We start from the raw sequence: 224,517 nt of genomic DNA on the forward strand, positions 1-224,517 counted from the left end.
AGCAGGCCCTCCTGCGCGAGGGCGGTCAGCTCGTCGTGACAGTGTCGTACCAGCGCGGGAGCCATCGTGTTGTAGAGCCCCCAGTGCAGCCCGACGATCGCGTAGTTCTTGATCAGGGCATGGTTGAGCGCGGCCTGCTGGATGGTGCCGCCGGCGAAGCCGATCACCAGGATCCGGCCCTCGAAGGCGATGCACTTGGTGGAGCGGTCGAAGGTCTCGCCGCCGACCGGGTCGTAGATGACGTCGGCGCCGCGCCCTCCGGTCTGCTCCTTCACCACCTGGACGAAGTCCTCCCGATGGCGGTCGACGACCACGTCCGCGCCCAGCGCACGGGCGACCTCGGCCTTGGCCGGTCCGCCGACGACCCCGATCACGCGTGCGCCGGCCGCCTTGCCGAGCTGGACCGCGGCGCTGCCGACGCCACCCGCGGCGGCGTGCACCAGCAGCGTCTCCCCCGGCTGGAGCCGGGTGCGGCGGTGCAGCGCGAACCAGCCGGTCTGGTAGCCGATGAACAGCGAGGCGGCCTCCGCGTCGTCCAGTGCCTCCGGGGCCGGGAAGGTCCCGGCGGCCTCGAGCACGGCGAGCTCGGCGAAGCCGCCGTACGGCAGCGTCGGCGCTCCGATCACGCGGTCGCCGATGGAGAGCCCGCTCACCCCCTCGCCGAGCGCGACGACCTCACCGCAGAGCTCGATGCCCGGGGTGAAGGGGAGCTCGGGGCGCACCTGGTAGAGCCCGCGGCACATCAGGGCGTCGGGGAAGTTGGCCGGCACCGCACGGACGCGGACCAGCACCTGTCCGGGGCCCGGCACGGGGTCGGGCACCTCGACCTGCCGCAGCACGTCCTTCGGCTCGCCGAGCTCGGTCACCTGCCACGCCCTCATCATCGACGCGCCTCCTTCGTCATCGCCTCGACCTTCTGCTGGAGCCGGTTCATCCCGCTCAGCCAGGCGTCGGTGTCGCTCGCACGCGCCGCGTAGTAGCCGGCGACCTCCGGGTGGGGCAGGACGAGGAAGCGGTCGTCGCCGAGCGCCGCCCAGGCCTGCTCGGCGACCTCCTCGGGCTCGATCGCGCTGTCCCGGCTCAGCAGCGCCTCGAGCTCGCCCGAGCGGGCGAGCATGTCCGTCCGTACGCCCTGGGGACAGATCGCCTGCACCACGACACCGCGGTGGCGGTAGGTGACCGAGAGCCACTCCGCGAACGCGACCGCCGCGTGCTTGCTCGTCGAGTAGGCCGGGGCGCCGATCATCGTCAGCAGACCTGCCGCCGAGGCGGTCACCACGAACCGACCGGAGCCCCGCTCCAGCCACTCGGGCACCAGCAGCCGGGCGGCTCGTACGTGCGCCATCACGTTGAGCTCGTGGGTGAGGGCCCAGTCCGCCTCGCTCATGTCGAGGCCCCGGCCGAGGTCGACGCCGGCGTTGCCGAACCACGCGTCGATCCCCCCGAGCTCGTCGCGAGCGACGTCGATGAGCGCCTCGATCCCGGCCTCGGTCGCCACGTTCGCCGGCACGGCATGGGCGCCGATCTCCGCCGCCACGGCGGCCAGCTCGGCGCCGTCACGGTCGTTGATCACGACCTGGCACTCACCCGCCGCGAGCCGGGCCGCGAGCGCCCGCCCGATCCCACGGGCGGCGCCCGTGACGACGACCCGGGACCCCGGCGCGAGCGTCATCAGATCGCGCCGGTCGCGACCGTGACGCCGCCGTCGACGGTGAGCAGCTGGCCGGTGATCCAGCCCGCGTCCTGCGAGAGCAGGAACGCGACCGCACCGGCGATGTCCTCGGGCACCCCGAGCCGCTTGAGCGGGTACGGCGCCGACACCTCCTCCTCGCGGCCCTCGTAGAGCAGCTTCGCGAAGTCGGTCTTCACCACCGCCGGCAGCACCGCGTTGATCCGGATCTTCGGGCCGAGCTCGACCGCCAGCTCCTGGGTGATGTAGTTGAGCATCGCCTTGCTGGCGCCGTAGAGCGCGATCAGCGGCGTCGGGCCGAGACCGGCGACCGAGGAGACGTTGACGATCGCGCCGCCGTGCTCCTTCATCCACGCGCGGCGGACCTGCTGGACGAGGCTGATCCCGGCGAAGCAGTTGACGTCGATCGTCTTACGGGCCGACTCCAGGTCCATCTGCAGCAGGCCGCCGGCGACCGGGTTGATGCCGGCGTTGTTGACCAGCAGATCGGCGCTGCCGTACGTCTCGATCGCCCGGGCCACCACCTCGGCCTGGTGCTCGGCGTCGTCGACGCGGCCGGCGATGCCCAGCGCGTGCTCGGGGCCACCGAGCGCGGCGACCGCCTCGTCGAGGGTCTCCTGCTTGCGGGCCGTGATCACGACCCGTGCGCCCTCGGCGACCAGCCGCTGCGCGATCCCGAGGCCGATGCCCCGGCTCGCACCGGTGACGATCGCCGTCCTGCCCTCGAACCGTCCGGTCACGCGGCCCTCCTTCATGGGATGGTCATCTACTAAGCGCTTGCTTAGGATGGCCACGATGCCGCACCGGAAGGCGCGGGTCAACACCCCCGTTCGGTGACGACAGGAGGCCCGATGAGCGTGGTGCCGGAGGGCGCGGCGCGTGGCGACCTCGCCCGTACCCGCCTGCTCGAGGCAGCGGTGGAGGCGTTCGCCGCGAGGGGCTTCCACGGCACGACGACGCGCGACATCGCCGCCGCCGCCGGGATGAGCCCGGCCGCCGTCTACGTGCACTACCGCTCCAAGGAGGAGCTGCTGCACGTGATCTCGCGCGACGGTCACCAGGCCACGCTCGACCTCGTCCGCGCCGCCGTGGGCGGGGCCGGCTCGCCGAGGGAGGGACTGGCCGCCGTCGCACGCGACTTCGGTCGCCATCACGCCCACGGCCACACCTGGGCGCGGATCGTGAACTACGAGCTCGAGGCACTCTCCCCCGAGCACCGCGAGGAGATCCGCGGGCTGCGGATCGCCATCGAGCAGGAGGTGCGCCAGGTCATCGAGGCGGGCTTGGCCTCGGGCGCGTTCGACGTGCCCGACGTGGGCATGGCGACCACCGCCGTGCTCTCGCTCGGCATCGACATCGCCCGCTGGTACCGCGACGACGGCCCCTGGACGCCCGACGACGTCGGCGACCAGATGGCCCTGCTGGCGCTGCGGGTGGTCGGCGCCTGAGTCACCCCTGACTCAGGCGAGCACGACCTCGACGCGCTGGAACTCCTTCACGTCGGTGTAGCCCGTCGTCGCCATCGAGCGCTTGAGGGCGCCGATGAGGTTCATGGTGCCGTCGGCGACGTGGCTGGGGCCGAGCAGGATCTCCTCGAACGTCCCGACCGACCCGAACTCGACGCGGGCGCCGCGCGGCAGGTCGTGGTGGTGCGCCTCGGCGCCCCAGTGGAAGCCGCGACCCGGCGCGTCGGTGGCGCGGGCGAACGGGCTGCCCACCATGACGGCGTCGGCGCCGCAGGCGATCGCCTTGGCGATGTCGCCGGAGCGGCCGATCGAGCCGTCGGCGATGACGTGCACGTAGCGGCCGCCGGACTCATCGAGGTAGTCGCGGCGGGCGGCGGCGACGTCGGCGACCGCCGAGGCCATCGGGACGGAGATACCGAGGACCGTACGGGTGGTGTGCGCGGCGCCGCCGCCGAAGCCGACGAGCACGCCGGCCGCGCCGGTGCGCATCAGGTGGAGCGCGGCCTGGTGGGTGGCGCAGCCGCCGACGATCACCGGGACGTCGAGCTCGTAGATGAACTCCTTGAGGTTGAGCGGCTCGGCGTGGCCGCTCACGTGCTCGGCGGAGACGGTGGTGCCCCGGATGACGAAGAGGTCGACACCGGCGTCGGTGACGGTCTTGGCGAACTCCTTGGTCCGCTGCGGGCTCAGCGAGCCGGCGACGGTGACGCCGCTGGCGCGGACCTCGCGCAGACGCTCGGTGATCAGCTCGGCCTTGATCGGCTCGCTGTAGATCTCCTGCAGGCGACGGGTCGCGTCGACGCCGCGGAGCTGGGAGACCTCCTCCAGGAGGGCCTCGGGCTCGGCGTAGCGGGTCCAGATGCCCTCGAGGTTGAGCACGCCGAGGCCACCGAGCTGGCCCAGCTTGATGGCCGTCGCCGGCGACATCACGGAGTCCATCGGCGCGGCGAGGACCGGGATGTCGAAGCGGTAGGCGTCGATCTGCCAGTCGGTGCTGACCTCTTCGGGGTCACGCGTGCGGCGGCTCGGCACGATCGCCACGTCGTCGAAGGAGTAGGCCCGGCGGGCGCGCTTCGCGCGGCCGATCTCAATCTCGGTCACCGGGGCAGTCTAATGAGCCCGCACGGCTCACGCCCCATCGACCGTCAGTCCTGTGCGAGAAGGGCGAGACCGTCGGCCGCGGCCGAGCCCGGCTCCGCGGTGTAGAGCACCATCCGCTGGCTGCTGTCGGCGATCAGCAGGGCCTCGTAGGACAGGTCCATCCGTCCGACGACCGGATGGGCGAAGCTCTTGAGTCCGTAGCCGCAGTCGAACACCGGGTGCTCGGTCCAGAGCGTCGCGAACCAGCTGCTGCGCTGGGCGAGCTCGCCGACCAACAGGCTCAGCTTACGGTCGTCGGGGAAGAGACCGGACGAGTAGCGCAGGAACCCGACCATGGCACGGGCCATCTCCTCGGGATCGACGTAGAGATCCGCGCCCCCGGGCTCGAGGAAGAAGAGACGGGTCTGGTTCGGGCGATCGACGGACCGCTCGGGAGCGTCGTACGGCAGGTGCGGGGCGATGAGCCGGTGGCCGAGGGTGTTCCACGCCAGGATGTCGTTGGAGTGGTCGACGATCAGCGCAGGGCCGGCCGCGGCCCGGACCAGTGCGAGGGCGGAGGGCCGGGCCCGTTCCGCAGGTCGGCGGGACGGATCCGAGACCGGACGGGCCAGCCGGCGCAGGTGGGCGTGCTCGTCCACGCTGAGCCGCAGCGCTCGCGCCAGTGAGTCGATGACGCTGTCGGAGGCGTTGTGCTGGTCCGACTGCTCCAGACGGGTGTAGTACGTCGGGCTCACGCCGGCGAGCTGGGCCAGCTCCTCCCGGCGCAGGCCCGGCACCCGGCGCGCGCCGTACGAGGTGAGCCCCGCGTCGTCGGGGCTGATGGCCGCGCGTCGGGTGCGGAGGAACTCTCCGAGCTCTGTGGTCACGCCTCCATGGTGCCGCACCCGTCGATCGATCTGCCTGCCCCTGGCAGTGGTAGGCAGGGCGAGAGGTGGCCGCGCAGGGGTCTCGCTGGCGCGCCGGACAGGCCTCAGCGTTGATGTCATGACCTCCACACTCACCGCCGCGCAAGCAGCCACCACCGGAGCGTCGTCGACGATGAGCCGGCGTCAGCTCCTGGTCCTCGGGCTGCTCCTCGCCTCCCAGTTCACCCTCACCGTCGACTTCTCGATCCTCAACGTCGCCCTGCCCAGCGTCGGAGCGGGCCTCGGCTTCGGCGCCGCGGACGTGCAGTGGATCGCGACGTCGTTCGCTCTGTGCGCCGCCGGTTTCACTCTCCTGTTCGGCCGGTTCGGTGACTACGTCGGACGCCGGCGCATCTTCGTCGCGGGGATGGTGATCCTCGGCCTCGCCTCGCTGCTCGGCGGCCTGGCCACCTCGCCCGCGGTCCTGCTCACCGCGCGCGTCCTGCAGGGCCTGGCCACCGCGGCCGTCACGCCGGCGGCGCTGTCCCTGCTGACCATCGCGTTCCCCGAGGGCCCGCTGCGCCAGCGGGCCCTCGGACTCAACAGCGTCGTGATGTCGGTGGGCTTCACCGGCGGGGCAGTCCTCGGGGGCGTGTTGACCGACGTGCTCAGCTGGCGCTGGGCCTTCCTGGTGAACGTCCCCGTGGCGTTGGCGGTCGTCGCGATCGCGCCGTTCGTCCTGCAGGACACCGCGGACCACGAGCGCTCGCGTCTCGATGTGCCGGGGGCCGCACTGGTCACCGGGGGTCTGCTCTCGCTCGTGTACGCCGCCACCCGGCTCGGCGAGCGGGGCATGGGTGACCCCTGGGGACTCCTCGCACTCGCGTCGGCCGTCGTACTGCTCATCGCCTTCGTGCGGGCCGAGGGGCGCCACACTCACCCTCTGGTGCCGTTGCCCGTGCTTCGTCGACCCACGGTCTTCTGGGGCAACGTCGCGGGCTTCATCACCTTCTCGATGGAGCCGGGCCTGGTCTTCCTCTCGACGATGTACTTCCAGAACGTGCTGCGCCTCGATCCGCTTCAGACCGGCCTGATGCTCGGCACCATGGGCGCCGGCGCGATCCTCGGCGGCACCGTCGGACCGCGGCTCATCGCCCGGTTCGGACTCCGGCCCACCGCCACCGGCGGGCTGCTGGTGCAGGCGACCACGACCGGGATGCTCGTCCTGCTCGGTCACACGGCCGCGACCTCGTTGTGGCTCTACGGCGTCGTCGTCCTGCTCGGCGCGATCGGCCACGTCAGCGCCATCGTCGCGTTCATGGTGGCGGCGACCTCGGGCCTGCCCGCGCGGGAGCAGGGGCTGGCGACCGGCATCGCCACCATGACGCAGCAGGTGGCGATCGCGATCGGCGTCCCGGTGATGAGCGCGATCGCCGTAGCCGCCGGCGGGCTCGGCTCGCTCACCGCGCTGCGGACCGCGGTCGGCGCCGACGCGGCGCTCGTCCTACTGGGGGCGATCGTCGTCAGCGTCGGCCTGCGGCCGCGGGCCCGTACGCGCTGACACCACCCGGAATCGACGACACGCACCGGACCAACGGGGTCCGGTGCGTGCGATCGCAAGGCGGAGGAGCGAAGGCGGCCGTCGAACGAAGCGGGCCGTCGAGCGACGACAACGCAGCGAGCGTGCGTGCCGGGCCGCGCTGGTCAGCTGTGGTAGTTCGGCGCCTCGACAGTGACCTGCACGTCGTGCGGGTGGCTCTCCTTGAGCGAGGCGGAGGTGATCCGCATGAAGCGGCCCTTCTCCTGCAGCTCCGGGACGGTGCGGGCACCGACGTAGAACATCGTCTGGTGCAGCCCGCCGACCAGCTGGTGGGCGACCGTCGACAGGGAGCCCTTGTAGGGGACCTGGCCCTCGACGCCCTCGGGGACGATCATGTCGTCGCTGGTGACCTCGGCCTGGAAGTAGCGGTCCTTGGAGTAGGACTTCTTGCCGCGCGAGGACATGGCGCCCATCGAGCCCATGCCGCGGTAGGCCTTGAACTGCTTGCCGTTGATCAGGAGCAGGTCGCCCGGCGCCTCGGCGGTGCCGGCCAGCATCGAGCCGAGCATCACGGTCTCGGCGCCGGCGACGATCGCCTTGCCGATCTCGCCGGAGTAGCGCAGGCCACCGTCGGCGATGACCGGGATGCCGGCGGGCTTCGCGGCGAGGGAGGCCTCGTAGACGGCCGAGATCTGCGGGACGCCGACGCCGGTGACGACGCGGGTGGTGCAGATGGAGCCCGGACCGACGCCGACCTTGATCGCGTCCGCGCCGGCGTCGACGAAGGACTGGGCGCCCTCCTTGGTCGCGACGTTGCCGCCGATGACCTGGACGTGCTTGGTGGCCGGGTCGGTCTTGAGCCGCTTGACCATGTCGATGAGCATCCGGACGTTGCCGTGGGCCGTGTCGGCGACGAGCACGTCGACGCCTGCCTCGATCAGGGTGGTGGCGCGCTCCCAGGCGTCGCCGAAGTAGCCGATCGCGGCCCCGACGAGCAGGCGGCCGTCGGCGTCGTACGAGGCGTTGGGGAACTGCTCGCCCTTGACGAAGTCCTTGACCGTGATCAGGCCCGTCAGGGTGCCGTTGGCGTCGACCAGCGGGAGGCGCTCGCGCTTGTGCTGGCGCAGCAGCGTGGTCGCGTCCTCGCGGCTGATGCCGGCGTCGCCGGTGATCAGCGGCATCGGGGTCATCACCTCGTCGACCTTGGTGGTCGCCCACTCCGCGACCGGGGTGAAGCGCAGGTCGCGGTTGGTGATGATGCCGATCAGCTTGTTGCCGGCGTCGACGACGGGGAGGCCGGAGACGCGGTACTCGCCGCAGATGCGGTCGAGGTCCTCGAGCGTCGCGTCGGGGCCGATCGTGACCGGGTTGGAGATGATGCCGGTCTGGGTCCGCTTCACCAGGTCGACCTGGTAGGCCTGGTCCTCGATCGACAGGTTGCGGTGCAGCACGCCGATGCCGCCCTGGCGCGCCATCGCGATCGCCATCCGGGACTCGGTCACCGTGTCCATCGCCGCCGAGATGAGCGGGACCTTCAGGGAGATCTCCCGGGTCAGCCGGCTCGAGGTGTCGATCTCGTCGGGCGCGAGATCGGAATAGCCGGGCAGCAGGAGGACGTCGTCGTAGGTCAGACCGAGAGTGGCGAACTTCGCGGGCACGTCAGGGATCTCCATGACGAAATCCTACGGGCGCGGCCCACCGCGCAGCGAAACGGCGAGAATGCAACCTCGGCGGGATGAACGACGTGTGAGGGGCATGACGCTGAGCTCGACGAGACTGAGCAGGGCCCGGGAGAAGGAGGTGGAGATGCGCAGACCGCCGAAGGAGGCGGCCACGGCCGACTTCACCGCCTGGGTCGCGGCCCGCCACCCCGCGCTGCATCGCACCGCGTACCTGCTGTGCGGAGGCGACGCCCACAACGCCGACGACCTCACCCAGCAGACGCTGGCCAAGCTCTACCTGGCGTGGAACCGGATCCAGGACCGCAGCCAGATCGATGCGTACGCCCGCCGGATCATGGTCAACGAGCACCGCTCGACCTGGCGCCGGGCGTGGAAGCGCCGCGAGGTCGTCTCCGAGCAGCTCCCCGAGCGGCCCGCCCCGGGGCGGGAGTACGACGGGCAGGGCGACGCGGTCTGGCAGCTGGTCCAGACCCTGCCGCCCAAGCAGCGCGCCGTCGTGGTGCTGCGCTACTACGACGACCTGAGCGAGGCCGAGATCGCGGCCGCGCTCGGCATCTCCCCCGGCACCGTGAAGTCGCAGGCCTCCCGTGCGCTGGCCTCGCTGCGGCAGCGGGTCCCCGACCATCCCCGGATCGACACTCCTGATGACAGGAGGGAGGCACGATGAACGACCGTCTCGAGGAGCAGCTGCGCTCCTCCCTCAACCGGCAGGCCGACGCCCGACCGGCGACCGGCCCCGACCTGGGCGACGTCTTCGGCCGAGCCCGCACGATCCGGCGCCGCCGTACGGCCCTCGTGGCCGGCATCGCCGCCGCGGCGGTGCTCGCGGTGGTCGTCCCGACAGCCGTGATCCTCGGTGGCGGAGAGGACAGCGGCGACCACGGCGTCCCGCCGGCGCACTCGCCGAGCGCGGTGGCCACCCAGACCACCGCTTCCGACACCACGGCGGCGTCCGTCACCCCCGACCCGACACACCAGGGCATCGGCGGGCTCTCCATCGGCGAGCACACGAGCTGGACCTATCTCGATCCCCAGCAGCAGCTGCACGGTGACGGCAACCTCCCGAACACGCTGCTCAAGCACGGCGGCGCGCCGCTCAGCGGCTTCGCTCCGTACCACGGCGGCTGGATCGTCACCTACGACAACGACAACACGATCGCCCAGGTCGACAGCTCCGGGAAGACCGTGCGCGAGGGCCGTGGCAGCACGATCGTGACGACCTCCGACAGCATGCAGACCGCCTGGCAGATCGGCTCGGACGTCTACGCCGGCATCTCCAGCGGGATGGGCGAGGGCGAGTCGCACTGGAAGCTGAGCCAGGACGACGGACTGGTCGGCTACCTGGGCAACGGCCCGGTGGTGAGCTCCGGCCAGGGCGGGTACGACATCCTCACCGTCGGCGGCGGGCGTACCCACGTCGCGTCCGGGATCACGCCGACGACCGCCTCCTCGCAGGCCGACCTGGTCGGCGGCGTCGCGGGCTCGCCGGCGTCGGGTGCCTACTCGGGTGTCGTCGTCGACGCCCCCACCGGGCAGGTGCTGTGGCACAACAAGTGGCGCCCGATGGCGTTCAGCCCGGACGGGAAGTACGTCGCCGCGGTGCCGGTGATCGACAACGGCGACCCGGGCGCCTACGCGATCCTCGATGCCCGCACGGGCCAGGTGGTGGCGCAGACGCCGGACACGATCTCGGGAACCATCTCGCTCGGCTGGCAGGTCGTGTGGAGCGACGACGACCGGATCCTCTTCCAGGGCTTCGAGTCCGGCGGCGATCGCCGGGCGGCGCTGCTCACCCTCACCCTGGACGGCACCTTCGACCAGGCCAGCGAGCCGATGGCACCGGTGACGACGGACCAGGGCGAGATCGCCTTCGTGATGATGACCCCGTAGGTCGAGAGGTCACCTTCCGCGGGTCGAGGGGTCACCTTCCGCGGGTCGAGAGGTCACGTCCCCGAGCGCGACGTGACCTCTCGATCCGCAACAACCGACCCCTCGGCCTAGCGGAGCAGCGGTCGCAGCCGGGCGACCGGGACCCGGACGGTCAGCTCGTCGGCGCTCAGCTTGATCAGGCCCCGCAACCCGGCGGCCAGCACCAGCGGTAGCACGGCCGGGTCGTCGGCGGCGGTGGTGAGCACCAGCGCCGCGGCGTCCCGGCTGCGCGCCAGCCGGGCGGCGTGCACGAGCAGCTGGGTGCCGATCCCCCGCCGTCGCCAGGACGGCTCCACGACCAGCGAGACGCCGTACGTCATCCCGTCCTCGTCGTCGGCCTGATCGACCAGGGTCGCGCGGCCGACCGCCTCGTGGCCCACGAAGGCGGTCACGGCCGTCTCCTCGGCGACGTACTCCGGCGCGCCGCCTGCCCCCGGGGCCGGGGCACTCGCGGCCCCGCCCTCGGATCGCCGCAGGACGTCGCTGACCAGGTCGGCGAGGGCCGCGCCACGGGCATGCTCGGTCGCCGTGAACGGCGTGTGGCGGCGGACGTGGACGACCATCTCGCCGACCTTCATCTCCATCACGTCGGTGGTGGCGTCGTCGCCGCCGTCGCGTGGCTCCGCGGCGGTGTCGAAGAGGCGCGAGACCACCTCGGGGAACGACATCGGCCGGTCGATGATCATGTGAGCGGCCCGGATGTAGCGCGTCGGCTGGTCCATCAGGGCCGCCTCCCGCGAGGGCAGCACGACCGTACGGCTGCCGCCGCTCTCCTCGACGAGCTCCACCAGCTGCGCGGCCTCCCAGCCGTACGGGGTGCGGACGACCAGCTCGTCGGTGACCTCGCCGATGCCGGGGAAGACCTGGAGACCCAGGATGTTGACGCCCGCGTCGCCGCAGCGCTGGGCGAGTCCGGCCAGGGTCCCGGGCCGGTCGGGGAGGGTGGTTCGTACGCGCCAGAGCATGCCTCGATCCTTCCGTGCCGGTGTTGCGTCGATGTTTCTCCCAGGCAACGCATCGGAAAGGACCCTGCGGTTAACCTGCCGTCGCATGGGCCTCGACCTCTCCTGGCTGCGCCGCTCCCTGTGGGACGCGGTGCCGCGCGATCACCGCGAGTCGCCCTCGCGGCTGCGTCGCCGGCAGTGGCTGACGGCGGCGTTCGCGCTGCTCGGAGCGGTGGTGCTGGGCGTGACGCTGCGCATCGAGCCGGGCAGCGCGTGGTTCTATCCCGCGACGCTGGGGCTGGCGGCGGTGTGGATCGTGGGCGCGTTCGCCTCGGGGCCCCTGCACCTGGGCCACATCGAGACCCGGCAGGGGCTGGCCCGGCCGCTGCTCGCCCCCGTGCTGATCGGCCTGGGGCTGGCGGCGATCTTCACCCTCGGCGCGCTGATCGTGCGCGAGATCCCCTACCTCGGTGGCCGGGTCGCCGGCGTGCTGGACTACGCCGGCTCGGGATCGCTTCCGGTCCTCATGGGGGTCACCGCACTCAACGGCGTGGCTGAGGAGCTCTTCTTCCGCGGTGCGCTGTACGCCGCCGTCACCCGCCGCCCGGTGCTGTGGACCACGATCGGCTACACCCTCGTCACGCTCGCCACCGGCAACGTGATGCTGGCGCTCGCGGCGGCGATCCTCGGGGTGGTCGTGGGGCTGGAGCGGCGGGCGTCGGGCGGTGTGATGGCACCGATCGCGACGCACGTGAGCTGGTCGCTGGTGGTGCTGCTCGTCCTGCCGCCGCTGTTCGGCTAGGGCTTCTCCCCGGCGCGCACCCGCTCGCCGAGCGCGAGCCGCACCGCCTGCCGGTAGCCCATCGGCTCGCCGGGGACCAGCTCGCGGATCGAGGTGTCGTTCTGGAGCACCTCGTTGCGCATCGAGTCGATCAGGTTGCGCGCGGTCGTCGGGTCCACGTCGGTCACCAGCGCGATCCAGTACGACGAGAGTCGCGGCGTCAGCACCGGGACAGCCACGATCGGCAGCGAGCGGCCGTGCAGCTCCTCGGCGGCCTGCTGCAGCATCGCGATGTAGGTGAGCTGGTCGGCGCCGCCGAGCTCGAAGGTGCGGCCGTACGCGTCAGGATTGCCGACCACTCCGGCGAGGTAGCGGACCACGTCGTCGATCGCGACCGGCTGGGTGCGGGTGCTCGCCCAGCGCGGCACCACCATCGCCGGCAGGTTCTTGACCAGCTGGCGGGTCAGCTCCCAGGAGATGCCGCCGGCGCCGACGACGATGGCGGCGCGCAGCACGGTCAGCGGCACCTCGGTGCCGGCCAGCAGGCGCTCCACCTCGCGTCGCGAGCGCAGGTGGGCGGAGAGCCCCTCGTGCTCGTCGCCGAGGCCGCCGAGAAAGATCAGCTGGCGTACGCCCGCCTCCTCCGCGGCCGCTGCGAAGGCCCGGGCGGCCTCGGCGTCGCGCCGCTCGAAGTCGGCCTCGCCGAGCGAGTGCACGAGATAGAGCGCGACGTCGACACCCTCGAGGGCCGCGCGCAGGGAGTCGGGGTCGCCGACGTCGCCGTGGACCGGCTCGCCGACGCCGGTGTAGTCGTCGGGGTGCCGGGTCATCGCCCGCACCCGGTGGCCGTCCTTCTCCAGCGCAGGGGCGAGCCGGCTGCCGACGAAGCCGGTCGCGCCGGTGAGCAGGACGCTCAGGCCGGCGCCGGGACCCACCTCGGAGGCGCTCACGACGCCCGCCCCAGGGAGGCCAGGACGGCGCGAGCCGCCCGGGCGCCGCTGACCAGGGCGCCCTGCGTCGAGGCGGTGTCGCGGTGGTCGCCGCACACGAGGGTCACCTCGTCGACCTGCTGCGGCGCCCGGGCGACCAGCGGAGCCGGCTGCACGGGCAGCGCGCGGGGGACGATGTCGCGCCGCAGCGGGCTCAACGCGGCCGCGGAGGCGCCCACCAGGGCCGCGGCGTGACGGCGCACGTCCTCTCCCGGTGCCGGCTCCGATCCCGACCGCAGCAGGCTGGTGGCCTGCACCAGATGGCGGCCCGCGGGTGCGTACGTGGGGGCGGCCGCGGAGACGACGCAGGCGTTGACCGCTGGCCCGCCGCCCTCGCGGACGTCGAGGTGCAGGATGCCGGTGGACTCCGGCGCCTCGTCGGTGGCGTACCAGTCGGTGACGAGTCCCTTCGGCTCCGGCGCCGCGCATCGGGCACTGCCCAGGAGGGCCTCGGCCGACCAGGCGTCCGTCGCCACCACGACGCGCTCGGCGGTGAGCGTGCCGCCCGCGGTCCGCACCCGGGCCCGACCCTCGTGCTGCTCGAGCTGCTCGACCCATGCGCCCAGCCGGATCCGCCCGGCCAGCGGCGCGGCGAGCGCGTCCGGCAGGGCCTGCATGCCGTCGCGGGGCAGCCCCGGCGTGCCCCGTACGAAGCTGCGCATCAGCAACAGCGCGAACGCCGTGGACGTCTCGCCCTCGTCCTCCAGCACGACGCCGGCCAGGTAGCGCTGCAGGATCGCGCGCAGCAGACCGTGGGCGCCGGCGCGATCCAGGGAGACGCGCAGCGGGACGTCCGGCCTGCCGGACAGGAGGTGCGAGGCGAGGCCGTGGTCCTTGCCGATGCCGGTGATCAGGGGTGCCGCCCATCGGCCCAGGCTCCAGAGCTCGGTCGGCCGTGCCAGGGCCGTCAGGGCGCTCGGTCCGGCCAGGCGCAGATCCCGGAGCGGGTCGGCGAGCGTGTGGGAGCCGTCGTCGCCGAGCACCCGCGCACCGGGCGGGAACGGCTGCAGGCCGAGGTCGTCGACGTCGAGGGCGGCCCGGAGAGCGGGATAGGCGGGGTTGGCGACCTGGAAGCCCCGATCGAGCAGGAAGCCGTCGAGGCGGTCGGTGCGGATCCGGCCGCCGACACCGTCGCCGGCCTCCAGGACCACGACGTCGATCCCCGCCTCACGCAGCAGCGCGGCGCAGCGCAGGCCCGCCACGCCCGCACCGACCACGATCACCTCGACGTCGTCCATGTCGTGGCAGTGCCCCGGCCGGGCCCGCACCACACCCGAGCACGCCACACCCGACCCCGAAATGCCGCGTCGGCGCGGTCACAGGCAGGTGCCTGCGACCGCGCCGACGCGTGGGTCGTGCGATCCGAGGATCAGTGACCGTGGCCGTGACCGTGGCCCTGGCCGGCAGCCGGCTCCTCGGCCTCGGGCTTGTCCACGATCAGCGTCTCGGTCGTCAGCAGCATGCCGGCGATCGAGGTCGCGTTGATCAGCGCGGAGCGGGTCACCTTGACCGGGTCGATGACGCCCTGGGCAACCAGGTCGCCGTACTCGCCGGTGGCGCCGTTCCAGCCGTTGCCGATCCCGGCCTCGCGGACCTTGGAGACGACGACGTAGCCGTTCTCGCCACCGTTCTCGGCGATCCAGCGCAGCGGCTCGTCGACGGACTTGCGCACGATGCGCACGCCGGCGGCCTCGTCACCGGTCAGGCCGAGGTCGTCCTCGAGCACCGAGATGGCGTGCACCAGAGCCGAGCCACCGCCGGGGACGATGCCCTCCTCGATCGCGGCGCGCGTCGCGGAGACGGCGTCCTCGATGCGGTGCTTCTTCTCCTTGAGCTCCACCTCGGTGTGAGCACCGACCTTGATCACGCAGACACCGCCGGCGAGCTTGGCGAGGCGCTCCTGGAGCTTCTCGCGGTCCCAGTCGGAGTCGGTGTTCTCGGCCTCGGCCTTGATCTGGTTGACCCGACCCGTGACGGCGGCGGCGTCGCCGGCGCCGTCCACGATCGTGGTGTTCTCCTTGGTGACCACGATGCGGCGGGCCTGGCCCAGCTCCTCGAGGCCGACCTGGTCGAGCTTGAGCCCGACCTCCGGAGCGACGACCTGGCCGCCGGTCAGGACGGCGATGTCCTCCATGATCGCCTTGCGGCGGTCGCCGAAGGCGGGGCTCTTCACCGCGACGGCGTTGAACGTGCCGCGGATCTTGTTCACCACCAGGGTGGACAGGGCCTCGCCCTCGACGTCCTCGGCGAGGATGAAGAGCGGCTTGCCGGACTGCATGACCTTCTCGAGGACCGGGAGGAGCTCCTGGATCGAGCCGATCTTGCCCTGGACAAGCAGGATGTACGGGTCGTCGAGGACGGCCTCCTGGCGCTCGGCGTCGGTGACGAAGTACGCCGAGATGTAGCCCTTGTCGAACTGCATGCCCTCGGTGAACTCCAGCTCGGTGGCCGGGGTGTTCGACTCCTCGACGGTGATGACACCGTCCTTGCCGACCTTGCTGAAGGCCTCGGCCAGCAGCTCGCCGATGTGGCTGTCGCGGCTGGAGATGGTCGCGACGGAGGCCATGTCGGTCTCGTCGTTGACCGGACGGGCGGCCGCGAGGAGAGCCTCGCTCACCTTGGCCGCGGCAGCGTCCATGCCGCGCTTGAGGCCCATCGGGTTGACGCCGGCGGCGACAGCGCGCAGACCCTCGTGGACCATCGCCTGGGCGAGGACCGTCGCGGTGGTGGTGCCATCACCGGCGACGTCGTTGGTCTTGGTGGCGACCTCCTTGGTGAGCTGCGCACCAAGGTTCTCGAACGGGTCGTCGAGCTCGATCTCACGAGCGACGGTGACACCGTCGTTGGTGATGGTCGGGGCGCCCCACTTCTTGTCGAGGACGACGTAACGGCCCTTCGGGCCGAGCGTCACCTTGACGGCATTGGCGAGCGCGTCGACGCCGCGCTCGAGCGCGCGACGAGCGTTCTCGTCGAACTCGAGGATCTTCGGCATCAGCCGATCACCGCGAGGATGTCGCGGGCGCTCAGGATGAGGAACTCCTCGCCCGAGTACTTGACCTCGGTGCCGCCGTACTTGCTGTAGATGACCTTGTCGCCGACGTTGACGTCGAGCGGGATGCGGTTGCCGTTATCGTCGACACGACCGGGGCCGACAGCGAGGACCTCGCCCTCCTGCGGCTTCTCCTTGGCGGTGTCCGGGATGACCAGGCCGGAGGCGGTGGTCTGCTCGGCCTCGACCTGCTTGATGACGATGCGGTCCTCGAGCGGCTTGATGTTGATCGACACGGTGTCGACTCCCCTTCACACAGATGTTTGGGTGATGAACGTCTTGGCCTGCGGAGTCTCGAGCACGCCGTCGCGGGGGTCGTGCCCGGTGTCGCAGGCGCTGGCACACTCGGTGTGAGAGTGCCAGGCACGACGTTAGCACTCACCCACCACGAGTGCCAGGGTCGGTCGTACGCCGAGCCCGTCGCGGCGCCTCGACCGGCCCGGCGTACGTTGTCGTCGTGGATCTCGACGCGTTCGGCTGGCTGCTCACCGACCCGGGGCAGCAGGTGCTCGCCCGTGCGGTCGCGCTGGGCCAGGAGAGCGGCGTCGCGGCATGGGACCCGCTCAAGGCTCAGTCCACGCTGCGGCGCGAGTTCGCCGCGGTCGAGGCGGCGTACGTCGCGGTGGCGATGAGCCAGGCCGAGCTGCGCCGCAGGGCGGTCGCCAAGTTCGGCGACCTCGCGGCCTCGATGTACTTCACGCCCGACGGGCTCGAGCAGGCCACCCGGCTCGCGGTGGCCGAGCACCGGGCCGCGCGGCTGGTGGCCTTCGAGGCCGCCTCCGCGATCGATCTGGGCTGCGGGATCGGCGGTGACCTGGTCGCGATGGCGCGGGCGGGGATCACCACCGCCGGCATCGACCTGGATCCGGAGCGGGTCGCCGTCGCGCGGGCGAACCTCGCCGCGCTGGGCCTGCCGGGTGCGGTGAGCGTGGCGGACGCGATCGAGGTCGACCACTCCCCCTTCGGCGTCGCCTTCGCCGACCCGGCTCGGCGGACCAACAACCGCTCCCGCGGCCGGCTCCTCGACACCGAGGGCTGGACGCCTCCGTGGCCGTTCGTCCTCGACCTCCTGGAGCGCGACGCGTGCGTCAAGGTCGCACCGGGCATCCCGCACGACCTCATCCCGCCAGGAGTCGAGGCGGAGTTCGTCAGCGACCACGGCGAGGTGAAGGAGGCCGCGCTCTGGTCCGGCGGCCTGGCCACCGTGCGCCGGCGCGCCACCGTGCTGGGCGACGGTGGTCTGGCCACCCTGACCTCCGACGAGGCACCCGCGCTCGGGGAGGGCGGCGTGGACGTACGCACCGTCGGGGAGTTCCTCTACGAGCCCGACGGCGCCGTCATCCGGGCCGGCCTGGTGACCGCTGTCGCCTCCGGCGTCGGCGGTGGCCTGCTGGACGAACAGATCGCCTACGTCACCGGCGACGAGGCGTTCCGTACGCCCTTCGCCCGGGGGTACCGCGTCCTCGAGGAGCTGCCCTACCGCGAGCGGGCCCTACGCGCCGCGCTGCGCGAGCGCGGCATCGGCCGCCTGACGATCAAGAAGCGCGGCGTCGCCGTGGTCCCCGAGGAGCTGCGCCGCCGGCTCTCGCTCCAGGGCCCCAACGAGGCCACCATCGTGCTGACCCGTGTCGCCGACGAGGGCACCTGCCTGCTGGTCCAGCCGATCCCCGCCACGGGTGTCGCGGCATGAGCGAGACGACGTACGAGCCCTCGCCGCAGCGCTGGATCGCGTTGATCGTGTGCTGCAGCGCCATGTTCATGACCCTGCTCGACGTATCGGTGACCAACGTCGCGCTGCCCTCGATCGGACGGGCCACCGGCGCCGGCCCGTCCGGGCTGCAGTGGGTGATCAGCGGCTACACCCTCGCCTTCGGGATGGTGCCGGTGCTCGGCGGCCGGCTCGGCGACGACCAGGGCCGACGCAAGATGTTCCAGATCGGGGTCATCGGCTTCGTCGTGACCTCCGCGCTCTCCGGCGTCGCGCCGTCGGTCGGGCTCCTGATCGTGGCTCGTGTCCTGCAGGGCGTCTTCGGCGGGCTGATCAACCCGCAGGTCTCCGGCCTGGTGCAGAGCCTCTTCCGCGGACCCGAGCGCGGACGCGCCTTCGGCGTGCTGGGCACCACCGTCGGCGTCGGCACCGCGCTCGGACCGATCGTCGGCGGCGCGCTGATCGCCCTCGGCGGGCCGGACTGGGGCTGGCGGCTGGTCTTCTTCATCAACGTCCCGATCGGCGTGTTGGTCATCGCGCTCGCCCGCCGGCTCCTGCCACCGGACACCCCGAGCGGCAAGCACCGGCTCGACATCATCGGCGCGCTGATGCTCGGCGCGGCGACCTTCTGCATCCTCTTCGCGGCCGTCCAGTACGACGCCGTGCGCGATCTGCGGCTGCTCTGGCTGGCGCTGCCCGCGACCGTCCTGCTGGTCGCCTTCTGGCGACGCGAGAGGCGGCTCACCGACCGGCGCGCCGATCCGCTGGTCGATCTGCGGCTGTTCCGGCAGCGCTCCTACACCCCCGGCATCCTGCTGGCGATCACGTTCTTCCCCGCCCAGGCCGGCCTGCCGCTGGTGATGGCGCTCTACTACCAGCAGGGCCTCGGCTACTCGGCCCTGCAGTCCGCCCTCGGGGTGACCGCCTTCGCGGTCGGCAGCGCGGTGGGCGCCCCGACGGCCGGGCGCTTCGTCGTGCGGCTCGGGCGTCCGCTGGTCGTGGGCGCCGCGACCGCGTTCGGCATCGGCGCCGGTGCGCTGGCCCTGGTCGCCTGGCACGCGCCGGCTCACCACGCCACCCTCGCGCTGGCACCGCCGCTGTTCGTGATGGGCGTCGCGTCCGGGTGCCTGATCACGCCCAACCAGACCCTCACCCTCGCCGACGTCGACCCGGTCGTCGGCAGCACCGCCGGGGGCGTGCTGCAGACCGCGCAGCGGATCGGTCTCGCGATCGGCCAGGGCGTCATCGGTGCCGTCTTCTTCGCCGCCGTCAGCGGGCGCAGCGGCGCGACGGCGTACGGCCACGCGGTGGCCGCCGCGGTGGTCGCGGCGCTCTGCTTCGTCGCCCTCGCGATCACGATCGGCGTCAGCGACCTGATCCGCAACGGACGCCGCCTGCCCACCGCGTGAGACGCGCGTCTCACCCCGTGGGTGACAGTTGTCAGGGGCCCCGCATGAGGTTGGTCGTGAATACCCCTGAGCGACCCCTGAGATGCCCCTGAGCCAGCAGCAATCGTCACCTGGCTCGGATACTTTGAGTTCTATGTTCGGAGCTCTAGGACGCCTTGCCGCGCGTCGACCCTGGTACATCATCGGCTCATGGGTGGTCCTCACCGTCCTCGTGGTGGCGTTCGCGCCCGGCCTGAAGTCCACGACCGACCAGTCGGACTTCCTGCCCAGCCACTACGAGTCGATCCAGGCGACGAACCTGATGACCGACGCGTTCCCACAGCACAACGACTCCGGCGCCACGATCGTCTTCTCGCGCACGGACGGCAGCGCGCTGACCGCCGACGACCTGGCGAAGGCGGGCACGATCTCGAAGGGTCTCGACCTCGGTGACGACTTCACCGACGTGAGCGACGTGACGCCGTCGGCGAGCAAGCAGGTCGCGATCGTCAACGTCGGCATCGGCCGCGACGTCACCGGTCAGGACCAGAAGGACTTCGACCAGGTCGTCGACATGCGCGACCAGCTGACGGCCGCGACCAAGGGCACCGACCTCAAGGCACAGACGACGGGCACGCTCCCCCAGTCGTACGACCAGGCGCAGTCCGGTCAGAGCGCCGAGGCGATCGTCATGCTCGCCACCATCCTGCTGATCCTCGTCCTGCTGGGCGTGATCTTCCGCAGCGTGCTCGCCGCGATCACCCCGATCATCATCGTCGGCGTCGTGTTCGCCGTCGCGAACGGCTTCATCGGGATCGCGGCCGATGTCTTCAACCTCAAGGCGGACAGCTCGCTGACCGTCATCCTCGGCGTGGTCCTGTTCGGCATCGGCACCGACTACTTCCTGTTCTACCTCTTCCGGTTCCGTGAGCTGCGCCGCAAGGGCGCCGAGCACCGGGAGGCCATCCTCGGGGGCGTCGAGCGTGCCGGCGAGGCGATCGCCTCGGCGGGCGGCGCGGTCATCGTCGCGTTCCTGACGCTGTCCCTCTCCTCGCTCGGCATGTTCCGCTCGATGGGTCCGGCCCTCGCGATCGCCGTCGCCGTCATGCTCCTCGCCGCCCTGACCCTGGTCCCTGCCGTCGTCAACGTCCTGGGCAAGGCCTTCTTCTGGCCCTCGAAGAAGTGGGCCCAGGAGCCGAAGGGCAGCCGCGGCTTCGACGCCATCGGTCGCTCCCTCGGCAAGCGCCCGGCGCGGTACGCGATGGCCTCCGGCGGCCTGCTCGTGATCCTCACGCTCTTCATCAGCGGCTTCAACCCGAGCTTCGACCTCGGCTCCTCGCAGTCGGCCTCGAACGTCGAGTCGGCGCAGGCGACCAAGACGATGGAGGACGGCGGCCTGTCGGCCGGCGCCACCCAGCCGACGCCGGTCCTGCTCACCTCGGACAGCAAGCTGGACCCGGCCACGTTCCCCGCCTTCTCCGCGGCGCTCGCCAAGACCCCCGGCGTCGCCTCCGTCGCTCCTCAGCCGATCGCCTCGCCTGACGGCAAGACCGAGATGTTCATCGTGACGCTGAAGGACGACCCGTCCTCCGACGAGGCGATCTCCACGGTGAAGAACGACCTGCGCCCCACGGCGCACGAGGCCGCGCCGGCCGGCAGCACCGCGAAGGTCGGTGGCATCACCTCGGTCTTCGTCGACTTCCAGGCCGCGATGAACCGCGACTACCGGGTCGTCTTCCCGGTCGCGGCGATCATCATCATGCTGATCCTCGGCCTGGTTCTGCGCTCGCTGGTCGCGCCCTGGTACCTCATGCTCTCGGTCGCGCTCGGCTTCGGCGCCACCCTCGGCTCTGCGGTCATCGTCTTCCAGCACATCAAGGGCGACGAGGGCCTGCTCTTCATGCTGCCGATCATGATCTACCTGTTCGTGGTGGCACTCGGCACGGACTACAACATCCTGATGCTGACCCGGCTGCGTGAGGAGGCCCGTGCGGGCAGGGAGCCGCGTGAGGCGGCGGCCGAGGCGATCAAGCACGGCGGGCCGACCATCGCGGTCGCCGGCCTGATCCTGGCAGGCACGTTCGCCTCGCTGATGCTCGGTGGCAACAGCTTCCTGCTGACGCTCGGCTTCTCGATCGCCTTCGGCATCGTGATCGCCGCCTTCGTGATGGCGATGTTCTTCACGCCCGCGATCACCGCGCTGCTCGGCCACCGCGCCTGGTGGCCCGGCCACGCGGACGAGGCGAAGATGTCCGAGAGCGAGCTGGTCGAGGCCGAGGCCTGAGCACCGCCTCAGCCTGCTGATCGGGGCGTCACCCTTCGGGGTGGCGCCCCGATCGCCGTCGAGGGGTCAGCTGTTGCGGGTCGGGGCGTCACCTGTTGCGGCGCGAGTAACCGGCGAACTGGACACTCGAGCCGCGAGAAGTGACCTCTCGACCCTTCAGGCCAGGACGTGGGTGACCGGCTGGGAGGAGTCCGCCGGAAGGTCGAGCGCGGAGGGCGTACGGCCGCGGGCGACCATCTCCGAGCCGAGCGCGGCGACCATCGCGCCGTTGTCGGTGCAGAGCCCGGGCCGCGGGACGCGGACCCGGATGCCCAGCGTGGTGGCGCGCTCCTCGGCGAGCACCCGCAGGCGCGAGTTGGCCGCCACCCCGCCGCCGATGACGATCTCGTCGATCCCCTCCGAGGAGGCCGCGTCGAGGGCCTTGCGGACCAGCACGTCGCAGACCGCCTCCTGGAAGGAGGCGGCGACGTCGGCGACCGGGACCGGCTCGCCGCTGCGCTCGCGGGCCTCGACCCAGCGGGCGACGGCGGTCTTGAGGCCGGAGAACGAGAAGTCGAAGCGGTGTCGCTCCAGGTCCTTCCTGGTGGTCAGGCCGCGCGGGAAGTCGATCGCGATCGAGGAGCCGGAGACGGCCGTACGGTCGATGATCGGCCCGCCCGGGAAGCCGAGCCCGAGCAGGCGCGCGACCTTGTCGAAGGCCTCCCCTGCTGCGTCGTCGATGGTGGCGCCCATCGGCTGGATGTCACCGGTGACGTCGCCGACCCGCAGCAGCGAGGAGTGCCCGCCGGAGACCAGCATCGCAAGACACGGCTCGGGCAGCGCGCCGTGCTGGAGCTGGTCGACGGCGACGTGGGCGGCGAGGTGGTTCACGCCGTAGATCGGCTTGTCGAGACCGATCGCGAGCGCCTTGGCGGCCGCCACGCCGACCAGCAGGGCGCCGGCCAGGCCGGGACCCGCGGTGACAGCGATGGCGTCGACGTCGCGCAGCTTGATGCCGGCGGTGTCACAGGCCCGCTCGATGGTCGGGACCATCGCCTCGAGATGCGCCCGCGAGGCGACCTCGGGGACGACGCCACCGAACCGCGCGTGCTCCTCGACGCTGCTGGCGACCGCGTCGGCGAGCAGGGTGTGCCCGCGGACGATGCCGATGCCCGTCTCGTCGCAGGAGGTCTCGATGCCGAGGACCAGAGGTTCGGACGTCATGGGGTCATTGTGCCGTGGGCACCGGCTCCATCGAGAACGGCATCCGCCCGTGACCCTTGCGACGCATGCCTGTCACATGGTCCTTTTACTGTCTGGTTCGTTCACCTCCCATTCACCTCTCCTTCGCTCGGAGGCCCTTTCCATGAGATTCAACCGTCCGACCGTTGCGATCGCCGCCAGTGCGGTGGTCGCGACGATGCTGGTCCCCGGCGCCCCGGCCCGGGCAGTCACCCCGTCCGCGCCCTCGGAGACCTTCACGATGGACGTCCACCAGGACGGCACCGTGACCGCTCCGACCGACGGCGAGGCGATCCCGAACATCGACTCGGTGAAGTCCACGCTGCGCGCCTACTACGGCACCGGCTCGACCAAGCAGACCGACCCGGCGTACGCCTACGCCACCGACGGACAGGACGGGGACGACAGCGCGGCGGTGCCCGCGACCACCTACCTGCCGAACCTCACCGACTCGGCCTACGCGACCAACACGAAGGCCGTGGCCGCGAAGATCCTGGACGCGCTCCCGGACAATCCGGCGACGAGCAACGCCGCCGTCGTCTTCGACGTCGACTCCACGCTGCTCAGCGACTACGGCAACGAGGAGGACATGGCCTTCAACTACTCCCCTGCCGTGAACGCGATCTGGGTCAACCATGAGCTCTTCCCGGCCGTGGCCGGCATGGTCGACGCCCTCAAGACCCTGCACGCCGAGGGCTACGCCATCTACGGCATCACCGGGCGCCCGTACAACCAGGAGGACGCCACCATCGGCAACCTCACCAAGGTCGGCTTCACCAGCGACGGCACCCCCACCGGCACGCCGCTGTTCGACAACGACAACCTGTTCACGAAGTGGAACACGGCCGACCCGGCTGCCAAGCCGGCCTACATCGGCGACTGCACGCTGTCGACGACCTGCAACACGGTCGAGTACAAGGCCAACACCCGCAAGCACATCGAGGCCGCGTCCACGGACAACGGCGGCCTCGGCAAGGACATCGTCCTCAACGTCGGTGACCAGTGGAGCGACCTCGAGGGCGGGTACGCGGACAAGACCCAGAAGCTGCCCAACCCGAGCTACTTCCTGCCCGCCGCCGACATCGCGGGCGCGCCGGCCGGCGACAGCGCGATGGTGCTGCCGACGACGTACACGATGAAGCCGGACGGCTCCAGCGGCACGACCGTGACCGACGGCGACGCGATCCCCAACGAGGGTGCCGTCGTCAAGCTCATCCGGGCCTACTACGCCGCCCCGGCGGGCATCGCCGACAAGACGACGTCCCCGTACATCACCCAGCTGAGCACCCTCGAGCACAGCTGGACGGCGACGATCACCACGTCGTGCCAGCGGGGCGTCGCCAAGGCTGCGGCCGTCCGTCTGGCCGGCGACAAGGCATCGGCCGAGCTCACCGGCGATGCGAAGGCGCTGAGCAAGGCCCAGCGGGCCCTCGCCCGGGCGAAGAAGCAGCTCGCTCAGGCCAAGCGACACCACAACGCGAGGTCACGCGTGGTGCAGCGGAAGAAGCTGGCCGTGCAGAAGGCCCACCGCACGCTCGCGAAGGCGCGTGCCGCCCTGGCGACGGACCGCGCCGCGGTGACCGCCGCCCGCCTGGCCAAGGACCCCGCCGTGGTCTTCGACGCCGATGACACCACCCTGTGGACCTACGACATGGAGGACGGCAACCCGACGGCGGCGCACGCGGGCATGCAGTTCAACTTCAACCCCACGCTGCAGAACGACTGGGTGCAGAACAAGTGGTTCGCCGCGACGCCGGGGATGCCGGCGCTGGTCAAGGCGGTCGCTGCCGCCGGCTGCACGGTGATCGGACTGACCGGTCGCAACACCGCCCAGCAGGACGCGACCATCGCCAACCTCACCCAGGAGGGGTACGTCGATGCCGCCGGCAAGCCGCTGTTCACGGCCGCGCACTACTACACGAAGTGGCTGAGCACCGCGACCCCGCCGGCGTACATCACCTGCGTGGACCGGGCGAAGTGCACCACGATCGAGTACAAGTCCGGCACCCGCCGCTACCTGGAGAACCAGAAGGGCCTCGACATCGTGGCCAACCTGGGCGACCAGTTCTCCGACCTGAAGGGCGGATACGCGGACGCCACCTTCAAGCTGCCGAACCCGACGTACTACCTGCCCTGACCCGTGCGTGAGAGGGCGCCCAGCGCCCTCTCACGCACTGATCAACGGCAGCTGCAGGATGATCGCGGTGGTCCCGTCGCGGTAGTAGCGCAGCCGCCGGTCGATCTCGACGAAGCCGGCGCGCTCGTAGAACGCGAGCGCGCCGGTGTTCGTCTCACGTACCTCCAGCAGGAGACGCTCCGCCTCCCGGCCGATCGCCTCGGCCCGTACGGCCGCCAGCAGCTCGCCCGCCACGCCCCGGCGCCGCAGCGCGGGCGTGACGGCGATCCGCTGGAGCTCGGCGATCTCGAAGACGATCGAGGTGATCGCATGAGCGACGATCACGTCCGCGTCGTCGATCGCGACGTGCAGGACGGTGCCGTGCAGGAGCCCGGCGACGCCCTCGGCGAGGTAGCCGGCCGGCCACGCGTCGGCCGGGAACGCCTCGGCCTCGAGGTCGGCGATCGCCTCGACGTCGGCCGCCTCGGCGCGCCGGATCCTCATCGCTCGGCGGACGCCACCGCGTCGGGCCGGCGCAGGTAGAGCGGCTCGGGGTCGATCAGGTCGACCAGCTCCTCGGTGACCGCGCGCGCCATCCAGCCCGCGGAGGGCCGGGTGGGGCCGAACGCGTTCGGGAACGCATCGGGGTAGAGCAGCGCGCCCTCGCCCGCGACCGGCTGGTCGGTCGCGGCGTCGGCGGGGCGGATCACCTGCGGGCCGTCGAGGCGGCGGCCGAGCTCGTCGTAGGAGGCGAGGTAGACCTCCTTGCGGCGCGCGTCGGTGGCGACGGTGAAGGGCCCGGGGGTCCTCTCGCGATCGCCGCCGGCTACGCACTCGGCGGCGATCACGTCGAGCGAGCAGACGGCGTACACCGGGATCTCGAGGGCGAAGCCGAGCGTACGGGCGGTGACCAGGCCGACGCGCAGGCCGGTGAACGGGCCCGGTCCCGCGCCGACGGCGATCGCGGTCAGGTCCTGACGGACGGCGCCCGCCCGGGTGAGCGCCTCGGCGATGAGGGGCGCGAGCTGCTCGCCGTGCTTCATCGCACGATCGGAGATGAGCTCGGCGATCACCTCCTCACCGTCGTGGAGGGCGACGCTGACCTGTGGGGTCGCGGTGTCGAAGGCCAGCAGCAGGGTCACGATGATGCTCCCGTCAGGTCGTCGAACGACAGGTCGTGCCAGCGCGGGCCGACCGGGGTGATCTCGACGCGGCGCGGGTCCTCGTCGCCGTCGAGCTCCTCGACGGTGAGCGCCCGCACGATCCGGACCTCGAGGCGGGACTCGGCGAGCCCCTCGGCCAGCCCGGTCCCCCACTCGACCACCGTCACGGCGTCCTCCAGATCGGTGTCGAGGTCGAGGTCGTCGAGCTCGGCCATGCCACCGAGGCGGTAGGCGTCGACGTGCACGAGGTCGGGGCCGTCGACCTCGCTCGGGTGCACCCGGGCGATCACGAAGGTCGGCGAGGTGACACCGCCGCGCACACCCAGCCCCTCGCCGAGCCCCTGGGTGAAGGTGGTCTTGCCGGCGCCGAGCTCGCCACTGAGCACCAGCAGGTCGCCGGGCCGCAGCTGCCTGGCCAGGGCACGGCCGAGGGCACGCATCTCGTCGGCGTCGTCGACCTCCTCGACGTGGGTGCGCAGGGGGCGGCGCATCTCGACGTACGGCGAGCGGCGGGCGATCTCGCGGAAGCCGGCACGCTGCCAGAAGCGGACCGTGCGGGGCAGCTCCTCCCGGGCCACGACCGTGAGGTCCTCGAACCCCTCGGAGGCGGCGACCGCGGCGTCGATCATCGCGTGCGCGATGCCATGCCCCTGGCGGTCGGGAAGGACGGCGAAGCGGCGCAGGAAGACCGTACGGCCGACGGGGTCGAGGATCAGCGTGCCGACCGGCTCACCGTCGACCGAGGCGATCAGCCCGCCGCCCTCGACGAGCTGGATGCCGATCGACGCGACGGTCTCGTGCAGCGCGTCCGCGGGCGGGTCGAGCGGCGGACGGACCGAGAACGCGGCCAGCACGATGCGCAGGACGTCGGCGGCGGCCTCGGAGCCGACCCGGCGTACGTCGACCTTGACGTCGAGGTGGTGGTTCACGCCTGCTCCGCCTCGGCGAGAAGCTGGTCGAGCGCGGCGTTGACCTGACCGTGACGCTCCATGATGACCATGTGGCCGGCCCGAGGACACTCCACCAGCGTGGATCCGGGGATGCGGCTGTGCAGCTTGCGGCTGTGACCGATCGCGGTGAGCCGGTCCTCCGTGCCGCACACGATGGTGGTCGGGATGGCGCCGAGGATGCCGACGTACTCGAACTTGTCCATGTCCCGGAAGCCGGAGAAGAACTGCGCGACGACCTGGAACGGCGTCATCGCGATCATGTCGTTGACGTAGGAGACGTAGCCCTCGGGCACCTCGTCGCCGAAGGCGAAGGCGTCGGTGACGACGCTGGCGAAGGTGGCGCCGACGCGGCGCACGCCGTCGACGGCCTTGTGGCCGCGCGCGAGCGTCCTGACGGCGCCGTCGGCGAGCCCGGCGCCGACCTTGGCCGGGATCATCGGCATCAGGACGCGGGCCGGGTCGAGGCCGCCGGCGGTCGTCGAGATCAGCGCCGCGCCGACGATCCGGCCGCCCTGGCTGCGCGGCTTGAAGAGCTCGGGGTGCTGCTCGGCGAGCGCGACGATCGTCATGCCGCCCATCGAGTGGCCGACCAGGACGATCGGGCCCTCGGGGACGAACGCGTCGAGCACCTGGAGCAGGTCGTGGCCGAGCTGGTCGATGGTCGCGTTCTCGCGGGTCGAGCGGCCGCTGCGGCCGTGCGAGCGCTGGTCGTAGTAGACGCTGCGGACCAGGCCCCGGTAGGCGGCGCGCTGGAAGTGCCAACAGTCCAGGTTGAGCGTGTAGCCGTGCACGAAGACCAGCGTCAGCGGGGAGCCCTCGGGACCCGCCTCGTCGATCTCGACGTGGAGGTCGACGCCGTCCTCGGTGATGACGTGGTGCGGTGAGGTGTTGAGCGAGCCGAAGACCGTCTTCTTGGCGCTGGTGCGACGCGAGACGAGCTGGCGGCGGCGACGGCTCACGTCGAGGACACCACCGACCGCAGCCGCCCCGGCCGCTCCGGCGGCGATCGCCGCGATCTTCTTGGTCATGCTCACGCGGTTACCTCGCTGTCGATGTGCCGGCGGCTCAGCCGGCCTCCGAGTCGGGTCACGATCTCGTAGCTGATCGTGCCGATCACCTGCGCCCACTCCTCGGCGGTCGGCTCCCCCTGGGTCCCCGGGCCCCACAGCAGCACCTCGCTGCCCGGCTCCGGGGTGTCGCCGCCGAGGTCGACCACGAACTGGTCCATGCAGATCGCGCCGCGGATCGGCCGGCGTGAGCCGGCGACCAGGACCTCCGCGCCGGGCGACGAGCGACGAGCGATGCCCTCGGCGTAGCCGACCGGGACCAGCCCCAGGGTGGTCGCCTCCGCGGCCGTCCAGCGCCGTCCGTACGACACCGCGGCGCCGGCGTCGACGTGCTTCACCAGCGCCAGCTCGGCGCGCAGGGTCATCGCCGGGACCAGGCCGACGTCGTGTCGGCCCGGGGCCGGGTCGAGGCCGTACGACGCGATGCCGCAACGGACCAGGTCATAGCGGCTGCTCGGGCGCAGGATGGCTGCGGCGGAGTTGGCCAGGTGGCGTACCTCCGGCCTCAGGCCGGCCTCGGTGGCGACGGCGAGGGCCTCCTCGAAGACCTTCTCCTGCTCGGCGTTGGCCGGGTCCTCGGGCACCTCGCTGCTGGCGAAGTGGGACCAGACTCCGGTGACCCTCCAGGTGCCGGCCTGCTCGCCGACGCGCGCGCGGGCCACCACGTCGGGCCACTCGGCGAGGGTGGCGCCCCCACGGGAGAGGCCGGTGTCGACCTTGAGCTGCACGCGGGGCGTCGCGCCGTCGCCGGCGCGGGTGGCCGCCTCGGCGATCCGGTCGAGCTCGGCCACGGTGTAGGCGGTGACGTCGATGCCCTGGGCCAGGGCGGGGGCCAGGTCGTCGGCGGGCACGGTCAGCCAGCAGAGCACCCGGCCGGTGTCCCCGGCCGCGCGCAGCGCGAGCGCCTCGTCGACGGTGGCCACGCCGAGCCAGTCGGCGCCGGCCTCGCGGGCCGCACGCGCGGACTCGACCATGCCGTGGCCGTACCCGTCCGCCTTGACGACCGTCATCATCGCGACCCCGGCCATCGCCTTGAGCGTGGCGACGTTGTGGCGGATCGCGGCGAGGTCGACGACGATCTCGGCCCGGGTCATGGCGTCAGTCTTTCATTCCCCCGCCGACGGACCCAGTCAGGGCGCGGATCGCCGCAGGCAGGTGGCGGGCGACGTCGCCCGCCACGATCGGGCCTCCGTCGGAGGCGAGGGTGGCGGCGGAGCCGTGCAGCCAGGCTCCGGCGCTGGCCGCGTCGAGTGGGCTGAGGCCCGCCGCCAGCAACGAGCCGATGAGGCCGGCGAGCACGTCGCCCGCTCCCGCGGTGGCGAGGTACGGGGTGCCGGTGGTGTTGATCCGGATGCGGCCGTCGGGGGTGGCGATGACGGTGCGGCGCCCCTTGAGCAGCACGACGGCGCCGTAGGTCGCGGCCGCCTCGCGGGCGAAGTGCAGCGGACGGGCCTCGACCTCCGTGCGCTCGCCCTGGAGCATCGCGGACAGCTCACCGGCGTGCGGCGTCAGGACGCACCCTCGGACATCGAGCCTGCCCCGATCCGCGCCGAGCTGCCCCAGCGCGTCGGCGTCGATCACGACCGGCACGTCGTCGCCGAGCGCTTCGCGCAGGTGCTGCTCGGCGTCGGTGTCGGTGCCCGATCCGACCACCCAGGCCTGCACCCTCCCGGCGCCGACGACCTCGGGATGGGCGGCCTTCACCCGGTCGGCGGCGGAGCCGACGTAGCGGACCATCCCGGCGACGCCGGCGCTCGCCCCGCCGACGGCGAGCAGCGCGGCGCCCGGGTAGCGCCCGCTGCCGGCGCGCACGCCGACGACGCCACGGGTGTACTTGTGCGACGCCGGGGTCGGGCGCGGCAGCATGCGGGCGACGTCGGCGGCCTGCAGGCTCTCGACCGCCGCGTCGGGGAGCGACAGACCGAGGTCGACCAGCTCGACCACGCCGCAGTCCAGCGCGGCCGGATCGGCGAGGTGGGCGATCTTGTGGGTGCCGAAGGTGACGGTCAGGTCGGCCTGCAGCGCCATCCCGCGGCGCTCGCCGGTGTCGCAGTCCAGGCCGCTGGGCAGGTCGACCGCCACGAACGGGATCGACCGGTGGATCGGGATGACCGCCTCGGCGACCTCCGCCGGCAGCCCGGGACGCCCGCCGATGCCGAGGATGCCGTCGACGACCACGTCGGCCGACCCCGCGGAGAGCGGCCGCGGCGGACGGATCCGTCCGCCGGCCGTACGGAGCGCCGCGAGCCCTGCCTCGTGGGCGCGCCCGAGCAGGATCCAGGCCTCGACGGAGGCGCCGCGCCGGGCCAGGTGCGCGCCGGCGTACAGCGCGTCACCGCCGTTGTCGCCCGGTCCGACGAGCAGGACGACGCGGCGGCCATAGGCGCCTCCGAGGAGCTCCTCGATCGCGTACGCCAGGCCGGTCGCGGCCCGCAGCATCAGGGCGCCCTCCGGGAGCCGGGCCAGGAGCTCCGCCTCGGCGGCGCGGACCTGCTCGACGGTGTGCGCCGACCTCACGACGCCACCCGGGCGGCGCGCCCGCCCCCGGTGAAGGCCTCGTCGAGGGTGACCTCGCGGACGACGTCGAGCCAGGGAGGCGGGTCGGCGGGGCGTTCGGTGCCGCCGTCGAGCTCCGCGACGAGCGTGCCGTCCTCGAACTCGTCCACCGCCAGCGCGAGCCCGCCGCGCTCGACGTGGTGGCGGCGCTTGCGCAGCGTGTGTGCCGGCAGGGTCTCGAGCAGCGCCCACTCCGCGTCGTCGAGGTAGAGCGAGGTGTGCGCGATCACCTCGGGCCCCGCGCCGGCCCGGACCTTGTGGCCGAGTTTGCGCACGGTGTCGCCGCCGGAGCTCATCTCACGCAGCCGCAGCCGGGTGCCGTCGAGGTAGCGGTCGACGATCTCGGAGACCCGGACGACGCCCGCAGGAACCGCCCGGACGAGGAAGCGCCGCTCGGTCTCCAGCTGGGCGTAGGTGTGGCTCACGGACCCAGACTGGCAGATGGTCCTCGCGGCTCGGCCGTGCTGGTCGGTCGGACCGACCGGCCCTCAGCCCTCCAGGACCACCATCGCCGTCGCCACTCCCCCGTCGTGCGACAGCGAGAGGTGCACCGAGGCCACACCCCGCGTCGATGCGGCCTCGGCGACCGTGCCGCGGAGCACGAGGCGCGGGCGGCCCGAGGGCTCGGAGACGACCTCGGCGTCGTGCCAGGCCAGACCCGCCGGCGCGCCCAGCGCCTTGGCGAGCGCCTCCTTCGCGGCGAAGCGGGCCGCCAGCGAGGAGGGCGTACGACCGATCTCGTCGCCCACGAAGAGCCTCTCGGCGAGGCCGGGCGTACGCTCCAGCGACGCGGCGAACCGCTCGATGTCGCAGACGTCGACGCCGATCCCGATGACGCTCACGGCCGCCTCGACCGTGCCGGACGGCCATCTCGACCGTGCGGGAGGGCCGAGTCGCGCATCACTCGACGGTGACGGACTTGGCCAGGTTGCGCGGCATGTCGACGTCGTGACCCATCTGGGTGGCCAGCTCGCAGGCGAAGAGCTGCAGCGGGACCGTCGCGACGAGCGGCTGCAGCAGCACCGGCACCTTCGGCAGGCGGATGAGGATGTCGGCGTACGGCGCGATCGCGCCGTCGCCGTCCTCGGCCAGGCAGATCGTCCGGGCACCGCGGGCGCGGACCTCCTGGATGCCGGAGATCATCTTCTCGTGCAGGTGGTCGCGACCGCGGGGCGGCACGACGCACCAGATCGGGAGACCGTCGGCGACCAGCGCGATCGGGCCGTGCTTGAGCTCGCCCGCGGCGAAGCCCTCGGCGTGGATGTAGGCCAGCTCCTTGAGCTTGAGCGCGCCCTCGAGTGCCACCGGGTAGCCGGCGTGGCGGCCCAGGAAGAGGACCGACGGCGTGCCGAGGAACTGCTTGGCCATCGCGTAGACCTCGTCGGCGCGGGCCAGCACCGTCTCGATATGGGCCGGCATCTGCTCGAGCTGGTCCATCACCTCGCTGATCTCGTCGCCGTAGCGGGTGCCCTTGATCTGGGCGAAGTACAGGCCGAGCAGGTAGCAGGCCACCAGCTGGGTCAGGAAGCCCTTGGTCGAGGCGACGCCGATCTCCGGCCCGGCGTGGGTGTAGATCACCGCGTCGGACTCGCGCGGGATCGTGGAGCCGTTGGTGTTGCAGATCGCGAGCACCTTGGAGCCCTGCGAGCGGGCGTGCCGGATCGCCTGGAGGGTGTCGGCGGTCTCGCCGGACTGGGAGATCGCGACGACGAGGGTGCGCTGGGTCAGGATCGGGTCTCGGTAGCGGAACTCGGAGGCGAGCTCGACCTCGACCGGGATGCGGCACCAGTGCTCGAGGGCGTACTTGGCGACCATGCCCGCGTAGAACGACGTGCCACAGGCGATCACGATGACCTTGTCGATGTCGCGCAGGTCCTCATCCGAGAGGCGGACCTCGTCGAGCTGGAGGCGGCCGGACGCGTCCCGGCGCCCGAGCAGCGAGTCCGCGACCGCGCGCGGCTGCTCGAAGATCTCCTTGCGCATGAACCAGTCGTGACCGTCCTTCTCCGCCGCGGAGAGGTCCCAGTCGACGTGGTAGCGCGTGCCCTCGGCCGGGCTGCCGTCGAAGTTGGTGACCTCGACGCCGTCGCGGGTGATCGTGACGACCTGCGCCTGGCCCAGCTCCATCGCCTCGCGGGTGTGCTCGATGAAGGCGGCGACGTCGGAGCCGAGGAAGTTCTCGCCCTCGCCGAGGCCGACGACGAGCGGGCTGTTGAGGCGGGCGGCGACGACCCGGTCGGGGTCCTGGGCGTCGATCGCGACCAGCGTGAAGGCGCCCTCCATCCGGCGGCACGCGGCCTGCATCGCGCTGGTGAGGTCGACGCCCTTGACCAGCTCGCGCTCGATCAGGTGGGCAGCGACCTCGGTGTCGGTCTCCGAAAGCAGCTCGTGGCCCTCGGCCTCGAGCTCGGCGCGGATCTCGGCGTAGTTCTCGATGATGCCGTTGTGCACCAGCGCGAGCCGCTTGCGCTGTCCGAGGTGGGGGTGGGCGTTGCGGTCGGTCGGCGCGCCGTGCGTGGCCCATCGGGTGTGGCCGATGCCGGTCGTGGACGCCGGCAGCGGCTGCTCCTGGATCGCCTTCTCGAGGTTCGCGAGCTTGCCGGACTTCTTGTCGCTGGCGATCGCACCGTCGTGCACGAGGGCGACGCCGGCGGAGTCGTACCCGCGGTACTCCAGGCGCCGCAGGCCCTCGATGACCACACCCTGCGCCTGCTTGTCGCCGACGTATCCCACGATCCCGCACATGAGGCCGGAGTCTATGCGACCGGGCGAGCGACAGCACGGCGGAGGAACGAGGCCGGTGGCTGCCGCGAGCGCGGGGCCGGGCGGGCTCGGTGCGCCTGCGGGGTGGACCCCCCTCACCGGGATCGGCGCGTCCTGCCACAATCGTCGCCATGTCGAGCCATGGGCACTCGGGCGTCGCGCCGCACGGCGGGGCGCAGGAGGCCTCCCCCTATCTCGAGCTGGACCGCGAGACCTGGGCGGCACTCGCCCAGGAGACCCGCAACCCGCTGACCGCCGAGGAGATCGCCCGGCTGCAGGGTCTCGGCGACTCCATCAACCTGCGCGAGGTCCAGGAGGTCTACCTCCCGCTGTCGCGGCTGCTGAGCCTGCGCGTCGAGGCGGCCGGACGACTGCACCGGGCCCAGGAGAGCTTCCTGGGGCGCGACATCCCCGCCCGTACGCCCTTCGTGATCGGGCTCGCCGGCTCCGTCGCGGTCGGCAAGTCGACCACCGCGCGCGTGCTCCAGCAGATGCTCGCGCACTGGCCCGAGCACCCCAACGTCGCACTGGTGACCACCGACGGCTTCCTCTACCCCAACGCCGAGCTCGAGCGGCGCGGGCTGATGCAGCGCAAGGGCTTCCCGGAGTCGTACGACCGGCGCGCGCTGCTCAAGTTCGTCGTCGACATCAAGTCCGGCAAGGAGGAGGTCGAGGCACCGACCTACTCCCACCTCGTCTATGACGTGGTCCCCGACGAGCGGGTCACCGTCAAGCGGCCCGACATCGTGATCATCGAGGGCCTCAACGTCCTGCAGCCCGCCCGGGCGCGCGAGGACGGCCGCACCGGCCTCGGCCTGTCGGACTTCTTCGACTTCTCCGTCTACGTCGACGCCGGCACCTCCTGCATCCAGGAGTGGTACGTCCAGCGGTTCCTGCGACTGCGCGAGACGGCGTTCCGCGACCCGTCGTCCTACTTCGCGAAGTACGCCTCCCTCACCCACGAGGAGGCCATCGCCGAGGCCACCAGGATCTGGGAGACGATCAACGGCCCCAACCTGATCGAGAACGTCCTGCCGACCCGCTCACGGGCCACGCTGGTGATGCGCAAGGACCGCGACCACTCGGTGCGCTACGTGCGGCTGCGCAAGCTCTGAACGATCTCCTCCGCGTCCGCCGCTGAGAGATCGTCGGGCTCGCCGACGTCACGGACCAGGAGGAGGGTGACCACGCCGTCGGGCGTCTGCTCCCCGACCGCGGTGATGCTGACCGTGGTCGGACTGCACGGCCCCGCCTTCACCGGGACCTCGATGCGGTACGGCGAGGAAGCGATCTCGACATGGTCGGGCATCCGGCCCGCGATCCGCTGTGCCCAGGCGACGCCGGCCCGCGTGACGACGTCCTCGACGTCGCCCTCCACCGGCGGCAGCAGGCCGACGAACGCCCGGCTGCTGCTGTCCGATGACGGGCAGAAGCCCTCATCGAGCACCGCCGGGGCGCGCACCGTCGCACCCGGGCCGTACGTGATCGCCTCGGAGGCGCCCGCGAGCCGCCAGCGCGCGGCCGGCACCGCGACCTCCACGCCGTACGCCCGCAGCCACCGGGGCGCGGAGGAGGTCCGGTCCGCTCGGCCGTGAAGGGTGGCGGTCGCCGCGGCACCGAGCACGCTCAGCACCGCGAGGATCCCGAGCACTCCGACGAGACGCCGCACGGCGCCACCCTGCCCGGCCCGGGCCGCGACTGGCTAGAGGGCCAGCCGCTCCCGTACGACGGTGGCGAGCCGGTCGGCGACCGCCTGGGCGCCGTCCTGGGTCTCGGCCTCGACCATCACCCGCACCAGCGCTTCGGTGCCGGACGCGCGCAGCAGGATCCGGCCGGCGTCGCCCAGCGCGGCCTGCTCGGTCTCGACCGCCGCGAGCAGCTCCGGGTCGTTGGTCCGGCTCTTGTCGACGCCCGGGACGTTGACCAGCACCTGCGGGAAGCGCTTCATCACCGCGGCAAGCTCGGCGAGCGACTTGCCGGTCTCGATCATCCGCTGCAGGACCTGCAGGGCTGTCAGCGTGCCGTCGCCGGTGGTGGCGTGGGCGCTGAGGATGATGTGACCGGACTGCTCGCCACCGACGGCGTAGCCGCCGGCGCGCATGGTCTCGGTGACGTAGCGGTCACCGACGGCGGTCTGGAGCACCTTGATGCCCGCGTCGGCCATCGCCCGCACGAAGCCGAGGTTGCTCATCACGGTGACCACGACGGTGTCGTCGGTCAGCTCGCCCCGCTCCTGCAGCGAGAGGGCCATGATCGCGATCAGCTGGTCGCCGTCGACGAGGTTCCCCTCGCTGTCGACGCCGAGGCAGCGGTCGGCGTCGCCGTCGAACGCGAAGCCGCAGTCGGCACCGTGCTCGACGACGGCACGCTGCAGCGACTCGACATGGGTCGCGCCGCACGCCTCGTTGATGTCGAGGCCGGTCGGGGTGTTGTGGATCGCGATCACGGTCGCGCCCGCCGCCTCGAGGGCGCGCGGTCCGGTGACCGACGAGGCTCCCTGGGCGCAGTCGACGACCACGGTGAGGCCGGCGAGCGGCTTGCGCAGGGTGCGGTTGAGGTGCTCGATGTAGCGCTGGGGCGCATCCGAGCTGCGGCTGATCCGGCCGATCGCGTCGCCGGTGGGGCGATGCCCCGCCTGGCCGAGGCGGGCCTCGATCTCGTCCTCCAGGGCGTCGTCGAGCTTGACGCCGCCGCGCTGGAGGAACTTGATGCCGTTGTCCGGCATCGGGTTGTGGGACGCGGTGATGACGACGCCGAGGTCGGCGTCGAGCGCGTCGGTGAGGTAGGCGATGCCCGGGGTCGGGATGACGCCGAGGTCGATCACGTCGACGCCGGCCGACGCCAGACCGGCCATCACGGCCGACTGGAGGAACTGGCCGCTGACCCGGGGATCCCGGCCGACCACGGCGAGCGGGCGACCGCTCTCGTGCTCGACGAGGTGGTCGTCGTGTCGGATCAGGACCTGTGCTGCAGAAACAGCGAGGTCCAGGGCCAGCGAAGCGGTGAGAATCTCACCGTTCGCCAGGCCCCGGACCCCGTCCGTGCCAAAGAGGCGAGCCATAGAAGGCAGAATGCCAGATCAGCGCTTGCTGAACTGCGAGGCCTTGCGGGCCTTCTTGAGACCGGCCTTCTTGCGCTCCACGACGCGGGCGTCGCGGGTCAGCAGACCGGCCTTCTTCAGGGTCGCGCGGTAGCCCTCGGCGTCAACGTCGTTGAGCGAGCGGGCCACACCGAGACGCAGCGCGCCGGCCTGGCCGGTGATGCCGCCGCCGTGGATGCGGGCGATGACGTCGAAGCGGCCCTCGAGCTGCAGAGCGGCGAACGGCTCGCTGGCGACCTGGCGGTGCAGCGCGTTCGGGAAGTAGTCCTCGAAGGCGCGGCCGTTGATCGTCCACTGGCCGGTGCCCGGGACGATGCGGACGCGGGCGACGGCCTCCTTGCGGCGGCCGGTGGCGCGCGCCGGGGCGATGGTCGCCGGGCGAGCCGGGGTGTCGACCGACGCCTCGGACTCGGAGGTGTACGCAACGCCCTCGGCGTTGGTCTCGAAGGTCTCCTCGACCTCGGCCGAGACAGCAGCGTTCTCAGTCATATCGGTGTTCTCCTGGCTCACTGGGCGATCTGCTTGATCTCGAACGGAACGGCCTGCTGGGCCTGGTGCGGGTGGGTCGGACCCGAATACACCTTGAGCTTCTTGATCTGCTGGCGGCCGAGCTTGTTCTTCGGCAGCATGCCCCAGACGGCCTTCTCGATCGCCTTGCGAGCGTCCTTCTCGAGGATCTCGCCGATCGGGGTCGCGGTCAGACCACCCGGGTAGCCCGAGTGACGGTAGGCGATCTTGGTCTTCGCCTTGTCGCCGGAGAGGGAGACCTTCTCGGCGTTGATGACGATGACGAAGTCGCCGGTGTCGGCGTTGGGGGCGTAGATCGCCTTGTGCTTGCCACGGAGCAGGTTCGCGACCTGGACGGACAGACGGCCAAGCCGGACGTCGGTCGCGTCGATCACGTGCCAGGCGCGCTCGATGTCGCCGGGCTTGGGAGCGTAAGTGCGCACGGAAGTGCCTCTTCGTTCGTTTCGGCCTCCGCAGCGGATGCCGGCGGAGGTTGATGCTTCGCCTCGAATCTGACGAACACGGCCGGCTCCCCTGCGCCATCGCTGGCGCAGGACCGGGCTGCCCCCTCGCGGGAGCGGCAGGAATCGAGACTGCTCAAGGCTACGGGGACACCCCGAGGCGGTCAAAACGAAGAGGGGAGGTTACCGTTGCCTACCGTGACTGATTCTCTCACCGTGCGTGACAACCGCACCGGGATTGAGTACGACGTTCCGATCCTCGACGGCACCATCCGCGCCGCTGACATCGGACAGATCAAGGCCGCCGATGACGCACCCGGCCTGGCCGTCTACGACCCCGGGTTCGTCAACACCGCTTCCTGCCGCTCCGCCATCACCTTCATCGATGGCGACAAGGGCATCCTCGAGTACCGCGGGTACCCGATCGAGCAGCTCGCCGAGAAGTCGAGCTTCCTCGAGGTCGCGTACCTCCTCGTCTTCGGCGAGCTGCCCACCAAGGAGCAGTTCGACAAGTGGGTGCACGCGATCACGTACCACACCTTCGTGCATGAGAACATCAAGGGCTTCATGCAGGGGTTCCGGTACGACGCGCACCCGATGGGGATGCTGATGGCCTCGGTCGGCGCGATGTCGACGTTCTACCCCGACGCGGGGCTGATCCAGGACGCCGACAACCGGCACCTGCAGGTCGTGCGCATGATCGCCAAGATGCCGACGCTGGGCGCCTGGTCGTTCCGGCACGCGCAGGGCAAGCCGTACGTCTACCCGGACAACGAATTGTCCTACACCGCCAACTTCCTCTCGATGCTCTTCAAGATGAGCGAGCCGAACTACGTCGCCGACGAGCGGATCGTCAAGGCGCTGGACACGCTCTTCATCCTGCACGCCGACCACGAGCAGAACGCCTCGGCCAACGCGGTGCGCGCCGTCGGCTCGACGCAGGTCGACCCGTACTCCGCCGTCTCGGCCGGCGTCGGCGCCCTCTACGGGCCGCTGCACGGTGGTGCCAACGAGGCCGTCCTGCGGATGCTCAAGCGGATCGGCACCGTGGAGAACATCCCGGCGTTCATCGAGGGCGTCAAGGCCGGCAACGAGCGGCTGATGGGCTTCGGTCACCGGGTCTACAAGAACTTCGACCCGCGCGCCAAGATCATCAAGAAGGCGTGCGACGACGTCTTCGAGGTCACCGGGGTCAACCCGCTCCTGGCCGTGGCCAAGGAGCTGGAGAAGATCGCGCTCGAGGACGAGTACTTCATCAAGCGCAAGCTCTACCCCAACGTGGACTTCTACTCGGGCCTCATCTACGAGGCGCTGCAGTTCCCGCCGGAGTTCTTCACCGTCCTGTTCGCGATCGGCCGCACGCCGGGCTGGCTGGCCCAGTGGCTGGAGCTGACCACGGACAAGGAGCAGAAGATCGCCCGTCCGAAGCAGATCTACACGGGTGCGCGGACGCTCGACTTCGTCCCGGCCTCCGAGCGCTGGGCCTGACGATCGCCATGGAGCACCACGACACGACCCCGAGCACGCCCGTGCTCGGGGTCGTGTTCGATTTCGGCGGGGTCCTGATCGACTGGGATCCCGTCCCGGCCGTGGTCGCCGGCGTCGGTGAGGACGAGGCCCGGCGGTTCTTCGCCGAGTTCGACTTCGACACCTGGAACCACGCCCAGGACGCCGGCCGTACGTGGGACGACGCACTCGCCGAGCTCGAGCGGACCCACCCCCACCTCCTCCCCCACGGCCGCGCCTACCGCGACCACTTCGCCGCAGCGCTGGTCGGCGAGATCCCCGGCACCCCGCAGGTGCTGCGCGACCTGCACGCCGCCGGGGTGCCGCTGCTGGGCCTGACGAACTGGTCCGACGAGCTCTTCCACGACCACGCACCGCAGATGTTCGACTTCCTCGCTCTCTTCGACGACATCGTGGTCTCGGGCACCGAGCAGCTCGCCAAGCCCGACCCGGCGATCTACCACCTCGCCATCGAGCGCAGCGGCCTGCCGGCCGAGCAGCTGGTCTTCATCGACGACCGCCAGGTCAACGTCGACGCCGCCACCGCGCTCGGGATGCGCGGCATCCTGTTCACCGACGCGGGGAGCCTCCGCACGCAGCTGCGCGACCTCGGGCTGCCGCTCTGAGGCTCGCCGCGCGATCCGGCCGATCAGCGGGCGGGCGCGCGGTCGAAGAGTGCCATCTCGGCGGGGATGACGACGTCGCTGGCGACCGTGCGCCGGATCCGCTCGGCCGCGGCCCGGGACTTCGCCGCGAACCGCTCCGGGTGCAGGTAGAGGTCGCGGATCGCGTCGGCGAGGCCGGTCGCGTCGCCCTCGGGCGCCAGGTAGCCCTCGGCTTCGCTGAGGAACTCCCTGATCGTGGCGATGTCGTTGGTCACCGGCACCAGGCCCGAGGACATCGCCTCGTCACGCGACACGCCCTGGGAGTCGGCGCGGGTCGGCACGAGGAAGACGCCGTACTCCTGATGCCGTTCGGCGATCTCGCGATGGCTGAGGAAGCGTCGCTCCAGGATGACGTTGGGGTAGGCGCGCAACGGAGCGGTGACCTCGTCGAAGAGCGGTCCGTCGCCGACGATGCGGAACTCGAGCTCGGCGAACCACGGCTCGCGCGCGAGGATCCCGATCGCCGCCACGGCGAGATCCTGTGCGTAGACCAGGCTCGCGAAGGGTCTGATCATCAAGATCCTGGTCCGCTGGGCGACGCTCTTGGGCCGGTACGAGAAGAGATCGGTGTCGATCGGGTTGGGGATGATCTCGATGACCCGGTCGTCGAGCCCGAACCCGTGCTGCTGCTGGTCCTCGGCCACCTCCGCCCGGAAGGCATGGGAGACGAACACGAGCCGGACGAGGTCGCCGACCTCGCCGACCTCGCGCCACAGCGCCATCCGGGCATCGCTCGCGGCCACCGCCTGCGCCTGCTCGTCGGTGCCGGCATGCAGGAAGGCCCGTCGCCACCATGCCTGGATCTCGAAGCCGTGCACCCAGATCGTGACCGCGATCCGGTCGAGGACGGGTCGCAGCTCCTGCCACATCTCCCGGCGCAGGAAGTGCACCAGCACCTGCTCATAGCGGCCGGACGCGAGCAGCTCACGCAGCGTGTCGGCGTCCCCGGAGAGCACGTCGACGCCGTGGAACTCGCGATGCCGCTCCCCGGGCGTCATCACGAACACGTCGGCGTCGACGCCCCTGGCGCGATAGCCCTGGACCCGGCTGTGGACGAAGCCGTTCTGGTAGAGGCTCTCGTAGCTCGGGTAGACGTTGGTGACGATCAGCACGCGCTTGGCCCAGCCGTCGAGGACCAGGCCCGGGTCGGGGTCGGCATCGCCGAGTGAGATCGAGCGGACGAGAGCCGTGCCGCTGCGATGCAGACGCAGCGAGAGCTCGAGCTCTCGAGCCTGCGGCGGGATCGGGGCACGCACCAGCCGGTTGAGCTGGTAGGGCCTGAGGCCGAAGCGCACACCCGCCGCGTCGCGCCAGGCGAGGTTGAACCCGACCCGGTCGGCGGGGCCGGTGGCGTCCATCCGGACGAAGACGACGCCGTTCGCGAACGCCGCGACCGAGATCGGCTCGCTGAACCAGCGCCACCGCGGTGCCGGATGCGCGAAGGACCACTCGATCTCGATGCCGTCGTCGCCCGGCCGGGTGACGAAGCGTCGATCCGGATCCTGCCTGCGCAGGCTCGGCGGATAGTGCTCGTACGGCACGGACCACGCCGCGCCGCCCGGCTCGGCGGCGACGAGCGCGGCGATCGACGCCCCGGCCCGGGTCGTCGGGCCGGGCCTGCCCTGTGCCGCGACCGGGTCCTCGGAGGCGGCCGGATCGGTTCCGGCGACGGTGGCGGCCATCCGTCGCAAGCGCGCGGCGTAGGTGTGCTGGGCGCGCACGTGCCGGACGCCCTCGGCCCGCCGTCGCCGGGTCGCCTCGCGATCAGCCGAGATCGCGTGGCGGGCACGCTCCACGACCTCCGCGGAGTCGCTCGCGACGATCAGGTCTCCGAAGAGCGTCCGGATGCTCGGCGAGAATCCGGAGATCACCGACGTCCCGCGCGCGACCAGGTCGAAGACGCGCGGGTCGACGGCGGTCTGCGAGGCACCACGATCGAAGACATCGGCCGTCAGCACCTCGACGTCGTCGGCCACCTCGCCCTGCTCGGATCGGGTGAGCGCCGGGTCTGCGGCGTGCGGCAGGACATGGACCCGCCGATGTCCGAGCGCGAGGACATAGCGCGGGATGCTGGCCAGATCGATCGTGAAGACGTGGTCGACGAGGCGCGCGACCTCGAGATCGCGACCGTGTCCACCCCCGGCCATGGTGCTCCAGTAGACGGTGGGCACGCAGCGCTGCTGCGCCCAGGCCACCACGCCGGGGAGCTCGCTGTGCCAGGCCGGCGCATCCGCGCTCGGCGCACCCAACAGAAGGAGATCGGGCACGACCCGCCTGAGCGCGCGCCGCCAGCCGCGCGGCGCGAGCACGACGATGTCGCACTCGCGGTCGAATGCAGCCTGAGTGCGGGCGTCGACGATCGTCGCCACGACGAGGCGTCGCTGAGCGGTGACGGCGGCGGCGAGTCGCTGCACCGGGTCAACTCCCGGATCCCGTCCCGAAGCCGGTCCGTACGCGGGCGCCCAGTCAGCTCGTCGGCTCAGTGCGCGTCGCACACGGGACCAACGGAACCACGACGCGGCTCGCTGCGACGTCGGGTCGGGGAAGGATCCAGCCACCGTCCGACTGTCGCACGAGCGCGGTCGCGATGCGCCCGGCCGGACCGCCCCGCCACCGACTCCTCACTCGCCGTTCATGTTGCCCCACCCAACCGGACAAGCCTCACTGGTTGGGTCCCCGACATGAGTCGACGGACACGACGCGTAGCGGTCGTCTACGGGACCCGGCCCGAAGCGATCAAGATGGCTCCCCTGGTGCAGGGGCTGCGGCAGCATCCCGAGATCGATCCGATCGTGATCGTCACCGGCCAGCACCGCGAGATGCTCGACCAGGTCAACGAGCTCTTCGCGATCGATCCCGACCACGACCTCGACCTCATGACCCACGGCGCCACGCTGGCGGAGCTCTCCAGCCGCGTCCTGACCCGGGTCAGCGACCTGCTCGCGCAGGAGCGGCCCGAGGCCGTCGTGGTGCAGGGCGACACCAGCACCGCCTTCATCACCGGCCTCGCCGCGTTCTACCGGGGCATCCCGGTGGTGCACCTGGAGGCCGGGCTGCGCTCGCGCGACATCAGCTCGCCGTTCCCGGAGGAGGCCAACCGGCGCCTCCTGGCGCCGATCGCCAGCCTCCACCTCGCGCCGACCCTCGTGGCGCGCAACAACCTGCTCGTGGAGGGCGTCGGCACCGCCAACATCGCCACCACCGGCAACACCGTCATCGACGCACTCCAGGAGGCGCTGCGCACAGCGCCGCGCTTCCACGACCCCCAGGTCGAGCGGCTGGTCGCCTCCGGCCGCCGCTTCGTCCTGGTGACGGCGCATCGTCGTGAGTCGTGGGGCGGGCCGATGCGCGAGGCGATGCTCGGCCTGCGCGACGTCGCCCAGGCCGACTCGGACCTCACCTTCGCGGTCCCGATGCACCGCAACCCGATCGTGCGCGAGGTCGTGACGGACGTCCTCGGGGATGTGCCCAACGTGCTGCTGACCGAGCCTCTCGACTACCACGAGTTCTGCCACACCATGCAGGCCTGCCACCTGGTCATCACCGACTCGGGCGGCGTCCAGGAGGAGGCCCCGAGCCTCGGCAAGCCGGTCCTGGTGATGCGGGAGAACACCGAGCGTCCCGAGGCGGTCGACGCCGGCACCGTCCGCCTCGTCGGCACCGACCGGGCGACGATCCGCGCCGGTGCTCAGCATCTGCTCGAGGACGCTGCCGCGTACCGCGAGATGGCCACCGCCGTGAACCCCTACGGCGACGGCTCGGCCGGTCCGCGGGCGGTGGCCGCTCTGGCCGCGCTGCTCGGCATCGGCTCCCGCCTGCCCGACTTCACCCCCAACACCAGGAGTAGTGCGACGTGTTTCCCCGCGGTGTCTCTGTCATCGGTCTCGGATACATCGGGCTCCCTACTGGCGCGATAGTCGCCGCCCAGGGCGTCCGGGTGCACGGCGTCGACGTGAACCTCGCGACCGTGGAGGCGGTGAACGCCGGCCGGGTCCCGATCGTCGAGCCCGACCTCGACCTCGCCGTCGCCGGCGCGGTCGAGAGTGGATACCTCAGCGCCGCCACATCGGCCGGCCCGGCCGACGTGCACATCCTGGCCGTGCCCACGCCGTTCCGTGCGGACCACCAGCCCGACCTGAGCTACGTGCGGGCCGCCGCCGAGGCGGTCGCGCCGCAGCTCCAGCCGGGCGACGTCGTCATCCTCGAGTCGACCTCGCCGCCGGGCACCACCCTGAAGGTCAGCGAGTGGATCGCGGCCCAGCGTCCCGACCTGCGGATGCCGCACCTCGATGCGGAGAGCCCCGACATCCACGTGGCGCACTGCCCCGAGCGCGTTCTGCCCGGCAGGATCATGCTCGAGCTGATCACCAACGACCGCGTCGTCGGAGGCCTGACGCCCGCCTGCGCGAGCAGGGCCGCGGAGCTCTACGCCCTCTTCTGCAAGGGCGAGATCCTGCTCACCGACGCCGCCAGTGCCGAGATGGCCAAGCTCGTCGAGAACTCCTTCCGTGACGTCAACATCGCCTTCGCCAACGAGCTGTCGAACGTGTGCGACCGGTTGGGCTTCGACGTCTGGGAGATCATCCGGCTGGCGAACCGGCATCCGCGCGTCAGCGTGCTCAACCCAGGCCCCGGCGTCGGCGGCCACTGCATCGCGGTCGACCCGTGGTTCATCGTCGCCGCCGCACCGGAGGAGGCCCTGCTCATCCGGCACGCCCGTGAGACCAACGACGCCCGCCCCGCCGGCGTCGTCAGGCGGCTGCGCGAGGTGAGCGGTGCCGGCGAGACGATCGCCTGCCTGGGCCTGGCGTTCAAGGCCGACATCGACGACATGCGCGAGAGCCCTGCCGTCCAGGTGGTCGCCGAGCTGGCCGCCGCCGACCCGGACCGCACGATCCTCGCGGTCGAGCCCCACGTCACCGCGCTGCCCCAGGCGCTGGCGGGCCTCGCCAACGTCCGTCTGGTCGGCCTCGAGGAGGCGATGGCCTCGGCCGGGACGATCGCTCTCCTCGTCGATCACGACGCCTTCCGCGCCGTCGATCGCACCGTGCTGGCCGCCAAGGGCCTCGTCGACACCCGCGGGTTCTGGCGTTGACCGCCCGCCCATCAAGGAGCCCCGTGAACCAGACCCGCGACGCCGTCGCCGTCGGACCCACCCGCGACGAGGCCAGCAAGGTCTTCGCCCGCATCTTCGACACGGCCCGCTTCGAGCAGTACCCGGACCTCAGCCTGGACGACCTCACACCGGTCCTCGCCCTCGCCGGGGGCGCGCGGCAGCTGGAGATCGCCGACCTGGTCCTCAGCGGCACCCGCCCCGACATCACCGAGCTGCACCTCCAGCTCGCCTCCGAGGAGATCCGCGACGCGGTGGCCGGTCGGCTCGCGTCGGCTCCCGGCTGGGTCGTGACCGACATCCACCGTGTCCCGGGCGGATCGCCGGTCCTCACGGTCAGCGCGGGCCAGCCGGCGGAGGCCCTCCCGCTCAGCCTCGCCGCGCTCCCCACCGCGCCCGGAGAGGAGGCGGCAGCGGACTGGCCGAGCGCGACGGCAGCACCCCTCACCGGGAATGGCGCCGCCACGCCCGCGGAGCGACCGCAGGCCACCGCGCCGCACCGCCGTGGCGTACGGCTCGGACGACGTGCGCGCTCGGCCGCCGGCGCCCTGCTCCTGGTCGCCCTCGTGGCAGCCCTCGCCCTGGTCTTGATCGGCGTCCTCGGGGGCTTCCGTGCCCTGGTCGTCGCTCTGCTGACCGGGATCGCCGCGATGGCGGCGCTCACCCTCGTCGGTGTCGCCTACGCCGTCCGCGCCCTGCTGCGCGTCCAGCACACCCAGAGCGCCCACGGTGACGTCGGCGAGCGGACGCTGCGTCACCTGCAGCGGGCGATGACCCAGGCCACCACCCGCCATGGCCTGTCCCGGGAGACCGCGCTCGCGACCCAGGCCGACGTCAAGGTCCAGGGCGAGTATCTCGCGACGCTGGCCGGTCAGCTCGCCACCGAGCGCGCCGTCGACCGCGAGCGCAAGCGGCTCGACGACCCGCGGGCCCACCTGGCCACCCAGCGCCAGATCCAGGCCCTGATGCACCTCGACGCGACGGTGCGGCCGCCGTTCGTGCCACCGATGGGCGGCTGGGCGGCCTCACCCGACCTGCTCGCCCTCTGCCTCGACCTGTTCATCGAGCGCCGCCCGACCTGCGTGGTCGAGACCGGCAGTGGCATCAGCACGCTCTACTTCGCGGCGGCCGCCGACAGGTACGACATCGACTGCCGGATCGTCTCCCTGGAGCACTGCGAGAAGTACGCCCAAGCCACCCGAGAGCTGCTTGCGCGCAACGGTCTGGCCCATCGGGCGGAGGTGCGGCTCGCGCCGCTGGCCGACGCAGGGCTGGCGGGCCACGACACCGGCTGGTACGACCCGGCGGCGCTGGCGGACCTCAGCGAGATCGGTCTGCTCCTGGTGGACGGTCCGCCGGAGACGACCGGCGCCGACGCGCGCTACCCGGCCGGCCCGCTGCTGCACGACCGGCTCGCCGAGCGATGCGTGATCGTCGCCGACGACGTCATCCGTCCCTCGGACCTGCGGGCAGTGGAGCGCTGGCTGGCCGAGGACCTGACCGGCTTCGAGCACGTCCTGCGCGACGACCTGCTGAAGCACGCCTCCGTGCTGCGGCGCGGATGAGGGTGAAGGTGAAGGTGAAGGTGCGCAGCGTGACACAGGCCGTACCGCTCGTCTCCGTCCTGGTCGCGACCTATCGGGGCGAGGACCGGATCGGCGTCTGCCTGACGGCGCTCGTCGACCAGACGCTGGCCGCCGACCGCTATGAGATCGTGGTCGTCCAGAACGGCCCCGCGTGCCGGACCCCCGACCTCGTCCGCGAGCTGCAGGAGCGGCACCCCGAGCACACGATCCGCCTGATCGTGACCGAGGAGCCGGGGGCCGCGAACGCCCGCAACATCGGCCTCGACGCAGCCCGTGCGCCGTACGTGACGATCGTCGACGACGACGACTGGGTGAGCGCGGGATTCCTCCAGGGCCTCCTCGCCGCGGCCGGCCCGAGGGTGGTGCCGACCGTCCTGATCTGCGACGCCCCCGAGGACGGCCGGCCCGGCAGCTGCGACGGGTCGCTCGACAACTACGTCAACGAGCGACTCCTTCCCCATGTCGGCCGCACCCTGTCCGCGCCGCAGCTGTCGACAGCGCTCAGCCTGCATGCCGGCAAGCTCCTTCCCACCGACCTGGCGCGCCGGGTGCGCTACCGCACCGAGCTGCGCAGCGGAGAGGACGTCGTCTTCCTCGCCGCCCTGTATGCCGCTGCGCCGTTCGTGATCCACGTCGTCGGCCCGGAGAGCGGCGCCCTGTACTACCGGACCCTGCGCTCGGGGAGCCTGTCGCGCCGCGAGCACACCTACGACTTCGCCGTCACCGAGCGGCTGGACTGCATCCTCGAGCTCAGCGCCCTGCCCCGCTCGAACGCGACGACCCGGGCCGTCGTCGACCGGCTCATCCGGGCGCAGACCACCTTCACGACCGGATATCTCGACGATCATCCGGACGAGCGCCCCCGGGTGGTCGCCGACGCCCTCGCCCGGCAGATGCCATCACGCGCGTTCTGGTCGGCGATCAACCGCGGCCACGCCCGCGACCTCGCCCTGCTCTACCTCTTCCCGCCCTACCAGGACACCAGCGCGATCGTGGCCGCCCGGCGGCTGCGGGAGCACGGCCTGATCACGGACGTGATCAGCCACGACGCCGGCCGGCACCGCAAGGTCGAGCCCTCCACGATGCGCATCGCCGCGGAGTTCCTCGCGCGGCACAAGGTGCTGCGCGGGAGCTTCTCGTTCGGAGGGTGGCCGGACGTCAAGCGGTTCGCGCAGGAGGCCGTCGTCGCCGCCGACGAGTACGCCGAGGCCAACGGTTCGCCGTACCGATCGGTCTACACCCGTGCGATGGCCCCGCACTCGCACATCGCCGGCGCCCTGATGAAGCTGCGCCATCCCGAGATCCGGTGGGTGGCGGAGTTCTCCGACCCGATGCACTACGACTCCAACGGCGAGGTCCGGATCTCACCGGCGCAGGACGACCAGCTGCTGGGTCGCCTGCGCGCGGCCGTGGTCGCGGCCGGCTTCGATCGGCCGACCTCGGCCTACGTCTTCGAGTGGGCGGAGATCGTCGCGTACGCGCTCGCCGACGAGATCCTCTTCACCAATGAGAACCAGCGGCAGTACATGCTCGCCTACACCCCCGACCGGGCCCTGGCCGCACGGGCTGCGTCGATCTCGACGTCGCGTCACCACCCGACGCTGCCCGCGGAGTTCTACGCGCTGAGCACGTTCCGGGGCGGGCTCTCCACCGAGACGGTCAACATCGCCTACTTCGGCGCGTTCTACCTCACCCGGGGGCTGACCGAGGTGACCGACGCCCTGACCCGGCTCCGTGACACGGAGCGGCGACGGGTCCGGCTGCACGTGTACACCGCCGACCCCGCCCCTCTGCGGCTCGAGGCGCTGCGCGGCGGCCTCGCGGACGTCGTGGTCGCGCACGAGTACCTGCCGTTCCTGGAGTTCCTGGCCGCGACCACCCACTTCGACGCGCTGCTGGTCAACGACGCCACGACCAGGCCGCATCACGACGTCAACCCGTACCTGCCCTCGAAGATCTCCGACTACCGCGGCAGCGGTACGCCGGTCTGGTCGATCGTGGAGCCCGGCAGCGTGCTGAGCCGGCAGGCGACGGCCTACCGCAGCGAGCTGGGCGACGTCGACGGGGCCACTCGGGTCATCCGCGAGCTCCTCGCCGCCGGCCCGTGGCGCTGCCGGCGCACCTGACCTCAGGCGTGCGGGAGCTCCGGCAGCCGCTGCTCGCGCAGCCATGGGTCGAAGACCGTGGTGAGCTCGCGCCCGGTGAGCTCCTCGGCGAGAGCCTCGAAGTCGGCCGTGGTCACGGTGCCACCGTCGTGGCGCGCGACCCACGTGCGGAGCAGGTCGAAGAAGGCCTCGTCGCCGACCACGCGACGCAGCGCGTGCAGGGTGAGCGCCCCGCGCTTGTAGACCCGGTCGTCGAACATCAGGTCGGGACCGGGGTCGGACAGCAGCAGGTCCTGCGGCAGGTCGGCGAGGCGCTTGTGGTGGCGCCGGGCGTGCTCGTCGCAGGTGTCGTACCCGCCGGCCTCCGACCAGAGCCACTCCGCGTAGCAGGCGAAGCCCTCGTGCAGCCAGATGTCCCGCCACTCCCGCAGGGTGACGGCGTTGCCGAACCACTGGTGGGCCAGCTCGTGGGCCACGAGGCGCACCTCCGACCACTCGCCGGTGAGGAAGTTGCGCCCGAAGGTGGACAGGGACTGCGACTCCAGCGGGATCTCGAGGTCGTCGTCGGTGACCACGGCGGTGTAGCGGGAGAACGGGTAGGGCCCGAAGGCCTCGGTGAAGTAGTCGAGCATCTCGCGCTGGCGCCCGAACGACCTCGTGTAGCCGACGATCTCGTCCTCGCCCTCGGGGACGGCCCCGAACAGCGGCACGCCGCCACCTGCCTCCTGGACCAGCCGGTAGCGACCGATCTGCACGGTGGCGAGGTAGGTCGACATCGGCTCGTCCTGCTCGTAGCGCCAGGTCTCGCCACTGCCCCGCTGCTTGCGGTCGACGAGGGTGCCGTTGGAGACCACGGTGTAGTTCTGCGCGGTGCTCACCGTGATCGAGTACGGCGCCTTGTCGCTGGGCCGGTCGTTGCACGGGAACCACGACGGCGCTCCGTGGGGCTGGCCCGCCACGATGACCCCGTCGGTGAGCTCCTCCCAGCCGGCGTCGCCGTGATGGGGCAGCACGACAGGACGCGGCCGCCCGGAGTACTTCACCTGGATGGTGAACGCCTGCCCGGAGCGCAGCGCGCGCTTGAGCGTCAGCACCAGGCGATGGTCGCGGTGCGCCCACTTCGCCGGCGCCTTCCCGTCCACGGTGACCTTGCCGACCTGCAGGTAGGCCAGGTCGAGCACGACCCGGTCGATGTCGTCGTCGGCTACCGCGGAGATGACGGCGGTGCCGGCGAGCCGGTTGCTCTCCAGGTCGTAGGAGAGGTCGAGGTCGTAGTGGGTGGCGCTCCACGAGAGGTCCCCGTGGCCGGGCACGTACGGGTCAGCGGTCGGCATCGAGGTCATGACTCTCCGAGGTTATCCGGGCCGGTGACGCGATCCGGTTTCGGCATCGCGGTATTGGGGAATCTGCCGAATACCTGACCCGACAGCTGCTGGGAGTGCCCATGATGTTCCGCAGATCGATCGTCCGCCTGACCGCCCTCGCCCTGCTGGCAGCACCTGCCGCGGTCGCCACCGGGGCGGTGAGCCCGGCGAGCGCCGCCACCACCGTCACGACGACCACCACGGGCTCGGTGTACAACCCCGGTGTCGTCACCTACGGCAGCGGCAGCGCGCTGATCGAGGGATCGGTCGCCGCCGCGGACGGCAGCGGGGTCTACGACGGATCGGTGGCCCTGCAGGCCAGCGCGTACCCGTTCACGACCTGGACGACGATCTACACGACCAGTCCCTCGCGCTTCCTCTCGCACACGGTGGAGCCCCGGATCACGACCCGCTACCGCTGGGTCTACACCGGCTACGCCGGCGGCTCGAGCGATGACTCGTACACCGCCTCGGCGAGCACCGCAGTCACCCAGGTGGTCGCCCGCAAGATGAGCATCGAGCACCGGGGCCTGCGGATGTGGGGCAAGGTCAGCCCCGCCAAGAGCCGGCTCAAGATCGTCTTCAAGACGATCAAGCACCACAAGCTGCACCCCTGGTTCACCGTCCGCACCGACAAGCACGGCAAGTGGAGCAAGCACATCCACGGCCGGGTGGGCACCAAGTTCACCGTGATCGTGCCCAGCTCGGCGGGCTACGTCGGCACCCACGACGAGTACCACATCATCTGACACCCGGCTCACCCGATCGGCCCCTGGACCTCCTCGGCCCAGGGGCCGATCGGGTTCCCGATCCAGAGCGTCTTGTCGGGCAGCGACTCTCCGCGCATGACGAGGGAGACCGGGCCGACGACGCTGTGCCGCCCGATGATGGCGGCCGGCAGGATCACCGAGTTCGGCCCGAGGGTGGCGCCGCGGCGCAGGGTGACGGTGTCGAGCGCGAGCATCCGGTCGTGGAAGAGATGGGTCTGCACCACCGTGCCGCCGTTGACGGTCGCGCCGTCGCCCAGGACGACCAGGTCGGTCTCGGGCAGCCAGTGGGTCTCGATCCACACGCCACGGCCGATCTGGGCGCCCATCAGCCGGAACCACAGGTTGAGCGCCGGCGTGCCCGTGACGGCGCTGGCGAACCACGGGAAGGCGAGCACCTCGACGAAGGAGTCGGCCAGCTCGTTGCGCCACACGAAGGAGCTCCACAGCGGGTGCGTGCCCGGCCGCATCCGGCCGACCAGCAGCCACTTCGCGACGACGGTGATCGCCGCGGCGATCGCGCCGGCCACGGCCAGCAGCGGGCCGGCGAGCAGCAGCGCCACCACGATGTCGCTGCCGTCCCAGATCCGGATCACGCCGTACGCGACGGCGGCCGGGATCAGCACGCCCAGCGTCGCCGGGATCAGCCGGCACAGCTCGATGAGACCGCGGAAGAGCCGCAGGTGGAACGGCGGGCGGTACGTACGCCCGGCGTCACTCTCCTGCGCCGTACGACGCAGCGGGGCCGGCGGGGAGCCCAGGTAGCTCTCGCCCGCGTGCGCCTTCTTGCGCCGCGGCGCGGCGCTGAGCACCGCGACCAGCGAGGCCTTCGGCACCTTGCGGCCCGGCGCTGCCATCCCCGAGTTGCCGACGAAGGCGCGCTTGCCGATCTTGACCCGCTCGACACGGACCCAGCCGCCGTGCAGCTCGTACCCGCCGATGAGGGTGTCGTCGGCGAGGAACGCCTCGTCGTTGACCTGGGTCAGGCCGGGGATCATCAGGACCGTCGAGGCCTCGACATCCTTGCCGATCTTCGCGCCGAGCAGCCGCAGCCAGACCGGCGTGAGCATCGAGGAGTAGAGCGGGAAGAGCCAGGTACGCGCATCGTCGAGGACGCGCATGGTCGTCCACACCGCGACGCCGGCGGCGCTACGGACCAGGTGCACCCCGGGCCTGATCACCAGCCCGGCGATCCGGACCTCCAGGAGGACCAGCAGCGCGAGCGCGAGGTAGCCGGCGAGCACGGCGAGCGGGCTCCAGGCCAGCAGCCCGCCGATGTCACCGAGGCTGTCCGGGCGGCCGGCGAGGCCCACCGCGACCAGGATGCCGACGACGATCGCGGCCACCGGGAGCAGAGCCAGCTCGAGGGCCATCAGGCCGTAGACGACGCTCCACAGCGGCGAGCGGCGGGCGCGCTCCAGCCAGGGCCCGCGGGCCGAGCGGCTGCCGCGCACGGCCGGCGAGCCCGACCAGTACTCGCCCGCCGGGACGGCGCCGAAGACGGCCGAGCCGGCCGCGATCTCGGCGTCGTCGCCGATGTCGGCGCCGGGCAGCAGCATCGATCGGGCGCCGACCCGAGCGCCTGCTCCGACGCGGATCCGACCCAGGTGCACGACGTCGCCCTCGATCCAGTAGCCGGAGAGGTCGACCTCGGGCTCGATCGAGGCCCCCTCCCCCAACCGGAGCATGCCGGTGACGGGCGGGAGGCTGTGTAGGTCGACGTTGTCGCCGATCCGCGCACCGAGCAACCGGGCATACCAGGTCATCAGGGGCGCCCCGGCCAGGCCGAGGGCGCCCAGCTCGTCGACCGCGTGGCCGGCCAGCCACAGCCGCAGGTGGACCTTCCCGCCGCGCGGGTGGTCGCCGGGGGTGACGCCGAGCAGGATCAGGCGGGCCGCGGCCGCGGCGAGCAGCATCGTGCCGGGCGGGGTGAGGAAGACCAGGATCGCCGGGACCAGTAGCCACCAGCTCGCCTGCGGCATCGCATCGACGCCGGCACCATGGGCGACGGTGGCGGCGAGCGCCGTCCACGTCAGCCAGCGCGGCGCGGCCAGGCAGCGCACCAGCAGGCTGGCCACGAGCTGCCCGGTCTGGGTCTTGAGCGGGACCGCGGGGATCTCCCGATCGGACGTCGCGCCGGAGGCGCCCATGGCGTCGAGATAGGCGGCGAGGTCGCCGAGGCGGGGGTGGTCGTAGATGTCGCCCATCGCCACCTCGGGGTGGCGGGCGCGGATCAGGGAGACCATCTGTGCGGCGCTCAGGGAGCCGCCACCGAGGTCGAAGAAGTCACCCTTGGCGTCGGTGACGCCGGCTCCGAGAACCTCGTTCCACAGCTCCGCGAGCCAGGTCTCGGTCGCCGAGAGCCCGTCGGTCGCACCCACTCGCGTGGGCAGCGGCCAGGGCAGCTTGTCGCGGTCGACCTTGCCGCTGATCCGGGTGGGCAGCTCGTCCACGACCGCGATGCGGGGCACCAGCGCGGCCGGCATCCCCTGGCGCAGCGCCGCGGTCGCGACCGTCTGGTCGAAGCTCGCATCGACCGTGACGTAGCCGACCAGCAGGCTGTTGCCCGCCTTCGTCCTGCGGACCGCGGCGGCGGCGCTGACCACACCGTCGAGCTGGAGCAGGGCCGAGTCGATCTCGCCGAGCTCGATGCGACGGCCGCCGAGCTTGACCTGGTCGTCGGCGCGACCGCCGAAGAGCAGGCCCTCGGGGTCGTTGACCACCAGGTCGCCGGATCGGTAGGCGCGCTCCCAGCCCAGGGTGGGCATCGGGGCGTACTTCTCGGCGTCCTTGGCCGGATCGAGGTAGCGGGCCAGGCCGACGCCGCCGATGATCAGCTCGCCGGTCTCGCCCACGGCAACGGGCTCGCCGGTCTCGGGGTTGACCACGGCGAGGTCCCAGCCGGCGAGCGGCAGCCCGATCCGGACGGGGCCCTCGCCGGTCAGCCGCGCCCCGCAGGCGACGACGGTGGCCTCGGTCGGCCCGTACGTGTTCCAGACCTCGCGCTCGGGCGTCACCAGGCGGGCGGCGAGCTCGGCGGGGATCGCCTCGCCACCGGTGATCAGCAGGCGCACGCGGTCAAGCGAGGCAGGCGGCCACAGCGCGACCAGGGTGGGCACGGTGGAGACGATGGTGATGGTGTTGGCGACCAGCCAGGGGCCGACGTCGACGCCGCTGCGGACGAGCGCGCGCGGGGCGGGCACGAGGCAGGCGCCGTAGCGCCAGGCCAGCCAGATCTCCTCGCAGCTCGCGTCGAAGGCGACCGAGAGACCGGCCATGACCCGGTCGCCCACGCCGATCGGGGCGTCCTGCAGGAACATCTGCGACTCCGCGTCGACGAACGCAGCCGCGTTGCGGTGGGTGACAGCGACGCCCTTGGGCGTGCCGGTGGAGCCGGAGGTGAAGATGACCCACGCGTCGTCGTCGGGGGTCGGCTCCTCGTGCTCGCGGGGCTCGCCCGGACGCTGCACGGCGATCTGGAGGTCGTTGCCGATGATCGCCGCGACCCGGGCCTCACCGAAGACCAGCCTGGCCCGCTCCTCCGGGTCGTCGGCGTCGACGGGCACATACGCCGCCCCGGCGAACAGGATGCCGAGGATGGCCGTGTAGAGCTCGGTGGTGCCGCTGGCGATCCGGACCCCGACCTTGTCGCCGCGACCGACGCCCGCGTCGTTGAGCTCGGCGGCGACCGCCTCGGCCGCCTCCTCGAGCTCGGCGTAGGTCAGCAGTCCGTTGGCGGCGTCGAGCGCCGGCTCGTCCCCTGCCTGCGCGACGGTCTCTCGCACGATGTCGACCAGGGTGCGGGGAGGGGGCGCCTCGGCGCCGCGCAGAAGGGGGTCAACCACAGGCGGACCCTTTCGGTCGCAGGTGAACGGCTGGTGACGAACCTAGTCCTCGGGGAGGGGGTTGGACTTTTTGGATCCGCGCAGCACCCTTTCAGGGAACCATCAGAGACCGAAGGCAGAGTTAGAGCCATGAGCGACTTCCCCCCGTCGAACGAGCAGCCTCCCGCCGGTGAGCCGACGGGCGAGCCGATCCAGCCTCCCGCCGGCCCGCCGACGGGCGAGCCGACCCAGCCCCTGTACGGCCAGCCGCCGGCGAACCCGCCGACGACCCCCTACGGCGGCCCGACGGCCCCGCCGCCGCCCCCGCCGACCCAGCACCTCTTCGAGGGCTTCGGCTCCTTCTCCGCACAGCAGCCCGCTCCCTCGGCGCCGGAGAAGAAGAAGCGTCGCAAGGGTCTGGGTGCCGCGGCCGGGATCGCGGCCGCCGCCGTCCTGATCGGCGGCGGCGCCGGCTACGGCGGCGCCGCGCTCTACCACCACAACGACGACGGTGGCAGCGGCAGCGTGTTCAGCTCGGCCGGCGACACCTCGAACATCTCCACCGCCACCGCGGCCGCGGACGGAAGCGTCGAGGCGGTGGCCAAGAAGGTGCTGCCCTCGGTGGTCAAGATCGAGGTCGCCGGCACCTCGGAGGCGGGCTCCGGCTCGGGCATCATCCTCAGCGCCGACGGCCTGATCATGACGAACAACCACGTCGTGGAGATCGCCGGCAAGGACGGCACGATCAAGGTGAACTTCAACGACGGCACCCAGGCCGACGCGACCATCGTCGGCACCGACCCGCTCACCGACACCGCGGTGATCAAGGCCTCGGGCGTCTCCGGCCTGACGCCGGCGACGATCGGCAAGTCGGGCAACCTTTCCGTCGGCCAGGGCGTCGTGGCGATCGGCTCGCCGTTCGGCCTCGACTCCACCGTCACCTCGGGCATCGTCAGCGCCCTCGACCGCCCGGTCAACGTCGGCTCGGACTCGGCCGGCAACGCCACGGTCTACCCGGCGATCCAGACCGACGCGGCCATCAACCCCGGCAACTCCGGCGGCGCGCTGGTCGACATGAACGGCAACGTCGTCGGCATCAACGCCTCGATCCGCTCGACCACCTCCTCGAGCAGCGAGGAGGCCGGCTCGATCGGCTTGGGCTTCGCGATCCCGATCGACGAGGTCATGCCGATCATCGAGCAGATGGTGAAGGGCGAGACCCCGACCCATGCGCGGCTCGGCATCTCCGTCTCGAACGTCCCGGCCACCACGACGAGCGGCAACGGCAGCTCCGGCTCCGACGGCTCCGGCTCGGGTGGCTCGGGTTCGGACGGCTCCGACGGCTCCGGCTCGGACGGCTCCGGCTCGGACGGGTCCCAGGGCACCATCCCCGGCTTCCCGGACTTCGGCTTCGGTGACGGCTCGGGCAGCGGCTCGGGTGGCTCCGGCTCCGACGGCTCGGGCGGCTCGGGTGGCTCCGACGGTCAGAGCCAGGACGACTCGGTCTTCACCACCATGGGCGCCCTGGTGAAGAAGGTCACCGCCGGCTCGGCCGCGAACGGCGCGGGCATCAAGGTCGGCGACATCATCACCAAGGTCGACGACCACCTCATCGCCGGCTCCGACTCCCTGGTCGCCACCGTCCGGGCGTACCGTCCCGGCGACGAGGTCACCGTCGAGTGGACCCGCAACGGCAAGGACATGTCCGCCAAGCTCGCGCTCGACTCCGACGCCGACAGCTCCACCAGCTGACCTCGCCTCCGCGACGCACAGCGGCCCGCAGCCTGACTCCTCAGGTTGCGGGCCGCTGTGCGTTCCGACCATCACAGGTGCTTCTGCAGCTGCCCCATTCGCTCGATCGGCTCGAACCCGAGCTCCTCGTTGATCGCGATCATGTGCTCGTTGGCCTCGGCGTTGTAGGTGCTGATGGTCCGGGCACCGGGATGCACGCGCTGGAGCAGCTCGAGGGCCGCACCCTTGACCGCGAGACCCAGCCGGTGGCCCCGATGCGGCGCGCCGACCATCGTGCCCCACTGGTAGGCGAGGTCCTCCCCCGCCGGGACCACCAGCTGCGTGTACGCCGCCACCTCGCCGGCGGCGCTCACGGCGACCGCGTTGACCAGCGTCCGACCCTGGGCGGCCGCGAGCGCCTCCGTCTCCCGGACCTGCGACACGGCCGCGGCCCGCGGCTCGAGTGCGAGATCCCCGGTCGGCGCGGCCAGGTCGAGCTCGGCGTCGAGGACCGCCCAGCCGTCCACGAGATCGTCGGGGATCGGTCCGACGAACGCCCTCACGTCGTAGCCGGACGCCTCGATGGGACGCGGTGGCACCGCGCGAGGGAGCGTCAGCCGTCGGCGCACCTCCGGCAACGCCACCTCGAAGCCACGGCTGCCCGCGAACTCCACGCCGACGCTGCCGGCACCGGTGGGTCCGAGCGCGTACGGCCAGTAGGCGTACCCGGTCACGACGGTGCGGCCGTCCGATCGGGCTTCGGCCTCGACGACGTCGAGCAGCGCGCTCCCGATCCCGGTACGACGTCGCTGCGGCAGCACGAAGATCCCGCACCGGGCGAGGTGGGTGTTGTCCCGCAGGCCGAGCGCCAGCCACGCCGCGCCGACAGGCGTCGCGGCCCCGTCACGGGCGAGCCAGCTCCGTCGTCGGACCCGGTCGGAGACCTCCTGCATCTCCTGGCGCTGCTCCTCCAGGTGCCACACGTCCGCCCCAGGCCCTCGATCGGCGTGCTCCGCCGCCTCGTAGACCGCGTGCCAGGCCTCGACGCCTGCTTCGTCGAACGGGTCGACCGCCTCGATGCGCAGCTGGCTCACCCCCTCAGCCTCGCACCCGCTGTCATCCGGTTTTCGGCGATCCCCGCCGCTGAACCTGCCCGCTGGCGCTCGCTGCTACGTTGCTGACATGGATGCTGACCTCGTCGTCATCGGTACCGGCCCCGGCGGCGAGGCGCTCGCCAACCGCGCCGCCAGCGCCGGCCTCACGGTCGTCGTGGTGGAGAAGCACCTGGTGGGCGGCGAGTGTCCCTACTACGGCTGCATCCCCTCCAAGATGATGCTGCGTGCCGCCGACGCGCTGGCCGAGGCCCACCGCGCCGGCCGGCTCGCCGGCACCGTCACCGTGGAGCCCTCCTACGAGCCGGTCGCGAAGCGGATCGCGGAGGAGGCCACCGACCACTGGGACGACACCGTCGCGGTCCGCCGTCTCGAGGACGCCGGCGCCACCGTCATCCGCGGCACCGGACGTCTCGACGGCACCCGCCGGGCGGTGATCACGCCCGCCGACGGCTCCCCCGAGGTCACCGTGGAGGCCCGGATCGGCGTCGTGCTCAACCCGGGCACCCGCCCGGCCGCGCCGCCGATCGACGGCCTGGCCGGCACCCCGTACTGGACCAACCGGGAGGCGCTGCGGGCCACCGAGGTCCCGCGCGAGCTGATCGTCATCGGGGGCGGACCGATCGGCTGCGAGCTGACCCAGGTGTTCAGCCGGTTCGGCAGCCGGGTCACCCTCGTCCAGCACGGCCCGCGACTGCTGCCGGGCGACGAGCCGGAGGCGAGCGCCGTGCTGGAGAAGGTCCTGGTCGAGGAGGGTGTCCGGGTGCTCACCGGCGCCGAGCCCACCACGATCGCGTACGAGAGCGGCCGCTTCACCCTGACCCTCGCCGACGGCCAGCGCGCCACCGGGGACCACCTCCTGGTTGCCGCCGGCCGTACGCCCAACACCGACGGCCTCGGACTCGAGACGGTCGGGCTCGACCCGAAGAAGATCGGCGTCGACGCCTGGATGCGGGCCGGCGACGGCCTGTGGATCATCGGCGACGTCACCGGCCACGGTGCGTTCACGCACATGTCGATGTACCAGGCCGACATCGCCTTCCGCGCCATCACCGGACAGCACCGTGGCAGTTCCCCCGATGGTTTCTCGGCCGAGTACCACGCCGTCCCGCACACCACCTTCACCGATCCCGAGGTCGGCGGCGTCGGCCTGACCGAGGCGGCCGCGCGGGCCGCGGGCCACGCCGTGCGGGTGGGAAGCGCGGAGATCGGCTCCTCCTCGCGCGGGTTCACCCACGGCCCCGGCGCGGTCGGCCTGATCAAGCTGGTCGAGGCCGACGGCGTCCTCGTCGGCGCCACCGCCGTCGGCCCGGCCGGTGGCGAGATCCTCGCGATGCTCACCCTCGCCGTGCACGCGCGCATCCCCGTGACGACGCTCGGCTCGATGATCTACGCCTACCCGACGTTCCACCGCACCGTCTCCAGCGCTCTCGAAGACCTGCACTGAGGAGCAGCCATGCCGTTGGACCCTGAGCTCGCCGTCGTGCTCGACTTCCTCGCCGCCGCCGGTGCTCCCCCGATGTGGGAGCAGACCCCGGAGCAGGCCCGGGCCGGGTTCCGGGCGCTCTGCGTCGACCTGCGCGACCGGTCGCTGCTGCCCGAGGTGGCGAGTGTGGAGGACCGCACCGTGCCGGGGCCGGCCGGCGCGATCCCGGTACGGATCTATCGGCCGATCAGCGAGCGAGAGGCCCTGCCCACCGTCGCGTTCTTCCACGGCGGCGGCTGGGTGATCGGCGACCTCGACACCCACGACCTGGTCTGTCGCACGATCGCCGCCGACTGCGACGCGGTGGTCGTCTCGGTCGACTACCGGCTCGCTCCCGAGCATCCGTTCCCGGCCGCCGTCGAGGACGCCCTCGCCTCGGCGACCTGGGTCGCCGACCACCTCACGGAGCTGGGCGGCAACGACGTCCTCGCCGTCGCCGGCGACTCGGCCGGCGGCAACCTGTCGGCGGTGGTGGCCCAGGAGCTCCGCGATCGGGTCCGGGCGCAGCTGCTGATCTACCCCGCCACCGACGTGCCGGGCGAGCACCTCTCCCGCACCGAGAACGCCGAGGGCTACTTCCTCGACCTTCCGACGATGCTGTGGTTCGCCGAGCAGTACGTCCCCGACGGCGCCGACCTGCTCGCTCCGCGCCTCTCGCCGCTGTACGGCGACCTCGCCGGTGTCGCGCCGGCCGCGGTGGTGGTGGCCGAGTTCGATCCGCTGCGCGACGAGGGCAAGGCGTACGCGGAGGCGCTTCGCGCCGCCGGCGTCCCCGTGACGCTGCGCCAGTTCGACGGCATGATCCACGGCTTCATCGACATGGGCCGGCACTCCAAGGCCGCGCAGGCGGCCGTGACGGAGACCGTCGCACTGCTCCGCGAGCTGATCCACACCGGACCCTGAGCCTGTCACGATCGTCTCAGGGTGTGAGCCATGGCAGACCCCCATGGAAATCGCCAGGAAGGGCGCGGGAGACTGGCACCATGGTGTTCGTGGTGATCAAGGAGCGGGTTCGCAAGCTCGCGCTGCGCTGGGCCATGCGTGGCAAGAGCTCGCCGATGCCGGACGTCACGACCTTGCGCAAGGTTCCGGAGCATCTCACCTACCCGTTGCGCCGCAACGGCGCCGACCCGGTGCCGGAGCTCGCCGAGGCCCGCGCCCAGGGGCCCGTCACGCTGCTCGGCAACGTGCTCGGCCTCGACATCTTCCTGGTGACCTCGCACGAGGCCGCGAAGAAGGTGCTGGCGGACTCCACCGCGTACTCCAATGACATGCGCCACCTGCTCGGCAACCGCCCGCGCAGCGAGGCCGAGCAGATCGGCGGGCTCGGCATGACCGATGCACCCGACCACACCCGGCTGCGCGGCCTGCTGACGCCCGAGTTCACGATGCGGCGCCTGCAGCGGCTCCAGGAGCCGATCGACCGGATCGTCGAGGACGCCCTCGACCGGATCCAGGCCGGCGGCCCCGAGGCCGACCTGGCCGATGCGTTCGGCTTCGAGGTCCCGTTCCAGGTCATCTGCGAGCTGCTCGGCCTGCCCACGGACGTGCGCGCCGAGTTCCACGATCTCGGCGCGGCGCGCTTCGACATCAGCGCGGGCGGCGTGGGTGCGTTCGACGCCGCCGCCGACACCCGTACGTTCCTCATCGAGCAGGTCCGCCGCCAGCGCATCGACCCGGGCGACGGCCTGATCGGCGAGATCATCCGGACCCGCGGCGACGAGTTCAGCGACCTCGAGCTCGGCGGCCTCGCCGACGGCGCGTTCATCGGCGGGTACGAGACCTCGGCCGCGATGCTCTCGATGGGCACCTACGTGCTGCTGCAGAAGCCGGAGGTCTACGAGATGCTCCGCACCGGCGACAAGCAGCAGATCGACGCGATCGTGGACGAGCTGCTGCGCTACCTCTGCCCGGTCCAGGTCGCCTTCCCGCGCTTCGCCCGCGAGGACCACGACCTGTTCGGCACCCGGGTCGGCAAGGGCTCGGTCGTGATCGTGTCGCTCGCGGGCGCCAACCGCGACCCCGCGGCGATGCCCGCCCCGGAGGACTTCGACCTGCGCAACCGCGACACGATGCACCTGGCGTTCGGCCACGGCATGCACCGCTGCGTGGGCGCCGAGCTGGCCCGGATGGAGATGCGCTCGGCACTGACGGCGCTGTCGCGCCGGTTCCCGCACCTGGCGATGGCGACCGACGACCCCGGCGAGCTCGGCTTCCGCAACCTCTCGATCGTCTACGGCCTCGACCGGCTCCCGGTCGTGCTCGACAGCCGCACCGTCGCCGTCTGAGGCGACATCGGTGGTCGGGGCGGGCCCCTCGAACCACCCGACGGCTCAGCCCGCCCGCGTCTCCAGCACCCGGAACCCCTTGGCCGAGCCGATCCTCGTCGTCGGATAGCCCTGCTCCCCCAGCCAGCGCTGCAGGCTGTCGGAGCCGAGGTTCTTCCCGACCACCATCACCGCCCGGCCGCCGGGGCGCAGGCGCGGCAGCCAGGTGAGCAGGAGCTCGTGGAGAGCCTCCTTGCCGATCCGGATCGGCGGGTTGCTCCAGATCTCGTCGTACGTGTCCGCGGGGTCGACCCCGCCGGGCGTGGCGGCCCGGTAGCGCTCGGCCACGCCGAGCTTCTCGGCGTTCTCGTTGGCCAACAGCACGGCCCGCTCGTTGACGTCGACGGCGGTGACCTCTGCATCGGGCACCACGCTCGCGATGGCGAGGCCGATGATCCCGTAGCCACAGCCCAGGTCGAGGATGCGACCGGCTGGCGGCGGCTGGGTCTCGCGGAAGAGGATCGCCGTACCGACGTCGAGGCGGCCCTTGGCGAAGACGCCCGATCCGCTGGTCAGGCGCAGGTCACGGTCCCACACCTCGGCCTCGACGGGGATCCGCTCGAAGGCGACCGTCGGGTCCGCGGAGAAGTAGTGCTCCCGGTCGTCGGCTGCATCGTCGGCTGTGTCGTCGTGCACGCTCATGCGAGCTCGCTCTCCTGTCGTCGGGCGCGGGTGACCAGCAGACGGCCCTCGAGCTCGTCGTCGCTGGGGTAGCCGACCTCCTCGAGCGTCAGGCCGCGCGGTGAGGCGATGTGGATGTCGGAGGAGCGGACCGCCCTGGCCAGCATCTCGCCGGCCCAGCCGACGTCCTTGCGTCCCTCACCGATCGCGATGAGGCAGCCGACCAGCGAGCGCACCATCGAGTGGCAGAACGCGTCGGCCAGCACGGTCATCGTCGCGATGCCCACCTCGTCGCGCTCCCAGGACAGCCGCTCGATGCGGCGGATGCTGGTGGCGCCCTCGCGGTGCTTGCAGAAGCTGGTGTAGTCGTTCAGACCCAGCAGATCGGCCGCGGCGGCGTTCATCAGACCCAGGTCGAGCGTGCGCGGCCAGTGCAGCACGTGGTTGCGGGTGAGCGGGTCGTACGCCGCCGGTCCGTCGGCGACGCGGTAGGCGTAGCGGCGCCAGAGCGCGGAGAAGCGGGCGTCGAACGCGTCCGGCACGACGCGCACGGCGTGCACCCGTACGTCCGCGTCCAGGATGCCGTTGAGCTTGCGCACCAGGGCCGCCTCGGGCGTCGCCGCGGCGCGCCCGGCCGCCTTGAGGAAGACCGCCTCCTCGAGATCGAGGTGGATCACCTGTCCGCGCGCGTGCACGCCGGTGTCGGTACGCCCCGCGCAGGTCACCCACAGCTCGTCCAGCCGCAGCGCCATCCGCAGCGCCCGTTGCACCTCGCCCTGCACCGTGCGGAGCTCGGGCTGCAGGGCCCAGCCGTGGAAGCTGCTCCCGTCGTAGGAGAGGTCGATCCGGATCCGCACGATCCCGATTGTCCCATTCCTACACGGTCGGATTGCTCACAGGGCTTCCTGTTGATCCCTCGCGAGATCTCGTTAGCGTCGAGGACGAAAGGTAGTAACTCGGAACTATCGATCGGAGATTCATTCATGAAGACCTCCATGCGACTCCTCGGCGCCACGCTCGGCGCCACCGCCGTCGTCGGTGCCTCCGCCGTCGCCGCCAACGCGTGCGACACCGGCGGCCACGACGGCCCGCAGAGCTCGTTCAGCAGCTCCGGCACCTCGGGCGGCGACAGCACCCAGGACTGGGGCTACGACGCGGGCGCCGGCTGGGCCCACAACAGTGACCAGGGCAGTGACGAGAACGCTGACCAGGGCAGTGACCAGGGCACTGACCAGGGTTGGAGCCACGGCTGGGGCCACCACCGTCACGACCACAGCGGGGTCGGGTCCTCGACCGATCAGGCGGGCACCTTCGAGCAGAAGCAGGCCGCCATCGTCGAGCGCCTCACGTCGGCTGACACCCGGTTGAGCGACCTCATCAGCCAGGTGCAGGGCGATGCGTCCTCCGACCCGGGGGCCACTCAGGAGCTCGGCCAGCTGCAGGAGCACCAGGCGAAGCTCGAGTCCCTGATCGACGCGGTCAAGGCCGCGACGAACGAGGACGAGCTGAAGGCGGCCTTCGAGAACGCCGTCACCGGCGACAGCGCGCCGGACCAGTCCGGCGGCGACACCACCACCGCGCCGTCGACCACGCCGTTGGCCGTACCGGTCGCCTGACACGCTCGGGACGGCGTCACCCCTTCGCCGTCCCGGCCCGAGAGGACGCCCTCCCCGCAGCGCGGGGAGGGCGTTCTCGTCGAATTTTGCCATCGGTGTAACGCGCCCGTCGCGTCGTGACAGGCCTGAGTGCCAGGCAGGCACAGCCCTGCATCGTCTCGATCTCGGGAGACAGCACATGAACAGGATCACTCGCGTTCTCGGCACCACCCTGGCCGGCACCACGCTGGCCGGCGCCGCGCTGGTCGGCGGCACGGCCGTCGCCGCGAACGCTCACGGTTTCGGGCACGACGACGGCTTCGGTGGTGGCCACCGCGAGCATCACGGCTCCGCGCCGTCGTCCGGCCCGTACAGCGCCTCCCACGCCCAGCACCAGTTCAAGGGGTTCTCGCGTCACCACGACGAGGGCGAGGGCGCGTTCAGCCTCGGCCCGAGCTTCAACCGACACTGGTTCCACCAGCGCTACCAGGGTCACCACCACCACGCATGGACCTTCGAGGAGCGCCAGGACGCCATCGTGGCGAAGCTGACCCGCGCCGACCACCGGCTGACCCGCCTGATCGGCTACCTCAGCGACCGGGCCGCCTCCGACCCGGACGGCTGGGAGGCAGGGGCGCTGCCCTACCTCCAGGACCAGCAGACCAAGCTCGAGACGCTGATCGCCGCCGTCCAGGCCGCGACCGACGACGACGAGCTGAAGGCCGCCTTCGCTGCCGCCTCCCCCAAGCCGACACCCGAGCCGACACCCACGCCGTCGCCCACCGTGGCGCCGACCGCCTGACGGCTCGTCGTCCGCTGATGCAGGAGCCCTCCCACACCGCGTGGGAGGGCTCCTGCTGCTCTCGGCGCCCGCTCAGGCCTCGGCGGGCGGACGCTGCTCGATGACACCGAACCAGCCGAGCCCCGCATAGGTCTCGTACCCCGGGGTGAGGGCGTAGCCGACCATCTCTCCGCTGGCGCGCTTGAAGACGCCCCGCTCGCGGCCGCCCTCGCGGCGGAGATCGATCCGCTCGGTGAGCGCCCCGACGCCGTCGGAGGCGGCGATCACGGTGTGGTGGTGGTCGACGAGCATCACCCGGGTGCGCGCGGCGTCCTCGGGTGTCAGGTCCATCGAGGTGACGATGCTGTGCGCCTGCGGCGCGAAGTCGAAGAAGATGCCCAGAGCGCCGATCACCTCGCCGTCCTCCCGTCCGGCCTTGCGGACGGCGGTGGAGTACGTCGCCACGGTGGCGTTGCGCAGCCGGGTGTTGGTGCCGACGTCGACGACGGCGAACTCGGTGCCGTCCTGGGTGGCGATCGCCTCGGTGAACCAGCGCTCGCGCGAGACATCGGCGCCGATGACGCCGGGGTAGGTGCCGGGGCGGCCGCTGGCGATCACCCTTCCCTCGCGATCCGCGATCCACAGATCGAGGTAGACGGTGTAGGAGCCGAGGATGACGCCGAGACGCTCGCTGGCGTAGGCCGCGCTCTCCCGGGTCGGCTCGGCGCATGCCGCCACCACCGCGGAGTCGGTGGCCCACCAGCGTACGTCGCAGGAGCGCTCGTACAGGTTGCGGTCGATCAGGTCGATCACGTGCAGGGCGAGATCCGACAGCCGGGTGCCCCGGACCTGCCACACCAGCTCCTCGCCGAGCTTCTCCAGCTCGGCGACCAGCGGGGCCAGTTCGGCGTCGAGCTGCGCGGAGAGGTCCTGGACCGTCGAGGCGACGCCCGAGACCTCCTGGGCGACGATCCCGAAGCCGCGTCCGGCATCGCCGGCGCGGGCGGCCTCGATCTTGGCGTTGAGGGCCAGCATCTTCGTCGCCGCGGCGACCTTGCCGACGCTGCCCAGCTTCTCCTGGGTCAGCGCCGCCACGGTCGTGGCGATCCTCTGTACGCGTTCTGGCATGCAGAGAAAGTTAAGGATCATATGTTTCGTACATATTGTGCGCTCGTTGAGAGCCCGCGACATTCCGGGGCCGAAATGCACACGAGGCCCGCCACCCAGGGGGTGACGGGCCTCGTAGGCGATCGGGATCGATCAGACCGGCGTCGCTGCGCGACGCTGCCCTCCTTGCCTCGGCGCCACGAGCAAGCTCGCACGCCTCGGCTGCGTCAGGCCTCGGTGGTCTCCTCGGCGGCAGCCTCGGTGGTCTCCTCGGCCGGAGCCTCGGTCTCCTCGGCGGCGACGGCGGTCTCCTCGACCGGAGCCTCCTCGGCGACCGGAGCCTCGGCCTTGGCCGGGGCGGCCTTCTTGGCGGCCGGCTTCGGGTTGTACGCCTCGGTGACGAGCTCGATCACGGCCATCGGCGCGTTGTCACCCTTGCGGGGGCCGATCTTGGTGATGCGGGTGTAGCCACCCGGGCGCTCGGAGAACGTCGGGGCGATCTCCGTGAAGAGAACGTGGACGACACCCTTGTCGCGGACGGTCTTGAGGACCTCGCGGCGGTTGTGGATGTCACCCTTCTTCGCCTTGGTGATCAGCTTCTCCGCCAGCGGGCGCAGGGTGCGAGCCTTGGCCTCGGTGGTGGTGATGCGACCGTGCTCGAACAGCTGGGTGGCCAGGTTCGAGAGGATCAGCTTCTGGTGGGCCGGGCTGCCGCCGAGGCGGGCGCCCTTCTTCGGAGTAGGCATGTCGCCTTCCTTTCGTATCCGGCCGTGTCAGGTACCGGGTCGACCGGGGAGATCCCCGGATTTGTTGCCCGGGGCGGCGGTCGCCGCCCCGGGGTCAAGCGTTGATCGAGCAGCCCGAGCCGCTAGGCGCGGCGGGCGTCTCGAGAACTCAGTACTGCTCGTCCTCGACGAAGGCGTCGTCGTCATCGTCGCCGTAGGCGGCGAGGGCGGCCGACGGGTCGAAGCCCGGGGCGCTGTCCTTGAGGGACAGACCCATCTCGTGCAGCTTCGCCTTGACCTCGTCGATCGACTTGGCGCCGAAGTTGCGGATGTCGAGCAGGTCCTGCTCCGAGCGGCTGATGAGCTCACCCACGGTGTGGATGCCCTCGCGCTTGAGGCAGTTGTACGAACGGACCGTGAGCTGCAGGTCCTCGACCGGCAGGGCCAGGTCGGCGGCGAGCGCCTCGTCCACCGGCGACGGGCCGATGTCGATGCCCTCCGCCTCGACGTTGAGCTCACGGGCCAGGCCGAAGAGCTCCACGAGGGTCTTGCCGGCCGACGCGACGGCGTCCGACGGGCGGATCGACGGCTTGGTCTCGACGTCGATGACCAGCTTGTCGAAGTCGGTGCGCTGCTCGACACGGGTCGCCTCGACCTTGTACGACACCTTCAGCACAGGGCTGTAGATCGAGTCGACCGGGATGCGGCCGATCTCGTTGTCGGCGCCCTTGTTCTGGACGGCGGAGACGTAGCCGCGGCCACGCTCGACGACGAGCTCGAGGTCGAGCTTGCCCTTGTCCGACAGGGTCGCGATCTTCAGGTCGGGGTTGTGCACCTCGACACCGGCCGGCGGAGCGATGTCCGCGGCGGTGACGTCACCGGCACCCGACTTGCGCAGGTACATGGTGACGGGCTCGTCGTGCTCCGAGGAGACGACCAGGCCCTTGAGGTTGAGGATGATCTCGGTGACATCCTCCTTGACTCCCTCGATGGTGGAGAACTCGTGGAGCACGCCGTCGATCTTGATGCTGGTGACGGCGGCACCCGGGATCGAGGAGAGGAGGGTGCGACGCAGGGAGTTGCCCAGCGTGTAACCGAAGCCCGGCTCGAGGGGCTCGATCACGAAGCGCGAGCGGAACTCGTCGACGGTCTCTTCCGACAGGGTGGGGCGCTGTGCGATAAGCACTGATTCTTTCCTTCCCGGACCTACCCGCTATTTGACAGGTCCGAACTTCAAAGGGTGACGGAAGTGGAGTTGCCGCCGCCCCGGACAAGAGTATCCGGGACGGCGGCGGGGCACATCAGAGCTTCGAGTAGTACTCGACGATGAGCTGCTCCTGGACCGGGATGTCGATCTGAGCCCGGATGGGGAGCTGGTGCACGAGGATCCGCATGCGGTTCGGGAAGGCCTCGAGCCACGCCGGGACGACGCGCTCGCCGTGGGTCTCGCGAGCCACGATGAACGGGGTCATCTCCCAGGACTTCTCGCGCACGTCGATGACGTCGTGCGCCTCGACCTGGTACGAGGGGATGTTGACCTTCTTGCCGTTGACCAGGAAGTGGCCGTGGACCACGAGCTGGCGGGCGTGACGGCGGGTACGGGCGAAGCCGGCGCGGTAGACCACGTTGTCGAGGCGACCCTCGAGCAGCGCGAGCAGGTTGTCACCGGTCTTGCCGTCGCGACGCTTGGCCTCGGCGTAGTAGTTCGCGAACTGCTTCTCGAGAACGCCGTAGGTGTAACGGGCCTTCTGCTTCTCCTGGAGCTGCGAGCGGTACTCGCTCTCCTTGATGCGGGCGCGGCCGTGCTGGCCGGGCGGGTAGGGACGCTTCTCGAAAGCAGCGTCACCACCGACGAGGTCCACGCCGAGACGGCGGGACTTCTTGGTCATGGGGCCGGTGTAACGGGCCATGTCTCAGTCTCCTTTTTCAGTCTCGGTAGGGATCAAACGCGGCGGCGCTTGGGCGGGCGGCAGCCGTTGTGCGGGGTCGGCGTGACGTCCTGGATGGTGCCGACCTCGAGGCCGATGGCACCCAGCGAACGGATCGCGGTCTCGCGGCCCGAGCCCGGGCCCTTCACGAAGACGTCGATCTTCTTCATGCCGTGGTCCATCGCACGACGGCCAGCGGCCTCGGCGGCCATCTGAGCGGCGAACGGGGTCGACTTGCGCGAACCCTTGAAGCCGACGGTGCCGGCCGACGCCCACGAGATCACCGCACCGGTCGGGTCGGTGATCGTGACGATCGTGTTGTTGAACGTGCTCTTGATGTGGGCCTCGCCCTGAGCGACGTTCTTCTTCTCCTTGCGGCGGATCTTGGTCTTTGCCGCAGCCTGACGGCTCTTCGGAGGCATTCAGTAACTCCTGTGTTGGCTGGTCGGTGAGATCGAGGAAGAGGAAGGAGTGATCAGCGCCCGAGCGGGCGATGCACACCGCGAGCAGAGCTCGCAGCGATCACTTGGCCTTCTTCTTGCCGGCGACGGTGCGCTTCGGGCCCTTGCGGGTACGAGCGTTGGTCTTGGTGCGCTGGCCGCGGACCGGAAGGCCCATGCGGTGACGGCGACCCTGGTAGCTGCCGATCTCGATCTTGCGGCGGATGTCGGCCTGGACTTCACGACGGAGGTCACCCTCGATCGTGAGGTTGCGACCCTCGATCTCGCGCTGAAGCTTGACCAGCTCGTCCTCGGAGAGGGCGTGGACGCGGGTCGACGGGTCGACGCCGGTCGCAGCCAGGAGCTCCTTGGAGGTGGTACGGCCGATGCCGTAGATGTACGTAAGGGCGATCTCCACGCGCTTCTCGCGCGGAAGGTCGACACCAACGAGGCGTGCCATGGTGTTCCTTCTCTTTCACGCCAGAGGTGTCGGTCGGCGTACGTCTCAGGGTGGCGCCCCGGGCTCCGGCCTCTGGTCCGGAGGTGATTCGGTCTCGGCTCGTCCGCTGGACGAGCCTGTCGAGACCTAGTACGTCGATGAGTGATTCAGTTGTTGCTCTGCTCGAGAGATCCCGGGGCTCGCGCCCCGCGGATCAGCCCGGCCGCTTCGCGGCGGGACCTCCTCGCTCAGACCACGATCGAGCAAGCTCGACGTGGCCCTTCGCTCGTCAGCCCTGGCGCTGCTTGTGGCGCGGGTTCTCGCAGATGACCATGACGCGGCCGTGGCGACGGATCACCTTGCACTTGTCACAGATCGGCTTGACGCTCGGGTTGACCTTCATGTCAGCCCTTTCTGATCGTTCCGGCTGGCTTACTTGTACCGATAGACGATCCGACCACGGGTCAGGTCGTAGGGGGAGAGCTCCACCACCACACGGTCCTCGGGGAGGATCCGGATGTAGTGCTGTCGCATCTTGCCGCTGATGTGGGCGAGAACCTTGTGGCCATTGCTCAGCTCAACGCGGAACATGGCGTTCGGCAGGGCCTCCGTGATGGTGCCCTCTAGCTCGATCACGCCTTCTTTCTTCGGCATGCCCTCTGCAATCTGTTGGTCGGATAAAGTCGCTCTACCGTTCGACCCGGGAACCTCCCCACCGCGTCATCGACGCCGTGCGGTGGACCTCGTGAACCGCTCGCCAGATCCGATTCCCCTCACCAGGTGAGGGCAGCCGTTGGACACGACGAGACAGACCCACGTTGGGCCGACACAACAGTCTAGGCCCGGTCGCAACCGATCGCCCAATCCGCGCTCTACCAGATCGCGGAGGCCAACAGCCGCAGGGTCTCCTCGCGCGCCGGAGAAGTCGTGGGATCGGTGTCCTGCGAGGCGCTCCCGATCGGGTTGACCATCACCTCGTCCACGCCGTACGTCGCGGCGAGCTCCTGGATCTGGGCGGCGGCCTGCGCCGGCGTGCCGATCACCCAGCGCCGCTGCATCGCCTCGCCGAGGAGGCGGTGCTCCCCCGGGATCTCCACCGCGGCGGCCTCCTCGACCGTCCGCAGCGGGCCGAGCGGCTGGCCGGTACGCAGCGCGATCATCGTCAGGAGCTGGGGACGGGCGCGGCGTACGGCCTCCTCCTCGGTCTCGGCGACGGAGGCGTTGACGGTGAGGAAGGTCTGCGGCGTGGCGAGGTCCTCGGAGGGGCGGAACTGGGAGCGGTACAGCTCGAGCGCCTCGCCGGTGCCGCTGCCGGAGAAGTGGTGGGCGAAGACGTACGGCAGGCCCTGGTCGGCCGCCAGCTTGGCCGAGAAGTCGGAGGACCCGAGCAGCCAGACCACCGGCTCGCTCTGCGCGGACGGCGTCGCCCGCAACTCGTGGCTGCGCCCGCCGACCGAGAGCGCGACGCCGTCGCGGCTGAGCATCGCGCGGATGTTGTCGACGTACTCGGGGAAGTGCTGCGCGGCGTCCTGCTCGACGGGGCCGCCGTGCCGCAGCGCCCACGACGTCACCGGGTCGGTGCCCGGAGCGCGGCCGAGTCCGAGGTCGATCCGACCGGGGAAGGCTGCCTCGAGCAGGGCGAACTGCTCGGCGACGACGAGCGGCGCATGGTTGGGGAGCATCACTCCCCCACTGCCGACCCGCAGCTGTCGGGTGACGCCGGCGACCAGCGCGATCAGGACCGGCGGGTTCGTCGAGCCGACAGCCGGCATGTTGTGGTGCTCGGCCAGCCAGTACCGCGTGTAGCCCAGCTCATCGGCCTCGCGCGCCAGCCGCAGCGTGGCGGCGAGGGCGTCGCTGGACGACTGGTTCGTACGGACAGGGACGAGATCGAGGACAGACAGGCGCACGTCTCACCCCAACCCGTCATGCACCCACCTTGTTCCACCGGCGGGCCTCCAGCCCGGGTGCCGACGCCACCGACGGACTCAGCGACCGCCGAACGGAACGCCGAGCCGGGTGAGCATCTCCTCGCCGCCATCGAGGGCGGTCAGCACCCAGGCCCCGGTCGGCGTGACCGTCATGGTGTGCTCGAAGTGCGCGGCCCAGGAGCCGTCCGTGGTGATGACGGTCCAGTCGTCCTCCAGCACCGAGGAGTCCTTGGTGCCGAGGGTGATCATCGGCTCGATCGCCAGGGCGAGGCCCTCGACGATCTTGGGGCCCTTGCCGGCCTTCCCGAAGTTCGGGACGTTGGGGGCCTGATGCATCTCGGAGCCGATGCCATGACCGACGTAGTCCTCGAGGATGCCGTAGCGGCCGTTGCGCTTCACGTACGCCTCGACGGCGTGCGAGATGTCGGTGACCCGGCCGCCGAGGCGGGCGGCGGCGATGCCGCGCCACATCGCGCCCTCGGTGACCTCCATCAGCCTGGTCACCTCTGGGGCGACCGCGCCGACGGCGACGCTGACGGCCGAGTCGCCGTGCCAGCCGTCGAGGATCGCGCCGCAGTCGATCGAGATGACGTCGCCCTCCGCGAGCACGCGCTCGCCGGGGATGCCGTGCACGACCTCGTCGTTGACCGACGCACAGATCGAGCCCGGGAAGCCGTGGTAGCCCAGGAAGGACGGCGTCGCGCCCTTGGACCGGATCGAGTCCTCCGCGATCGCGTCGAGCTCCCGGGTGGAGATGCCGGCGCGCACCGCGGCACGCAGTGTCTCGAGCGTCTCACCGACGACGAGACCCGCTCGTCGCATGGCGTCGATCTGCTCGGGCGTCTTGATCTGGATGCCGCGGTCCAACAGGCCCAACGGACTCAGCTCTCGCGGGTCTCTGCGAGCGAGGCGAAGATCCGCTTGGTGACGTCGTCGACATCGCCCAGGCCATCGACCTCGTGCACCAGGCCACGGGTCTTGTAGACCTCGATCAGCGGGTGGGTCTGCTCGGCGTAGACCTCCTGGCGGCGACGGATGACGTCCTCGGTGTCGTCCGCGCGGCCCTCGATCTCGGCGCGCTGCAGCAGCCGCTGCACGATCTCCTCGGAGTCGACCGTCAGCACCACGACCGCGTCGAGGACGTGACCGGTGTGCTTGATCATCCCGTCGAGCTCCTCCACCTGCGCGAGGGTGCGCGGGTAGCCGTCGAGCAGGAAGCCGTGCTCGGCGTCGGACTCGTCGATCCGGTTGCGGACCATCCGGTTGGTGACCTCGTCGGGCACGTACTCGCCGGCGTCCATGTAGCGCTTGGCCTCGACACCGAGCGGGGTGCCCTGCGAGACGTTGGCCCGGAAGATGTCGCCCGTCGAGATCGCGGGGATCTCGAAGTGGTCGGCGATGAACTTCGCCTGCGTACCCTTGCCGGCGCCCGGGGGGCCCATGATCAGCAGCCTCATCAGCGGAGGAATCCTTCGTAGTTGCGCTGCTGGAGCTGGCTCTCGATCTGCTTCACCGTGTCCAGCGCGACACCCACCATGATCAGGATGGAGGTGCCACCGAACGGGAAGTTCTGGTTGGCGTTGATCAGCGCGAGCGCGATGAGCGGGATGAGCGCGATCAGACCCAGGTAGAGAGCACCCGGCAACGTGATGCGGGACAGGACGTAGGACAGGTAGTCCTCGGTCGGCTTGCCCGCCCGGATCCCGGGGATGAAGCCGCCGTACTTCTTCATGTTGTCGGCCACCTCAGTCGGGTTGAAGGTGATCGAGACGTAGAAGTAGGTGAAGAACACGATGAGCAGGAAGTACGCCGCCATGTAGATCGGGTGGTCGCCCTTGACGAAGTACGTCTCGATCCACGACACCCAGCGCGAGTCGCTGTTCTGGTTGAACTGCGCGGCCATGGCCGGCAGGTACAGCAGCGAGCTGGCGAAGATGACCGGGATGACGCCGGCCTGGTTGACCTTGAGCGGGATGTAGGTGGACGAGCCGCCGAACATCCGGCGACCGACCATCCGGCGGGCGTACTGCACCGGGATGCGGCGCTGCGCCTGCTCGATGAAGATGACCGCGGCCATGATGGCCAGGCCGATGATCAGGACGAACGCGAAGGTGTACCAGCCGTGCTCCTGCTTCACCGACCACAGCGTGGTCGGGAAGGTGGCGACGACCTGGGTGAAGATCAGGATCGACATGCCGTTGCCGATGCCGCGCTCGGTGACGAGCTCACCGAGCCACATGATGACGGCGGTACCGGCGGTCATGGTCATGACCATCACCAGGAACGTCTTGGTGCTGTCGTCGTGCAGCAACGGCTGGCTGCAGCCGGAGAGCAGGTTCCCCGAGCGCGCGAGCGCCACGATGCCGGTCGCCTGGAGGACCGCGAGGCCCAGCGTCAGGTACCGGGTGTACTGGGTGATCTTGGTCTGACCGGCCTGGCCCTCGTTCTTGAGGGCCTCGAGACGCGGGATCACGACCACCAGCAGCTGCAGGATGATGCTCGCGGTGATGTACGGCATGATGCCGAGCGCGAAGATCGTCAACCGCAGCAGTGCGCCGCCGGAGAACAGGTTCACCAGGTTGTAAAGCCCGGCACCGGAGCCCGACTTCGTCAGGTCGATGCACTCCCGCACGTTGTGGACGTCGACGCCCGGTGCCGGGATCTGCGAGCCCGCCCGGAAGATCACGATGATCAGCAGGACGTAGAAAAGCTTGCGACGCAGGTCCGGGGTGCGGAATGCGTTTGCGAACGCGCCAAGCACGAGTAGTTCCTCTTTCGACAACCAGCAAGGGGGGCTCTGCAGGGTCAGCCGCGGAAAACCCCGCAGAGCCTAACAGGCCTCATGACAACTCGAGCGCGGCAGGGGCTGTCATACGACAGACCCCGGCCGCGCTCGCGTTAGGAATCAGTACCTCAGAGAACCGTGATGGTTCCGCCGGCGGCCTCGATCTTCTCCTTGGCGGAGCCCGAGAACGCGTCGGCGCTGACCTCGACCTTGACGGTCAGGTCGCCCTGGCCGAGAACCTTCACCGGCTGGTTCTTGCGAACCGCGCCCTTGGCGACGAGGGTCTCGGGGGTGACGGCGCCACCCTCGGGGAACAGCTCCGAGAGCTTGTCCAGGTTGACCACCTGGAACTCCACCTTGAACGGGTTCCGGAAGCCCTTGAGCTTCGGGAGCCGCATGTGGATCGGCATCTGGCCACCCTCGAAGGCGACCGGAACCTGGTAACGAGCCTTCGTACCCTTGGTACCGCGGCCCGCGGTCTTACCCTTCGAGCCCTCACCGCGACCAACGCGGATACGAGCCTTCTTGGCACCCTTGGCGGGACGCAGATCGTGCAGCTTGAGCGTCATGTCAGTCGACCTCCTCGACCGTCACGAGGTGACGGACGGTGTTGACCATGCCGCGGATCTCGGGGCGGTCCTCCTTGACGACCACGTCGTTGATCCGCTTGAGACCGAGCGTGCGCAGGGTCTCGCGCTGGTTCTTCTTCAGGCCCACGAGGCCCTTGTTCTGGGTGACCTTCAGCTGAGCCATCAGGCCGACACCTCCGCGGCGGGCGCGGCCGGGGCAGCAGCCTCGGCACGGGCCTTGAGGAGAGCCGCCGGGGCGACGTCCTCGACCGGGAGACCACGACGGGCGGCGACGGCCTCAGGCTGCTCGAGCATCTTGAGGGCCTCCACCGTCGCGTGGACGATGTTGATCTGGTTGGACGAACCGAGCGACTTGCTCAGGACGTCGTGGATGCCCGCGCACTCCAGGACGGCGCGCACCGGACCACCGGCGATGACGCCGGTACCGGGAGCGGCCGGACGCAGGAGGACGACGCCAGCCGCCTTCTCGCCCTGGACGGGGTGCGGGATCGTCTGCTGGATGCGGGGAACGCGGAAGAATGCCTTCTTCGCCTCCTCGACACCCTTGGCGATCGCCGCGGGAACTTCCTTCGCCTTGCCGTAGCCGACGCCGACCAGACCCTCACCGTCACCGACGATCACGAGGGCGGTGAAGCTGAAGCGACGACCACCCTTCACGACCTTCGCGACACGGTTGATCGCAACGACGCGCTCGATGTAGGCGGTCTTCTCGGCACCCTGGTTACCGCGACGGTCGTCACGGCCCCCACGGCGCTCGCCACCACGCTGTCCGCGCTGGGCTCCGCTCATGAGACTTTCCTCTACTCTCTCTGCTCTTGCGATCAGAAGGACAGGCCGGACTCGCGCGCGGCGTCAGCCAGCGCCGCGATGCGACCCGTGTACTTGTTGCCGGCACGGTCGAAGACGACCGCCTCGATGCCCGCGGCCTTGGCGCGGGATGCGACCAGCTCGCCGACCTGCTTGGCCTTGGCGGTCTTGTCGCCCGCCGTGGCACGCAGGTCCGCCTCCATGGTGGAGGCGTACGCGATGGTCTTGCCGACCTGGTCGTCGACGACCTGCACGCTGAGGTGCTTGGCCGACTTGGTGACCACCAGGCGCGGCTTCTCGGCCGTACCGGAGATCTTCTTCCGACCGCGGACCTGGCGCTTGAGACGCGCCTTGACCTTGGCAGCGGTGTGCTTGTTGTTCGACAGCGAGATGGCCATCACTTACCAGCCTTTCCGACCTTGCGGCGGACGTTCTCGCCGGCGTAACGAACGCCCTTGCCCTTGTACGGCTCGGGCTTGCGCAGCTTGCGGATGTTGGCGGCGACTTCGCCGACCTGCTGCTTGTCGATGCCCGCGACACCGAACTTGGTGGCGGTCTCGACGCTGAAGGTGATGCCCTCCGGCGCCTTGAAGAAGATCGGGTGCGAGTAGCCCAGCTGGAACTCCAGCTCCGTCGGGCCCTTCGCGAGGACGCGGTAACCGACGCCCACGATCTCGAGCTTCTTCTCGTAGCCCTCGGTGACACCGATGACCATGTTGTTGACCAGCGTGCGGGTCAGGCCGTGGAGGGCCTTGCTCTTACGCTCGTCGTCGGGGCGCTGGACGTCGAGGACGCCGTCGCCCTTCTCCACCGTGATCGGCTCGGCGACCGTGTGGCTCAGGGTGCCCTTCGGGCCCTTGACGGTCACGAGCGCGCCGTCGATCTGGACGTCGACGCCAGCCGGGACCGCGACGGGGAGCTTGCCAATGCGCGACATGCTTCTGTTCTCCTATCTCGGTCTCAGGTCACCAGACGTAGGCGAGGACTTCGCCGCCCACGCCCTTCTGGTTCGCCTGGCGGTCGGTCAGCAGACCCTGGCTCGTCGAGATGATCGCGACGCCCAGGCCGCCCAGCACCTTCGGAAGACCGGTGTGCTTGGCGTAGACACGCAGACCGGGCTTGCTGATGCGGCGGACGCCGGCGATCGAGCGCTCACGGTTGCGGCCGTACTTCAGGGTGATGGTCAGCGTCTTGCCGACCTCGCCCTCGGCGGGCTCAGCGACCTCGAACGAGGTGATGTAGCCCTCCTGCTTGAGGATCTCGGCGACGCCCTGCTTCAGCTTGCTGTAAGGCATGGACACCGCGTCGTGGTACGCCTGGTTGGCGTTGCGCAGACGAGTAAGCATGTCTGCGATCGGGTCAGTCATCGTCATGATGTGTGTTCTTTCTCGAAGCGGTTTCGCGTCCCTCAGCGGGAACGCGACCTTCAACGGTTAGTGGTGAGAGGTCACCAGGAGGACTTGGTCACGCCGGGGAGCTCGCCACGGTGGGCCATCTCACGCAGGCAGATACGGCACAGGCCGAACTTGCGGAACACAGCCTTCGGGCGGCCGCAGCGCTGGCAGCGGGTGTAGCCGCGGACAGCGAACTTCGGCTTGCGCGCGGCCTTGACCTTGAGCGCGGTCTTCGCCATGTCAGTTCTCCTTGAACGGGAAGCCGAGCGCCTTGAGCAGCGCGCGACCCTGGTCGTCGTTGGTGGCCGTGGTCACGAGGGTGATGTCCATACCCCGCGGACGGTCGATCTTGTCCTGATCGATCTCGTGGAACATGACCTGCTCCGTGAGACCGAAGGTGTAGTTGCCACGGCCGTCGAACTGGTTGCCGTTCAGACCCCGGAAGTCGCGGATACGCGGGAGGGCGGTCGCCAGCAGGCGGTCCAGGAACTCCCACATCCGGTCGCCGCGCAGCGTGACGTGGGCGCCGATCGGCATGCCCTCGCGCAGCTTGAACTGGGCGATCGACTTCTTCGCCTTGTTGACCAGCGGCTTCTGACCCGTGATCGCGGTGAGGTCGCGGATCGCGCCCTCGATCAGCTTCGAGTCACGAGCAGCCTCGCCGACACCCATGTTGACCACGATCTTGGTCAGACCGGGGACCTGCATGACGTTCGCGATCTCGAACTGCTGCTTGAGCGCGGGAGCGATCTCCTCGCGGTACTTGGTCTTGAGACGCGGGGTGGAGCGCACGATGGTGGACTCGCTCATCTCAGATCTCCTTCCCGGTCTTGCGCGAGACACGGACGCTGCGCTCGGCGGCGTACGTGGAGCCGTCGGGGCGACTCTTGGTGACGGCGACGCGCTTCGAGCCCGTACGGACCGGCTTGCCGTCCTCGAGCAGCATCACGTTGGACACGTGGATCGGAGCCTCGGTGGTGACGATGCCGCCGGTGGTGCCCGCGCGGCCACCCTGGTCCTGGACCTTGGTGTGCTTCTTGATGCGGTTGACACCCTCGACAACGACGCGCTCGGCCTCGATGTGGACGGCGATGACCTTGCCCTCGGCGCCCTTGTCCTTGCCCGCGATCACCTTGACGGTGTCGCCCTTCTTGATCTTCAGACCCTTAGCCATCACAGCACCTCCGGAGCCAGCGAGATGATCTTCATGAACTTCTTCTCGCGCAGCTCGCGGCCCACGGGGCCGAAGATGCGGGTTCCACGGGGCTCGCCGTCGTTCTTCAGAATGACAGCGGCGTTCTCGTCGAACTTGATGTAAGAGCCGTCGGGACGACGACGCTCCTTGACGGTGCGGACGATGACGGCCTTGACGACGTCACCCTTCTTGACGTTGCCGCCCGGGATCGCGTCCTTGACGGTGGCGACGATGACGTCACCGATGCCGGCGTAGCGACGCCCAGAGCCACCGAGTACGCGGATGCAGAGGATCTCCTTCGCACCCGTGTTGTCGGCGACCTTGAGTCGCGACTCCTGCTGGATCATTGTTTCTCCTTGTCGAGCTGGTTCTCATCCGCAGACATGGCAGATGAGCCTGGCCGAACTGATGTGGATTGGTGGGCGATGGCCCGAGGATCCATGATCCTCGGGCCCTCACCCGTTGGTCAATTTGGCGACGCCGTGAGACGACGCCGTGACAAGGCCGTACGGCGGTCCGCTTCGGACCGCCGTACGGCGCATGTCACTTGGCCTTTTCGAGGATCTCGACGACGCGCCAGCGCTTCGTCTTCGACAGCGGCTTGGTCTCCATGACCAGAACGCGGTCGCCGATGCCGGCCTCGTTGTTCTCGTCGTGGGCCTTCAGCTTGGAGCTGCGGCGCAGCACCTTGCCGTAGAGCGCGTGCTTCACGCGGTCCTCGACCTCGACCACGACGGTCTTCTCCATCTTGTCGCTGACGACCAGGCCCTCACGGGTCTTGCGGTCGTTGCGAGCGGTCTGCTCGGTCATGCGGCACCATCCTCGTTGCCCTGCGTTGAATCGTTCTGGCCCGGGGCGGTGCGAATGCCGAGCTCGCGCTCGCGGAGGACCGTGTAGATCCGAGCGATGTCCTTCTTGACCGTGCGGAGACGGCCGTGGCTCTCCAGCTGGCCGGTGGCGGCCTGGAAGCGGAGGTTGAAGAGCTCCTCCTTGGCCTCGCGGAGCTTGGCCTCCAGGTCGACGGCGTTGAGCTCGTCGAGCTCGTGAGCCTTCAGGTCGTTCGCCATCAGAACTCACCTGCCTCTCGCGTGATGAAACGGCACTTCATGGGGAGCTTGTGGATCGCGCGGCGCATCGCCTCGCGGGCCACGTCCTCCGGAACACCGGAGAGCTCGAACATGACACGGCCGGGCTTGACGTTGGCGACCCACCACTCCGGGGAGCCCTTACCGGAACCCATGCGGGTCTCGGCCGGCTTCTTGGTGAGGGGACGGTCCGGGTAGATGTTGATCCAGACCTTGCCGCCACGCTTGATGTGACGGGTCATGGCGATACGAGCCGACTCGATCTGTCGGTTGGTCACGTAGTGACCCTCGAGCGCCTGGATGCCGAAGTCACCGAAGGCGAGCGACGTACCGCCCTTGGCAGCGCCGGTGCGCTTCGGGTGGTGCTGCTTGCGGTGCTTGACGCGACGGGGCATCAGCATGACGGTCAGGCCTCCTGGCTGGTCGTCTCGGCGGCGGCGGCCTCAGCAGCCGGAGCCTCGGTGGCAGGGGCCTCGGAGCGCTCGCCACGAGCCGGGCGGGAGCCGCCACGGTTCGGACGGTCACCGCCGCGGCTCGGCCGGCCGCTGCGGCCGGGGACACCGGCGCGCGCAGCCTGCTGAGCCTGACGCTCGGCACGGGTGCCGGCGACCTCGCCCTTGTAGATCCAGACCTTCACGCCGATGCGGCCGAAGGTCGTACGGGCCTCGTAGAAGCCGTAGTCGATGTCGGCACGCAGCGTGTGCAGCGGAACGCGGCCCTCGCGGTAGAACTCGGTGCGCGACATCTCGGCGCCGTTGAGTCGACCGGAGCACTGGATCCGGATGCCCTTGGCACCCGAGCGCATCGTGGTCTGCATGGCCTTGCGCATGGCGCGACGGAACTGCACGCGACCGCTGAGCTGCTCGGCGACACCCTGGGCGACCAGCTGAGCGTCGACCTCGGGGTTCTTGACCTCGAGGATGTTCAGCTGGACCTGCTTGCCGGTGAGCTTCTCGAGCTCGCCACGGATGCGGTCGGCCTCGGCGCCGCGGCGACCGATGACGATGCCGGGACGCGCGGTGTGGATGTCCACACGGACGCGGTCACGGGTGCGCTCGATCTCGACCTTGGCGATGCCGGCCCGCTCCATGCCCTTGGAGAGCAGCTTGCGGATGGCGACGTCCTCGCCGACGTACGACTTGTACAGCTTGTCGGCGTACCAACGGGACTTGTGGTCCGTCGAGATGCCGAGGCGGAAGCCGTTCGGGTTGATCTTCTGGCCCATTACTTCTTGCCACCCTTCTTGGCCGCCACGACCTCGGCCGGCTGAACGGCGAGGGTGATGTGGCTGGTGCGCTTGTTGATCCGCGTCGCACGGCCCTGGGCACGGGGGCGCCAGCGCTTCATGGTCGGACCCTCGTCGACCTGGGCGACGGAGACGACCAGCGTGCCGCGGTCGAGACCCTCAGTGGTCTCGGCGTTGGCGATGGCGCTCTCCAGCACCTTGTAGACGGTCTCCGAGGCGGCCTGCGGCGCGAACGCGAGCAGGGACAGAGCCTCGTCGACGGGCAGGCCACGGACCAGGTCGACGACCCGGCGAGCCTTCATCGGCGTGATGCGCTGGTAGCGGGCGACGGCGAAGGCGCCCACCTCGTCGCCGAGGAGCGACTGGCGGCGGTCGCTGGTCTTAACGCGCTCGGTGGCGGTCATCGACGCTTCCCCTTCCGGTCTTCCTTGACGTGACCCTTGTACGTGCGGGTCGGAGCGAACTCGCCCAGCTTGTGACCGACCATCGAGTCGGACACGAACACCGGGACGTGCTTGCGACCGTCGTGCACCGCGATCGTGTGTCCGATGAAGGACGGCAGGATCATCGAGCGGCGCGACCAGGTCTTGATGACGTTGTGGGTGCCCTTCTCGTTCTCGGCGTCCACCTTCTTGAGGAGGTGGCCGTCGACGAAGGGGCCCTTCTTCAGGCTGCGAGGCATGTCAGTTACTTCCTACCCTTGCCGGACTTGCGACGGCGGATGATCATCGAGTCGGAGGCCTTGCGCTTACGCGTACGGCCCTCGGGCTTGCCCCACGGGGTCACGGGGTTGCGACCACCAGAGGTCTTACCCTCACCACCACCGTGCGGGTGGTCGACCGGGTTCATCACGACACCACGGACGGTCGGGCGGACGCCCTTCCAGCGCATACGGCCGGCCTTGCCCCAGTTGATGTTCGACTGCTCGGCGTTGCCGACCTCGCCGATCGTGGCGCGGCAGCGCACGTCGACGAAGCGCATCTCGCCGGAGGGAAGGCGCAGGGTGGCCTTCGAGCCCTCACGAGCGATGAGCTGGGCGGAGTTGCCGGCCGAGCGAGCCATCTTGGCGCCGCCGCCGGGGCGGAGCTCCACGTTGTGGATGGTCGTACCAACCGGGATGTTGCGCAGCGGCAGGTTGTTCCCGACCTTGATGTCAGCGGTCGGACCCGACTCGACGACCTGGCCCTGCTCGATGCCCTTCGGGGCGACGATGTAACGCTTCTCGCCGTCGAAGTAGTGCAGGAGCGCGATGCGGGCGGTGCGGTTGGGGTCGTACTCGATGTGAGCGACCTTGGCCGGCACGCCGTCCTTGTCGTAGCGCTTGAAGTCGATGATGCGGTACGCACGCTTGTGACCGCCACCGATGTGCCGGGTGGTGATCCGGCCCTGGTTGTTGCGGCCACCGGTCTTCGGCAGCGGAACGGTCAGCGACTTCTCGGGGGTGGTCCGGGTGATCTCGACGAAGTCGGCCACCGAGGAGCCTCGACGGCCCGGGGTGGTCGGCTTGTACTTACGGATAGCCATGTGTCTTCAGTCCTTACTCAGACCCGGTCAGGCGACCGGACCCCCGAAGATGTCGATACGGTGACCCTCGGCGAGGCTCACGATCGCGCGCTTGGTGTCCTTGCGCTTGCCAAGGCCAACCCGGGTGCGGCGAACCTTGCCCTTGCGGTTGATCGTGTTGACCGAGGTCACCTTGACGTTGAACACCTTCTCGACCGCGATCTTGATCTCGGTCTTGTTGGCGTCCGGGCGGACGATGAAGGTGTACTTGTTGGCGTCGAGAAGGCCGTAGCTCTTCTCGGAAACCACCGGCGCGAGCAGAATGTCGCGCGGGTCGTAGTGCAGCGTGCTCACTTCTCGTCCTCCGACTCAGCAGCGGCGGCCTTCTTCGCGGCCGTCTTCTTCGCGGCGGTCTTCTTGGCCGGAGCGGCGGCAACCTCAACGCCGGTGAAGGCGGAGTAGGCGGCGGTCGAGAAGACCACGTCCTCGGCGTTCAGCACGTCGTACGTGTTGAGCTGGTCAGCAGCGACGATGTGCACCTTGGGCAGGTTGCGGAACGACAGCCAGGCGGCGACCTCGGCGCGGTCCAGGACCACGAGGAACTTGGTGCGCTCGGTCAGACCGGCCAGGCCAGCAGCAGCGGCCTTGGTCGACGGCTTCTCGAACGCGAAGTCCGCGACGTGGATGCGGCCGTTGGCAGCGCGGTCCGAGAGGGCGCCCTTGAGAGCGGCGGCCTTCATCTTCTTGTTGGTGCGCTGGCTGTAGTCGCGCGGAGTCGGGCCGTGGACAACGCCACCACCGCGGTGCTCCGGGGCGCGGACCGAACCCTGACGGGAACGGCCGGTGCCCTTCTGCTTGAACGGCTTGACGCCCGAACCGGAGACCTCGCCACGGTTCTTCGTCTTGTGCGTGCCCTGGCGAGCAGCGGCAAGCTGGGCGACGACGACCTGGTGGATCAGCGGAACGCTGACCGGAGCCTCGAAGATCTCGGCGGGCAGGTCGACCTTGACAGTGTTCAGAGCCATGATCAGGCCTCCGTCTTCTTCGCGGCCGAGCGGAGGACCACGAGACCACCCTTGGGGCCGGGGACGGCACCCTTGATGATGATCAGGCCCTTCTCGGCGTCGACGGCGTGCACGGTCAGGTTCTGGGTGGTGACGGTGTCAGTACCCATCTGGCCGGCCATGCGGACGCCCTTGAACACGCGACCGGGGGTGGCGCAAGCGCCGATCGAACCCGGCTTGCGGTGGTTGCGGTGGGCACCGTGGGAGGCGGAGACACCGGAGAAGCCGTGACGCTTCATGGTTCCGGCGAAGCCCTTGCCCTTGCTGGTGCCGGTCACGTCGATCTCGGTGCCCGCAGCGAACGTGTCGACCGGGAGCTCCTGGCCCACGGTGTACGACGAGGCGTCGGCGGTGCGGATCTCGACGAGGTGGCGGCGCGGCGTCGTGCCCGCCTTGGCGAACTGGCCGGCCTGCGGCTTGTTCACCTTGCGGCCCTCGATCTCGCCGAACCCGACCTGGACGGCGTTGTAGCCATCGGTCTCGGGGGTGCGGATCTGGGTCACGACGTTGGTGTTCGCCGCGATGACGGTGACCGGGACGACCTTGTTGTTCTCGTCCCAGAACTGGGTCATGCCGAGCTTCGTGCCCAGCAGGCCCTTCACGTTGCGTTCGAAAGTCATCTCAACAACCTCAGAGCTTGATCTCGATGTCGACACCGGCCGGCAGGTCGAGACGCATCAGCGAGTCGACCGTCTTCGGGGTCGGGTCGATGATGTCGATGAGGCGCTTGTGGGTGCGCATCTCGAAGTGCTCGCGGGAGTCCTTGTACTTGTGGGGCGAGCGGATGACGCAGTACACGTTCTTCTCGGTCGGCAGCGGCACCGGGCCGGCGACCTTGGCACCCGTGCGGGTGACCGTGTCCACGATCTTGCGCGCCGAGGTGTCGATCACCTCGTGGTCATAGGCCTTGAGCCTGATGCGGATCTTCTGTCCCGCCATCTGTCTCTCTCGTCCTTCTCGTCAGCGTTGCCGCGTGCGTGCTCAGGACGTCCTCGGGGTTGAGTCAGTCCAGCCCGGTTACTCACCGCCGCCGCAGACCTTCGACCCCCGCGGTCGGGCGTGTCGCTCTTATTGGCTGACGCCACGCGACACTGGCCCCTTGACCAGGATCTCCACTCTGCGGTTGTTTCGGCAGCCCCCGACAGGTTCGTCAGGTGCGAATCGGACTCCCGGCGCGGTGCGGACATGACTGACCACCGACCGACACCCGAGCCCACGAGGGGCTCTCAACGGGAGAAGCGATTCAGTAATCAAGATGTGCCGCACCCCGGCAGTCCACCGGAGCAACCCGAGAATCTTGTCAGAGGTTGACCCACAGACCAAATCCGGCGGACGCCCCTTGCGATGAGAGCGTTCCCACGTCAGTGTGATCTGCGTTACGTAACTGTTATTCCTGAGAGGGCGCTGAGTATTGACCTCAAGGTTTCCCGGCGCTTGCATCAGGAGGGACAAGGGAGCGGCGTAGCCGAATCGGTCGGTCGCTGCATCGAGAGAGAGAGGCAGAGATCAGATGCGAGTAGGCAAGACGCGCCGAGGGGCCGCAGCCGTCGCGGTCGTGGCGAGCGCAGCCATCGTCCTGGCCGGTTGCGCCAAGGACGACAACAGCGACACCAAGGCCTCCGGCACGTGGCCGGGCGCCAAGGACTCCAAGTGCTCCGGCCTGAGCCAGCTGTCCCAGTACGGCGACCTGACCGGCAAGACGATCGAGGCGTACACCTCGATCACTCCGCCGGAGGGCGACGCCCAGGTGCGCTCCTACGCGCTCTTCACCGAGTGCACCGGCGCCAAGATCACCTACAACGCCAACAAGGACTTCGAGACGAACGTCCTCGTCCGTGCCCAGGGCAACGACCTGCCCGACGTCGCGTACGTTCCGCAGCCGGGTCTGCTCAAGCAGCTCGTCGACACCGGGACCGTCGTCGAGCCGCCGAAGGACGTCCAGGACAACGTGGACAAGTTCTGGAGCGCCGACTGGAAGAACTACGGCACCGTCGACGGCACGTTCTACGCCGCTCCCCTGGGCGCGAACGTGAAGTCGTTCATCTGGTACTCCCCCGCCACGTTCAAGAAGAACGGCTGGACGATCCCGACCACGTGGGACGACCTGATCAAGCTGTCCGACAAGATCGCCGCCAGCGGGAAGATGAAGCCGTGGTGCGCCGGGTTCGAGTCCGGCTCGGCCACCGGGTGGCCGGGCACCGACTGGCTCGAGGAGCTGATGCTGCGTACCGCCGGGCCCGACGTCTACGACGACTGGGTGTCGCACAAGATCCCGTTCAACGATCCGCAGGTCGCGACCGCGCTGGACAAGGTCGGGGACATCCTCAAGAACTCGAAGTACGTCAATGCCGGGTTCGGTGACGTGAAGTCGATCGCCGGCACCGCCTTCGGTGATGCGGGTCTGCCGATCCTCTCCGACAAGTGCGCGATGATGCAGATGGCCGGGTTCTACGCCGCCAACTGGCCGGCGGGCACCAAGGTCGGGCCGGACGGCGACGTCTACGCCTACTACGAGCCCACCATCGACGCGTCGAAGGGCCAGCCGGTCGAGGGTGGCGGCGAGTTCGTGGCGGCGTTCAACCACAATCCCGCCACCGAGGCCTTCCAGACCTACCTGTCGACCGACGTGTGGGCCAACGAGAAGGCGAAGGCGACGCCCGACGGCGGCTGGCTCAGCGCCAACAAGGGGCTGGACGTCAACAACCTGACGAGCCCGATCGACAAGCTCTCGGCGCAGATCCTGGCCGACCCGAAGGCGGTGTTCCGCTTCGACGGCTCGGACGCCATGCCGGGCGCGGTGGGCGCGGGCACGTTCTGGAAGGAGATGACCAACTGGATCTCCGGCCAGAGCACCAAGGACACCCTCGACAACATCGAGGCGTCCTGGCCCGCCTCCTGACGGACCCTGAGTCGGCTCCCCGTTGAGCCGACGGGCCGGGTCGTACGGCCAGACCGTGCGACCCGGCCCTGTCCCGTTCTCCCCTTCGAACAGTCAGGAGTGCCATGTCCAACGGCGAGAAGTTCCTCCAGATGGGGATCGCCATCGTGCTCTTCTTCGCTGTCGTCGCCGCGATCCTGCTGCTCACCCAGCGGCTCCGCTCACGGCGCGGCGAGCTCGTGCAGACGGCGGCGTTCCTGCTGCCCGCGGTCTTCCTCATCGTCGTCGGGCTGCTCTACCCGGCGATCAACACCATCATCTGGTCGTTCCGCGACAACCTCGGCCACAAGTGGGTCGGCCTGGACAACTACCACACCATCTTCGGCAGCAGCGCCGAGATCAAGGTGCTCTACACGACCGCTCTGTGGGTCGTCGTGACCCCGCTGGCCTCGACCGGGATCGGGCTGACGTACGCGGTCCTCATCGACCGGGCCGCCTTCGAGAAGTTCGCCAAGGCGCTCATCTTCCTGCCGATGGCGATCTCCCTGGTCGGCGCCTCGATCATCTGGAAGTTCGTCTACGCCCCGAACATCGGTCTGCTCAACGCGGTCTCGGGCACGCTCGGCCTGGGCGACAACCACTCGTGGTACCAGGACCTCAACAGCTCGCCCTGGAACAGCCTGTACCTGATCGCGATCATGGTCTGGGTCCAGACCGGCTTCGCGATGACGGTGCTCTCCGCCTCCATCAAGGCGATCCCCACCGACATCGTCGAGGCGGCCAGGCTGGACGGCGTCGGCGGGATGAAGATGTTCCGCTACATCACCGTGCCGAGCATCCGACCCACGATCATCGTGGTCCTCACCGCCATCACGATCTCGACGCTCAAGGCGTTCGACATCGTGCAGAGCATCGGCGCGGGCGGCGCGTGGCACACCAACGTGCTCGCCTACGACTTCTACATCCGGCAGTCCCAGGGCCAGAACGCCACCGCCGCGGTCGTCGCGGTGCTGATCTTCGTCCTGGTCAGCCCGGTCGTGGTCTACAACGTCCGGCAGATGCGAAAGGCGGAGGCGCGATGAACCACCCCACTCGAATGCTCACTTCGTTCCGCTCCGAACGGGGACCCCGATGACGACCGTCGTACCCGAAGGGGCGATGGCCGAGGCACCGGTCGTCTCGACCCCCGGCGCTGCCAAGCAGGCGCTGACCTCACCGTGGGCGTCGCTGGCGGCCATCGTGCTCGCGGTGGTGTGGACGGTGCCCACGGCCGGGCTGCTGATCTCGTCCTTCCGCCCCGAGACCGACGTGAAGACCACCGGCTGGTGGCACATCTTCACCAGCCCCCGCTTCACACTCGACAACTACCGTGCGGTGCTCTCCTCGGGCTCGCAGAACGACCTGACCGGCAACCTGGTCAACACGATCGTGATCACCCTGCCGGCGGTGATCATCCCGATCTTCTTGGCCACGATGGCGGCGTACGCCTTCGCCTGGATGCGGTTCCCGGGGAAGAACCTGCTCTTCGTGCTGGTCTTCGCGCTGCAGATCGTCCCGATCCAGGTGTGCCTGATCCCGCTGCTGAAGCTCTACAACAAGCCGCCGTTCAACCTGATGCCGATCCACGGCGGCCAGAACCCGCCGGCGGGCGGGCTCTACTCGGTGTGGCTCTCGCACACCATCTTCGCGCTGCCATTGGCGATCTTCCTGCTGCACAACTTCATGCGCGAGATCCCCGGCGAGCTGATCGAGTCCGCGCGCGTCGACGGCGCCGGCCATGTCCAGATCTTCTCCCGGATCATGCTCCCGCTGATGACGCCCGCGATCGCGGCGTTCGGCGTGCTGCAGTTCCTGTGGGTGTGGAACGACCTGCTGGTCGCGATGATCTTCAGTCAGTCCACACCACCGCTGACCAAGGCCCTCACCGATCTCACCGGCACCCGCGGCCAGGACTGGCCGTTGCTCACCGCCGGTGCGTTCGTCTCGATGGTGATCCCGATGATCGTCTTCATCGCGTTGCAGCGGTTCTTCGTACGAGGGCTGCTGGCCGGTTCCGTGAAGGGCTGAACGCCGGGAGGTGGAAATGCGGGCGGCCCGCCATCCCCGAGTGGATGGCGGGCCGTTTCCCTGTGCGCGACCGCTAGAACGGAGGGAGCACGCACAGCGCCTGGGCGCAGCGAACGCGACGGATCAGATGTCGAGCGCGTTGGCCGCGATCACGCCGGAGTAGAAGAACGCGGAGTCCTTCGGGTGGCGCGTCTGGGTCGGGAAGTCGACGTGGATGATGCCGAACCGCTTCGCGTAGCCCCAGGCCCACTCGAAGTTGTCCATCACCGACCACGCGTAGTAGCCGCTGACGTCGACGCCCTTGTCGACCGCGTCGAGCACGGCGCCGAGGTGATCGCGCAGGTAGTCCACGCGCTCGGTGTCGTGGACCGCGACGGTCGACTCGTCGGCCTCGGCATCCGCGACGGCCTGCGGGTCGAGGGTCTCCTCGCTCGAGATGCCGTTCTCGGTCACCTGCAGCGGCACGCCGTAGTCGTTGTGCAGCCGCACCAGCAGGTCGGTGAGACCGGACGAGACGATCGGCCAGCCCATGATGGTGGTCGGGACGTCCGGGCCGTAGCCGATGCTGGCGGCCCGGTCCGTGCCCGGGAAGGTCGCCTGGCCCGGCGTCGGCGCCGCGATCCGCTGGGGGTTGTAGTAGTTGACCCCGAGGAAGTCGATCGGCTGGTGGATGATCGCCTCGTCGCCGTCCTTGAGGAACGACCAGTCGGTGAGGTGACTGGTCGTCTCCAGCAGCTCGGCCGGGTAGCCGCCCTTCAGCATCGGGTCAAGCCAGATGCGGTTGGCGAGGAGGTCGAGGTGCTGGGTGGCGGCCAGGTCCTCCGCCGAGTCGGAGGCGGGCTCGAGCTGGTGGATGTTGAGGGTCACCGAGACACCGGTGGTCGCCGGCAACACCGAGCGCAGCGCCTGGACGGCCTTGCCGTGCGCCAGGTTGAGGTGGTGCGCGACCGGGTAGCACAGCGAGTTGTCGGTCAGGCCCGGCGCGTGCTCGCCGCTGCCGTAGCCGAGGTACGCCGAGCACCACGGCTCGTTCAGCGTGGTGACGGCGCTGAGCCGATCGCCCAGTCGCTCCCCCACCACGCGAGCGAACTCGGCGAAGTGGTCGGTGACCGTACGGTCCAGCCAGCCGTGGCTCTCGCCCTGGTCGAGCGCCTGCGGCAGGTCCCAGTGGTAGAGCGTGGCCAGCGGGTTGATGCCGCGCTCGAGCATGCCGTCGACCAGGCGGTCGTAGAAGTCCAGACCCTCCTTGTTGAGCGTCTTGCCGTCCGCCATGACGCGCGGCCACGCGATGGAGAGGCGGTAGTTGTGGAAGCCGAGCTCGGCCATCAGGTCGAGGTCGGACTCCCAGCGGTGGTAGTGGTCGCAGGCGACGTCGCCGGTGTCACCGGCGACGACCTTGCCCGGGGTGTGCGAGAAGGTGTCCCAGATGCTCGGGCCGCGACCGCCCTCGGTCGCACCGCCCTCGATCTGGTAGGACGCCGCAGCGACGCCCCACACGAAACCTTCAGGAAAACGACGGGTCATCCCTTGACCGCTCCTTCCATGATGCCGCCAACGATCTGGCGTCCGAGTAGGGCGAAGACGATGAGCACCGGAACGGTGCCGTAGAGCGTCCCTGCCATGATGATCGACTGCTGCGGCGCGAAGCCACTGGCAAGACTCTGGAACGCGACCTGGATGGTCGGGTTCTGCGAGTTGAGGGTGATGAGCGGCCAGAAGAAGTCGTTCCAGGCCGTCAGGAAGGTCAGCATGCCGAGGACCGCCATCGCCGGGCGCACGGCCGGGACGACGATCTGCAGGAAGACCTTGGTGGTGCTCGCACCATCCATGTAGGCGGACTCGATCAGCTCGTCCGGGACAGCCTTGGAGATGTACTGGCGCATGAAGAAGACGCCGAAGGCGGTGACCAGGGTCGGCAGGATGACCGAGCTCAGGTGCCCGGCCAGACCCCACTTCGCCATCAGCATGTAGAGCGGGATGACGCCCATCTGGGTCGGGACCATCATGGTGCCGATGCAGACGCCCAGCAGGACGTTGCTGCCCCTGAACTTCAGCTTCGCGAAGGCGAAGCCGGCCAGGGTGCACAGCGCCACGGTGCCGGCGGTGATGCAGCCGGAGACGATGACGGAGTTGATCAGGCCCTTGTTGAGCGGGGCCATCTCCAGCGCCTTGTGGATGTTGGAGAAGATCGAGGTGTTCGGGAACGCCGGCGGCGGGCTGGCGGCCATCTCGGCGTTGGTGTGCGACGCCATCACGATCGTGTAGTAGAGCGGGAAGATCGAGACGAGCGCGACCAGGCTGACCAGGACGTACGTCCCACGACCCGCCTCGAGCGCGCCGTGCAGCTTCTTCTTCCGCTTCTTCGTGGTCGCGGGCGCGGCGGCGACCACGCTGACCTGCATCTGCCGCTCGCTCATCGGACGGCCCCCTTCTTGATACCGCGGTTCTCACGGCGACGCGAGATCAGCAGGTTGGCGAGGACCGCCAGCAGGATGATCACGAACATCGACCACGCTGTCGCCGAGGCGAGACCGAGGCGGTCGTTGGCCCAGCCCTGCTGGTACATCAGCAGGCCGAGGGTCTGGTACTGGTTCTGGGTGCCGCCGTCGGGCAGGCCGCCGTGGTACAGCAGCGGCTCGCCGAAGAGCTGCGCCGAGCCGATCGTCGAGACCACGATCGCGAAGATGATGGTCGGGCGCAGACCGGGCAGCGTGACGTGACGGAACTGGCCCCACTTGCCGGCACCGTCGACGGACGCGGCCGCGTAGAGCTCCTGGTCGACGGCCTGCAGGCCGGCGAGGAAGATCAGCGCGTTGTAGCCGGTCCAGCGCCACATCACGATCGAGGCGATCGCGAACTGCGCGGGCCACTTCGAGCCCTGCCAGTCGACGCGAGGCAGGTGCACGAGGTCGAGCGCCCAGTTGATCAGGCCGTACTGGGGGCTGTAGAGCTCGAGGAAGATGACCGTCGCGGCCGCCAGGCTGGTGGCGTACGGCATCAGGATCGCGACGCGGAAGAACGTGCGGCCGCGGAGCTTGTGGTTGAGCAGGTGCGCGATGCCGAGCGCGATCACCAGCTGCGGCACCGCGGAGATGATGCCGATGGTGAGCGTGTTCCGGAACGCGTTCCAGAAGTAGTGGTTGGTCAGCAGGTCCTTGTAGTTGGCCAGGCCGACCCATTCCTGCTGGTCGTACGTCGACAGGCGGACGTTGTGCAGCGAGACCCATGCCGTGTCCAACCACGGGTAGACGCTGAACGCCGCGAAGACGAGGAAGAACGGGAGGATGTAGACGTAGGCGATCCGGCTACCCGCCGAGCGACGCTTCGGCGTGCCGCCGGGAGTACGCCGGGGCCGGCGGCGGGAGAGATCTCCCGCCGCCGGCTCCGTGGTAAGCGTTGACGTCATCAGCCAGTGATCTGCTTGACGGCGTCGAGGGCGGCCTTCCAGGCGTCGTCCGGGTTGGTGCCCTTGGTCTCGACGTTGGTCAGCTGCGCGTTGATGGCCGACTGGATCTGGGTGTCGAACTGGCCGGTCGGCGGGATCGTGATGTTCTTGGCGATGTTGCCGTAGATCTTGCCGATGTTCTGACCACCGAAGTAGTCGCTGGTCGCGTTGGCGACGGTCGGGTCCTCAGCGGCCTGCTGGTTCGACGGCCAGTGACCACCGTCGGTCCACATCTTGATCTGGTTCTCCTTGGTGGAGAGCCACTCGACGAGCGCGATCGCGGCGGCCTGGTTCTTCGAGGCCTTCGGAACGCCGAGCCACGAGCCACCCCAGTTGGCCGAGCCACCCGGGGTGACCGGGGCGACGGCCCACTTGCCCTTGCCCGCGTCGCCGGCCTGGCTGGTGATGTAGCCCATCATCCAGGTCGGGCAGGAGAGCGCCGCGAAGGAGCCGTCGGAGAAGGCCTTGTTCCACGGGTCCTGCCACTGCGGCAGACCGGCGGAGATCTTGGCGTCGGCGGCCTGGGTCGCGAGGTCCCACGCCGTCTTCACGCCATCGCTGTTCTCGACGTCGGGGTCGTTGGAGCTGTTGTCGTAGGCCTCGGTGCCCTGGTACACGGCACCGTTGAAGATGGAGTTGACCGAGTCGATGAAGTGCGAGTTGGCCTGCTTGGTCGAGGAGGCCTCGTACTGCTTGCCCAGGTCGATGACGCCCTGCCAGGTCGCGAAGTCCTTGGTGAGGGTCGCGTCGTCGGTCGGCAGGCCGGCCTTCTGGAAGAGGTCCTTGCGGTAGCAGATCGACTCGGGGCCGACATCGGTGCCGAGGCCCACGGTGGTGGCGCCGTCGGAGGTGGACGCCATGTCCCACTTCCACGGGTAGAACTCGGCCTTGTCCGCGGCGGCGTTCGGGACCGTGTTCCAGTTGACGAACTGGTCCGCGTGGTTCTTCACGACATCGCCGACGAAGCCGATCTCGATGCCCTGGACGTCGTCCAGGCCGCTGCCGGACGCGAGGCGCGTCTTGAGCTTCGTCCAGTAGTCGGCCGACTGCTCGACGTCGTCCTCCTTGACCGTCACGTTCGGGCACACCTGGTGGTAGGCGTCCCACATGCCGGCTTCCTTGAAGCCGAAGGTGCCGAACAGGCCGACGGTCAGCGTGATGTTGTCCTTGGTGCCACAGGGGCCGGCGTCGGCCGAGGCCTTCGCGTTCGAGTCAGAGTTGTCGCTTCCGCAGCCGGTGAGGGCGAGCGTGCCGGCGGTCACCAGTGCGGCAACCGACGCCATCGCGCGGCGACGCGTGTTGTTGAGACGCATTCATCCACTCCTGAGTTCTTCCAGTCGGTGAGAGCGCTCTCACACCGCGACTGGAATACTGGACGTGAAGGGCGTCACATGTCAAGAATTCGCTGAGAACGCTCTCACGCCGTTACCGGACCGTGACCTTCAGGCAACCGTCCAGCAACCCGCGCGTGGCAGCCCCGACCCGCCGCGGCCCCTCGGGGGACGCACAGGCGGACGTACAGGCGGACGCACAGGGACGTGCTCACGCGGAGGTACGGACGACCAGCTCCACGGGCAGCACGACGCCGCGCGGCCCGTCCTCGGCGCCGTCGAGACGCGCCAGCAGGACGCGCGCCATGGTGGCGCCGAGGTCGTCCATCGGCTGCCGGATCGTGGTCAGCGGCGGATCGTTCTCGGCGGCCCCGCTGATGTCGTCGAAGCCGATCACCGCGATATCCTCCGGAACCCGCCGGCCGGAATGCCGCACCGCACGGATGACGCCGAGGGCCGCGAGATCGGAGCCGGCGACGATGGCATCGACGTCGGGACGACGCGCAAGCAGCCGGGTCGCCGCCTCGTACCCCTCGGAGATGCTGAACCCGCCCGGTTCCACGAGGTCCTCATCGATCACCCGACCGGCGTCGGCGAAGGCCGCCCGATAGCCGACGAGACGGTCCTGGGCCGCGGTGAGGTCGAGGGTGCCCGTGACGGCCGCGATCGTCGTGCGCCCGATGTCGATCAGGTGGGCCGTCGCGATCCTCCCGCCCGCGACGTTGTCGGCATCGACGAAGAAGACCGGCGCCTCGGAGTAGGGGCGCCCGCTCAGCACCGTCGGGACGCCGGCGGCCTCGAGTCGCACCTGGAGGTCGTCGTCGCCGTGGACCGAGAGCAGCAGGACGCCGTCGACGTGCCCGCCGCTGGCGTAGGCGAGGAACCGGTCGCACTGCGCCTGTGTGGAGGCGATCGCGAAGTTGAGCTGGAGCCCGCGCTCGGTGACGGCGGCCTGGCTCGAGCGGAGCATCGCGAGGAAGAAGGGCTCGGTGAAGAGTCGCTCCTCGGTCTCGTTGACCAGGAACGCGATCGAGTCGCTGCGGCCGGTGACCAGCGATCGCGCCGCGAGGTTGGGCGTGTAGTTGACCTCGCTCGCGGCACGCTCGACGGCCGCGACCGCCGCGGGGCTCACGTTGGAGGCGCCGCGCAGCACCCGGCTGGCGGTCGCGCGGGACACGCCGGCCTGGCGAGCGACCTCCTCGAGGGTCACGGCGCGAGGCCCCTTGGCCGGCCCCTTGGACTCTGTCACGAGCGCAGTGTTGCATGCCGGTCGGCACCTCACATGGCTGCCACAGGAAACGCAGCGCGCGTGTTGGGGTCAGGACCGGGTGTAGGTGAGGTCGGTGATGACCCGCCCCTTGGCGACGCCCTTGCGCTCGAACTTCGTCAGAGGACGGTCGGACCACCGCTCCACGGCCCCACCGCTGAGCAGTGGCTCGGCGTCGAGCACCTCGATCATCTGCTCGGCGTAGTCGGCCCAGTCGGTGGCCAGCCGCCAGGTGCCGCCGGGAGCCAGCCGCGAGGCGACCAGGGCCGCGAACGCCGGGTTCACCAGCCGGCGCTTGTTGTGCCGGGCCTTGTGCCACGGGTCGGGGAAGAACGTCCACAGCTCGGCCAGCTCGCCGGGACCGATGGTGTTCTCGAGGACCCAGACGGCGTCGACGCTGCACATCCGGACGTTGTCGATGCCGGCCTTGTCGAGGCGGCGCAGGGTGTCGGCGACGCCCGGCTTCCAGACCTCGATGCCGATCACGTTGTGGTCGGGGCGCGCAGCGGTGGCCAGCGCCTCCCCCACCCCGGAGCCGATCTCGACGAGGTACGGCGCCCTGCGGCCGAACCGCTCGGCCCAGTCGAAGCCCTCGGCCGCGACCTCCGCCTCCGGCACGACCCACTCGGCGGCGCGCTTGTCCCAGGCCTGTTGCTGCGGCGTGGTGAAGCGCCCGCCGCGCCGGGTGTAGCTGACCACCTCACGCAGCGGACGGCCGTCCTCGGTGAGGCGGACTCCGGGGCGGGCAGGGTCGACGGCGCCAGACATGCGTGCCATTCTCCCCGCCGGCACCGTCCGGCCCTGAATTGGCGATCGCGGAGGTGTCACCTACGGTGTTTCGATGCTTTCGGTCCCCCGCCTGTCAGCGCTCCTCGCCGGCACCGTCGCCAGTGCCCTCGCCGCCGGCCTCCTCCTCGCCCCCGCGACCCGAGCCGAGGACCCCGGTCCGGTCCACGCCGGCAATACGTTCGGCTGGTACCCCGATGCGCAGCACTACGAGTTCGAGCGCTGGGGTCACCCCAAGCCGCTGACCAGCGACTGGGGGTCGAGCGGCGGGCGCGCCACCGAGCAGGGTGGCCAGATGACGCTCAACGCCCGCAACGGGCGCAGCACCGTCGTCACGCTGCGCGGCGACGGCCACCGTACGGGACGCTGGGAGCTGCGCTGGCAGGGCTACAGCCTCGGCAATGGCGCCAACCACTACGAGATGAGCAGCTCGCTGGTCCCGGCCGCCAAGGCGGCACGACGCTGCGGACCGGACATCACCTTCCAGGACGTCACGCTGCCGTCCAGCCGCGCCTCGTTCGCGCTCCGCTCCGGACACGGCGCCTCGTACACCGCCTCCACGTCCTCGCGCGGCGAGTCCTTCGGCGGGCGCGACCACTGGCACACCTTCGCCGTCGAGGTGACCCCGCGGCGGATCTCGTGGTTCGTCGACGCCCACGTGGTCTCCACCGAGACCCGTCCGGCCGCGCTGACGAACGTGCCCTTCACCGTGCAGCTGCGGATCGCGCCGACCACGGCCGGCCGGGGCGATCAGGCCCGGATGGGCGTGGACTGGCTGCGGTACTGGACGCTGCGCAAGCCCGACTCCCGGTCGGTGGCCGCACCTGCCCCGCACCGCTCGACCTACGCCGCACGCGGCTGCTGAGGCTCCTCCCGGGTACCGGGGGGACATGAGACGACATCTGAGCAAGCTGTCGATCGGGCTCGCCACCGCGGCCCTGCTCGCGCCGCTCGGCGCCGCCGGGGCGGTGAGCGCCGCAGGCGCTCCGGGCGCGTCCCACGGGCGGATCCCCGGGCCGATCAACGCCGGCAACACGTACAAGTGGGGCCCGATCAGGCAGCGCTACGAGTTCGAGACCCGGCGCCTGGAGCGCTACTGGCACCAGGCCGGGCCCGGGCAGGTCCGCAACCAGTACGGGATGCTCACCCTCAACACGCGCGCCCACGGCACCCTCAGCGCGACGCTCGCCCGCAAGGGCCACGCCTTCGGCCGCTGGGAGACCAGGATGCGTGCCCACCGGTTCACCGACGGGCACGCGCCGTACCGGGTCGTGGTCTCGCTCGTCCCGGCCGGCGCGCGTTCGCAGCACTGCGGCGCCGGCGACATCGGGATGACCTCCTTCGTCCCGGATCGGGACGGGCCGGCGACCTGGGTGACGCGGCAGCGGCCCGCCACCCAGCACACGTTCTCGCGGGCGCTGAGCTTCGCGCCGAACGAGTGGCACACCTTCGCCGTCGAGGTGACCAAGCACCGGATCGCCTGGTTCGTCGACGCAAGGGCGGTGTCCGTCCTGCGGGTCGCGCACCCGTCGCGGGTGCCGCTGACCGTGCGGTTCACCATGCAGCCCGAAGGCAGCGGAACCCACGACGCCAGCCGGATGCAGATGGACTGGCTGCGCTACTGGACCCTGAAGGACCCCGACGCCAAGCCGGTACGCGGCCCGGCGCCCACCGCCTCCACGTACAGCGGTGCCTGCTGACGTCGCGACGGAGCCGAAATGGAGAGAAGCCCCCGAGCCTTGCGGCTCGGGGGCTTCTCAGCGACTTACGTCAGATCACTTGGTGATCTTGGTGACGCGGCCAGCGCCGACGGTGCGGCCACCCTCGCGGATGGCGAAGCGCAGACCCTCGTCCATGGCGATGGGCTGGATGAGCTCAACGACCATCTCGGTGTTGTCGCCCGGCATGACCATCTCGGTGCCCTCGGGCAGGGTCACAACGCCCGTCACGTCCGTGGTACGGAAGTAGAACTGCGGACGGTAGTTGTTGAAGAACGGCGTGTGACGGCCGCCCTCCTCCTTCGAGAGGATGTAGACCGAGGCCTCGAAGTTGGTGTGCGGGGTCGTGGTGCCCGGCTTGATGACGACCATGCCGCGCTCGATGTCCTCGCGCTTGGTGCCACGGAGGAGCAGACCGACGTTCTCGCCGGCCTGGCCCTCGTCGAGGAGCTTGCGGAACATCTCGACACCGGTGACGGTCGACTTCTGGGCGGTCTCGCGGATGCCGATGATCTCGACCTCCTCACCGACCTTGACGATGCCGCGCTCGATACGACCGGTGATGACGGTGCCACGACCGGTGATCGTGAAGACGTCCTCGACGGGCATGAGGAACGGCTTGTCCGTCTCGCGCTCCGGGGTCGGGATGTACTCGTCGACGGCCGACATCAGGTCGAGGACCGACTGGCCCCACTTGGCGTCGCCCTGGAGCGCCGGGAAGGCAGCAACCTTGACGACCGGGATGTCGTCGCCCGGGAACTCGTACTCGTTGAGGAGCTCGCGCACCTCCATCTCGACGAGCTCGATGAGCTCCTCGTCGTCGACCATGTCGCACTTGTTGAGCGCGACCACGAGGGCCGGGACGCCAACCTGGCGAGCGAGCAGGACGTGCTCGCGGGTCTGCGGCATCGGGCCGTCGGTGGCGGCGACGACCAGGATCGCGCCGTCCATCTGAGCCGCGCCGGTGATCATGTTCTTGATGTAGTCGGCGTGACCGGGGCAGTCGACGTGCGCGTAGTGACGCGACTCGGTCTGGTACTCGACGTGGGCGATCGAGATCGTGATGCCGCGCTGGCGCTCCTCGGGAGCCTTGTCGATCTCGTCGAACGCCGAAGCGGCGTTCAGGTCCGGGTAAGCGTCGTGCAGGACCTTGGTGATCGCGGCGGTCAGCGTCGTCTTACCGTGGTCGATGTGACCGATGGTACCGATGTTGACGTGCGGCTTGGTCCGCTCGAACTTCGCCTTAGCCATTACTGGCTCCTCCTGGTGTGTTTTTTAACGTGACTCGTACTGAAAGGTGGTGGTGCCGAAGCCCCGGGCTGCCCTAGAACAGGGACGTTACTCGCCGCGAGCCTTCTTGATGATCTCGTCGGCGACGTTCGTGGGAACCTCGGCGTACGAGTCGAACTCCATCGAGTACGACGCCTGACCACTGGTCTTGGACCGGAGGTCACCGACGTACCCGAACATCTCGGACAGCGGCACGAGGGCCTGGACGGCGATGTCGCCGAACCGGTCCTCCTGCGCGCGGATCTGGCCACGGCGGGAGTTGATGTCGCCGATGACCGTACCCAGGAACGACTCCGGGGTGGTCACCTCAACGGCGAACATCGGCTCCAGCAGGACCGGCTTGGCCATGCGGGCGGCCTCCTTGAAGGCCTGGTTGCCGGCGATCTTGAACGCGAGCTCCGAGGAGTCGACGTCGTGGTAGGCGCCGTCGTCCAGGGTGACCTTCACGTCCACCATCGGGTAGCCGGCCAGGATGCCGAACTGCATGGCGTCCTGCGCACCCTGGTCGACCGAGGGGATGTACTCCTTCGGCACGCGACCACCGGTGACGCTGTTGACGAACTCGTAGCCGGCGCCCAGGCCGGTCTCCGGGTCGATGTTGGGCTCGATGTTGATGAGCACCTTGGCGAACTGACCCGTACCACCGGTCTGCTTCTTGTGGGTGTAGCTGTGACCGATGACCGCCTGGCGGATGGTCTCGCGGTAGGCGACCTGCGGCTTGCCGACGGTGGCCTCGACCTTGAACTCGCGCTTCATGCGGTCGACGAGGATCTCCAGGTGGAGCTCGCCCATGCCCGCGATGATGGTCTGGCCGGTCTCCTCGTCGGTCTTGACGACGAAGGTCGGGTCCTCCTCGGCGAGGCGCTGGATGGCGACGCCGAGCTTCTCCTGGTCGGACTTCGTCTTCGGCTCGATGGCGACCTCGATCACCGGGGCCGGGAAGGTCATCGACTCGAGCACGACCGGGTTGGCCGGGTCGGAGAGGGTGTGACCGGTCTTGGTGTCCTTGAGACCCATGACGGCGACGATCTGGCCGGCGCCGACCGAGGCGATCTCCTCACGCTTGTTGGCGTGCATCTGGTAGACCTTGCCGATCCGCTCCTTCTTGCCGTTGGAGGCGTTCAGGACGGTCGCGCCGGCCTCGAGCTTGCCCGAGTAGACGCGGACGTAGATCAGCTTGCCGAGGTGCGGGTCCGAGGCGATCTTGAAGGCGAGGCCCGAGAACGGCGCGTCATCGGCCGGCTTGCGGGTGATCTCGTTCTCCGGGGTCTCGTCGGCGTTCGGCTTGTGGCCGACGATCGCCTCGACGTCCACCGGCGAGGGCAGGTAGTCGACGATCGCGTCGAGAAGCGGCTGGACGCCCTTGTTCTTGAAGGCGGTGCCGGTGAGGATCGGGTTGAGCTTGTCGGCGAGGGTCGCGCGACGGATGGCGGCCTTGAGGGTCGGGACGTCGAAGACGTCGCCCTCCTCGAGGTAGACCTCCATGATGTCGTCGTCGGCCTCGGCCAGGGTCTCGACGAGCTTCTCGCGGTACTCGGCGGCCTTGTCGGCCAGGTCCGCGGGGATCTCCTCGACGACGTAGTCCTCGCCCTGCTGGGTCTCGCCGCGCCACACCTTGGCGTTCTGCTCGACCAGGTCGACGACACCGATGAAGTCGCCCTCGGCGCCGATCGGGATCTGGAGGACCAGCGGGGTGGCGTTGAGGCGGTCGACGATGGAGTCGACGACGCGGTAGAAGTCGGCACCGGTGCGGTCCAGCTTGTTGACGAAGCACATCCGCGGGACGGAGTACTTGTTCGCCTGGCGCCACACGGTCTGCGACTGGGGCTCGACACCGGCGACACCGTCGAAGACGGCGACGGCGCCGTCGAGGACGCGCAGCGCGCGCTCGACCTCGACGGTGAAGTCGACGTGGCCCGGGGTGTCGATGATGTTGATCTGGTGGTTCTTCCACCAGCAGGTCGTCGCGGCGGACGTGATGGTGATGCCGCGCTCCTGCTCCTGCTCCATCCAGTCCATCGTGGCGGCGCCCTCGTGAACCTCACCGATCTTGTACGAGATACCGGTGTAGAACAGGATGCGCTCGGTGGTGGTGGTCTTGCCGGCGTCGATGTGAGCCATGATGCCGATGTTGCGGACGGACTTGAGGTCCGTGGTGATGTCGACAGCCACTGTCAGCGTTCCTTAGAAGTCTTGGTTGGAGCAGGTGGAGCGGGGACCCCGTGGTGGGGTCCCCGCCCATAGGTCACCAGCGGTAATGCGCGAAGGCCTTGTTGGACTCGGCCATCTTGTGGGTGTCCTCACGCTTCTTCACAGCGGCACCGAGGCCGTTGCTCGCGTCGAGGATCTCGTTCATGAGGCGCTCGGCCATCGTCTTCTCGCGACGGTCCTGGGCGTAGCCGACGAGCCAGCGCAGCGCGAGCGTGGTGCCACGCGTGCCCTTGACCTCGATCGGAACCTGGTAGGTCGCACCGCCGACGCGGCGGGACTTGACCTCGATGGCCGGCTTGACGTTGTCCATCGCGCGCTTCAGCGTGAGGACCGGGTCGGTGCCGGTCTTCTCGCGGCAGCCCTCGAGGGCGGTGTAGACGATGCGCTGAGCAACCTGCTTCTTGCCGTCCTGGAGGACCTTGCTCACGAGCTGGGTGACCAGCTGCGAGCCGTAGACCGGGTCGACGTCGATCGGGCGCTTCGGAGCGGGACCCTTACGAGGCATGTCACTTCTCCTTCTTCGCGCCGTAGCGCGAACGGGCCTGCTTGCGGTTCTTCACGCCCTGCGTGTCGAGGGTGCCGCGGATGATCTTGTAGCGAACACCGGGGAGGTCCTTCACACGACCGCCGCGGACGAGCACGATCGAGTGCTCCTGAAGGTTGTGGCCAACACCGGGGATGTAAGCGGTGACCTCGACGCCGGACGAAAGGCGCACACGGGCGACCTTGCGAAGGGCGGAGTTCGGCTTCTTCGGGGTGGTGGTGTAGACGCGGGTGCAGACGCCACGGCGCTGCGGCGATCCCTTGAGGGCAGGCGTCTTGGTCTTGGACGCCTTGTCCTCGCGGCCCTTGCGGACCAGCTGGTTAATGGTGGGCACCGGGTGGTTCCCTTTCTGATCGGCTCTCACGACGCAGCTACTTGCCGCGAAGGATGGTGTTGCTCGTGCCGGATGGTGCTGGACCGAGCCGCTACGCACCCGAGGTCGGGCGTGTCGTGACGCGGGCCTGGTCCTTCCAGACACGGTTCACAAGGCTACCGGGAGCGTAGAGGGGGGTCAAAACGCTGGCCGGGCCTCCGCGCAGGCGTGCGAGCAGCGCGATCGCGAGCGCGACGCCGAGCAGGACCATCCCGCCGCCGACCCAGAGGGTCCACCGCGCGCCTGCGGCCTGGCCGATCCAGCCGATCAACGGGGCGCCGATCGGCGTACCGCCCTGGACGACCGTCATGTAGATCGCCATCGACCGCCCGCGCATCGCCGGGTCGGAGGTGAGCTGGATGGTGGCGTTCGAGCTGTTCAGCAGCGTGATGGTGCAGAAGCCGATCACCGGGGAGAAGAGCGCGAAGACGAGGTACGAGGGCAGACTGCCCGCGATGATCTCGGCGATGCCGAAGCCGGTCGCGGCGAAGACCAGCAGCCGCAGCGGGATGGTGGCGCGGCGGGCGGCGAGCAGCGCGCCGGCCAACGAGCCGACCGCGAGCGCGGAGCCGAGGATGCCGAACTCGCCGGCGCCCTTGCCGAACACCTGGGTCGCCATCAGCGAGGAGGTGAGCTGGAAGTTCATGCCGAACGTGCCGGCGAAGAAGACCAGGACGAGGACGAAGAGCATCGTCGGCTGGGTCCGGACGTACCGGAAGCCCTCCCGCAGGGCGCCGGGTCCGCGGGCCCGCAGGGGCGCGATCCGCAGCAGACTGGCGTCCATCCGCTGGAGCTGGACGATCACGGCGAGGTACGAGACGGCGTTGAGCAGGATGACGATGCCGGTCGCGGCCGCTCCCCCGCCGAAGGCGGCGATCAGCAGGCCGGCCAGCGCGGGGCCGATGATCCGGGCCGTGTTGAAGGCCGCGGAGTTGAGACCGACCGCGTTGGTGAGGTCGTCGGGGCCGACCATCTCGGCGACGAACGACTGCCGGGCGGGTACGTCGAAGGCGGCACCGACGCCGAAGACGAAGGCCAGGATGTAGACCATCCAGATCTCGGCGGCTCCGCTGAGCGCGAGCACGGCGAGGAAGAACGCGGCGATGGCCATCGCGAGCTGGGTGAGCTGCAGCAGGCGGCGCTTGGGGACGCGGTCGGCGAGCACGCCGGCGTACGGGGTGAGCAGCAGGACCGGGAGGAACTGCAGGGCGGTGACGATGCCCAGATCGGTGCCACCGCCGTGCAGCGGCTTGAGGACGAGCCAGTCCTGAGCGGTGCGCTGGAGCCACGTACCGGTGTTGGAGACGACGCTCCCCGCCAGGTACAGGCGGTAGTTGGGGTTGCGCAGGGCTCGGAACGTGGGACTCAAAGGATGACGGCTCTCTCCCGGCCGTCGCAAGCGGCGTCCAGGTGTGTGATGGCAAGGCGGAGGAGGGAGCCGTGGCGGAGCCACGGCGACTGACGACGACGCAGCCAGCGCGCGCCCTGGGCGTCGCGCAGCAAGTCGGGTGAGGGGCGTCGTCCGTTAATCGTTGGCGATCCTTTCGAGGATGGGGGCGGCGGCGCGCAGAGTCGCGCGCTCGGCCTCGGTCAGCTCGTCGAGGCGTTGGGCCAGCCACTCGTTGCGGCGGGCACGGTCGGCCTGGACGGTGGCCCGGCCCTGGTCGGTCAGGGAGATGACGACCTGACGGCGGTCGGTCTCACTCGGCAGCCGGGAGACATAGCCACCCTGCTCGAGGCAGTTGACGGTACGGGTCATGCTCGGCGGCTGGACCCGTTCGCGCTGCGCGAGCGCGCCGAGGGTCATGTCACCGTTGACCTCGAGACCGATCAGGACCGCCATCGAGCCGAGCGAGAGCTCGTTCTCCGGGTCGCGCTCACCGACGAGTCGGCGCCGCAGGCGCATCACCGAGAGCCGCAGCTCGCTCGCCAGGGCGGCGGCGCCGGAGGTCATCTGGTCCGTCATGTCGTTACCATAACTCATTACCCGTGCTAACTAATTCCCGGCGACGCGATGCCGGTAGGTTGGGACTGTGAAGGACGAGGAACGGCGGCCCGTCGCCGACGGGGCACCGGTCGATGTGGCGCCGGTCGACGTGGACGGCGTGCGGGCGGTCGAGGTCGGCACGCTGATCTGGCTCGTCGCGTTCGTCGGGATGCTGCCGTTCTACGGCCGTCTCAAGGACGACGGCCGCGGCTGGTGGCTGTGGACCTGCCTGGCCGGCTTCGGGCTGGGCGCACTCGGTGTCGACTACTGCCGCCGGCGGCGGGCACGCCGCAGGGCGGGCGAGTGAGCGCGCCGCCGCCGAGTCGCTGGCAGCTGGCCGGTCCCGGCACCGCCTTCTACGGCGTGCGCTTCGGCGCGATGATCGCGGCCGGCGAGGACGTCGACGGTGAGGCCCGGCTGGCCGACGCGCTCATCCCCCGCGGCGCCCGCGTCCTCGATGCCGGTGCCGGCATGGGACGGGTCGGTGGAGCACTGGCCGCACGCGGTCACGACGTCCTGGCGATCGACCCCGACCCGGTGCTGGTCGAGCAGGCGCGCGAGCTCTTCCCCGATCTGGCCGTCGAACAGCGCGACATCCTCGAGCTGCGGCCCGCCGACGGTCCGTTCGACCTGGTCGTCTGCGTCGGGAACGTGATGATCTTCCTCGCCGAGGGCTCCGAGCGGGCGGCGCTACAGGCGATGGCCTCCGTGCTCGGGGAGCACGGCCGGATCGTGGTCGGCTTCCACCTGCAGGACCCGCCCGATCACGCGCGGGTCTATCCGCCGGCGGAGTTCGAGGCGGACGCGATCGCCGCCGGGCTGCGGGTGGACGTACGCCTCGGTGGCTATGACCTGCGACCGGTCGACGACCTCTACGGGGTGTGGGTGCTCAGCCGCGCCGAGCCGAGCACCTGACGGCACGTCGCCGCACGGCTCCTCAGAGAGTCTCGACGTCCTCGGTGAGCGTGTCGACGACGTGGTCCGGGAGCGGCTGGGGCTCCTGCTTCTTCGACAGCCGCACCTCGGAGTGGGCGCCGCAGCCATGGTCCATGCTGACCACCCGGCCGTCGTCGTTGGCGTCGCCGTTGGCGCAGACGCCGAAGGAGTCGGCGAGGTGGCCGGCGATCCGGACCAGGAAGCCGCAGCTGTGGCAGTGGTGCGGCGCTGCCTGGGCGATCGGGGCCTGCGGGCCGCCGACGCCGTCGTACCAGCGCTCGGCGGCGGCGTCGTAGCCCTCGGGGCTCAGCGTGCGGGCCCGGCCGAGGCCGAGGTCCTGGGCGACCTGGCGGACCTGCGCCTTGGCGTCCGCGTCGAGCGGGTCGTCGCCGAAGGAGTAGGTGGGCACCAGGCGGGCGTCGTCGTCGCCGACCGGCAGCAGGTCGCCGGGGCCGAGGTCACCGGGCTTGATCCGCTCGCGGTAGGGGACCCAGGCCGGCGCCACGATCGCCTCGTCACCGGGGATCAGGACCAGCTCGTCGACCGTGACGGGGCCGCCGTCGACGCGAACGACGGTCACCGACCAGCGCCAGCCGACGTAGCCCTTGCGGGTGCACGCGAAGAGATGGGTGACGACGTCCTCCTCCTCGACGAGGTGGCCGAGGTGGTCGCCCACATCGCGGGAGTCCCAGCCGAGGTCGGCGACGAGGGCGGCACGGGCCTCCTCGACGGCGGCGAGGGCGGCCGGGTCGGCGTACGGCGTCGCGGTGCTGGTCACCCGGGAATACTAAACGAAGGGGACGAACGACGACGCCCCGGCGAGCGACGAGCCGTACGACGTTGTCCGCCAGCGAGCGAGGCGCCCGCGCACAGCGCCGGCCACCGGGAAGAATGGAGCCCATGACGTCGGACGAGCACAGCTGGCACGACCCTCACGACGAGCCCGCCCTCACCGGGTCGTCGAAGGTCGCCGGCGCCGCGAAGGCCACCGGCCGGGGCCTGGCCGCGACGGGCCGAGGCATGGGCCGCTTCGGGCGTTACGCGTTCGTCCAGGCCCGCCGCGCCGCCGACGCCCAGGGCGCGGACCGCTCCGGGCTCAACCGACTGCTGGAGATGCACGCGTTCAACACCGCCGGCGACGCCGCGGTCGCGATCTCGCTGGCCGGCTCGCTGTTCTTCTCCGCCGACGACGCAGCCAACGGCGCCTCGTGGAGCGCCCGCGGTCACGTCGGACTCTTCCTGGCCCTGACGATGATCCCGTTCGCGGTGGTCGCCCCGTTGCTCGGGCCACTGCTGGACCGGTTCTCACACGGTCGCCGCTGGGCGATCGGCATCACCATGGCCGCCCGCGCGTTCCTCTGCTGGATCCTGGCGGGGGCGCTCCCCCATCAGGGGGTGGCGATGTATCCGGCCGCCCTGCTCGTGCTGGTGCTCTCCAAGGCCTACGGCGTCACCCGGGCCGCCGCGACGCCGCGCCTCATCCCCCAGGGGTTCACCCTGGTGAAGACGAACGGCCGGGTCTCGATGGCCGGCATGGTGGGCGTCGCGGTCTCCGCCCCGATCGCGGGGCTGTGCACCCTCGCCGGCGCAGCCTGGGTGCTGCGCTGGGCGTGCGTGCTGTTCGCGATCGCCACCGTCCTCGCCGTCCGGCTTCCGGCGCAGGTCGACCACAGCCAGGGCGAGCGCCGGATGACGTTCCGTGGCAACGAGCACGGCGGGGCGCTGCGGGTGCCGCCCGCGGTGGCGTACGTACTGCGGGCCAACTGCGGCCCGAAGTTCCTCTCCGGCTTCCTCCTGATGTTCATGGCGTTCCTGCTGCAGGGCCCCGATCACCCGGTGCCGTCGTGGAGCCCCACGCTCGTGCTGGGCCTGGTCGCGGGCGGCGCGGGCGCGGGCAACTTCCTCGGCACGGTGCTCGCCTCGCTCCTGCGCCGGGTCAGCCCTCGCATGACCGTCGCGGCAGTGCTGCTCGCCGACAGCGCCGCCGTGCTCCTGACCGCCTGGCGCGCCACCGCGATCACGCTGTTGGTGCTCGGCCTGGTCGCCGGAGGAGGCGCAGCGCTGGCCAAGTTCGCGCTGGACTCGACGATCCAGAGCGAGGTTCCGGCCGCGGTGCAGACCAGCGCGTTCGCACGCTCGGACACCACCTGTCAGCTGGCCTGGGTGCTCGGCGGGTTCGTCGGCATCGCGCTGACGCCGCACCAGCTGACCGGTCTCTACGTCGCCTTCGCGATCCTGACCGCGTGGGCGGGGTACGTGCTGACGCACCGGCCGGGCCGGGTGCGGACCGCGACCGCCTGAGCAGACGTCATGCGTCGCCCACCGTGGGTGGGCACGCGGCGTATGACGCTACGCGGGGCTCAGAGCTCGAACTCGTCGGCGATGTTGCGCAGCGCCGGCGCGACCTTCTTGGCCAGGTCGCGTGTCGGCGGGCGGCCGTGCTCGTACCCCTCGCGGATGTCGTCGAGCAGCTTGATGACGTTCTCGATGATGAGGACCATCTCCTCGGGGTTGCGCCGCTGGGCCGCACGCTGGTTGCGCGAGACCGAGGTCGGAGCGTCGAGGATCTTGACCTGGAGCGCCTGGTCGCCGCGGCGGCCCTGGGCGATGCCGAACTCGACGCGGGTGCCGGGCTTCAGGGTCTTGGCGACACCGGCCGGGAGCGCGTCGGCGTGGACGTAGACCTCGGGGCCTCCGTCCTGCGACAGGAAGCCGAAGCCCTTGTCAGCGTCGAACCACTTCACCTTGCCAGTGGGCACGGGAACCAACCCTCTTCTTCACGGGACGTCGAAATGCCCGCCGAAGCGGGCTTGGAGATGACCCTACAGGCGCGGGACCAGCGTCGCGCCACCGATGAACAGCCCGGCCAGGCTGGCCGCCAGGAGCAGCAGGACCCACAGCACCGTCGGCAGATGGGTGAGACGGGCGAGCTGGTCGGGGTCCGAGCCGCGCCGCTCCGGAGCGGAACGGCGCAGCAGGTCCACGAGCGGACGCGGCGCCGCGAGCAGCAGCAACCACGCGACCAGGGTCGCGATCACCGCCTGGGTGTGCGGGGAGGCGTAGTGGGTCGCGGCGGCGAGGGCGGCGCCGAGGACGAGCACGGTGAGCAGGCCGTACCCGTTGCGGACCCAGAGCAGGACGCCGACCAGGACCACGATCAGCAGCCACAGCAGCGCGAGGGCGTGGCCGTGGGTCAGCAGCAGGGCGGCGCCGATGCCGAGACCGGCAGGCGCGAGGTAGCCGGCCATCAGCATCACGACCATGCCCGGGCCGGTGGGCCGGCCGTGCGAGACCGTCACCCCGGAGGTGTCGGAGTGGACCTTGATGCCGGCGAGCCGGCGCCCGACGAGGACCGCGACCAGCGCGTGTCCGGCCTCGTGCACGACGGTGACGGCAAGCCGGATCCACGGCCACGTGCGGTGGTGGCCGACGAGCACGAGCGCGACGACACCGGTCGCGAGCACCCACCGCAGGTCCGGTACGGGCTGGGTGGAGGTGAGCTGGTGCCAGAACCGCTCGATCACGCGGTGGTGCTGGCGGTGTCGCGCAGGTGGTCGGCGAGCCAGTCGGGGAACTCGTGCAGCGTCTCGAGGACGACGTGCGTCCCGGCGTCACGCAGCTCCTCGGCGGAGCAGCCGCCGGTGAGGACGCTGACGCTCGTGATGCCCGCGGCGAGCGCGCCCTCGACGTCGTGGATGTGGTCGCCGACGTAGATGCTCGCGCCCTCGCGCTGCAGCACGGCCGCCTTGCCGACACCCCAGACCTCGCCCTCGAGGTGGTCGGCGACCAGGTCGAGGTGGTCGAGGTGGAGCCGGGCGTTGGCGGTGAACTTCCCGGTCACCACGAGCACCCGTCCACCGCGGTCGGAGACGGCGGCGATGGCGTCGTGCGCGCCGGCCAGTGCGGGGACGCTCGGCACCGAGACCGGGTAGAGCGCCCGGAAGCGCTCGATCGCGTACGGGATCCGCTCGGCCGGGACGTAGGGGGCCAGGGTGATGTCGAGCGGCGGCCCGAGCCGAGCGGTGATCGTCTCGACCGGGAGGTCGATCCCGAGCTCGTCACCGAGGGCGACCAACACCGGGCCGAAGCCGGGGACCGTGTCGATCAGGGTCATGTCGAGGTCGAAGCCGACCACCAGCGGCGAGGTGGCGGGCTGGGGCGACATGCCGCCAGCGTATGCGACCACCGTGACGGCAGCGGCACCAGCGCCGGGGCACCCGCCGATGCCGGGTGCGGAGGGTGATCGATGACCAAGCGACGGATATGGTCCCCGACGTGACACGAGACGAAGCGGGGAAGTCCGGACCTGTCCGGGTCGTGGCCGAGACCGTCGTGCTGGTCCTGGTCGCGGTCGTGCTGGCCGTGGTGGTCAAGACCTTCTTCGTCCAGGCCTTCTACATCCCCTCCGGCTCGATGGAGCCGGGGCTGCGCGGCGGCCCGGGCTCACCGGTCAACGACCGGATCCTGGTGGAGAAGCCGTCGTACTGGGGAAGCAACGGACCCAGCCGCGGCGACGTCGTCGTCTTCAAGGACCCGGGCGGCTGGCTGCCCGCGGAGGAGGACGCGGGCCCGACCAGCGGCGTCGGGTCGTTCCTGTCCAAGATCGGGCTCTACCCGGCCGGCGGTCACCTGGTGAAGCGCGTCATCGGCCTGCCCGGCGACACCATCGTCTGCTGCGACGACCAGGGCCGGATCAGCGTGAACGGCCACGCCCTCGACGAGAGCTCCTACATCGCGCCGCAGAGCCAGTGCAACGGCCCGATGGCCGGCTGCGAGGGCTGGACCGCGACCGTGCCGAAGGGGAGGCTCTTCGTGATGGGCGACAACCGCGGCGAGTCAGCGGACAGCTCCTACCACCTGTGTACGTCCGGGGACGCGGGCTGCGACCCGAGCAACGCGTACGTCCCGATCTCCGACGTGGTCGGCAAGGTCTTCGCGGTCGTGTGGCCAGCGAGCGACGCCAAGCTGATCCACCGACCTGCCGACTTCAAGGCGATCCCGAGCCCGTAGCACCGAGCCTCCTCACCGGACACGCGATGTCAGGTGAGGAGGCTCGCGTGGTCGAGCTCAGGGCTGGCTGACGCGGATCGTCATCCCGTCGCCGAGATCGATCAGCGCGCCCGGCGCCAGCGGCACCGGAACGCCCGGACGCAGCTCCTCGGGTCCGAGGCCGGGCTGGACGACGACGGTGCCGTTGGTCGAGCCCAGGTCGGTGACGACCGCCGAGCCGTGGTCCACGCCGGACCCCGGACGGATCTCGATGTGCGTCGAGGAGATCTCCTGGTGCGGACTCGGCACCGCGACCAGGCGCGGCTGCTCGGCCTGGCTGAACCGGCCGGCCTCGGGGGCACGGCCGACGATCACGACACGGTCGACGTCGACCCGCTCGCCGTGCGCGAACTCCAGCAGCGCGACGCTCTGCTCGGCGGCCGCCGGCGTGGACGGCTGCTCCAGCTCGGGCTCGCCGACCGGGGTCAGACCGTCGTGGTCGCCCTGCGGCGCCGGCGGGGTCAGCGGTGCGGGCGGGATCGGGGCCGCACCCGGGATCGGGGGCACCGGCGGGAACGGCGGCGGAGGCGGCACGGCACCGGGAATCGCCTCGACCGGCGCGACGGGAACGGGTGGGACCGGCGGGACCGGTGGGGTCCAGGCGGGCGGCTCGGCGGAGATCGGGCCGGTCGGCTCGTTGCCGAACTCGTCCACGATCCCGGCCGGGATGATCGGGATCACGCCGGTCGGCTCGTCGCCCCAGGCCTCGTCCTCCTCGGCCAGCGTCGCGGCCTCGTCGGCCGGCTCGTTGGACGCCGACGCCCAGGACGGCACGTCGAGCTCCTCGGAGAGCTCGTCGAGGGGCGCCTCGTACGCCTCCGGCTCCGGCCCGGGCTCGGGCTCCGTGGCAGAGGCACCGAAGCCCAGATCGCCGAGGCCCAGCGGGTCGGGGTCGACCGGAGGCACGGGCGGGACCGGCGGCACCAGTGGCGCGGCGGGGATGCCCGCCGGGAAGGGCAGCACGGCGGCGTACGCGCCGGACGGCTCGGACTCCTCGGCGGACGCGACCTGGATCGGAGCCGGCGCGGCCACCGAGGCGGGTGACACGGCCGGCGCGGAGGCTGCGGGCGTGGAGGCGGCTCGGGCCGGCGAGGCGAGCGCGGCGAGGCGGACCAGGCCGTGGCGCAGGGTGAGCAGCGGCTCGTGGCTCTCCTCCAGCACGACGGAGAGCCCGGTGACGTCGCGCAGGGTCTTCTCGACCCAGGTCGCGGACGCGGAGCCCTCCACGACGGCCTCGCCGCCGAGGGTGTCGAAGACGGCCCGCGACGGGCCACGGACGACGATCCGGGTGGTGGTGCCGTCGTCGGTCAGCAGCACGAAGCCGGGCAGGGCGCGCAGGCCGTCGGCGAGCAGCGCGTCGAGAACCTCGTCGAATCCGGCGCCGTCGTCGATGAGCACCCACAGCGCACCGGCGCGGGCCTTCTCCGAGGGCGGCAGCAGCACGGTGGCGTGCTCGCCGACGATGCCGAACCAGGTACCGGGGCGATAGGAGATCACGGGTGGACTCTCTGCTCGGGACGAGGCCGCGGGGCGGCCAGGTCGTGGTCTCGTTCGGCCCATCCCACCACATCGCGCCCACGGAGGGCGCGCACCGATAGATTGAGCGGGATGGACGTGGGGTATCGCTCGCTCGCCGATCAGCTCCGTGCCTGGCCGGAGGATCGGCTCTCCGCGCTGCTCACGGCGCGGCCAGACCTGACCACGCCCGCCCCTCTGGACTCGGCCCAGCTCGCCGCACGGGCTGCGACGCGCTCGTCGCTGCTGCGGTCCCTCGACGGTCTCGACCGGCTCGAGCTCACCGTCCTCGACGCGGTGCTGAGGGAGGGCAGAGCCACCGTGGCCTCCGTCGTCGCGGCGGTCGCCGCCGAGGCCACCGGCGCGACGGCCGCCCTGGCACGGCTGCAGGACCTCGCGCTCGTGTGGGAGTCGAGCGCGGGTCTGCGTGCGGTGACCGGCGCCGCCGACCTGCCCCTGACCCCGCCGGACGTCACGCTCGACGGCCCCGCCGATGGCCCGCCGGCGCTGGTCACCTCGCCGCGCGACGCCGCCCTGGTCGACCGGGCTGCGGCCGGCGCCGCGTTCGAGGCCGTACGCCGCGTCGAGCTCCTCCTCGACGGCTGGGGCGCGGTGCCTCCGGCGGCGCTGCGCTCGGGCGGCCTCGCGGTCCGCGACCTCAAGGCGGCGGCGGTGCGGCTGCACGTCGACGAGCCGACCGCTGCGCTGCTGATCGAGGTGGCAGCGGCGGCCGGGCTGCTCGCCACCGGTCCCGATCACGACGGCAACCTGGCCTGGCTGCCGACCGTCTCCTACGACGCCTGGATCGACGAGGCGCCCGCTGCCCGCTGGGCGGTGCTCGCACGGGCGTGGCTCGGCACGGCACGTACGCCGGGGCTGATCGGCCAGCGCGACGCCGCCGGCAAGGCGTGGAACGCGCTGGTCGCCGACCTCGTCTCCCCCACCATCTCCGAGACCCGGCGCATGACCCTGGCGGCGATGGCCGGGCTCGAGCCGGGCGAGGTGCTCGCGGCCGGCACGGGTGGGCCGTCCGTGCTGGCGCACCTGGCCTGGTTGCGACCTCGCCGCCCCCTGTCGCGTCCGGCCGAGATCGCGTGGGCGTTCACCGAGTCGGCCGCGCTGGGGGTGACGGCGCTGGGCGGGATCGCGTCGTACGCCCGTGTCCTCCTCGCGGACGGCGACGTCGCCGTCGCGAAGGCGCTGGCCGGGCTGCTGCCCGACCCGGTCGACCACATCCTGCTGCAGGCCGACCTGACCGCCGTCGCGCCCGGCCCGCTGGAGACGATGCTGGCGCGCCGGCTCGGCGTGGCCGCCGACGTCGAGTCGCGCGGTGGCGCGACCGTCTACCGCTTCACGCCGCACTCGGTGCGCCGGGCGATGGACCTGGGCTGGTCGGCGGCGGAGCTGCACGAGTTCGTCGCGGAGGTGTCGCGCACACCGGTTCCGCAGCCGCTGACCTACCTGATCGACGACACCGCACGGACGTTCGGCGTGGTGCGGGTCGGCTTCGCCGAGGCGTTCCTGCGGGCCGAGGACGAGCACGCGCTGACCGAGATCCTGCATCACCCCTCCGCCGCCGCGCTGGGGCTGCGGCGGCTGGCGCCGACGGTGCTGATCTCCTCCACCCCGTTGGACGTGCTCCTCCCCCGGCTGCGCGAGGCCGGGATCGCGCCGGTGGTCGAGGCAGCCGACGGCTCGGTGCACGTGGCCCGCCCCGACGCGCAGCGATCGCGTACGCCGCGGCGCAGCGTCGAGGGCGTGGGCGCTGCGCGGGATGCGGCCCGGGTGTCCGCGGTCGTCGCGGCCGTACGGGCCGGGGACCAGGCGGCCGCCGCGCGACCGGCGTCCGCGGAGGCGCTCAACCCCAGCGGCGCACTGGCGGCCCTGCGCGAGGCGATCGACGCGGGAGCGCCGGTGGTGATCGGCTACGTCGACAACCACGGCACCCGCTCGGACCGCGTCATCCAGCCACTGGCGGTCGACGGCGGCCAGCTGCGGGCGCACGACGCACGCGCCGACGACGAGCGGCTGTTCGCAGTGCACCGGATCTCCTCGGTGCGTCCGACCTGAGGTTGTGCAGCCGAGCGCCGCGCCCGCGCCTCGCCGGCACTCACAACCCCCTCCGTATCCTTGGCGGGTGAACGACGGCCCCCTGATCGTCCAGTCGGACAAGACGCTGCTCCTGGAGATCGACCACCCCCGGGCCTCGGACTGTCGCAAGGCGATCGCGCCGTTCGCCGAGCTGGAGCGCTCCCCGGAGCACGTCCACACCTACCGGCTCACCCCGCTGGGGCTGTGGAACGCGCGTGCCGCCGGCCACGACGCCGAGCAGGTGGTCGACACGCTGCTGACCTTCTCGCGCTACGCGGTGCCGCATGCCTTGCTGGTCGACATCGCCGAGACGATGGCGCGCTACGGCCGGCTGCGACTGGAGAAGCACCCCGTGCACGGCCTCGTCCTGGCGTCCTCGGATCGGCCGGTGCTCGAGGAGGTGCTACGCGCCAAGAAGGTCGCCGGCATGCTCGGGGCCCGGATCGACGACGACACCGTGGCGGTGCACGGCTCGGAGCGCGGCAACCTCAAGCAGGCGCTGCTCAAGCTGGGCTGGCCGGCCGAGGACTTCGCCGGCTACGTGGACGGCGAGGCCCACCCGATCGCGCTCGAGACCGAGGACTGGTCGCTGCGGCCCTACCAGCAGGAGGCGGCCGAGTCGTTCTGGCACGGCGGATCCGGCGTGGTCGTGCTGCCCTGCGGCGCCGGCAAGACGCTGGTCGGCGCGGCCGCGATGGCGCACGCCTCGGCGACCACGCTGATCCTGGTCACGAACACCGTGTCCGCGCGGCAGTGGAAGGACGAGCTGGTCCGTCGCACGTCGCTGAGCGCCGACGAGATCGGCGAGTACAGCGGGACGACCAAGGAGATCCGGCCGGTCACGATCGCGACCTACCAGGTGCTGACCACCCGACGGAAGGGCGCGTACCCGCACCTCGAGCTGCTCGACGCGCGCGACTGGGGCCTCATCGTCTACGACGAGGTGCACCTGCTGCCGGCACCGATCTTCCGGATGACCGCCGACCTGCAGGCGAGGCGACGGATCGGGTTGACCGCGACGCTGGTGCGCGAGGACGGGCGCGAGGGCGACGTGTTCTCCCTGATCGGGCCGAAGCGCTACGACGCGCCCTGGAAGGACATCGAGGCGCAGGGCTGGATCGCGCCGGCCGACTGCGTCGAGGTGCGGGTATCGCTGCCGTCCGCCGATCGCCTCACCTACGCGACGGCCGAGCCCGAGGAGCGCTACCGGCTGGCGTCGTGCGCTCGCGAGAAGGTCGCTGTCGTCCGCCGGCTCGTGGAGCGCCACGCCGGCGCGCCGACGCTGGTGATCGGGCAGTACCTCGACCAGCTGGCGGAGATGAGCACCGCGCTCGGCATCGACGGCGAGCCTGCCCCGGTCATCTCCGGCGAGACGTCGGTCAAGGAGCGGCAGCGGCTGTTCGACGGCTTCCGGTCGGGCGAGGTCGGGCTGCTGGTGGTCTCCAAGGTCGCCAACTTCTCCATCGACCTGCCCTCGGCCGAGGTCGCGATCCAGGTGTCGGGCTCCTACGGGTCGCGACAGGAGGAGGCTCAGCGGCTGGGTCGGCTGCTGCGTCCTGGGACCCCGGGGCCCGACGGCACGCCGAAGACCGCGCACTTCTACACGGTGGTCTCGCGCGACACGGTCGACGCGGACTTCGCGGCCAACCGGCAGCGGTTCCTGGCCGAGCAGGGGTACGCGTACCGGATCGTCGACGCGGACGACCTCTGAGGCCGGCCCGTCGGCGGCGGGTCACGCGTCCTCGAGCACACCCTCCCGCTTCGCCTTCGCGACGATCCGGCGGACGTTGGCGATCGCGCCGCAGTGGGCGTCGATGAGCTCGTTGCGGCGCGCGGCCCACTGGGCGCCGAGGTCGCGCCGTACCCGCTCGCTCACCTCGGTGCGCGCGGGCGCGAGGATGGTGAGCTCCTCCTCGGCGATGTGATGGGTGATGAGGTTGCTGAGCTCCTCGGTCGCATCCGAGAACGCCTGGGTGTCGGTGCCCTTGAGCTCGAGGACCGCGAGCAGGGCCTCGTTGCCCTCGGCGTGCTCCTCCTCGCCGTGCTCGACCTCGTGCTCGCCGACGTCGGCGGTCCTGCGGCGCAGGATCGGGTAGACGAGCTCCTCCTCGGCCTCGCCATGGGCGATGAGGACGTCGGCGAACGCCCTGCGGACCGTGTCGCGGTCCTGGGTGGGGTCGCGGAGCTGGCGCAGGAGCTGCTCGAAGAGGCGGTGGTCGTCGACGATCAGGTCGACGACGTCGCCGGCGATGGGCCGGCCGAGGTCGACGGTGGTGGTGATCATGGGCCTCAGTTGCCGGGCCGCGCCGGATTCATTCGGCACAATGCCAGCGTGCCCGAACCCCTTGCCTTCCGTACGCGCGCCTTCGCCGCGATCCTGCGCCGGCTCGCGCCCGAGCCCGCCGACGCCAACGAGATGGTCACCCTGCGCGGGCGGCGCGACCGGCTCCGCGAGACCTTCGTGGGACGCAAGGTCTTCGGCGAGATCGCACCGGGCGTCCGCCAGAGCGCGCGTGACGTCCGGATCAACGGCTCCACCCAGCGGATCCTGATCCACCGGCTCGAAGGCGCGACCGGCCAGCTGCCGATCGTGGTCAACTTCCACGGCGGCGGCTGGTGCCTCGGCGCGCCGGAGCAGTCAGCCTGGCTGGCCTCGCGGGTGGCCGCCTCGACGGGCGCGATGGTGATCTCGCCGTCATACCGGCTCGCACCGGAGAACCCCTACCCCGCCGCCGTCGACGACGCCTGGGCGATGCTGCAGTGGATCGGGGCGAACGCCGTCCAGCTCGGCGGCGATCACGAGCGGATCTCCGTGATGGGCGACTCGGCCGGCGGCAACCTGGCCGCGGTGGTCTCCCTGATGGCGCGCGACGCCGGCGGGATCGGGCCCTCGTCGGCGCCGATCCGGGCGCAGGTGCTGATCTACCCGGCCGTGGAGATGTACGAGCGCTATCCGTCCGAGGAGGAGTTCGCCGAGGCGCCCGTGCTGACGCAGCAGCAGATGCACAGGTTCGGGCGGCTCTACATGGGCGAGCGTTACGGCGACGAGGACTGGCGGGCCTCGCCGATCCGCGCGGCATCGCACGAGGGACTGCCGCCGACGCTGATCGTGGTCGCCGGGCACGACCCGCTGCGCGATCACGGTCTGCGGTACGCGCAGGTGCTGCGCCGGGCCGGTGTCGAGGTGGCGGTGCGCCGCGACGGTCCGGGCATCCACGGCTACCTGTCGCTGCCCGGCGTCGTGCCGGTGGCGCAGGACGCCGCCGATCACATCGGCGCCTATTTGCGCGGGCTCGTCTGAGTCACGCCGCTTCCACATAGGCGAACGGCACCGTCACCAGGCCGCCGCGGATCCTCACGTGATAGCGGGTGCGGCCGCGCTTCACGACCGTGCCGACGGTGCCGTGGAAGCGGCCGCGGGCGGTGATCCGGATGGCGGCGCCGACACTCACCCGCGTGACCGGTGGCGGGAGGAGCGCGGGTTGCGCCGAGGCCGTACGGATGCGGGCGAGCTCGGCGACGTAGGCCGGGTGCATCTCCGCGGCCTGCCCGCGGAAGCGCCACTCCAGGATGTGGTCGGGCGAGAAGCCGCCCGGGTTGCACTGCGTACAGGACCGGACCCGCTGCGGGCGGCGATGCAGGTCGACGGCATGGCCGTATCGGCAGGTCCCGACCCACGCCCCTGCCACGCGAGGCGCCTCGACGGAGACGCATCGCTCCCCCGTCGAGCCGATCCGGAGCGCGATCGCCCGCCACGTCGGTCCGTGCTTCGCCCGCGCGCCGGCGAGCGCGTGCGCGATCTCGTGCAGCAGCGTCTCGCGGACCTCGGCCTCGTCGTACAGCCGCATCAGCGGCGCGGAGAGCCCGATCACCTTCGTGTCGTAGCGGCAGATCCCGGCGCGACGCCGTGCCCGGTCGAGCTCCAGACGCCAGCCGACCAGCCCGTGCTCGCTGATGAGCGCGAGGCCGAGACGGCGGACGTCGGCGAGCTCCATGGCGAGAACGCTAGACGGGAGCGCCGACAGTTCTCGCACAGGCATCCCCACTCGCATCGCTGGGCAGCCGACGCCCCGCCCCAAACGTCAGGAGGCTCTCGCCTGCCGGCTCCGCTCGCCGCCGCGGCTCGGGGCGCGGCAGTCGCTCACCCGACCTCCCCCAGCAGCGCCGGACGAGGCTGGCCGGGGTGCGGCGCGTCCCCGACCGCTGCCTGGGCACGCCACAGCTCGGCCTCCAGCCGCGCCCGGACGTCGGCGTAACCCGGGTCGTCGGCGACGTTGCGCAGCTCGTGCGGGTCCTCGTCGAGGTCGTACAGCTCCCACTCCGCGGGGTAGGTCCACGAGCCCGTCCCCGGCAGGCCGAGGCCGTCGTTGTAGAAGTAGACGAGCTTGTACCGCTCCGTGCGGTAGCCGTAGTGCGCGGGCGCCTTGTGGAAGACGTCGTCGTGCTCCCAGTACCGGTAGTACATCCCCTCGGCCGGCGGCTCGGCCGGCTCCCCGATCAGGTCGGGCCAGAACGAGCGGCCCTGCATCCGCGGGTGCGGTGCGACGTCGCAGGCCTCCAGGATCGTGCGGGCCCAGTCGACGTTCGTGACGATGTCCTCGAAGACCTGCCCACCGTTCAGCCGTCTCGGGTAGCTGAGCAGCAGCGGCATCCGCAGCGACTCCTCGTACATGAACCGCTTGTCGAACCAGCCGTGGTCGCCGAGGAAGAAGCCCTGGTCGGAGGCGTACAGCAGCAGGGTGTCATCCAGGTCGCCGCGCCCGCGCAGGTGGTCGGTGATCCGGCCGACGTTGTCGTCGACCGACGCCACGCAGGCCAGGTAGTCGGCCATGAACCGCTGGTACTTCCACCGCGCCAGCTGCTCGTAGGTCAGGCCCGTCGGCGGGTCGACTTTGAGGTCCTCGGCGGTCAGGTGCTCGGCGATGCGCATCGCCGCGCGCCGCGCCGAGGAGGTGCGGGTGGCGTAGTCGTCGTCGAACGTGAGCGGCAGCGGGAGCACCTGCTCCGGGTCGGGCGGCCGGGACGGGTCGGGTACCCACGGCCGGTGCGGTGCCTTGTGCCACACCAGCACGCACCACGGGTCGTCTCCCGGCAGTGAGTCGATCCACTCCAGGGCGAGGTCGGTGACGATGTCGGTCGCGTAGCCGGGAACGATGCGTACGCCGTCGCGGCTGAGCAGCTGCGGGTCGATGTACTCACCCTGGTCGAGGAAGACCTGCCACTCCTCGAAGCCCTCGGGATCGTGTCCGGGCCCCTCGCCCATGTGCCACTTGCCGAAGATCGCCGTGCGGTAGCCGGCCGCCTTCAGCTGGGAGACGAAGGTCGGCTGACTGGCGTCGATCGGCGTCACCAGTGTGGTCACGCCGTTGACGTGGCTGTAGGTGCCGGTCAGGATCGAGGCCCGGCTCGGCGAGCAGAGGCTGTTGGTGGCGAAGCAGCTCGCGAAGCGCCAGCCGAGCTCGCCGATCTCGTCGATGCGGGGGGTCCGGTTGACGACCGAGCCGTACGCCGAGATCGCGTGCGCCGCGTGATCGTCGGTGAGGATCACGACCACGTTGGGCCGTCGGCTCACCGTCCCTCCGACCCCGCGTAGGTCGACTCGTCCAGCCCACTCATCATCGGGTCGTAGTCGAGCTCGCCGACGTCGTACATCGAGGTCATCCAGTGGTAGAAGCGGTCGTCGCGCTCGCGCAGGAGCGTGTAGAGCCGCCGCATCATCCGAGCGCGCACCGGCGCCATCTCCGGGTGGTGGAACCGGTTCTGCAGCTCGTCGGGGTCGGTGTGCAGGTCGTAGAGCTCGCAGGTGTCGGTCGGGTTGACGACCAGCTTGTAGCGCTCCTCGCGCAGCATCCGCTGCGGGTAGGGGAAGTGGTGCCCGTGGAACTCCGCCACCAGGTCCGGCTCCCACGCGGGATGCTCGCCGGCGACCAGCGGCAGCAGGCTGCGCGAGTCGACCGCCGGCGCGGCGTCCAGCCCAGCGAGCTCCAGGATCGTGGCCGTGCAGTCGAGCAGGCTGACGAACTCCTCGCGCACCTGGCCGTGCGGGCCGCCCGGGATCCTGACGATGCCCGGGGTGCGGTAGATGTCCTCGTACATCGCCGGACCCTTGTCGTGCAGCCGGTGGCTGCCGGTGAACTCACCGTGGTCGCAGGTGAAGAGGACGGCCGTGTCCTCGACCAGCCCGAGCCGCTCGGCGGCATCCAGGACACGCTGGATCTGCTCGTCGATCAGCGCGACATAGCCCCAGTAGACGGCGATCAGCTTGCGGGTCACCTCGATCGGCATCGTGTCGAAGGTCCAGTGCGCGCTGTAGTTGGCCTGCACCGGGGGCTTGTCGGCGAACGTCTCGGCGATCGAGCGCGGCAGCTCCACGGTCTCGGGGTCGATGAGGTCGAAGTACGCGTCGGGGACGATGTAGGGCAGGTGCGGCCCGAAGAAGTGCAACCCCAGGTAGAAGGGCTTGTCCTCGCGGTGGGCGTCGGCGGCGTACCGCTCGAGCAGCTCGATCGCGCGGGTGGCGAGGTAGTACTCGAAGGTGGCCTCGACCGGCTGGTGCAGCCGCGCCGCCAGCAGGTTGCCCGGTCCGCCGTTGGGGAGCGTGCCCCGTACCCGGTCGCTGATCCGGTACGGCGGCAGGTCCCGCTCGGCGAGATAGGCCAGGTAGTCGGGATGGTCGACCGGGTTGTGCCACCCGGGCAGGTGGACGCCGTCCAAGCCGAAGTCGGCCGGCTCGCGACTGCTGCCGGCGTGCCACTTGCCGATCAGGCCCGTGTTGTAGCCGGCCTCGCGCAGGGCGACGGGGAAGGTGAAGGCGTCCTCGGGGAGATCCTCGACGTACCCGACGTTGCGCTCGGCGTTGGCCAGGACCTTGTGCCGGAACGGTGCCTGGCCGGTGAGGAGGCTGGCCCGCGCGGGGGTGCAGATGGCGGTGGGGGTGTACCACCTGTCGAACCGCGTGCCGCTGCGGGCCAGCCCGTCCAGAGCGGGTGTCGGCACCTGGCTGTTGCCGTAGGCGCCGAGGGTGTCCACCCGGTGCTGGTCGGTCATCAAGAAGAGCACGTTGGTGCGCTTCGGTGACCTCCCGAGATCGTGGGGTGCGGCGTCGCTCACTTGCCGGCCGCCACGAAGTCGTCGCCGAGGTAGAACGTCTTCGGGTCGACCGCCGAGGTGAGCTTGCCGGCCCCGACGAAGTAGTTCTCCAGCGAGCTCAGCCAGGTGTCGACGGTGCCGTTCTGGGTCATCGTGTCGAGCTGGGCCGAGGTCAGCAGCTTGTCGTGGCTGGCGTCGGCGGTGACGGCGGCCACGGTCTGCTTGAGCATCGCGGCGGTGTCGGCGATCGCCTCGGTGGTGTGGGCGGCGCGGTAGTCCATCGCCTCGCGCAGCACCGTGTCGACCTTGGCCGTCGTGGCGGCGTCCGGCTTCTCGCCGGAGACGAAGGCGGTCGGGAAGCCGAAGTCCTGTTCGAAGTCGCTGTCCTGGGCGAGCTCGACCAGGTTCGGCACCTTCTCCTTGATGGTGTCGATGGTCGGGTAGTAGATGCCGGCCGCGTCGATCTGGCCGGAGTCGAAGGCCGCCACGATGGTCGCGGCGTCCATCGGCACGATGTCGACGTCCTTGTCGGTCATCCCGGCCTTCTTCAGGGCCAGGCCGAGGATCATGTCGCCCGACGTGCCCGCGGGGACGCCGATCTTCTTGCCCTTCAGGTCGGCCATCGAGGTGATGCCCGGCTGAGCGATCACGCGGTCGGCGCCGCCGAGGGTGTCCACCGCGATGATCTTGGCCTTGCCCGACGCGGGCAGCCAGATGGCTCCGGGGCCGATGTAGCCGTAGTCGAGATCGCCGGCGCCCAGGGCCTGGATCTGGGTCGGGCCGTCGGTGAACACCTTCGCGTCGACGTCGAGGCCGGCCTTCTTCCACAGGCCCTCCTTGTCGGCGATGGCCAGCAGGCTGGTGCCGTTGAAGTCACCGATGTAGCCGAACGTGACCTTGGTGCCACCGTCCGCGGAGTCGCCTCCGGAGCCGCAGGCGGTGAGGGTCAGCGAGAGGGTGGCGGCGGCACCGGCGAGGGCGAGGAGCTTCTTCATGTGGTTTTCCTTCTTCGGGTGATCGGCCGGAGGGCAGGCTTCGGCCGCGCTCCCGGCGGTGCCGGGAGCGGGAGGGATGACGGGTTCAGCGGGACGCCGGTGGCGCCCCCTGGTGATAGACGGCGCTCCACACCCGATTGCGGAGCGCGGTGAACGCGGGACTGAGCCGGACCTGCTCGGTCCGGGGATAGGGCAGGTCGACCTCGACGACCTCATGGATCCGGCCCGGGTTCGCGGCCATCACCACCACCCGGTTGGCGAGGAAGACGGCCTCGTCGACATCGTGGGTGATGAACACGACGGTGCGCCGCTCCTGGCTCCACGTCGCCAGCAGCTGCTCCTGCAGCCGGACCCGGGTCAGCGCGTCGACCGCGCCGAACGGCTCGTCCATCAGCAGGATCGCCGGGTCGGCGGCATAGGCGCGCGCGATCGCGCAGCGCTGCTTCATGCCGCCGGAGAGCGTCTTGGGCAGCTTGTCGGCGAAGCCGGAGAGCCCGACCAGCTCGAGGTAGTGATCGACACGCGTACGTCGCTCGGCCTTGGGCACGCGCGCGGTGCGGAGCCCGAACTCGACGTTCTCCCGCACGGTGAGCCAGGGGAACAGGGCGTACTGCTGGAAGATGACGCCGCGCTCCGGGCTCGGACCGTCGACCGGCACGCCGTCGACCAGGGCCTCGCCGCTGGTCGGCTCCTCGAGACCCGCCAGGATGTTGAGCAGCGTGCTCTTGCCGCAGCCGGAGGGCCCGACGATCGTGACGAACTCGTTGGCGGCCAGGTCCAGGTCGATCGCGCCGAGTGCGGTGAAGTCGTCGAAGCGCTTCCCGACACCGCGTACGGCGATCTTGGGCTGGGTGGTGGTGGTCATCGGCGCTCCTGCCAGACGGTCAGACGGCGCTCGGCCACGAGCAGGACCCGGTCCATCAGGAGGCCGAGGATGCCGATGGTGATGATGCCGACGAAGATCGTCGGCAGGTCGTAGTAGAGCTCGGCACTCTGCATCCGGTGGCCGAGGCCCTCCTGTGCAGCGATCAGCTCGGCGGCGACCACCGTGGCCCAGGAGGAGCCGAGGCCGATCCGCATGCCGACGAGGATGTAGGGCATCGAGGCCGGGATGACCACGCGCCGGAAGATGGTGAGGTCCCCGGCGCCGAGGACCCGGGCCGCGTTGATGAGCGTGCGGTCGACGCTGACGACACCCTGGAACGCCGCGATCACGCAGGCCAGGAACGCCGCCAGGAAGATGACGATGATCTTCGGCGTCTCGTCGATGCCGAAGAGCACCACCGCGAGAGGGATCAGCGCCAGCGGCGGGATGGTGCGGAAGAACTGGACCCAGGGCTCGATCAGGGCGCGGGCGACGGGGTACCAGCCCATCAGGAAACCGACGGGCACCGCGACCACGCAGCCGAGGCAGAAGCCGATCAGCACGCGGCGCAGGCTGGCCAGCGCGTCCTGCTCGAGGGTGCCGTCGGCGAGGAGGTGACCGGCCTGGTCGGCCACTGCGGCGGGCGTGGGCAGGTTGAAGCCGACCGCCGCCAGCCCCCACCAGATGAGGACGCCGGCCACCGCCGAGAGCACGTTGAGTCCCAGGCTGCCGGCGCGCGAGAGCGGCCGATGGCGCCGTCCCCCGCTCGGGCGGGCGGAGCGTCGGGTGGCGTTGGCGCTCGCGTCGGCCGCGGTGGCGGCCGGTGCGAGGACCGTGTCGGACCGGTCAGGCACGTGCTCTCCAAGGTTCGGCGTCGTCGGCCCCTACGGCCGGGGACGCGAGGTCGTACTCCGCCAGCAGCGGGGATTGGTGGTAGAGGGCGGCGATGGCGCCGCGGGCGCCGTCCTCGTCGTCGAGGTACGCGGCGCGGACCGTGGGCAGGCCGCTGCCGACGGCCTCCAGCTCGCCGGCGATGATCGCCGCGACCCGCTCGACGACGTACGGCGCCAGCGCGGGGAGCTGACCGCCGATGACGACGCGGGCGGGGCTGAGCATGAGCGCGGCGTCCGCCAGCACCCGGCCGAGCAGGTCGGCCGCCCGGTCCACCGCGGCGCGTGCGGCGGGCTGGCCGGCGGCGAGCGCGCTCCCGAGCGCCTCGACGTCCTCGACCTCGGCACCGCGACGGCGTGCCTCCGCGAGCACTGCTCCGACCGAGGCGACCGTCTCCAGGCAGCCGCGCTTGCCGCACCGGCAGCTCTCGCCCCCGTCGACCACGCGCACATGGCCGAACTCGCCGGCCGCGCCGCGGCCGCCGGGGACGAGTCGCCCACCGACCACCAGGCCGCCGCCGACACCCTCGGAGAGCCGGACGTAGACGAGATCGCCCAGCTCCCCCTCGCCCTCGGCCATCGCCTCGGCGAGGGCGGCGAAGCGGGTGTTGTTGTCGACCAGGACCGGGCAGCCGAAGCGCTCGGCGATCGTGCCGTGCACCTGTCTGCGGATGCTGGCGTCCGGGCCGGCGACGCCGACGGCGACGCCCTGCAGGGCGCCCAGGTGCAGCCCGTTCTCGGTGGCGGCACGCTCAAGGAGGTCGAGAGCGAGCTCCTGACGCCGTGGCCACGGCATCGATGCGTCGTACGGCTGGACGCTCGCAGCCACGACCTCGTGGGCGGCATCGGCGATGACCACCCGCGCGCGGCTGTGCCCGAGGTCCACGCCGACGAACTGCCCGGCTCCCGGATCGAGGGCCAGAAGCTCGGCCGGGCGACCGCTGCCGTGACGCTGCGCGAGATCGGTCCGCGAGACCACCACCGCCCCGCGGGCGATGAGATCGGCGGTGATCTCCGAGAGCGTGGTGCGGGAGAGGCCGACCCTCTCCCCGAGCTGCGCCCGGCTCATCGCGCCACGCTCCCGCATCACGGCGAGCACGCGCTGCTCGTGCGTCCGGCGCACGAGCGCCTGGACGGTGGACCTTGACATGTAAGTGACCCTAAAAAGTGGTCTTTTTTCCGTCAACCCTCCGACAGAATTATTGTCATGTGTTCTAGTACACAAAGTCGACGATTCGTCGACCGCCCGTTCGTCGCCTCCGCTGCGATCTCGTGCGGGTGAGCCGGTCTGATGCCCTAGCGTCGTGCCATGACCGCCGGTGAGATGCCCGATGACGCCACCCTCGATGCGTGGGAGTTCGACCTGAGCGGGCAGGAGAGGATCGACGCGTTCGGCAACCACGCTGCGACGATGGCGGTCGGGGTCTCGGGGCGCGCGGAGCTGCTGACGATGCAGGGCGAGTTCCTGGCGCAGGACGGGCAGCTCGAGCAGGCCCGTACGGCCTTCGCCGCCGCGCTCTCCGACGGCGGGTGGACCACGATGCACCCCAAGATCGGGCTGTTCGAGGTGGCCCTGAACCTCGAGGAGCCGGAGGCCGAGGCACTGCTCGCCGACCTCCTCCAGCTCTACCGCGACGAGCAGCTCATGCCCGACGCCTGCGTCGAGGTCGGCGAGGCACTGGAGCAGGCCGGCTGGCTCAAGCAGGCGCACCGCTGGTTCACCATGCCGCTGCGCGAGATCGACCCCGGCGAGCTCGAGGACGGCGATCTCCTCCTGCTCGCCGGCCGCTACCGCGTCCGCCGCGCCCTCGGCCTGCCCATGGACGCCTTCGACGAGGAGACCGACGCGATCCGCGAGGCGGAGGACGACGAAGACCTCGACTGAATCAGTCGACGTGGCGGAGAAGCTCGGGATCCGAGACCGCCGGTTGAGCCGTCGGCACCGTCATGGTGCTCCCGCACGTCACCGGTGCGCTCGTGTACTCGCCCAGGATCGACAAGCGGTACGGGGGCGCCAGACCCAGCCACACCGGGAGGATAGAGCCCGAGAGTTCACGCCCAGCGCACGAGGGCCCCGCCGGATCTCTCCGGACGGGGCCCTCGTGTTGGTCTCGATACGCTCGCTACTCGACCAGCGGGCGACGCTCTACGCGAGCGCCACCCGACCAGTCGGGATCAGCTGCAGCCGCTGGTGGAGCCGCAGCCCTCGCAGACGTAGCAGGAGCCGGCGGGGCGCATCTTGGTGCCGCAGGTGAAGCAGAGCGGGCTGTCGACGGCCATGCCGGAGATCTGCTCGAGCAGCTCGGCGGTGGTGTGAGCGGCCTTGGTCTCCTTCGCCGGGGCCTCGGCGACCGGAGTGGCCTCGACCGTCTCCGAGATGACCTCGGCCTCGACCTCCTCGACCTCGGGGGCGGAGATCAGCTCGGCGGCGCCGCCGGTCTCCTCGACCAGGTCGTAGGAGCCGGTCTCGAGGTAGCGCTGGCGCTCCTCGGCCGAGTAGATGCCCAGGGCGGCGCGGTCCTCGAAGGACAGGTAGTCCAGGGCGAGGCGGCGGAAGATGTAGTCCATGATCGACTGCGCCATCCGCACGTCGGCGTCGTCGGTCAGGCCGGCGGGCTCGAAGCGCAGGTTGGTGAACTTCGAGACGAAGGTCTCCAGCGGCACGCCGTACTGCAGGCCGATCGAGGTGGCGATCGAGAAGGCGTCCATCACGCCGGCCAGGGTCGAGCCCTGCTTGCCGAGCTTGAGGAAGACCTCGCCGAGGGTGCCGTCCTCGTGCGCACCCGACGTCATGTAGCCCTCGGCACCACCCACGGTGAAGGAGGTCGTACGGGAGATGCGCGACTTCGGCAGGCGCTTGCGGGTCGGGGCGTAGACGACCTTCTCGACGACCTTCTCGACGACCTGAGCCTCGGCCGCGGCCTTGTCGGCGGCGTCTTTCTTGGCCTTGCCGCCGCCGTCGGCCAGCGGCTGGCCGACCTTGCAGTTGTCGCGGTAGATCGCGGTCGCCTTGAGGCCGAGCTTCCAGGACTGCATGTAGACGTCCTCGATCTCCTCGACGGTCGCCGACTCCGGCAGGTTGACCGTCTTCGAGATCGCGCCCGACAGGAACGGCTGGCAGGCAGCCATCATCAGGACGTGGCCCATCGGCTTGAGGGCTCGCGCACCCATGGCGGTGTCGAAGACCTCGTAGTGCTCCGGCTTGAGGCCCGGGGCGTCGATCACGTGCCCGTTCTCACCGATGTAGGCGACGATCGCCTCGACCTTCTCCGCGTCGTAGCCGAGCTTGGTCAGGGCCCGCGGGATCGTCTGGTTGACGATCTGCATCGAGCCGCCGCCGACGAGCTTCTTGAACTTGACCAGCGAGAAGTCCGGCTCGATGCCGGTGGTGTCGCAGTCCATCATGAAGCCGATGGTGCCGGTCGGCGCGAGCACCGAGGCCTGGGCGTTGCGGAACCCGTTGCTCTTGCCGAGCTCGACGACCTTGGCCCACTCCTCGGTGGCCAGCTTGTGGACCTGGGCGTCGGCGACGTGCAGCGGACGGACGTCGTCGTTGGCGGCCTGGTGCTTGCGCATGACGCGCTGGTGCGCCTCGGCGTTGCGGGCGTAGCCGGCGTACGGGCCGACGATCGCGGCCAGCTCGGCCGAGCGGCGGTAGGAGGTGCCGGTCATCAGCGAGGTGATGGTCGCGGCCATCGAGCGGCCACCCTCGGAGTCGTAGCCGAGGCCCATCGCCATCAGCAGGGCACCGAGGTTGGCGTAGCCGATGCCGAGCTGGCGGTAGTCGCGGGTGGTCTCGCCGATCGGCGCGGTCGGGAAGTCCGCGAAGCAGATCGAGATGTCCATCGCGGTGATGATGAACTCGACGGCCTTCGCGAAGAGTGGGGCGTCGAAGGTGTCGTCGTCCTTGAGGAACTTGAGCAGGTTGAGCGAGGCCAGGTTGCAGGACGAGTTGTCCAGCGACATGTACTCCGAGCAGGGGTTGGACGCGGTGATGCGGCCGGTCTCGGGGTTGGTGTGCCAGGCGTTGATGGTGTCGTCGTACTGCAGGCCCGGGTCCGCGCAGGCCCAGGCGGCCTCGGAGATCTTGCGGAACAGGCTGCGGGCGTCGACGGTCTCGATGACCTCGCCCGTGGACCGGGCGCGCAGACCGAACTCCTTGCCCTCCTCGACGGCCTTCATGAACTCGTCGGTGACGCGGACCGAGTTGTTGGCGTTCTGGTACTGGACCGAGGTGATGTCCTTGCCGCCCAGGTCCATGTCGAAGCCGGCGTCACGCAGGGCGCGGATCTTGTCCTCCTCGCGCCACTTCGTCTCGACGAACTCCTCGATGTCCGGGTGGTCGACGTCGAGGACGACCATCTTGGCCGCGCGACGCGTGGCGCCGCCCGACTTGATGGTGCCGGCCGAGGCGTCGGCGCCGCGCATGAAGGAGACCGGGCCCGAGGCGGTGCCGCCGGACTTCAGCAGCTCCTTGGAGGAGCGGATGCGGGAGAGGTTGAGGCCGGCACCGGAGCCGCCCTTGAAGATGAAGCCCTCCTCCTTGTACCAGTTGAGGATGGAGTCCATCGAGTCATCGACCGAGAGGATGAAGCACGCGGACACCTGCTGCGGGGAGGTGGTGCCGACGTTGAACCAGACCGGGGAGTTGAAGGAGAAGTACTGGTTGGCCAGCAGCCAGGTCAGCTCCTCCTCGAAGATCTGGGCGTCCTTGTCGCTGGCGAAGTAGCCGTGCTCCTTGCCGGCCGCGACGTAGGTGAGCACGACGCGGTCGATGAGCTGCTTGAGACCGGTCTCGCGCTGCGGGGTGCCGACGGCACCACGGAAGTACTTGGTGGTCACGATCGTGGAGGCGTTGACCGACCAGAAGTCGGGGTACTCGACGCCACGCTGCTCGAAGACGGTCTCGCCGGTCTTCCAGTTGGTCTGGACGACGTCGCGCCGCTCCCAGGTGATCTGGTCGTACGGGTGGACGCCCTCGGTGCTGAACACCCGCTCGAGCTGGAGCCCGCCCCCGGTGCGCGCCTGCTGGCCCGAACCGCTCACCGTCTCGGTCATTGCCTTGTCCCCTTGTCGCGTGAATTTCATCGGTCTCTTGCTGTTGCTGGTGGCCCGGACAGGCACGCTTCCCCACGGCCTGCCCGGGCTGTCTGTGGTGTTATCCCTGAGTGTCAGCCGGCAGGGCTGAGGCTGCGCTCGGCGCGCAGCTTGGCGATCTCGTCCTCGAAGTCGTCCGCCGACTCGAACTGTCGGTAGACGGAGGCGAACCGCAGGTACGCGACCTGGTCGAGCGTGCTCAGCGGCGCGAGGATGGCCATGCCGACCTCGTGCGCGGGCACCTCGGCGTAGCCGCTCGTACGGAGCGTGTTCTCGACCTCCTGGCCCAGGCAGGCCAGCTGGTCCTCGGTGACCGGGCGGCCCTTGCAGGCCTTGCGGACGCCGGCGACCGCCTTGTCGCGGTTGAACGGCTCGGTCGCACCGGAGCGCTTGAGCACGGTCAGCTGCATCAGCTCGACGGTGGTGAACCGCTTCTCGCAGCCCTGGCACTGACGACGCCGGCGGATCGAGCCGCCGTCCTCGGCCACCCGGGAGTCGAGGACCTTCGTGTCGTTGTGCCGGCAGTAGGGGCAGTGCATGACGGTCCTCCTTCCTCGGGTGGTCTCTGCATCGTTCATGGGGCTCGCCGGTGTGGATCCCCCTGTGGAGGAAGCCGCCCCGACTGTGGAGAACGCGTCGCGATCTGTGCAACGAGCACGCACAAATGTGAACTAGATGTGGATAACTACATCCGTGTAACTACTAGATGTAGTGGTGACTCTATGCCCCGGCCGCAAGGCATGCAAGTGCTCCGGCGCGGCGCGCCGCGAGACCTCGGCGTGTCGCGCTCAAGGGGCGCCAAAGCGCCCCATCTCAGGAGAGAATGTGGCGCGTGGGGCAGCAGAACAGTGGCAAGCGCAAGGGCAGCCGGAGGGCGGCTCGGCCGCCGCGACGGTTCCGCAGGGACGTCTTCGCGCTGGCGCTCGGCGTCACGGTGGCGCTGATCGCGTGGGGCTATCTGGTCTATGCCGCGATCGACTTCGGTGGCGATGCACGCGACGGCGACGGCGCGTCGTGGCTCTTCCTGCTGCTGGCCGCGATCGGAGCCGCGGCGTGCCTCTTCGTCGCGCTGCTGCTGGGCGCCCGGGCACTCCGGGCGCTGGCGAGCGCTCCCGTCAGTTCGGGATACGCAGAGTCTGACCAGCCGACAGGCTCGCACCAGCGAGGCCATTGATCTTCTCGATGTGATCGATCATCGCGCGGACGTCGCCGTCGTCGGAGGCCGCCGACGCGAGGTCCCACAGCGTGTCGCCGGGGGCGACGACCACGGAGTGGGTCGACTCCGGGGCACCGGCCTGCGAGGCGGCGCCGGCGCCGTTGGAGATGAGCAGGCCGACGCCGAGCAGCGCGATCAGGCCGACGACGAAGACGACCACGCGACCGCGTCGGGTGAGCCGCAGCGTCGAGCCCTGACGCGGCGCGCGGGCCGCAGTCGCCGGGCGGACCGCTCGGACGTCGGTCGTACGCGGCGTCTCGAACAGCTGGTCGAGGGTCATCGAGCTCATGTCAGTCTCCTGGGGAAGGCGGGACTTGGTGTGTCCGAGACGATGTCTAACCGCGACCACTGACAGTTTTCGGTGGAGCGACCATCAGCGGCTTTCGATCAGACGTTCGATCGAACACATGAGCGAGAGTAGAACAAAGGTTCGAACTCGTTCAAGTGTTCGAACGAGATTTCTTGTGCCGTCTCGCGACACGCCGGATCGAACATCTGTTTGAATCCACCCGGGCGCGGCACTACCGTGAGACGCATGACCTCCAAGGAGCAGAGCAACCTGGCTGAGCTGCCCGACGGCCCGCCGGATGCGACCGGCCTCACCTACCGCCAGCAGCGCATCCTCGGTCACCTGCGCGACTGCATCGAGCAGCGCGGCTATCCGCCGAGCATGCGCGAGATCGGCACCGCGGTGGGCCTGACCTCGACCAGCTCGGTCGCCCATCAGCTCAAGGTCCTCGAGCAGAAGGGGTTCATCAAGCGCGACCCCCATCGCCCGCGCGCTCTCGAGGTCTTCCTGCCCGAGGTGCTCAAGGCCCGCAAGGCGATCAGCGGCGCCGAGGAGGTCGACTACGACGAGACCGGCATCGGCGACAGCCGCCCCGAGGCGCACTACGTCCCGCTGGTCGGCACCATCGCCGCGGGCGCACCGATCCTGGCCGAGGAGCAGACCGAGGCGGTCTTCCCCCTGCCGCGCGAGCTCGTCGGCGACGGCCAGCTGTTCCTGCTCAAGGTCAAGGGCGACTCGATGATCGAGGCGGCGATCTGCGACGGCGACTACATCGTCATCCAGCAGGCGCAGACCGCGAACAACGGCGACTTCGTGGCCGCGATGCTCGACGGCGAGGCGACCGTCAAGGAGTTCCGCCGCAAGGACGGCAAGCTCTGGCTGCTCCCCCACAACTCCGCGCTCGAGCCGATCGACGGGACCAATGCCACGATCCTGGGCAAGGTCACCGCCGTGCTACGCAGCCTGTGAAGGCGACCTCGGCATAATATCGGTGGGATCGGGCACGCCCGATCCCACCGTTTTTCTCAGGAGGCACCCGCGTGCAGGAGAACGTCATCGCCGGCGATGAGGCGATCCTCGCCCCGCCGACGGGGCGTCGCACCATCCGCCAGCGCCTCTCCACCGTCGGCGCCGGCCTGCGCGAGCTCCTGCTCATCTCGGCGCTCTACGTCGGCTACACCCTCTCGCGCCGGCTCGCCAGCGACGCCCGCGAGCCGGCGATCCACCGCGCGAAGGAGCTGCTCCGGATCGAGCGGGCCGTACGGCTCAACTGGGAACACCCGATCAACGACTTCTTCGTGCGCCACGACACGATCGGCCTGCTCGCCTCGTTCTGGTACGCCACCGCGCACTACATCATCACGCTCTCGGTGCTGGTCTGGCTCTACTTCAAGGGGCGCGACGCCTACATCCCCGCCCGTCGTGCGCTGCTCGTCACGACCGTCCTGGCGCTGACCCTCTACCTCATGCTGCCGACCGCGCCGCCGCGCTTCCTCGACGGCTACGCCGACGTGCTCGCCCTCCACTCCGACCAGGGTTGGTGGGGCTCCGACGCCTCCGCGCCCAAGGGTCTGGGCCACCTCACCAACGAGCTGGCGGCCTTCCCGTCTCTGCACGCGGGCTGGTCGCTGTGGTGCGCGATGGTGCTGCAACGACACGCCCGGTGGCGGATCGTCAAGATCCTCGGGTGGGCCGGCGCCTTCATCACGGCGGCTACCGTGATCGGTACGGGCAACCACTGGGTGCTCGACGTCCTGGTCGGCTGGATGGTGACCATCGCCGGCGTCGTGGCGGTTTGGGAGCTGACACCTAAACTGCCGGAGTGACGCGCGCCCTCCCCTCCTCCGCCGCCGCCCTGACCACCCTCGTGGTCGTGGTGGCGTCGCTGCTGTCCGTGTCCGTTGCGACCCCCGCTCAGGCGGAGCGCGGATCGGCGGTACGGCTACCGGCGGCGAGCGCGCTCGGCGACTCCGACGGCGATGCGCCGGGCGATGCGTCGATGTACCTGCGCCGGATCGCGCTGACCAAGAGCTCGCTGCGCGGCGCCGCCCGCAAGCGGGCCGAGGCCCAGGTCGCCCGCCCCAAGCTCGCCGGTGAGCGGATCGTCTGCTCCACCACCCACCCGATCTGCGTGCACTACGCGAGCGCGGGCGTCGACGCCCCCAAGGCGGGCGGCCCGATCACCCCACAGGTCGTGCTCAGCAACCTCGATCACATCTACTCGATCTACCAGAGCTCCGGCTACCGGATGCCCGAGGCCGACCACACCACCGGCGGTGGCACCACCCAGATCAACGGTGCGCCGGTGCCCGTCGACGACGTGGACATCTACCTGGCCAACATCGGTGATCAGGGCTACTACGGCTACTGCGCGCCCGAGCCGCTCGCCAGCGCGCCGTCCGCTCACCACACGCCGGCGTACTGCGTCCTCGACAACGACTACGCCGAGTTCCCGCACGGGACGCCGCTGTCCAACCTCCAGGTGACCGCCGCGCACGAGTTCTTCCACGCGGTGCAGTTCGCCTACGACGCGACCGAGGACCCGTGGTTCATGGAGTCCACCGCGGTGTGGATGGAGGACCAGGTCTTCGACAACATCAACGACAACATCCAGTACCTGCCATACGGGCCGCTGGGGAGGCCGTCGACCTCGCTCGACAAGAACACCACCTTCGGGGTGTACGGCGGCTGGATCTTCTTCCGCTGGGTCAGCGAGCATCACCCCCAGCTGGTCGGCCAGCTGCCCGGCATCATCCTGTCGATGTGGCAGCGCGCCGCGTCGGGCGCGCACGACCGCTACTCGCTCCAGGCCGTCAGCAGCGCACTCCAGGCGGCCAAGATGCCGCTGCGTACGGCGTTCGCCCGCTTCGCCGCCGCCAACCGCAACCCGGCGCACACCTACTCGGAGGGTCGCGCCAACCACTACCCCGTCGCGGCACCGGCCAAGAGCTACTTCCTGCGCAGCGGCAAGCGCGCCAGCGGCACCGTACGCATCAACCACATGGCCGCCTCTACCGAGCGCTTCACCCCGCGGGGCCGCGCGCTGAACGGCAAGCGGGCCAAGCTGCGCCTGACCCTCGACATGGACGACACCGCCCGCGGCAGCGCCGCCGTGGTGACGATCTACCAGCGCAACGGCGCCACCAAGACGCGCCTGGTCCATCTTGACCGGCACGGCAACGGATTCGCCGCGGTGCCGTTCAGCGGGCGCCTGGTCAAGCGGGTCGAGCTGACCATGACCAATGCCAGCACCCGGATGCTCTGCTGGGTCGGCGGGCTCTACGCCTGCCAGGGCCAGCCGAAGGACATGCGCATCGCCGAGCACTTCAGCGCGCAGGTCCACGCCTGATGCCAACCGCCACCACGGACTCGACGACCCCGGTCGCCGAGCTGCTCGCGACCGCCGTCGAGGCGCTCGGTGGCAGCACCCGCACCGGTCAGGTGCAGATGGCCGAGGCCGTCGCCACCGCGCTGAGCACCGAGGAGCACCTCCTCGTCCAGGCCGGCACCGGCACCGGCAAGTCGCTGGCGTACCTCGTCCCGGCGCTCCTGCACGACAAGCGCGTCGTGGTCGCCACCGCGACCCTGGCGCTGCAGCACCAGCTGGTCGAGCGTGACCTGCCGCGGCTGACCAAGGCGCTCAAGGGTCGCCGGCTCGACACCTCGTACGCCGTCCTCAAGGGCCGCGCCAACTACGCCTGCCTCCACCGGATCCGGGAGGGCGTCCCGGACGACCAGGGCACGCTCACCATGGACATCGCGATGGGCGACATGGCGAAGAAGGTCCTCGAGCTGCGGAAGTGGGCCGACGAGGAGGCCAACGACGGTGGCACGGGCGAGCGCGACAACGCGCCCCGGCACACCGATCGGGAGTGGCGCCAGGTCTCGGTCTCCTCGCGCGACTGCCTGACCGCGGCCAAGTGCCCGTTCGGGGAGGAGTGCTTCGCCGAGCGCGCCAAGGAGAAGGCGCAGAAGTCGCACCTCATCGTCACCAACCACTCCCTGCTCGCGATCGACGCGATCGAGGGCATCCCGATGATCCCGGACTACGACGCGGTGGTGATCGACGAGGCCCACGAGCTGGTCGCGCGCGTCACCCAGGCCGCCACCGGCGAGCTCACCTTCACCGACGTCGACCGGGCCGCGCGCCGCTCCAACCGGCACGTGGACGGCACCGAGGCCGACGACCTGGCCGACGCCGGCGACGCCCTCAAGGCCGCGATCCAGGACACCGCGGCCGGGCGGCTCGAGTCGCTCCCGCTGGATCTGGCCGACGCGCTGATCCTGGTCCGAGACGCCGCGCGCGCCTGCCTGTCGGCGTATCCGAAGCAGAGCTCGGAGGACCAGGCCGACCCCGGCCTCACCCAGGCCAAGGGCAGCGTGCAGGAGGTCTTCGAGATCGCCGAGCGGATGGCCGAGCACAAGGAGTCCGACGTGCTCTGGCTGGCCGAGGGCACCGACCGGATCCCGCCGCGGCTGTGCATCGCGCCGCTGCAGGTGTGGGCGCAGATGCGCGAGCGGCTGCTCACCGACAAGACCGTCGTCTTCGCCTCCGCGACGCTCAAGCTCGGTGGCGACTTCGGCGTCGTCGCCGGCTCGCTCGGGCTGAAGAAGGACGACGAGGAGCTGCCCTGGCGCGGCCTCGACGTCGGCTCGCCGTTCGACTACGGCCGGCAGGGCATCCTGTACGTCGCCCGGCACCTCCCCCAGCCCGGCCGCGACGGGATGGCACCGGCGGTGCTGGACGAGATCGTCGAGCTGATCGATGCCGCCGAGGGCCGCGCGCTCGGGCTCTTCTCCTCGCGACGTGCCGCCGACGCGGCGGCCGAGGCGGTCCGCAAGCGCCTGCCGCACCTGACCACGCTGGCACAGGGTGACGCGCAGCTGCCGGAGCTCGCCGCGCAGTTCGTCTCCGATCCGCACACGGTGCTGTTCGGCACGCTGTCGCTGTGGCAGGGCCTCGACGTCCCGGGCGACACCTGCCAGCTGGTGATGATCGACCGGATCCCGTTCCCGCGCCCCGACGACCCGCTGATGAGCGCGCGCCAGCAGGCCGCCGACAAGGCCGGCGGCAACGGCTTCATGCAGGTCGCCGCCACCCACGCGGCGCTCCTGCTCGCGCAGGGCGCGGGTCGCCTCATCCGTACGACGTCGGATCGCGGGGTGGTGGCGGTGCTGGATCCCCGGCTCGCCACCGCCCGCTACGGCGGCTTCCTCAAGGCCAGCCTGCCGCCGATGTGGCCCACCACCGACCCGGCGATCGCGCGCCAGGCGCTGCGCCGGCTGGCGGAGTCGGCGACGTAGGCACACCGTAAATCCGTCGTACAACCGATTTCGCGGCTCGTAGCGTCGCCCCTCGTGCGTGCCGCCCGGCACGCCGCACACGAGAGAGGCCGCGACGCAGGAACCCACGATGGAGAAGATCACCCCGAAGCTCATCAACTGGGCTTCGATCCTGGAGAAGAACACCCGCGAGCAGGCGGTCACCACGGCGAGCATGCCGTTCATCCACCCGCACGTGGCCCTGATGCCCGACGCCCACCTGGGCCTGGGCGCGACCGTCGGCTCGGTCATCCCGACCGTCGGCGCGATCATCCCGGCCGCGGTCGGGGTCGACATCGGCTGCGGCATGATCGCGGTCCGCACGCAGTTCAGTGCCGACCAGCTGCCTGCTGACCGCAAGCCCGTACGCGAGGCCATCGAGCGCGCCATCCCGCTCTCGGCGGGTGCCGCCAACAGCCGGGTCAGTCGCGAGCACACCGAGCGGCGCCTGGCCGAGCTGCACGAGCTGGCCGAGCGGGCCGGCTTCGAGCCCTCGTCCTACGCGAAGCGGTGGGAGCTGCAGCTCGGCACGCTCGGCTCCGGGAACCACTTCATCGAGATCACCGTCGACGAGCTCGATCAGGTCTGGCTCTTCCTGCACTCCGGCTCGCGGGGCGTCGGCAACAAGATCGCGCAGCACCACATCGCGATCTCGGCCGACCTCTGCCGGAAGTGGCACATCGCCCTGCCGCATCGAGACCTCGCCTACCTGGCCGAGGACACCGCCGAGTTCGACGCGTACATCTCCCAGATGCGGTGGGCGCAGCACTACGCGCTGCTCAACCGCGAGGAGATGATGGACCGGGTGGTGCGGCAGTTCGGTGAGTGGCTCGGCGTCGGCGCCGAGGGCGTGCAGCGGATCGAGGAGATCAACTGCCACCACAACTACACCGAGCAGGAGCGGCACTTCGGCAGGACGGTCTGGCTCTCCCGCAAGGGTGCGATCAACGCCGAGCTCGGCCGGCCCGGCCTGATTCCGGGCAGCATGGGCACGGCGTCGTACGTCGTGTCCGGGCTCGGCAACGCGGTGGCGCTCAACTCGGCGCCGCACGGGGCAGGTCGGAGCTTCTCCCGGTCGGCGGCCCGTCGGCAGTTCACCCAGGACGACCTCCGCAGCGCCATGGCCGGGATCGAGTACCGCGACACCGATGCGTTCGTCGACGAGATCCCGGCGGCGTACAAGGACATCGACCGGGTGATGGCCGACGCCGTCGACCTCGTCGAGATCCGGCACACGCTGCGCCAGGTCGTCAACGTCAAGGGCGACTGATCCGGCCGCGGCGCCCATGGACGGGCGTCATCGCCGCTGCTCGGCGGTGGCGATGACGTCCGTCAGGTCGGCGTCGACCTCGAGGAGGTCGACCTCGAAGTCGAGGCTCTGGCGCCCGCCGACCGCGCGGACCTCGACGACGATCCCGGTCTGCACGTCGAGGGCGATGTCGTACGCGTCGGGGTAGTCGGTGGAGAAGGGCCTGCGACTGCTGCCGCCGTATTCGAGCTCGTCGGAGATCCGCGACCACAGCAGAGGGCAGCAGGAACAGCGCGGGTCGTAGCCCTCGACCGGCACGGCGCGGGCGAACCAGGTCGGGCGCCCGCCCCGCTCCCCCGCCCGCAGGTCGCCGAGCTCGACGTGGTGGGAGAGCTCGACCGGATCGAGCATCGCGATCCAGCGGTAGCTCTCCCACATCGGGTCGTCGAAGTCGATCCCGGGATCGCTGGGGCGCTCCGCCACGAGCCCGTCGGGGCGGTACGTCGGCGCCAGCGACCCGCCCCACGGCATCGTGGCCGTCCCAGGCTCGGACGACCCGTCGGCGCCGAAGGTCATCCGCACCATCTCCCGGTCGCCGCCCCGCACGACCGAGTCGGCGTAACCCTCCCGTCGCGCCAGCATCCAGTCCGGCCGGCGGATCCACGCCTCCGTCATGCTCCGCGGAGGCTCGCGGTGGCGCAGGTGCACCGTCGACCACCGCCACGGCCCACTGCGCGCCAGCGCCCTGAACGTCTCCTCGGTCAGCTCCACACCCTCACTATCGCGGCGGCGCCGCTGGGTCGCGCGGCAATATCGCCACACATGCGAGAAGTTGGCCGGACAACCGCCGCCCGGCAGTGGAAGTCGCAGCTGTGCACGCCAAGGCACCGCACATCCCAGCAGTCGACACGGGCCAGGTCCGGCCCAGAGTCTCACTGCCAACTCGCCACACGTGCGGCAGATTGACCGGCTCAGGCCACACGAGAGTCGCGATTTCGCCACACATGCGGGAAGTTCGCCCAGACCGCGACGACAACCGCCACCGGGCAGCGCACGTGCCGCCCCCACCTCAACAAGATGCGCCCAGTCGGCGAAGGCCCGGGGTCTCGAGGCTCGCTGCGCTCGCACCTCAACCACCGAGTGGCGTGGACCGACGGGCGGTGCCGCCGCCGGGGCGCTGCGTAAGCAACGCGCCGGACGAAGTCCGCTGCGCGGGGCGACGCCTGCCCCCAGGCGCGTGCCGACCGGCGGGCCACGCCACCCCAACTCAGCAACCGGGCTCCGGGTTTCGAGGCTCGCTTCGCTCGCACCTCGACCACCGGAGCCTGCCTCCCGGTAGGGGACCCGTCCCAGCCCTCGGCACCGACTCCGTCGCACCCGCCCCAACCCCGTAGAATTCGCCCTGTGAAGGTGCTGCTCCTGGAGAACATCCATCAGGTCGCTGTCGAGAACCTCGAGCGAGCCGGCTACGAGGTCGAGCTCCGCCAGGCGAGCATGTCCGAGGACGAGCTCATCGCGGCGCTGCCCGGAGTGACGATGCTCGGCATCCGCTCCAACACCCACATCACCCAGAAGGTCCTGGACAACGCTCCGGACCTGCTGGCGATCGGCTGCTTCTGCATCGGCACCAACCAGGTCGACCTGGCTGCCGCCGCCGCCAAGGGTGTCGCGGTGTTCAACGCGCCCTACTCCAACACCCGCTCGGTCGTCGAGCTGGTGATCGCCGAGATCATCAGCCTCGCGCGCCGCCTGCCGGACAAGACCCAGAAGATGCACGCCGGCGTCTGGGACAAGTCGGCCAAGGGCAGCCACGAGGTCCGTGGCCGCACGCTCGGCATCGTCGGGTACGGCAACATCGGCACCCAGCTCTCCAACCTGGCCGAGGCGCTCGGCCTCAACGTCATCTTCTTCGACATCGCCGACCGCCTGCGGCACGGCAACGCCCGCCGGATGCCGTCGCTCGAGTCGCTGCTGGCCGAGGCCGACGTGGTCTCGCTCCACGTCGACGGCCGCCCGGGCAACGCGGGCATCTTCGGCGACGAGCAGTTCAAGCTGATGAAGCCGCGCTCGATCTTCATCAACGCCGCCCGCGGCATGGTGGTCGACACGACGTCCCTGCGCGAGCACATCCTGTCCGGCCACATCGCCGGCGCCGCGCTCGACGTCTTCCCGGTGGAGCCGAAGGCGCAGGGCGACGAGTTCGAGTCGCCGCTGCGGGGCCTCGACAACGTCATCCTGACCCCGCACGTCGGCGGCTCGACGCAGGAGGCGCAGGAGGAGATCGGCTACTTCGTCTCCACCAAGCTCCGCGACTTCCAGCGGCAGGGCTCGACGGCGCTCAGCGTCGACCTCCCGGCCGCCCAGCCGCCGGCGCTGACCGACGGCCACCGCCTCGCGTACCTCCACGTCAACGTCCCCGGCGTCCTCGCCGAGGTCAACAACGTGCTCGCCGCCGAGGGCGCCAACGTCACCGGCCAGTACCTCGCGACCAAGGGCGAGCAGGGCTACGTCATCACCGACACCACGGAGCCGATCTCGGAGACCGCGCTCGCCAAGCTGCAGGCCTCGCCGCACACGATCTGGCTGCGCTCGTACGACGCCTGAGGCGTCTCGGAACACAGCGTCACACCCACGGCCGGAGGATCCCATCGCGGATCCTCCGGCCGTGGTCGTTCGCGGCCGAACGACGATTCGTCGTTACCGCCCGGTCGCCGGGATGATCGTGGCTCGTGAGCCTGGGGAACTACGCGGCGCTGATGCGCAACCAGACCGTGCGCCGCATCCTCGTCCTGGGCTTCGTCATCCGGGTGCCGATCTGGGCCTGCAACATCGCGATCACCCTGCACGTGGTCAACCACCTGCACCGCTCCTACGCCGAGGCCGGCGTCGTCTCGATGGCCTCCGCACTCGCGCTGGCGGTCAGCAACCCGTGGCGCGGACGGCTGGTCGACCGCGTCGGCCTGCGCCGGGCCGTGGCGCCCTCGCTGGTCGTCACCGCGCTGGCGTGGGGGGTGGCGCCGTGGGTGGGCTACTGGCCGATGCTGGTGCTGGTCGCCATCGCCGGCCTCTTCGCGGTACCGACCTTCGCGATCGTGCGCGCCGTGCTCATCTCCAGCGTCACCGACCAGCAGCGCACCTCGGTGCTGGCCATCGACTCCGTCGTCACCGAGGCCTCCTACATGATCGGCCCGATCCTCGGCGTGGTCGCGGCGACCTACCTGCCGACGACGTGGGCGCTGCTGCTGTGCCAGGCCGCCTCGGTCGCCGCCGGCGTGCTGCTCTGGCTGGCCAACCCGTCGGTCGACGGCGACGCGCCCGGCACCGGAGAGCACCATCATCCCTCGGCCAGCAGCTGGGTGACCCCGCAGGTGCTCCTCATCCTGGTTGCGACCGCCGCCGCCACCGTGATCCTCACCAGCGAGGAGCTCGGCTCGGTCGCCGCGATGCGGGACCTGGGCCACACCGGGTCGCTGGGCTGGGAGCTGGCGCTGTGGGGAGCCGGATCGGCGGTGGGCGGTCTCTCGTACGGCGTCCTGCACCGCCACCCGCCCGCCGGCGTGCTGCTCGCGCTGCTGGGCGGCACCACGGCGTTGGTCGCGTTCGCACCGAACATGGCGTGGTTCACCGTGCTGCTCTTCATCAGCGGCCTGTTCTGCGCCCCCACGATCACCGCGACCGTCGACGACCTCTCCCGGCTGGTGCCGCGCAGGGTGCGCAACGAGTCGATGGGCTGGCACGGGTCGGCGCTCACCCTGGGCAGCGCCGTCGGCGCGCCGCTGGTCGGCACCGTGATGGACGCCGGCGGCTGGGCCCACGGGTTCCTCTACGGCGGCCTCGCCGGGCTGGCCATCGCGCTGGTCGCCCTCGGCGTCGTGGCGCGACGCGCGAGTTGAACGGTTTGGGAGGATGAACCCGATGGATGCCGCTCACCTGCTCGACGCCCGCGCTCGCGTGCTGGCCGACCTGACCGCCCGCAACCTCGCCACCCCGATCGCCGTATCGGTCCTCGAGGACGCGATCTCCGAGCGCGGCTGGTGGGCCGATCAGTGGCCGGCAGGGGTCCAGTACGTCGCCGGGCTCGTCGCGCAGGACGTCCAGGACGCGCTCTTCGCCGACGTCGGCCGCTGGCCGCTGTGCGAGCACTGCGGCGCCGAGGCCCCGGAGCACTCGCTCTTCATCTCCCCCGACCTCGGCGGCCCGGACCCGGTCTGGGTCTGCGAGGAGAGCGGCACCGTGGTGGCCCCGCTCGGCAACCTCTGACTACTCGCCCAGACCGAGCTGCAGCTTGAGGGTGAAGCGGTCGGCGCGGAACGTCGAGCGGGACACCTCGACGACCTTCTCCTCGGCGAACGCGCGGCGCTGCTGACGCAGCACCGGCGCACCGGCGGTGACCTCGAGGTGGGCCGCCTCGTCCTCGGTGGCGACGTCGGCGTTGACGTTGTCCTCGGCCCAGGTCGGCCGCATGCCGCGGTCGCCGAGCTCGTCGTACAGCGAGATCGGCATCCCGACCTGCAGGAAGCCCGGCAGGAGCACCTCGTTGAGGTAGGCGTCCTCGATGCACATCGGCATCCCGTCGGCGCGACGCAGTCGCTTCCAGTGGATGACCGCGTCGCCCTGGGTGACGCCGAGCGCCCGGGCGACGCCGGGGCCGGCCTGCTCGATCCGGGCCAGCAGCGTCACCGACTCCGGCAGCATGCCGCGCCGGCGCATGTCCTCGCTGAAGCTCAGCACCGGGGTGGCCTGGCGGCGGGGGCGGGCGACGAAGGTGCCCCGGCCCGGGATCCGCTCCAGCAGACCCTCGACGACCAGCGCGTCCATCGCCTGGCGTACGGTCATCCTGGCCACGCCGAACAGGTTGACCAGCTCACGCTCGGAAGGGGCGGCCGATCCGGGGATGCTCCCGGCCACGAGCGTCCTCACATACTCACGCACCTTGACGTGCTTGAGTGACTGCGCCCCCACGCTGACCCCTTCCATAACGTGCCAACGGTAGGACCGCGCGACACGCGGCGTCCCCGGAATGGCAAAGTTCGAACGCCTGTTCGATGATCGGGGTTACGCTGGTGACATGGACTTCCAGAGCACGCTCTTCGCCGCCCCGGAGGCCGAGACGCCGCACTGCGACGGACTCGAGCGCACCCCACTGAGCCACGGTGCCTGGATCGACGTGGGCCGAGGGTGGCTGCCGTCGGCCGACGACGTCTTCGACACCCTGCGCCGCGACGTGCCCTGGCGCGCGGAGCGCCGGCAGATGTACGAGCGGATGGTCGACGTACCGCGGCTCGTGCACACCTACCTGGCCGGCGACGAGCTCCCCCACCCGATGCTCGCCCTGGCGCGGGAGTCGCTCAGCGAGCACTACCTGCCCGAGCTCGGCGAGCGCTTCCGCACCGCCGGGTGCTGCTACTACCGCGACGGCAACGACTCCGTGGCCTGGCACGGCGACAAGATCGGCCGCGGCCGCTCCGAGGACACCATGGTCGCCATCGTCAGCCTCGGCGACCCGCGCAGGCTCGCCCTGCGTCCGCTCGGCGGAGGCTCCTCGATCTCTGTCGAGATGGGCCACGGCGACCTGGTCGTGATGGGCGGCAGCTGCCAGCGCACCTGGGAGCACGCGGTCCCCAAGGTCGCGCACGCGGGGCCGCGGATGTCGGTCCAGTTCCGCCCGCTCAACGTGTTCTGAGGGTCTCGATACGGGGTCTCGATACGCTCGCTGCGCTCGCTACTCGACCACCGAGGAACGCCGCCCTCGCTACTCGACCACCGAGGAACGCCGCCCTCGCCCCTCGACCACCGAGATCGCGAAGCGGCCTAGGTCACCAGACCCTGCTGCTTGAGCCAGTCCCACGCCACGTCGGCCGGCTCACGGCCCTCGACGTCGACCTCGGCGTTGAGCTTCGCGATGACGTCGTTGGTCAGCAGCTTGGCGACCGGCGCGAAGAGCTCCTGCAGGTCGGGGTGCGCGTCGAGCACGTCCTTGCGGACCACCAGCGAGGCGTTGTACTTCGGGAAGAAGTTCTTGTCGTCCTCGAGCGGCGTCAGGTGCAGCGCCTGGATCCGGCCGTCGGTGGTGAAGACCTCGCCGAAGGTGCAGGCGCCCTTGGCGATCGCGTCGTAGATGGCGCCGGTCTGCAGCGTGACCAGGTTGCTGCGCGGAACGCCGTGGGGGGCGCCGAGCGGCAGGCCGTACGTGTCCAGCATCCCCTTGAGCCCGTCGGGGCGGTTGGTGAACTCCGACTCGACGCAGTAGGTCCGCTCGGCCGGCGGGATCGTGCTCATCTGCGACAGCTTGGTGATGTGGTACTTCTCCGCCGTCGCCTGGTTGACGGCCAGCGTGTAGGTGTCGTTCATCGGCGCCGGCGGCAGCCAGACCAGGTCGTTCTGCTTCAGGTCGGCATCGCGGGTCGCGACGTACTGCTTCTCGGCGTCGGGGATCGGCTCGGTGTTGCCGAGGTAGGTCAGCCAGGCCGTGCCGGTGTACTCCCAGGTCAGCTCGACCTGGCCGGCCAGCTGTGCCTGGCGGGCGGCCGCGCTGCCGGGGATGTTGGTCAGGTCCTTGACGTTCGCGCCGGCGGACTTGAGCAGGATGACGGTCATCTTCCCGAGCAGGATCTGCTCGGTGAAGTTCTTCGACCCCACCGAGAAGCTCGCCCCGTCGAGACCCTTCACGTCCGCGACCGGACCGGCGAGCGTGCCACTGGGGGTGTAGCCGCCGGCGGTCCCGAGGCCGATCCCGCAGCCGGAGAGGGCGACACCGAGGCCGAGAGCCGCGGCAACCGCGGCGATTCGCTTCAGCATCCTCAGATCCCCTTCGGCCGGAAGACCAGCTCGAGCACGCGCCCGGCCCACTCGACGAGCAGCGCCAGCATCGCGATGAGCAGCGAGGCGGCGACCATGACCGAGAAGCGGAAGAGGTTGATGCCCGAGGTGAGCGTGCCGCCGAGGCCGCCGGCGCCGATGAACGTGACCAGCGCCGCGGTGCCCACGACGAGGACGAGCGCGGTCCGGATGCCGGCCATGATCACCGGCAGGGCGAGCGGCAGCTCGATGCGCAGCAGCACCGCACCGGCCGACATGCCGATGCCGCGGCCGGCCTCGACCAGGGTCGGGTCGACGCCCTGCAGGCCGGTGATCGTGTTGCGGAGCACGGGCAGCAGGCCGTAGACCACCAGGCCCAGGATCGCCGTCCAGAAGCCGAAGCCGAGCCAGATCGCCAGCAGCACGATCAGCCCGATGGCGGGCGCCGCCTGCCCGGCGTTGGCGATGCCGACGACGAGCGGTGCCGCGGCCCTCGCCCAGCGCCGGGTCAACAGGATCCCCAGCGGTACGGCGACGGCCACCACGATCGCCGAGGCGACGACGGTGAGCTCGACGTGCTGCACCAGCTGCTCGCGCAACGCCGGCCAGGCGAGCGCCGACTGCTCGATCGAGTCCAGGTCGGCGGTCTGGCGCCACCACACGAAGCCGAGGAAGAGCACCACCACGAGCACCGGCAGCACGAGCAGCATCGCCAGGCTCTCGCCGCCGGCGAGTCGCAGCCGCGAGCGCCGTACGGCATCGTGCGCCTCGGCGTCGAGGTCGATCCCTGGGGTCTCGCCGGGGAGGCTCGGGTCCTGGGTCACCGTCATGCCGTCGCCCCGTGCGCCGCCATCGCGTCGCGCTCGATCGCGCGCATGTGCTCGGTGACGCTGTGGAAGTCGATGATGCCGAGGTACTGATCGCGGTCCCCACACACGATCGCTCCGCCGTGGCTCGAGGTGAGCATGGTGTCGAGCGCGTCGTTGAGGGTGGCCCGCTGGTCGAGGGTGACCAGGCTCTCGCGGTCCCCGTCCTGCACCGTCGCGTGGCGGCGCAGCTGACGCAGGAAGCGCCAGGCGACCGGGCGGTTGCGCTCGTCGAGGACCACGACCGCCGGGTCGTCCGCCTGCTCGGCACGGGCGATCGCCTCGGCGCTCGAGTCGCCCACCTTGGCGGTGGTGCGGGCGCTGAGCTCGACCTCGGAGACGCGTGCGAGGGTGAGCTGCTTGAGGCTGGAGCCCGAGCCGACGAAGTCGTCGACGAAGTCGTTGGCCGGCGCGGCGAGGATCGCCTCCGGGGTGTCGTACTGGGCGATCCGGGCTCCCTCTTGCAGGATCAGCACGCGATCGCCCAGCTTGATGGCCTCGTCGATGTCGTGGGTGACCACCACGATCGTCTTGTGCAGCTCGCGCTGGATGCTGAGCAGCTCGTCCTGGAGGCGCTGGCGGGTGATCGGGTCGACGGCGCCGAACGGCTCGTCCATCAGGATGACCGGCGGGTCGGCGGCCAGGCCGCGGGCGACGCCGACGCGCTGCTGCTGCCCGCCGGAGAGCTCACGCGGGTAGCGGCTGCGGTAGCGGGCCGGATCCAGGCCGACCAGGTCGAGGAGCTCGTCGACGCGCTCGGCGATGCGCTTCTTGTCCCAGCCGAGCATCCTGGGCACGATCTCGATGTTGTGGGCAACCGTCATGTGCGGGAAGAGGCTGCCGCCCTGGATGACGTAGCCGATATGGCGGCGCAGCTCGTCGGCGCTCTTGGCGCGGATGTCCTCGCCGCCGATCCGGATGGTGCCGGACGTCGGCTCGATCAGCCGGTTGATCATCTTCAGCGAGGTGGTCTTGCCACAGCCCGACGGGCCGACGAACATCACCATCTCACCCGCGGGGATGGTCAGGGTGAGCGAGTCGACCGCCGGAGCCTTCTGGCCGACGTACTTCTTGACGACGTCCTCCAGGGCGATCTCGACGCCGCTGACGTCGCCGGCGGAGGGCCGCACGGGGGCGGAGTTCTCGGGTGTGGCAGTCATCAGACTCGGATTCCCTTCGAGGTGGTCACGCGTCCGACCAGGAGGAGGACGAGGTCGAGGACGAGGGCCAGGACCACGACGCCGAGCGTCCCGACCAGTGCGTAGTTGAGGGCGTTCTTGCCGCCGATCTGGTTCAGCCCCGTGAAGATGTAGCCGCCCAGACCCGGGCCGACGACGTACGCGGCGAGGGCGGCGATGCCCATCGACATCTGGAGCGAGGTACGGATGCCGGCGAGGATCACCGGCCATGCCAGCGGGAGCCTGATCCGGATCATCACGGCGAGCTCGCCCATGCCCATGCCCCGGGCGGACTCGAGCAGGGTCGCGTCGACCCCGCGCAGACCGACGACGGCGTTGCGCAGGATCGGCAGCACCGCGTAGAAGCACACGCAGATGAAGGCGGTGGTCGCACCGATCCCGGTCGCCGGCATCAGGAGCCCGACGAGGGCGAAGCCGGGGATCGTCAGACCGATGGCGCTGAGCGTGTTCGTGATGCCGGCCAGCCGCGGCAGTCTCGTGACGAGGGCCGCCACGAGGACGGCGATCACCGTCGCCGTGACGACGGACAGCACGACCAGGTAGGCGTGCTGGAAGGAGTTGTAGAGGATCTGCTGGTGGCGCTCCTTGATGAACTCCCACACGACCGAAACACCTCGCGACCCTCGACACAGCAAAGCGGCGGGGCCGGACCGGCGCCGCCACCGCGGGATGGCGCCCGCGTACGGGACGAGGTACCCCCGGGGGTGTCGTTGCATGCACAGAAGATGAACGCGGCACGGATGGGTCGAGACCTCGGAACTGCCCTACGAAGGCCGACTGGGTCTCGGCGAGCTGCTTCTGCGGCTCCAGGAAGCTCTGGTTCGCCGTGACCGGACTACCAGGATCCCCCGCCGCCCCCGCCGCCGGAGAGCCCGCCACCGCCGGAGTGCTCGGCGGCGGTGTAGGAGGAGATGGCGGAGCTCACGGTGGTGTTGAAGTCGTGCACCATCGCATCGGCGTAGGTGCCTCCGTGCGCGCCGGCGTAGCCGGCGAAGAAGAACGGCGCCGACGGCTCGGAGCCGGTCTCGGTGCGGTACTTGCGGGCCCACTCCTTGGCGCAGCCCATGGCGACCGCCCAGGGGAGGTAGGAGGCGTAGAGCTCCTGGCGCCCGGAGAACTCGAAGCGCTGCTCGCTCGGCGGGGTCGCCAGGATCCGCCGGAAGCCGCCCGCCTGCGACCACAGCTCACGGCCGGCCCGCGTGCGCTTGGTCCCTGCGCCGGCGCGCGCCATCGAGACGCCGCACACCGCGAACGCGCCGGGGATGATGCCGAGCATCGACATCCCGAAGGGCTGCACGAAGAGGCAGACCCCGACCAGCACGGCGCCGACGACCACCAGGATGCCGCCGAGCGGCCCGATGCCCGTACGGGAGAGGTTGCCGGACCGGATGCCCCACTCCTCGACGTCCTTCTCGAAGGCGTCGATCGCGGACGCGAGGAACCTGCCGTCGGTGACGTTCCTGCGCGTGAACGTGGCGCTCGCGTCGACGTCGGTGCCGACGATGCGGTCGAGCAGATCGCGGGTGACCGGGTCCAGGTCGGTGCCGGGTCCGGTGCGGGTGATGGTCCAGCCGTCGTCGTTCTGCTCCATCCGCACCGCGCCGCGCTCGGCGGCGTGCAGCAGCGAGCCGACGAACGCCTCGCGTGGGACCCGCTCCGCCATCATGTAGACGGCCTGCGCGGGGCCGAGGCCGGCCGGCGGGGCGTGGAGGATCGGGTACGCGGGGGTGCGCTCACGCGCGCGTGCCCCGAGCGCTCCGCCGCCGATCGCCGCCGCCACGCCGATGAGGAGCACCACGACGAGCACCGCCGGGCTGGTGCCCAGAACGGCGTCGAACCGGGCCGTCCAGGGCAGGTGGTTGCCCTCGGGCGGCGTCGGGACGCCCATACCGACCTGGATCGTGACCGGCGTACGCGCGGCGAGGTGGTCCAGGTGGAGGGACAGATGCTGGGTGGCGTCGCCGTCGACGGCACACGGCGCGCCCCGACCCCACCCGACGATGCAGCCGGTCTGGCCGAGCGCCGTCGGCAGCACCGCCGCGGACGGCAGGGTGACGTCGACATCGACGTCGTCCATCTCCTGCTGCCAGCCGCCCGGGACGACGCTCCAATAGAGGAGGCTGCCGTCGGCGGTCTGCTCCCATGGGTAGCCCACGTCGGCGTCCTCGGGCAGCAGCACCCCGGCGATGGTGTAGCTGATCGTGTAGTGGTGCACGCCGACCGACAGGGTGTGATCGGGCGAGCCGATCTTGAGCACCGTGTAGCGGCGCAGGCTGCGGCTCTGCTTCTCGTACGGCTCCGGCAGGCCGTCGCGGGTGACGGTGATGTTCTCGGGGTCGCGACGCGCGTGCGGGGCGTTGTCGTCGTTGCGGTCGAAGAAACGGTAGATGCCGTGCCGGTCGGTGGTGCTGACGTCCAGGTCGATGTCCTCCACCGCGCTCAGCTCGCCGTCCGCGGCGACGGTGAAGGAGGCGTGGTAGCTCGTGATCCGGGTCGGCTCGTAGCCGTCGTCACCCGCACTTCCGTGGCCCCAGAAGAGCGCGGGCGCACACAGCAGGACCGCGATCAGGACGATGCCGAGGAGGTACGCGGGCAGGCGGCTCACGCTGGAACACTAGGGTCGGCGGCCCCGGCTGGCTAGGCTCGGCGGCCCCGCCGGCGCCACAGCAGGATCGCCAACGCCAGCGCGCCGATGACGGCCGCGATCTGCCGGCCGTACGACTTGATCAGCACGGGCACGAGCGTCGCACCCAGGTCGATGGCGTCGTTCGCGGGTGGTGGCGCCGATGTGCGCACGGGCGCGACGCGGGTCTCGACGGGCTCGACCTCCGGAGCGCGGGTCTCGACAGGCTCGACCTCCGGAGCGCGGGTCTCGACAGGCTCGACCTCCGGAGCGCGGGTCTCGACAGGCTCGACCTCCGGAGCGCGGGTCTCGACAGGCTCGACCTCCGGAGCCCGGGTCTCGACATCCGGAGCCCTTGTCTCGACACGCTCGACCTCCGGGGCGGAGCGTTGCTCGAGGCAGCCGACGAACTGGGCGAGCAACTTGTCCGAGACGTCCTGCATCACGCCGCGCCCGAACTGCGCCGGCTTGCCGGTGATCGTCAGGTCCGTCTCGATGCGCACGTCGGTCGAGGCGCCGCCCTCGGCCGCCGTCATCGCGGCGTTGACGGTGGCGCCCGCGGTGCCGTTGCCGCGCTTGTCGCGACCCTTGGCCTCGACCGTGAAGGTGTACGCGGCCGCGTCCTTGGCGACGAACGCACCGGAGCCCGCGTAGACGAGCGCGATCGGGCCGAGCTTGACCTTCACCGTCCCCTCGAAGGTGTCGCCCTCGGCGGCGGTGACCTGGGCGCCCGGGAAGCACTGCGCCAGGTCGGCGATGCGCCCGAAGCGCTCCCAGGTCTCCTCGACGGTCCCGGGGACGGTGAAGCTGTGGGTCAGCTGCACGGCCTCACGCTCCCGCGCCGGCGGCGTCGGCCGCGGCCTGCAGCGCGCGGCGGGTGAGGACCTGGGCCAGGTGCAGCCGGTACTCGGCGCTGCCGTTGAGGTCGGTCGGCGGGTCGGCGCCCTCGATCGCGCGCTCGGCGGCGGCGGCGATCGTCTCCGCGCTCGCGGGCTGCCCGACCAGCGCCTCCTCCACCCCACGGGCGCGGAGCGGGGTGCTGCCCATGTTGGTCAGACCGACGCCGGCTCCGGTGATGGTTCCTCCGGAGACCTGCACGGTCGCGGCGACCGCGCAGATCGGCCACTGGTGCTCGACCCGGACGAACTTCTCGTAGCGGGCGCCCCACCCGGTGTGCTTCGGGATGCGGACCTCGACCAGGATCTCGTCCTCGCCGATCGCCGTCTCGAAGAGGTCGACGAAGAAGTCGTCGGCGTCCACGTGCCGCATGCCGGCGGGACCGGCGATCACGAACTGCGCGCCGAGCGCACGGGCCGGTCCACCGAGGTCGCCGGCCGGGTCGGCGTGCGCGAGGGCGCCGCCGAAGGTGCCCCGGTGGCGCACCTGCGCGTCCGCCAGCCGCTCCACGGCCGCAGCGACGAGGGCGGCGTGCTGGGCCACCAGCGGGTCGGCACCGACGACGCTGTGCGGCGTCATCGCGCCGACCACGATCGCGTCGCCCTCCTCGCGGATCCCGCGCAGCGCGTCGATCCGGCCGAGGTCGATGATCCATTCGGGGGCGTTGAGCCGCATCCGCAGGACGGGCAGCAGGCTCTGGCCACCCGCCAGGATCTTGGCCTCGTCGCCGTGTTCGCGAAGCGCCGCCAGCGCCTCGTCGAGCGAGGTCGGCGCGACGTAGTCGAAGGCTGCGGGGATCACTGCTCTGCTCCTGTCGTGCGGTCCACGGTGCCGGACATGCCGGTCGACTCGTCGAAGTGCGGGGCGGCCGCACCGGGCGTCTCGCCGCCCGATCCGCCGTCGTGGATCGCCCGCCAGACCCGCTCGGGCGTGCAGGGCATCGCGACGTCGTGCACGCCGTACGGGCGCAGGGCGTCGACCACGGCGTTGACCACGGCCGGCGTCGAGGCGATCGTGCCGGCCTCGCCGACGCCCTTCGCGCCGAGGCTGTTGGTCGTCGCCGGCGAGGTGGTGTGGTCCAGCTCGAAGGTGATCGTGTCGGCCGCCGTGGGCAGCAGGTAGTCCACGAAGCTGCCGGTCACCAGCGTGCCGGACTCGTCGTGCACCGCCTCCTCCCACAGCGCCTGCGCGATCCCCTGCACGAGGCCGCCGTGCACCTGCCCGGCGACGATCAGCGGGTTGATCACCACCCCGATGTCGTCGCAGGCCACGTAGGACCGCATCGACACCTTGCCGGTCTCGGTGTCGATCTCGACCGCGCACAGGTGGGTGCCGTGCGGGTAGTTGAAGTTCACCGGGTCGAAGGTCGCCTCCGCGTCGAGCGAGGGCTCCATCCCGTCGGGCAGGTTGTGCGCCGCGAAGGCGGCGGTGGCCAGCTCGGTGAGTGCCACCCCGGCATCGGTGCCGCGCACCCCGAAGCGACCGTCCTTGAACTCCAGGTCGTCGACGCTCGCCTCCAGCAGGTGCGCCGCCAGCGGGCGGGCCTTCTCGATCACCTTGTCCGCGGCCCGTACGACCGCCTCGCCGCCCACGACGAGCGAGCGCGAGCCGTACGTGTCGAGCCCCTTCGGGGCGATCTGGGTGTCGCCGTGCAGCACCTCGACGTCCTCGAACGGCACGCCGAGCCGGTCGGCGACGATCTGGCTGAACGCCGTCTCGTGTCCCTGCCCGTGCGCGCTGGCGCCGGTGACCAGCTCGACCTTGCCGGTGGCGAGCATCCGGATGCTGGCGTGCTCCCAGCCGCCGGCGCCGTAGTCGAGGCTGCCGAGCACGCGGGAGGGCGCCAGGCCGCACATCTCGGTGAAGGTCGAGACCCCGATCCCGAGCTGGACCGGGTCGCCGGACTCGCGGCGACGCGCCTGCTCGGCACGGAGCTCGTCGTAGCCGAACATCTCCTTGGCGCGTGCGGTGGCGGCCTCGTAGTTGCCGGAGTCGTACTCCAGGCCCGCGACGGTGGTGAACGGGAACTCCTCGTGGGTGATCCAGTTGCGCTCGCGGATCGCGAGCGGGTCGACGCCGACCTCGGCGGCGAGCTCGTCCATCAGCCGCTCGATCGCGAAGGTCGCCTCGGGCCGGCCGGCGCCGCGATAGGCGTCGGTCCAGGTCTTGTTGGTCAACACGGTCTGGCAGGCGAAGTGGTAGGCCGGGAACTTGTAGATCGCGTTGAACATGAAGGCGCCGAGGACCGGCACGCCGCCGCCGACGAGCGCGACGTACGCCCCCAGGTCGGCGAGGAGCTCGACCTTGAGACCGGTGACGTTGCCCTCCTTGTCGGCGGCGAGGGTGAGCTTCTGCCACTGGTCGCGGCCGTGGTGACCGCTGAGCAGCGACTCGGAGCGGGTCTCGGTGTACTTGACCGGCTTGCCCAGCCGCCGGGCCAGCGCGAAGACGATCATCTCCTCGGGCGTCTGCTGCAGCTTGCCGCCGAAGCCGCCGCCCACGTCGGGCGCGATCACCCGGATCTTCGACTCCGGCACGCCGGTCGTCGCGGCCAGCGCGAAGCGCAGCACATGCGGGATCTGGGTGGCCGACCACATCGTGATCTGCTCGCCGGTCGGGTCGACGACGGTGCTGCGCGGCTCCATGAAGGCGGGGATCAGCCGCTGCTGGCGATACTCGCGCTCCAGCACGATCCCGTCGGCGCGGGCCGCCGCGATCGCCTCCTCGACGTCGCCGCCGGTGCCGGCCTGGCCGCTGTCGAAGACCCAGTACGCGCTCTTGTTGGTGCCCAGGTCCGGGTGGGCCAGGGCGCCGCCGTTCTCGGCGTCGGCGGCCGCGGCCTCCTTGAGGTCGAGCGCGGCCGGCAGCTCGTCGTAGTCGACCTCGACCAGCTCGGCGGCGTCGCGCGCCTCGGCAGCGCTGCGGGCGACGACGACCGCCACGATCTCGCCGGCGAAAGCGACCCGGTCCACCGCGATCGGCGGATGGGCGGGCGTCACCTGCTCGGGCGTGATCGGCCAGGCGTTGATGCAGACCCCGAGCGACTCGTCGAGGTCCGCGGCCGTGATCACGTCGACGACGCCGACGGCCTCCTTGGCCGCATCGGTCCCGACCCCGGTGATCCTCGCGTGCGCGAACGGGCTGCGCACCATCGCCAGGTGGAGCATGCCCGGCAGCGTGATGTTGTCGGTCCAGCGGGTGCGACCGGTGATCAGCCGGGCGTCCTCCTTGCGGCGGCGGTCGCGGCCGATCTCGCCCTTCTTCTCCGGGGCGACCGGAGCGTCCTGCACCGCGGTCATGCCGTCACCCCCTCGGCGGCGGGGCGGCTCGCCTGTCCGCTCGCCTTCTGCACCGCCCGCACGATGTTGTGATAGCCCGTGCAGCGGCAGAGGTTGCCCTCGATGCCGAGCCGGATCTCCTCCTCGGTCGGCTTCGGGTTGTTCTTCAACAGGTCGACGCTCTGCATGATCATCCCCGGAGTGCAGAAGCCGCACTGCAGCCCGTGACACTCGCGGAACGCCTCCTGCACCGGGTGCAGGCCGCTCTCGGAGGTCGAGCCTGTCGAGACCCCGGCGAGTCCCTCGATGGTGGTGACCTCGCCGCCGTCGGCCTGCACCGCCAACACGTTGCAGGACTTCACCGACTGCCCGTCGAGGTGGACGGTGCAGGCTCCGCAGTTGCTGGTGTCGCACCCGATGACGGTGCCGGTCTTGCCGAGCCGCTCGCGCAGGTACTGCACCAGCAGCATCCGCGGCTCGATGTCATCGGCGACCCGCATGCCGTCGACGACGAGGTTGATCCGGGTCATGGGCCCTCCCGTGGGCGCGCTCCGATATGGTCCGGATCACACTAGGGACGCGGTGGTTGGTAGCCGGTTGGTCGCTGGTCGGTACGCGACGGCGAGGCTCGGGAGGCATGGATGGCTGCGGACGCTGACGACCGGACGGGTCACGACATCGGGGGCCTGCGTCCCCTTGAGGAGGGCGTACGGACCGACCTGGCGGAGGAGATGACCTACGCCGACTACCTCGGTCTCTCGCGGCTGCTCTCGGCGCAGCACCCGCGCAGCGATCACCCCGACGAGCTGCTCTTCATCATCCAGCACCAGACCACCGAGCTGTGGTTCACGCTGGTCCTGCACGAGCTGCGCGGGGTCCGTCGCCACCTCGACGCCGACGACGTGTCGCGGGCCCGCAAGGGGCTGGCGCGGGTGAAGCACATCTTCCGCACCCTCACCGAGCAGTGGTCGGTGCTGGCCACGCTGACGCCGACCGAGTACGGCGAGTTCCGCGGGGTGCTGGCCTCCGCCTCCGGCTTCCAGTCGGCGCAGTACCGGGCGGTGGAGTTCCTGCTCGGCAACAAGCACCCGGGCATGCTCAAGGTGTTCGAAGGCGAGCCGGCTGAGCACGCGATGCTGGGCGAGCTGCTCGCCTCCCCCACCGTCTACGACGCGTTCCTGCACCTGCTCGCCCGCCAGGGCCATGCCGTCCCCGAAGCGGTGCTGGAGCGGGACGTCAGCCGGCCGTGGGTGCAGCAGGACGCGTTGGTCCCCGTCTTCGCCGCGATCTACGGCGACCCGGAGACGCACTGGGCGGCCTATGCCGCGTGCGAGGACCTGGTCGACCTCGAGGACGCCTTCCAGCTGTGGCGCTTCCGCCACCTGCGCACGGTGCAGCGCACCATCGGCTTCAAGACCGGCACCGGCGGCTCCTCGGGCGTCGGCTTCCTCAAGCGGGCGCTCGACCTGACGTTCTTCCCCGAGCTCTACGCGGTCCGCACGGAGCTCGGATGAGCGCCGACGCACCGACCCGGCTGCCGGGGGTGATCGACCGGCACGTTCACCTCGGCCTGGTCGACCACGGTCCGCTGAGCGGCGGGGTCCTGGTCGAGGCGCACGACCTGGGCTGGTCACCGGCCGAGGCGGCCGCCTGGCGGGCGGAACCCCCCGGCGATCTGGTGGTCGTACGCGCGGCGGGACCCTTCCACACCGCTCCCGGCGGCTATCCGAGCGGTCGCTCGTGGGCGCCGGCCGGCGCGGTGCGACCGGTGCCCGACGCGGCCTCGGCGCGGGCCGCGGTCGCCCGCCTGGGCGAGGAGGGCTTCGATGCCCTCAAGATCACCCTGCACACCGTGATGCCGCTGCTCGACGACGCCGTCCTCGCCGCCCTGATCGGCGCGGCGCACGACGCCGGGCTGCCGGCGCTGGTCCATGCCGAGGGACCGGGCCAGGCCGAGCGCGCCATCGACGCCGGGGCCGACGTCCTGGTGCACACGCCCTGGACCTCGCGCCTGGCCGGCGCCGACCTCGAGCGGGCGGCGTCGATGACCTGGATCTCCACGCTGGCGATCCACGACGAGCCGGCCCGGGAGATCGCGATCGACAACCTGCGCCGCTTCCGCGAGCACGGCGGCACCGTCGTGTACGGCACCGACATGGGCAACGGCCCCACCCCCGTCGGCGCGAACCCCACCGAGATCCGGCTGCTCGAGCGGGCCGGCCTGACCGGCGACGACCTGCTGACCGCCGTCCTCGGCCCGCTCGACGACCCTGCCCCCGAGCGGACGCTGACCTCGCCGCTGGCGCGTCCGCAGGGCGCCGAGGAGCTGATCGCCTGGTTGGCCTCGGCCACCCGCCTCACCACGTCCCCCACCACCCCCTCCGGCACCCCCTCCGGCACCCCTGCCGGCAGCCCCTCCAGCACTCAGGAGAACCCGTGACCGACCGGCTCCACACCCGCGCCCAGGAGCTCGACGCCGCCGACCCGCTCGCGCACCACCGCGACGCGTTCGTCCGTACGGACGGCGTGATCGCCTATCTCGACGGCAACTCGCTCGGCCGCCCGCTGCACGCCACTCGTGCCGCCATGGCCGGTTTCCTCGACGAGGCGTGGGGCGATCGGCTGATCCGGTCGTGGGACGAGCAGTGGATGACGGCCCCGACCGAGGTCGGCGACCGGATCGGCCGGGTGCTGCTCGGGGCCGCGACCGGCCAGACCGTCGTCGGGGACTCGACCAGCGTGATGCTCTACAAGTACGCGCACGCGGCGATCGCCGCCCAGGCGGCCGAGCGCCGTGACGAGGTGGTCGCCTGCGCCGACGACTTCCCCACCGACCGGTTCATCCTCGAGGGGCTCGCCGCCGAGCGAGGGCTGACGATGCGCTGGCTCACCGTCGACCCCCGCACCGGCGTGACGCTCGAGCAGGTCCGCGAGGTGCTGAACGAGCGCACCGCGCTGGTCCTGCTCAGCCACGTCTCCTACCGCTCGGCGTGGATCGCCGACATGGCGGGCATCACCGCCGCGGCGCACGACGCCGGCGCGCTCGTGCTCTGGGACCTGTGCCACTCGGTCGGCGCCCTCGACCTGGCTCTCGACGACCTCGGCGTCGACCTCGCGGTCGGCTGCAGTTACAAGTACCTCAACGGCGGCCCCGGCGCGCCGGCCTTCGGCTACGTCGCGGCCCGCCTCCACGACCGGCTGCGCCAGCCGATCCAGGGCTGGATGGGCGCCGCGGACCCGTTCGCGATGGGCGAGCGGTACGAGCCGGCGAGCGGCATCCGGCGCTTCATCAGCGGCACCCCACCGATCGTCGGGATGCTCCCGATGCGCGACATGCTCGACCTGCTCGAGACGGCCGGGATCGCGGCGGTCCGCGCCAAGTCGGTGGCGCTGACGGAGTTCGCCATCGAGGTGCACGACGCGCTGCTCGCACCGCTCGGCGTGGAGCTGGCCTCGCCCCGCGACGCGGCGCTGCGCGGCGGCCACGTCATCCTCGACCATCCCGACTTCCGCGAGGTCACCGCCCGGCTGTGGGAGCGCGGCGTGATCCCGGACTTCCGGCCGCCGAACGGGCTGCGGATCGGCCTCTCCCCGCTGAGCACCGGCTTCGCCGAGGTGCTCGCCGGTCTCAGCGAGGTCGCGGACCTGCTCGGCTGATCAGCGCGCCGCGGCGAGCCGGGCCTTGAGCAGCGGCACCGCGGGGTGCGGGGCGCGCAGCCGTCGCAGCGCCGCCTCGAACACGGCGGTGTCGTAGGGCGCCAGCTCGGCGTAGCGCAGCACCGCGTCGGGTTCAGGGCGGGCGATCAGCGCCTCGCGCAGCGCGACGGCGACGTACTCCCCCAGCTCGGCGAGCGCGGGGCTGTTGGTGCCGGGCAGCAGGTCGCCGCCGTACGCCTCGACCGCCGCCGCCACCTCGCCGCCGCGCAGCAGTGCGAGCACGTGCTCCACGTCGGTGGCGGCCGGCATCAGCAGCCGGTAGGGGCGCGAGGCCAACTGACCGCCGAGCGTGTGCCGCAGATGGGAGACCTCGGCCTTGAGGGTGGAGAAGGTGACGCCCTCGTCGCCGTAGAGCATCGCGTGCAGCTGCTCCAGCGACAGCCCCTCGGGGTGGAGGGCGAGCAGCGCGAGGATCTCGGTCTGGCGTCGGTTGAGCAGCAGCCGCTGGCCGTCGAGGCGGGTCTCCGCGGTGCCGAGCAGGGTCATCACCAGCCCCACCCCGAGACCCGATCCCTCGCTCGGGCGCGGCGCCACCCGGTGCGGCAGTGCCGTCTCGATCAGCCGGGCCATCACCCGCGCGGTGGCCAGCCCGATCGGGTGGGTGCGGTCCCAAGTGGTGGAGAGGTCGATGACGCCGAGCTGGTCGCCGGTGACGGGGTCGTGCACCGGCGCGGCCCAGCACACCCAGTTGTGCACCACCTCGGCATAGTGCTCGGCGCTGAAGACCATCGCCGGGGCGTCGCCGCGCTGGGCCAGGTCGAGGGCGTTGGTGCCGACCGAGCGGTCGTCCCAGCGGCCGGCCGGCACGAAGTTCACCGACTCGGCCTTGCGGCGCATCACCCGGCCGCCGTAGGTCCACAGGATCCGGGTGTCGGGATCGGTCACCGCGATCACGAGGTCGCCGTCCTCGGCGGTGCGCCGCAGCTCCTCCTCGACCCGCTCGACCGCGACCTGGAGCAGGGACTCGCGCCAGTACGCGGCGGTCTCGGTCTCGTCGGCCAGTGGGGCCTCCCGTACGTCGGCGGTGATGCTCGCCCCCGACCGCGTCCAGCTGCTCAGGATCTCCGGGCGGACCGCCGCGGCCTCGTCGCCGTCCTCGACGAAGGCCGTCCAGGCGCGCAGCGCATCGATCCGCCGAGACTGCAGCTCCGCGCGCGCCATGCGCCCACGCTAGCCACGGATGTGACCGGTGTCACCGGTCACATCCGCGGGTCCGGTGATCACTGGAGCGTGACGTACGGCAGCACCACCGGCCCGGCGTACCAGTCGAGCACCTGCGACTGGTCGGCCCCGGCCGGGGTGAGGATGTCGAGCACGTTGGGGTCGGAGCTGTCGGTGTCCTTGGCCGCGTTGTCGCCGGTCCACTCACCCGCGCCGCCGCCGAAGCGGTAGTCGTGGACCCAGCTCATCGCGGTGCCGACGGTGCTGTCCCAGTAGGCCTTCGAGTAGACCGGCCGGATGCCGCCGATGCCCTCGCCGCCGGCCTCGTCGGCGTGGCTCATCGCCGTGAGCACGTAGCTCGCGTGCGACAGGTCGGCGGGCAGCAGGTCGCGCGGCACCGAGATCACCACCGTCCGCGTCTCCGGGATCGCCGCCAGCGTCGGTGCTCCGAGGCTGGCGCCGGACGCGTCGTGGATCGCCGCGTTCCAGCCGTCGGCGGTGATCACCAGGTCGTACGGCGCCGCGAGCTGTGCGTTGGAGCCCGGCAGCGCGGCGACCGCCCCGGTGCCGGTGCCCGTACGCACGTAGAGGTCGAAGCGCTGCAGCGAGATCGCGTTGCCGCCCCACGGGCTGGTCAGCACGCCGTCGATGGTGACGGCGAAGTTGACCTGCTCCGGGTCCTGGTAGGCCGCCAACCGGGTGACGTCGAAGGCGCCCGGGGTGAAGTCGGGGCTGCCCGGGTAGACGTAGCTGCCGGGACCGTGATCGTCGCCGGTCGGGTCGCTGACCGCTCCGAGCGGGGTGCCGAGGTTGGTCGAGATGACGGTGCGCTGCGCCAGAGCGGTGCCGCCGTCGGCGCCCACGGCGGCGACGGTGATGACGTTGCGGCCTCGGGCCAGCGCGACGGTCGCCGTGAACGTGCCGTCGGCGCCGACCGGGACGCTGGTCGTGGTCGTGCCGACGTGCACGACGACCTGCGCGGCAGCCGAGGCCCCCGTGACGGCGATGCTGGCCGCGTCGGTCTGCGCCCCGTCGTCGGGGCCGGTCAGGGTGAGCGCCGGCGCCGCCGGACGCGATCCGGCGTAGCGACGGGCGACGACGCTCGGGGTCTCCACCGGGTGGCCGGCATCGATCGACTGCGCGAGCCGGACGAACTGCGCCATCGACCAGGACAGCGGGGTGGCCGAGCCGGTGCCCTGGCCGATCCGGTCACCGCTGTCCCAGACCTGCTCGGGGATCATATAGCCCGCATTGGCGGCGCCCGCCATCGTGCGCAGGTAGCTCATCGCAGTGCTGCGCGAGGCCCCGGCGGCCAGGGCGTACTCGCCGCGCTCCCCGGACAGCAGCGGCCACAGCCGGCCCACGCCCGTCCCGTCGTACGGGCTGCCGTCGGCCTTCTCGCCGTAGCCGTCGTGGTTGTAGCGGTACCACATCGGGCCCTCGGGGGTGTCGACCTTGATCGTCGCGTCGACCTCGGGCAGCGAGGCGAGCACGTCGGGGTCATCGGCACCGAAGACGCCGAGCCGGACCAGGTCGAGGAACCCGGCGTCGACGATCGAGCGCTCGTCGTGGGTGCCGCCACCGTTGTTGAGGTCGAGCGGGTGGCCGTCGTTCGGGTCGCCGTCGTCGTCGATCCGCTCGAAGTAGCGGCCGTCGCCCAGCGGACCCGTGGTGGTGAAGGTCTGGTCCTTGACCTGGGAGCGCCACCGGTCCGCGGTGGCGAGGTAGAGGGTCGCGGACGCGTCGTCGCCGGCCCGCTTCGCCAGGTCGGCGGCGGCGACCAGGCCGGCGATCTCGGCGGCGATCGTCGACGGTGAGTAGCCGCTCTCCTCCTCCCAGCGCTCCTGCGGGGTGGAGGGTCCGCGCCCGACCAGGAAGTCGGCGGCGCGCCTCACGTTGTCCCAGCGGTCCGTACGGCCGAGCTGATCGGCCAGCACGATCGGGAACGCCACCTCGTCGAGCTGCAAGCTGCCCCAGTAGGGGGTGCCGTCGAGCCGGCTGTTCTGCGGGAACGAGCCGTCGGGCTTCTGCTGTACGTCGAAGAGGTAGTCGAGGCTGCGATTGGCCGCTGCCCGATCGCCGATCGCGATCTGGGCGGACGCGATCTGGTAGAGGTCGCGTGCCCAGACCAGGTGGTAGCCGCCCACCCCGGGCTCGTCGGCGTTGCTGGCCTCGCCCCACGGCACGGTCAGCGAGGCGATGTTGGCGCCACGGTAGGTCTTGTCCTCGTGGGCGCGCAGGGACATCACCGCGACGTCGTACTGCGTCAGCAGCCCGGCGTCGTGGCGCACGCTGCTCGGGGCACGGTCGACCGAGCGCAGGTAGCGCGCCCAGCCCTGGTCGTAGCCGCGGCTGGCGCGGTCGAAGCCGGTCCGCAGGGAGCCGGAGGCGGCACGCTCGGCGGCCGCGGTGTCGGCACCGAAGCCGAGCGCGACGGTGGCGTGCGCGTCGCCCCTGCGGTCGCTGGCGAGCCGGCCGACCTGGACGACGTTGCCGTCCGGGGCGCTGGCGTAGTGGTGGTCGAGGGTGTGATCGGTCGCCAGGTCGGTCCAGCCGTCGCTGCCGCCGGCGTACCCGCTGGAGACGGCGGTGAAGGCCGGGCTGGCGCTCAGCGCGGAGGCGACCGGGGTGTCGGTCGTCGCGTCCTCGGCCAGCAGGGTGTGGCCGTCGGTGGTCGCGGAGTCGTGCTTGCCGGAGTTGGCCAGGGAGGGGTCGTAGAGGACGTAGGCGCTGTAGTGGCCGCGGTCGAGGCTGCGGACCGAGACGTCCAGCAGGACGGTGTTGCGGTCCGGGTCGGTCGTGTAGGTCTTGGTGATCCGGTAGTGGCCGTCCTTGTCGGTGTCGACCTGGCGATAGGACAGCGAGTCGCGATCCAGTAGCTGGATGCGGTGAGTGGTGTCGGTGTCCTCGCGGTCGGTGAAGGTGCGCCCGTCGGTCACCACCAGCTGGAGGCTGGTGACGTTGGCGATGTCGACGCGCGGGTAGTAGACCTCCGACATCGCGCCCTGGGTGAGGCTGAACCACACCTTGGAGGCGGTACCGGCGCTGGTGCCGATGCCGTCCTTCTCGCCGGTGGTCCAGTGCGAGGCGGCGCCCGGTCCGTCCGGTGCGGTGCCACTCGCGATCGGCGGTGGGGCCGGGTGGTGCGGTGCGTGCGGCGCGGCCTGGGCCGGCAGCCCGTGCAACGAGGCCAGGACGAGGGCCGATGCCCCCACGACGACTGCTCCGGACATGCTTGCACGACGCATAGCGCCCTCCCGAGATGCTTGTGAGCCCGATCACACTGCGCTCCGCACTCTTCCCGCTCCCGGATCCAGGTGCAAGCCCTTCGGCGCGCTGTCCTCAGGACGGGGGATGGTGGATCCGGCCCACCTGCTCGGCCAGCCGGGAGCCCGATCCGCCCCAGCGACCGGCGATGATCTCGGCGGCGATCGAGATCGCCGTCTCCTCGGGCGTACGGGCGCCCAGGTCCAGCCCGATCGGGCTGGAGAGCCGCTCGATCTGCTCGTCGGTGAGCCCCGCCTCGCGCAGCCGATGCTCCCGGTCCACGTGCGTGCGGCGCGAGCCCATCGCCCCGATGTAGGCCAGCTCCGGCAGCCGCAGCGCCACCTCGAGGAGCGGCACGTCGAACTTCGGGTCGTGGGTCAGCACCGCCAGCACCGTGCGCCCGTCGATCCGTCCGGCCTCGGCCTCCGCGCTGAGGTAGCGGTCCGGCCAGTCCACGACGACCTCGTGGGCCTCGGGGAAGCGGGTGCTGGTCGCGAAGACGGGCCGGGCGTCGCAGACCGTCACGTGATAGCCGAGGAAGGCGCCGATCCGCGCGACGGCGGCGGCGAAGTCGATGGCACCGAAGACCAGCATCCGCGGCTTGGGCGCGAACGCCCACACGAAGACCCGCATCCCCTCGCCGCGACGCTCGCCGTCGGGGCCGTACGTCAGGGTGGCGTTGTGGCCCTGGGCGAGCAGGCCGAGTGCGTCATCGCGCACCGCGTCGTCCATCCGCTTCGATCCGAGGGTGGTCCCGATGCGGGTCTCGATACGCTCGCTGCGCTCGCTACTCGACCACCGAGGATCACTGCGCTCGCTACTCGACCACCGAGGATCACTGCGCTCGCTACTCGACCACCGAGGATCGTTGGTCGAGTAGGCCGAGCCGCCAGGCGAGGCCGTATCGAGACCGCCCGGCCGCACGATCAGCCGCCGCCCCAGCACGTCGGGGTCGGGATGCTCGATCACCGTCGCGAGCGCGACCGGCCGCCCCGCGCGTACGTCGGCGGCGATCTCGCCGAGCTCGGGGAAGGTCTCGCGAGAGACCCGCTCGACGTAGACGTCCAGGATCCCGCCGCAGGTCAGCCCCACCGCGAAGGCGTCGTCGTCGGAGACGCCGTAGCGCTCGAGCACCGGATCGCCGGAGGCGATCACCTCCTGGGCGAGCTCGTAGACGGCGCCCTCGACGCAGCCGCCTGAGACCGAGCCGACGGCCGTGCCGTCGGGGCCGACGAGCATGGAGGCGCCCGCCGGCCGCGGCGCGCTCTCGAACGTCGCGACCACGGTGCCGACGCCGACGGTCTCGCCGGCCTCCCACCACGCCACCAGCTCGGCGAGCACGTCACGCATGGGCGATGACCTCCATCAGGTGAGCGTAGGTCGCGAGCGAGTGCCCGGCGACGAAGTCGTCGAGGAAGGGCAGCACCGCGCGGATCCCGGACTGGACCGGTTCGTAGCCCGCCTTGCCGCGATGCGGGTTGACCCAGATCAGTCGGTGCGCGATCCGGCGAAGCTCGCGGGCCTGCTCGGCCAGCAGCGCGGTGTCGCCCCGCTCCCAGCCGTCGCTGAGGATCACCACGACCGCACCGCGCGCCATCCCGCGTCGGCCCCATCGTTCGGCAAAGACCTGGAGGGTCTCGCCGAGCCGGGTCCCGCCGGACCAGTCCGGCACGGTCTCGCCGGCGGCGACGAGCGCTCGCTCGGGATCGCGCTGCCGCAGCGCGCGGGTGAGGTGGGTCAGCCGGGTGCCGATCGTGAAGGTCTCCACGACCGGGCGTCCGCTCATCGACCCGGTCGCGACGGTCATCCGGTGCGCGAGCCGCAGCAGGGTGTCGGCGTAGGCGCTCATCGAGCCGGAGACGTCGATCAGCAGCACGATCCGGCGCGGGTGGGTGGCGCGTCGCCGCCAGGCGATCTCGCCGGGCTCGCCCATCCGGCGCAGGCTGGTCCGCAGGGTACGGGCGGCATCGACGCTGCCGCGGCGCCAGGCGCGATGGCGTGCGGTGGGACGTACGGGCGCCTGCGGTCGCAGCGTGTCGAGCAGCGCGGCGACCCGGCGCTTCTCGGCGGCCGTGAGACGAGCCACGTCCCGATGGCGCAGCACCTCGGCCTCGCTGGCCAGCACCCGCGTGACGTCGTCCTCCTGCTCCCCCGGCCCGGAGGCGTCGAGCAGCGGCAGCTCGATCGCCACCGCGGCCGGCTGTGGCTCCGTCGGCCGGGAGCGCGGCAGCCCGCCGCGGGGGTTGAAGTAGGCCTCGAAGACCTGGTCGTAGCGGGCCAGGTCGTCGGGGCCGCTGCAGAGGGTGGCGCGACCGGCCGTGTAGGTCGCGCGCCGGTCCTCGAGGCCGACCAGCGCCACCGCGGCGAGGTAGGCCTGGGAGCGATCGGGGGTGACGGCGACCCCGGCCGCCCGCAGCGCATGGGTGAACCCGATCAGGGTCCGGTCCGGCGCGTGCGTCATGCCAGCAGGCGGTCGAGTGCCTCGCGGACCCGGTCCGCGTCCTCCCGGTACTTCACCAGCGCCCCGAGGGTGGCGCACGCGCTCGCCAGGTCGAGCTCCTCGCCACCGAGGTAGGTCAGTGCCCGCGCCCAGTCGAGCGTCTCCGCGACGCCCGGCGGCTTGAGCAGGCCGGCATCGGCGCGGACCTGCTGCACGATGGTCACGACCTGGCGGGCCAGCGCCGCGGTGACCTCCGGCGCGCGACCGCGCACGATCTCCACCTCGCGCTCGAGGCCGGGATGGTCGATCCAGTGGTAGAGGCAGCGCCGCTTGAGCGCGTCGTGCAGCTCGCGGGTGCGGTTGGAGGTGAGCACCACGATCGGCGGCGTCGATGCGGCGACCGTGCCGAGCTCGGGCACCGAGACCTGGTAGGTCGAGAGGACCTCGAGCAGGAACGCCTCGAACTCGTCGTCGGCCCGGTCGATCTCGTCGACCAGGAGGACGGCGGGCGCCTCCTGGAGCGCGCGCAGCACCGGCCGGGCGAGCAGGAAGCGCTCGTCGTAGAGGCTCTTCTCCGCCTCCTCGACGCTCTCGCGGCCGCCGGCGGCCTCGACCGCGCGCAGATGCAGGATCTGGCGGGGGAAGTCCCAGTCGTACAGCGCCTGGGTGGCGTCGATGCCCTCGTAGCACTGCAGCCGGATCAGCGGCAGCCCGAGCGCCTCGGCGAGTGCCTCCGCCAGCGCTGTCTTGCCGGTGCCGGGCTCCCCCTCGAGCAGCAGCGGGCGGCTCATCCGCAGCGCGAGGTAGCCGACCGTGGCCAGCTCGACGTCGCTCAGGTAGCCCGTCCGGGCGAGGCGGTCCGCAAGGTCCTGCGGCGAGGCGACCTCCATGCGCCCAACCTACGCGGAGCGACGTTGGCTCGCGGCTGGTCCGATCAGGCCGGCTCGTCCACGTCGCGTCCGGTGGCGAGATCGCCGCACTCGATGCGCTCCGCGTCGTGGGTGCGCAGGTAGCGCCGGGCGCCCTCGTCGCCCCGGAGCTCGCCCGCGAGCGGCACCCAGTGGTCGCGACCGAGCAGCACCGGGTGCCCGGGGCTCCCCGCGTAGGACGCCCGGGCGAGCGAGCCCGGTCCGTCGGCGGCGCCGAGGACGCGCCGGACGACGTCCGCTCCGACGTCGGGCAGGTCGACCAGGTGCACCAGGGCGGCCTCGGCGTGCGTGTACGTGAGCGCCGCGAGGCCGGCACGCAGGGAGGCGGACTGCCCGGTCCGCCAGTCCTCGGCGATCACCGCGTCGATCCCGGTGACCTGACCGAGCTGCTGCTCGAGCAGCACGAGCGCGGCGCCGGCCTCGGCGCCGAGCACGACGGTGACCGCGTCGCAGCCGCCGTCGCGCAGGGCGGTGACGCTGCGGGCGAGCCAGTCGTCCACCAGCGCCTTGGGCTTCCCCATCCGGCTGCCGTCGCCGGCGGCCAGGAGAAGCCCGCGGATCATCCGAAGGCCTTGGAGTAGAGGTCCTCGAGCGAGGTGTCCGAGGCGCCGCTGAGGCCGCAGCCGGCCAGCTTGTCGTCGGCGGTGATGCCGAGCAGGTAGCTGTGGCCCTCGACGAAGGCGGGCAGGGTGGTGTCGGCGGTGGTCTGGTCGGCCGCGGGGAGCTGGACGGTGATGACGCCGATCTGCGGGCCGGCGAGGACGTTGGTCACGCGCAGGTCGACGGCCGAGTCGCTGGTCGTGGTGACGGTGGCCCGGACCGCCGTGGAGAGCTGGGAGAGCTGGTCGGCGGTCGGCACCGCGCACCGCCCGACCTGTTGCGGCACCGTGACGGTGAGATCGCTGGTGGCGGCCGAGGGGTTGATGTCGTCGTGGCCGGTGATGACGTGCACCAGGATCGCGCCGACCAGGATGCCGGGGATCAGGAGCAGCCACAGCAGCCGCAGGTCCATCTGGTCGTTCTGGTCGCTGTCCTGGTTCTGCACGGTGCTCACCGAGACATCATCCCCCGAGCCCCTGAGAGAACGCACAAGGCCCCCGCCCGGAGGGCGAGGGCCTTGTGCCGTGTTCTGAGGCGACTAGAAGTCCATGCCGCCCATGCCACCGGTCGGGTCGCCCATCGGGGCGGCCTTCTCCGGCTTGTCGGCCACGACGGCCTCGGTGGTGAGGAACAGCGCGGCGATCGACGCGGCGTTCTGCAGCGCCGAGCGGGTGACCTTGGCCGGGTCGATGATGCCGGCGGCCAGCAGGTCGACGTACTCGCCGGTGGCCGCGTTGAGGCCCTGGCCGGCCGGGAGACCGGCGACCTTCTCCGCCACGACGCCGCCCTCGAGGCCGGCGTTGATGGCGATCTGCTTCAGCGGCGCCGAGATGGCGACCTTCACGATGTTCGCGCCGGTGGCCTCGTCACCCTCGAGGTCGAGCTTCTCGAAGGCCTGCTTGCCGGCCTGGACCAGGGCGACGCCGCCGCCGGCGACGATGCCCTCCTCGACAGCAGCCTTCGCATTGCGGACGGCGTCCTCGATGCGGTGCTTGCGCTCCTTGAGCTCGACCTCGGTGGCCGCGCCGACCTTGACGACGGCGACGCCGCCGGCCAGCTTGGCGAGGCGCTCCTGCAGCTTCTCGCGGTCGTAGTCGGAGTCCGACTTCTCGATCTCGGCGCGGATCTGGTTGACCCGGCCCTCGATCTGGCCCTGGTCGCCGGCGCCGTCGACGATGGTGGTCTCGTCCTTGGTGATGACGACCTTGCGGGCCTGGCCGAGCAGCTCCAGACCGGTGGTCTCGAGCTTGAGGCCGACCTCCTCGGAGATGACCTGGCCGCCGGTCAGGATCGCGATGTCCTGCAGCTGGGCCTTGCGACGGTCACCGAAGCCCGGGGCCTTGACGGCGACGGACTTGAAGGTGCCGCGGATCTTGTTCACGACGAGCGTGGACAGGGCCTCGCCGTCGACGTCCTCGGCGATGATGACGAGCGGCTTGCCCGACTGCATGACCTTCTCCAGCAGCGGGAGCAGGTCCTTGACGTTGGAGATCTTCTGGTTGGCCAGGAGGACGTAGGCGTCCTCGAGGACGGTCTCCATGCGCTCGGTGTCGGTGACGAAGTAGGCCGAGATGTAGCCCTTGTCGAACCGCATGCCCTCGGTGAGCTCGAGGTCGATGCCGAAGGTGTTCGACTCCTCGACCGTGATCACGCCCTCCTTGCCGACCTTGTCCATCGCCTCGGCGATGGCGTCGCCGACGGTGGTGTCGCCGCCGGCGGAGATGGTCGCGGTGGCCGCGATCTGCTCGCGGGTCTCGACGTCCTTGGCCTGGGCCAGGAGCTCCTCGGAGACCGCGTTGACGGCGGCCTCGATGCCGCGCTTGAGACCCATCGGGTTCGCGCCGGCGGCAACGTTGCGCAGACCCTCGCGGACCAGCGCCTGGGCGAGGACGGTCGCCGTCGTGGTGCCGTCACCGGCGACGTCGTCGGTCTTCTTCGCGACCTCCTTGACGAGCTCGGCGCCGATCTTCTCGTACGGGTCCTCGAGCTCGATCTCCTTGGCGATGGAGACACCGTCGTTGGTGATCGTGGGGGCGCCCCACTTCTTCTCCAGGACGACGTTGCGGCCCTTCGGGCCCAGCGTGACCTTGACGGCGTCGGCGAGGGTGTTCATACCCCGCTCGAGGCCGCGACGGGCCTCCTCGTTGAAAGCAATCAGCTTCGGCATGGCCTGGCGATCCTTCACATTGTTCGGGTGCCGGACGGCGAGCTGCCCGCGACGGCATGGTCATCCCGTGGCGGCGATCCCTTCTCGCCGCCCCGGAGCGACCCAACGTCACCCTCCGGAAGTGGCACTCTCATGTCGAGAGTGCCAATGCCAGTCTGGCACTCGACCTAGGCGAGTGCAAGGCCGGTCCCCGTCAGCGACGGACGCCGAACCCATCGATCGCCACCACTCGGCGGGTCGGCGTCGGGCCAGGCACCCAGACCAGGCGATAGGTACGCCGCAGGCTGGTCGAGAAGGTGTGCGAGAAGAGCACGCAGCGGGCGCGACGGGTGGCGGCGTGCGTGTCGACGACCCCGCCCAACCGAACCCAACGACCGCCTCCCGTGCGGAGCTGAACCATGAACCGGCCCCCGCGTGGCGACCGATCCCCGACGACCTGCAGCCGGTCGCCGACCGCCGTGATCCGTGACGCCTGGCCGGGAGCGGACAACGTGTGTACGCCACCGTGATAGGCGCCGGATCGTCGCTGGCTGTCGCAGGCACCGCACCATGCGCCAGCGGTCTCGTCGTAGGGCACCACGACCCGGCCGCCCACCACCGCTGCGCTCGCGTTGCCGGCGGCATCGGTGGCCGCGACCCGGAAGCGCAGCGTCCGGCCGCCACGGGCGATGGAGGCCGGTACGGTGACCCGCCGGCCGGGGCGATCGGTGGTGAGCCGATGCCAGGTCGGGCTCGGCAGCACCTGGTAGTCGACGGTGAAGGCCGTGCCGGCGGGCGCGGTCGAGGCCAGGGTGAGCGGGAAGGCGCCCCGCGGGCCGGTCGTGCTCGTCGGGTCGGCCGCGAGGGGGCGCGGCTGCACGGCACCGACCTGCTCGACGACCCCAGGCCCGCTGTTCCCGGAACGGTCGACCGGCTGCACGACGTAGGTGTAGGTGCGCCCGAGGACGAGCCCGTTGTCGGCGAAGGATGTCGCCGGGGCAGGCACGAAGACCTTTCGCTGGGTCACCGCGCCCAGTCGGCGGGTGACGATGTAGCCCGAGAGGTCGGTGTCGGTCGGTCCGGCCCAGCGCACGACGGCGGAGGTGCCCCGCAGCGTGCCCGTCTCGGCCACGGGCGCCGCAGGCGCGGTGCTGTCCAGCCCGACGACGGCGACCGCCTGCTCCCTCTCCGGCGTCGCGGTGACGACCGGGGCCGAACCGCCGTCTGCCGCAACGCGGGCCAGGTCGGCGCCGGACGAGCCCGACCCGTCGGAGTGCACGAAGCTGATCGACGTACCGTCTCGCGACCAGGAGAGCGAGGAGCTGTGGCCGTCCGAGGTCAGTCTCACGGCGGTGCCGAGGCTGACCGTCTCCCCCGAGACGGTGATCGGGGCCACCTCGACGTCGCCGTCGACGAGGAGGGCCGCACGGTCGTCGTTCGGCGACAGCCGGAGCTCGCTCACGACGCCTGCGGGCGCTCCGAGAACGTCCTGCGGCGGCGCCGAACCGGATGCCGCGACGCTCTGGAGCACTGACTCGGTCGCGAATCTCGGCCGCGACCGAACGACGAGCAACGTGTTGCTCGCGAAGCCGACCACCTCGGTGTCGGCGTTGGCATCGACATCCGGGTGAAGAGCCGCACCGGTGGCGACATCGCGCACCTCGGGGAAGTGGCGGCCGTCGGAGGAGTCATAGAGGTCGTACGCCACCGTGAGGCCGTCGTTACCGAGGACCGGACGCTGAATGAAGAAGGTCGGAAGCGGATCGACCGTGAGCCGGTCGACCGTCCGCACCAACCGGCCACCGGCATCCCGGACCGTGATCATGTCCTCGGTGCCGGTCCAATCACCGCCGTCGTACGGCACGGACTCGACGAGGGCTTCTCGCGTGCCGTCGGCGGAGGCAGCGACCCAGCTCGCCGTGCGCCCCGCCGCCGGAACGACGATGGGCGTGCTGCTGGCACCATCGCGCAGATCGGCTCCGCCATCGACCACCACGACCTCGGCCTCGCGGGTCTCCGCGTGCGCGGCCGGCGCGAGTAGGACCACACACGGCCCGCCGATGCCGACGATGGCTGCACCCAGCAGAACCGCGGGGCGGCGAAGGCTGATCGACATCCCGTCACCCTAGATCACGCCGAACGTGCTCGTCCGCGCCCACCGCCGCGGATCCTGAGGGCTGCTCGATCAGCAGCTCGAAGGCGGGGTCGTCGCGCTGCGGCACGCCGGAGCGCACGTCGTACGGAGACACCTGAGCGAGCGGCAGCGTCCCGAGCGAGAACGGGCTCGAGGACGCTATCCGCGAGCGAGGGCGTCGGCGACGCGAGGCGTCGCCAGGCGTACGACCGCGACCAGACCGCCGCCGGGACGGGGCGCCAGCTCCAGCGTGCCGTCGTGTGCCTGGACGATGCTCTTGGCGATCGCCAGGCCCAGGCCGACGCCGGCGTGGTCGGCCTGGATGCGCTCGGTTCCGCGGCGGAAGGGCTCGGCCAGCGTCTCGATCAGCTCGGGCTCGAGAAGCTCGCCGGTGTTCACCACCCGCAGCACGGCTGCATCCCTCTCGACCATCGTGCTCACCCACACCCGACCGGCGGGGACGTTGTGCACCACGGCGTTGTGCACGAGGTTGCTCGTCACCTGGAGCAGCAGTGCCGGCGAGCCGGTCGCGGGAGCGAGCTCGGCGTTCGTCTCGATGGTGACGCCGCGCCGCTCGGCCAGCGGCAGGAGCGTCTCGGTCGCCTCCTCGGCGACCAGCGACAGGTCGACGCGCTCCTTGCTGAAGGCCTGCCGGTCGGCACGGCTGAGCAGGAGCAGCGCCTCGGTGAGGTCGATCGCCCGGGTGTTGACCTCGCGGAGCCGGTCGATGAGCTGGTCGACGTCGCGGTCCGGGTCGCTCTGCGCGACCTCGAGCAGGGCCTGGCTGATCGCGAGCGGCGTACGCAGCTCGTGCGAGGCGTTGGCCGCGAACCGCTGCTGCTCGGCGACGTGCGCCTCCAGCCGGGAGAGCATCGTGTCGAAGGAGTCCGCGAGCTCACGGAACTCGTCGTCGCGCCCCGGCAGGTCGATCCGGTGCGACAGGGATCCGGCGGCCGCGAGCCGGGTGGCCTGGGTGATCTGGCGCAGCGGGGCGAGCATCCGACCGGCGAGGATCCAGCCGCCGACCAGGCCGACCACGAGCAGCGCCGCCATCGCCTGCTCCGCGCGCGGGATGAAGGCGCGCTGCAGGTCCAGCCGGTTGGGCGAGCGCGGGCCGATCGTGACGATCTGGCCGGTCGGGACGTAGCGCAGGAGGAATACCCAGACGACCGCGAGCAGGAGCGCGCCGGCCAGCATCAGGAAGCCCGCGTAGCTGAGGGTGAGCTTGAGCCGGACGCTGAGGCCGGGGGCGCGACTCCTCCCGCTCATCGACCCGCTCAGTCCCCCGCTCAGTCCCCCGCTCATCGCCCCGCCCATCGCTCGGCCCCGTCGTCGATCCGGTAGCCGACGCCGGGCACCGTCGCGATCAGCCCCGGCTCGCCCAGGCGCTTGCGCAGCGCCGAGACGGTGATCCGTACGGCGTTGGTGAACGGATCGGCGTTCTCGTCCCAGGCCCGCTCCAGCAGCTCCTCGGCGCTGACCACTCCCCCGTCCGCGCCGATCAGCACCTCGAGGACGGCGAACTGCTTGCGGGTGAGCGCGACGTAGCGTCCGTCGCGGTAGACCTCGCGCCGGAACGGGTCCAGGCGCAGGCCCGCGATCTCCCGTACGGGCGGGCGGCTGTGCGCCCTCCGGCGGTCGAGCGCGCGCAGCCGGAGGACCAGCTCGCGCATCTCGAACGGCTTGGTGAGGTAGTCGTCCGCGCCCAGCTCGAAGCCGGTGGCCAGGTCGTCGAGCCGGTCCGCGGCGGTGAGCATCAGGATCGGCATGCCGCTGCCCGACGCGACCACCCGCTGCGCGATCTCGTCGCCGGACGGTCCCGGGATGTCCCGGTCGAGGACGGCGATGTCGTACCTGTTGACGCTCAGCAGCTCCAGCGCGGTCTCGCCGTCGCCGGCCACGTCGGCGGCGATCGCCTCCAGCCGCAGGCCGTCGCGGATCGCCGCGGCCATCAGGGGCTCGTCCTCGACGACCAACACACGCATGCCCCGATCGTAGGGAGCGGGCACGTATCGCCGGCATATCGAAAACCGGATACGCCCTCGCAACGCGCGCTCGCGTTGGCTGATCGCATGCTCCGAGAACGTCCCTCCGGCCAACGTCCCACCGGCCAATCTCCCACCGGCCCGAGCCGCGCCGCCCGCGCCGCCGCCCACGCCGCCGCCGGGGCCGTCCTCATCGCCGTCGCGGCATCGCTCGCCGGCTGTGGGGCCGCTGCCCGCGGCGCCGCGACGACCGACACCGCACCGCTCACGCATCCGGTCCAACGCGCCGCCCGGATCACCCACGATCGGATCACCCAGGACCGGATCGGCGACGTCCACGGCGTGCCCGATGTCCCAGGCGAGCTCGCCCAGCCCCGATCGAGCGGCGACCTGACGCTCGCCGATGGCGAGGTGCCCGCCGGGACGACGGTGCTCGACGGCACGGTTCCCGCGGTGGCGAAGCTGGATCCGGCGCTCGAGGCGGCGCTGCGTGCCGCCGCCGAGGACGCCGCCCGGGTCGGCCTCCAGCTCGTCGTCAACAGCGGCTGGCGCTCGCTGGCCTACCAGCGCGAGCTCTTCGACCAGGCGATCGACGAGTACGGCTCCGAGGCCGAGGCCGCCCGGTGGGTCGCGCGCCCGGGGACGTCCGTGCACGAGGCCGGCGAGGCGGTCGACCTCGGGCCGGCGGCGACGACCGCCTGGCTCGCCGAGCACGGCGCGTCGTACGGGCTGTGCCGGATCTATGCCAACGAGTCCTGGCACTTCGAGCTGCGTCCCGCAGCCGTCAGCGACGGGTGTCCGCAGATGTACGCCGATGCGGCCCACGACCCACGGATGCAGCGATGACGGCCCGCCATCGGCTTCCCGTGCCCGGGCATGGCGTCATCCTCAACGGCCGCTCACCGCTGGCGTGGATGAGCACCTACGAGACCGTCATCGTGGTGACCCTGCTCGCGCTCCCGGTCGCGGTCCTCACCGCACGGGCACTCACCCGGTGGCGGGTGCGCTCCGGGCTCGCCCGGGGCCTGGCCCGGCGTCGATCGATCGCCGAGGTCGGGCTGGTCTACGGCACCGCGCCCTGGCTGTGGCTCACCATGCTCCCGGCGAGCAGCACTCCGGGGCATCGCGCGCTCAGCCTGGTGCCGCTGCGCGACCTCGAGACGATGCCGGAGTACCAGGTGCTCGGCAACCTCGTGGTGCTCGCCGCGCTCGGCCTCTTCGGACCGATCCGCTTCCGCGCGCTCGCCACCGTGCCGCGGGTCCTGGTGACGGCGGCGATCGCCTCCAGCCTCATCGAGGCGACCCAGTACGCCCTCGCCTGGGGCCGGGTGGCCTCGATCGACGACGTCCTGCTGAACACGGCCGGCGCCACCCTCGCGGCGCTGCTCACCTGGCCGGTGTGGCACCGCCGGGCCGCACTCAGAGCTGCTTGATCAGCAGCTCGAAGGCGAGGTCGTCGCGCTGCGGCACGCCGAAGCGCACGTCGTCGTACGGGAAGGGGCTCAGGCTGCCGGTGCGGCGGTAGCCGCGGCGCCCGTAGAACGCGATCAGCTCCTCGCGCTGCACGATCACCGTCATGTGCAGCTCGACGGCGCCCCAGCCGCGCGCGATTCGCTCGGCCTCGGCCAGGACCTGCTTGCCGACGCCGCCGCCCTGCTCCTCGGGACGGACCGCGAACATGCCGAAGTAGCCGGCCAGGCCGTCGGCGCCTCCGCGCTCCTCGAGCTGGCAGCAGGCGACGAGCCGGCCGTCGCGCTCGGTCACCATCATCCGGCTCGCGGGGTCCTCGATGACCGCCCGCACCGCCTCGGCGTCGGTGCGCTGGCCGTGCAGCAGGTCGGCCTCGGTGGTCCAGCCGCCGCGGCTGGAGTCGCCGCGGTAGGCGGACTCGATCAGCTCGACGAGCGCGTCGACGTCGGCGGCGGTGGCGTCACGGAAGGTCAGCACAACCGCAGAGTGTAGGGAGCAGCCGGCGAGTCTCAGCGGCTCCGTCCGGGAAGCGAGCCCCGGACCCGCAGCACCGTGCGCCGGGTCGCCGCCGCGACGACCTCCTCGGCGGCGTCGGCGAAGACCGGCGCCTGATGTCCGAACGGCACCTCCTCGCGGATGCCGAGCGCGGCCAGAATCGAGGGCAGCAGCGCCTTCGCCGTCCGCTTGTAGCCGACGGCGCTCGGGTGGAACCGGTCGAGGCTGAACATCTCGTCGGGGTTGGTGACGAAGAACGGCCCGACGACGTCGGCCAGCGAGACGACGTACGCCCCGGCCTGGTGCGCCGCCCCCGCCTGGGCGGCTGCGAGCTGGCGCGAGGCCCGACCGCCGAGGGACCGCAGCGGCTGCGGGATCGCCCGCAGCGCGCTGAGGTCGGGACAGGTGCCGACCACGACGCTCGCGTCGAGCTCGTGCAGCGCCTCGATCGTCGCGGCGAGGTGCTTGATCGAGTCGGCGACCGGGATCCGGTGGGTGACGTCGTTGCCGCCGACGATCACCACCGCGACGTCGGGCCGGTAGTCGGGCGGCAGGGAGGCGAGCTGCTCGGGCAGCATCCAGGACTCGCTGCCGACCACGGCGGCGGTCCTCAGCCGCACCGAGCGGACGGCCTTCTTGGCGATCCCCTTGGCCAGGCGCGCACCGAGCGTGCTGTCGCCGTCCTCGGCGCCGAGGCCGGCGGCGATCGAGTCGCCGAGCAGGAGCAGGTCGACGGTGTTGCCGTACGACTTCTTGTAGACCTTGTCGGAGTAGGGCGCGATCTCACCCAGCGGCTTGCCGATGATCGCCCGGGCCTGCGCGGCCTGGCGCTTGAGCAGCACCACGAACCCGGCACCCGCCGCGGCGCCGACGGCTCCGACGGCCCCCGCCACACCGGCTCCCGCGGCGATCCGGCCCAGTCGACGTGCTTCCTCGCGTCCGCTCATGCCCCGCTTGTAGCGCGGCGAGGTGAACGAGCCGGGAACGGCGGCCCACCAACGCGCACTGTCACCGTGACACCGTGTCACGGTGACAGTTCGTACGGTCGTGCGTCAGGCCTCGGCGAGGCCGGCGGCCTCGAAGGCGTCGTACGACGGCGCGATGGTCGCCCGCGGGCCGACGATGCCGCTGATCGCGTCGAGCGTCTTGAGGCCGTGACCGGTGTTGATGATGACGGTCTCGAGGGACGGGTCCAGCTGGCCGGTCTCGACGAGCTTCTTGGTCACCGCGAGGGTGGTGCCGCCGGCGGTCTCGGTGAAGATGCCCTCGGTGCGCGCCAGCAGGACGATCGCGGCGCGGATCTCGTCGTCGGAGACCTCCTCGACGGCGCCGCCCGTACGACGGGTGGAGTCGAGGACGTAGATGCCGTCGGCGGGGTTGCCGATCGCGAGGGACTTGGCGATCGTGTCCGGCTTCACCGGGCGGATCGCGTCGACGCCGGACTTGAAGGCGGTCGCGACCGGGTTGCAGCCGGTGGCCTGGGCGCCGTAGATCTTGTACGCCTTGTCCTCGACCAGACCGAGCTTGATCAGCTCCTGGAAGGCCTTGTCGACCTTGGTGAGCTGCGAGCCGGAAGCGACCGGGATGACGATCTGGTCGGGCAGGCGCCAGCCGAGCTGCTCGGCGATCTCATACCCGAGGGTCTTGGAGCCCTCGGCGTAGAACGGGCGGACGTTGACGTTGACGAACGCCCAGCCCTCCTCCTCGGCCGCGATCTCTTGGGCGAGCTTGTTGACGTCGTCGTAGTTGCCGTCGACGGCGATCAGGTTGTCGGTGAAGATCGCCGAGTTGACCTGCTTGGGCTGCTCGAGGTTGCTCGGGATGAAGACGACGGTCTTGATCCCGGCGCGGGCGCCCGCCGCCGCGACGGCGTTGGCCAGGTTGCCGGTGGAGGGGCAGGCGAAGACCCTCGCGCCGAGCTCGGTCGCCGCCGACAGCGCGCAGGCGACGACGCGGTCCTTGAAGGAGTTGGTCGGGTTGGTGGAGTCGTCCTTGATCCAGAGCCGGGCCAGGCCGAGCTCGCGGGCGAGGTTCTTGGCCTCGAGGAGGCGGGTGAAGCCAGGCTCGGTGTTGGGGCTCTGCTCGATGTCGCTGGGGACCGGCAGGAGCGCCTTGTAGCGCCAGATGTTGCGCGGCCCGGCCTCGATCTCGGCACGGGTGATCGCGGGGAAGTCGTAGGCGACCTCGAGCGGACCGAAGCACTCCGGACACGCGTAGTGCGGGCCGAGCTCGATCTTGTGGCCGCACTCGCGACAGGCCAGGGCGGTGGCGTTCCCGAACGCACCCTCGCGCAGGGTCTTCTCGGCAGTGTCGACGCTCATGAGTCCTCCTCCTCATCTTCCCCGGGCGACCTTCGCACCGGGCCGGATTTAGCACCTGTCCCCGCGACCTACCCACGGGGGTGGGAGGAGGCTCGCGGTCGGTTGCCGGGACTTCACTGGGCCGTTCCCTCAGTCCCTCTCGATGAGCAAGAGCGATGGTACGGGAGCATCGGCCCGCCGACGAAACCGAGATTCCGAATAGCGAGAACAGCATCTCGCTATTCGGACACGTGCGCTCAGGAGGCGTCGGAGGCGAGGCGACGGAAGAGGTCGAGAACACCGTCCGGACCGTCGACGACGACGTCCGCGAGAGGCCGGAGGGCGCTCTCCTCCGGGTCCCCGGGCGAGAGCGAGCAGACCTTGAGCGTGGCGAGTCCCTCGGCCGCCCACGCGTCGAGCGACTCGAACGCCTCGATGTCGCCGAGGTCGTCGCCGGCGAAGAGGATCGCCTTCACGCCGAGGGTGTCGACCAGGCGGTCGATCACCAGGCCCTTGTCCATGCCGGGGGCGCGCACCTCGATCACCTGCTTGCCCGGCTCGACGGTCAGGTCGTGCGACTCGGCCGCGGCCCGCAGCGGCCCGAGCAGACGGTCGTAGGCGGCCTGCGGGTCGGCGACGCGCCGGGTGTGGACCGCGACCGCGAGCCCCTTCTCCTCCACGTACGCATCGGCGGCACCGTGGTCGCGCAGCAGCTTGGGCAGCTCGCGCAGGAAGGTGGCCAGGCCGACGGGCGGACGCGGGCCGATGATGGCGCGCTCGCGCGAGGTCCAGTGCTCGTTGCCGTACTGGCCGTGGACCAGGAGCTCGGTACCGGAGGCCGCCAGCCGGTCGGCGACCTCCTCGAGTCCGCCGAGGGAGAGCACCTGCCGAGCGGGCCGGCCGGTGACGACGGCCAGCGCCTTCACCTTCGGCGCCAGCGCGATCAGCACCTCGGCGGCGTCGGGGTGGATGTGCGCCCGGGTCGGGTCCTCGACGATCGGCGAGACGGTGCCGTCGAAGTCGAAGGCGATGACCGCCTGTCCGGCGAGGTCGGCGAGCGCGGCGTACTTCTGCTCGGCGGCGGCCGATGCGAACTCCATGGGCTCAGCCTGTCACGTCCGCGGTGAACCCGAGATTGAGGGGCGAGGAACGGGTGCGGAACCCGTCGGCGCGCTGGCCCGGCTCCCGACGGGTCAGTCCGAGCTGTCGGCCCGGGATCAGCCCAGCGGCGCGGTGAGGATGAGGGTGAGCCGGTCCATCTTCATCGGGTCGACCGCGAGTGCGGTGCGGTGCACGCCGAGGTCGAGCGCGAGCTGCTTGCCGGCGGCCTTGAGCCGTGCCGGGTAGTAGACAGTGGTGGCCGGGATCGAGCCGTACCAGTTGTCGGCGCCGACGACGTTCCAGCCCGCCTTGGAGGCCTTGTCGCCTGCCTCGGCCGCGAGGCCCTTGACCTGGGAGTTGTTGAAGACCTCGACGTAGATCTTGCCGCGCTTGATCGGCTGCGGCTTCTTCGTCTTCGGCGCCGTCGGGGTGGGGCCTGCCGACGGCGTGGCGGTGGCAGCGTTCGAGACGGCGGCCGCGGGGATGACCTTCTCCTCGCCCTGCCCGTCGCCGCGGGTCACCACGAAGGCGACCAGCGCCATCGCGACCGCGACGATGCTCAGCAGGACGACGGGTGAGGGCAGCGCGATGCCGCGCTGGTCACGCATCCACAGGCGGTTCACGTTCAGACCTCGAATCCGAGCCGGCGGGCGGAGCGCTGGCGCTGGCGGGCGGCACGCAGACGGCGCAGCCGGCGGACCAGCAGCGGGTCGTGCTCGAGCGCCTCCGGGCGGTCGATGAGGGCGTTGAGCACCTGGTAGTAGCGGGTCGACGACATGTCGAACTGCTCGCGCACGGCCGCCTCCTTGGCGCCGGCGTACTTCCACCACTGGCGCTCGAAGGCGAGGATGTCCTGGTCACGCTCGCTCAGGCCCGGCGTGCTGCTCGCATCGCCGTGGGGCAGGGCGCTGGCGGCCATGGAGACCCTCCGTTTCGTGCTCGTCGCTGTCGTGCCCACTGTAGACGAGGAATCACACCGATGTGATTCGTTCGGACGGGCGTGGCGGGTCGGCTGGGGCTACCGTTGCGGCTGTGACTCATGAGACCGCTCTCGCTCCCATCCGCTGGGGCATCCTCGCCACCGGCAAGATCGCACACGCCTTCGCCAGCGACCTGGCGCTGGTCCCGGGCGCCGAGCTCGTCGCCGTCGGATCGCGCCGCCTGGAGTCCGCCCAGGCCTTCGCCGAGCGGTACGGCGCCGACCAGGAGGCCACCCCCCGGGCGTACGGCTCCTACGAGGAGCTCGTCGCCGACCCCGACGTCGACGTCATCTACATCGCGACCCCGCACTCCCTGCACCTGGAGAACGCCCGGCTCTGCTTCGAGGCCGGCAAGCACGTGCTGTGCGAGAAGCCGCTGACCCTCTCGGTCGCGGACAGCGAGGCGATGGTCGCCCTCGCCCGCCAGCACGGCCTCTTCCTGATGGAGGCCATGTGGACCGCGTGCCACCCCGGCGTCCGCGCGCTGCAGCGGCGCCTCGCGGCCGGCGAGTTCGGCACCCCGCGCCACGTCCACGCCGAGCTCGGCTTCGTGGTCAACGCCGATCCCAGCGACCGGATGCTCAACCCGGACCTCGGCGGTGGCGCACTGCTCGACATGGGCATCTATCCGCTCACCTTCGCCCACCTCATCCTCGGCCCGGCCCGCTCCCTCACCGCCCAGGCGAACGTCGTCGTCGGCACGGGCGCCGACTCGGGTCGGGAGGCCGCGATCGACCTGGCCGTCGCGATGACCGGGGCGTACGAGAACGGCGCACTTGCCACGATGCACGCCTCGATGAGCTCGTGGTCGTCCTCGGCCGCCGCGATCGCGACCGAGCTCGGCCGCATCGACCTCACCGGCTTCCACAGCCCCGAGTCGATCGTCTTCACGCCGATCGGGCAGAAGGCCGACTGGACCGCTGAGGACACCGCGCAGGAGCCGATCGTGATCGAGCCGGACGAGCCGGTCCTCGGGCGCGGGTACGGCAACGAGGCCGTCGAGGTCGGCCGTTGCCTGCGGGCCGGCCTCCTCGAGTCGCCGCTCGTGCCGCACGAGCAGACCCTGACCCTGATGCGCCAGATGCAGGAGATCCGCGAGCTGACGGGGATCCGCTACCCGGGCGAGTGATTTCGGGCCGTGGGGGGAACCGGGTGACCGATATGGTCAACAACATGCAGGCCGACCTGGTCATCGTCGCCAACCGTCTCCCCGTCGATCGTGTCGAGCTGGCCGATGGGACCAAGACCTGGCGGCGCTCGCCCGGTGGTCTGGTCACCGCGCTCGAGCCGGTGCTGCGCGCCAACGACGGCGTCTGGATCGGCTGGCCCGGCGGCACCGAGGCGCATCTCGAGCCGCTGGAGGACGACGGCATGCGGCTGCTGCCGATGTCGATGACGGCCGAGGAGATCGAGGGCCACTACGAGGGCTTCTCCAACGGCACGATCTGGCCGCTCTACCACGACCTGGTCGCCAAGCCGGCGTTCCACCGGGAGTGGTGGGACGCGTACCGCGCCACCAACCAGCGCTTCGCCGAGCAGGCCGCCGAGGTCACCGCGCCCGGCGGCACGGTCTGGGTTCAGGACTACCAGCTGCAGCTGGTCCCGCAGATGCTGCGCGAGCTCCGCCCCGACCTGCGGATCGGCTTCTACCTGCACATCCCGTTCCCTCCCGCCGAGCTGTTCCAGCAGCTCCCGTGGCGTCGCCAGATCCTCGAGGGACTGCTCGGCGCCGACGTGGTCGGCTTCCAGCTGCCCGGCGCAGCGCAGAACTTCATCCGCCTGGTGCGCCAGCGGGTCGGGCACAAGACCCACCGCGACTCCGTCTACCTCCCCGACGGCCGGACGGTGAAGGCCGCGGCGTTCCCCATCTCGATCGACGCCTCCGGCTTCGAGGAGCTGGCCCGCTCATCCAGCGTCACCGACCGGGCCAAGGAGATCCGCGAGGCGCTGGGCAACCCGGCGAAGATCTTCCTGGGCTGCGACCGGCTGGACTACACCAAGGGCATCTACGCCCGGCTGCGCGCGTTCTCCGAGCTGATGGCCGACGGCCACTTCAGCGTCGAGGACGCGGTCTTCGTGCAGGTCGCGGTGCCCTCGCGCGAGCGCGTCGAGGAGTACCGCGTGCTCCGTGACGACATCGAACGACTGGTCGGCCGGATCAACGGCGACCTCGGCCGGATCGGCCGCCCCGCCGTCTCCTACCTGCACTCCTCCTACCCGCGCGAGGAGATGGCCGCGCTCTACCGCGCCGCCGACGTCATGGTCGTCACCCCGTATCGCGACGGCATGAATCTCGTCGCGAAGGAGTACGTCGCCTGCCGCTACGAGAACGACGGCGCGCTGGTGCTCTCGGAGTTCGCCGGTGCCGCCGACGAGCTGCGTCAGGCCTGGCTGGTCAACCCCTACGACCTCAACGGGATGAAGTCCGCCCTGCTGGAGGCCTACCAGGCCGATCAGCGCGAGCAGAGCCGTCGGATGAAGGCGATGCGCAAGACGGTCGCGACCAACGACATCGACGCCTGGGCGGCGTCGTTCCTCGGCGAGATGGCCGACATCCCGTCGGCGCACGGCAAGCGCGTCCGTGCCCCGGGACACACCACCCACTGATCCGTCACGTCGCGGGAGGCAGGCACCTCGGGCTTCCTGACAAGAACCTTGCCCTCGTCGTCGCCGGACGCCAGAGTGAAGCGACTGCTCCCACTCATCCGACGAGGACCCTCCATGACCGACCAGAACTCACCGTCCGGGCAGAGCGCCGGATTCGACCTCAATCGCGCCGCCGCGGACCTCAGGTCCGCCGGCCGCATCCCGCTCGTGCTCGCCGGGATCGGCGTGCTCACGCTGATCTGCTCGTTCCTGCCCTACTACACCGTCAGCCTGAACGGCGCGGCCGGCCTGGGCGGCATCAGCGGCTCGACGGGCGCCTGGCACGGCTTCTTCGGCTGGGCCGGCGCGCTGCTGGCGCTCGCCGCCGGCGTCCTGGCCGTGCTGCCCGCCCTCCGGGTCTCGGTGCCGGTCCCGGCTGCGGGCGTCGCCGCGCTCTTCGCGCTGGCCTTCGTCTGCACCCTGCTCGCCCTCGTGGTGTGGCCCGGCGGCAAGATCGACATGGCCGGCATCGACTACGGCCACGGAGTCGGCTACTGGCTGGCGCTGCTCCTGACCCTGGCCGGCACGGTGATCGCCGGGAACGAGCTCCGCACCAGGTCGGCCTGACGCATCAGCCTGAGGCATCGGCCTGAGGCATCGGCCTGAGGCATAGGCCTGACCCGCTGGCCTGACCCGCCGGCCTGACCCGCTGGGGTGCGACGACGTGTCGTCGCACCCCAGCGCTCGCATCAGGCGGTCTGCTCGCGCTCGTTGAACTCGGCCTTCGTCGTCATGAGCGTCAGCAGCTGCTCACGCAGCGCCGGGCCGAGCTCGCCCCAGCCGTCCTTGTAGCCGTAGACGCCGGCCAGGGAACGGGCCTCGTAGTCGCCGTTGAAGATCTCCACGTCCGCGGGCGTGATCAGGCCGGGGTGGGCCACGCCGACCGCGGCCGAGACCTTCATCAGCTCCTTGCGCAGCACCCGCAGGTAGACCGAGCAGCGCTCGGCCTTGTCCACCGGGTCGAGGCCGCGGACCAGCCACGGGTGCTGGGTGGCGACGCCGGTCGGGCACCGGTCGGTGTGGCACTTCTGGGACTGGATGCAGCCGATCGAGAGCATCGCCTCGCGGGCCACGTTGATCATGTCCGCGCCCAGCGCGAAGGCGACCACGGCATTGTCGGGCAGCCCGAGCTTGCCCGAGCCGATGAAGGTCAGCTCGTCGGTCAGGCCGAGCTCGGCGAAGGTGCCGTACACCCGGGAGAAGCCCATCCGGAACGGCAGCGAGACCGAGTCGGTGAAGAGCAGGGGCGCCGCGCCCGTACCGCCCTCGCCGCCGTCGACGGTGACGAAGTCGACGCCGCGCTCCCTCGGCGACATCAGCCGGGCCAGGTCGCGCCAGAAGTCGATCTCGCCGACGGCCGACTTGATCCCGACCGGCAGGCCGGTCTCGGCGGCGAGCAGCTCGACGAAGTCGAGCATCGAGTCGACGTCGGTGAAGGCGGTGTGCCGCGACGGGGAGGCGCAGTCCTTGCCCAGCGGGATGCCGCGGATCTCGGCGATCTCGGGCGTCACCTTGGCCGCCGGAAGCAGTCCGCCCAGTCCCGGCTTGGCGCCCTGGGAGAGCTTGATCTCGATCGCCTTCACGGGGGCGGATGAGACCGTCTCCTTGAGCTTGTCGAGGTTGAACGTGCCGTCGTCGTTGCGGCAGCCGAAGTAGGCCGTACCGATCTGGAGGACCAGGTCCCCGCCGTTGCGGTGGTACGGCGAGAGCCCACCCTCGCCGGTGTTGTGCAGCGTGCCCGCGGCGGCCGCACCCTTGTTGAGCGCGGTGATGGCCGCCGAGGAGAGCGCTCCGAAGCTCATCGCGGAGATGTTGACGACCGAGCCGGGCCGGAACGCCCGCGCCCGCCCGCGCGGCCCGCCGAGGACCTTGGCGCTGGGCAGGGTGGCGCGGCGGTCGTGGTCGTCGGGCAGCTCGGAGGCGAAGGTGCGCTGCTTGATGTACGCATGGCCCTGGAGGTGCTCGACGTCGACGTCGGTGCCGAACGCGAAGTAGTTGTTCTCCTCCTTCGCGCTGGCGTAGATCCAGCTGCGCTGGTCGCGGCTGAAGGGCCGCTCCTCCTCGTTGTTGGTGACGATGTACTGCCGCAGCTCTGGCCCGATCGTCTCGAGCCAGTAGCGGGCATGGCCGATGACCGGGAAGTTCCGCTGGATGGCGTGCTTCTTCTGGGTCAGGTCCTTGACCGCCATGACGCCGGCGGCCGCGACGGCCGCTCCCGCGAGGTGCCTCAGTCTCATGGGGCCGTTCCTATCCGTCGGCGCACGCGCGTGGCAAGCGGCGCGAGATGAAGATAGTTTGCGGGACATGGTGTCGTTGCACTCGGTGAGGCTGCCCGGGTTCGTCCCGCCCCCCGAGGCGATCGCCGCGGCCGCCGGGAACATCGCCCACAAGGTGCTCTACGGTGGCCTCGCCGACCTGCGCCCGATGCCGCGCACCCTCATCGACGAGGGCGTGCTGCGCGAGCTCTACCGGTACCGGCCCGCGGCGGGCGTGCAGGACCAGGGAGACCCGGTCCTGCTGGTGATGCCGCTCGCGGCCCCGCCGCTGTGCTACGACCTGCGCCGCGGCTGCTCGCTGGTCGAGCACCTGGTCGACCAGGGGCGGCCGACGTATCTGGTGGAGTACGGCGAGATCTCCTTCGCCGATCGCAACCTCGGCGTCGAGCACTGGGTCGAGGAGGTCGTGCCGGCCGCGATCCGCGCCGTCTCCGACGATGCCGGAGGCCGACCGGTCCACGTCGTGGCCTGGAGCCTCGGCGGCATCTTCTCGCTGCTCACCGCCGCCGCCCACCCGGACCTCCCGATCGCCACCCTGAGCATCTTCGGCAGCCCGGTCGACGTGTCCCGGGTCCCCCTGGTCGCGCCGCTGCGCCCGCTCGTGCGGCTCACCGACGGCCGGATCATCGGCGGTGCCGTACGAGTGCTCGGCGGCGCCCCGAAGCCGCTGGTGCGATGGGCCTTCCAGGTCACCGCGGCGCAGAAGATGGTGACCAAGCCGATGGCCCAGCTCACCCACCTCGCCGACACCGACTTCCTGGCCCAGCTGGAGGCGGTGGACCGCTTCACCCAGGGGATCATCGCCTACCCCGGCCGGACGTTCGGGCAGCTCTACCACCGCTTCCTGGCGCTCAACGAGCTGGTCAGCGGCTCGTTCGACCTCGAGGGCCGGATGCTGCACCTGGCCGACATCACCGTCCCGGTGCTCGTCTTCGGCGGCGCCACCGACGGCATCGCCCCGATCGCCTCGGTACGCCCGCTGCTCGATCTGCTGTCGGGCGCCGCGGAGGTGAAGTTCCACGAGGTCCCCGGCGGGCACCTCGGGATGCTCACCGGTCGTGCCGCCCGGACGACCTCGTGGCCACTGCTCGACGCCTGGATGCGCCGCCACGACGTGGCGGCGCCCGCCGGCATCGGGGCCGGCCCGCAGCGCCGCTACTCCTCGCAGAGCTCGCGCGCGCTCAAGCGCTGACGCCGGGGGTCGAGGGTCGGCGCCCGAGGTCGGGCGCTGACGCCGGGGTCCAGCGCTGACGCCGGGGGTCGAGCGGACGCCGGGGTCGAGCGCTGACGCCGGGGGTCGAGCTTGTCGAGACCGGGTCTCGACAAGCTCGACCTCCGAGACGCTCGACCTGCGGGAGGCTCGACCTGGGGGACGCACGACCTGCGAGACGCACGACCTCCGGAACTCAGTCCTGGAGCGCGGGGATGACCTGCTGCTCGAAGAGCTCGATCGAGCTGCGGTCATAGGCGGCGTCGGCGAAGTAGGTGATGGCGTACGTCATGCCCAGGGCCTCGAGGCCCCGGAGCCGCTCGACGATCTGCTCCGGGGTGCCGACCAGCCCCTGGGCGGTGGTGCGACGGGCGTGCTCCGGGCCGGCGGCCTCGCCGAGCGACGCGACGAGATGGTCGCCGAACCACGCGATCTTGTCCTGGACGTCCTTCTCGGTCTCGCCGATGAAGACGTTGTAGTTGGACGAGCGGGTGATCGCCCCGAAGTCGCGCCCGAGGGTCCGGCAGTGCTCCTCCAGCAGCGCTGACTTCGCCTGGAAGCCATCCTCCGAGCCGTCGAAGTTGGTGTAGTCGGCGTACTGCGCCGCGATCTTCAGCGTGACCTTCTCGCCACCTCCGGCGATCCAGAGCGGGATCCCGCTGGGTGCGGTCTGGATCGGGAGTGGCTGACAGATCGCCCCGTCGACCTGGTAGTACGTGCCGTCCAGCGTCGCGACGCCGCGGGTCCAGGCCTGCTGGAAGATCTGGACGCCCTCGCGCAGCATGCCGAGGCGGTCGCGGGGCTCGGGGAAGCCGTAGCCGTACGCGCGCCACTCGTGCTCGTACCAGCCGGCGCCGATGCCCATCTCGATCCGGCCGCCGGAGACGTGGTCGATGGTCGCGGCGACCTTCGCGAGGTAGGCCGGGTTGCGGTAGGCCATGCAGGTGCACATCTGGCCCAGGCGGATCCGGTCGGTGGCGGCGGCGAAGGCGGCCATCAGCGTCCAGGCCTCGTGGGTGGCCTGGTCGGAGGGCTCGGGCGTGGTGTGGAAGTGGTCGTAGACCCAGAGGGACTCCCAGCCGGGGTTCCGATCGGCCGCCTGCGCGAGGTCGCGCATCGTCGCCCACTGCTGCGCCGGCTCGATGCCGACCAGGTCGAATCGCCAGCCCTGGGGGATGAAGAGACCGAACTTCACGATGTTGCTCCTTCTCGCTTCGCACCCGGAACCATTGTCGTTAGCCACGCTAACGTGTCGCCCGTGAACGGACTGGGTGGGTTGGTCGAACGGGGGCTGATGGCTCCGGACTGGGCGGCCGCACTGGCGCCGGTCGAGGAGCGGATCGCGGCGCTCGGCGAGTTCCTCCGCGCCGAGCTCGCGAAGGGTCGCCCCTACCTGCCCGAGGGCGATCGGATCTTCGCGGCGTTCCGGCGACCGCTCGCCGAGGTGCGGGTGCTGATCGTCGGCCAGGACCCCTACCCCACGCCCGGGCACCCGATCGGGCTCTCCTTCGCGGTCGAGAGGCACGTACGGCCACTGCCGGCCTCGCTGCGCAACATCTACACCGAGCTCTCCTCCGACCTCGGGGTCGTCGCTCCCGAGCACGGGGACCTGACCGCGTGGTCCGAGCGGGGCGTCATGCTGCTGAACCGTTCGCTGACCGTACGACCGGGCGCGCCGGCCTCCCACGCCGGCAAGGGGTGGGAGGAGGTCACCGGGTGTGCCATCTCCGCACTCGCCGCGCGGGGCGGCCCGCTGGTGGCCGTGCTCTGGGGCCGCCACGCCCAGTCCCTGCGGCCGATGCTGCGGTCGATGGCGGGCGAGGTGGCGTGCGTGGAGTCGGTGCACCCCTCGCCGCTCTCAGCGCACCGCGGCTTCTTCGGCTCGCGTCCGTTCTCCCGGGTCGACCAGCTGCTGGTCGAGCAGGGCGCGGAGCCGATGGACTGGTCGCTCCCGGCGTAGAGTCGGAATAGGTTGAACGCTCAACCAGTTGGGAGGGTCATGACTGCTTCGTCCGGCCGGATGCCTGCGCTCTACATCGGCCATGGCGCGCCGCCGCTCCTCGACGACCCGGTGTGGTCGGGACAGCTCGCGGCGTGGGCCTCGGACCTGCCCCGCCCGAAGGCGATCCTGATCGTCTCCGCGCACTGGGAGTCGGCACCGGTGATGCTCTCGGCGGCCCACGCTCCGCTGGTCTACGACTTCGGCGGCTTCGACGAGAAGTACTACCGGATGACGTACGAGACGCCGGACTCGACGTGGCTCGCCCAGCGGGTCGCGGCGATGATGCCGGCCAACGAGCCGGTCCACCAGCACGCCTCCCGCGGCCTGGACCACGGCGCCTGGGTGCCGCTGCGGATCATGTTCCCCGAGGCCGACATCCCGGTCCTGCAGATGTCGCTGCCGACGCAGGACCCGACCCGCCTGCTGGCGCTCGGCGAGCGGCTGAAGCCGCTGCGCGACGAGGGCGTGCTGATCATCGGCTCCGGCTTCCTCACCCACGGGCTGCCGTTCCTGACCGACTGGCGGATCAACGCCGCGGCACCGGGCTGGTCGGCCGACTTCGACGCCTGGGCCGGCGAGGCACTGGCCCGGGGCGACGTCGACGCGCTCGCCGACTACCAGCACCAGGCGCCCGGCATGCCGTACGCCCACCCGACGGTCGAGCACTACACCCCGCTCTTCGTGACCCTCGGCGCCGCGACCACCCCCGACGAGCCCGGCATCCAGGTCATCGACGGCTTCTGGATGGGCCTCTCGAAGCGCTCCCTGCAGGTTGCGTAGGTCTCGATACGCTCGCTGCGCTCGCTACTCGACCAACGAACCATGCTGGTCGAGTGCCCGCGAGGAACGAGCGGGCGTATCGAGACCCCTCAGCCGGCGCGCGTGATCTCGTCGAGCTCGTCCAGGTCCTCGTCGCTCGGCTCCCAGCGCAGGGCCGCCGCGTTGGCCCGGACCTGATCACCGCTGGTCGCGCCCGAGATGACCGAGGCGACGGCGGGTTGCGCGGCCAGGCCGGCGATGGCCACGTCGAGCGGCGTCAGGTCGCGCGCCGCGGCGTACGCCTCGAGCGCCTCGATCCGGTCCCAGTCGGCGCCCTCGAGCCACGGGCTCGGGGCCGAGGCCGCGCGCGAGCCGGCCGGAGCTCCCTGGCCGCGCTTGTACTTGCCGGTGAGCAGGCCGTACTCGAGCGGGAAGAACGGCAGGATGCCGACGCCGAGGTGCTCGGCGGCGGGTGCGACCTCGGCCTCGATGGAGCGGTCGAGCAGCGAGTAGCGGTTCTGGACCGAGACGAAGCGCTCCAGCCCGGCCGTACGGGCCGTCCAGTCGGCATCCGTCAGCTGCCAGCCGGCGAAGTTGGAGGCGCCGATATAGCCGATCTTGCCCTCCCGGACGAGGTCGGAGAGTGCCGAGAGGGTCTCCTCGATCGGCGTGCGGGGATCCGGGTGGTGCACCTGGTACAGGTCGATGTGGTCGGTCTTCAGCCGGGTCAGCGAGCCCTCGACGGCGCGCCGGATGTAGCGACGCGAGCCGCGGGCGCCGAAGTCGTCGCCGTACAGGCCGTCCATCGACATCCCGAACTTGGTGGCCAGCACGAAGTGCTCACGCTGACCCTGGAGCGCCTCGCCGAGGAGCGACTCGCTGGCGCCCGCGCCGCCGTAGATGTCGGCGGTGTCGAGGAGGGTGACGCCGGCGTCGCGCGCTCCGGCCAGGATGTCGCGGACGCCCTCGAGGTCGACGCGGCGGCCGAACGCGTTGCAGCCGATCCCGACGGCGCTGACCATCAGGCCGGAGTGGCCCAGGGGCCGGTAGTCCATCTCGTTGCTCGTGTCGGCACTCATGTCAGGCACGATAGCCACCATGCAGATCCTCTCGATCCAGTCCCACGTCGCCTACGGGTATGTCGGCAACTCAGCCGCCGTCTTCCCGCTGCAGCGACTGGGGCACGAGGTCTGGCCGGTGCTGACGGTGAACTTCTCCAACCACACCGGGTACGGCCAGTGGCGCGGCCCGGTGCAGGACCCCGCCGACGTCGCCTCCGTGATCGCGGGGATCGAGGACCGTGGCGCGCTGCCGGGGATCTCGGCCGTGGTCTCGGGCTACCAGGGCAACCCGGCCGTCGGCGCCGTCGTGCTCGACGCGGTCGCCAAGGTGAAGGCGGCCAACCCGGACGCGATCTACGCCTGCGACCCCGTGATGGGCGACGTGGGCCGTGGGATGTTCGTGCTGCCGGGAATCCCGGAGTTCATGCGTGACGAGGTCGTGCCGCACGCCGACGTGATCACCCCCAACCACTTCGAGCTCACCTTCCTCGCCGGCGTCGAGGCCACCCCGCAGCTGGCCGATGTGCTCGAGGCGATCGAGATCGTGCGCGCGACCGGCCCGAGGAACGTGCTGGTCACCTCGGTCATCACCGACCGCTCCAACACCCTCTCGCTGGTCGCGGTCGACGACACGGGCGCCTGGCGCGTGACGACCCCGAACCTGCCGATCACCCCGAACGGCAGCGGCGACGTCACCTCCGCGGTCTACGTCGCCCACCTGCTCTCCTCCGGCTCCACCCCCACCGCGCTCGAGCGCACCGCCAACACGATGTTCGCGATTCTCGAGCGCACCCTCGCCTCGGGCCGACGCGAGCTCGAGCTGGTCGCCGCCCAGGAGGAGATCGCCCACCCGCCGGCGCACTTCGAGGTCGAGCAGCTCCGCTGAACGATCGTTCGCGTGCGATCGACGCCTTCGAGCGGGCGAGCGATCGTCCAGCAGTGGCCAGAAGGACGTACCGTCGGCGTACCGCTGCGTGCGCCACGCACGGCCGTTGCCGCGGTTACGCGCCGTGAACGTCGGAAGCTGGCTGTCGCAGTTGGGGCAAGATCTTCATGCTCGGAACCTAGAACGGACCACTGACAGTTCGACGATTCAGAGCCGGTGACAGGAATCGAACCCGCGACATCGACTTTACAAGAGACGCGCTCTACCAACTGAGCTACACCGGCGTGCTGCCGGAGCAGCGTGGTCATCCTAGACAGCACCTTGTTCAATGGCTGCATGAGCCTGCTCGACCAGCCTCACCACGACGGATCGCCCCTCTACCTCGACGCCCCCTCCCCCGCCCTCGGCCAGCCGGTCGCCGTGCGGCTGCGGGTGGCGCCGACGGACCCTGCGCGGAGCGTCTGGGTCAGGACGACGTACGACGCCGAGCCGACGTACCACCCGTGCACCGCCACGACCTCCGCCGACGGCACTGTCTGGTGGAGCGGCACGATCCCGGTGCACAACCCGGTCACGCACTACCGCTTCCTCGTCGAGGACACCGACGGGGGCCAGCGCTGGGTCACCGCGAACGGCGCGGTCGAGCACGACCCCAGCGACACCTTCGACTTCCGGCTCAGCTCCCACGCGCCCGCGCCGGCCTGGACCGGTGAGACGGTCGTCTACCAGATCTTCCCCGACCGGTTCGCCCGCAGCGCGGCGGCGAACGCCCGGCCCACGCCCGGCTGGGCCAAGCCCCAGGAGTGGGACAGCCTGCCGTTCTTCGAGGGCACCGACGACCGCACCTGGCTCGGCTTCTACGGCGGCGACCTGGACGGCATCGTCGATCACCTCGACCACATCGAGGAGGTCACCGGCGAGACGACGACGGTCTACCTCACGCCGGTCTTCCCGGGTGAGAGCAACCACCGCTACAACGCCTCCACCTTCGACAGCATCGACCCGCTGCTCGGCGGCGACGAGGCGTACGCCCGGCTCAGCGAGGCGGTCCACGACCGCGGCTGGCACCTGCTCGGCGACCTGACCGCCAACCACACCGGCGACACCCACGAGTGGTTCCGCCAGGCGCTGGAGGGCGACGCCACCCGTGACTGGTACTACTTCGGGCACGACGGCACCTACGAGTGCTGGATGGGCCACGACACCCTGCCCAAGCTCGACCACACCCGGGCCGACATGCGGCGTGCGATGACCGAGGGGCCCGACTCCACCGTCGCCCGCTGGCTGCGGGCGCCGTACTCGCTCGACGGGTGGCGCATCGACGTGGCCAACATGAGCGGGCGCCTCGGCGCGACCGACGTCAACCACGACGTCGCCCGCACGATCCGCGACACCGCGACCGTCCTCAACCCCGAGGCGTGGGTGATCGGCGAGCACAACCACGACGCGTCCGGCGACATCGACGGCGATGGCTGGCACGGCACGATGAACTACTCCGGTTTCTCCTGGCCGGTGTGGTCCTGGCTGCGCTCCCCCGACACCCCGGCTCGACCCTTCGGCCGCCCCGTGGCGGTCCCCCGGCGCGGCGGCACCGCCCTGGTCAGGGCTCTGCAGGAGTGGCGGGCCCGGTACGGGTGGCGGGCCGCCCAGCAGTCCTGGAACATCCTGTCCAGCCACGACTCCGCGCGGATCCGCACCATGGTCGGCGACCCTGCCGTGCACCGGGTCGCGGCCGGTCTGCAGTTCACCCTGCCCGGGGTGCCGATGGTCTTCGCCGGCGACGAGATCGGCCTGGAGGGCGTGCTCGGCGAGGACGGCCGCCGCACCATGCCCTGGGACCACCGGGACGCATGGGACACCACGACGCTCGAGACGTACGGCCGCCTCGCACGCCTGCGCCGCGAGCATCCCGCCCTGACCCAGGGCGGGCTCCGTTGGGCGTACGCCGACGACGACGCGGTCGCCTTCCTGCGCGAGCACCCGGACGAGACGCTGCTCGTCGTCGCCCGCCGTACGGCAGGCGACGATCCCACCTCGGACCTCGGCGGTGACGTGCTCCTCACCACCGGATCACACGACGCGGCGTGGCTCGAGGTCCGCGTCGTCTGACCCACCCATAGGCTGTTCGCCATGGCTTTGCGCATCGTCGCCAGCCGTCCCGATCCGGCGATCGTGACGCTGCCCTGGTCGACGCCCCTCGAGGAGTGGTCGACGGAGTTCGTCGTACCCCTCGCGCGGGGCCTCTCCCGCCACGTCGTGCGGATCGTGAGCCTGGGCAGCCGCACCTACGCGGTCAAGGAGACGCAGGAGCCGATCGCGTTCCGCGAGTACAGGATGCTGCGCGAGCTGCAGCGGATGGGCCTGCCGTCAGTGGTGGCGCAGGGTGTCGTGACGGGACGGACCGACGAGAACGGCGACGAGCTGCCCGCGGCGCTGCTGACCGAGCACCTGCGCTTCTCGCTGCCCTACCGCAGCCTCTTCGAGCACGGCCTCACCGCCGAGTCGCTGCCGACGATCATCGACTCGCTGGTGGTGCTGCTGGTCCGGCTGCACCTCGCCGACTTCTACTGGGGCGACGTCTCGCTGTCCAACGTGCTGTTCCGGCGCGACGCGGGTGGCTTCGCCGCCTACCTGGTCGACGCCGAGACGGGCGAGCTCAAGCCGTCGCTGTCGGACCAGCTGCGCGAGTACGACCTCACCGTCGCCGGCGAGAACGTGTACGCCGAGATCCTCGACCTCATCGCCAGCGGCGCGCTGCCGGAGGACTTCCCGGTCGATGCGGTGCACGAGCGGCTGCATGACCGCTACGGCGCGCTGTGGCACGAGCTCACCGCCGAGACGCACTTCCCCGCCCACGAGATGTGGCAGATCGAGCAGCGGATCGAGCGGCTCAACGACCTCGGCTTCGACGTCGAGGAGCTCGACATCGTCACCGACTACGACGGCGACACGGTCCGGCTGCGCCCGCGGGTCGTCGAGGCCGGCCACCACACCCGTACCCTGCGCGGCCTCACCGGCATCCAGTCCGAGGACGCCCAGGCGCGGCGGATGCTCAACGACATCGCCGCGTACACCGCGTCACGCGATCTGGGCGGCCTGCCACGCGAGGTCGTCGCCCAGCGCTGGCTGAAGGAGATCTACGAGCCGATCGTGGCGATGATCCCCGATGACTTCCGCAGCAAGCTGGAGCCGGCGGAGGTCTTCCACGAGATCCTGGTGCATCGATGGCTCCTGTCTGAGAGGGCCGGCCACAGCATCAAGCTGTTGGACGCGGCGAGGGACTACATGGGCGCGATCCTCCCGGAGCGCCCCGAAGAGGCTGTGCTCGACTAGCGCGAGAAGTCAATTCTTGCGGGTCGAGAGGTCACCTGTTGCGGGTCGAGTGGCCATCTCGTACGACGAGAGGTGACCCCTCGACCGGCAACACGTGACGGGTCAACGCTGGGCGCGGGCCCCGGCGATCGCGTACAGCGTGACCGAGGCGGCCACACCGGCGTTGAGCGACTCGACGGCGTTGGCCATCGGGATCGAGACGATCCGGTCGCAGGTGGCCGCGACCAGCCGCGACAGGCCGCCGCCCTCGGCGCCGACCACGACGACCAGCGGACCGTCGGCGACCTGGCCGATCTCGCTCAGCTGGAGGTCACCGCCCATGTCGAGGCCGACGACCTGGCAGCCCGCGTCCTGGTACTCCTTGACCACGCGGGTCACGTTGACCGCCTGCGCGACCGGGATCCGGGCCGCGGCACCGGCGGAGGTCTTCCACGCGGCGGCGGTCATGCCGGCGGCTCGACGATCGGCGATGACGACGCCGTGGGCGCCGAAGGCCGCCGCCGAGCGGATGATCGCGCCGAGGTTGCGCGGGTCGGTGACGTGATCGACGACGACGACCAGGGCGTCCTGGCCCATGTCGGCGGCGCGGTCGAGCAGGTCAGCGGGGTGGGCGTACTCGTACGCCGGAACGCGCGCGGCGAGGCCCTGGTGACCGTTGAAGCCGGTCAGCCGGTCGAGCTCGGGCTTGGGCACCTCGAGCAGGCCGACGCCCAGCTCGGAGGCGAGCTGGAACGCCTCGCGCAGCCGCCCGTCACGCTCGGCGCCCTCGGCGACGTACACGGCATTGACCGGCACACCCTCGCGCAGCGCCTCGACGACGGCGTTGCGGCCGATGATCCACTCCGCGTCGCTCGCGCCGCGCTTGCGCGCGCCGGACGGGCCGCCACGCGGTGCGTTGCCGCCGCGCTTGGCGGCGCTGCGCTCGGCGAGCTGCTTGTTCTTGTACGCCTTGTGGTACTCGCGGTCCTCCGCCTTCGGCGTCGGGCCCTTGCCCTCGAGCCCACGGCGGACCTTGCCGCCGGAGCCGATGCTGGCGCCCTTCTTGCTCTTCGCGATCGCGCCGCGGCGCTGGCTGTTTCCGGCCATGTCAGTTCACACTCCAAGTCGGTCCGGTGGGCGAGTCGGCGACTTCGACGCCCGCCTCCTTGAGCTGGTCGCGGATCGCGTCGGCGCCCGCCCAGTCCTTCGCTTCGCGCGCCGCGGCGCGCTGGTCCAGGAGCCCCCGTACGAGAACGTCGACGGCGTGGTGCAGCTTCTCGTCGCCACCCGCCGGAGCGCCCCAGGCGGGGTCGCTCGGGTCGAGGCCGAGCACGTCGAGCATCGCGGCGACGGCCCCGGCGACGGCCGTGGCGTCCTCGCCGGCGGCCAGCAGGCGGTTGCCCTCGCGGACGGTCTCGTGCAGCACGGCGACGGCACCCGGGGTGCCGAGGTCGTCGTCCATCGCCGCGGCGAACGCCGCCGGGATCTCGACGGGCTCGATCGCCGAGCCGCTGGTCGAGGCGCGCTCGAGGAAGCCCTCGATCCGCTGGAAGCCGACGGCGGCCTCTTCGAGAGCCTCGAACGAGAACTCCACGTGCGAGCGGTAGTGCGCCGACACCAGGTAGTAGCGCAGCTCGATGCCGCGGAACCGCTCGAGCACGGCCGGGATCGTCAGCGAGTTGCCGAGCGACTTCGACATCTTCTCGCCGGCGGTGGTGATCCAGGCGTTGTGCATCCAGTACGTCGCGAAGGCGCGCCCGGCGGCTCGCGACTGGGCCTGCTCGTTCTCGTGGTGCGGGAAGCGCAGGTCGAGGCCACCGCCGTGGATGTCGAAGGCCGGTCCGAGGTACTTGCCCGCCATCGCGGAGCACTCGATGTGCCAACCGGGCCGGCCACGGCCCCACGGCGAGGGCCACGACGCGGTGGCCGGCTCGGCGGGCTTGTGGCCCTTCCACAGGGCGAAGTCACGCGGGTCGCGCTTGCCGCGCGGGTCGGCGTCGGCCGCGGCCTCCATGTCCTCGACGGCCTGGCCGGTGAGCTCGCCGTAGGCCTTCCAGGAGCGGACGTCGAAGTAGACGTCGCCCGAGCCGTCGGTGGCCGCATAGGCGTGACCGCGCTCGATGAGCTCCTCGATCAGCTCGACCATCTCGGGGATGTGGCCGGTGGCCAGCGGCTCGTAGGTCGGCGGGGCAACGTTGAGCGAGGCGTACGCGGCGGCGACGGCACGCTGCACGTCGTACGCGAGGTTGTACCAAGGACGACCCTGCTCCTCGGCCTTCGCCAGGATCTTGTCGTCGATGTCGGTGATGTTGCGGATGAAGGTGGTCTCGTAGCCGGAGTGGCGCAGCCAGCGCTGCAGCACGTCGTAGTTGACACCGGACCGGATGTGACCCACGTGCGGCTCCGACTGCGGCGTCAGACCGCAGACGTAGAGCGAAGCCCTGCCCTCGACCAGAGGTACGAAGTCACGCACAGCGCGCAGCGCGCTGTCATAGATCCGCAGAGTCGAACGAGGAGGGGTCACCCGCCGATTCTGTCAGGACTATCGGAAACCCCGAAGCCCGCGCAGTCGGGCTCCGGCTCACCCATGCCGAGCAGCGCCCCTGCGACCACGACGGCGGCGGCGAGTCGGCCCAGTCGGTGGACGTGTTCCCGGCTCATCGCCTCCCCGTCCCAGGAGGGGTCGCGCGGGCGAGGGACGTACGGCACGGACGGGTCCACGACCGTCCTTCGGCGCCACGCGCCGCGACCTGACGTGGCGGCTGCGTGAGAGATCGCACCCGTAACCAATCAGGCAAAGCCTCGTTAACGCGCTCGCAGCAGCACCGGAGACCGCTCAGGCCACCTCGAAGTCGACGCGGTGCCAGCCTGTCGCGCCGTCCGGGACGACGTCGCGCCGCACGGCCGTCTGCACCTCGCCGGACCGGCTCACCGCCCGCACCTGGGCATGGTGCGGTCCGCTCTCCAGGGGCACGACCGCGCGCCACTGCACCCAGGTCTCGTCGCTCGGCACCCGCCCCAGATCGGCCTCCATCCAGGCTCCTCCGTCGACCGAGACCTCGACCTTCGCGATCCCCGTCTCCTGCTGCCAGGCGACGCCCGCGAGGGTGAAGTCGCCCGTCGGGACGTTCTCACCCGAGGTCGGCCGGTCGATCCGGCTGGCCAAGCGCACCGGTCCGTCGACCGCCCAGCCGAGCGGGATCCAGTAGCCGACGGCCCTGTCGATCGTGGTCACCTCCAGGTCGACCACCCACTTGCAGGCGCTGACGTAGCCGTAGAGCCCCGGCACGATCGTGCGGACGGGGAAGCCGTGATCGATCGGGAGCGGCTCGCCGTTCATCGCCACCGCCAGCATCGCGCCGCGCTCGTCGGTCAGCGCCGTGAGCGGGGTGCCGCAGGTCCAGCCGTCGGCGCTGGTCTGCAGCACCGCATCGGCGCTCGCGTGGACCCCCGCCTCGGCGAGGAGGGTGCGCAGCAGCAGGCCGCTCCACCAGGCGTTGCCGATCAGGTCACCGCCGACGGGGTTGGAGACGCAGTTGAGGGTGATCCACGCCTGCGTCCGCTGCCGCTCGAGCAGGTCCTCGAACGTCAGGGTGATCTCGCGATCGACCATGCCGTGGATCCGCAGCTCCCACGTCGTGGGGTCCAGCGCCGGCGGCGAGAGGGTGGTGTCGATCCGGTAGAACGACGCGCTCGGCGTCGCCCACGGCTGTGCAAGGCCCAGGTCGGCGCCGGCCGGGACGACCGGCTTGGTGATACCGGAGAGCCGCAGCCGGCTCCGGGCCTGCTCGACGGCGCGGCGGCCCCGTCCGACGTGCGGCGCGATCCCGCCGACCACCACGGCGCCCACCGCGACCAGCCCGAGCCGCAGCAGCACCCGGCGTCCGGCGGCGTCCGGCTCGGCCTCGACCCGGAACGGCTCGGTGAGCAGCGCCCACACGCCGAGCCATGTGATGAGGCCCGCGATGACCGCGAGCTGGCCGTGACCGCCCTGGGCGCGCTCGTCGGCGACCGCCAGGCCGCCGATCACGGTCAGGACCAGGTAGCCCAGCAGCGGCGCCCACCAGATCCGGCGGCCGAGGGCACCGAGCGCGGCGAAGACCAGCGCGAGCAACGCCAGGATGATCGCGACGAGGACCGGCTTGTCGTGGTGTCCCAGGGTCTTGATCCCGGACTCGACGAGTCCGCCGGGCGTGTGCCGGATGACCCACTCCGCCACCGCGACCACCGGCCAGGCGCGCACGTGCAGCGCGTTGGCCACCAGCCAGCTGGTCGCCAGGCCGGCGGCACCGGCGACCACTCCCGCCACGGGCCACAACCATCGAGTCCGTCGCTCCTGATCACCCACCCCGACAGTCTGCCGTCGCTTCCTGAGTCCGGCATGATCAAGTCCGTGAACCTGCCACGGATCGGGATCGGAACCGACGTCCACCGGCTCGCGCCGGGCGTACCCATGCATGTCGCGGGCCTCGCCTGGCCGGACTCCTCGGTCGGGTTGGAGGGACACTCCGACGGCGACGTGGCGGCCCACGCGGCCTGCGACGCGCTCCTCTCCGCGGCGGGTCTCGGCGACCTCGGCTCCAACTTCGGCACCGCCGAGCCCGAGTGGGCCGGCGCAGCCGGCTCCACCCTGCTGGCCGAGACCGCCCGTCGCGTCCGCGAGGCCGGCTTCACCATCGGCAACGTCACCGTCCAGGTGATCGGCAACGTGCCGAAGATCGGCCCACGGCGGGCCGAGGCCGAGGCAGCGCTCGGGGCGGCGCTGGGCGCTCCGGTCACGATCAGCGCCACCACCACCGACGGTCTCGGGCTGACCGGCCGCGGCGAGGGGCTGGCGGCGGTGGCGACCGCCCTCATCGTCGAGACGCCTGCTCCCGGGCCGCACGGCACCGCTCCGTCCGAGGAGGAGGAGTGAGCGCCGCGATCGTCCTGCTCGCCGGCGGGTCCGGCTCCCGGGTGGGCGCCGAGGTCAACAAGGTCCTCCTCCCCCTCGGCGCGAGCACCGTGCTCGGGCGCTGCGTCGCCACCGCCCTGGACGTCCCGGACGTGGCGCGGATCGTCCTGGTCGTACGGGCCGGGGAGGAGTCGGCGATCGAGGAGGCCGTCGCCCCTCTGCTGGGAGATCGCGAGGTCACCGTCGTGACGGGCGGCGCCAGCAGGCACCTGTCGGAGTGGCAGGCGGTCCAGGTGCTGGCCGCCGACATCGAGGCGGGAACGATCGATGTCGTCGCGATCCACGACGGCGCGCGCCCGCTGGCCGAGGCGGCGCTGTACATGGCGACGCTCGAGGCTGCGCGCGAGTACGGCGGCGCGATCCCGGTCGCGGCGCTCGGCCACCTGCTGACCACGTCGCTGGCGCCGGTCGAGACCGTCGCCGAGGGTCGGAGGCTGGTGGGCGTGCAGACGCCGCAGGCGTTCCGCGCACCCGAGCTGCTCGCGGCCTACCGGGCCGCGGCCGCGGAGGGCAGCGAGTTCACCGACACCGCCGGCTGCCTGGAGCGCTACGGCCGTGTGCGGATCGCGGCGGTCCCGTCGACGCGGCTCAACCTGAAGGTGACCTTCCCCGAAGACGTCGCCCTCGCCGCGAGCCTTACCTGATCGCGTCGGGCGCGGTCAGCGCCTCGAGCACCCGGACGTCGGCGACGTCGGTCACCCGGCGCGCCTCGGGCGGTGCCGCCACGGTGACGACGGGGAAGCGCGCGGCCAGGGCAGACGCGAGGGCGGCGAAGTCCCCGCCGGGGGCCGTGTCGAGCTGCGCGACCACACGTGCCGGGAGCACGATCGGCGAGGCCACCTCGACCAGGCCCTCCCGGTCGAGGGTGTCCCCGACCAGGCCATCGGCGACCGTCTTGACGGTGTCGGTCACCGGACGCACCGCGACCACGACCGCGTCGCGCTCGAGCGCGATCTCCACGCACGAGGCGATGAACCCGGCCGGCGTCATCGGGCAGAGCGCGTCGTGCAGGACGTACGGCTCCCCCTCCTCCTCGGCGATCTCGACGACCGCCGACCACGGGACGGTGAGGTCGAGCGCTCGCACACCGGCCTCGTCGAGCGCCCAGGTCGCGCAGGCGACGAGCGCCTCGCCGTGGATGAGCGCAAACGGCAAGGAGCCGCGGTCGGACTCGACCACGGCTCCCAGCGCTTGTGTCTCTTCGATCAAGAGGCGAGGACCTCGTCGAGGAGTGCCTCGGCCTTGTCCTCGTTGGTGTGCTCGCACAGCGCGAGCTCGGAGACGAGGATCTGACGGGCCTTGGCGAGCATGCGCTTCTCGCCGGCGGAGAGACCGCGGTCCCGCTCGCGACGCCAGAGGTCACGCACGACCTCGGCGACCTTGTTGACGTCACCCGAGTGAAGCTTCTCGAGGTTGGCCTTGTAGCGTCGCGACCAGTTGGTCGGCTCCTCCACGTGGGCAGCGCGAAGGATCTCGAAGACGCGGTCGAGACCATCGCGGTCAACCACGTCACGGACGCCGACAAGGTCGAGGTTGCTGGCCGGAACCCGGACGACCAGATCCTGCTGAGCGATGATCCTCAGCACGAGGTACTGCCGCTCCTCGCCCTTGATGGTCCGCATCTCGATGTCCTCGATGACAGCGGCCCCGTGGTTCGGATAGACGACGGTCTCGCCGACGGTGAAAGTCATGTGTCAGGTACCCCTTCCTAGACCACCGAGTCTACCACGTTCCTGAACGGATAGATTTCGCGTTTTCGCAGGTCAGAGGCCATGGCGATGCCTTGACAGATCAGGTTGCGCTGTGGTGCGCGCCCGCCGGTGGCCGCGGCGACCCGCCCGACACGCCTGATTTATCTCCATGCCGCCTGATCGGTTCGGGATACTGCCCTCCATGTCGAAGACGCGTGGGATCCGGAACTGGGCTCCGTTCCTGCTGGTGCGCGCCGCACACCCGAGGCAGGCCCTGCTCACCGCCGCCGCGCTCACGGTGGCGGCCGCGCTCGACGGCCGACCCGGGCGCGAGCTGGCGCTGGTCTTCTGCACCGTCCTCGTCGGCCAGGTGGCCCTCGGCTGGCACAACGACCTCGTCGACCAGCTCGCCGACAAGGCGCACGAGCGGCCCGGCAAGCCCGTCGCCGACGGAGGGCTCGCCCCCGACTCGGTCTGGTTCGCGCTCTGCTGCGCGGTGCTGCTGGTCGTACCGCTGGCCATCTCGAACGGGGTCACCGCCGGGCTCTTCTACCTCGGCTCGGTCGCGGTCGGCATGATCGGCAACGTCGTCCTGCGTCGCGGGCTGCTCTCGTTCCTGCCCTGGGCGATCTCGTTCGCGCTCTACCCGGCCTTCCTCTCGTACGGCGGCTGGGGCGGAGGCAGCCACGGCTCCGCACCGCAACCCGCGCTCGTGGTCCTGAGCGCGCTGCTCGGAGTCGGCGTCCACTTCCTCACCGCGCTGTGGGGTCTCGTCTCGGACAACGCCGACGGCTGGACCTACCTGCCGCTACGCCTCGGGCTGCGGCTCGGCGCCACCCGCCTCCTCATCGCGGTCTCGGCCTACCTCGCGCTCGTCACCGCCGGGCTGCTCGTCGTCGCCGCCGACCTCGGCCTGCGTCGCTGAATCCGGTGTGATTTCGGGCGCCCGTGCCGCCCATACCCCTCCCTGGGGAGCACAGCGGGACCTCCGGCCGCTAGCATGGCCGCCGTGACGACGCCTCTTCGACGCAAGCTCGCTCTCGCTGCCGGCCTGGTGGCCCTCGCTGCGCCCGTGCTGAGCTCCTGCGGGTTCGACTACGCGACCGACCGCCCGAACGTGATCGCGAACGGCGGCTTCCACGTGGACGGTGACGGCATGCGCGTGCTTGCCACCCGCATCGTCGCGGCCGACAGCCACGCCGGCGTCTTCGTCGCCACGATCGCGCTCAACCCGACCGCCGACGCCGCGTCCGCCACGGACTCCCCGACCCTCACCGGCCTGAGTGCTCGCGAGGACAGCGCCTACGACGTCGAGGTCAGCCACTTCAAGCCGATCGCCGTCAGCGACACCGGTGCCGTCAACCTGGCCGACCCGAGCGTCGGCGGCATCGCGGTGACCGGCGACTTCAAGGCGGGCTCCTCCGTGCCGATGACCCTCACCTTCAGCGACGGCGAGACCATCTCGGTCCAGACGCCGGTCGTCACCCAGTGCCACGAGTTCGCCTCCGTCGCACCGCAGGCCGGCGGCCGGCCGACCGACTCTCAGAGCGACGCCGCCGACGCCGAGGCGTCCACCGACGCCAGCGCCCCGTACGACTGCACGTTCCCCGACCCGACCCGGTCCGCCGAGTAATGGCCGCCACGCTGATCCTGCTCCGCCACGGCGAGAGCGAGTGGAACGCGCTCAACCTCTCCACCGGCTGGGTCGACGTCGCGCTGACCGAGAAGGGCCGCACCGAGGCCGTCAACGGCGGCAGGCTGCTCGCCGAGGCGGCCGCCGCGGGCACCCTCGAGCTACCCGACGTGCTGCACACCTCGCTGCTGCGCCGCGCGATCAACACCGCCGCGATCGCGCTCGACGAGGCCGACCGTCACTGGATCCCGGTGAAGCGCGACTGGCGCCTCAACGAGCGTCACTACGGCGCGCTGCAGGGCAAGAACAAGTCCGAGACGCTGCAGAAGTTCGGCGAGGAGCAGTTCAACCTGTGGCGCCGCTCGTACGACGTCCCGCCGCCGGTCCTGGCCGACGACGACGAGTTCTCCCAGGTCGGCGACGTCCGCTACGCCGGCATCGAGGTGCCGCGCACCGAGTGCCTCAAGGACGTCGTCGCGCGCCTGGTCCCCTACTGGGAGCAGGAGATCGTCCCCGACCTGCAGGCCGGCAACACGGTCCTCGTCACCGCACACGGCAACAGCCTGCGCGCACTGGTGAAGCACCTCGACGGCATCTCGGACGACGACATCGCCGCGCTCAACATCCCGACCGCGCAGCCGCTGGTCTACCGCCTCGACGACGAGCTCAAGCCGACCGTCGCCGGTGGTGAGTACCTCGACCCCGAGGCCGCCGCTGCCGCCGCCCTCGCCGTCGCGAACCAGGGCAAGCAGTAACACCACCCGCACGCAACTGAGCCCGCCCCGAGATTCATCTCCGGGCGGGCTCGTGCTGTTTGACGCCTGAGTCGCGCCGTGCCGGCGCCCGGCACACGCCTTGGGGCAGGCGTCGCCCCGCGCAGCGGACTTCGTCCGGCGCGTTGCTTACGCAGCGCCCCTGCGGCGGTACCGTCCGCCGTCCCGTCCCGTCGCTGAGCCACTGCCTGAGATGACGCGCGCGACGACAACGCGGGCGACGCGCCGTCAGGCTCAGGCGGTGATGCGGGACTGGCCGGTGACGACGAAGACCACCCGACCGGCGACCGAGACCGCGTGGTCGGCGATCCGCTCGTAGTAGCGACCCAGCAGGGCGAGGTCGACGGCCGCCTCGACACCGCCGGTCCAGTCGTTGCCCAGCAGCTGGGTGAAGGTCGCGCGACGCAGCTCGTCCATCTCCGCGTCGTCCCTGCGGACCGCCGCGGCCTGCTCGACGTCGCGCTGGTCGATGATGTCGGCGACCCGCGAGACCATGTCCTCGGCGACCTCGGCCATCCGGGCGACGGTGCCCCGGGCCTCGTCCGGGACCGCACAGTTGGGGGTGCGCAGGCGGGCGATCTTCGCGACGTGGACGGCGAGGTCGCCCATCCGCTCGAGCTCGCTGACCATCCGCAGCGCGGCGACGACCGTACGCAGGTCGCCGGCGACGGGGGCCTGCAGCGACAGCACCTGGAGCGCCGTCTCCTCGACCCGCTCGCGGGCCTCGTCGATCTCGGCATCGCCGCTGATCACCTGCTCGGCGATGTCGGCGCGACCCTCGAGGAGGGCCGCGGTCGCCAGCCGGACTGCCGTCTCGACCTTGCGGCAGATCTCCGCGAGATCGCCGAAGATGCCGTCGAGCTGGTCGTGGAACAAGGAGCGCATGTCCACGAGCCTACGCAGGATAGATGAAGAGCCGGGGCTAATGGGTGAACCGTGCATGAACGTTCCCGGCTCGGGCGTCCAGATCGCGAATACCCGGTGAAGCCGAGCCTTACCCTATCCCTGTGGATCCGACGACCCAAGCGTTCCTCGCCGCCCTCCTCGGGGCCGTTGTCGCCGCATCCGGGATGATCGCCTGGCACGTGAGCCAGGACCGGCAGCGCCACCTTCCGCTGATCGAGGAGCCGGTGGTCCCGCCCGAGGTCGCCACCGTCTTGTCCGTGCTGCGCTCGAGCGCCGTGGTGGTCGACGACGACGACACCGTGCTCAAGGCATCGGCCCCGGCGTACGCGCTCGGCCTGGTCCGCGGCACCTCACTGCTCTCGGCCGAGCTCGCCGACCTGGTCCACCAGGTCCGCCGCGACGGCCAGATCCGCGAGACCGAGCTGGTGATGAGCCGACCGGGCGTCCCGCCCCGCCACGTCACCGCCCGGGTGGCCCCGCTGGGCTCGCGGCTGGTGCTGGCGCTGGTCGAGGACCGCACCCGGGAGCGCCGTGTCGAGGCCGTGCGCCGCGACTTCGTCGCCAACGTCTCGCACGAGCTCAAGACCCCGGTCGGGGCGATCCGGGTGCTCGCGGACGCCGTCTCCGAGGCGGCCGAGGATCCCGAGGCCGTACGCCGCTTCGCGGGCCGCATGCTCACCGAGAGCGACCGGCTCACCCAGCTGGTCCTCCAGATCATCGAGCTCTCCCGCCTGCAGGGCGACGAGCCGCTCGAGGCCCCGGTGGCGGTCGACGTCGACGAGGTGATCGGCACCGCCGTCGACACCAGCGCGATCGACGCCGACAAGAAGGGCATCAGCGTCCACACCGGCGGGCTCGAAGGATTGCAGGTCTTCGGCAACGAGGACCAGGTGCTGGCCGCCGTCGCCAACCTCATCTCCAACGCCGTCGCCTACTCCGACCCGGGCTCCACCGTCTCGGTGACGACCCGCGCCGAGCAGGGCTCGGTCGAGATCTCGGTCGTCGACCAGGGCATCGGCATCCCCCAGGACGAGATCGACCGCATCTTCGAGCGGTTCTACCGCGTCGACCCGGCCCGGCACCGCTCCACGGGCGGCACGGGACTCGGACTCTCCATCGTCAAGCACGTCGCCGCCACCCATGGAGGCGAGGTGCGCGTCTGGTCCGTCGAGGGACAGGGCTCGACGTTCACCCTCACCCTGCCGCAGCACCTGCCCAGCGCAGAGCATGTGGCCAGCTCGTCTACACCTACCTACAAGGAGGACCGCCCGTGACCCGGGTACTCGTCGTCGAGGACGAGGAGAGCTACAGCGAAGCGCTCTCCTACATGCTGCGCAAGGAGGGATTCGAGGTCGCGATCGCGGCCGACGGGGACACCGCGCTCAAGGAGTTCGACCGCAACGGCGCGGACATCGTGCTGCTCGACCTGATGCTCCCGGGCATCTCGGGCACCGAGGTATGCCGTCAGATCCGCACCACCTCCGCGGTGCCGGTGATCATGGTCAGCGCCAAGGACGACGAGGTCGACAAGGTGGTCGGGCTCGAGCTCGGCGCCGACGACTACGTCACCAAGCCGTACTCGCCGCGTGAGCTGGTCGCCCGCATCCGCGCCGTCCTGCGCCGCGGTGCCGAGCCGGACCTGGCGCCGGCCACGCTCGAGGCTGGCCCGGTGCGGATGGACGTGGAGCGCCACGTCGTCACCGTCGGGGGCAGCGAGCAGCGCCTGCCGCTCAAGGAGTTCGAGCTGCTCGAGATGTTCCTGCGCAACCCCGGCCGGGTGCTGACCCGCGGCCAGCTCATCGACCGGGTCTGGGGCTCCGACTACGTCGGCGACACCAAGACCCTCGACGTGCACGTGAAGCGCCTGCGCGCCAAGCTCGAGCCGGACCCGAGCGAGCCGAAGTTCCTGGTCACGGTGCGCGGGCTGGGCTACAAGCTCGACCTCTGAGCCCGTTGAGAGGTCACCTCTCGGCGGTTGAGCGTCCGGCGTACCGGACACTCAACACGCGAAAGGTGACCTCTCAACGCAGGGCGCGGATGGCCGGGACGACCTCGGCGGCGAAGTCCCGCAGGAAGCCGGCCTGGTCGTCGCCCGGCGGGTGGAAGACCAGGTGGTCGAAGCCCTGGTCGACGTACGGCTTCAGCCCGGCGAGCACCTCCTCGACCGACGTCGCCACGATCCAGCGCTTCGCGACCTGCTCGATCGGGAGCGCGTCGGCGAGCGCCTGCATCTCGGAGGGGTCGTGCACCGAGTGCTTCTGCTCAGGCGTGAGGGCGAGGGCGCCCCAGAAGCGGGTGTTCTCCAGCGCCTCCTCGCGGGTGTGGGCGTAGGAGAGCTTGATCTCGATCATCTTGTCGATGCCGGCCACGTCGCGGCCCGCGGCGTCGGCGCCCTCGCCGAGCGCGCTCAGCAGCGAGGAGTAGAGCTCCTCGCCCTTGCCCGAGGTGCAGATGAAGCCGTCCGCCTGGCGGCCCACGCTCTTGGCCATCTGCGGGCCACCGGCGGCCATGTAGACCGGGATCGGCTCGCCCGGCTTGTCGTAGACGGTGGCGTCCTTGGTCCGGTAGTAGGTGCCCTCGAAGCTCACCCGGTCCTCGGTCCACAGCCGGCGCATCAGCTGGATGGACTCCCGCAGCCGGCCCGAGCGCTCCTTGAACTCCGGCCACTCCCCCTCGTTGGGGACCGAGCCGACGGCGATCTCGTTGAGCGCCTCACCCGAGCCCACGCCGAGCGCGATCCGGCCCGGGTAGAGCGAGCCGAGGGTCGCGAAGACCTGGGCCAGCACGGCGGGGTTGTAGCGGAACGTGGGCGTCAGCACCGAGGTGCCGAGCAGGACGCGGGACGTACGCTCGCCCACCGCGGCCAGCCACGGCAGCGCCTGCGGCGCGTGGCCGCCCTCGTGCCGCCACGGCTGGAAGTGGTCACTGATCCAGACGCTGTCCAGCCCCACCTCCTCCGCCAGGACGGCGTACTCCACCAGATCACGGGGACCGAACTGCTCGGCCGAGGCCTTGTAACCGATCTTCAGCACATGGACGACGCTACCGGTGAGAACAAGTTCTCGGCATGATGCCCTCCATGACTGGACTCTCCGGTGGACCCCTGGCCGGCCTGCGGGTGATCGAGTTCGCGGGCATCGGGCCGGGTCCGTACGCCTGCCTCCTTCTCGCCGAGCTGGGTGCCGAGGTGATCCGGGTCGACCGGCCGAGGGCCGGAAGCCTGGACGCCGCGGTGCTGCGCCGCAGCCGCCCGAGCATCGCCGTCGACCTCAAGAACCCCGCAGGCATCGAGGCGGTGCTCAGCCTGATCGAGACCGCCGACGTCGTCGTCGAGGGGCTGCGCCCGGGCGTGATGGAGCGGCTCGGCCTCGGCCCCGACGACTGCCTCGCCCGCAATCCGCGCATCGTGTACGGCCGGATGACCGGCTGGGGCCAGGACGGCCCGATGGCCGAGCGCGCCGGCCACGACATCACGTACGCCGCCCTCACCGGGGCCCTGCACGCCACCGGCTCGCACGAGAAGCCCCGTCAAGCCCTCAACCTCGTCGCCGACTTCGGCGGCGGCACGCTCTTCCTCGTGATGGGCATCCTGGCCGCGCTGCACGAGCGCACCGTCTCGGGCCAGGGGCAGGTCGTCGACGCCGCCATGGTGGACGGCGCCGCGTCCCTGATGACGATGGTCTACGGCATGAGGGCCGAGGGCCTGTGGCACGACCGCCGCGAGGCCAACCTCCTGGACGGCGGCACGCCGTTCTACGACACCTACGAGTGCGCCGACGGCAAGCACGTCGCGGTGGGTGCCCTCGAGGGCCAGTTCTACGCCGAGCTGATGGCCGGCACCGGGCTCTCCTTCGAGCAGTACGACATCGCGCGGTGGCCCGAGATGCGCGTCGCGCTGACCGAGACCTTCAGGTCCAAGACCCGCGACGAGTGGGCGGCGATCTTCGACCCGACCGATGCCTGCGTCGCGCCGGTGCTCTCGCTCGAGGAGGCGCCGCAGCACCCGCACAACCTCGCCCGCGGCATCTTCGCGCCCTATCGCGACGGCGTCGCGCCCCGCGTCGCCCCGGTCTTCTCCCGTACGCCCGCCCTCGCACCGGGCGAGATCCACGAGCCCGGCCAGGACACCCGCGCGATCCTCGAGTCATCCGGGTTCGCCCCCACCGACATCACCCGCCTCCTCGACACCGGCGCCGTCGTCCAGAACTGACCACCGCGGGACGGGACACGCGACGCCTCGACTGTGGCGGACGGACCGAACGGTGCGCCACCACGCCGGGGACCGCCGGGCACGGCGCGAACGGCGCCCGAAGCGGGCGCTTGCGAGCGTAAGAGCCACACTGTCTCTCCGAACCACTTCGCTCGTATGCCCGCGAGGGATGCCGGGCGCGACGCGCTCGGCGGTCCCACTCACAGCGCGAACCGGGCGGGCCGGCCGCCGCAGGCGGCCCACCGGACCGACCCGGCCCGCGCGGGCGACCCGGAAATGCGGCGAGGGCGCCGGTCGGAAACCCGACCAGCGCCCTCGTACGAGCTCCTCAGCCCTTATTCGCCTTACGCAGACGCGACGCGGACTTCGCCCGCTCGTTGGCGTCCAGGACGACCTTGCGGATCCGGACGGTCTGCGGGGTGACCTCGACGCACTCGTCGTCGCGGCAGAACTCCAGGCTCTGCTCGAGCGAGAGCTCCTTCGGCGGGGTGAGCTTCTCGAAGTTGTCCGACGTGGCCGAGCGGATATTGGTCTGCTGCTTCTCGCGGGTGATGTTGACGTCCATGTCGTCCTGGCGCGAGTTCTCGCCGACGATCATGCCCTCGTACACCTCGGTGCCCGGCTTCACGAACAGCGTGCCGCGCTCCTGCAGCGAGGTCATCGCGTGCGCGGTGACGGCGCCGGAGCGGTCGGCGACCAGGGAGCCGTTGTTGCGGGCGCGGATCTCGCCGGCCCACGGGATGAAGCCGTCGGAGATCGAGGACGACATGCCGGTGCCGCGGGTCTCGGTGAGGAAGTCGGTCCGGAAGCCGATCAGGCCGCGGGCCGGGACGACGAACTCCATCCGGATCCAGCCGGTGCCGTGGTTGGTCATGTTCTCCATGCGGCCCTTGCGGTTCGCGAGGAGCTCGGTGATGGCGCCGAGGAACTCCTCCGGCGCGTCGACCGTGAGGCGCTCGAGCGGCTCGTGGACCTTGCCGTCGACCTCCTTGGTGACGACCTGCGGCTTGCCGATGGTCAGCTCGTAGCCCTCACGACGCATCTGCTCGACGAGGATCGCCAGCGCCAGCTCGCCGCGGCCCTGGACCTCGAAGGCGTCCGGGCGGTCGGTCGGCAGGACGCGGAGCGACACGTTGCCGATGAGCTCGGAGTCGAGGCGGTCCTTGACCATCCGGGCGGTGACCTTCGAGCCCTTGACCTTGCCGACGAGCGGCGAGGTGTTGGTGCCGATGGTCATCGAGATCGCCGGCTCATCGACGGTGATGAGCGGCAGCGCGATCGGGTTCTCGGCGTCGGCGATGGTCTCGCCGATCATGATGTCCGGGATGCCGGCGATGGCGACGATGTCGCCCGGGCCGGCGTACTCGCCGGGCTCGCGGTTGAGGCCCTTGGTGACGAGCAGCTCGGTGATCTTGACGTTCTTGGTGGTGCCGTCGGCCTTCATCCACGCCACCTGCTGGCCCTTGCGGAGCTCGCCCTGGTGGATGCGGAGCAGCGCGAGACGACCGAGGAACGGCGAGGCGTCGAGGTTGGTGACGTGGGCCTGGAGCGGCGCGCCCTCGGTGTAGGACGGTGCCGGGATGGTCTCGAGGATCGTCTTGAAGAGCGGCTCGAGGTTGTCGCCCTCGGGCAGCGTCGCGTTCTCCGGCTTGGTGGTCGACGCGATGCCGGCCTTGCCCGAGGCGTAGACGATCGGGAAGTTGATCGCGTCGGGGTCGTGCGAGTCGTCGAGGAGGTCCATGAAGAGCTCGTAGACCTCGTCGGTGACCTCGTCGATGCGCGCGTCGCCGCGGTCGACCTTGTTGATCACCAGGACGACCGGCATGTCGGCGTTGAGCGCCTTGCGCAGCACGAAGCGGGTCTGCGGGAGCGGGCCCTCGGAGGCGTCGACGAGCAGCACGATGCCGTCGACCATCGACAGGCCGCGCTCGACCTCGCCACCGAAGTCGGCGTGGCCCGGGGTGTCGATGATGTTGATGGTCATGCCACCGGCGGGCGCGTGCTCACCGTTGTAGAAGATCGCGGTGTTCTTCGCGAGGATGGTGATGCCCTTCTCGCGCTCGAGGTCACCGGAGTCCATGACGCGGTCCTCGGCGGACTCCAGGTCGTGGGCGCTGAAGGCGCCGCCCTGCCGGAGCATGGCGTCGACGAGGGTGGTCTTGCCGTGGTCGACGTGCGCCACGATGGCGACGTTGCGCAGGTTGGCAAACTTGCTTTCAGACATGCGTGAGCACTCGACTTTCGCGATTTTGGGATTCCCACTCAGGATATCGGCGCGAGGCCCTTGACCACGCATCGTGAGCGTGCAAGGGGTGCGGACTCCACGCGCTGCGCCTCGCTCTCGGCCCGCGCCCGTGCACGTTTCCTCGCACTCGCCGTCACCCGCTCTGTCGCATACCGTCACACCTATGCCCAAGATCGCGACGAACACCCGTGTGAGCCACGATGAACTCCTGGCGTTCATCCGCCCCCGCCACCGGATGGTCCTCGTGACCACGCGTGCGGACGGTCGCCCCCAGCTGTCGCCCGTCTCCGGTGGCGTCGATCAGGAGGGCCGACTGGTCATCTCGACGTATCCGGATCGCGCGAAGGCGGTCAACGCCCGCCGTACGCCGACGGCCTCGGTGCTGGTGCTCTCCGACGACTGGGACGACGCCTGGGTGCAGGTCGACGGCGACGCGGAGGTGCTCGACATCCCCGAGTCCGTCGAGCCGCTGGTCGACTACTTCCGCTGCATCGCCGGCGAGCACCCGGACTGGGCGGAGTACCGCGAGGCGATGGTGCGGCAGGGCAAGTCGCTGATCCGGGTCACGCCGTGCTCGTGGGGTCCGATCGCCACCGGCGGCTTCCCGGCCCGCCTCGGCTGAGCTGGACCGCGAGTGCACGAGAGCGGGTGAAATCGTCGGCGGCGGGGTGTTTGCTGGAGCCATGACACCTCGGGTCTGCCAGTTCATCCCGCCCTACCTGCTCGAGCGGGTCCAGCCGCACCTGACCGACGTCGACCGTGCCCTGAGGGCGCGCCGCGAGGCCGGCCCGCATCCGGTCCCCCGAGCGGCGATCGACGCTCCGGCCTGGGTGGTGCACACCTGCCACAACGGCGCCGATCTGCCCGGCGACGTGGTCCGCAGGGCCGGCCAGCCCGCCTCGGGCGACCCCGCCGTCGACGAGGCCGCCGCCGGGATCACCGCCACGCTGGACCTCTACCGCGAGGTCTACGACCGGGCCTCGTTCGACGGCCAGGGGGCGCTGGTCTCGCTGTCGGTCCACTACCAGCAGGGCTACGACAACGCGTACTGGGACGGCACCCAGCTGGTGTTCGGCGACGGTGACGGCCAGGTGTTCGGCCGGTTCACCCAGCCGATCGACGTACTGGGTCACGAGCTCACCCATGCGGTCACCGAGCGCACCGCGGGGCTGACGTACTCGGGGCAGTCCGGCGCCCTCAACGAGTCCGTCTCCGACGTCTTCGGCTCCTGCGTGAAGCAGCGCCTGCTCGGGCAGGGCGTGCAGCAGGCCGACTGGCTCATCGGCGAGGGGCTCTTCCTGCCCGGCGTACGCGGCCGCGCTCTGCGCGACATGGCCCATCCCGGCACCGCGTACGACGATCCGCAGCTGGGCAAGGACCCGCAGGCCCATGACATGGGTGGCTACGTCGACACCGGCGACGACAACGGCGGCGTGCACACCAACTCCGGCATCCCCAACCGCGCCTTCTACCTGGCGGCGATGGCGATCGGCGGCAACAGCTGGGACGGCGCCGGCGCGATCTGGTACGCCGCCCTCACCGGTCCCGACGTCGATGCCGACACCGACTTCGCGGGCTTCGCGGCCGCGACGGTGGCAGCGGCCGGGGACCGGGCCGCGGAGGTCACCGCCGCTTGGAAGACGGTCGGCGTCGATCCTGCCGGGAGGGCGTCGTGAGCCGCATCGTCGCGGTGCGCCGTACAGGTGGCTTCGCCGGCATCGCCCGCAGCGGCGAGGTCGACCTGGACGGCGACGACCAGCGCGCGTCCACCCTGAGCGCCCTCGTCTCCGAGGTCGACACCGAGGGGCTCGCCGCTGCGCGAGGCCCGCGGCCCGACGGCTTCGTCTACGACTTCGACCTGTGCGGCACGACGTGCCAGGTCCACGAGCACGGCCTCACACCCGACCTGCGCCGGATCGCCGACCTGCTGCTCGAGTGAGCCGACGGCGAGCGTCGGCCTGAGGAGCGGATTACGCGCTCTCGGCGAAGGCGAGGTCGAGCGCGGCCTCGACGTGCACGGTGATGACGTCGAGCACGGGGACCTCAACGTCCTCCGGACGCACCAGCAGCGAGAGCTCGGAGGCACCGAGGATGACGCCCTGTGCACCGCTGTCCCACAGCTCGTCCACGATGGTCGCGACGCGACGACGCGAGCTCGGGTTGACGGTGCGGAAGACCAGCTCGTTGTAGATGATCGAGTCGAGGGTCTCGACGTGCAGCGAGTCCGGCAGGTTGACGTCCAGGCCGTGGTCGGAGATCCGCTCGGCGAAGAACTCGTTCTCCATCGTGTACGCCGTCGAGAGGAAGCCGACGGTCGTGATGCCGAGCTCCTTGCACTTCGCGGCGAGCACGTCGGCGAGGTGGATCACCGGGATCGAGACGGCCGCGCTGACGGCGTCGTAGACCTGGTGGAAGGTGGTGGCGCACAGCAGGATGAAGTCGGCGCCGGCCTTCTCCAGGCCCTGGGCGGCCTGCGCAAGGATCGCGCCCGCCCGGTCCCAGTCGCCGGCCTGCTGGCAGGCCGTCACCTCCGCGAAGTCGACGCTGGCCAGCACGATCTTGGCGGAGTGGAGACCGCCCAGCCGCGCCTGGACACCCTTGTTGAGGCCCTCGTAGTACGCGGCGCTGCTCTCCCAGCTCATACCGCCGATGAGTCCGATCGTCTGCACGTTTTGCAGTGTGGCACCGCTGACACTGGCGGGCGCAATCGTCGGGGTTAACGCCTGGTAACCACCGCAAGGGCACCGGCCGGGTCTCCACCCGCCCGCCGCTCGACCTCCACCGCTCGAGGCCTTCGCAGGCTCAACCCGACCACCAGGCCTCGACCCGCCCGTCGCGACCTCCTTCGTCGGTCGCGGGGCTCGCTCGACCTCCACCGCTCGAGGCCTTCGCAGGCTCAGGCCTCGCGGTGGACCTTGTGTGCTGCCGCCTGGGCGCGCGGCTTGATCACCAGGCTGTCGATGTTCACGTGCGCGGGGCGGGTGACCATCCAGGAGATCGCATCGGCGACGTCCTCGGCCACCAGCGGCTCGGCGACGCCGGCGTAGACGGCGGCCGCCCGCGCCTCGTCGCCGTCGAAGCGGACCTTCGCGAACTCGTCCGTGCGGACCATGCCCGGGTCGATCTCCATCACCCGCACGGGCTGGTCGAAGAGCTCCAGGCGGAGCGCCTCGGTGACCGCCCGCTCGCCGAACTTCGCGGCGTTGTAGCCCGCCCCGCCCTCGTACGCGATGTGCCCGGCAGTGGAGCCGACGTTGACGATCGCGCCCGCGCCGCTGGCGATCAGGGCCGGCAGCAGCGCCTTGGTCACGCGGGTCGTGCCGAGGACGTTGATGTCGTACATCCGCTTCCACGCGTCGAGGTCCGCGCCGGCGACCGGTTCGAGACCGAACGCGCCGCCGGCGTTGTTGACCAGGACGTCGAGGTGGGCGCCGATCACGTCGGCGAGCCTCTCCACCGACTCCTGGTCCGTGACGTCCGTCGGGACCGAGGTGCCGCCGATCTCCAGGGCCAGGATCTCGATCCGCTCGACGCGGCGCGCGGCGAGGAAGACGTGGTAACCGGCAGCGGCGAGCGCACGGGCCGTCGCGGCGCCGATCCCGCTGGAGGCTCCGGTGACGACGGCGGTCTTCTGGGTCATGGGGGTCAGCCTAAAACCAAGCGTTTGGGGAACATGCGGGAGACTGGCGCGGTTGAGGCTGCGGAGGCTCAGGGGTGCTGGGTCCGAGAACGAGGCGGTGGGGCATGAAGCGGGTGGCGATGATCAGCCTGCACACCTCCCCACTCGACCAGCCCGGCACCGGCGACGCCGGCGGCATGAACGTGTACGTGCTCGAGCTGGCCCGCCGGCTCGGCCTGCAGGGCGTCGCGGTCGACATCTTCACCAGAGCGACCTCCTCGCAGCAGCCTGCGGTGGTGGAGGCGTACGAGGGTGTGGTCGTCCGGCACATCCCCGCCGGTCCGTACGAGGGACTCACCAAGGCCGAGCTGCCGGGCCAGCTCTGCACGTTCGCCCGCGAGGTGCTGCGCGCCGAGGCAGCGCACCCAATCGGGCACTACGACGCCGTGCACTCCCACTACTGGCTCTCCGGCCAGGTCGGCGCGCTGGCGCGCGATCGCTGGGGCGTGCCGTTGGTGCACTCGATGCACACCATGGCCAAGGTGAAGAACGACGCGCTCGCCGACGGCGACTCCCCCGAGCCGAGCGCTCGGGTGATCGGCGAGGAGCAGGTCGTGGCCGCCGCGGACGTGCTGATCGCGAACACCGACCTCGAGGCCAAGCAGCTGATCAACTTCTACGACGCCGACCCTGGACGGGTCGAGGTCGTCCATCCCGGCGTCGACCTCGACGTCTTCGCGCCGCAGTCGATGACGGCGGCTCGTGCCGCGGTCGGCCTGCCCGCCGACGCCATCGTGCTGCTCTTCGCCGGCCGCATCCAGCCGCTCAAGGCACCGGACGTGCTGCTGCGGGCGGTCGCGGTGCTGCTGGCGCGTGACCCCTCGCTGCGCCCACGGCTGGTCGTGCCGATCGTCGGCGGCCCCTCGGGCAGCGGCCTGGACCACCCCGAGTCGCTCGCGGACCTGGCTCGCGAGCTCGGCGTCGCAGACGTGGTGCGGTTCGTCCCGCCGGTCTCGCAGGCCGAGCTCGGACGGTGGTACGCCGCGGCGACCCTGGTGGCGGTGCCGTCCTACAACGAGTCGTTCGGTCTGGTCGCCGTCGAGGCGCAGGCCTGCGCCACCCCGGTGGTCGCGGCAGCGGTCGGCGGACTGACCACGGCCGTATGCGACGGACGCAGCGGGCTGCTCGTCGACGGGCACGAGCCGCTGCCCTGGGCCGGTGCGCTGGGCCGGGTCATCGGCGACCCCCACCTGCGCGAGTCGCTCGCGCTCGGTGCGCTGATGCACGCCCGCGAGTTCTCCTGGGAGGCCACCGCCCGTCACACCCTGGAGGTCTACGAGCGGGCACGGGAGCTGGTGCGGGCATGAGCGAGACGAACGGCGAGCAGGAGAGCGCCCAGCTGATCGAGGCGTGGCTGCGGGCCAACGAGATCGAGTGGACCCGGGCCGGCGACAGCTGGTCCTTCGCGCTGCCGGGCGAGAAGAAGCTGCAGACCCCCGTACGGCTCGACCTCGGTCCGCACGCGCTCGGCGTGCACGCCTTCGTGTGCCGCCGGCCCGACGAGAACTTCGAGGGTGTCTACCGCTGGCTGCTCGAGCGGAACCTCAAGCTGTACGCGGTGGCGTTCGCCCTCGACCGCCTCGGCGACATCTACCTCGACGCGCGGCTGCCGCTCGCCCTGGTCACGCCCGACGAGCTCGACCGGCTGCTCGGCTCGGTGCTCACCTATGCCGACGAGTCGTTCAACACGATCCTCGAGCTCGGCTTCGCCTCCTCGATCCGCAAGGAGTGGGAGTGGCGCAGGCTGCGCGGGGAGTCGACCGCCAACCTGGAGGCGTTCCGCGGCTGGCTCGAGCGCGACGCCAGGCCGGGCGCCGAGGCGGCCTCAGGCGACGCGACGCCGGCTGACCGCGACGCCGAGTAGCGCCAGCGCACCGCCGACGTACGCCAGGCCCGGAGGCGTCTCGCCCAGCCAGGCCCAGGCGAGCAGCACGGTGATCACCGGCACCAGGTAGGTGGTGATCCCCAGCGACGAGGCGTTCATGTGGCTGAGCGCGTACCCGTAGGTGGTGAACGCGATCGCCGTCGGGAAGATGCCCAGATAGATCACCCACAGCGTCGCCGAGAGCGGCGCGCCGCGCAGGTCGGTGACGAGCTGGCCGGCGAACGGCAGGCAGACGATCGCACCGATCGTGCATGCCAGCCAGGTCACCTGCACCGAGGCGAGCCGGCTCATCAGCGGCTTCTGCAGGATCACCGAGATCGAGTAGGCGACCGCCGAGACCAAGCAGAGCAGCACGCCCAGGATGTCGCGCCCACCGTCGCCGCCGTGACCGGCGAGGCTGATCACGACGACGCCGGCGAAGGCCAGGGCCAGGCCGAGGACGATCCAGCGGGTGAAGCGCTCGCCGAGGAAGATCGCGGCGAGCACCGCGATCAGGATCGGGGAGAGCTGGATGAGCATCGCCGAGGTGCCGGCGTCGATCCGTCGCTCCCCGGCGTTGAGGGCGACCATGTAGAGCGCGTACCAGAGCACGCCGATCGCGACGAGGCGCCACCAGTCGCCGGTGGCGGGCCGGACCAGGACCGCCCGGCGGCGCAGCGCCACCACGGTCAGGCACAGCGCACCGACGGCGAGGCGTCCCAGCGCGAGCGCCCCCGGCCGGACCTCGTCGGCGAGGTCACGGATCGCGACGAACGCCGAGGCCCACAGCACGAGGGTCACGGCGACGGCGATCAGGGGCAGCGAGCGGGTGGGGGTCACGGCGTGACGCTACCGGCCCTGCCGTCCACGGTGCGAGCGGGATTCGGACGTCGTCGTACCCGCTGCCCCTAGCATCATGCGCATGTCCGATCCGATCAGCGAGGCCCACCGCCAGTGGGTCGCCCACGGCTGGGCCGAGGCCGCTGACGGAATGGCCCTGGTGACGTCCGTCGTACGGGTGCACCAGCTCCTGATGGAGCGGATCGACGCCGTACTGCGCCCGCTCGACGTCACGTTCGCCCGCTACGAGGTCCTGCGGCTGCTGGCCTTCACCCGGGAGGGCGCGCTCCCGATGACGAAGCTGGGCTCACTGCTCCAGGTCCATCCGACGAGCGTCACCTCCGCGGTCGACCGGCTCGAGAGGCAGGGGTACGTCACCCGCTCCCGCGGCGAGCAGGACCGCCGGGTCGTGCTGGCCTCGATCACCGCTGAGGGACGCGGCCTGGTCGAGCGGGCCACGATCGGCCTCAACGAGCAGGTCTTCGCCCAGCCCGGACTCGACGCCGACGAGGTGCTGGACCTGAGTGGGCGGCTCACCGCGCTGCGGGCGGCGGCCGGCGACCCGGTCGGCTAGCTCTGGCCCGGGATCGCCGCGCCGACGCCGCGCAGCGACTCGCGCAGGTCGCTCATCCGCTGGTCGAGGTCGTGCGCGACCTTGGCCGCATCGGCGAGCTCGCCGCCGAGCTGGAGCGGGATCTCCTGACGGAACTTGTAGTAGATCTTGTGCTCGACGCTGGCCCAGAAGTCCATCGCCACGGTCCGGACCTGCAGCTCGACGCAGACGTCGCGCATCGAGTCGGAGAGGAAGACCGGGATCTGGACGATCGCGTGCAGGCTCCGATAGCCGTTGGGCTTCGGGTGCGCGATGTAGTCCTTGATCTCGATGACCTTGACGTCGGGTTGACTGGTGAGCATCGACAGGACCCAGTAGGCGTCCTCGATGAAGCTGCACACGATCCGGATGCCGGCGACGTCGAAGATCTGGTGGTGGATCGCGTCGGGCGTGAACTCGCAGCCGAGCCGCTCGGCCTTCTGCCGGAGGCTGTCGATCGACTTGAGCCGGGAGCTGACGTGCTCGATGGGGCTCCCGTCGGGCCGGAAGCTCAGCTCCTCACGCAGGATGTTGATCTTCGTCAGCATCTCCTCGAGCCCGAACCGATAGGGCATCAGGAGCTGGCCCACCTCGTGGGCGGCCTCCGAGAGGGCCGCGCTGTGCGGGTCGATCCCCGCCTCCGTCACCAGTCGGGAGGCGTTCGTCAGCGCCGCGGGCGATCCCTGTTCCGGGTCGCTCATGCTCCACATCCTTCTCGGCTCGCCCCGGTCGCGGAACGCCGGCGCTCGTCACCATCCTGACCGATGCACCCAACCCGGCCGGTGGCCGCGGGTCCCGACGGCCCGGAGGTCACTCTCTACCAGTGCCATCCATCGACATCAATACCTGGATGTCCTAGCATCGACGATGACGAGGACATCCTGCCAACTCTGGAGGCACGTCATGGCCGATCTGCACACGCCACGGAACCACGTCCGCGTGGTCACCGCGAGCGCGCTCTTCGACGGCCACGACGCCGCGATCAACATCATGCGTCGGATCTTCCAGTCGCAGGGCTGCGAGGTGATCCACCTCGGCCACAACCGCTCGGTCGCCGAGGTCGTCGATGCCGCGATCGAGGAGGACGCTCACGGGATCGCCGTCTCCTCCTACCAGGGCGGCCACGTCGAGTACTTCGAGTACCTCGTGGCGACGCTCCGCGAGCGCGGCGCCGGCCACATCAAGGTCTACGGTGGCGGGGGCGGCGTGATCATCCCCGCCGAGATCGCCCGGCTGCGGGAGTCCGGCGTCAGCATCTTCTCCCCCGAGGACGGCCAGCGCCTGGGTCTCGCCGGGATGATCAACAGCGTGGTCGCCGAGCTCGACCACGATCTGCTCGCCGACCGGCCCGCCGACCTCGAGGCCGTACGGGCAGGCGACCGGCTCGCGCTCGCGCGGGCGATCACCGCGGCCGAGCAGGGCCGACTGCCCGAGGCCGAGCACCCGCAGGCCCAGCACCCGCAGGCCGACCCGGAGGTCGAGCCTGTCGAGACCCCCACCCGGGCGGTCGTGCTCGGCATCACCGGCACCGGCGGCTCCGGCAAGTCCTCGCTCACCGATGAGCTGCTGCGCCGCCTTCGCCTCGACCAGGCCGACCGGCTGCGCGTGGCCGTGCTCGCGATCGACCCGACCCGGCGCCGCGGTGGCGGAGCGCTCCTGGGCGACCGGATCCGGATGACGGTGCTCGACCGGGCGGGCTCGGGCGAGTCGCCCATCTTCTACCGCTCGATCGCCACGCGGGGCGCGCACGAGGTGCCCGAGCACCTGAGCGACGTGATCGACACCGTGCGATCGGCCGGCTTCGACCTGGTGATCGTGGAGACGCCGGGCATCGGGCAGGGGGACGCGGCCATCGTGCCGTTCGTCGATGCCAGCCTCTACGTGATGACGCCGGAGTTCGGCGCCGCCTCGCAGCTGGAGAAGATCGACATGCTCGACTTCGCCGACGTGGTGGCGATCAACAAGTTCGAGCGCCGTGGCGCCCTCGACGCGCTGCGCGACGTCGGACGCCAGCTGGTCCGCAACCGCGAGGCGTTCGACCGGACGCCCGAGGAGATGCCGGTCTTCGGCACCTCGGCCGCCACCTTCGGGGATGACGGCGTGACAGCGCTCTACCAGCATCTGAGGGGGCTGCTGGCCGAGCGCGGCCTGCCGGTCGAGGAGCCCGGCGCACTCGCGCCGGTGAGCGTGCGCCACTCCAGCGGCATCCGCCCGGTGCTGCCCGGCGACCGGGTGCGCTACCTCGCCGAGATCACCGAGACCGTACGGGCCTATCACGCCGAGACCGAGCGGCTCGCGGAGGTGGCCCGGACGGCGCAGGCCTTCGACGTCGTGGTCTCGAGGCTCCGGGGCCTGGAGTCGCCCGGTCTCGATACGCGCCACTCGTCCCTCGCGACGCACCCGACCAGCGATCTCGCTGGGCGGGTGGCGAGCGCCGGCGAGTGTATCGAGACCCTGCCGGCCGACCTGCAGGACCGGATCGACTCCTGGCCCAAGACCGTCGAGGAGTACGCCGCCGACGCGGGCCGGATCTCCCTCAGCGGCACCCGGGTGCCGCGGGTGGCTCTCCCGCGGACGCAGGACCACGGCGAGCTGGTGCGGTTCTGGCGCCGCGAGAACCTGCCTGGCGCCTTCCCGTTCACGGCGGGCGTCTTCCCGTTCAAGCGTGCCGACGAGGATCCCGCGCGGATGTTCGCCGGCGAGGGCGACCCGTTCCGGACCAACCGGCGCTTCAAGCTGCTGACCGAGAGCGGTGGTGGAGCAGCTCGTCTTTCCACCGCCTTCGACTCCGTCACGCTCTACGGCCGCGACCCCGACGAGCGACCCGACATCTACGGCAAGGTCGGCACGTCCGGAGTGAGCATCGCGACGCTGGACGACATGAAGGCGCTCTACGACGGCTTCGACCTGCTCGCGCCCTCGACCAGCGTGAGCATGACGATCAACGGGCCCGCGCCGACGATCCTCGCCTACTTCCTCACCACCGTCCTCGACCAGGCCGACGAGCGCGGCATCGACCCGGCGACGGCGCTCAGCACCGTCCGCGGCACGGTCCAGGCCGACATCCTCAAGGAGGACCAGGGCCAGAACACCTGCCTGTTCTCCACGGAGTTCTCGTTGCGCTGCATGGCCGACATCCAGGAGTGGTTCATCGCGAACCAGGTCCGCAACTTCTACTCGGTCTCGATCTCCGGCTATCACATCGCCGAGGCCGGGGCGAACCCGATCAGCCAGCTCGCCTTCACCCTCGCCAACGGCTTCACGTACGTCGAGGCCTACCTCGCCCGCGGGATGCGGATCGACGACTTCGCCCCCAACCTGTCGTTCTTCTTCAGCAACGGGATGGACCCCGAGTACACCGTCATCGGCCGGGTCGCGCGCAGGATCTGGGCGGTGGCGATGCGGGAGCGGTACGGCGCCAGCGAGCGCAGCCAGAAGCTGAAGTACCACGTCCAGACGAGCGGCCGCAGCCTGCACGCGCAGGAGATGGCGTTCAACGACATCCGCACCACGCTGCAGGCGCTCTGCGCGATCTACGACAACGCCAACAGCCTGCACACCAACGCCTACGACGAGGCCGTCACCACGCCCTCGGCCGAGTCGGTGCGCCGGGCCCTCGCGATCCAGCTCGTGATCAACCGCGAGTGGGGACTCGCGACGAACGAGAACCCCCTGCAGGGCTCGTACGTCGTCGACGAGCTGACCGATCTGGTCGAGGAGGCGGTGCTCGCCGAGTTCGACCGGATCAGCGAGCGCGGCGGGGTGCTGGGCGCGATGGAGACCGGCTACCAGCGCGGCCGGATCCAGGACGAGTCGATGCTCTACGAGCACCGCAAGCACGACGGCTCCCTGCCCATCGTCGGGGTCAACACGTTCCGCAACCCGGACGCGGCGCCGGTGGAGGCGCACCTCGAGCTGGCCCGCGGCACCGACGAGGAGAAGTCCTCCCAGCTGCGGCGGTTGCGCGCCTTCCACGAGGCTCACACCGAGGAGTCAGCAGCCGCGCTCGCCCGGCTGAAGGACGCCGCGACGACCGGGGAGAACGTCTTCGCGGTGCTCATGGACGCGGCCCGGGTGTGCACGCTGGGCCAGGTCACCGAGGCGTTCTTCGAGGTCGGCGGCGCGTACCGCCGCAACGTCTAGCCCGAGAGGTCACCTGTTGCGGGTCGAGGGGTCAGCTCTCGCGGCTGCCAGGCCGCATCGGGGCGGCTCGTCGGCGCGGCCGCCTGTGGGATCGCCGCGGCCGGCGCTCTCGTCGCAGTGCGTCGCAGTGCGCTGCCGGCCGAGCCGTCACGCCAGCGCGGCCGCCTCGACGAGACTCGGCCCGTACCACGTGATCAGTCGCCCGCTGATCAGCTCGGTCGGCGTGCTGGCGAACGCCTCGGGCCCGTCGTCGGCGGTGAAGGAGTACGGCTCGTCGGGCAGCAGCACGGCGTCGGCACCGGCCGCGTCGATCCGCTCCGCCTCCACGTGCGGGTAGCGCTCGCGGGTCGGGTTGAGCGCGGCGCCGGCGAAGACGTTGGCCCAGCCGAGCCGGCGCAGCAGATCCCCGGTGAAGGTGTCCGCACCGATCACCATCCACGGGTCGCGCCAGATCGGCACGGCCACCCGCCGGGAGATCGGCGGCACGGGGCCGCACCACAGCTGGCGCGCTGTCGCCAGCCATCCCGGCCGCACCCAGCCGAGGCCGTCGAAGAGTCGCCCCATCGAGGCGATCGCGTCGGGCACGGTGCGGATGTCGGTCACCCACACCTCGATCCCCGCGGCACGGAGCCGGCCGACATCGAGCTCGCGGTTCTCCTCCTTGTTGGCGACCACGACATCGGGGCTGAGCCGGGCGATCGCCTGCAGGTCGGGGTTCTTCGTCCCGCGGACGCGCGTCACGGCCAGATCCGTGGGGTGGGTGCACCACTGGGTCGCCCCGACGAGGCGACCGTCGGACACGCTCGCCAACGCCTCGGTCAGCGACGGCACGAGCGAGACCACCCGACGGGCCGGGCGCGGTCCGCCGTACGGCACCCCCAGGTCGTCCTGCACCCTCAGGACGCTAGCCGACCGGGTCGTCGCGACCACTCACCGCGCAAGAAGTGACCACTCGACCCGCCACAGGTGACGACTCAACCGAAGCTCGGTCGGCGCTTCGCGAGGAAGGCCTCGACCCCCTCGGCGAAGTCGGGGCCGTTGTAGACCTCGGTGAGCAGGTCGTACTCCCCCGCCGGGAGCGGCTCCATGGCGGCGGCCCGGAGGCCGAGCTGCAGCTTGGTGGTCCGGATCGTGACGCGCGACAACGGCAGGATCTGCGCGACCAGCTCGGCCAGGGTGTCGTCGAGCTGTTCGGTGACGGCGGTCAGCGCGCCCACGCCGTACGCCCGCTCGGCCGACTGCAGCCGCGCGGTCAGCAGCATCTCGCGGGTGACCGCCTCCCCGAAGACGGCGGCGCAGCGGAACAGCACGGGCGAGGAGAGCGCGTTGCCGAGCGTCTTGGCGATCGGGTAGCCGAAGCGCGAGTGCGGCGTCGCGATCCGGATGTCGCAATGCGTGGCGATGGCCAGGCCACCGCCGACGCAGGCGCCGTCGATCGCGGCGATCGTCACCTGCGGCAGCGCGAAGAGCGCATCGAACATGGAGCGGATCTCGGCCTCGTACGGCACCTGGTCCTGGGCGAGGAAGTCCTCGATGTCGTTGCCGGCCGCGAACGCCTTGCCGCCGGTGCCGCGCAGCACCACCACCTTCACGTCCTCGTCGGTGGCGACGTCGAGGAAGAGCTCGCGCAGCTCGAGGTACATCTCGCGGGTGAAGGCGTTGAACCTCTCCGGACGGTTGAAGGTCACGGAGACGACAGCGTCGCGTCGCTCGATCAGCAGGTCGTCGCTCACGCCCGGGAGACTAGCCAACGCGCGAGCAGCGTCCCGTCCTTCTCCACCAGGGAAGACAGCGTGAGCGGTACGTCCAGTCCGCGGTTGCCGATTCCCTTGGCGTCGACGATCCGCTTGCCGGCTCCCCCGACGAGGTGCGGGGTGGTCGTGAGGCAGAGCTCGTCGACCAGGCCCGCGTCCAGCAGCCCGGCGAGGAGCGTCGGGCCGCCCTCGCACAGGATCCGGCGGTGCCCCTCCGCATGGATCCCGTCGATGAGGTCCGGCAGCGGCCCCGACGCCAGCCGTACGTTGTCGGCGCCCTCCAGCAGCACCGGCAGGTCGTGCCCGACGACCACCATCGCGGTCCGGGAGGGCTTGTACTCCTCGGCACGGGCCGTGCCGGCACCGACCAGGATCACGTCGGCCGTGTCGCGCAGCGCGTGGAAGACCTCGACGTCCACGTCGTTGTTGATCGTGCCGCTGCGGCCGTCGCTGCCCTGGGCCGAGCCATCCACGCTGGTGACGAAGTTGACCCGCAGCCAGGGCCCCTCGGGCCAGTCCCAGGTGCCGTCGCCGAAGAGCGTCCTCATGCCGCGAGCCTAGGCGCTAGCGTCCAGGGTGCTGCGCCAGGTAGCGACGGGCGGCATGCACCAGTGCGGTGGCGTAGCGGTCCTGGCCCCGTGCCGAGGTCATCCGGACCGCATCACTCCGATCGCGCATGTTGCCGCACTCGACCATCACCGTCGCCATCTGCGAGAGGTTCAGGGTGCCGAGGTCGGAACGCTCATCGAGCCCGTCGCCGCCGGCGATGTACGTGGCGCGTGGGAAGCCCGCCGCCTGCATCGCGGTGCGGGTGTCCAGGGCGAGGGCGCGCGAGACGCGGTAGGTGTCGGCGGTGATCCCCCGGCGCGGTGCGTAGATCACATGGAAGCCGTGCGCTCCGGGGGCGTAGCTGCCGTCGCCGTGGATGCTGATCTTGAGGTCGGCATGTGCCGTGTTGCCGCGTCGGCCGCGGGTGTCCACGCACGGCCCCCACGCGGCCTCGCTGTTCGTGTCGCGGGTCATGACCACCCGTGCGCCGAGGTCCGCCAGGCGGCGCTCCATCCGACGGGCCACGCGCCAGGTGAAGGTCGACTCGGGGAAGCCGGCATCGGTCGCCGTCCCGGTGGTGTTGCACGGCTTGCGTCCGGTGCCGATCCACACGCTCCGGTCGATCCGGGCCAGGTGACGGCCGTTGCCCAGCTGGTGCCCGGGATCGATCACCACGGTCCGGCCGGCCAGCGGCTCGGCGCCGTCCGGCGACGCTGTCCGAGCGTGCGCGGGCGCACCCTCCAACGCGCCCGACAGGGCGAGCACGAAGGCGAGGAGCGCGTACGGCACGCGTTCCACCCTAACCGCGCTTCACCGCGCTCCCCTATGCTCCACGTCATGAGTTGGTTGGTCACCGGAGGCGCTGGATACATCGGCTCGCACGTCGTCGCGGCACTGCACGAGGCACAGATGGACCCGGTCGTCATCGACGACCTCTCCTCGGGCTTCGAACGCTTCGTGCCGTCCGACGTGCCGTTCATCCGGGCCACCCTGCTCGATCGCGCCGCCGTCGAGGCGGCGCTGCGGGAGCACGACGTCACCGGCGTCATCCACCTCGCGGGCTTCAAGTACGCCGGCGTCAGCGTCCAGCGCCCCCTGCACACCTACGCGCAGAACGTCCAGGGCACCGCCACCCTGCTCGAGGCGATGCTCGAGGCAGAGGTGGACAACCTGGTGTTCTCGAGCAGCGCCGCCACGTTCGGCACCCCCGACGTCGACCTGGTCACCGAGGAGACGCCGACCAACCCCGAGAGCCCGTACGGCGAGAGCAAGCTGGTCGGCGAGTGGCTGATCGCCGACGTCGCCCGCGCGCACGGCCTGCGACACACCAGCCTGCGCTACTTCAACGTGGTCGGCTCCGGCACGCCGTCGCTGTACGACACCAGCCCGCACAACCTCTTCCCCCTGGTCTTCGAGGCGCTCGCCAACGGCCGCACCCCGCGGATCAACGGCGACGACTACGACACCCCCGACGGCACCTGCGTGCGCGACTACGTCCACGTCGCCGACCTGGCCCTGTCCCACGTCGCCGCGGCCCGCAAGCTCGCCGCCGGCGAGACCCTCGAGCCGGTCTACAACCTCGGCTCGGGCGACGGCGTCAGCGTGCGCCAGATCATGGACACCATCCGCGAGGTCACCGGCATCGACTTCACCCCCGAGATCCACGCCCGGCGCCCGGGCGACCCGGCCCGGATCGTGGCCACCGGCGAGCTCGCCGCCCGCGACCTGGACTGGAGCATGCGACACGACCTGCGCGCCATGGTCGCCTCCGCATGGGAGGCTCGACAGGCGGCCGGCGACGACTACCCTGGCCGCTGAGTGAAGGTCGCCTCGAGGAGGGTCGCTGCACGTGATCGGTGAGTCGGAGACCCGCCCCTGGGGCAGCTGGAAGGTGCTCGACGAGGGCGAGGGCTACAAGGTCAAGCAGATCGAGGTGCTGCCGCACTCACGGCTGTCGTACCAGACCCACGCCCACCGCGCCGAGCACTGGGTCGTGGTCAGCGGCACCGCCTCCTCGGTCATCGACGGCGAGACGATCGTCACCGGTCCGGGCGAGTGCGTCGACGTCGCGATCGGCGTCCCGCACCGCATCGTCAACGCGACCGACGAACCGCTCATCGTCATCGAGGTCCAGCGCGGCGCCTACACCGGCGAGGACGACATCGTCCGCCTCGAGGACGACTTCGGACGTACGGTCTAGGGACCGTCGAGCGTCAGCGGCGGCGCGTCAGCGAGTTGAGCGCGGGCCGCACGTCGGCGAGGAAGACCAGCGCCGCGATCAGCATCGCGAGCTGGATGATCATCCCGCCGACCGGGACGAACTGCAGCACCACGGCGAGGCCGAGGACGATCGTCCAGGCCTGCTTGCTCCACTTGTTCGCGGCGCGGTAGGCCTCGGCGGAGAACAACAGGCTGCTCACGAACGCGAAGATCGTGACGGCCAGGATCGCCAGGTTGACCACCAGCATGATGGTGTTCTGCACCGCGAAGACTCCGCCCATGGCACCTAGCGTAACCGCCGCGTACGCCACGGCGTACGCGAAGGCCCCGCGAGCGGTGAGCGCTCGCGGGGCCTTCGGTGGTGATGCTCGGTGTCAGCCCACCCGGTCAGGCCTGCTTGGGCGCGGGCGCCTTCTTGGCCGCCGGGGCCTTCTTCGCGGGAGCCTTCTTGGCGGGGGCCTTCTTCGCCGCGGGCGCGGTGGCGGGCTTGGTCGCCGGGGCCTTCTTGGCCGTGGTCTTGGTGGCCGGCGCCTTCTTGGCGGCCGTCGGCTTGGCCGCAGCGGCAGCGGGCTTGGCGGCCGCGGGCGCGGCCTTCTGGCCACGCAGCTTCGCGACGACGGTCTTGGCGTCGAGCGAGGTCACCATCGACCGCACCTCGGCGACGCTGGGCAGCTCGACCTTGGGCAGCTCGATCTTCTTGAGGTCGATCTTGCGGAGGTTCGCGAACTTCGGCAGCTCCACCTTCGGGAGGTCGACCTTGGGCAGCTCCACCTTGGGGAGCTGGGGCAGCTTCGGGAGCTCCACCCTGGGCAGCTCGACCTTCTTGAGGTCGGCCAGCTTCGGCAGCTCCACCTTCGGGATCTCGATCTTCGGCAGCTCGAGCTTCGGCATCAGACTTCTCCTTGGGTCTCCGCGTCGTCGGCGACGCGATTGTTGAGGGCGAGGAACGACGCGTAGACATCGAGCAGAGATCGCTTCTGTCGTTCCGTCAAACGGGTGTCTGCCATCACCGCCAGCTCGACCGAGCCGCTCCGGTCCTCACCGGGATCGAGGATCCCGGCCCGGAGGTAGACCTGCTCGGCGGAGATCCGCAACGCCTTGGCGATCTGCTGCAGGACCTCTGCGGAGGGCTTGCGCAGGCCGCGCTCGATCTGGCTCAGGTACGGATTGGAGACACCGGCCTGGTCGGCGAGCTGGCGTAGCGACAGCTGCGCGTTGATGCGCTGCTCGTGGAGGTACTCCCCCAACGACGCAACGGAGTTGCCGACCCGGCTCTTGACCATGGGCACCACAATGCTTGCAATTGCTAGCAAGCTGCAAGCATTGCTAGCAGGGATCTGCGTCACACGGGTAAAGAGCCCCGATCAGGCCGCCGCCCCGATCGTCGCGCGCAGCTCGCCGACGACGACTCCGCCGCCGTGGACCGGCTGGCGGCCGGTCGCCGCGACCTCGTCGGAGTCGACGCCGAGCCGGGCCAGGGCGGCAGCCATCACCACGGCGCGGGCGCGGTCGCCGCCGTCGTCGATCTTGAGTGCGACCGTACGGCCGTCGGGCAGCGCGACCGCGTAGACCGCCTCGGCGCCGAACTTCCCGATCGCTCCGGGGACCGCCCGCAGCAGGCGGAACTCGTCGCGGGTGGTGCCCGAGACCAGCTCGGGATGGCGACGGATCGCCTCGGCGACCCGCCACGCGTCGCCATCGGTCGCCAGGGCGAGCACCTGGTAGCCGCGGGCCAGGCCGACCAGCGAGGCGGAGAGCACCGGCGCACCGCAGCCGTCGACGGCGACCTGGGCCGGCTCGCCGGTGAGCGCCTCGAAGCGGCGCTGGATGCCGAGCTGGAGCGGGTGGTCGGTCTCGAAGTAGCCGGAGAGCTGCCAGTCGCGCGCGACGCAGGTGGCGACCATGGCGGCGTGCTTGCCGGAGCAGCATTGGGCGAGCTTGGTCGGCTCGCCACCGGCCCGGATCCAGGCCTCCTTGACCTCGGGGTCGAGCGGATAGTCGGGCACGTTGCCCAGTGCCATCTCGGCGAGGCCGGCCTCGGAGAGGATCCGGCGTACGCCGTCGAGGTGGATCTGCTCCCCGCTGTGCGAGGAGCAGGCCAGTGCCAGCAGCTCGGGCGGCAGGTCGAGACCGAGCCCGAGCATCGCGAGCGCCTGGAGCGGCTTGTTCGCCGAGCGTGGCAGCATCGGAGCCGTCACGTCGCCGAGCGACCACTCCACCGATCCGTCGGCGGCCAGGGCGACCACCGAGCCGTGGTGGCGGCCCTCCACGAAGCCGGAGCGGACGATCTCGACGAGCGGCACAGACATGTCGAGAAGCGTACTTAGGCCGCCGTGCGGGTGGGGAGCAGCAGGGCCAGTCCGGCCGCCGCCAGGCCGAACCCGGTGGCCCACCAGAACGCCCGATCGAAGCCTGCGGCCAGGCCTGCGCCGGCGGCGGCGTGCTGGAGGATGACCGCGAGCAGCGCTACCCCGAACGAGCCGCCGAGCTGCTGGGCCACCCGGGTGATGATGCTGGCGTCCGGCACCTCGGCCCGGTCGAGGCCGACGTAGGCGGCGGACATCATCGGCACCATCAGCGCGCCCATGCCGATTCCGCGCACGAACAGCGCGGTGCCCAACAGCCAGTAGCTGGTGAGTGCATCGGCCGTGCCGAACGGCGCGGTGGCCGCGGCCACCACCAGGAACCCGCCGACCGCGACCCAGCGCGGCCCGATCTGGTCGGTCAGTCGACCGCCGAGCGGGCGCGAGAGCAACGCGCCGACGCCCTGCGGGACGAGCAGCAGGCCGGCGCCGAGCGCGTCCGCACCGCGCATCTGCTGGTAGTAGAGCGGGAGCAGGAGCATCGCGCCGTACAGCACCGCCCCGGTCAGGAACATCAACAGGGACGCCGCGGTGAGCGGCCGGTGGGCGAAGAGGCGGATGTCGACGAGTGCCCTGCCTCCTCGCCGTACGGCCCATCCGACGAACCCGGCGAGCAGGACCGCGCCGAGGAGGAGCGGCACCAGGACCGACGGCTGACCGAAGCCGCCGTCGGCGACGTTCGACAGGCCGTAGATGAGTCCGACGACGGCAGGGGCCACCAACAGGAGGCCGACCCAGTCGAGCCGGACCCGGGCGAGCGGGCCATCCGGCTCGAGGGTCCGGTAGGCGGCGACCAGTCCCGCGAGGCACAGCGGCACGTTGACGAGGAAGAGCCAGCGCCAGTCCAGCCAGTGCAGGATCACCCCGCCGAGGACCGGCCCGATGATGGGGCCGAGCGCGACGGGCAGGCTGACGGTCGCCATCAGCCTGCCGACGTTCTG

The 224,517-nt window shown here is 70.9% G+C and carries 222 protein-coding genes, 1 tRNA gene and 1 riboswitch (2 of these 224 only partly in view); of the genes, 77 read left to right on the forward strand and 146 right to left on the reverse strand.

Annotated elements, in window-relative coordinates:
• The 3 genes in view from ACZ5L9_RS02390 to ACZ5L9_RS02400 are tightly spaced (each overlapping or abutting the next) and all read right to left on the reverse strand, a layout consistent with a single transcriptional unit that may run on beyond the window.
• Window positions 1-884, reverse strand: partial view of an NADPH:quinone oxidoreductase family protein gene (locus tag ACZ5L9_RS02390; RefSeq protein ID WP_464533313.1) — the 5' portion only. It extends 103 nt beyond the left edge of the window; the window shows 884 of its 987 coding nt (coding positions 1-884); its start codon is at window positions 882-884; the stop codon falls past the left edge of the window.
• Window positions 881-1,672, reverse strand: a complete 792-nt coding sequence (locus tag ACZ5L9_RS02395; protein ID WP_464533316.1) for an SDR family NAD(P)-dependent oxidoreductase — start codon at window positions 1,670-1,672, stop codon at window positions 881-883. Before ACZ5L9_RS02395 ends, ACZ5L9_RS02390 begins: the two co-directional genes overlap by 4 nt.
• Window positions 1,672-2,430 carry an SDR family oxidoreductase gene (locus ACZ5L9_RS02400; protein ID WP_464533319.1) on the reverse strand — a complete coding sequence of 253 codons (759 nt, stop codon included), beginning with the start codon at window positions 2,428-2,430 and terminating at the stop codon, window positions 1,672-1,674. Before ACZ5L9_RS02400 ends, ACZ5L9_RS02395 begins: the two co-directional genes overlap by 1 nt.
• Before the next feature lie 111 nt (window positions 2,431-2,541).
• Here ACZ5L9_RS02400 and ACZ5L9_RS02405 point away from each other — a divergent pair, with 111 nt between their 5' ends.
• Window positions 2,542-3,138, forward strand: coding sequence for a TetR/AcrR family transcriptional regulator (locus ACZ5L9_RS02405; RefSeq protein ID WP_464533322.1), 597 nt, complete (start codon window positions 2,542-2,544; stop codon window positions 3,136-3,138).
• A gap of 12 nt (window positions 3,139-3,150) precedes the next feature.
• Here the strand turns inward: ACZ5L9_RS02405 and ACZ5L9_RS02410 are convergent, their stop codons facing one another.
• Window positions 3,151-4,257, reverse strand: coding sequence for a GuaB3 family IMP dehydrogenase-related protein (locus ACZ5L9_RS02410; protein ID WP_464533327.1), 1,107 nt, complete (start codon window positions 4,255-4,257; stop codon window positions 3,151-3,153).
• Between the two features lie 44 nt (window positions 4,258-4,301).
• Window positions 4,302-5,123, reverse strand: coding sequence for a helix-turn-helix transcriptional regulator (locus tag ACZ5L9_RS02415; RefSeq protein WP_464533332.1), 822 nt, complete (start codon window positions 5,121-5,123; stop codon window positions 4,302-4,304).
• A 118-nt stretch (window positions 5,124-5,241) separates the two neighbouring features.
• Here ACZ5L9_RS02415 and ACZ5L9_RS02420 point away from each other — a divergent pair, with 118 nt between their 5' ends.
• Complete coding sequence (locus ACZ5L9_RS02420; RefSeq protein ID WP_464533337.1) at window positions 5,242-6,663, forward strand: MFS transporter; 1,422 nt, start codon at window positions 5,242-5,244, stop codon at window positions 6,661-6,663.
• 143 nt (window positions 6,664-6,806) lie between these two features.
• On the opposite strand, the gene guaB is transcribed toward ACZ5L9_RS02420, so the two are convergent.
• Window positions 6,807-8,315, reverse strand: a complete 1,509-nt coding sequence (gene guaB, locus ACZ5L9_RS02425; RefSeq protein WP_464533342.1) for an IMP dehydrogenase — start codon at window positions 8,313-8,315, stop codon at window positions 6,807-6,809.
• Between the two features lie 133 nt (window positions 8,316-8,448).
• Here guaB and ACZ5L9_RS02430 point away from each other — a divergent pair, with 133 nt between their 5' ends.
• Window positions 8,449-8,991, forward strand: coding sequence for a SigE family RNA polymerase sigma factor (locus tag ACZ5L9_RS02430; protein WP_464533346.1), 543 nt, complete (start codon window positions 8,449-8,451; stop codon window positions 8,989-8,991).
• Complete coding sequence (locus ACZ5L9_RS02435) at window positions 8,988-10,214, forward strand: hypothetical protein (RefSeq protein ID WP_464533350.1); 1,227 nt, start codon at window positions 8,988-8,990, stop codon at window positions 10,212-10,214. The genes ACZ5L9_RS02430 and ACZ5L9_RS02435 overlap by 4 nt, the downstream gene beginning before the upstream one ends.
• A 107-nt stretch (window positions 10,215-10,321) precedes the next feature.
• Here the strand turns inward: ACZ5L9_RS02435 and ACZ5L9_RS02440 are convergent, their stop codons facing one another.
• The gene (locus ACZ5L9_RS02440; RefSeq protein WP_464533355.1) at window positions 10,322-11,218 is read right to left on the reverse strand and encodes a GNAT family N-acetyltransferase; all 897 of its coding nucleotides are present in this window, start codon (window positions 11,216-11,218) and stop codon (window positions 10,322-10,324) included.
• Between the two features lie 85 nt (window positions 11,219-11,303).
• On the opposite strand from ACZ5L9_RS02440, the gene ACZ5L9_RS02445 reads away from it, so the two are divergent.
• The gene (locus ACZ5L9_RS02445; RefSeq protein WP_464533359.1) at window positions 11,304-11,999 is read left to right on the forward strand and encodes a CPBP family intramembrane glutamic endopeptidase; all 696 of its coding nucleotides are present in this window, start codon (window positions 11,304-11,306) and stop codon (window positions 11,997-11,999) included.
• Here the strand turns inward: ACZ5L9_RS02445 and ACZ5L9_RS02450 are convergent.
• From ACZ5L9_RS02450 to groES, 4 genes are all read right to left on the reverse strand, one after another.
• Window positions 11,996-12,928 carry an NAD(P)H-binding protein gene (locus ACZ5L9_RS02450; RefSeq protein WP_464533364.1) on the reverse strand — a complete coding sequence of 311 codons (933 nt, stop codon included), beginning with the start codon at window positions 12,926-12,928 and terminating at the stop codon, window positions 11,996-11,998. The genes ACZ5L9_RS02445 and ACZ5L9_RS02450 overlap by 4 nt on opposite strands.
• Window positions 12,925-14,205: a flavin monoamine oxidase family protein gene (locus tag ACZ5L9_RS02455; protein WP_464533367.1), complete on the reverse strand. Its 1,281-nt coding sequence runs from the start codon at window positions 14,203-14,205 to the stop codon at window positions 12,925-12,927. The genes ACZ5L9_RS02450 and ACZ5L9_RS02455 overlap by 4 nt, the downstream gene beginning before the upstream one ends.
• A 131-nt stretch (window positions 14,206-14,336) precedes the next feature.
• Window positions 14,337-15,959 (reverse strand): chaperonin GroEL, encoded by a 1,623-nt coding sequence (gene groL / locus ACZ5L9_RS02460; RefSeq protein ID WP_464533372.1) that lies wholly within the window; start codon window positions 15,957-15,959, stop codon window positions 14,337-14,339.
• Window positions 15,959-16,252, reverse strand: coding sequence for a co-chaperone GroES (gene groES / locus ACZ5L9_RS02465; RefSeq protein WP_464533376.1), 294 nt, complete (start codon window positions 16,250-16,252; stop codon window positions 15,959-15,961). Before groES ends, groL (ACZ5L9_RS02460) begins: the two co-directional genes overlap by 1 nt.
• A gap of 221 nt (window positions 16,253-16,473) precedes the next feature.
• Here groES and ACZ5L9_RS02470 point away from each other — a divergent pair, with 221 nt between their 5' ends.
• The 3 genes from ACZ5L9_RS02470 to ACZ5L9_RS02480 all read left to right on the forward strand — a co-directional run bounded on the left by ACZ5L9_RS02470 (window position 16,474) and on the right by ACZ5L9_RS02480 (window position 21,396).
• The gene (locus tag ACZ5L9_RS02470) at window positions 16,474-17,706 is read left to right on the forward strand and encodes a class I SAM-dependent methyltransferase (protein ID WP_464533380.1); all 1,233 of its coding nucleotides are present in this window, start codon (window positions 16,474-16,476) and stop codon (window positions 17,704-17,706) included.
• Window positions 17,703-19,133 (forward strand): MFS transporter, encoded by a 1,431-nt coding sequence (locus ACZ5L9_RS02475; protein ID WP_464533382.1) that lies wholly within the window; start codon window positions 17,703-17,705, stop codon window positions 19,131-19,133. The genes ACZ5L9_RS02470 and ACZ5L9_RS02475 overlap by 4 nt, the downstream gene beginning before the upstream one ends.
• Before the next feature lie 193 nt (window positions 19,134-19,326).
• Window positions 19,327-21,396 carry an MMPL family transporter gene (locus tag ACZ5L9_RS02480; RefSeq protein WP_464533384.1) on the forward strand — a complete coding sequence of 690 codons (2,070 nt, stop codon included), beginning with the start codon at window positions 19,327-19,329 and terminating at the stop codon, window positions 21,394-21,396.
• Between the two features lie 156 nt (window positions 21,397-21,552).
• Here the strand turns inward: ACZ5L9_RS02480 and tsaD are convergent, their stop codons facing one another.
• Window positions 21,553-22,599 (reverse strand): tRNA (adenosine(37)-N6)-threonylcarbamoyltransferase complex transferase subunit TsaD, encoded by a 1,047-nt coding sequence (gene tsaD, locus ACZ5L9_RS02485; RefSeq protein ID WP_464533387.1) that lies wholly within the window; start codon window positions 22,597-22,599, stop codon window positions 21,553-21,555.
• 142 nt (window positions 22,600-22,741) lie between these two features.
• On the opposite strand from tsaD, the gene ACZ5L9_RS02490 reads away from it, so the two are divergent.
• Window positions 22,742-24,754 (forward strand): HAD family acid phosphatase, encoded by a 2,013-nt coding sequence (locus tag ACZ5L9_RS02490; protein ID WP_464533390.1) that lies wholly within the window; start codon window positions 22,742-22,744, stop codon window positions 24,752-24,754.
• A gap of 30 nt (window positions 24,755-24,784) precedes the next feature.
• Here ACZ5L9_RS02490 and rimI read toward each other — a convergent pair whose 3' ends face one another.
• The 9 genes from rimI to glmS all read right to left on the reverse strand — a co-directional run bounded on the left by rimI (window position 24,785) and on the right by glmS (window position 33,214).
• The gene (gene rimI, locus ACZ5L9_RS02495; protein WP_464533393.1) at window positions 24,785-25,237 is read right to left on the reverse strand and encodes a ribosomal protein S18-alanine N-acetyltransferase; all 453 of its coding nucleotides are present in this window, start codon (window positions 25,235-25,237) and stop codon (window positions 24,785-24,787) included.
• Entirely contained in the window at window positions 25,234-25,875 is a 642-nt protein-coding gene (gene tsaB / locus ACZ5L9_RS02500; protein WP_464533395.1) for a tRNA (adenosine(37)-N6)-threonylcarbamoyltransferase complex dimerization subunit type 1 TsaB, read from the reverse strand. Before tsaB ends, rimI begins: the two co-directional genes overlap by 4 nt.
• Window positions 25,872-26,825, reverse strand: a complete 954-nt coding sequence (gene tsaE, locus ACZ5L9_RS02505; protein ID WP_464533398.1) for a tRNA (adenosine(37)-N6)-threonylcarbamoyltransferase complex ATPase subunit type 1 TsaE — start codon at window positions 26,823-26,825, stop codon at window positions 25,872-25,874. Before tsaE ends, tsaB begins: the two co-directional genes overlap by 4 nt.
• A complete protein-coding gene (locus ACZ5L9_RS02510; protein ID WP_464533400.1) occupies window positions 26,822-27,874 on the reverse strand; it encodes an alpha/beta fold hydrolase in 1,053 nt (350 codons plus the stop codon). Before ACZ5L9_RS02510 ends, tsaE begins: the two co-directional genes overlap by 4 nt.
• Window positions 27,875-27,876: 2 nt before the next feature.
• Window positions 27,877-29,007, reverse strand: a complete 1,131-nt coding sequence (gene alr / locus ACZ5L9_RS02515; RefSeq protein ID WP_464533402.1) for an alanine racemase — start codon at window positions 29,005-29,007, stop codon at window positions 27,877-27,879.
• A 4-nt stretch (window positions 29,008-29,011) separates the two neighbouring features.
• Window positions 29,012-30,430 carry an NAD(P)H-hydrate dehydratase gene (locus tag ACZ5L9_RS02520; RefSeq protein ID WP_464533404.1) on the reverse strand — a complete coding sequence of 473 codons (1,419 nt, stop codon included), beginning with the start codon at window positions 30,428-30,430 and terminating at the stop codon, window positions 29,012-29,014.
• Window positions 30,427-30,894 carry a CYTH domain-containing protein gene (locus ACZ5L9_RS02525; protein WP_464533406.1) on the reverse strand — a complete coding sequence of 156 codons (468 nt, stop codon included), beginning with the start codon at window positions 30,892-30,894 and terminating at the stop codon, window positions 30,427-30,429. Before ACZ5L9_RS02525 ends, ACZ5L9_RS02520 begins: the two co-directional genes overlap by 4 nt.
• A gap of 63 nt (window positions 30,895-30,957) precedes the next feature.
• Window positions 30,958-31,311, reverse strand: a complete 354-nt coding sequence (locus tag ACZ5L9_RS02530) for a holo-ACP synthase (RefSeq protein ID WP_464533408.1) — start codon at window positions 31,309-31,311, stop codon at window positions 30,958-30,960.
• Between the two features lie 58 nt (window positions 31,312-31,369).
• Window positions 31,370-33,214 carry a glutamine--fructose-6-phosphate transaminase (isomerizing) gene (glmS, locus tag ACZ5L9_RS02535; protein WP_464533411.1) on the reverse strand — a complete coding sequence of 615 codons (1,845 nt, stop codon included), beginning with the start codon at window positions 33,212-33,214 and terminating at the stop codon, window positions 31,370-31,372.
• Window positions 33,215-33,363: 149 nt separating this feature from the next.
• Here glmS and coaA point away from each other — a divergent pair, with 149 nt between their 5' ends.
• Complete coding sequence (gene coaA, locus ACZ5L9_RS02540; protein ID WP_464533414.1) at window positions 33,364-34,347, forward strand: type I pantothenate kinase; 984 nt, start codon at window positions 33,364-33,366, stop codon at window positions 34,345-34,347.
• Here the strand turns inward: coaA and ACZ5L9_RS02545 are convergent.
• Genes ACZ5L9_RS02545 through rplM form a run of 4 tightly spaced genes read right to left on the reverse strand, consistent with a single transcriptional unit; the run spans window position 34,323 to window position 37,282 of the window.
• Window positions 34,323-34,901 (reverse strand): DUF8017 domain-containing protein, encoded by a 579-nt coding sequence (locus ACZ5L9_RS02545; protein WP_464533417.1) that lies wholly within the window; start codon window positions 34,899-34,901, stop codon window positions 34,323-34,325. The genes coaA and ACZ5L9_RS02545 overlap by 25 nt on opposite strands.
• A 33-nt stretch (window positions 34,902-34,934) precedes the next feature.
• Window positions 34,935-36,293, reverse strand: a complete 1,359-nt coding sequence (glmM, locus tag ACZ5L9_RS02550; protein ID WP_464533420.1) for a phosphoglucosamine mutase — start codon at window positions 36,291-36,293, stop codon at window positions 34,935-34,937.
• Between the two features lie 18 nt (window positions 36,294-36,311).
• Window positions 36,312-36,821, reverse strand: a complete 510-nt coding sequence (gene rpsI / locus ACZ5L9_RS02555) for a 30S ribosomal protein S9 (protein WP_464533423.1) — start codon at window positions 36,819-36,821, stop codon at window positions 36,312-36,314.
• Between the two features lie 17 nt (window positions 36,822-36,838).
• Window positions 36,839-37,282, reverse strand: a complete 444-nt coding sequence (rplM, locus tag ACZ5L9_RS02560; protein WP_464533426.1) for a 50S ribosomal protein L13 — start codon at window positions 37,280-37,282, stop codon at window positions 36,839-36,841.
• Between the two features lie 216 nt (window positions 37,283-37,498).
• On the opposite strand from rplM, the gene ACZ5L9_RS02565 reads away from it, so the two are divergent.
• The gene (locus tag ACZ5L9_RS02565) at window positions 37,499-38,788 is read left to right on the forward strand and encodes a citrate synthase (protein ID WP_464533429.1); all 1,290 of its coding nucleotides are present in this window, start codon (window positions 37,499-37,501) and stop codon (window positions 38,786-38,788) included.
• 8 nt (window positions 38,789-38,796) lie between these two features.
• The gene (locus ACZ5L9_RS02570; protein ID WP_464533432.1) at window positions 38,797-39,432 is read left to right on the forward strand and encodes an HAD family hydrolase; all 636 of its coding nucleotides are present in this window, start codon (window positions 38,797-38,799) and stop codon (window positions 39,430-39,432) included.
• A gap of 23 nt (window positions 39,433-39,455) precedes the next feature.
• Here the strand turns inward: ACZ5L9_RS02570 and ACZ5L9_RS02575 are convergent, their stop codons facing one another.
• Window positions 39,456-41,885, reverse strand: coding sequence for a glycosyltransferase family protein (locus ACZ5L9_RS02575; RefSeq protein WP_464533435.1), 2,430 nt, complete (start codon window positions 41,883-41,885; stop codon window positions 39,456-39,458).
• Window positions 41,886-42,152: 267 nt separating this feature from the next.
• Between ACZ5L9_RS02575 and wecB the strand changes: the two genes are divergently transcribed.
• Genes wecB through ACZ5L9_RS02595 form a run of 4 tightly spaced genes read left to right on the forward strand, consistent with a single transcriptional unit; the run spans window position 42,153 to window position 48,296 of the window.
• Complete coding sequence (gene wecB / locus ACZ5L9_RS02580; protein WP_464533438.1) at window positions 42,153-43,388, forward strand: non-hydrolyzing UDP-N-acetylglucosamine 2-epimerase; 1,236 nt, start codon at window positions 42,153-42,155, stop codon at window positions 43,386-43,388.
• Window positions 43,325-44,566, forward strand: a complete 1,242-nt coding sequence (gene wecC, locus ACZ5L9_RS02585; RefSeq protein WP_464533440.1) for a UDP-N-acetyl-D-mannosamine dehydrogenase — start codon at window positions 43,325-43,327, stop codon at window positions 44,564-44,566. Before wecB ends, wecC begins: the two co-directional genes overlap by 64 nt.
• A gap of 23 nt (window positions 44,567-44,589) precedes the next feature.
• On the forward strand, window positions 44,590-46,149 hold the full coding sequence (locus ACZ5L9_RS02590) for a class I SAM-dependent methyltransferase (RefSeq protein ID WP_464533442.1): 1,560 nt from the start codon (window positions 44,590-44,592) through the stop codon (window positions 46,147-46,149).
• Window positions 46,150-46,178: 29 nt separating this feature from the next.
• On the forward strand, window positions 46,179-48,296 hold the full coding sequence (locus ACZ5L9_RS02595) for a glycosyltransferase (protein ID WP_464533445.1): 2,118 nt from the start codon (window positions 46,179-46,181) through the stop codon (window positions 48,294-48,296).
• Between the two features lie 2 nt (window positions 48,297-48,298).
• Here the strand turns inward: ACZ5L9_RS02595 and ACZ5L9_RS02600 are convergent, their stop codons facing one another.
• The gene (locus ACZ5L9_RS02600; RefSeq protein WP_464533447.1) at window positions 48,299-49,618 is read right to left on the reverse strand and encodes a M1 family metallopeptidase; all 1,320 of its coding nucleotides are present in this window, start codon (window positions 49,616-49,618) and stop codon (window positions 48,299-48,301) included.
• 101 nt (window positions 49,619-49,719) lie between these two features.
• Between ACZ5L9_RS02600 and ACZ5L9_RS02605 the strand changes: the two genes are divergently transcribed.
• Window positions 49,720-50,388, forward strand: a complete 669-nt coding sequence (locus ACZ5L9_RS02605; protein ID WP_464533449.1) for a hypothetical protein — start codon at window positions 49,720-49,722, stop codon at window positions 50,386-50,388.
• A gap of 8 nt (window positions 50,389-50,396) precedes the next feature.
• On the opposite strand, the gene ACZ5L9_RS02610 is transcribed toward ACZ5L9_RS02605, so the two are convergent.
• Complete coding sequence (locus ACZ5L9_RS02610) at window positions 50,397-54,251, reverse strand: Pls/PosA family non-ribosomal peptide synthetase (protein ID WP_464533451.1); 3,855 nt, start codon at window positions 54,249-54,251, stop codon at window positions 50,397-50,399.
• Between the two features lie 129 nt (window positions 54,252-54,380).
• Between ACZ5L9_RS02610 and ACZ5L9_RS02615 the strand changes: the two genes are divergently transcribed.
• Complete coding sequence (locus ACZ5L9_RS02615; RefSeq protein ID WP_464533453.1) at window positions 54,381-55,982, forward strand: trypsin-like peptidase domain-containing protein; 1,602 nt, start codon at window positions 54,381-54,383, stop codon at window positions 55,980-55,982.
• Window positions 55,983-56,053: 71 nt separating this feature from the next.
• Here ACZ5L9_RS02615 and ACZ5L9_RS02620 read toward each other — a convergent pair whose 3' ends face one another.
• Entirely contained in the window at window positions 56,054-57,055 is a 1,002-nt protein-coding gene (locus tag ACZ5L9_RS02620) for a GNAT family N-acetyltransferase (protein WP_464533456.1), read from the reverse strand.
• 88 nt (window positions 57,056-57,143) lie between these two features.
• Between ACZ5L9_RS02620 and ACZ5L9_RS02625 the strand changes: the two genes are divergently transcribed.
• From ACZ5L9_RS02625 to ACZ5L9_RS02635, 3 genes are all read left to right on the forward strand, one after another.
• Window positions 57,144-58,520, forward strand: coding sequence for a dihydrolipoyl dehydrogenase family protein (locus ACZ5L9_RS02625; protein ID WP_464533459.1), 1,377 nt, complete (start codon window positions 57,144-57,146; stop codon window positions 58,518-58,520).
• Between the two features lie 9 nt (window positions 58,521-58,529).
• Window positions 58,530-59,462: an alpha/beta hydrolase gene (locus ACZ5L9_RS02630; RefSeq protein ID WP_464533462.1), complete on the forward strand. Its 933-nt coding sequence runs from the start codon at window positions 58,530-58,532 to the stop codon at window positions 59,460-59,462.
• A gap of 80 nt (window positions 59,463-59,542) precedes the next feature.
• The gene (locus tag ACZ5L9_RS02635) at window positions 59,543-60,847 is read left to right on the forward strand and encodes a cytochrome P450 (protein WP_464533465.1); all 1,305 of its coding nucleotides are present in this window, start codon (window positions 59,543-59,545) and stop codon (window positions 60,845-60,847) included.
• A 45-nt stretch (window positions 60,848-60,892) separates the two neighbouring features.
• Here ACZ5L9_RS02635 and ACZ5L9_RS02640 read toward each other — a convergent pair whose 3' ends face one another.
• Entirely contained in the window at window positions 60,893-61,528 is a 636-nt protein-coding gene (locus ACZ5L9_RS02640; protein WP_464533467.1) for a class I SAM-dependent methyltransferase, read from the reverse strand.
• A complete protein-coding gene (truA, locus tag ACZ5L9_RS02645) occupies window positions 61,525-62,364 on the reverse strand; it encodes a tRNA pseudouridine(38-40) synthase TruA (protein WP_464533469.1) in 840 nt (279 codons plus the stop codon). The genes ACZ5L9_RS02640 and truA overlap by 4 nt, the downstream gene beginning before the upstream one ends.
• 126 nt (window positions 62,365-62,490) lie before the next feature.
• Between truA and ACZ5L9_RS02650 the strand changes: the two genes are divergently transcribed.
• A complete protein-coding gene (locus tag ACZ5L9_RS02650) occupies window positions 62,491-63,123 on the forward strand; it encodes a hypothetical protein (protein WP_464533471.1) in 633 nt (210 codons plus the stop codon).
• A gap of 178 nt (window positions 63,124-63,301) precedes the next feature.
• Window positions 63,302-63,904 carry a hypothetical protein gene (locus ACZ5L9_RS02655; RefSeq protein WP_464533473.1) on the forward strand — a complete coding sequence of 201 codons (603 nt, stop codon included), beginning with the start codon at window positions 63,302-63,304 and terminating at the stop codon, window positions 63,902-63,904.
• A 72-nt stretch (window positions 63,905-63,976) separates the two neighbouring features.
• Here ACZ5L9_RS02655 and ACZ5L9_RS02660 read toward each other — a convergent pair whose 3' ends face one another.
• The 33 genes from ACZ5L9_RS02660 to rpsJ form a co-directional block, all read right to left on the reverse strand.
• Complete coding sequence (locus tag ACZ5L9_RS02660; RefSeq protein WP_464533475.1) at window positions 63,977-65,011, reverse strand: methyl-accepting chemotaxis protein; 1,035 nt, start codon at window positions 65,009-65,011, stop codon at window positions 63,977-63,979.
• A 206-nt stretch (window positions 65,012-65,217) separates the two neighbouring features.
• Window positions 65,218-65,736 carry a 50S ribosomal protein L17 gene (gene rplQ, locus ACZ5L9_RS02665; protein ID WP_464533478.1) on the reverse strand — a complete coding sequence of 173 codons (519 nt, stop codon included), beginning with the start codon at window positions 65,734-65,736 and terminating at the stop codon, window positions 65,218-65,220.
• A 148-nt stretch (window positions 65,737-65,884) separates the two neighbouring features.
• Window positions 65,885-66,901: a DNA-directed RNA polymerase subunit alpha gene (locus ACZ5L9_RS02670; RefSeq protein WP_464533481.1), complete on the reverse strand. Its 1,017-nt coding sequence runs from the start codon at window positions 66,899-66,901 to the stop codon at window positions 65,885-65,887.
• 115 nt (window positions 66,902-67,016) lie between these two features.
• Window positions 67,017-67,625 carry a 30S ribosomal protein S4 gene (rpsD, locus tag ACZ5L9_RS02675; protein ID WP_464533484.1) on the reverse strand — a complete coding sequence of 203 codons (609 nt, stop codon included), beginning with the start codon at window positions 67,623-67,625 and terminating at the stop codon, window positions 67,017-67,019.
• 32 nt (window positions 67,626-67,657) lie between these two features.
• Window positions 67,658-68,065, reverse strand: a complete 408-nt coding sequence (rpsK, locus tag ACZ5L9_RS02680) for a 30S ribosomal protein S11 (RefSeq protein ID WP_225282787.1) — start codon at window positions 68,063-68,065, stop codon at window positions 67,658-67,660.
• Window positions 68,066-68,165: 100 nt separating this feature from the next.
• Window positions 68,166-68,543 (reverse strand): 30S ribosomal protein S13, encoded by a 378-nt coding sequence (rpsM, locus tag ACZ5L9_RS02685; protein ID WP_464533486.1) that lies wholly within the window; start codon window positions 68,541-68,543, stop codon window positions 68,166-68,168.
• 268 nt (window positions 68,544-68,811) lie between these two features.
• Window positions 68,812-68,925, reverse strand: a complete 114-nt coding sequence (rpmJ, locus tag ACZ5L9_RS02690) for a 50S ribosomal protein L36 (RefSeq protein WP_004008316.1) — start codon at window positions 68,923-68,925, stop codon at window positions 68,812-68,814.
• A gap of 29 nt (window positions 68,926-68,954) precedes the next feature.
• Window positions 68,955-69,176 (reverse strand): translation initiation factor IF-1, encoded by a 222-nt coding sequence (infA, locus tag ACZ5L9_RS02695; protein WP_026145687.1) that lies wholly within the window; start codon window positions 69,174-69,176, stop codon window positions 68,955-68,957.
• A gap of 218 nt (window positions 69,177-69,394) precedes the next feature.
• Window positions 69,395-70,432 carry an LLM class flavin-dependent oxidoreductase gene (locus ACZ5L9_RS02700; protein WP_464533488.1) on the reverse strand — a complete coding sequence of 346 codons (1,038 nt, stop codon included), beginning with the start codon at window positions 70,430-70,432 and terminating at the stop codon, window positions 69,395-69,397.
• A gap of 78 nt (window positions 70,433-70,510) precedes the next feature.
• On the reverse strand, window positions 70,511-71,323 hold the full coding sequence (map, locus tag ACZ5L9_RS02705; protein ID WP_464536790.1) for a type I methionyl aminopeptidase: 813 nt from the start codon (window positions 71,321-71,323) through the stop codon (window positions 70,511-70,513).
• An 11-nt stretch (window positions 71,324-71,334) separates the two neighbouring features.
• Window positions 71,335-71,910: an adenylate kinase gene (locus ACZ5L9_RS02710; RefSeq protein WP_464533491.1), complete on the reverse strand. Its 576-nt coding sequence runs from the start codon at window positions 71,908-71,910 to the stop codon at window positions 71,335-71,337.
• Window positions 71,910-73,214, reverse strand: a complete 1,305-nt coding sequence (gene secY, locus ACZ5L9_RS02715; RefSeq protein WP_464533493.1) for a preprotein translocase subunit SecY — start codon at window positions 73,212-73,214, stop codon at window positions 71,910-71,912. Before secY ends, ACZ5L9_RS02710 begins: the two co-directional genes overlap by 1 nt.
• A gap of 152 nt (window positions 73,215-73,366) precedes the next feature.
• Window positions 73,367-73,807, reverse strand: coding sequence for a 50S ribosomal protein L15 (gene rplO, locus ACZ5L9_RS02720; protein ID WP_464533495.1), 441 nt, complete (start codon window positions 73,805-73,807; stop codon window positions 73,367-73,369).
• Window position 73,808: 1 nt separating this feature from the next.
• The gene (gene rpmD, locus ACZ5L9_RS02725) at window positions 73,809-73,991 is read right to left on the reverse strand and encodes a 50S ribosomal protein L30 (protein WP_225282794.1); all 183 of its coding nucleotides are present in this window, start codon (window positions 73,989-73,991) and stop codon (window positions 73,809-73,811) included.
• Window positions 73,991-74,617, reverse strand: a complete 627-nt coding sequence (gene rpsE, locus ACZ5L9_RS02730; protein WP_464533497.1) for a 30S ribosomal protein S5 — start codon at window positions 74,615-74,617, stop codon at window positions 73,991-73,993. The genes rpmD and rpsE overlap by 1 nt, the downstream gene beginning before the upstream one ends.
• Window positions 74,618-74,649: 32 nt before the next feature.
• The gene (gene rplR / locus ACZ5L9_RS02735) at window positions 74,650-75,033 is read right to left on the reverse strand and encodes a 50S ribosomal protein L18 (protein WP_464533500.1); all 384 of its coding nucleotides are present in this window, start codon (window positions 75,031-75,033) and stop codon (window positions 74,650-74,652) included.
• Window positions 75,033-75,572: a 50S ribosomal protein L6 gene (gene rplF, locus ACZ5L9_RS02740; protein WP_464533502.1), complete on the reverse strand. Its 540-nt coding sequence runs from the start codon at window positions 75,570-75,572 to the stop codon at window positions 75,033-75,035. The genes rplR and rplF overlap by 1 nt, the downstream gene beginning before the upstream one ends.
• 28 nt (window positions 75,573-75,600) lie before the next feature.
• A complete protein-coding gene (gene rpsH / locus ACZ5L9_RS02745; protein WP_225282798.1) occupies window positions 75,601-76,008 on the reverse strand; it encodes a 30S ribosomal protein S8 in 408 nt (135 codons plus the stop codon).
• A gap of 74 nt (window positions 76,009-76,082) precedes the next feature.
• Window positions 76,083-76,268, reverse strand: a complete 186-nt coding sequence (locus tag ACZ5L9_RS02750; RefSeq protein WP_017932844.1) for a type Z 30S ribosomal protein S14 — start codon at window positions 76,266-76,268, stop codon at window positions 76,083-76,085.
• A 1-nt stretch (window position 76,269) separates the two neighbouring features.
• On the reverse strand, window positions 76,270-76,839 hold the full coding sequence (rplE, locus tag ACZ5L9_RS02755; protein WP_464533504.1) for a 50S ribosomal protein L5: 570 nt from the start codon (window positions 76,837-76,839) through the stop codon (window positions 76,270-76,272).
• A gap of 1 nt (window position 76,840) precedes the next feature.
• On the reverse strand, window positions 76,841-77,203 hold the full coding sequence (rplX, locus tag ACZ5L9_RS02760; RefSeq protein ID WP_464533506.1) for a 50S ribosomal protein L24: 363 nt from the start codon (window positions 77,201-77,203) through the stop codon (window positions 76,841-76,843).
• Window positions 77,203-77,571, reverse strand: coding sequence for a 50S ribosomal protein L14 (rplN, locus tag ACZ5L9_RS02765; protein ID WP_464533508.1), 369 nt, complete (start codon window positions 77,569-77,571; stop codon window positions 77,203-77,205). Before rplN ends, rplX begins: the two co-directional genes overlap by 1 nt.
• Window positions 77,572-77,767: 196 nt before the next feature.
• Window positions 77,768-78,034, reverse strand: a complete 267-nt coding sequence (gene rpsQ, locus ACZ5L9_RS02770) for a 30S ribosomal protein S17 (protein ID WP_464533510.1) — start codon at window positions 78,032-78,034, stop codon at window positions 77,768-77,770.
• Window positions 78,031-78,291, reverse strand: coding sequence for a 50S ribosomal protein L29 (rpmC, locus tag ACZ5L9_RS02775; RefSeq protein ID WP_464533512.1), 261 nt, complete (start codon window positions 78,289-78,291; stop codon window positions 78,031-78,033). Before rpmC ends, rpsQ begins: the two co-directional genes overlap by 4 nt.
• Window positions 78,291-78,710 (reverse strand): 50S ribosomal protein L16, encoded by a 420-nt coding sequence (gene rplP, locus ACZ5L9_RS02780; RefSeq protein ID WP_464533514.1) that lies wholly within the window; start codon window positions 78,708-78,710, stop codon window positions 78,291-78,293. Before rplP ends, rpmC begins: the two co-directional genes overlap by 1 nt.
• 5 nt (window positions 78,711-78,715) lie before the next feature.
• Window positions 78,716-79,534 (reverse strand): 30S ribosomal protein S3, encoded by an 819-nt coding sequence (gene rpsC / locus ACZ5L9_RS02785; protein ID WP_464533518.1) that lies wholly within the window; start codon window positions 79,532-79,534, stop codon window positions 78,716-78,718.
• Window positions 79,534-79,959, reverse strand: coding sequence for a 50S ribosomal protein L22 (gene rplV / locus ACZ5L9_RS02790; RefSeq protein ID WP_464533523.1), 426 nt, complete (start codon window positions 79,957-79,959; stop codon window positions 79,534-79,536). The genes rpsC and rplV overlap by 1 nt, the downstream gene beginning before the upstream one ends.
• Entirely contained in the window at window positions 79,956-80,237 is a 282-nt protein-coding gene (gene rpsS, locus ACZ5L9_RS02795) for a 30S ribosomal protein S19 (protein WP_107700753.1), read from the reverse strand. The genes rplV and rpsS overlap by 4 nt, the downstream gene beginning before the upstream one ends.
• Before the next feature lie 5 nt (window positions 80,238-80,242).
• On the reverse strand, window positions 80,243-81,079 hold the full coding sequence (gene rplB / locus ACZ5L9_RS02800) for a 50S ribosomal protein L2 (RefSeq protein ID WP_464533527.1): 837 nt from the start codon (window positions 81,077-81,079) through the stop codon (window positions 80,243-80,245).
• 27 nt (window positions 81,080-81,106) lie between these two features.
• Complete coding sequence (rplW, locus tag ACZ5L9_RS02805) at window positions 81,107-81,412, reverse strand: 50S ribosomal protein L23 (RefSeq protein WP_464533531.1); 306 nt, start codon at window positions 81,410-81,412, stop codon at window positions 81,107-81,109.
• Window positions 81,409-82,083 (reverse strand): 50S ribosomal protein L4, encoded by a 675-nt coding sequence (gene rplD / locus ACZ5L9_RS02810; RefSeq protein ID WP_464533534.1) that lies wholly within the window; start codon window positions 82,081-82,083, stop codon window positions 81,409-81,411. Before rplD ends, rplW begins: the two co-directional genes overlap by 4 nt.
• Before the next feature lie 2 nt (window positions 82,084-82,085).
• On the reverse strand, window positions 82,086-82,742 hold the full coding sequence (gene rplC / locus ACZ5L9_RS02815) for a 50S ribosomal protein L3 (protein ID WP_464533538.1): 657 nt from the start codon (window positions 82,740-82,742) through the stop codon (window positions 82,086-82,088).
• Window positions 82,743-82,752: 10 nt separating this feature from the next.
• Window positions 82,753-83,061: a 30S ribosomal protein S10 gene (gene rpsJ / locus ACZ5L9_RS02820; protein ID WP_008360994.1), complete on the reverse strand. Its 309-nt coding sequence runs from the start codon at window positions 83,059-83,061 to the stop codon at window positions 82,753-82,755.
• A 616-nt stretch (window positions 83,062-83,677) separates the two neighbouring features.
• On the opposite strand from rpsJ, the gene ACZ5L9_RS02825 reads away from it, so the two are divergent.
• From ACZ5L9_RS02825 to ACZ5L9_RS02835, 3 genes are all read left to right on the forward strand, one after another.
• Window positions 83,678-85,021 carry an ABC transporter substrate-binding protein gene (locus tag ACZ5L9_RS02825; protein WP_464533542.1) on the forward strand — a complete coding sequence of 448 codons (1,344 nt, stop codon included), beginning with the start codon at window positions 83,678-83,680 and terminating at the stop codon, window positions 85,019-85,021.
• Between the two features lie 104 nt (window positions 85,022-85,125).
• Complete coding sequence (locus tag ACZ5L9_RS02830; protein WP_464533546.1) at window positions 85,126-86,082, forward strand: carbohydrate ABC transporter permease; 957 nt, start codon at window positions 85,126-85,128, stop codon at window positions 86,080-86,082.
• A gap of 49 nt (window positions 86,083-86,131) precedes the next feature.
• Window positions 86,132-87,067 (forward strand): carbohydrate ABC transporter permease, encoded by a 936-nt coding sequence (locus tag ACZ5L9_RS02835; RefSeq protein ID WP_464533551.1) that lies wholly within the window; start codon window positions 86,132-86,134, stop codon window positions 87,065-87,067.
• Between the two features lie 123 nt (window positions 87,068-87,190).
• Here ACZ5L9_RS02835 and ACZ5L9_RS02840 read toward each other — a convergent pair whose 3' ends face one another.
• The 6 genes from ACZ5L9_RS02840 to trmB all read right to left on the reverse strand — a co-directional run bounded on the left by ACZ5L9_RS02840 (window position 87,191) and on the right by trmB (window position 93,878).
• Window positions 87,191-88,591: a GH1 family beta-glucosidase gene (locus ACZ5L9_RS02840; RefSeq protein ID WP_464533553.1), complete on the reverse strand. Its 1,401-nt coding sequence runs from the start codon at window positions 88,589-88,591 to the stop codon at window positions 87,191-87,193.
• Window positions 88,588-89,484: a carbohydrate ABC transporter permease gene (locus ACZ5L9_RS02845; protein WP_464533557.1), complete on the reverse strand. Its 897-nt coding sequence runs from the start codon at window positions 89,482-89,484 to the stop codon at window positions 88,588-88,590. The genes ACZ5L9_RS02840 and ACZ5L9_RS02845 overlap by 4 nt, the downstream gene beginning before the upstream one ends.
• A complete protein-coding gene (locus tag ACZ5L9_RS02850; RefSeq protein ID WP_464533559.1) occupies window positions 89,481-90,473 on the reverse strand; it encodes a carbohydrate ABC transporter permease in 993 nt (330 codons plus the stop codon). Before ACZ5L9_RS02850 ends, ACZ5L9_RS02845 begins: the two co-directional genes overlap by 4 nt.
• A complete protein-coding gene (locus tag ACZ5L9_RS02855; protein WP_464533564.1) occupies window positions 90,473-91,825 on the reverse strand; it encodes an ABC transporter substrate-binding protein in 1,353 nt (450 codons plus the stop codon). The genes ACZ5L9_RS02850 and ACZ5L9_RS02855 overlap by 1 nt, the downstream gene beginning before the upstream one ends.
• A gap of 229 nt (window positions 91,826-92,054) precedes the next feature.
• Window positions 92,055-93,092 carry a LacI family DNA-binding transcriptional regulator gene (locus tag ACZ5L9_RS02860; RefSeq protein ID WP_464533568.1) on the reverse strand — a complete coding sequence of 346 codons (1,038 nt, stop codon included), beginning with the start codon at window positions 93,090-93,092 and terminating at the stop codon, window positions 92,055-92,057.
• 69 nt (window positions 93,093-93,161) lie between these two features.
• A complete protein-coding gene (gene trmB / locus ACZ5L9_RS02865) occupies window positions 93,162-93,878 on the reverse strand; it encodes a tRNA (guanosine(46)-N7)-methyltransferase TrmB (RefSeq protein WP_464533571.1) in 717 nt (238 codons plus the stop codon).
• A 73-nt stretch (window positions 93,879-93,951) separates the two neighbouring features.
• Here trmB and ACZ5L9_RS02870 point away from each other — a divergent pair, with 73 nt between their 5' ends.
• Window positions 93,952-94,761 (forward strand): family 16 glycosylhydrolase, encoded by an 810-nt coding sequence (locus tag ACZ5L9_RS02870; RefSeq protein WP_464533573.1) that lies wholly within the window; start codon window positions 93,952-93,954, stop codon window positions 94,759-94,761.
• Window positions 94,762-94,786: 25 nt separating this feature from the next.
• The gene (locus ACZ5L9_RS02875) at window positions 94,787-95,596 is read left to right on the forward strand and encodes a LamG domain-containing protein (RefSeq protein ID WP_464533576.1); all 810 of its coding nucleotides are present in this window, start codon (window positions 94,787-94,789) and stop codon (window positions 95,594-95,596) included.
• Between the two features lie 75 nt (window positions 95,597-95,671).
• Here the strand turns inward: ACZ5L9_RS02875 and tuf are convergent, their stop codons facing one another.
• The 6 genes from tuf to ACZ5L9_RS02905 form a co-directional block, all read right to left on the reverse strand.
• Complete coding sequence (tuf, locus tag ACZ5L9_RS02880) at window positions 95,672-96,865, reverse strand: elongation factor Tu (protein WP_464533578.1); 1,194 nt, start codon at window positions 96,863-96,865, stop codon at window positions 95,672-95,674.
• Between the two features lie 87 nt (window positions 96,866-96,952).
• Window positions 96,953-99,025, reverse strand: coding sequence for an elongation factor G (gene fusA, locus ACZ5L9_RS02885; RefSeq protein WP_464536792.1), 2,073 nt, complete (start codon window positions 99,023-99,025; stop codon window positions 96,953-96,955).
• 124 nt (window positions 99,026-99,149) lie between these two features.
• Window positions 99,150-99,620 (reverse strand): 30S ribosomal protein S7, encoded by a 471-nt coding sequence (rpsG, locus tag ACZ5L9_RS02890; RefSeq protein WP_225282824.1) that lies wholly within the window; start codon window positions 99,618-99,620, stop codon window positions 99,150-99,152.
• A 1-nt stretch (window position 99,621) separates the two neighbouring features.
• On the reverse strand, window positions 99,622-99,993 hold the full coding sequence (gene rpsL / locus ACZ5L9_RS02895) for a 30S ribosomal protein S12 (RefSeq protein WP_225282825.1): 372 nt from the start codon (window positions 99,991-99,993) through the stop codon (window positions 99,622-99,624).
• Between the two features lie 91 nt (window positions 99,994-100,084).
• Window positions 100,085-101,401 carry an MFS transporter gene (locus tag ACZ5L9_RS02900; RefSeq protein WP_464533583.1) on the reverse strand — a complete coding sequence of 439 codons (1,317 nt, stop codon included), beginning with the start codon at window positions 101,399-101,401 and terminating at the stop codon, window positions 100,085-100,087.
• A gap of 156 nt (window positions 101,402-101,557) precedes the next feature.
• Window positions 101,558-101,998 (reverse strand): MarR family winged helix-turn-helix transcriptional regulator, encoded by a 441-nt coding sequence (locus ACZ5L9_RS02905; protein WP_464533585.1) that lies wholly within the window; start codon window positions 101,996-101,998, stop codon window positions 101,558-101,560.
• A 67-nt stretch (window positions 101,999-102,065) separates the two neighbouring features.
• Between ACZ5L9_RS02905 and ACZ5L9_RS02910 the strand changes: the two genes are divergently transcribed.
• Both ACZ5L9_RS02910 and ACZ5L9_RS02915 read left to right on the forward strand, forming a co-directional pair.
• Window positions 102,066-102,326: a DUF2530 domain-containing protein gene (locus tag ACZ5L9_RS02910; RefSeq protein ID WP_464533587.1), complete on the forward strand. Its 261-nt coding sequence runs from the start codon at window positions 102,066-102,068 to the stop codon at window positions 102,324-102,326.
• The gene (locus tag ACZ5L9_RS02915; protein ID WP_464533590.1) at window positions 102,323-102,934 is read left to right on the forward strand and encodes a class I SAM-dependent methyltransferase; all 612 of its coding nucleotides are present in this window, start codon (window positions 102,323-102,325) and stop codon (window positions 102,932-102,934) included. The genes ACZ5L9_RS02910 and ACZ5L9_RS02915 overlap by 4 nt, the downstream gene beginning before the upstream one ends.
• Window positions 102,935-102,956: 22 nt before the next feature.
• Here the strand turns inward: ACZ5L9_RS02915 and ACZ5L9_RS02920 are convergent, their stop codons facing one another.
• A complete protein-coding gene (locus tag ACZ5L9_RS02920; RefSeq protein ID WP_464533592.1) occupies window positions 102,957-103,733 on the reverse strand; it encodes a DUF3027 domain-containing protein in 777 nt (258 codons plus the stop codon).
• 122 nt (window positions 103,734-103,855) lie between these two features.
• Here ACZ5L9_RS02920 and ACZ5L9_RS02925 point away from each other — a divergent pair, with 122 nt between their 5' ends.
• Window positions 103,856-105,256, forward strand: a complete 1,401-nt coding sequence (locus ACZ5L9_RS02925) for an MFS transporter (protein ID WP_464533594.1) — start codon at window positions 103,856-103,858, stop codon at window positions 105,254-105,256.
• Between the two features lie 59 nt (window positions 105,257-105,315).
• Here ACZ5L9_RS02925 and ACZ5L9_RS02930 read toward each other — a convergent pair whose 3' ends face one another.
• The 3 genes from ACZ5L9_RS02930 to ACZ5L9_RS02940 form a co-directional block, all read right to left on the reverse strand.
• Entirely contained in the window at window positions 105,316-105,714 is a 399-nt protein-coding gene (locus ACZ5L9_RS02930; protein ID WP_464533597.1) for a cold-shock protein, read from the reverse strand.
• 63 nt (window positions 105,715-105,777) lie between these two features.
• Complete coding sequence (locus ACZ5L9_RS02935; RefSeq protein WP_464533602.1) at window positions 105,778-106,479, reverse strand: M50 family metallopeptidase; 702 nt, start codon at window positions 106,477-106,479, stop codon at window positions 105,778-105,780.
• Window positions 106,476-107,120, reverse strand: a complete 645-nt coding sequence (locus tag ACZ5L9_RS02940; RefSeq protein WP_464533606.1) for an HAD family hydrolase — start codon at window positions 107,118-107,120, stop codon at window positions 106,476-106,478. Before ACZ5L9_RS02940 ends, ACZ5L9_RS02935 begins: the two co-directional genes overlap by 4 nt.
• A gap of 110 nt (window positions 107,121-107,230) precedes the next feature.
• On the opposite strand from ACZ5L9_RS02940, the gene lepB reads away from it, so the two are divergent.
• Complete coding sequence (gene lepB / locus ACZ5L9_RS02945) at window positions 107,231-107,965, forward strand: signal peptidase I (protein ID WP_464533609.1); 735 nt, start codon at window positions 107,231-107,233, stop codon at window positions 107,963-107,965.
• A gap of 57 nt (window positions 107,966-108,022) precedes the next feature.
• On the opposite strand, the gene ACZ5L9_RS02950 is transcribed toward lepB, so the two are convergent.
• Window positions 108,023-109,501 (reverse strand): FHA domain-containing protein, encoded by a 1,479-nt coding sequence (locus ACZ5L9_RS02950; protein ID WP_464533613.1) that lies wholly within the window; start codon window positions 109,499-109,501, stop codon window positions 108,023-108,025.
• A 111-nt stretch (window positions 109,502-109,612) separates the two neighbouring features.
• Between ACZ5L9_RS02950 and ACZ5L9_RS02955 the strand changes: the two genes are divergently transcribed.
• Entirely contained in the window at window positions 109,613-111,589 is a 1,977-nt protein-coding gene (locus ACZ5L9_RS02955; protein ID WP_464533617.1) for a helicase-associated domain-containing protein, read from the forward strand.
• A 67-nt stretch (window positions 111,590-111,656) separates the two neighbouring features.
• Window positions 111,657-113,321, forward strand: coding sequence for a DNA repair helicase XPB (locus ACZ5L9_RS02960; RefSeq protein ID WP_464533620.1), 1,665 nt, complete (start codon window positions 111,657-111,659; stop codon window positions 113,319-113,321).
• A 21-nt stretch (window positions 113,322-113,342) separates the two neighbouring features.
• On the opposite strand, the gene ACZ5L9_RS02965 is transcribed toward ACZ5L9_RS02960, so the two are convergent.
• A complete protein-coding gene (locus ACZ5L9_RS02965) occupies window positions 113,343-113,894 on the reverse strand; it encodes a hemerythrin domain-containing protein (protein ID WP_464533624.1) in 552 nt (183 codons plus the stop codon).
• Window positions 113,895-113,942: 48 nt separating this feature from the next.
• Here ACZ5L9_RS02965 and ACZ5L9_RS02970 point away from each other — a divergent pair, with 48 nt between their 5' ends.
• Window positions 113,943-114,911 (forward strand): alpha/beta hydrolase, encoded by a 969-nt coding sequence (locus ACZ5L9_RS02970; RefSeq protein ID WP_464533627.1) that lies wholly within the window; start codon window positions 113,943-113,945, stop codon window positions 114,909-114,911.
• Between the two features lies 1 nt (window position 114,912).
• Here ACZ5L9_RS02970 and ACZ5L9_RS02975 read toward each other — a convergent pair whose 3' ends face one another.
• The 7 genes from ACZ5L9_RS02975 to ACZ5L9_RS03005 form a co-directional block, all read right to left on the reverse strand.
• Window positions 114,913-115,605: a SprT family zinc-dependent metalloprotease gene (locus tag ACZ5L9_RS02975; protein WP_464533629.1), complete on the reverse strand. Its 693-nt coding sequence runs from the start codon at window positions 115,603-115,605 to the stop codon at window positions 114,913-114,915.
• Between the two features lie 146 nt (window positions 115,606-115,751).
• Complete coding sequence (locus ACZ5L9_RS02980; RefSeq protein ID WP_464533632.1) at window positions 115,752-117,182, reverse strand: sulfatase family protein; 1,431 nt, start codon at window positions 117,180-117,182, stop codon at window positions 115,752-115,754.
• Window positions 117,179-118,720 carry a sulfatase-like hydrolase/transferase gene (locus ACZ5L9_RS02985; protein WP_464533634.1) on the reverse strand — a complete coding sequence of 514 codons (1,542 nt, stop codon included), beginning with the start codon at window positions 118,718-118,720 and terminating at the stop codon, window positions 117,179-117,181. Before ACZ5L9_RS02985 ends, ACZ5L9_RS02980 begins: the two co-directional genes overlap by 4 nt.
• A complete protein-coding gene (locus ACZ5L9_RS02990; RefSeq protein WP_464533637.1) occupies window positions 118,717-119,694 on the reverse strand; it encodes an aliphatic sulfonate ABC transporter substrate-binding protein in 978 nt (325 codons plus the stop codon). Before ACZ5L9_RS02990 ends, ACZ5L9_RS02985 begins: the two co-directional genes overlap by 4 nt.
• Before the next feature lie 85 nt (window positions 119,695-119,779).
• Window positions 119,780-120,559 carry an ABC transporter ATP-binding protein gene (locus ACZ5L9_RS02995; RefSeq protein ID WP_464533640.1) on the reverse strand — a complete coding sequence of 260 codons (780 nt, stop codon included), beginning with the start codon at window positions 120,557-120,559 and terminating at the stop codon, window positions 119,780-119,782.
• Window positions 120,556-121,413 carry an ABC transporter permease gene (locus ACZ5L9_RS03000; protein WP_464533643.1) on the reverse strand — a complete coding sequence of 286 codons (858 nt, stop codon included), beginning with the start codon at window positions 121,411-121,413 and terminating at the stop codon, window positions 120,556-120,558. The genes ACZ5L9_RS02995 and ACZ5L9_RS03000 overlap by 4 nt, the downstream gene beginning before the upstream one ends.
• On the reverse strand, window positions 121,406-122,599 hold the full coding sequence (locus ACZ5L9_RS03005) for an ROK family protein (RefSeq protein WP_464533645.1): 1,194 nt from the start codon (window positions 122,597-122,599) through the stop codon (window positions 121,406-121,408). The genes ACZ5L9_RS03000 and ACZ5L9_RS03005 overlap by 8 nt, the downstream gene beginning before the upstream one ends.
• A 159-nt stretch (window positions 122,600-122,758) precedes the next feature.
• Here ACZ5L9_RS03005 and ACZ5L9_RS03010 point away from each other — a divergent pair, with 159 nt between their 5' ends.
• Window positions 122,759-123,334 carry a hypothetical protein gene (locus ACZ5L9_RS03010; protein WP_464533648.1) on the forward strand — a complete coding sequence of 192 codons (576 nt, stop codon included), beginning with the start codon at window positions 122,759-122,761 and terminating at the stop codon, window positions 123,332-123,334.
• A 290-nt stretch (window positions 123,335-123,624) separates the two neighbouring features.
• On the opposite strand, the gene ACZ5L9_RS03015 is transcribed toward ACZ5L9_RS03010, so the two are convergent.
• Together ACZ5L9_RS03015 and nrdR are read right to left on the reverse strand one after the other, a co-directional pair.
• Window positions 123,625-126,507, reverse strand: coding sequence for a vitamin B12-dependent ribonucleotide reductase (locus ACZ5L9_RS03015; protein ID WP_464533652.1), 2,883 nt, complete (start codon window positions 126,505-126,507; stop codon window positions 123,625-123,627).
• Between the two features lie 113 nt (window positions 126,508-126,620).
• Window positions 126,621-127,085: a transcriptional regulator NrdR gene (gene nrdR / locus ACZ5L9_RS03020; protein WP_464533655.1), complete on the reverse strand. Its 465-nt coding sequence runs from the start codon at window positions 127,083-127,085 to the stop codon at window positions 126,621-126,623.
• 293 nt (window positions 127,086-127,378) lie between these two features.
• Here nrdR and ACZ5L9_RS03025 point away from each other — a divergent pair, with 293 nt between their 5' ends.
• Window positions 127,379-127,720, forward strand: coding sequence for a hypothetical protein (locus ACZ5L9_RS03025; protein ID WP_464533656.1), 342 nt, complete (start codon window positions 127,379-127,381; stop codon window positions 127,718-127,720).
• Here the strand turns inward: ACZ5L9_RS03025 and ACZ5L9_RS03030 are convergent.
• The gene (locus tag ACZ5L9_RS03030; protein WP_464533658.1) at window positions 127,662-128,051 is read right to left on the reverse strand and encodes a LysM peptidoglycan-binding domain-containing protein; all 390 of its coding nucleotides are present in this window, start codon (window positions 128,049-128,051) and stop codon (window positions 127,662-127,664) included. The two genes, ACZ5L9_RS03025 and ACZ5L9_RS03030, sit on opposite strands and share 59 nt — an antisense overlap.
• A 246-nt stretch (window positions 128,052-128,297) precedes the next feature.
• Here ACZ5L9_RS03030 and lexA point away from each other — a divergent pair, with 246 nt between their 5' ends.
• From lexA to ACZ5L9_RS03055, 5 genes are all read left to right on the forward strand, one after another.
• A complete protein-coding gene (gene lexA, locus ACZ5L9_RS03035) occupies window positions 128,298-129,020 on the forward strand; it encodes a transcriptional repressor LexA (RefSeq protein WP_464533660.1) in 723 nt (240 codons plus the stop codon).
• A 71-nt stretch (window positions 129,021-129,091) separates the two neighbouring features.
• A complete protein-coding gene (locus ACZ5L9_RS03040) occupies window positions 129,092-129,877 on the forward strand; it encodes a phosphatase PAP2 family protein (RefSeq protein WP_464533662.1) in 786 nt (261 codons plus the stop codon).
• Window positions 129,874-131,400 (forward strand): MXAN_6640 family putative metalloprotease, encoded by a 1,527-nt coding sequence (locus ACZ5L9_RS03045; protein WP_464533665.1) that lies wholly within the window; start codon window positions 129,874-129,876, stop codon window positions 131,398-131,400. The genes ACZ5L9_RS03040 and ACZ5L9_RS03045 overlap by 4 nt, the downstream gene beginning before the upstream one ends.
• Window positions 131,400-133,355 carry an ATP-dependent DNA helicase gene (locus ACZ5L9_RS03050; protein ID WP_464533667.1) on the forward strand — a complete coding sequence of 652 codons (1,956 nt, stop codon included), beginning with the start codon at window positions 131,400-131,402 and terminating at the stop codon, window positions 133,353-133,355. Before ACZ5L9_RS03045 ends, ACZ5L9_RS03050 begins: the two co-directional genes overlap by 1 nt.
• Window positions 133,356-133,464: 109 nt before the next feature.
• Entirely contained in the window at window positions 133,465-134,643 is a 1,179-nt protein-coding gene (locus ACZ5L9_RS03055) for an RtcB family protein (RefSeq protein ID WP_464533669.1), read from the forward strand.
• A 27-nt stretch (window positions 134,644-134,670) separates the two neighbouring features.
• Here ACZ5L9_RS03055 and ACZ5L9_RS03060 read toward each other — a convergent pair whose 3' ends face one another.
• A complete protein-coding gene (locus ACZ5L9_RS03060; protein ID WP_464533673.1) occupies window positions 134,671-135,393 on the reverse strand; it encodes a hypothetical protein in 723 nt (240 codons plus the stop codon).
• Window positions 135,394-136,026: 633 nt separating this feature from the next.
• Here ACZ5L9_RS03060 and serA point away from each other — a divergent pair.
• The 3 genes from serA (at window position 136,027) to ACZ5L9_RS03075 (ending at window position 138,882) form a co-directional block, all read left to right on the forward strand.
• Window positions 136,027-137,226, forward strand: coding sequence for a phosphoglycerate dehydrogenase (gene serA, locus ACZ5L9_RS03065; RefSeq protein WP_464533677.1), 1,200 nt, complete (start codon window positions 136,027-136,029; stop codon window positions 137,224-137,226).
• Between the two features lie 125 nt (window positions 137,227-137,351).
• Window positions 137,352-138,515: an MFS transporter gene (locus ACZ5L9_RS03070; RefSeq protein ID WP_464533680.1), complete on the forward strand. Its 1,164-nt coding sequence runs from the start codon at window positions 137,352-137,354 to the stop codon at window positions 138,513-138,515.
• A gap of 22 nt (window positions 138,516-138,537) precedes the next feature.
• Window positions 138,538-138,882, forward strand: coding sequence for a hypothetical protein (locus ACZ5L9_RS03075; RefSeq protein ID WP_464533683.1), 345 nt, complete (start codon window positions 138,538-138,540; stop codon window positions 138,880-138,882).
• Here the strand turns inward: ACZ5L9_RS03075 and ACZ5L9_RS03080 are convergent, their stop codons facing one another.
• Entirely contained in the window at window positions 138,883-139,542 is a 660-nt protein-coding gene (locus tag ACZ5L9_RS03080) for a GntR family transcriptional regulator (RefSeq protein ID WP_464533686.1), read from the reverse strand.
• Window positions 139,543-139,690: 148 nt separating this feature from the next.
• Here ACZ5L9_RS03080 and ACZ5L9_RS03085 point away from each other — a divergent pair, with 148 nt between their 5' ends.
• Window positions 139,691-140,305, forward strand: coding sequence for an alpha-ketoglutarate-dependent dioxygenase AlkB (locus tag ACZ5L9_RS03085; protein ID WP_464533690.1), 615 nt, complete (start codon window positions 139,691-139,693; stop codon window positions 140,303-140,305).
• 128 nt (window positions 140,306-140,433) lie between these two features.
• On the opposite strand, the gene ACZ5L9_RS03090 is transcribed toward ACZ5L9_RS03085, so the two are convergent.
• From ACZ5L9_RS03090 to ACZ5L9_RS03130, 9 genes are all read right to left on the reverse strand, one after another.
• Entirely contained in the window at window positions 140,434-141,420 is a 987-nt protein-coding gene (locus ACZ5L9_RS03090) for a glycine betaine ABC transporter substrate-binding protein (RefSeq protein WP_464533694.1), read from the reverse strand.
• A 2-nt stretch (window positions 141,421-141,422) separates the two neighbouring features.
• Window positions 141,423-142,250, reverse strand: a complete 828-nt coding sequence (locus tag ACZ5L9_RS03095; RefSeq protein ID WP_464533698.1) for an ABC transporter permease — start codon at window positions 142,248-142,250, stop codon at window positions 141,423-141,425.
• A complete protein-coding gene (locus ACZ5L9_RS03100) occupies window positions 142,247-143,446 on the reverse strand; it encodes an ATP-binding cassette domain-containing protein (protein ID WP_464533700.1) in 1,200 nt (399 codons plus the stop codon). The genes ACZ5L9_RS03095 and ACZ5L9_RS03100 overlap by 4 nt, the downstream gene beginning before the upstream one ends.
• The gene (locus ACZ5L9_RS03105) at window positions 143,446-144,087 is read right to left on the reverse strand and encodes an ABC transporter permease (RefSeq protein ID WP_464533702.1); all 642 of its coding nucleotides are present in this window, start codon (window positions 144,085-144,087) and stop codon (window positions 143,446-143,448) included. The genes ACZ5L9_RS03100 and ACZ5L9_RS03105 overlap by 1 nt, the downstream gene beginning before the upstream one ends.
• Before the next feature lie 233 nt (window positions 144,088-144,320).
• Entirely contained in the window at window positions 144,321-146,090 is a 1,770-nt protein-coding gene (locus tag ACZ5L9_RS03110; protein ID WP_464533706.1) for a DUF2207 domain-containing protein, read from the reverse strand.
• A gap of 32 nt (window positions 146,091-146,122) precedes the next feature.
• Window positions 146,123-146,932 (reverse strand): SRPBCC domain-containing protein, encoded by an 810-nt coding sequence (locus ACZ5L9_RS03115; protein WP_464533709.1) that lies wholly within the window; start codon window positions 146,930-146,932, stop codon window positions 146,123-146,125.
• 4 nt (window positions 146,933-146,936) lie between these two features.
• Entirely contained in the window at window positions 146,937-147,806 is an 870-nt protein-coding gene (locus ACZ5L9_RS03120) for an FAD binding domain-containing protein (protein WP_464533711.1), read from the reverse strand.
• Entirely contained in the window at window positions 147,803-150,304 is a 2,502-nt protein-coding gene (locus ACZ5L9_RS03125) for a xanthine dehydrogenase family protein molybdopterin-binding subunit (protein ID WP_464533715.1), read from the reverse strand. Before ACZ5L9_RS03125 ends, ACZ5L9_RS03120 begins: the two co-directional genes overlap by 4 nt.
• On the reverse strand, window positions 150,301-150,813 hold the full coding sequence (locus ACZ5L9_RS03130; protein ID WP_464533719.1) for a (2Fe-2S)-binding protein: 513 nt from the start codon (window positions 150,811-150,813) through the stop codon (window positions 150,301-150,303). Before ACZ5L9_RS03130 ends, ACZ5L9_RS03125 begins: the two co-directional genes overlap by 4 nt.
• Window positions 150,814-150,924: 111 nt before the next feature.
• Between ACZ5L9_RS03130 and ACZ5L9_RS03135 the strand changes: the two genes are divergently transcribed.
• The 3 genes from ACZ5L9_RS03135 to ACZ5L9_RS03145 are packed head-to-tail and all read left to right on the forward strand — an operon-like array spanning window position 150,925 to window position 153,940.
• On the forward strand, window positions 150,925-151,797 hold the full coding sequence (locus ACZ5L9_RS03135) for a tryptophan 2,3-dioxygenase (protein ID WP_464533721.1): 873 nt from the start codon (window positions 150,925-150,927) through the stop codon (window positions 151,795-151,797).
• On the forward strand, window positions 151,794-152,723 hold the full coding sequence (locus ACZ5L9_RS03140; RefSeq protein WP_464533724.1) for an amidohydrolase family protein: 930 nt from the start codon (window positions 151,794-151,796) through the stop codon (window positions 152,721-152,723). Before ACZ5L9_RS03135 ends, ACZ5L9_RS03140 begins: the two co-directional genes overlap by 4 nt.
• On the forward strand, window positions 152,720-153,940 hold the full coding sequence (locus ACZ5L9_RS03145; RefSeq protein WP_464533726.1) for a kynureninase: 1,221 nt from the start codon (window positions 152,720-152,722) through the stop codon (window positions 153,938-153,940). Before ACZ5L9_RS03140 ends, ACZ5L9_RS03145 begins: the two co-directional genes overlap by 4 nt.
• Here ACZ5L9_RS03145 and ACZ5L9_RS03150 read toward each other — a convergent pair whose 3' ends face one another.
• The 12 genes from ACZ5L9_RS03150 to ACZ5L9_RS03205 form a co-directional block, all read right to left on the reverse strand.
• On the reverse strand, window positions 153,941-155,161 hold the full coding sequence (locus ACZ5L9_RS03150) for a transcriptional regulator (protein ID WP_464533728.1): 1,221 nt from the start codon (window positions 155,159-155,161) through the stop codon (window positions 153,941-153,943).
• Window positions 155,162-155,220: 59 nt separating this feature from the next.
• Window positions 155,221-158,394, reverse strand: coding sequence for a glucan 1,4-alpha-glucosidase (locus ACZ5L9_RS03155; RefSeq protein WP_464533730.1), 3,174 nt, complete (start codon window positions 158,392-158,394; stop codon window positions 155,221-155,223).
• Between the two features lie 109 nt (window positions 158,395-158,503).
• Complete coding sequence (locus tag ACZ5L9_RS03160) at window positions 158,504-159,778, reverse strand: XdhC family protein (RefSeq protein WP_464533732.1); 1,275 nt, start codon at window positions 159,776-159,778, stop codon at window positions 158,504-158,506.
• Complete coding sequence (locus ACZ5L9_RS03165) at window positions 159,771-160,889, reverse strand: vWA domain-containing protein (RefSeq protein WP_464533734.1); 1,119 nt, start codon at window positions 160,887-160,889, stop codon at window positions 159,771-159,773. The genes ACZ5L9_RS03160 and ACZ5L9_RS03165 overlap by 8 nt, the downstream gene beginning before the upstream one ends.
• Entirely contained in the window at window positions 160,886-161,758 is an 873-nt protein-coding gene (locus ACZ5L9_RS03170; protein ID WP_464533736.1) for an AAA family ATPase, read from the reverse strand. The genes ACZ5L9_RS03165 and ACZ5L9_RS03170 overlap by 4 nt, the downstream gene beginning before the upstream one ends.
• 44 nt (window positions 161,759-161,802) lie before the next feature.
• Complete coding sequence (locus ACZ5L9_RS03175) at window positions 161,803-162,360, reverse strand: nucleotidyltransferase family protein (protein WP_464533738.1); 558 nt, start codon at window positions 162,358-162,360, stop codon at window positions 161,803-161,805.
• On the reverse strand, window positions 162,357-162,851 hold the full coding sequence (locus ACZ5L9_RS03180) for a hypothetical protein (protein ID WP_464533740.1): 495 nt from the start codon (window positions 162,849-162,851) through the stop codon (window positions 162,357-162,359). The genes ACZ5L9_RS03175 and ACZ5L9_RS03180 overlap by 4 nt, the downstream gene beginning before the upstream one ends.
• 84 nt (window positions 162,852-162,935) lie before the next feature.
• Window positions 162,936-164,564, reverse strand: a complete 1,629-nt coding sequence (gene groL / locus ACZ5L9_RS03185) for a chaperonin GroEL (protein ID WP_464533742.1) — start codon at window positions 164,562-164,564, stop codon at window positions 162,936-162,938.
• 193 nt (window positions 164,565-164,757) lie between these two features.
• Window positions 164,758-166,659 (reverse strand): hypothetical protein, encoded by a 1,902-nt coding sequence (locus ACZ5L9_RS03190; RefSeq protein WP_464533744.1) that lies wholly within the window; start codon window positions 166,657-166,659, stop codon window positions 164,758-164,760.
• 4 nt (window positions 166,660-166,663) lie between these two features.
• Window positions 166,664-166,792 carry a hypothetical protein gene (locus ACZ5L9_RS03195; RefSeq protein WP_464533746.1) on the reverse strand — a complete coding sequence of 43 codons (129 nt, stop codon included), beginning with the start codon at window positions 166,790-166,792 and terminating at the stop codon, window positions 166,664-166,666.
• Window positions 166,793-166,836: 44 nt separating this feature from the next.
• Window positions 166,837-167,982, reverse strand: a complete 1,146-nt coding sequence (locus ACZ5L9_RS03200; RefSeq protein ID WP_464533748.1) for a sensor histidine kinase — start codon at window positions 167,980-167,982, stop codon at window positions 166,837-166,839.
• Window positions 167,979-168,662, reverse strand: a complete 684-nt coding sequence (locus ACZ5L9_RS03205; protein ID WP_464533750.1) for a response regulator transcription factor — start codon at window positions 168,660-168,662, stop codon at window positions 167,979-167,981. The genes ACZ5L9_RS03200 and ACZ5L9_RS03205 overlap by 4 nt, the downstream gene beginning before the upstream one ends.
• An 87-nt stretch (window positions 168,663-168,749) precedes the next feature.
• Between ACZ5L9_RS03205 and ACZ5L9_RS03210 the strand changes: the two genes are divergently transcribed.
• Together ACZ5L9_RS03210 and ACZ5L9_RS03215 are read left to right on the forward strand one after the other, a co-directional pair.
• On the forward strand, window positions 168,750-169,508 hold the full coding sequence (locus ACZ5L9_RS03210; protein WP_464533753.1) for a D-alanyl-D-alanine carboxypeptidase family protein: 759 nt from the start codon (window positions 168,750-168,752) through the stop codon (window positions 169,506-169,508).
• Window positions 169,505-170,095, forward strand: a complete 591-nt coding sequence (locus tag ACZ5L9_RS03215) for a VanZ family protein (protein ID WP_464533756.1) — start codon at window positions 169,505-169,507, stop codon at window positions 170,093-170,095. Before ACZ5L9_RS03210 ends, ACZ5L9_RS03215 begins: the two co-directional genes overlap by 4 nt.
• On the opposite strand, the gene ACZ5L9_RS03220 is transcribed toward ACZ5L9_RS03215, so the two are convergent.
• The 6 genes from ACZ5L9_RS03220 to ACZ5L9_RS03245 form a co-directional block, all read right to left on the reverse strand.
• Entirely contained in the window at window positions 170,082-170,609 is a 528-nt protein-coding gene (locus tag ACZ5L9_RS03220; RefSeq protein WP_464533758.1) for a GNAT family N-acetyltransferase, read from the reverse strand. The genes ACZ5L9_RS03215 and ACZ5L9_RS03220 overlap by 14 nt on opposite strands.
• Before the next feature lie 32 nt (window positions 170,610-170,641).
• Entirely contained in the window at window positions 170,642-171,574 is a 933-nt protein-coding gene (locus ACZ5L9_RS03225; protein WP_464533760.1) for an SGNH/GDSL hydrolase family protein, read from the reverse strand.
• Window positions 171,575-171,679: 105 nt separating this feature from the next.
• Window positions 171,680-172,948, reverse strand: a complete 1,269-nt coding sequence (gene thrC / locus ACZ5L9_RS03230) for a threonine synthase (protein WP_464533763.1) — start codon at window positions 172,946-172,948, stop codon at window positions 171,680-171,682.
• Between the two features lie 9 nt (window positions 172,949-172,957).
• A riboswitch (SAM riboswitch) is annotated at window positions 172,958-173,097 on the reverse strand.
• Between the two features lie 87 nt (window positions 173,098-173,184).
• Window positions 173,185-174,027, reverse strand: coding sequence for a trehalose-phosphatase (gene otsB, locus ACZ5L9_RS03235; RefSeq protein ID WP_464533766.1), 843 nt, complete (start codon window positions 174,025-174,027; stop codon window positions 173,185-173,187).
• A gap of 117 nt (window positions 174,028-174,144) precedes the next feature.
• Window positions 174,145-174,651 (reverse strand): LytR C-terminal domain-containing protein, encoded by a 507-nt coding sequence (locus ACZ5L9_RS03240; protein ID WP_464533768.1) that lies wholly within the window; start codon window positions 174,649-174,651, stop codon window positions 174,145-174,147.
• A 2-nt stretch (window positions 174,652-174,653) separates the two neighbouring features.
• A complete protein-coding gene (locus ACZ5L9_RS03245; protein WP_464533771.1) occupies window positions 174,654-174,947 on the reverse strand; it encodes a DUF3263 domain-containing protein in 294 nt (97 codons plus the stop codon).
• A gap of 113 nt (window positions 174,948-175,060) precedes the next feature.
• Here ACZ5L9_RS03245 and ACZ5L9_RS03250 point away from each other — a divergent pair, with 113 nt between their 5' ends.
• The 3 genes from ACZ5L9_RS03250 to ACZ5L9_RS03260 all read left to right on the forward strand — a co-directional run bounded on the left by ACZ5L9_RS03250 (window position 175,061) and on the right by ACZ5L9_RS03260 (window position 178,221).
• Window positions 175,061-176,137, forward strand: coding sequence for a Gfo/Idh/MocA family protein (locus ACZ5L9_RS03250; RefSeq protein ID WP_464533773.1), 1,077 nt, complete (start codon window positions 175,061-175,063; stop codon window positions 176,135-176,137).
• A 44-nt stretch (window positions 176,138-176,181) separates the two neighbouring features.
• Window positions 176,182-177,615 (forward strand): alpha,alpha-trehalose-phosphate synthase (UDP-forming), encoded by a 1,434-nt coding sequence (locus ACZ5L9_RS03255; RefSeq protein ID WP_464533776.1) that lies wholly within the window; start codon window positions 176,182-176,184, stop codon window positions 177,613-177,615.
• Window positions 177,616-177,729: 114 nt separating this feature from the next.
• Complete coding sequence (locus ACZ5L9_RS03260; RefSeq protein WP_464533779.1) at window positions 177,730-178,221, forward strand: hypothetical protein; 492 nt, start codon at window positions 177,730-177,732, stop codon at window positions 178,219-178,221.
• 122 nt (window positions 178,222-178,343) lie between these two features.
• Here ACZ5L9_RS03260 and ACZ5L9_RS03265 read toward each other — a convergent pair whose 3' ends face one another.
• Window positions 178,344-179,891 (reverse strand): FMN-binding glutamate synthase family protein, encoded by a 1,548-nt coding sequence (locus ACZ5L9_RS03265; protein WP_464533782.1) that lies wholly within the window; start codon window positions 179,889-179,891, stop codon window positions 178,344-178,346.
• Window positions 179,892-179,958: 67 nt separating this feature from the next.
• Between ACZ5L9_RS03265 and ACZ5L9_RS03270 the strand changes: the two genes are divergently transcribed.
• Entirely contained in the window at window positions 179,959-181,122 is a 1,164-nt protein-coding gene (locus ACZ5L9_RS03270) for an alpha/beta hydrolase (RefSeq protein ID WP_464533785.1), read from the forward strand.
• A gap of 214 nt (window positions 181,123-181,336) precedes the next feature.
• On the opposite strand, the gene ACZ5L9_RS03275 is transcribed toward ACZ5L9_RS03270, so the two are convergent.
• The gene (locus ACZ5L9_RS03275) at window positions 181,337-182,335 is read right to left on the reverse strand and encodes an LLM class F420-dependent oxidoreductase (protein WP_464533788.1); all 999 of its coding nucleotides are present in this window, start codon (window positions 182,333-182,335) and stop codon (window positions 181,337-181,339) included.
• 99 nt (window positions 182,336-182,434) lie between these two features.
• Here ACZ5L9_RS03275 and ACZ5L9_RS03280 point away from each other — a divergent pair, with 99 nt between their 5' ends.
• Both ACZ5L9_RS03280 and ACZ5L9_RS03285 read left to right on the forward strand, forming a co-directional pair.
• Window positions 182,435-183,100, forward strand: a complete 666-nt coding sequence (locus ACZ5L9_RS03280) for a uracil-DNA glycosylase (protein WP_464536794.1) — start codon at window positions 182,435-182,437, stop codon at window positions 183,098-183,100.
• Between the two features lie 39 nt (window positions 183,101-183,139).
• On the forward strand, window positions 183,140-183,922 hold the full coding sequence (locus tag ACZ5L9_RS03285; RefSeq protein ID WP_464533790.1) for a dioxygenase family protein: 783 nt from the start codon (window positions 183,140-183,142) through the stop codon (window positions 183,920-183,922).
• 89 nt (window positions 183,923-184,011) lie between these two features.
• On the opposite strand, the gene ACZ5L9_RS03290 is transcribed toward ACZ5L9_RS03285, so the two are convergent.
• On the reverse strand, window positions 184,012-184,980 hold the full coding sequence (locus ACZ5L9_RS03290) for an aldo/keto reductase (RefSeq protein WP_464533793.1): 969 nt from the start codon (window positions 184,978-184,980) through the stop codon (window positions 184,012-184,014).
• Between the two features lie 19 nt (window positions 184,981-184,999).
• Here ACZ5L9_RS03290 and pdxY point away from each other — a divergent pair, with 19 nt between their 5' ends.
• On the forward strand, window positions 185,000-185,848 hold the full coding sequence (pdxY, locus tag ACZ5L9_RS03295) for a pyridoxal kinase PdxY (RefSeq protein ID WP_464533795.1): 849 nt from the start codon (window positions 185,000-185,002) through the stop codon (window positions 185,846-185,848).
• Between the two features lie 211 nt (window positions 185,849-186,059).
• On the opposite strand, the gene ACZ5L9_RS03300 is transcribed toward pdxY, so the two are convergent.
• Window positions 186,060-186,132 (reverse strand) — tRNA-Thr (locus ACZ5L9_RS03300).
• A gap of 52 nt (window positions 186,133-186,184) precedes the next feature.
• On the opposite strand from ACZ5L9_RS03300, the gene ACZ5L9_RS03305 reads away from it, so the two are divergent.
• Both ACZ5L9_RS03305 and ACZ5L9_RS03310 read left to right on the forward strand, forming a co-directional pair.
• Window positions 186,185-187,957 carry a glycoside hydrolase family 13 protein gene (locus ACZ5L9_RS03305; RefSeq protein WP_464533798.1) on the forward strand — a complete coding sequence of 591 codons (1,773 nt, stop codon included), beginning with the start codon at window positions 186,185-186,187 and terminating at the stop codon, window positions 187,955-187,957.
• A 21-nt stretch (window positions 187,958-187,978) separates the two neighbouring features.
• Entirely contained in the window at window positions 187,979-189,181 is a 1,203-nt protein-coding gene (locus ACZ5L9_RS03310) for a DUF4032 domain-containing protein (protein WP_464533801.1), read from the forward strand.
• Window positions 189,182-189,283: 102 nt separating this feature from the next.
• Here ACZ5L9_RS03310 and rlmB read toward each other — a convergent pair whose 3' ends face one another.
• The 3 genes from rlmB to ACZ5L9_RS03325 all read right to left on the reverse strand — a co-directional run bounded on the left by rlmB (window position 189,284) and on the right by ACZ5L9_RS03325 (window position 193,469).
• Window positions 189,284-190,267: a 23S rRNA (guanosine(2251)-2'-O)-methyltransferase RlmB gene (gene rlmB / locus ACZ5L9_RS03315; protein ID WP_464533803.1), complete on the reverse strand. Its 984-nt coding sequence runs from the start codon at window positions 190,265-190,267 to the stop codon at window positions 189,284-189,286.
• A gap of 1 nt (window position 190,268) precedes the next feature.
• On the reverse strand, window positions 190,269-191,684 hold the full coding sequence (gene cysS, locus ACZ5L9_RS03320; protein ID WP_464533806.1) for a cysteine--tRNA ligase: 1,416 nt from the start codon (window positions 191,682-191,684) through the stop codon (window positions 190,269-190,271).
• Window positions 191,685-191,996: 312 nt separating this feature from the next.
• The gene (locus tag ACZ5L9_RS03325) at window positions 191,997-193,469 is read right to left on the reverse strand and encodes a molybdopterin-dependent oxidoreductase (RefSeq protein ID WP_464533809.1); all 1,473 of its coding nucleotides are present in this window, start codon (window positions 193,467-193,469) and stop codon (window positions 191,997-191,999) included.
• A 72-nt stretch (window positions 193,470-193,541) separates the two neighbouring features.
• Here ACZ5L9_RS03325 and ispF point away from each other — a divergent pair, with 72 nt between their 5' ends.
• Window positions 193,542-194,075, forward strand: a complete 534-nt coding sequence (gene ispF / locus ACZ5L9_RS03330; RefSeq protein WP_464533812.1) for a 2-C-methyl-D-erythritol 2,4-cyclodiphosphate synthase — start codon at window positions 193,542-193,544, stop codon at window positions 194,073-194,075.
• The gene (locus ACZ5L9_RS03335; protein WP_464533815.1) at window positions 194,072-194,758 is read left to right on the forward strand and encodes an IspD/TarI family cytidylyltransferase; all 687 of its coding nucleotides are present in this window, start codon (window positions 194,072-194,074) and stop codon (window positions 194,756-194,758) included. The genes ispF and ACZ5L9_RS03335 overlap by 4 nt, the downstream gene beginning before the upstream one ends.
• Here ACZ5L9_RS03335 and ACZ5L9_RS03340 read toward each other — a convergent pair.
• Both ACZ5L9_RS03340 and ACZ5L9_RS03345 read right to left on the reverse strand, forming a co-directional pair.
• Window positions 194,751-195,323, reverse strand: coding sequence for a 2-C-methyl-D-erythritol 4-phosphate cytidylyltransferase (locus tag ACZ5L9_RS03340; protein ID WP_464533818.1), 573 nt, complete (start codon window positions 195,321-195,323; stop codon window positions 194,751-194,753). The genes ACZ5L9_RS03335 and ACZ5L9_RS03340 overlap by 8 nt on opposite strands.
• Entirely contained in the window at window positions 195,320-195,805 is a 486-nt protein-coding gene (locus ACZ5L9_RS03345; RefSeq protein WP_325575325.1) for a CarD family transcriptional regulator, read from the reverse strand. Before ACZ5L9_RS03345 ends, ACZ5L9_RS03340 begins: the two co-directional genes overlap by 4 nt.
• A 202-nt stretch (window positions 195,806-196,007) precedes the next feature.
• On the opposite strand from ACZ5L9_RS03345, the gene ACZ5L9_RS03350 reads away from it, so the two are divergent.
• From ACZ5L9_RS03350 to ACZ5L9_RS03360, 3 genes are all read left to right on the forward strand, one after another.
• Window positions 196,008-196,730, forward strand: coding sequence for a UbiA family prenyltransferase (locus tag ACZ5L9_RS03350; protein ID WP_464533821.1), 723 nt, complete (start codon window positions 196,008-196,010; stop codon window positions 196,728-196,730).
• Between the two features lie 84 nt (window positions 196,731-196,814).
• Entirely contained in the window at window positions 196,815-197,438 is a 624-nt protein-coding gene (locus ACZ5L9_RS03355) for a hypothetical protein (protein WP_464533824.1), read from the forward strand.
• Window positions 197,438-198,193, forward strand: a complete 756-nt coding sequence (locus ACZ5L9_RS03360) for a phosphoglyceromutase (protein ID WP_464533827.1) — start codon at window positions 197,438-197,440, stop codon at window positions 198,191-198,193. The genes ACZ5L9_RS03355 and ACZ5L9_RS03360 overlap by 1 nt, the downstream gene beginning before the upstream one ends.
• Window positions 198,194-198,445: 252 nt before the next feature.
• Here the strand turns inward: ACZ5L9_RS03360 and phoU are convergent, their stop codons facing one another.
• On the reverse strand, window positions 198,446-199,096 hold the full coding sequence (phoU, locus tag ACZ5L9_RS03365; protein ID WP_464533830.1) for a phosphate signaling complex protein PhoU: 651 nt from the start codon (window positions 199,094-199,096) through the stop codon (window positions 198,446-198,448).
• A 122-nt stretch (window positions 199,097-199,218) separates the two neighbouring features.
• On the opposite strand from phoU, the gene ACZ5L9_RS03370 reads away from it, so the two are divergent.
• Together ACZ5L9_RS03370 and ACZ5L9_RS03375 are read left to right on the forward strand one after the other, a co-directional pair.
• Window positions 199,219-200,391: a sensor histidine kinase gene (locus ACZ5L9_RS03370; protein WP_464533833.1), complete on the forward strand. Its 1,173-nt coding sequence runs from the start codon at window positions 199,219-199,221 to the stop codon at window positions 200,389-200,391.
• Window positions 200,388-201,065: a response regulator gene (locus ACZ5L9_RS03375; RefSeq protein WP_464533836.1), complete on the forward strand. Its 678-nt coding sequence runs from the start codon at window positions 200,388-200,390 to the stop codon at window positions 201,063-201,065. Before ACZ5L9_RS03370 ends, ACZ5L9_RS03375 begins: the two co-directional genes overlap by 4 nt.
• A 73-nt stretch (window positions 201,066-201,138) precedes the next feature.
• On the opposite strand, the gene fgd is transcribed toward ACZ5L9_RS03375, so the two are convergent.
• Window positions 201,139-202,149: a glucose-6-phosphate dehydrogenase (coenzyme-F420) gene (gene fgd, locus ACZ5L9_RS03380; protein ID WP_464533839.1), complete on the reverse strand. Its 1,011-nt coding sequence runs from the start codon at window positions 202,147-202,149 to the stop codon at window positions 201,139-201,141.
• Window positions 202,150-202,196: 47 nt separating this feature from the next.
• Between fgd and ACZ5L9_RS03385 the strand changes: the two genes are divergently transcribed.
• On the forward strand, window positions 202,197-203,327 hold the full coding sequence (locus ACZ5L9_RS03385; RefSeq protein ID WP_464533842.1) for a CaiB/BaiF CoA transferase family protein: 1,131 nt from the start codon (window positions 202,197-202,199) through the stop codon (window positions 203,325-203,327).
• 328 nt (window positions 203,328-203,655) lie between these two features.
• Here ACZ5L9_RS03385 and typA read toward each other — a convergent pair whose 3' ends face one another.
• Window positions 203,656-205,551, reverse strand: coding sequence for a translational GTPase TypA (typA, locus tag ACZ5L9_RS03390; RefSeq protein WP_464533844.1), 1,896 nt, complete (start codon window positions 205,549-205,551; stop codon window positions 203,656-203,658).
• Window positions 205,552-205,735: 184 nt separating this feature from the next.
• Between typA and ACZ5L9_RS03395 the strand changes: the two genes are divergently transcribed.
• From ACZ5L9_RS03395 to ACZ5L9_RS03405, 3 genes are all read left to right on the forward strand, one after another.
• Window positions 205,736-206,194, forward strand: coding sequence for a PPOX class F420-dependent oxidoreductase (locus ACZ5L9_RS03395; protein WP_464533848.1), 459 nt, complete (start codon window positions 205,736-205,738; stop codon window positions 206,192-206,194).
• 61 nt (window positions 206,195-206,255) lie between these two features.
• Window positions 206,256-207,248 (forward strand): M4 family metallopeptidase, encoded by a 993-nt coding sequence (locus tag ACZ5L9_RS03400; RefSeq protein ID WP_464533852.1) that lies wholly within the window; start codon window positions 206,256-206,258, stop codon window positions 207,246-207,248.
• On the forward strand, window positions 207,245-207,511 hold the full coding sequence (locus ACZ5L9_RS03405) for a protealysin inhibitor emfourin (protein WP_464533856.1): 267 nt from the start codon (window positions 207,245-207,247) through the stop codon (window positions 207,509-207,511). Before ACZ5L9_RS03400 ends, ACZ5L9_RS03405 begins: the two co-directional genes overlap by 4 nt.
• 31 nt (window positions 207,512-207,542) lie before the next feature.
• On the opposite strand, the gene ACZ5L9_RS03410 is transcribed toward ACZ5L9_RS03405, so the two are convergent.
• Together ACZ5L9_RS03410 and ACZ5L9_RS03415 are read right to left on the reverse strand one after the other, a co-directional pair.
• Window positions 207,543-208,241, reverse strand: a complete 699-nt coding sequence (locus ACZ5L9_RS03410; protein ID WP_464533860.1) for an aspartate/glutamate racemase family protein — start codon at window positions 208,239-208,241, stop codon at window positions 207,543-207,545.
• 227 nt (window positions 208,242-208,468) lie between these two features.
• Entirely contained in the window at window positions 208,469-209,212 is a 744-nt protein-coding gene (locus ACZ5L9_RS03415; protein ID WP_464533865.1) for an SDR family NAD(P)-dependent oxidoreductase, read from the reverse strand.
• A gap of 104 nt (window positions 209,213-209,316) precedes the next feature.
• Here ACZ5L9_RS03415 and mshA point away from each other — a divergent pair, with 104 nt between their 5' ends.
• Together mshA and ACZ5L9_RS03425 are read left to right on the forward strand one after the other, a co-directional pair.
• Window positions 209,317-210,558 carry a D-inositol-3-phosphate glycosyltransferase gene (gene mshA / locus ACZ5L9_RS03420; RefSeq protein ID WP_464533867.1) on the forward strand — a complete coding sequence of 414 codons (1,242 nt, stop codon included), beginning with the start codon at window positions 209,317-209,319 and terminating at the stop codon, window positions 210,556-210,558.
• A complete protein-coding gene (locus ACZ5L9_RS03425; protein WP_464533870.1) occupies window positions 210,555-211,115 on the forward strand; it encodes a type III secretion system chaperone family protein in 561 nt (186 codons plus the stop codon). The genes mshA and ACZ5L9_RS03425 overlap by 4 nt, the downstream gene beginning before the upstream one ends.
• On the opposite strand, the gene ACZ5L9_RS03430 is transcribed toward ACZ5L9_RS03425, so the two are convergent.
• Window positions 211,077-211,955: a DMT family transporter gene (locus ACZ5L9_RS03430; RefSeq protein ID WP_464533874.1), complete on the reverse strand. Its 879-nt coding sequence runs from the start codon at window positions 211,953-211,955 to the stop codon at window positions 211,077-211,079. The genes ACZ5L9_RS03425 and ACZ5L9_RS03430 overlap by 39 nt on opposite strands.
• Before the next feature lie 82 nt (window positions 211,956-212,037).
• Here ACZ5L9_RS03430 and ACZ5L9_RS03435 point away from each other — a divergent pair, with 82 nt between their 5' ends.
• Window positions 212,038-212,529, forward strand: coding sequence for a MarR family transcriptional regulator (locus tag ACZ5L9_RS03435; RefSeq protein WP_464533878.1), 492 nt, complete (start codon window positions 212,038-212,040; stop codon window positions 212,527-212,529).
• On the opposite strand, the gene ACZ5L9_RS03440 is transcribed toward ACZ5L9_RS03435, so the two are convergent.
• Window positions 212,526-213,248 carry a GTP pyrophosphokinase gene (locus tag ACZ5L9_RS03440; RefSeq protein WP_464533882.1) on the reverse strand — a complete coding sequence of 241 codons (723 nt, stop codon included), beginning with the start codon at window positions 213,246-213,248 and terminating at the stop codon, window positions 212,526-212,528. The genes ACZ5L9_RS03435 and ACZ5L9_RS03440 overlap by 4 nt on opposite strands.
• 202 nt (window positions 213,249-213,450) lie before the next feature.
• On the opposite strand from ACZ5L9_RS03440, the gene icmF reads away from it, so the two are divergent.
• Window positions 213,451-216,690, forward strand: coding sequence for a fused isobutyryl-CoA mutase/GTPase IcmF (icmF, locus tag ACZ5L9_RS03445; RefSeq protein WP_464533886.1), 3,240 nt, complete (start codon window positions 213,451-213,453; stop codon window positions 216,688-216,690).
• A gap of 147 nt (window positions 216,691-216,837) precedes the next feature.
• Here icmF and ACZ5L9_RS03450 read toward each other — a convergent pair whose 3' ends face one another.
• The 4 genes from ACZ5L9_RS03450 to ACZ5L9_RS03465 all read right to left on the reverse strand — a co-directional run bounded on the left by ACZ5L9_RS03450 (window position 216,838) and on the right by ACZ5L9_RS03465 (window position 219,782).
• Window positions 216,838-217,584, reverse strand: a complete 747-nt coding sequence (locus ACZ5L9_RS03450) for a helical backbone metal receptor (protein WP_464533888.1) — start codon at window positions 217,582-217,584, stop codon at window positions 216,838-216,840.
• 80 nt (window positions 217,585-217,664) lie between these two features.
• Window positions 217,665-218,423 (reverse strand): enoyl-CoA hydratase-related protein, encoded by a 759-nt coding sequence (locus tag ACZ5L9_RS03455; RefSeq protein WP_464533890.1) that lies wholly within the window; start codon window positions 218,421-218,423, stop codon window positions 217,665-217,667.
• Window positions 218,420-218,992 (reverse strand): dihydrofolate reductase family protein, encoded by a 573-nt coding sequence (locus ACZ5L9_RS03460; protein WP_464533893.1) that lies wholly within the window; start codon window positions 218,990-218,992, stop codon window positions 218,420-218,422. The genes ACZ5L9_RS03455 and ACZ5L9_RS03460 overlap by 4 nt, the downstream gene beginning before the upstream one ends.
• 16 nt (window positions 218,993-219,008) lie before the next feature.
• On the reverse strand, window positions 219,009-219,782 hold the full coding sequence (locus ACZ5L9_RS03465) for an N-acetylmuramoyl-L-alanine amidase family protein (RefSeq protein WP_464533895.1): 774 nt from the start codon (window positions 219,780-219,782) through the stop codon (window positions 219,009-219,011).
• Window positions 219,783-219,830: 48 nt separating this feature from the next.
• On the opposite strand from ACZ5L9_RS03465, the gene galE reads away from it, so the two are divergent.
• Both galE and ACZ5L9_RS03475 read left to right on the forward strand, forming a co-directional pair.
• Window positions 219,831-220,811 (forward strand): UDP-glucose 4-epimerase GalE, encoded by a 981-nt coding sequence (galE, locus tag ACZ5L9_RS03470; protein WP_464533899.1) that lies wholly within the window; start codon window positions 219,831-219,833, stop codon window positions 220,809-220,811.
• Between the two features lie 31 nt (window positions 220,812-220,842).
• A complete protein-coding gene (locus tag ACZ5L9_RS03475; protein WP_464533901.1) occupies window positions 220,843-221,193 on the forward strand; it encodes a phosphomannose isomerase type II C-terminal cupin domain in 351 nt (116 codons plus the stop codon).
• Window positions 221,194-221,206: 13 nt separating this feature from the next.
• Here the strand turns inward: ACZ5L9_RS03475 and ACZ5L9_RS03480 are convergent, their stop codons facing one another.
• The 5 genes from ACZ5L9_RS03480 to ACZ5L9_RS03500 form a co-directional block, all read right to left on the reverse strand.
• On the reverse strand, window positions 221,207-221,494 hold the full coding sequence (locus ACZ5L9_RS03480) for a DUF2516 family protein (protein WP_464533905.1): 288 nt from the start codon (window positions 221,492-221,494) through the stop codon (window positions 221,207-221,209).
• 106 nt (window positions 221,495-221,600) lie between these two features.
• Window positions 221,601-222,104 carry a hypothetical protein gene (locus ACZ5L9_RS03485; protein WP_464533908.1) on the reverse strand — a complete coding sequence of 168 codons (504 nt, stop codon included), beginning with the start codon at window positions 222,102-222,104 and terminating at the stop codon, window positions 221,601-221,603.
• The gene (locus tag ACZ5L9_RS03490) at window positions 222,104-222,496 is read right to left on the reverse strand and encodes a helix-turn-helix domain-containing protein (protein WP_464533912.1); all 393 of its coding nucleotides are present in this window, start codon (window positions 222,494-222,496) and stop codon (window positions 222,104-222,106) included. Before ACZ5L9_RS03490 ends, ACZ5L9_RS03485 begins: the two co-directional genes overlap by 1 nt.
• 81 nt (window positions 222,497-222,577) lie before the next feature.
• Window positions 222,578-223,522, reverse strand: a complete 945-nt coding sequence (locus ACZ5L9_RS03495) for an asparaginase (protein ID WP_464533915.1) — start codon at window positions 223,520-223,522, stop codon at window positions 222,578-222,580.
• A 14-nt stretch (window positions 223,523-223,536) separates the two neighbouring features.
• Window positions 223,537-224,517: the 3' portion of an MDR family MFS transporter gene (locus ACZ5L9_RS03500; protein WP_464533919.1), read on the reverse strand. Its footprint extends 411 nt past the window's final position; the window shows 981 of its 1,392 coding nt (coding positions 412-1,392); its start codon lies off the right edge, out of view; it ends in the stop codon at window positions 223,537-223,539.

The organism is Nocardioides sp. JCM 18998 (assembly GCF_055391535.1).

Coding starts and splice junctions, on each gene's coding strand:
- ACZ5L9_RS02395 (WP_464533316.1), bottom strand. CDS start 1,672: ATGACGCTCGCGCCGGGGTCCCGGGTCGTCGTCACGGGCGCCGCCCGT.
- ACZ5L9_RS02405 (WP_464533322.1), top strand. CDS start 2,542: ATGAGCGTGGTGCCGGAGGGCGCGGCGCGTGGCGACCTCGCCCGTACC.
- ACZ5L9_RS02420 (WP_464533337.1), top strand. CDS start 5,242: ATGACCTCCACACTCACCGCCGCGCAAGCAGCCACCACCGGAGCGTCG.
- guaB (WP_464533342.1), bottom strand. CDS start 8,315: ATGGAGATCCCTGACGTGCCCGCGAAGTTCGCCACTCTCGGTCTGACC.
- ACZ5L9_RS02430 (WP_464533346.1), top strand. CDS start 8,449: ATGCGCAGACCGCCGAAGGAGGCGGCCACGGCCGACTTCACCGCCTGG.
- ACZ5L9_RS02435 (WP_464533350.1), top strand. CDS start 8,988: ATGAACGACCGTCTCGAGGAGCAGCTGCGCTCCTCCCTCAACCGGCAG.
- ACZ5L9_RS02440 (WP_464533355.1), bottom strand. CDS start 11,218: ATGCTCTGGCGCGTACGAACCACCCTCCCCGACCGGCCCGGGACCCTG.
- ACZ5L9_RS02445 (WP_464533359.1), top strand. CDS start 11,304: ATGGGCCTCGACCTCTCCTGGCTGCGCCGCTCCCTGTGGGACGCGGTG.
- ACZ5L9_RS02455 (WP_464533367.1), bottom strand. CDS start 14,205: ATGGACGACGTCGAGGTGATCGTGGTCGGTGCGGGCGTGGCGGGCCTG.
- groL (WP_464533372.1), bottom strand. CDS start 15,959: ATGCCGAAGATCCTCGAGTTCGACGAGAACGCTCGTCGCGCGCTCGAG.
- ACZ5L9_RS02475 (WP_464533382.1), top strand. CDS start 17,703: ATGAGCGAGACGACGTACGAGCCCTCGCCGCAGCGCTGGATCGCGTTG.
- tsaD (WP_464533387.1), bottom strand. CDS start 22,599: ATGACGTCCGAACCTCTGGTCCTCGGCATCGAGACCTCCTGCGACGAG.
- ACZ5L9_RS02490 (WP_464533390.1), top strand. CDS start 22,742: ATGAGATTCAACCGTCCGACCGTTGCGATCGCCGCCAGTGCGGTGGTC.
- rimI (WP_464533393.1), bottom strand. CDS start 25,237: ATGAGGATCCGGCGCGCCGAGGCGGCCGACGTCGAGGCGATCGCCGAC.
- ACZ5L9_RS02510 (WP_464533400.1), bottom strand. CDS start 27,874: ATGACCAAGAAGATCGCGGCGATCGCCGCCGGAGCGGCCGGGGCGGCT.
- alr (WP_464533402.1), bottom strand. CDS start 29,007: ATGACCCGGGCCGAGATCGTCGTCGACCTCGCCGCGATCCGCCACAAC.
- glmS (WP_464533411.1), bottom strand. CDS start 33,214: ATGTGCGGGATCGTGGGATACGTCGGCGACAAGCAGGCGCAGGGTGTG.
- coaA (WP_464533414.1), top strand. CDS start 33,364: ATGTCGAGCCATGGGCACTCGGGCGTCGCGCCGCACGGCGGGGCGCAG.
- glmM (WP_464533420.1), bottom strand. CDS start 36,293: ATGGCTCGCCTCTTTGGCACGGACGGGGTCCGGGGCCTGGCGAACGGT.
- rpsI (WP_464533423.1), bottom strand. CDS start 36,821: ATGACTGAGAACGCTGCTGTCTCGGCCGAGGTCGAGGAGACCTTCGAG.
- ACZ5L9_RS02570 (WP_464533432.1), top strand. CDS start 38,797: ATGGAGCACCACGACACGACCCCGAGCACGCCCGTGCTCGGGGTCGTG.
- wecB (WP_464533438.1), top strand. CDS start 42,153: ATGAGTCGACGGACACGACGCGTAGCGGTCGTCTACGGGACCCGGCCC.
- ACZ5L9_RS02600 (WP_464533447.1), bottom strand. CDS start 49,618: ATGACCTCGATGCCGACCGCTGACCCGTACGTGCCCGGCCACGGGGAC.
- ACZ5L9_RS02605 (WP_464533449.1), top strand. CDS start 49,720: ATGATGTTCCGCAGATCGATCGTCCGCCTGACCGCCCTCGCCCTGCTG.
- ACZ5L9_RS02615 (WP_464533453.1), top strand. CDS start 54,381: ATGAGCGACTTCCCCCCGTCGAACGAGCAGCCTCCCGCCGGTGAGCCG.
- ACZ5L9_RS02625 (WP_464533459.1), top strand. CDS start 57,144: ATGGATGCTGACCTCGTCGTCATCGGTACCGGCCCCGGCGGCGAGGCG.
- ACZ5L9_RS02630 (WP_464533462.1), top strand. CDS start 58,530: ATGCCGTTGGACCCTGAGCTCGCCGTCGTGCTCGACTTCCTCGCCGCC.
- ACZ5L9_RS02635 (WP_464533465.1), top strand. CDS start 59,543: ATGGTGTTCGTGGTGATCAAGGAGCGGGTTCGCAAGCTCGCGCTGCGC.
- ACZ5L9_RS02640 (WP_464533467.1), bottom strand. CDS start 61,528: ATGAGCGTGCACGACGACACAGCCGACGATGCAGCCGACGACCGGGAG.
- ACZ5L9_RS02650 (WP_464533471.1), top strand. CDS start 62,491: ATGAAGACCTCCATGCGACTCCTCGGCGCCACGCTCGGCGCCACCGCC.
- ACZ5L9_RS02655 (WP_464533473.1), top strand. CDS start 63,302: ATGAACAGGATCACTCGCGTTCTCGGCACCACCCTGGCCGGCACCACG.
- ACZ5L9_RS02660 (WP_464533475.1), bottom strand. CDS start 65,011: ATGCCAGAACGCGTACAGAGGATCGCCACGACCGTGGCGGCGCTGACC.
- rplQ (WP_464533478.1), bottom strand. CDS start 65,736: ATGCCTACTCCGAAGAAGGGCGCCCGCCTCGGCGGCAGCCCGGCCCAC.
- rpsD (WP_464533484.1), bottom strand. CDS start 67,625: ATGGCCCGTTACACCGGCCCCATGACCAAGAAGTCCCGCCGTCTCGGC.
- rpsK (WP_225282787.1), bottom strand. CDS start 68,065: ATGCCTCCGAAGAGCCGTCAGGCTGCGGCAAAGACCAAGATCCGCCGC.
- rpsM (WP_464533486.1), bottom strand. CDS start 68,543: ATGGCACGCCTCGTTGGTGTCGACCTTCCGCGCGAGAAGCGCGTGGAG.
- rpmJ (WP_004008316.1), bottom strand. CDS start 68,925: ATGAAGGTCAACCCGAGCGTCAAGCCGATCTGTGACAAGTGCAAGGTG.
- infA (WP_026145687.1), bottom strand. CDS start 69,176: ATGCCGAAGAAAGAAGGCGTGATCGAGCTAGAGGGCACCATCACGGAG.
- ACZ5L9_RS02710 (WP_464533491.1), bottom strand. CDS start 71,910: ATGAGGCTGCTGATCATGGGCCCCCCGGGCGCCGGCAAGGGTACGCAG.
- rplO (WP_464533495.1), bottom strand. CDS start 73,807: ATGACGCTCAAGCTGCACGATCTGCGTCCCGCCAAGGGTGCCAAGAAG.
- rpmD (WP_225282794.1), bottom strand. CDS start 73,991: ATGGCTCAGCTGAAGGTCACCCAGAACAAGGGCCTCGTGGGCCTGAAG.
- rpsE (WP_464533497.1), bottom strand. CDS start 74,617: ATGAGCGGAGCCCAGCGCGGACAGCGTGGTGGCGAGCGCCGTGGGGGC.
- rplR (WP_464533500.1), bottom strand. CDS start 75,033: ATGGCCATCTCGCTGTCGAACAACAAGCACACCGCTGCCAAGGTCAAG.
- rplF (WP_464533502.1), bottom strand. CDS start 75,572: ATGTCGCGCATTGGCAAGCTCCCCGTCGCGGTCCCGGCTGGCGTCGAC.
- rpsH (WP_225282798.1), bottom strand. CDS start 76,008: ATGACGATGACTGACCCGATCGCAGACATGCTTACTCGTCTGCGCAAC.
- ACZ5L9_RS02750 (WP_017932844.1), bottom strand. CDS start 76,268: ATGGCGAAGACCGCGCTCAAGGTCAAGGCCGCGCGCAAGCCGAAGTTC.
- rplE (WP_464533504.1), bottom strand. CDS start 76,839: ATGAGCGAGTCCACCATCGTGCGCTCCACCCCGCGTCTCAAGACCAAG.
- rplX (WP_464533506.1), bottom strand. CDS start 77,203: ATGGCTAAGGGTCTGAAGATCAAGAAGGGCGACACCGTCAAGGTGATC.
- rplN (WP_464533508.1), bottom strand. CDS start 77,571: ATGATCCAGCAGGAGTCGCGACTCAAGGTCGCCGACAACACGGGTGCG.
- rpsQ (WP_464533510.1), bottom strand. CDS start 78,034: ATGACCGAGCAGACCGCTCGCAACGACCGCAAGACCCGTGAGGGCCTG.
- rpmC (WP_464533512.1), bottom strand. CDS start 78,291: ATGGCGAACGACCTGAAGGCTCACGAGCTCGACGAGCTCAACGCCGTC.
- rplP (WP_464533514.1), bottom strand. CDS start 78,710: ATGCTGATGCCCCGTCGCGTCAAGCACCGCAAGCAGCACCACCCGAAG.
- rpsC (WP_464533518.1), bottom strand. CDS start 79,534: ATGGGCCAGAAGATCAACCCGAACGGCTTCCGCCTCGGCATCTCGACG.
- rplV (WP_464533523.1), bottom strand. CDS start 79,959: ATGACCGCCACCGAGCGCGTTAAGACCAGCGACCGCCGCCAGTCGCTC.
- rpsS (WP_107700753.1), bottom strand. CDS start 80,237: ATGCCTCGCAGCCTGAAGAAGGGCCCCTTCGTCGACGGCCACCTCCTC.
- rplB (WP_464533527.1), bottom strand. CDS start 81,079: ATGGCTATCCGTAAGTACAAGCCGACCACCCCGGGCCGTCGAGGCTCC.
- rplD (WP_464533534.1), bottom strand. CDS start 82,083: ATGGCTCTGAACACTGTCAAGGTCGACCTGCCCGCCGAGATCTTCGAG.
- rplC (WP_464533538.1), bottom strand. CDS start 82,742: ATGACTTTCGAACGCAACGTGAAGGGCCTGCTGGGCACGAAGCTCGGC.
- rpsJ (WP_008360994.1), bottom strand. CDS start 83,061: ATGGCGGGACAGAAGATCCGCATCAGGCTCAAGGCCTATGACCACGAG.
- ACZ5L9_RS02830 (WP_464533546.1), top strand. CDS start 85,126: ATGTCCAACGGCGAGAAGTTCCTCCAGATGGGGATCGCCATCGTGCTC.
- ACZ5L9_RS02835 (WP_464533551.1), top strand. CDS start 86,132: ATGACGACCGTCGTACCCGAAGGGGCGATGGCCGAGGCACCGGTCGTC.
- ACZ5L9_RS02840 (WP_464533553.1), bottom strand. CDS start 88,591: ATGACCCGTCGTTTTCCTGAAGGTTTCGTGTGGGGCGTCGCTGCGGCG.
- ACZ5L9_RS02845 (WP_464533557.1), bottom strand. CDS start 89,484: ATGAGCGAGCGGCAGATGCAGGTCAGCGTGGTCGCCGCCGCGCCCGCG.
- ACZ5L9_RS02850 (WP_464533559.1), bottom strand. CDS start 90,473: ATGACGTCAACGCTTACCACGGAGCCGGCGGCGGGAGATCTCTCCCGC.
- ACZ5L9_RS02855 (WP_464533564.1), bottom strand. CDS start 91,825: ATGCGTCTCAACAACACGCGTCGCCGCGCGATGGCGTCGGTTGCCGCA.
- trmB (WP_464533571.1), bottom strand. CDS start 93,878: ATGTCTGGCGCCGTCGACCCTGCCCGCCCCGGAGTCCGCCTCACCGAG.
- ACZ5L9_RS02870 (WP_464533573.1), top strand. CDS start 93,952: ATGCTTTCGGTCCCCCGCCTGTCAGCGCTCCTCGCCGGCACCGTCGCC.
- ACZ5L9_RS02875 (WP_464533576.1), top strand. CDS start 94,787: ATGAGACGACATCTGAGCAAGCTGTCGATCGGGCTCGCCACCGCGGCC.
- tuf (WP_464533578.1), bottom strand. CDS start 96,865: ATGGCTAAGGCGAAGTTCGAGCGGACCAAGCCGCACGTCAACATCGGT.
- fusA (WP_464536792.1), bottom strand. CDS start 99,025: ATGGCTCACATCGACGCCGGCAAGACCACCACCACCGAGCGCATCCTG.
- rpsG (WP_225282824.1), bottom strand. CDS start 99,620: ATGCCTCGTAAGGGTCCCGCTCCGAAGCGCCCGATCGACGTCGACCCG.
- ACZ5L9_RS02905 (WP_464533585.1), bottom strand. CDS start 101,998: ATGACGGACCAGATGACCTCCGGCGCCGCCGCCCTGGCGAGCGAGCTG.
- ACZ5L9_RS02925 (WP_464533594.1), top strand. CDS start 103,856: ATGACGTCGGACGAGCACAGCTGGCACGACCCTCACGACGAGCCCGCC.
- ACZ5L9_RS02940 (WP_464533606.1), bottom strand. CDS start 107,120: ATGTCGCCCCAGCCCGCCACCTCGCCGCTGGTGGTCGGCTTCGACCTC.
- ACZ5L9_RS02955 (WP_464533617.1), top strand. CDS start 109,613: ATGGACGTGGGGTATCGCTCGCTCGCCGATCAGCTCCGTGCCTGGCCG.
- ACZ5L9_RS02965 (WP_464533624.1), bottom strand. CDS start 113,894: ATGATCACCACCACCGTCGACCTCGGCCGGCCCATCGCCGGCGACGTC.
- ACZ5L9_RS02975 (WP_464533629.1), bottom strand. CDS start 115,605: ATGGAGCTCGCCGACGTCCGCCGTCTCGGCCTCGCGCTCATCAGCGAG.
- ACZ5L9_RS02990 (WP_464533637.1), bottom strand. CDS start 119,694: ATGAAGAAGCTCCTCGCCCTCGCCGGTGCCGCCGCCACCCTCTCGCTG.
- ACZ5L9_RS02995 (WP_464533640.1), bottom strand. CDS start 120,559: ATGACCACCACCACCCAGCCCAAGATCGCCGTACGCGGTGTCGGGAAG.
- ACZ5L9_RS03005 (WP_464533645.1), bottom strand. CDS start 122,599: ATGTCAAGGTCCACCGTCCAGGCGCTCGTGCGCCGGACGCACGAGCAG.
- ACZ5L9_RS03010 (WP_464533648.1), top strand. CDS start 122,759: ATGACCGCCGGTGAGATGCCCGATGACGCCACCCTCGATGCGTGGGAG.
- ACZ5L9_RS03015 (WP_464533652.1), bottom strand. CDS start 126,507: ATGACCGAGACGGTGAGCGGTTCGGGCCAGCAGGCGCGCACCGGGGGC.
- nrdR (WP_464533655.1), bottom strand. CDS start 127,085: ATGCACTGCCCCTACTGCCGGCACAACGACACGAAGGTCCTCGACTCC.
- ACZ5L9_RS03030 (WP_464533658.1), bottom strand. CDS start 128,051: ATGAGCTCGATGACCCTCGACCAGCTGTTCGAGACGCCGCGTACGACC.
- lexA (WP_464533660.1), top strand. CDS start 128,298: ATGACCTCCAAGGAGCAGAGCAACCTGGCTGAGCTGCCCGACGGCCCG.
- ACZ5L9_RS03050 (WP_464533667.1), top strand. CDS start 131,400: ATGCCAACCGCCACCACGGACTCGACGACCCCGGTCGCCGAGCTGCTC.
- ACZ5L9_RS03055 (WP_464533669.1), top strand. CDS start 133,465: ATGGAGAAGATCACCCCGAAGCTCATCAACTGGGCTTCGATCCTGGAG.
- ACZ5L9_RS03075 (WP_464533683.1), top strand. CDS start 138,538: ATGGATGCCGCTCACCTGCTCGACGCCCGCGCTCGCGTGCTGGCCGAC.
- ACZ5L9_RS03085 (WP_464533690.1), top strand. CDS start 139,691: ATGGACTTCCAGAGCACGCTCTTCGCCGCCCCGGAGGCCGAGACGCCG.
- ACZ5L9_RS03090 (WP_464533694.1), bottom strand. CDS start 141,420: ATGCTGAAGCGAATCGCCGCGGTTGCCGCGGCTCTCGGCCTCGGTGTC.
- ACZ5L9_RS03095 (WP_464533698.1), bottom strand. CDS start 142,250: ATGACGGTGACCCAGGACCCGAGCCTCCCCGGCGAGACCCCAGGGATC.
- ACZ5L9_RS03100 (WP_464533700.1), bottom strand. CDS start 143,446: ATGACTGCCACACCCGAGAACTCCGCCCCCGTGCGGCCCTCCGCCGGC.
- ACZ5L9_RS03125 (WP_464533715.1), bottom strand. CDS start 150,304: ATGACCGCGGTGCAGGACGCTCCGGTCGCCCCGGAGAAGAAGGGCGAG.
- ACZ5L9_RS03130 (WP_464533719.1), bottom strand. CDS start 150,813: ATGACCCGGATCAACCTCGTCGTCGACGGCATGCGGGTCGCCGATGAC.
- ACZ5L9_RS03135 (WP_464533721.1), top strand. CDS start 150,925: ATGGCTGCGGACGCTGACGACCGGACGGGTCACGACATCGGGGGCCTG.
- ACZ5L9_RS03140 (WP_464533724.1), top strand. CDS start 151,794: ATGAGCGCCGACGCACCGACCCGGCTGCCGGGGGTGATCGACCGGCAC.
- ACZ5L9_RS03150 (WP_464533728.1), bottom strand. CDS start 155,161: ATGGCGCGCGCGGAGCTGCAGTCTCGGCGGATCGATGCGCTGCGCGCC.
- ACZ5L9_RS03155 (WP_464533730.1), bottom strand. CDS start 158,394: ATGTCCGGAGCAGTCGTCGTGGGGGCATCGGCCCTCGTCCTGGCCTCG.
- ACZ5L9_RS03160 (WP_464533732.1), bottom strand. CDS start 159,778: ATGCGTGACGTGCTCGCCGAGCTGGTGGCGTGGTGGGAGGCCGGCGAG.
- ACZ5L9_RS03165 (WP_464533734.1), bottom strand. CDS start 160,889: ATGACGCACGCGCCGGACCGGACCCTGATCGGGTTCACCCATGCGCTG.
- ACZ5L9_RS03170 (WP_464533736.1), bottom strand. CDS start 161,758: ATGGAGGTCGCCTCGCCGCAGGACCTTGCGGACCGCCTCGCCCGGACG.
- ACZ5L9_RS03175 (WP_464533738.1), bottom strand. CDS start 162,360: ATGATCCGCGGGCTTCTCCTGGCCGCCGGCGACGGCAGCCGGATGGGG.
- groL (WP_464533742.1), bottom strand. CDS start 164,564: ATGCCGAAGCTGATTGCTTTCAACGAGGAGGCCCGTCGCGGCCTCGAG.
- ACZ5L9_RS03190 (WP_464533744.1), bottom strand. CDS start 166,659: ATGTCGATCAGCCTTCGCCGCCCCGCGGTTCTGCTGGGTGCAGCCATC.
- ACZ5L9_RS03200 (WP_464533748.1), bottom strand. CDS start 167,982: ATGAGCGGGGGACTGAGCGGGGGACTGAGCGGGTCGATGAGCGGGAGG.
- ACZ5L9_RS03205 (WP_464533750.1), bottom strand. CDS start 168,662: ATGCGTGTGTTGGTCGTCGAGGACGAGCCCCTGATGGCCGCGGCGATC.
- ACZ5L9_RS03210 (WP_464533753.1), top strand. CDS start 168,750: ATGCTCCGAGAACGTCCCTCCGGCCAACGTCCCACCGGCCAATCTCCC.
- ACZ5L9_RS03215 (WP_464533756.1), top strand. CDS start 169,505: ATGACGGCCCGCCATCGGCTTCCCGTGCCCGGGCATGGCGTCATCCTC.
- ACZ5L9_RS03225 (WP_464533760.1), bottom strand. CDS start 171,574: ATGAGCGGACGCGAGGAAGCACGTCGACTGGGCCGGATCGCCGCGGGA.
- thrC (WP_464533763.1), bottom strand. CDS start 172,948: ATGAGCGTCGACACTGCCGAGAAGACCCTGCGCGAGGGTGCGTTCGGG.
- otsB (WP_464533766.1), bottom strand. CDS start 174,027: ATGGAGTTCGCATCGGCCGCCGCCGAGCAGAAGTACGCCGCGCTCGCC.
- ACZ5L9_RS03245 (WP_464533771.1), bottom strand. CDS start 174,947: ATGGCCGCCAGCGCCCTGCCCCACGGCGATGCGAGCAGCACGCCGGGC.
- ACZ5L9_RS03255 (WP_464533776.1), top strand. CDS start 176,182: ATGCAGGCCGACCTGGTCATCGTCGCCAACCGTCTCCCCGTCGATCGT.
- ACZ5L9_RS03260 (WP_464533779.1), top strand. CDS start 177,730: ATGACCGACCAGAACTCACCGTCCGGGCAGAGCGCCGGATTCGACCTC.
- ACZ5L9_RS03265 (WP_464533782.1), bottom strand. CDS start 179,891: ATGAGACTGAGGCACCTCGCGGGAGCGGCCGTCGCGGCCGCCGGCGTC.
- ACZ5L9_RS03270 (WP_464533785.1), top strand. CDS start 179,959: ATGGTGTCGTTGCACTCGGTGAGGCTGCCCGGGTTCGTCCCGCCCCCC.
- ACZ5L9_RS03280 (WP_464536794.1), top strand. CDS start 182,435: ATGGCTCCGGACTGGGCGGCCGCACTGGCGCCGGTCGAGGAGCGGATC.
- ACZ5L9_RS03285 (WP_464533790.1), top strand. CDS start 183,140: ATGACTGCTTCGTCCGGCCGGATGCCTGCGCTCTACATCGGCCATGGC.
- ACZ5L9_RS03290 (WP_464533793.1), bottom strand. CDS start 184,980: ATGAGTGCCGACACGAGCAACGAGATGGACTACCGGCCCCTGGGCCAC.
- pdxY (WP_464533795.1), top strand. CDS start 185,000: ATGCAGATCCTCTCGATCCAGTCCCACGTCGCCTACGGGTATGTCGGC.
- ACZ5L9_RS03305 (WP_464533798.1), top strand. CDS start 186,185: ATGAGCCTGCTCGACCAGCCTCACCACGACGGATCGCCCCTCTACCTC.
- ACZ5L9_RS03310 (WP_464533801.1), top strand. CDS start 187,979: ATGGCTTTGCGCATCGTCGCCAGCCGTCCCGATCCGGCGATCGTGACG.
- rlmB (WP_464533803.1), bottom strand. CDS start 190,267: ATGGCCGGAAACAGCCAGCGCCGCGGCGCGATCGCGAAGAGCAAGAAG.
- ispF (WP_464533812.1), top strand. CDS start 193,542: ATGATCAAGTCCGTGAACCTGCCACGGATCGGGATCGGAACCGACGTC.
- ACZ5L9_RS03345 (WP_325575325.1), bottom strand. CDS start 195,805: ATGACTTTCACCGTCGGCGAGACCGTCGTCTATCCGAACCACGGGGCC.
- ACZ5L9_RS03350 (WP_464533821.1), top strand. CDS start 196,008: ATGTCGAAGACGCGTGGGATCCGGAACTGGGCTCCGTTCCTGCTGGTG.
- ACZ5L9_RS03360 (WP_464533827.1), top strand. CDS start 197,438: ATGGCCGCCACGCTGATCCTGCTCCGCCACGGCGAGAGCGAGTGGAAC.
- phoU (WP_464533830.1), bottom strand. CDS start 199,096: ATGCGCTCCTTGTTCCACGACCAGCTCGACGGCATCTTCGGCGATCTC.
- ACZ5L9_RS03385 (WP_464533842.1), top strand. CDS start 202,197: ATGACTGGACTCTCCGGTGGACCCCTGGCCGGCCTGCGGGTGATCGAG.
- typA (WP_464533844.1), bottom strand. CDS start 205,551: ATGTCTGAAAGCAAGTTTGCCAACCTGCGCAACGTCGCCATCGTGGCG.
- ACZ5L9_RS03395 (WP_464533848.1), top strand. CDS start 205,736: ATGCCCAAGATCGCGACGAACACCCGTGTGAGCCACGATGAACTCCTG.
- ACZ5L9_RS03400 (WP_464533852.1), top strand. CDS start 206,256: ATGACACCTCGGGTCTGCCAGTTCATCCCGCCCTACCTGCTCGAGCGG.
- ACZ5L9_RS03415 (WP_464533865.1), bottom strand. CDS start 209,212: ATGACCCAGAAGACCGCCGTCGTCACCGGAGCCTCCAGCGGGATCGGC.
- mshA (WP_464533867.1), top strand. CDS start 209,317: ATGAAGCGGGTGGCGATGATCAGCCTGCACACCTCCCCACTCGACCAG.
- ACZ5L9_RS03425 (WP_464533870.1), top strand. CDS start 210,555: ATGAGCGAGACGAACGGCGAGCAGGAGAGCGCCCAGCTGATCGAGGCG.
- ACZ5L9_RS03435 (WP_464533878.1), top strand. CDS start 212,038: ATGTCCGATCCGATCAGCGAGGCCCACCGCCAGTGGGTCGCCCACGGC.
- ACZ5L9_RS03440 (WP_464533882.1), bottom strand. CDS start 213,248: ATGAGCGACCCGGAACAGGGATCGCCCGCGGCGCTGACGAACGCCTCC.
- icmF (WP_464533886.1), top strand. CDS start 213,451: ATGGCCGATCTGCACACGCCACGGAACCACGTCCGCGTGGTCACCGCG.
- ACZ5L9_RS03460 (WP_464533893.1), bottom strand. CDS start 218,992: ATGAGGACGCTCTTCGGCGACGGCACCTGGGACTGGCCCGAGGGGCCC.
- galE (WP_464533899.1), top strand. CDS start 219,831: ATGAGTTGGTTGGTCACCGGAGGCGCTGGATACATCGGCTCGCACGTC.
- ACZ5L9_RS03480 (WP_464533905.1), bottom strand. CDS start 221,494: ATGGGCGGAGTCTTCGCGGTGCAGAACACCATCATGCTGGTGGTCAAC.
- ACZ5L9_RS03485 (WP_464533908.1), bottom strand. CDS start 222,104: ATGCCGAAGCTCGAGCTGCCGAAGATCGAGATCCCGAAGGTGGAGCTG.
- ACZ5L9_RS03490 (WP_464533912.1), bottom strand. CDS start 222,496: ATGGTCAAGAGCCGGGTCGGCAACTCCGTTGCGTCGTTGGGGGAGTAC.
- ACZ5L9_RS03495 (WP_464533915.1), bottom strand. CDS start 223,522: ATGTCTGTGCCGCTCGTCGAGATCGTCCGCTCCGGCTTCGTGGAGGGC.